The organism is Streptomyces sp. NPDC126499 (genome assembly GCF_040302485.1).
Classification (GTDB): domain Bacteria; phylum Actinomycetota; class Actinomycetes; order Streptomycetales; family Streptomycetaceae; genus Streptomyces.
Genome location: NZ_JBEOUO010000004.1, coordinates 56,326 through 230,349, shown reverse-complemented (window position 1 = coordinate 230,349; position 174,024 = coordinate 56,326). Strand labels below are relative to the sequence as shown.

The window sequence follows — 174,024 nt, the reverse complement described above, 5'->3', positions numbered from 1 at the left end:
GACGAGGCCCGCAAGGCCGCCGACAAGCGCCGCGCCGACGCCGCCCAGCAGGCCGACACCCTCATCGGCGAGGCCACGGCCGAAGCCGAACGGATCACGACGGAGGCCGCCGAGCTCCTGGAGTCGACCGAGCAGGAGGCGCTGCGGCTGCGGACCGAGGCGGAGCAGGTCAAGGTCGACGGCGAGGCGCACGCGCAGGCGCTGCGCAGTGCCGCGCTCGCGGACGCGGACCGGATCCTGGACGAGGCCCGCAAGGCCGCTGACAAGCGCCGTTCCGAGGCGGCCGAGCAGGCCGACGCCCTCGTGGGCGAGGCGACGGCCGAGGCGGAGCGGATCGCCGCGGAGGCCGAGCGCGTCAAGGCGGAGGCGCAGGCCGCGGCCGAGGAGATGCGGGCGGACGCGCGCGCCGAGGCCGACCGCACGCTCGACGAGGCGCGGGAGGCCGGCGCGAAGCGGCGCGCGGACGCCGCCGAGCAGGCGGACCAGCTGATGGCCAAGGCCCAGGAGGAGGCGCTGCGCGCCACCACCGAGGCGGAGGCGCAGGCGGACACGATGGTCGGCGCGGCCCGCAAGGAGGCCGAGCGGATCGTCACCGAGGCGACCATCGAGGGCAACTCGCTGGTGGAGAAGGCGCGTACGGACGCCGACGAGCTCCTTGTCGGGGCGCGCAGCGACGCGACGGCCATAAGGGAGCGGGCGGAGGAGCTGCGCTCCCGGGTCGAGGCGGAGATCGAGGAGCTGCACGAGCGGGCGCGGCGCGAGACGGCCGAGCAGATGAAGACGGCCGGCGAGCGCGTGGACAAGCTGGTGAAGGCCGCGGAGGAGCAGCGGGCGGAGGCCGAGGAGAAGGCCAGGGAGCTGGTCTCGGAGGCGACTTCGGAGGCGAGCAAGGTGCGCATCGCCGCCGTGAAGAGGGCCGAGGCGCTCCTGAAGGAGGCCGAGCAGAAGAAGGCCTCGCTCGTCGCGGAGGCGGAACGGATCAAGGCGGAGGCCGAGCGGGAGGCCGAGAAGACGGTGTCCGAGGGCAAGCGCGAGCTGGACGTGCTGGTGCGCCGGCGCGAGGACATCAATGCCGAGATCTCCCGTGTCCAGGACGTCCTGGAAGCGTTGGAGTCTTTCGAGACGCCGTCCGGCGGTGACAAGTCCGCCGCGCGGGAAGGGGCCAAGGCAGCCGCCGCCGTGGGGTCCACCCGTTCGGGTGGCAAGTCCTCCGACGGCTAGCCACTCAAAAGGCTGGACATTCTCCAGATCAAACGGGCATACGCTCGATGACACGCCGCTTCGACCCCTAGGATTCCCTCTAACACCTCACCGGTCTCATTCGACAGGAACCCCATGAGCGACACTTCCTCCCCCTTCGGCTTCGAGCTCGTGCGGCGTGGTTACGACCGCGGTCAGGTGGACGACCGCATTACCAAGCTCGTCGCCGACCGTGACAGTGCTCTGGCCCGAATCACCTCTCTGGAAAAGCGCATCGAGGAACTTCACCTCGAAACGCAGAACGCCCAGGCGCAGGTCAGCGACGCCGAGCCGTCGTACGCCGGTCTCGGCGCCCGCGTCGAGAAGATCCTCCGGCTCGCCGAGGAGGAGGCGAAGGACCTGCGCGAGGAGGCCCGTCGCGCCGCCGAGCAGCACCGTGAGCTGGCCGAGTCCGCCGCCCAGCAGGTCCGCAACGACGCCGAGGCGTTCGCGGCCGAGCGCAAGGCGAAGGCCGAGGACGAGGGCGTCCGGATCGTCGAGAAGGCGCAGGGCGAGGCCAACTCGCTGCGTGCCGAGGCCCAGAAGGACGCGCAGTCGAAGCGCGAGGAGGCCGACGCGCTCTTCGAGGAGACCCGCGCCAAGGCCGCCCAGGCCGCCGCGGACTTCGAGACGAACCTGGCCAAGCGCCGCGAGCAGTCCGAGCGCGACCTGGCCTCGCGTCAGGCGAAGGCGGAGAAGCGCCTCGCGGAGATCGAGCACCGGGCGGAGCAGCTGCGCCTGGAGGCCGAGAAGCTGCGTACGGACGCGGAGCGCCGGGCCCGTCAGACGGTGGAGACCGCGCAGCGCCAGGCCGAGGACATCGTGGCCGACGCGAACGCCAAGGCGGACCGGATCCGCAGCGAATCGGAGCGCGAGCTGGCGGCGCTGACGAACCGCCGCGACTCCATCAACGCGCAGCTGACCAACGTGCGCGAGATGCTGGCGACGCTGACCGGTGCCGCGGTGGCGGCGGCCGGCTCCCCGATCGACGACGAGCGCACCGCGGGCGTCCCGGCCCAGCAGTCGCGCTGACCGAAGCCCCGGGGTTCCGACGCGTGGCAAAACCCCCCGTCACTCCGGTGGCGGGGGGTTTTGCGTGCCCGTACGTTGGTACGCATGATCGAGCTTGAGGGCCTCACCAAGCGCTACGGGCGGAAGACGGCGGTCGACCATCTCACCTTCACCGTACGGCCGGGCCAGGTCACCGGCTTCCTGGGGCCGAACGGGGCGGGCAAGTCGACCACGATGCGGATGATGCTCGATCTGGACAACCCGACGAGCGGGACGGTCCGGATCGACGGCCGGCACTACCGGGAGCTGCGGGAGCCGCTGAAGTACATCGGGGCGCTGCTCGACGCCAAGGCGATGCACGGCGGCCGCTCCGCGTACAACAACCTGCTGTGTCTGGCCCAGGCGAACCGCATTCCGCGGCGGCGGGTCGACGAGGTGTTGGAACTGGTGGGTCTGACGCCGGTCGCGAGGAAGAAGTCGAAGGGGTTCTCGCTCGGCATGGGCCAACGCCTGGGAATCGCCTCGGCGTTGCTGGGGGATCCCGAGATCCTCATGTTCGACGAACCCGTCAATGGTCTGGACCCCGAGGGAATTCACTGGATCCGCAATCTGATGAAGGCGCTGGCCGCGGAGGGCCGGACGATCTTCGTTTCCAGCCATCTCATGAGTGAAATGGCGCTGACGGCCGATCATCTGATCGTGATCGGGCAGGGAAAGCTGCTGGCCGACACGTCGATGGCGGATTTCATCCAGCGGAATTCCCGGAGTTACGTCCGGCTGCGCTCGCCGCAGCAGGAACGCCTGCGGGACGTGCTGCGCGCAGGCGGTTTTGTCGCGGTCGAGGCGGGCGGCGGGGTCCTGGAGGTCGACGGGACGACGACGGAGCGGCTCGGCGAGCTGGCCGCCGCGCACCAGATCGTGCTGCACGAACTGAGTGCCCAGCGGGCCTCCCTGGAGGAGGCCTTCATGCGGATGACGGCGGGCGCGGTGGAGTACCACGCGCACGGGACGGACGTACACGGCGGCGGTGGCGCGGCCGTGCCCCGCTGGGGCGAGAGCTTCGAGGGAGCCTGAACGATGGCAGCGGCATCCGCGGTCCTCCGGTCGGAGTGGACCAAGATCCGGACGGTCTCGTCGACGGTGTGGACGCTGGCGAGCGCCCTGCTGGTGACGGTGGCGATGAGCGCGGCGCTGTGCGCGCTGATGAGGTCGGAGTTCGACAACCTCTCCGAGGTGGAGCGGGCGACCTTCGACCCGACCTTCCTCAGCTTCTCGGGGATGGTGCTCGGGCAGCTGGCGATGGTGGTCTTCGGGGTCCTCGTGGTGGGCACCGAGTACTCGTCGGGCATGATCCGCACGTCCCTGGCGGCCGTGCCGCAGCGGGCGAGCTTCCTCTTCTCCAAGATCGCCGTGGCCGGTGCGCTGGCCCTGGCGGTGGGGCTCGCGACCAGCTTCCTGTCCTTCTTCCTCGGCCAGGCGCTGCTCGGCGAGCACCGCACCACCCTCGGCGCGGACAACGTGCTGCGCGCGGTGGTCGGCGGCGGGCTCTACATGGGCCTGATCGCGATCTTCTCGATGGGCGTGGCGACGATGCTGCGGTCCTCGATGCTGTCGCTCGGCATCCTGGTGCCGTTCTTCTTCCTGATCTCGCGGATCCTGTCGGCGGTGCCCAAGGCCAAGGAGGTCGCCCGCTACTTCCCCGACCAGGCCGGCTCGAAGATCATGCAGGTGGTGCCGGACGCGATGGGCTCGGAGAAGGCGCCGTACGGGCCGTGGGGCGGCCTCGGGATCATGCTGCTCTGGGTGGCGGCGGCGCTGATCGGCGGCTATCTGGTGCTGAAGAAGCGCGACGCCTGAGGGGGACCCGAGAAGTCCCCGGATCCGCCCCTGAGACATCCCGGATCCGACCCTGAGACGTCCCGGACCCGACCCTGGTCCGCCCCCCAGGTCACGATTCACGCATCGGTGGAACCGTGAACGGCTGGATAAGCTCTTCGCTCGTACGGGGGGCTCCGGCCGCCGGCCGTGACGCCCCGACGACGACCTGACCTGTCGATGGGGCTGGAGAATGATCGAGGCAGTCGGCCTGACGAAGCGCTACGGCGCCAAGACGGCCGTGTACAACCTTTCCTTCCAGGTGAGGCCCGGGCACGTCACGGGCTTCCTGGGTCCCAACGGCTCGGGCAAGTCGACGACCATGCGCATGATCCTCGGCCTGGACCGGCCGACGTCCGGGCATGTCACCATCGGCGGGCACCCCTTCCGGCAGCTTCCGAACGCGCCCCGGCAGGTCGGCGCGCTGCTCGACGCCAAGGCGGTGCACGGCGGGCGCAGCGCCCGCAACCACCTGCTGTCGCTCGCCCAGCTCGCCGGCATCCCGGCGCAGCGGGTCGACGAGGTGCTGGGCGTCGTGGGCCTCCAGGACGTCGCCAGGCGCCGCTCCAAGGGCTTCTCGCTCGGCATGGGCCAGCGGCTCGGCATCGCGGCGGCGCTGCTCGGCGACCCGCAGGTGCTGCTCTTCGACGAGCCGGTCAACGGCCTCGACCCGGAGGGCATCCTCTGGGTGCGCAACCTGATGAAGAAGCTGGCGGCCGAGGGCCGCACCGTCTTCGTCTCCAGCCATCTGATGAGCGAGATGGCGCTGACCGCGGACCATCTGATCGTGATCGGCCGCGGGCAGCTGCTCGCGGACATGAGCGTGAAGGACTTCATCTCGGCGAACTCGGCGGACTTCGCCCGGGTGCGGACCCCGCAGACCGAGCCGCAGCAGCGGGAGAAGCTGACCGCGGTGCTCACCGAGGCCGGCGCCGGCGTGCTGTCCGAGCCGGACGGCGCGCTGCGGGTCACCGGCCTCCCGCTGCCGCGGATCAGCGACCTGGCGCACGAGGCGGACGTACGGCTGTGGGAGCTGTCCCCGCACCAGGCGTCGCTGGAGGAGGCGTACATGCGGATGACGCAGGGCGCGGTGGACTACCGCTCCACCGACGACCGCCTGGCCCACCTCCAGCCGCCGCTGCCGCCGCACCTGCGGCACCAGCGGCAGGACCAGGGGTACGTGATCCCCGAGGTGCCGCAGCAGGGCTGGTACGCCCCGCCGCCGCCCGGACAGAACCCGTACGCGCAGAGCCCGGACGCGCCGGCCCCGGGCGGGCAGAACCCGACCGCGCCGAATCCCTCCGCGCAGAGCCCGGACCAGAGCCAGAACCCCGAGGACGCCCGATGACCGCCCCGACCCCGCAGCCGGCCCCGTACGCCTACGTCTCCCCCATCCCGGTCCGCCGGGCGCACCTCGGTGACGCGCTGGCCTCCGAGTGGACCAAGATCCGCTCGGTGCGCTCCACGATGTGGACGGTGGGGATCATGGTGCTGCTGATGCTGGGCATCGGCCTCGCGGTGGGCGCGGTCGCCGCCGCCGCGGGACCGGAGATGTCGGAGGAGTCCGCGCTCGGGCTCGGCTTCTTCGGCATGCTGCCGGCCTCGATCTGCGTGATGACGCTCGGCGTGCTCAGCATCAGCTCCGAGTACGGCACGGGCATGATCCGTACGACGCTGACCGCCTGCCCCAGCCGGTCGCGGGTGCTCACGGCGAAGGCGATCGTCTTCTTCGTGCTGGTCTTCACGCTCGTCACGGTGATGGCGGCGGTGGTCGCCGCCGCCCAGGTGGCCCTGGTCGACGCGGTCGAGCCGACCGGCGCGCAGTGGCTGCGGGCCACCGTCGGCGTGGGGCTGTTCCTGGCGCTGCTCGGACTGCTCGCGATGGCCGTCGGCGCGATCATGCGGCATTCGGCGGGTGCGATCACGGTGATGATCGGGGTCCTGCTGCTGCCGCTGGTGGCGGCGCTGTTCATGTTCTCCGAGGCGCTGCGCTCGGTGCAGGAGACGCTGTTCATGTACGCGATCCCGTCGCAGATGATCGCGCTCTACAGCGAGGCGGCGCCGTTCAACGACCAGGGTCCGGCCGGCTGGGAGCCGGTGCTGATCATGGCCGGGCTCACGGCGGCCGTGCTCGGTGCCGCGTTCGCGCTGCTCAACAGCCGGGACGTGTAGCCGGCGGACACCCGTTCGGAAGGCCCGGGACGCCGGGCCTCAGTACCGAGGCGCGTTGCGGGACCGCTGCACCCGGGTGGTGCGGCGGTCCTTCGCGTTCCAGCACGCCTTGTGCCAGTGGCGGCGGTCGTCGACGCCGCCGTACTCCGGCCAGGCCACCAGGTGCGGGGCGCCGGACGGGATCTCCTGGTCGCAGCCGGGGCAGCGGTAGCGCTTGCCGGGCGCGCTCGCCCCGGCCACGAGGCGGACGTACCACTCCTCGCCCTGCCAGCTCTCGGTGCGCTGCACACCGCCGTACCGCTCTCCCGGATCACCCTGTGCTGTGGGCTTCGCGCCGCCACGGGGGCGGTTGTGGCGCGGGGACACTTCGACACCTCACTGGGGGGTACGGGAACACGGACGGTTCCGTCCAGCGTACGGGCCGCGACGGGGTGCCCCCTGCCCCGCCCGACGGGGATCAGCGGAAAATCGCAAGAACTTCATGAAGGGCCGTTGCCTTTGGCACGTGTCAGACGTTGTTGCCGGTACGTGGGGAAGTCCGAGGGGGAGACGCGCCGTCCGCGAGGAGGCAGATTCGATGCGCGTGGGTACGTTCGTACTGGCCGCCCAGTTCCCGGGGCAGGGCCAGGGGGAAGCACTGCATCGCGCGGTGCGGACCGCCGAGGTCGCCGAGGAGGCGGGGCTCGACTCCGTCTGGCTGGCCGAGCACCACTTCGTGCCGTACGGGGTGTGTCCCTCGGCCGTCACCCTGGCGGCACTGCTCCTGGGCCGCACCCGCCGGATCCGGATCGGCACGGCGGTCAGCGTGCTGCCGAGCGTGCATCCGGTGGCGCTGGGCGAGCAGGCGGCGCTGCTGCACGTCACCTCGGGCGGCCGGTTCACCCTCGGGGTGGGCCGGGGCGGGCCCTGGGTGGACCTGGAGGTCTTCGGCTCGGGACTGCCCGCGTACGAGCGGGACTTCCCCGAGTCCCTCGATCTGCTGCTCCGCTGGCTCTCGGAGCCCCGGGTCGGCGCCCAGGGGGAACGATTCGCTTTCCGCGAGGTGGCGGTCGTGCCCGCGCCGGGCGAGCTCATCGGCGGCCCGGCCGCCCCCGAGGTGGTGGTCGCCTGCACCTCGCAGCGCAGTGTGCGGCTGGCCGCCGAGCGGGGCCTGCCGATGCTGCTCGGCATGCACTGCGGGGACGAGGAGAAGGCCGAGATGGTGGCCTGCTGGCAGCGGTACGCGCGGGAGGCGGGGCGCGACCCGGACGAGATCGCGCGGATCGGCGCCGGCCATGTGTCGGCCGGCGTGGCCCAGATCGCCGACCGCGCCGCGGACGCGGCGGAGGCGCTGGTGAAGGCGATGCCCGGCTGGCTGAAGCAGGGCCTGGACGCGCATGTGACCGTGGACGGCCGCCGGCGCGCGATGCGTGACCCGGTCGCGTACACGGAGCTGCTGTGCGGGCTGCACCCGGTGGGCACGCCCCGGAGTGCGGCGGACCGGCTCGCGGCGACCGCCGAGCGTACGGGCATCACCCGCTTCGCACTGCTCGCCGAGGGCTCGGGCGACCTCGCGGCGACGGAGGAGAACGTGCGGCGCCTGGGCGCCGAGGTGCTGCCCCGGCTGGTGTGACGGCTCATCGCCTGGTGACGGTTCACGGTGGTGCGGGACCGTGCCGCCGCCCCGGCATCCCTTGCGTTCTCCCGCGATGCGGAGCGGCGACACCAGGCCTGTCAGCAGTCGCGCAGTTCCGGCGACTGGTTGAGAAGCTGCCCCCGGATGGAGGTGAAGCGGGCGAGTCGCTCGTCCACCGACGGGTCCAGCGGGAAGACCGCCACCCGGTGGCAGTTCTGGAAGGCGAGACGTACCCCGAAGTGCCGCTGCAGCGCACCGCGGATGGCATCGCTCGCGAGTGCACGCAGCAGCTGGCCGCGTGCCTGCTCGTCCGGCGGCGGCGTCTGGTTGTCGGCGAACTCTCCGCCGTCGACCTTCAGCTGTGCCACCAGAGAACTGATCATCTCCCATGCGTAGGGCAGGGAGGTCCGGACGCAGTCGACGAAGTCGGCTTCGTCGACCTCGCCTCGCTCGGCCTGTTCCAACAGCGCCGGTGAGACGTCGAGCGACATGGGTTCTCCTCTCGCGACCCCGCGAGCGGGGTCTTGCGGGCAGGGACAGGGGCCGGCGGCGCGCACGCAGCGTGCACGGGCGACGACCTCCTGTCCTCCACGGTAAGGGCCGGGTCCTGACCGCACCAGGAGATTGGGCACACAACCGGCCAATAAGCGACGGGTGTTGGGCGTACGCCCGGCGGGCGTTACGGACCGAATCGCGTAGAGCGGCGTACGTCTTGTAGCGTTGCGGACCATGCGTCTCGTCATTGCCCGTTGCTCCGTGGACTACGCGGGCCGGCTCACGGCCCACCTGCCCTCCGCCCCCCGTCTGATCCTGGTCAAGGCCGACGGCAGCGTCTCGATCCACGCGGACGACCGGGCGTACAAACCGCTCAATTGGATGTCGCCGCCCTGCACGCTGAAGGAATCCGTCGACGGCGAGGCCGTGGAGAACGGGGCGGCGGCGGTCTGGACCGTGATCAACAAAGCGGGCGAGAAACTGATCATCACGATGGAGGAGATCCTCCACGATTCCTCGCACGAGCTGGGTGTCGACCCGGGTCTCATCAAGGACGGCGTGGAAGCGCACCTCCAGGAGCTCCTCGCGGACCGCATCGAGACGCTGGGCGAGGGCTGGACGCTGGTCCGCCGCGAGTACCCGACCGCCATCGGCCCGGTGGACATCCTGTGCCGGGACGCCGACGGCGCGACGGTCGCGGTGGAGATCAAGCGGCGCGGCGAGATCGACGGCGTGGAGCAGCTGACGCGCTATCTGGAGCTGCTCAACCGCGACCCGCACCTGGCGCCGGTGAAGGGCATCTTCGCGGCCCAGGAGATCAAGCCGCAGGCCCGGGTGCTCGCGACCGACCGCGGGATCGACTGCGTGGTGCTGGACTACGACGCGCTGCGCGGGATCGAGGACGACAAGCTGCGGCTGTTCTGACCCCCGGTACGTACGTACGGAAACGCGTACGGGACACGCGTACGGGATACGTGTCGAAGGCCCGGGTGCGGTGAGCGCACCCGGGCCTTCGGCGTGAGCGGGTCAGGCCGGGGCGCCGCTGCCGGTGGAGGGAGCGGACTGGGAGCCGGAGGCCGAGGCGGAGGTGGAACCACTGGGGGTGCCGGCGTCGGTGGGCGTCGGGGTCGCCGTCTCCGTGGGCGGGTCCGTGGGCGGGGTGGTCGAAGGGGACGGCGGCGTGGGCTTCGGGGACGGCGATCCCGTCGGCGACATCGTCGGGCGCGGCGGCGACTTCGTCGGGTCGCCCGGCTCGCCGCTGTCCGTCGCGGACGGCGAGTCCGTCGGTCGCGGGGAGCCGGTGGCCGGGCCGGTCGCGCCCGGGGACGCCGTGCCGGTCGGGCCGGGGGACGCCGGGCCGGAGGGGCGGTCGGTCGCCTCGTCGGCGGGCTCGGTCTCGCCGCCGGTGCCGTCGTCCGTGCCGTCCGGGGTCGCGGTGCGGTCGGAGGTGACCCGGTCGGCTCCGGGGTCGGTACCGTCGCCGGAGGTGGCGCCGAGGGTCACCACGGTGCCGAGGACGGCGACGAGGAGGGCGCCCGCGCCCACGGCGGTCAGGTTGCGGCGGGCTCCGGTGAGGATGCCCTTGCGCAGGCCGCCGGGCCGCTCGTCGTCCGGGGCGGGGGCCGGAGCCGGGCCGGGTCCCGGGCCGGAGCCCACGGCACCGCCCACGGCGCCGACGCCGGCCGGGGGCTCCGCCATGAAGGCCGGGAAGGAGCGCGGCGGGGTCGGCGGGGCGAGGTCGGGGAAGGCCGGCTTGGCGGGCTTGGCCGGGAGCGGGGCGGTCACCGGGATGCCGCGGGGCGGCGAGGCGGGGCCTTCGCGGCGCGGCAGGGCCGGGGGCCGGGGGCCCGACGGGGTGGCGGCCGACATGCCCGCGGCCGGTGTGCCCGCGGGCGGCGTGGCCGGGGCGGCGGGTTCCACCGGGGCGGTCTCGCCGGCCAGGTCGGCGACGAGCGCGAGGGCCCGGCGGCCGGCGACGGTGCCGCGCTTGTCGGCGAGCGCGCCGCGCAGGGCGATGGAGGCCTCCAGCTCGGCGCGGGCCCGCTGGAGGCTGCCCCGGCAGAGCGCGAGGATGCCCAGCTCGTGGTGGAAGAAGGCCTCTTCGGCGACCTCGCCGGCCAGGCGGGCGGCCTCCTGGCCGCCGCGCAGGACGCGTTCCCAGGCGCTCCAGTGCAGGCCGGCGGCGAAGGCGGGCGCGGCGGCGCGGGCGAGCTGGACGGCGGTGGCCGGGTGCTCGGGTGCGGTGCCGGGGACGAGCGCGGTGAGGGCGGCGAGCAGGGAGTCGGCCTCGGCGGTGGCGCGCTCGGGGCTGACGGAGGGATGTCCGGCCCACCAGGCGTAGTGCTGGGCGACGGTGTGGGCGCGGGCCGCGGGGTCGGGTTCGTAGTTCCGCGCGAGCAGCTGGGTGAGGACGCCGGCGGCGAGCCGGTAGCGGGTGCCGACCGGGGAGAGCAGGCCGCAGGACATGAGCTCGCCGACGGCGGCGTCGGCGTGGGTGTCGCCGACGAGGGCGGGCAGGTGCGCCTGGTGGGGCACCTCGCCGCCGAGGGCGACGGCGAAGCGCAGGGTCTCCTGGGCGGCGCGGCCGAGCCGGGAGGCGAGGAGGGCGGCCGGGGCGGCGCCCTCGCCGAGGCTGGGCAGCGGTATGTCGCGGACCTCGACGTCGGGGTCATCGGCGGGGCCCGAGGCCGCGCGGGGGGCGGTGCCGGTGCCGCCGGAGGGGCCGAAGGCCTCTTCCAGGGCGCCGAAGGCGTCGAACTCGGCGGGGCCGACGCGGAGCCGGTCGCGCTGCCGGAGGAGGGCGCCGGCCTGGACGAAGCGGAGCGGCAGTCCTTCGGACTCGAACCAGAGGTCGCCCGCCCAGTTGGCCTCGTCCTCGGTGAGGGAGCGGCCGACGGCGCTCTCCAGGAGGGTGACGGCGGCGGCGCGGCCGAGTCCGGGGAGCTCGACCTCTTCGAGGGCGGCCTCGGGCGAGGCGGCGGGGGTGTCGGGGGTCGCGGCGAAGAGGAAGGCGCAGTCGGGGGTGGCGGCGAGCAGTTCGTCGAGGGCGGCGCCGCCGAACTCCAGGTCGTCGACGACGACGATGGCGCCGATGCCGCGGACCTCGATGAGGAGTTCCTCGCGGTCGGGCCGGTAGCCGGGGGCGTGCTGGACGGCGTGGAAGAGCTCGTACAGCAGGTCGGTGGGGGTGCGGTGGTGGCCGGAGAGCCGGACGACGCCGTCGGGGGCGATGTCGGCGCAGTCGGCGGCGACGGCGTCGAGGAGGGTGGTGCGGCCGGAGCCGGCGGGGCCGGTGAGCCGGGCGGAGCGGCCCCGGCGGAGGTGGTGGACGAGCTGGTCGCGCTGTTCCTGCCGTTCGAGCAGCGGAAGGGCGGGGGCCGCGGGCCCGGGCGGTACGGGCGGGTTGGCCGCGCGGGCGGCCTCGGCGCGCTCCCGGTCGGTGCGGCGGCGGGGGGCGGGGGGCTGCTCGCCGGGCGGGCAGACCTCGATCTCGCTGCCGTCGAGGGGGTTGACGTTGAGCAGGAGGCCGCCGGAGACGAGCCGGGCGGTGCGCACCCGGGCGGGGGCGGTGGACGCGGGCGTGGGTACGGCGTGTCCGGGGCGGGTGTCCGCGCCCTCGGCGTCGTGACCGTATTCCTCCGGTCCCCGGTTGATCGGGTCCATGGTCCAAGCTCCCAAGCGGCGGGCGATGTGCAGGCGAGCCGACCCTAGACGGTTGTCCGACCTCCGGGAACAGTCGGGGTGGCACCGAGCCCAAGACGTCACGGTCTTGTGAGGATTGCGCGTGACGCCTGGTTCTCACAGTGGCTTCACAGCCGCGTGTCGCGGCTGTGACGTGACGTCCGTTCAGACCCGGGGCAGCGACTCGGCGGCCAGGCCGCCCTCGATGGCGAGGATGCGGTGCAGCCGGGTGGCGACGAGCAGGCGCTGCATCTGGGGCGGCACTCCGCGCAGCACCAGCCGGCGGCCGCAGCGGCCGGCCCGGCGGTGGGCGCCCATGATGACGCCGAGCCCGGTGGCGTCCCAGGAGTCGAGGCCGGTCAGGTCGAGCACGAGGTCGCCGACGCCGTCGTCGACCGCCGAGTGCAGGACCGTTCGGGCGTCCGCCGCGCTGCGGACGTCGAGGCGGCCCCCGACGACCAGCTCGGTGTGGTCGCCCCTGATGTGCATATGCGCTCCCCGGGAGTGCTCCGTCGTGTGCCCGTCCACGCAACGCTTGACTGCCGGATGGGCAGAAGCGTTGCGCCTTGTAAGCGAACCGATATCGAAATTCACCCCTGAGGGCGATGGTGCGGGGGCGGTCGGACCCCTGTGCGGAACCGCCGTGCGGCTCAGTAGCTGTAGAAGCCCTGCCCGCTCTTGCGGCCGATGTCACCCGCGTCCACCATCCGGCGCATCAGCTCCGGCGGTGCGAACTTCTCGTCCTGGGTCTCGGCGTAGATGTTGCTGGTGGCGTTGACGAGGATGTCGACGCCGGTGAGGTCGGTGGTGGCGAGCGGGCCCATGGCGTGCCCGAAGCCGAGCTTGCAGGCGATGTCGATGTCCTCGGCGGTGGCCACGCCCGACTCGTAGAGCTTGGCGGCCTCGACGACGAGCGCCGTGATGAGGCGGGTGGTGACGAAGCCGGCCACGTCGCGGTTGACGACGATGCAGGTCTTGCCGACGGACTCGGCGAACTCACGGGCGGTGGCGAGGGTTTCGTCGCTGGTCTTGTAGCCGCGGACGAGCTCGCAGAGCTGCATCATCGGGACCGGCGAGAAGAAGTGCGTGCCGACGACGGCCTCGGGGCGCTCCGTCACCGCGGCGATCTTGGTGATCGGGATGGCGGAGGTGTTGGAGGCGAGGACGGCGCCGTCCTTGGCGACCTTGTCGAGGGCGCGGAAGATCTCGTGCTTGACCTCGAGCTTCTCGAAGACGGCCTCGACGACGACGTCGGCGTCGGCGACGGCGTCGAGCTCGGTGGTCGCGGTGATCCGGCCGAGCGCGGCCTCGGCGTCGGCGGCGTCGAGCTTGCCCTTGGCGACGAAGCGCTCGTAGGAGGTCTTGATGGCGTCGGTGCCCCGGGTGAGCGCGGCGTCGGTGACGTCGCGCAGGACGACGTCCCAGCCTGCCTGGGCCGAGACCTGCGCGATGCCGGACCCCATGAGTCCGGCCCCGATGACGGCGAGCTTCCTGGCCACGTCTTCCACCCCTCAATGCCCACGACAACTGTTCACTTCTGGCTCTCCGGCGGAGATTAGCGGGCGCGGGCGGCGTTGTGACCGAGAAGTAAGGCGCGTCACGTCCCGTTTGACGGACGTCACACTCGCGACAGGCCGGTTACGCCCGCACGGCGTAGCGCCGCACCCGGCGCCGTGACCATCGGCACAGGCACGGTCCGGAAGGCCGGCGCGAAACTAGGGTGGTCGCATGGTCAATCTGACGCGCATCTACACCCGCACCGGCGACCAGGGCACCACCGCCCTGGGCGACATGAGCCGGACCGCCAAGACCGATCTGCGGATCGCGGCCTACGCCGACGCCAACGAGGCCAACGCCGTGATCGGCACGGCCGTCGCCCTCGGACAGCTCGACGAGGAGGTCGTGAAGGTCCTCGTCCGCGTCCAGAACGACCTGTTCGACGTGGGCGCGGACCTGTCCACGCCGGTCGTCGAGGACCCGAAGTACCCGCCGCTGCGGGTGGAGCAGTCCTACATCGACAAGCTGGAGGCGGACTGCGACCGCTTCCTGGAGCCGCTGGAGAAGCTGCGCTCCTTCATCCTGCCCGGCGGCACGCCCGGTGCGGCGCTGCTGCACCAGGCGTGCACGGTGGTCCGGCGCGCGGAGCGCTCGACCTGGGCGGCCATGGAGGTGCACGGGGAGACGATGAACCCGCTGACCGCCACGTACCTCAACCGGCTCTCAGACCTGCTCTTCATCCTTGCGCGGACCGCCAACCGGGAGGTCGGCGACGTCCTGTGGGTGCCGGGCGGCGACCGCTGAGCCCTTCCCGGCCCTCTTCTCCTCCGGGGCGTGCGCCGGTGCCTTCTCCGACGCCCTGCGCGCCGTCTCCTCCGGCGCCTTCTTCGGCCAGATCGCGTAGCTGAGGGCGATCAGGCCGTGGATCCCGACGGCCCGCCAGGCCCCGTACAGCCAGCTCTTCAGCGAGGACGTGTCGCCGGCGTCGCCGACGTACCACATCGCGCCGAGCAGCAGGGCGGACGCGACCGCGCCGGCGACCACCGAGCCGAGCCAGACCTCGCCCTCGTGGCGGGCACGGGCCCGGCCGTACCTCGGCGGGCCGGCGGGCCTCGGGCCGCCGCCCAGGCGGTGGGCGGCATGGCCGTCGAGCCACTTCACGGTGCGGTGGCCGTGGCCGACGGTGTAGCCGATGTAGACGGCGGCCAGGCCGTGCCGCCAGCTCGGCTCGGCACCGTTCTTGAGGTCGACCGCGGTCACCACGAGCAGCAGGACCTCGAGGAGCGGCTCGCAGAGCAGCAGCGCGAGGCCGGTGCGCGGCATCTTCAGCAGATAGCGCGTGGCGAGGCCCGCGGCGAGCAGCACCCAGAATCCGACCTCGCAGACGACGATGAGCGTGACGATCACGACCAGGCTCCTTCCGGTCTCCCCCGTTGTCCCTCCCAGCCTTCCGTGCCGCCGAGCGCGTTTCGTCGTCGCGAGCGACGAGGTGCGTCTACATCCTTCGACGGAGGGACGGCGCGCCGCGAATCGGCCCGGACGGCGACGTCCCGGCGGCCCGCGGCGTGTTGGATGGGGGGGTGAGACTCCCCCGCCCGCACCGCGTCGACCTGCTCATCGCCGCCTGTGGTCTGGCCTGCGGCCTGCTGCTGTGGGGCTTCGGCATGGTGGTCCGTACGGACGCCGTCGTCGAGACCCGCTGGGCGCCCCTGGTCCCGCTGCTCGTGATGACCGCGGCGGAGACGGTCCGCCGCACCCTGCCGCGCACGGCCCTGCTGGTCGGCACGGTCACCGTCGTGGCGAACGAGTTCACCCACGGCAACGTCCTGACCATCCTGATGTTCACGGACGTGGTCTACGCCGCCGTCGTGTACGGGCCGCCCGCCTCGGCCCGCCGCATCCCGTACACCACGGGTCTGATCACCGTCGGCGTCACCATCGGCTTCCTGGTGTGGTGGCAGAACGCCATCGCCCTCCTGATCGGCCTGGCCAGCGGCATCGTCTGCTTCCTGCCGGCACTCACCGGCGCCGTGGTGCGCAACCACCGGCAGGCCGCCGACGCCGCCCGGCTGCGCGCCGAACAGACCGCCCTGCTCGCCGAGATGGACCGCACCCAGGCGGTGGTCGCCGAACGCGCCCGGATGGCCCGCGAGCTGCACGACATGGTGGCCAACCACCTCTCGGCGATCGCCATCCACTCCACGGCCGCGCTGTCGCTCGACGACCCCGGCACCACCCGGACCGCGCTGGGCGTGATCCGGGAGAACAGCGTGGCGGGTCTCGCCGAGATGCGGCGGCTCATCGGCCTGCTGCGGGACAGCAGCGGTGACGCCGAGCCGGCCGCCGCGCCCACCCTCGCGGGCCTGGACGCGCTGCTCGACCAGGCCAGGACGAACGGCTCGACCAGCGGTCTCACCTTCACGCTCGACGACACCCGCGAGGAGACGGACGAGCGGCTTCCCGCGCCGGTCGAGCTCGCCGCCTACCGGATCGTGCAGGAGTCGCTGACCAACGCCCTCAAGCACGCCTCGGCCGGACCGGTCGCCGTGCACCTGGCCCGGGACGCCGGTGCGCTGACGGTCCGGGTGACCAGCCCCTTCGGGGACCGTCCCGGTCCTCGTGCGCCGGGCTCGGGGGCCGGGCTCGTCGGCATGCGGGAGCGGGTGGCGCTGCTCGGCGGGGAGTTCGAGGCGGGGCCCGTGCCGGACGGGGACGGGACGAAGACGTGGCAGGTGCGGGCCGTGCTGCCCGCCGAGGAGAGGACGCCGGAGGGATGACGATCCGGATCGTGGTCGCCGAGGACCAGAGCGCGGTACGGGCGGGGCTCGTGCTGATCCTGGGCAGCGCGCCCGACATCGAGGTGGTGGGCGAGGCGGCGGACGGTGAGCGGGCGGTGGAGCTGGCCCGCGAGCTGCGCCCCGACCTGGTCCTGATGGACGTACAGATGCCGAAGCTCGACGGGGTGTCGGCGACCCGGCAGGTGGTGGCGGAGGGGCTCGCCGACGTGCTGGTGCTGACCACCTTCGACCTCGACGCGTACGTGTTCGGGGCGCTGCGGGCGGGTGCGGCGGGCTTCCTGCTGAAGAACACGGACGCGAAGGACCTGGTGGAGGCGGTGCGGACGGTGGCGCGCGGCGAGGGTCTGATCGCGCCGGCGGTGACCCGGCGGCTGATCGCCGAGTTCGCCGCGCCGAGCCGGCCGGCCCCGGCGCCTCCGGGTGTCCTCGACACGCTGACGCCCCGGGAGCGGGAGGTGCTGGCGGCGCTCGGCGCGGGGCTGTCCAACGCGGAGATCGCGGTACGTCTGGAGATGGCGGAGGCAACGGTGAAGACCCACGTGTCGAAGGTGCTGGGCAAGCTGGAGCTGCGAAGCAGGGTGCAAGCGGCGGTTCTGGCCAGGGAGTTGGGATTGTAGGCGCGGTGGGTGACGTTGGTCTGGACCTCTTGACGATTGGTCCAGACCTTCCTACGCTCGCGGGGCGCGCGCATCTCCACGGACCACCCCCACCTTTGTCCGTCCGCAACTTGAGGAGCACCGTTGAGCACTCAAGCACCGACGCGCAGAGCGGGCTTCAGACACCGGATCGCCGCCGGTCTGACCGCCCTCGCCCTGCCCCTGGCCGCCATGGTCGGTCTCGCCGCCCCCGCCGAGGCGGCCACCTCCGCCACCGCCACGTACACCAAGGTCTCCGACTGGGGATCGGGCTTCGAGGGCAAGTGGACGGTGAAGAACACCGGCACCACCACCCTCTCCTCCTGGACCGTGGAGTGGGACTTCCCCTCCGGCACCACGGTCACCTCCGCCTGGGACGCCACCGTCACCGGCTCCGGCACCCACTGGACCGCCAAGAACGTCGGCTGGAACGGCACCCTCGCCCCCGGCGCCACCATCTCCTTCGGCTTCAACGGCACGGGCTCCGGCTCGCCCAGCGGCTGCAAGGTCAACGGCGGCTCCTGCGACGGCTCCACCCAGCCCGGCGACAGCGCCCCCTCCGCCCCCGGCACGCCCGTCGCCTCGGCCGTCACCGACACCTCGGTGAAGCTCACCTGGACGGCCGCCACCGACGACAAGGGCATCAAGAACTACGACGTCAGGCGCGGCGGCACCACCGTCGCCACGGTCACCGGCCTGACGTACACCGACACCGGGCTCACCGCCGGCACCGACTACAGCTACACCGTGGTCGCCCGCGACACCGCCGACCAGACCGGCCCGGCCAGCGGCGCCGTCTCCGTGCGCACCACGGGCGGCGGGGGCAACCCGCAGCCCGGCAGCACGGTGAAGATGGGTTACTTCACCAACTGGGGCGTCTACGGCCGCAACTACCACGTCAAGAACATCGTGACCTCGGGCTCCGCGTCCAAGATCACCCACATCAACTACGCCTTCGGCAACGTCCAGGGCGGCAAGTGCACCATCGGCGACGCCTACGCCGACTACGACAAGGCCTACACCGCCGACCAGTCCGTCGACGGCGTCGCCGACACCTGGGACCAGCCGCTGCGCGGCAACTTCAACCAGCTGCGCAAGCTGAAGAAGGCCTACCCGCACATCAAGGTCCTCTGGTCCTTCGGCGGCTGGACCTGGTCCGGCGGCTTCGGCCAGGCCGTGCAGAACCCGACCGCCTTCGCCCAGTCCTGCTACGACCTGGTGGAGGACCCGCGCTGGGCCGACGTCTTCGACGGCATCGACCTGGACTGGGAGTACCCCAACGCCTGCGGTCTGACCTGTGACACCAGCGGTCCGAACGCCTTCAAGAACATGATGCAGGCCATGCGCGCCAAGTTCGGCGCGAACAACCTGGTCACCGCGGCCGTCACGGCCGACGCCTCCGCCGGCGGCAAGATCGACGCCACCGACTACGCGGGCGCGGCGCCGTACATGGACTGGTTCAACGTGATGACGTACGACTTCTTCGGCGCCTGGGCGGCGAAGGGCCCGACGGCCCCGCACTCCCCGCTCACCTCGTACCCCGGCATCCCGCAGGCGGGCTTCAACTCCGCCGAGGCGATCGCCAAGTTCAAGGCCAAGGGCGTCCCGGCGAACAAGCTGCTGCTCGGCATCGGCTTCTACGGCCGGGGCTGGACCGGAGTCACCCAGAAGGAGCCGGGCGGCGCCGCCACCGGACCCGCCGCCGGCACCTACGAGCAGGGCATCGAGGACTACAAGGTCCTCAAGAACTCCTGCCCGGCCAACGGCACCGTCGCCGGCACCGCCTACGCCCACTGCGGCACCAACTGGTGGAGCTACGACACCCCCGCCACCGTCACCTCGAAGATGGGCTGGGCCAAGAACCAGGGCCTGGGCGGCGCCTTCTTCTGGGAGTTCAGCGGGGACACCTCCAACGGCGAGCTGGTCGGCGCCCTCAACAGCGGACTGAGCTGACCGTCCGCACGACGATCCGGTGGGCCCCGCCCCCCAGCAGGGCGACGGCCCCCCGGTATCCCTCCCCCGCGTCCAGGTCGTACAGCCGCACCCTCCGGTGCGGCTGTACGCCGTCCCGCCCCCGCCAGCCGAGCAGCTCCGCCGGCCGGTCGGGGGCCGAGACGGTGAGCCGCGCGGGATCCACCCGCAGCCCCTCACCGGTCGCCTTCAGGACCGCCTCCTTGCGCACCCAGTACGCGGTGAAGGCGGCCGCCCGCTCCGGCTCCGGTACGCGATCGAACACGGTCCGCTCCTCGCCGGACAGCACCGGCAGCGGCAGCCCGGCCAGATCGGTGACCCGCTCCACGTCCACCCCCACCGGGGTGCCCGAGGTCAGCGCCACCGCCACCCGCTCCCCCGAGTGCGAGAGCGAGAACTCGACCGGGGCGTCCTCCAGGTACGGCTTGCCGTGCGGGCCGGCGGCGAAGACGAGCCCCGCCGGATCCCGGTCCAGGACCTCGCCGAGGACCCGCCGCAGCAAGGCGTGCGCGGTCAGGTACAGCGCGCGGTCGGCCTCCCGCAGCAGCGACCCGTACACCCGTCGCTCGCGGTCGTCGAGCAGCCGGAGCCGGTCCGGGGAAACGGAAACGGCCCGGGCGGTCCACACATGGCACTCACCGGGCCGTACAGAGGAATCGACAAGGGGATCAGGCGACATTGACTCGTTGCCCCGGGGGCGCCGCCTCCAGCCAGGCCAGGAAGCCGGTGAGCGCGTCCTCGCTCATGGCCAGCTCCAGGCGCGTGCCGCGGTGCAGACAGCCCTGGATCACGGAGTCCGAAAGGAGGGCCAGCTCCTCCTCGCCCTCCGGCATCCGGCGCTCCAGGACCTCGATGGCCGAGCGCTCCAGGACGCGGCGCGGGCGGGGCGCGTACGAGAAGACACGGAACCAGGCGATCTCGTCACCGCTGTAGCGGGCGACGCCGTACACCCAGCCCTTGCCGGTGGTGTCCGGCGTCTCCGGCACGTTCCAGCGCAGGGAACAGTCGAAGGTGCCGCCGGCGCGCTGGATCAGCCTCCGGCGCAAGCCGAAGACGAAGAGCCCGATCACCACCAGTGCGACGACCAGGCCGCAGACAAGCAGCGCGAGGAACATCTTCACCGACCTCCTCGCCGCTTCCCGTGACCGGTGGACCCGGTCTGACCGAATACAACCTGCATCTGCATCGCCTCAGCCGCGGCACGGTCTGGAACATTCCAGTCGTGCCGCGGCTGAGGAAACAACTCTCGGCGCGGTCCGCTAGCGGACCGCTACCGCGCGCAGCCGGACCTCGGCGCGCCGCTCGGCGGCGGCGTCCTCCTCGGCCTTGGCCCGCTCCAGCGCGCGCTCGGCGCGCTGGGCGTCGATCTCGTCCGCCAGCTCGGCGATCTCCGCGAGCAGAGACAGCTTGTCATCGGCGAAGGAGATGAAACCGCCGTGGACGGCGGCCACGACCGTGCCGCCCTCGCTCGTGCGGATCGTCACCGGGCCCGACTCCAGCACACCGAGCAGCGGCTGGTGACCGGGCATGACGCCGATGTCGCCGGAGGTGGTACGCGCGATGACCAGGGTGGCCTCGCCGGACCAGACACTCCGGTCAGCGGCGACCAGCTCGACGTGCAGCTCAGCAGCCAAGGTTGGCTCCTCGGGTCACCACCCGGCGGTGCTGCCGGGTGTTGGGATCAATTCTAGTGGGCGTGGCGAGGGGGGCGGGACCGATCCCGCCCCCCTCAGGCGAGCACGGAGCTCAGGAGACGCCGAGCTCCTTGGCGTTCTTCTTGAGGTCCTCGAGACCACCACACATGAAGAAGGCCTGCTCCGGGAAGTGGTCGAACTCTCCGTCGCAGATCGCGTTGAACGCGGAGATCGACTCGTCGAGCGGAACGTCCGAACCGTCCACACCGGTGAACTGCTTCGCCGCGTGGGTGTTCTGGGACAGGAAGCGCTCGACACGCCGCGCGCGGTGGACGACGAGCTTGTCCTCCTCGCTCAGCTCGTCGATACCGAGGATCGCGATGATGTCCTGGAGGTCCTTGTACTTCTGCAGGATGCCCTTGACCCGCATGGCGGTGTCGTAGTGGTCCTGCGCGATGTAACGCGGGTCCAGGATCCGGGACGTGGAGTCCAGCGGGTCCACGGCCGGGTAGATGCCCTTCTCGGAGATCGGACGGGAGAGAACCGTCGTCGCGTCGAGGTGGGCGAAGGTGGTCGCCGGCGCCGGGTCGGTGAGGTCGTCGGCGGGGACGTAGATCGCCTGCATCGAGGTGATCGAGTGACCACGGGTCGAGGTGATGCGCTCCTGGAGGAGACCCATCTCGTCGGCCAGGTTCGGCTGGTAGCCCACCGCGGAGGGCATACGGCCGAGCAGGGTCGACACCTCGGAACCGGCCTGGGTGAAGCGGAAGATGTTGTCGATGAAGAACAGCACGTCCTGCTTCTGCACATCGCGGAAGTACTCCGCCATGGTCAGACCGGCGAGGGCCACGCGCAGACGGGTGCCCGGGGGCTCGTCCATCTGGCCGAAGACCAGCGCGGTCTTGTCGAGAACGCCGGCCTCCTCCATCTCGACCATGAGGTCGTTGCCCTCACGGGTGCGCTCGCCGACGCCCGCGAAGACCGACACACCCTCGTGCAGCTTCGCCACACGCATGATCATTTCCTGGATCAGAACGGTCTTGCCGACACCGGCACCACCGAACAGACCGATCTTTCCACCCTTGACGTACGGGGTGAGGAGGTCGACGACCTTCAGGCCGGTCTCGAACATCTCGGTCTTGGACTCGAGCTGGTCGAAGGCCGGGGCCTTGCGGTGGATCCCCCAGCGCTCGGCGTCCGCGACCGTGGAGGGGTCCTCGTTGAGGACCTCGCCCAGGGTGTTGAACACCTTGCCCTTGGTGACGTCACCGACGGGCACGGTGATCGCGTCGCCCGTGTCGGTCACCGGGGCCTGGCGGACCAGACCGTCGGTGGGCTGCATCGAGATGGTGCGGACCATGCCGTCACCAAGGTGCTGCGCGACCTCGAGGGTCAGCGTCTTGGTGCCCTCACCGGACGGGTCCGGCACCTGGACGTTCAGCGCGTTGTAGATCTCCGGCATCGCGTCGACGGGGAACTCCACGTCGACGACCGGGCCGATGACCCGGGCGACGCGGCCCGTGGCGGCGGCCGTCTCAACAGTGGTCGTCATTACTTGTCACTCCCCGCGGTCGCGTCGGCCAGGGCTGCGGTGCCACCGACGATCTCGCTGATTTCCTGGGTGATGTCGGCCTGGCGGGCCGCGTTGGCAAGTCGGGTGAGGTTGGTGATCAGCTCACCCGCGTTGTCGGTCGCCGACTTCATCGCGCGCCGCGTGGCGGCGTGCTTCGAGGCCGAGGACTGAAGCAGCGCGTTGTAGATGCGGCTCTCGACGTAGCGCGGGAGGAGGGCGTCCAGGACGTCCTCCGCCGAGGGCTCGAAGTCGTACAGCGGACGGAGCTTGTCCGTCTCGCCGGCCTCCTTCGCGACCTCGTCGAGGCTGAGGGGCAGCAGCCGGGCCTCGACCGCCGTCTGCGTCATCATCGAGACGAACTCGGTGTAGACGATGTGGAGCTCGTCCACGCCGCCCTCCGCCGTCTCCTTCTCGATCGCCTCGATCAGCGGTTCGCCGATCTTCTTGGCGTCCGCGTACGTCGGCTCGTCCGTGAAGCCGGTCCACGTGTCGGCCAGCTTGCGCTCACGGAAGTTGAAGTGCGCGACGCCTCGGCGGCCGACCACGTAGATGTCGACCTCCTTGCCCTCGCCCTCCAGCTTCCGGATGAGCTGCTCCGCCGCCTTGATGGCGTTGGAGTTGAACGCGCCGGCCAGACCGCGGTCGCTCGTGAGGAGCAGGACCGCGGCGCGGGTCGGGTTCTCCGCCTCGGTGGTCAGCGGGTGCTTGTCGTTGGCGCCCGTGGCCACCGCGGTCACCGCGCGGGTGAGCTCGGTGGCGTACGGGGTCGACGCCTGCACCTTGCGCTGCGCCTTGACGACGCGCGAGGCGGCGATCATCTCCATCGCCTTGGTGATCTTCTTCGTCGCGGTGACGGATTTGATGCGACGCTTGTAGACCCGGAGCTGCGCTCCCATGAGTCAGGTCCCTTCCGTCGTCACTTCGAGACGTTGACGGCGGAGGCGTCGTCGCCGAGCAGCTTGCCGTCAGAGGTCTCGAACTGCTTCTTGAACTCCGCGATCGCGTCGCCGACGGACTGCAGCGTGTCGTCCGACATCTTGCCGCCCTCACGGATGGAGGTCATGAGGCCCGAGTGGTTCTGACGCAGGTACGTCAGCATCTCGGCCTCGAAGCGGCGGATGTCGGCGACCGGGACGTCGTCCATCTTGCCGGTGGTGCCGGCCCAGATGGAGACGACCTGGTTCTCCGTGGCCATCGGCTGGTACTGCGGCTGCTTCAGCAGCTCGACCATGCGCTGACCGCGCTCCAGCTGCGCCTTCGACGCGGCGTCCAGGTCGGAACCGAAGGCGGCGAACGCCTCCAGCTCACGGAACTGGGCCAGGTCCACGCGCAGACGGCCGGAGATCTGCTTCATCGCCTTGTGCTGGGCCGAGCCACCGACACGGGAGACGGAGATACCGACGTTCAGGGCCGGACGCTGACCGGCGTTGAACAGGTCGGACTCCAGGAAGCACTGGCCGTCCGTGATGGAGATGACGTTGGTCGGGATGAACGCCGAGACGTCGTTGGCCTTGGTCTCGACGATCGGCAGACCGGTCATCGAACCGGCACCCAGCTCGTCCGAGAGCTTGGCGCAGCGCTCGAGCAGGCGGGAGTGCAGGTAGAAGACGTCACCCGGGTAGGCCTCACGGCCCGGCGGGCGGCGCAGCAGCAGCGACACGGCGCGGTAGGCGTCGGCCTGCTTCGACAGGTCGTCGAAGACGATCAGGACGTGCTTGCCCTGGTACATCCAGTGCTGGCCGATGGCCGAGCCGGTGTACGGGGCGAGGTACTTGAAGCCGGCCGGGTCGGACGCCGGGGCGGCGACGATCGTCGTGTACTCGAGCGCACCGGCCTCTTCGAGGGCCGCGCGCACGGACGCGATGGTGGAGCCCTTCTGGCCGATGGCGACGTAGATGCAGCGGACCTGCTTGTTCACGTCGCCCGAGCGCCAGTTGTCGCGCTGGTTGATGATCGTGTCGACGGCCAGGGCGGTCTTGCCGGTCTGGCGGTCACCGATGATCAGCTGACGCTGACCACGGCCGACCGGGGTCATGGCGTCGACGGCCTTGTAGCCGGTCTCCATCGGCTCGTGGACCGACTTGCGCTGCATGACGCCGGGCGCCTGCAGCTCGAGGGCGCGGCGGCCCTCGGTCGCGATCTCGCCGAGACCGTCGATCGGGTTGCCGAGCGGGTCGACGACGCGACCCAGGTATCCCTCACCGACGCCGACGGAGAGGACCTCGCCGGTGCGCTGCACCGACTGTCCCTCCTCGATGCCGCTGAACTCGCCGAGGACGATCGCACCGATCTCGCGCTCTTCCAGGTTCAGCGCGAGGCCGAGAGTGCCGTCCTCGAACTTCAGCAGCTCGTTCGCCATGGCCGAGGGAAGACCCTCGACCTTCGCGATACCGTCGCCGGCCAGGCTGACCGTGCCGACCTCCTCGCGCGAGGCCGCGTCCGGCTGGTACGACTGGACGAAGTTCTCCAGCGCGTCCCGGATCTCCTCCGGCCGGATCGTGAGCTCCGCCATCTGGGTTCCCTGCTCTCCTTGTTGGGCCCGAAGTTTCTTAGGGGGTCTGGGGGCCGACCCCCAGGAATCTTCTGCAATCTCTGCACGGCCCAACCGGGCCGCTGGTCATGCTTCTTGAGTTGTGGCCGAGGTCAGCCGGCCAGTCGCCGGGTCGCCTCGTCGAGGCGCTCGGCGATGGTGCCGTCGATGACCTCGTCGCCGACCCGCACCGAGATCCCGCCGAGGACCGTGGGGTCCACGTCCAGGTTCAGGTGCATCTGGCGGCCGTACAGCTTGGCCAGCACGGCGCCGAGGCGCTGCTTCTGCCCGTCGCTGAGCGGCACCGCCGAGGTGACGACGGCGACCATCCGGTCGCGGCGCGCCGCGGCGAGCTTGGACAGGGACTCGAGTCCCGCTTCCAGGCTACGTCCCCGGGGCTGCGTCACGAGACGGACGACCAGTCGCTCGGTGACGGGGTTGGCCTTGCCGCCGAGCAGGCTGCGCAGCAGCTCGCCCTTGGCGGAGGCCTTCGCGGCCTTGTCCGTCAGCGCCGAGCGGAGCTCGGTGCTGGAGGAGACGATCCGGCCGAAGCGGAACAGCTCGTCCTCGACGTCGTCGAGGGCGCCCGCCTTCTGGGCGGCGGTGAGGTCGGCGGTGTTCGCCAGCTCCTCGACCGCGTCGACCAGGTCGCGCGACTGCGACCAGCGGGAACGGACCATTCCGGAGACCAGGTCGACGGTCTCGCCGCCCACCTGACCGGACAGGAGTCGCTGGGCGAGCGTGGCCTTGGCCTCGCCCGCCTGCGCCGGGTCGGTCAGGACCCGACGCAGCGACACCTCGCGGTCGAGCAGCGCGGTGACGGCAGCCAGCTCGCCCGCGAGCTTGCCCGCATCCACCGACGTGTTGTCGGTCAGCGCGTCGAGGGCCTCGCGTGCGGCGCCCAGTGCCTCGCGGCTCGCTCCGTTCATCGGACGGCCTCGGCCTTCTCCTCGAGCTCGTCGAGGAAGCGGTCGATGGTGCGGCTCTGGCGGGCGTGGTCCTCGAGGGCCTCGCCGACCAGCTTCGCGGCCAGGTCGGTGGCGAGCTTGCCCACGTCCTGACGCAGTGCGGCGGACGCGGCCTTGCGGTCGGCCTCGATCTGGGCGTGACCGGCCGCGATGATCTCCTCGCGCTGGCGCTGGCCTTCCGCCTTCATCTCCTGGATGATCGCGGTGCCCTGCTCCGTCGCCTCCTGGCGGAGACGCGCGGCCTCGTGGCGGGCCTCGGCGAGCTGAGCCTTGTACTGCTCCAGCACACTCTGAGCCTCGATCTGGGCCGACTCGGCCTTCTCGATGCCACCCTCGATGGCCTCGCGGCGCTCTTCCAGAACCTTGTTGATGTTCGGGAGAAGCTTCTTGGCGAGGAAGCCGAAGACGATGACGAAGGCGATCAGGCCGATGACGAGCTCGTCGAGATGCGGGATGAGCGGAGGCTGCTCCTCCGCCGCTGCCGCAAGAAGCAGAGCGTTCACATCAGTGCCTTCCGTAAAAAGGTATGGGCTGTCGGTCCGGCTTACTTGTAGACGAAGCCCATGACGATGCCGATGAGGGCGAGCGCCTCACAGAACGCGAAACCCATGATCTGGTTGGTACGGATCAGGCCGGCCGCCTCGGGCTGACGGGCGAGGGCCTGGGTGCCGTTACCGAAGATGATGCCGACGCCGACGCCCGGGCCGATGGCCGCGAGGCCGTAACCGATGGAGGCGACGTTTCCGTTGACGGCGGCGAGAGTCTCGAGAGCGGACATGCCGGTTCTTCCTTCTCTTTCAAGGACCCGGTGGGGGTTGGCCACCGGACGACTGTTGGTAAGGGGGGTGGTGCTGCTGCCGGGCCGGCTCAGTGGTGCTCGGAGAGCGCGCCCTGGACGTAGCTGCAGGCCAGGAGGACGAAGACGTACGCCTGGACAGCCTGGATGAAGAGCTCGAAGGCGGTCATGATGATGACCATCACGAACGAGGCGCCGGCGTAGACGAAGCCCAGGCCGTTCATGAGGTACCAGGTGGCCAGGGAGAACATCACGATGAGCAGGTGACCGGCGAACATGTTCGCGAACAGTCGGACCGCGTGCGTGAAGGGCCGGATGAGCAGGTTCGAGAAGAACTCGAGGACGACGACCAGGGGAAGGATCGGGCCGAGCGACTTGTCGTAGCCGGTGATGTTCTTCCAGCCGCCGACGAAGCCGTGCTTCTTGAAGGTCAGCGAGATCCAGAGCACGTAGACGATCAGCGCGAGGGCCGCCGGGAAGGCGATCAGCGAGGTGACCGGGAACTGCGCGAGCGGGATGATGGACCAGAGGTTCATGATCCACACGAAGAAGAACAGGGACACCATCAGCGGGACGTACTTCTCGCCGTCCTTCTTGCCGATGATCTCGTAGACGATGCCGCGGCGCACGAAGTCGTAGCCGGCCTCACCGACCATCTGCATCTTGCCGGGGATCAGCTTGGGCTTGTTGAAAGCGGCCCAGAAGAAGCCGACGACCACGATCGAACCCAGGATCGCGAGCAGCATCGGCTTCGTGAAGTCGAAGCCGCCCGCGGAGAAGATGGGCTCGTACATGAACGTGTGCAGGCCCGGCGCCGGGAAGCCGCATCCAGTGAAGATGTGGCAATCCGGGTCGAAGGCAAGCGTCTGGTCAGCACTCACCGCGGGCTCCTTCAGCGTGGCGCATAGGTACGGCAACCTCGTTGTGTCGGCGCGGCACGCAGCCGCGGGTCGGCACTGGACTGGTCTTACGGATAAGGGGGCGGCGGTTCGGCATCGAGCCTCGCGCTGGGACAGGCGCCGCTTCGGATGCCCGCGCCCGCAGTGCCGCAGTTGGCACCGGACGATAGCAGGAAGCCGAACGCGCCTTTATCCCGGCCCTACCCTTCACGACTTCGGCCCCGTGTTCTCGGGGTCGACGTACATGATCTTGGCCTTCATGTAGGCCCGGGCCTGGGCGGCGACCCACACGATGGTCGTAGCGAGCAGCGTGAAGGCGAAGGCCTTGAAGTCGAACGCCGAGGTGTCCTTCAGCAAGGCCAGGAAGAGGAAGAGGACCAGCAGCTGGGCCGTGTAGAGCATCAGTCCCATGGCCTGGAACAGCTGCGGAAGCTTCTTCGCCGTCCGCTGCAGAACCACCAGCCCGATGCCCATGAAGAGGATCACGACCGCGGTGCCGATGACGGCGCCGAGCGCGCCCTTGCCACCGGCGACCACACCGCTGACGACCGTGGCGATGGCGCCGACGGCTGCGGTGGGCACGGCGGTGTGCAGCAGGGTGCGTGCGTCGTTGGACGGCATGGCGGTGTCTCCGCTTGCTGGAGGGGGCGATGGTGTCGTCATGGACGAGCGTAAGCCCGGTCCGAGGTGGGTCTCGGGGCCAAGGAACCGTCGCACTACGGTCCTTCGGCTCTGTCGCCGGGTCTCGTGAACCGTATCACAAACTATTTGAATAGGTCTTTACCCAGAGGGTGTGCCAACTGTCACACGTGAGAGCTAGTGCGCGCGTGTGTGCAGGACAGCGGGGCGTCTTGTCTGGTATTGGCGCCGACTGGGGCTTTCGTCAACCCCGCGCCCCGGCCTTACTCCGGTCGGAGAACCGCGAACGGTGACCGATGGCGGTCGCCCCGTTGACCCCGGCGGGCACGGGCACCCGCTCCTCCTCCGGCTCCGACGCCGGCCCCGACGGCTCGACGGCACCCCCGGCCGGCGCCGTGCGCCCACGGCGCCGGTAGCGCGGCGGGACGACCGCCTCCGCCCAGCGCGGGGCGCGCGGCGAGAACCGCGGCAGCAGGAGCAGCACCAGGCCGACGGCGCTCAGGAAGACGACCGAGAGGACGATCCACATCGACGTCGAGTGGACCGAGTAGGCCAGCGTCCCGAAGGCGATCAGCGCCGACCAGAAGTACATGATCAGCACCGCGCGGCTGTGCGAGTGCCCGATCTCCAGGAGCCGGTGGTGCAGGTGCCCCCGGTCCGCGGCAAACGGCGACTGGCCCTTCCACGTGCGGCGCACGATCGCGAGCACCAGGTCGGCCATCGGGATCGCGATGATGGTCAGCGGCAGCACCAGCGGGATGAAGACCGGCAGGGCGGCGTGGGTGGCCGCCTTCGTCGAGCCCTCGAAGATCTTCAGGGCGTCCGGGTCGACCTGCCCCGTGATGGAGATGGCCGAGGCGGCCAGGATCAGACCGATCAGCATCGAGCCCGAGTCGCCCATGAAGATCCGCGCCGGGTGCATGTTGTGCGGCAGGAAGCCCAGGCACATGCCCATGAGGATCGCGGCGAAGAGGGTCGCGGGCGCGGCCGCCTCGATCGTGTAGCCGAACCAGATCCGGTACGCGTAGAGGAAGAAGGCGGCGGCGGCGATGCACACCATGCCGGCGGCCAGGCCGTCCAGTCCGTCGACGAAGTTCACGGCGTTGATGGTGAGCACCACCAGGGCGACGGTGAGCAGCGTGCCCTGCCACTGGGTGAGGGCGACCGTGCCGACGCCGGGGATCGGCAGCCACAGGATCGTCAGACCCTGGATCACCATCACGCCGGCGGAGATCATCTGCGCGCCCAGCTTGATCAGGGCGTCCAGCTCGAACTTGTCGTCCAGGACGCCGATCAGCCAGATCAGGGCGGCGCCGGAGAGCAGCGCGCGGGGCTCGTTGGACAGCTCGAAGACGCTGTTGAGGTTCTGCAGGTGGTCGGCGACCAGGAGGCCCGCGCACAGCCCGAAGAACATGGCGATGCCACCGAGCCGCGGAGTCGGTTCTCGGTGCACGTCGCGGGCGCGGATCTCCGGCATCGCCCCGGTCGCGATGGCGAACTTCCGCACCGGACCGGTCAGCAGATAGGTCACCGCGGCCGTGACACAGAGCGTCAGCAGGTAATCACGCACGGGCTGCCCCACAGGAATCGCTGGCCATCTCAGCCCCACACCCTAGCCGGGCCGTCCCCATGGTCGAGGACACCGGCAGCGCGCGAACGGTTCCCAGGGGCGCCCGGAGGGCCTTCGCGGGGCCCTGACGGGGCCTGGAGGCGGCTTCGGAAGCGACCTCTCCCGCGGCCCCGTTCACCGCCCGTACGGGGGGCCGTACGGAGGAAACCGCCCCGCGAGCTCGCGTGCCTCCGCCCGCACCCTGGCCGTCTCCTCCGGGTCGTCCCGCAGCGCGGCGCCGAACAGCGCGGCGATCCTCGCCATCTCCGCAGCGCCCATCCCCTGCGTGGTGACGGCGGCGGTGCCGAGCCGGATGCCGCGCCCGTCGCCGTACGGCAGCGCGCAGGTGTCGAGCACGATGCCGGCGGCGGCGAGCCGGGCGCGGGCGGTGCGGCCCTCGACGCCGAGCGGGGCCGGGTCGGCGGTGATGAGGTGGGTGTCCGTGCCGCCGGTGGTCGGGGCGAAGCCCTCGGTGGCGAGGGCGTCGGCGAGGACGCGGGCGTTGTCGACCACCCGATGGGCGTACGCGGAGAAGGCCGGGGTGGCCGCCTCGCCGAAGGCCACCGCCTTGGCCGCGATCGTGTGCATCTGCGCGCCGCCCTGCGAGAACGGGAACACGGCCCGGTCCACCTGCTGCGCGAGCTCCGCCCCGCACAGCAGGAGGCCGCCGCGCGGACCGCGCAGCACCTTGTGGGTGGTGCCGCAGACGATGTCGGCGTACGGGACGGGGCTCGGGGCCGCGCCGCCGGCGACCAGGCCGAGCGGGTGGGCGGCGTCCGCGATGAGATAGGCGCCCACCTCGTCGGCGATCGTCCGGAAGATCGCGTAGTCGAGGTGGCGGGGATAGGAGATCGACCCGCAGACGATCGCCTTCGGCCGGTGGTGCCGGGCGAGGGCGGCGACCTGTTCGTAGTCGACGAGGCCGGTCTCGGCGTCGACGCCGTACGGGACGAAGTCGAACCAGCGGCCCGAGAAGTTCGCGGGCGAGCCGTGCGTGAGGTGCCCGCCGTACGCGAGCCCCATCGCGAGCACGGTGTCCCCGGGCCGCAGCAGCGCGGCGTACGCGGCCAGCACGGCGGAGGACCCGGAATGCGCCTGTACGTTCGCGTGCTCGGCCCCGAACAGCGCCTTGGCCCGGTCGACGGCGATCCGCTCGGCCGCGTCGGCGTACTCGCACCCGCCGTGGTACCGGGCTCCCGGGTAGCCCTCGGCGTACTTGTTGGCCAGCCGCGAGCCGAGCGCGGCCAGCACCGCCCGCGAGGTGAAGTTCTCGGCGGCGATCAGCTGCAGCCCGTCCCCCTGCCGCCGCGCCTCCCCGAGCAGCACGTCGGCGACTTCGGGGTCCTGCCGACGCAGCACGTCGAGCTCGTCTTCGGGGGGCGCGGTGACCGGCATGGGGCACTCCGTACGGTGAGGAGCATGGCCAGAAAACCACTGTAGACACGCCGCCCCCCCGGCCGCTCCCCCACTGCGCCAAGTGGCCTCTACCGCTTGGCCGGCACCCCCGTCAGCGCCGTCACCACGGGATCGAGCGCCTGCTGGATCTCGTCGCCGATGGAGCGGAAGAAGGTGATCGGCGCCCCGTACGGGTCGTTGACCTCGTCCGCCTCCGCCGACGGGGCCAGGAGCCACCCGCGTAGAGCGGCGGCGGCGCGGACCAGGGCCCGGGCGCGGTCGACGGTGCCGCCCTCGCCCATCGGGTCGGGGAGCGTGGCCGGATCTATCGCACGGACGAGGCGGGTGAACTCCTTCAGGGTGAAGGTGCGCAGGCCCGCCGAGTGGCCCATCGAGATGACCTGGGCGCGGTGGTCACGGGTCGCGGTGAGGACCAGGTCGGCGCGGATGACGTGCTCGTCGAGGAGCTCGCGGCCCACGAAGCCGGTGTAGTCGGCGCCGATCTCCGCGAGGACGAGCTCCGCGTTGGTCTCCATGGGAGCGCCCTCGTGGCCCCACGTGCCCGCGCTCTCCACGATCAGGCCGCCGCCCAGGGGGTCGCCGAGGCGGTCGATCAGGGCATGGCGGGTCAGCCGCTCGGTGATCGGCGAGCGGCAGACGTTGCCGGTGCTGACGTGGAGGATGCGGAAAGTACTGCCGTCGTGCTCGTGCCCCGCTATGCCACGCCCCTCAGGGGCGGTCAATTGGACACCTCGAGGTCGGGTACCACCTTCCGGAGCTCCTCCGCCGACAGCGCGCCCTCGCGCAGCAGCACCGGCACCTTGCCCGTGACGTCGACGATCGACGAGGGCACGTTGCCGGGCGTGGGGCCGCCGTCGAGGTAGACGGAGACGGAGTCCCCGAGCATGCCCTGCGCCGCGTCGCAGTCCTCCGGCGCCGGGTGACCGCTCAGGTTCGCCGAGGAGACCGCCATCGGGCCGACCTCCGTGAGCAGTTCGATCGCGACCGGGTGCAGCGGCATCCGGATGGCGACGGTGCCGCGGGTGTCGCCCAGGTCCCACTGCAGCGAGGGCTGGTGGCGGGCGACCAGGGTCAGCGCCCCCGGCCAGAACGCGTCGACGAGCTCCCACGCCTGCTCGGAGAAGTCCGTGACGAGCCCGTGCAGCGTGTTCGGGGAGCCGATCAGGACGGGCGTCGGCATGTTCCGCCCGCGCCCCTTGGCCGCGAGCAGGTCCGCGACGGCCTCCGAGCCGAAGGCGTCCGCCCCGAGCCCGTACACCGTGTCGGTGGGGAGCACGACCAGCTCGCCGCGGCGTACGGCGGACGCGGCCTCACGCAGACCCGTCGCCCGGTCCGTCGCCTCGTTGCAGTCGTATCGCCGAGCCATCAGTCCCGGTCCTCCTCGTACACGTCGTCGTCCATGGTCATGGGGTGGCCTTGCGCGCCGTCGCGAACCGCGGCCGGTTGTTGAGGTCGGGGTGGTCGGCGGCGTCCGCCCAGCCGGCCTCCTCGTTGAAGATCCACGGCACCTGGCCGCCCTGGGTGTCCGCGTGCTCGACGACGACGAGCCCGCCCGGCCGCAGCAGCCGGTGCGCGGTGCGCTCGATGCCCCGGATGGTGTCGAGGCCGTCCTCGCCGGAGAACAGGGCCATCTCGGGGTCGTGGTCGCGGGCCTCGGGCGCCACGTACTCCCACTCGGTGAGCGGGATGTACGGCGGGTTGGAGATGACCAGGTCGACCTGGCCGTCGAGCTCCGGCAGCGCGGTCAGCGCGTCGCCCTGGTGGACGGTGACGCGCGAGCCCTCGGCGTTCTTCCGGGTCCACACGAGCGCGTCGTCGGAGAGCTCCACGGCGTGCACGCGCGAGCGCGGCACCTCCTGCGCCATGGCGAGCGCGATGGCGCCGGAGCCGGTGCACAGGTCGACGATCAGCGGCTCGACGACGTCCATGGCCCGTACGGCGTCTATCGCCCAGCCGACCACGGACTCGGTCTCGGGGCGCGGCACGAAGACGCCGGGACCGACCTGGAGCTCCAGGTAGCGGAAGAACGCCCGGCCGGTGATGTGCTGGAGCGGCTCGCGCGCCTCGCGGCGGGCGATGGCCTCCCAGTAGCGGGCGTCGAAGTCCGCGTCCTTGACGTTGTGCAGCTCCCCCCGCTTGACGCCGTGCACGAACGCGGCGAGCTCCTCGGCGTCGAAACGCGGTGAGGGAACGCCGGCGTCGGCCAGCCGCTGGGTGGCCTGGGCCACCTCGGCAAGCAGCAGGTTCACGCTGGTCCTCCGTGGTGCGGGGTGCGGGGTGGGGCTTGGGGCGGCCCGGCGCGCCGGGCCGACGCGGGCCGGACGCGCGGGGGCCTTGCGCGCGGGCCTTACGAGCCGGCCATCTTGGCCGCCGCGTCGGCGTCCACGCAGGCCTGGATGACCGCGTCGAGCTCGCCGTCGAGCACCTGGTCCAAGTTGTACGCCTTGAAGCCGACGCGGTGGTCCGAGATGCGGTTCTCCGGATAGTTGTACGTACGGATCTTCTCGGAGCGGTCGACGGTGCGGACCTGGCTGCGGCGGGCGTCGGCGGCCTCGGCCTCGGCCTTCTCCTGCGCGGCGGCCAGCAGCCGGGAGCGCAGGATGCGCATGGCCTGCTCCTTGTTCTGGAGCTGGCTCTTCTCGTTCTGGCAGGAGGCGACGATGCCGGTCGGCAGGTGGGTGATGCGGACGGCGGAGTCGGTCGTGTTGACGGACTGGCCGCCGGGGCCGGACGAGCGGTAGACGTCGATGCGCAGGTCGTTGGCGTGGATCTCGACCTCGACCTCCTCGGCCTCGGGCGTGACGAGCACACCGGCGGCGGAGGTGTGGATGCGGCCCTGCGACTCGGTGGCGGGCACGCGCTGCACGCGGTGCACACCGCCCTCGTACTTCAGTCGCGCCCAGACGCCCTGGCCGGGCTCGGTGGCCCCGTTGCCGCCCTTGGTCTTCACGGCGACCTGGACGTCCTTGTAGCCGCCGAGCTCGGACTCGGTGGCGTCGATGATCTCGGTCTTCCAGCCGACGCGCTCGGCGTAGCGCAGGTACATCCGCAGCAGGTCGCCGGCGAAGAGGGCGGACTCGTCGCCGCCGGCGCCGGCCTTGATCTCCAGGATGACGTCCTTGTCGTCGCTGGGGTCGCGCGGGACGAGCAGCAGCCGCAGCCGGTCGGTCAGCTCCTCGCGCTGCTTCTCCAGCTCCTTCACCTCGGCGGCGAAGTCCGGGTCGTCGTGCGCCAGCTCGCGGGCGGTCTCGATGTCGTCACCGGTCTGCTTCCAGGAGCGGTAGGTGGCGACGATCGGGGTCAGCTCGGCGTACCGCTTGTTCAGCTTGCGCGCGTTGGCCTGGTCGGCGTGGACCGAAGGATCGGCGAGCTTCTTCTCGAGGTCGGCGTGTTCGCCGACCAGTTCCTCGACCGCCTCGAACATCGGGGGCTCCTGGTTTTCGTAAGTTGCTACGGGACGGCAAAGCGCCGGTCCCGGCCGCCCCGCGCGGGGGCAGCCGAAGACCGGCGCAGTGGCTCGCTACTTGGCGGAGCCGGCAGCCTTGCCGAAGCGGGCCTCGAAGCGGGCCACGCGGCCACCGGTGTCGAGGATCTTCTGCTTGCCCGTGTAGAACGGGTGGCACTCGGAGCAGACCTCGGCACGGATGGTGCCCTCGGTCAGGGTGCTACGGGTGGTGAACGACGCGCCGCAGGTGCAGCTGACCTGGGTCTCGACGTACTCGGGGTGGATCTCGCGCTTCAAGGTGTCTCCTAGTTTCGGGAGGGCTCCGGGTCGCGGTGCGGGATGCACCTGCGTGAACCGGGGCCGACGTACCAGTCTGCCAGGACCGGCCGCATCTCCCAAAACCGGGGTCGGGCCAGAACTATTCCCGGGCGTTTCCCGACCGCTCCCGGTCGGCCCCGGTCTGCTTCACGACGCCTTCGGCCTTGCCGGTGGCCGTGTCCTTCACGGCGGACGCGGGGATCGGGCGGTCGGCCTTGAGGGCCTTCCAGACCTGGCGTCCCTGGGCCGCGAGGGGCACCACCCGGTTGGGGTCGAGGGGGTCGTACTCGACCGGCAGCGTGATCATGTGGACGTCGTCGGCGCCGAGTCCGGACAGGCCCCTGGCGAAGGCCGTCAGCTCGTTCACCGAGTCGAGCTCGGAGTCGGGCGTGATGGCCTTGGTGGCGGTGTCGGCGAGGTCGAGCAGCGTCTTGGGGTTCGTGAGGACGCCGACGCTCTTCACCCGGTCGATGAAGGCCTTCATGAAGGCTTGCTGGAGCTGGATGCGGCCGAGGTCGCTGCCGTCGCCGACGCCCTTGCGGGTGCGGACCAGGCCGAGGGACTGCTCGCCGTCGAGGGTGTGGGTGCCGGGGGCGAGGTCGAGGTGGCTCTTGGAGTCCCGGATGGCCCGGGTGGTGGTGATCTCGACGCCGCCGAGCTCGTCGACGAGCTTGGTGAAGCCGGTGAAGTCGACCTCGATGTAGTGGTCCATGCGGATGCCGGACATCGCCTCGACGGTCTTCACGGCGCAGGCGGGGCCGCCGACCTCGTACGCCGTGTTGAACATGGCCCGGTGCGCGGCGGGGACGGCGGCCCCCTTGCCGTCGGTGCACCGCGGGCGGTCGACGAGGGTGTCGCGCGGGATGGAGACCACGGAGGCCCGCTTGTGGCCCTCGTGGACGTGGACGACCATCGCGGTGTCGGAGCGGGCGGTGCCTTCGTCCCTGCCGTACGCGCCGTTGGCGCCGGAGCGGGAATCGGAGCCGAGGACGAGGATGTCCATCGAGCCGTCGTCGACGTCCTCGGGGCGGTCCTTGCCGAGCTGGGCGTTGATGTCGACGCCCTGGAGGTTGCCGTTGAGCCGGTGGTAGGCGTAGCCGAGTGCCGAGCCGCCGGCGAGGACGAGCACGGCGCCGCCCCAGGCGGCGGCGGCCGCGGCGCGGCGGCCCCTGGCGGGCGCCTTGCGGCGGCGGCCGGGGCCGCGCCCGGCTATCCGGCCGCTCTTCTTCTGCTCGCTCATCGTCTTCCCCTCGGGCCTGTGGTTCACCTTGTGTGACGGAGAACCGGCCGAAAGGGTTGCATATGAGCCTGTGAGGTTTCGGTGAGCGACGACACGTCACGCGAAGGCCCCGAACGCACCGCGCCCACCGTGCGGGCACGGTGGGCGCGGTGGTGGTCCCGGGCTTACTCCCGGGAGACGGCGTCGGCGTCAGTCGTTGTTGGCGCCGGGCGTCGTCTTCTGGATCTGGAGCAGGAACTCGGCGTTCGACTTCGTCTGCTTCATCTTGTCGAGCAGCAGCTCGATCGCCTGCTGCTGGTCGAGCGCGTGCAGCACCCGGCGCAGCTTCCAGGTGATGGAGAGCTCGTCGCTGCCGAGCAGGATCTCCTCCTTGCGCGTACCCGAGGCGTCGACGTCGACGGCCGGGAAGATGCGCTTGTCGGCGAGCTTCCGGTCGAGCTTGAGCTCCATGTTGCCGGTGCCCTTGAACTCCTCGAAGATCACCTCGTCCATGCGCGAGCCGGTGTCGACCAGCGCGGTGGCCAGGATGGTCAGCGAGCCGCCGTCCTCGATGTTGCGCGCGGCACCGAAGAAGCGCTTCGGCGGGTAGAGCGCGGTCGAGTCGACACCACCGGACAGGATGCGGCCGGAGGCGGGCGCCGCGAGGTTGTACGCGCGGCCCAGGCGGGTGATGGAGTCCAGCAGGACGACCACGTCGTGACCCAGCTCCACGAGGCGCTTGGCGCGCTCGATGGCCAGCTCGGCGACGGTGGTGTGGTCCTCGGCCGGGCGGTCGAAGGTCGAGGAGATGACCTCGCCCTTGACCGACCGCTGCATGTCGGTGACCTCTTCCGGACGCTCGTCGACCAGGACGACCATCAGGTGGCACTCGGGGTTGTTGTGGGTGATCGCGTTGGCGATCGCCTGCATGATCATGGTCTTGCCGGTCTTCGGCGGGGCCACGATCAGACCGCGCTGGCCCTTGCCGATCGGCGACACGAGGTCGATGATCCGCGTGGTCAGCACGCCCGGGTCGGTCTCCAGACGGAGGCGGTCCTGCGGGTAGAGCGGGGTGAGCTTGTTGAACTCGGGGCGGCCGCGGCCGGACTCCGGCGCCATGCCGTTGACCGAGTCGAGGCGCACCAGCGCGTTGAACTTCTCGCGGCGCTCGCCCTCCTTCGGCTGGCGCACGGCACCGGTGACGTGGTCGCCCTTGCGCAGGCCGCTCTTGCGGACCTGGGCGAGGGAGACGTACACGTCGTTCGGGCCGGGCAGGTAGCCGGAGGTCCGGATGAACGCGTAGTTGTCGAGGATGTCGAGGATGCCCGCGACCGGGATCAGGACGTCGTCCTCGGAGACCTGCGGCTCGCCGGCCTGGAAGTCGTCACGGCCGCGACGGCCACGGCGGTCGCGGTAGCGCCCGCGCCGGCCGCGACGGCCGCCCGCCTCGTCGTCGTAACCGTCGTCCTGCGGACCGGCCTGCTGGCCGCCCTGCGGCTGGCCCTGGCCCTGGCCCTGGCGCTCCTTGCGCTGGCCGCCCTGGCCGCCGCCCTGCTGGTCGTCGCCCTTGCCGCGGTCGCGCTGGCGGTCCCGGCGGTCGCGGCGGTCACCGCGCTCGCCCCGCTCACCGCGGTCGCGGTCGCGGTCGCGGCGGCCGCGGCCCTCGGCGGTGTCGGTGGCGGCGTCGGCCTTGGCGTCCGTCTGCGTGTCGGTACGGGCCTCGGTACGGGTCTCGGGGCGCGCCTCGGTCTTGACGGCCTGGGCGGCCTCGGCCTTGACCTCGCCCTCCGGCGAACCGGCGGGGGCGGTGGCGCGACGGCGGCGGCGCTCGCCGGCCGGGGCGTCGTCGGAGGCCGGCTGGCCCGGGATCTCGATCTGCTGCTGGGCGACCGGCTCGGCCTTCTCGGCCTTCGGCGCGGCCTCGGCGGCGGTCTCGCCCGTACGGGCCTTGGAGGTGGCGCGGCGCTTCGGCTTGGCCTCGGCGTCGTCGGCCGACTTGGCGGGCGCGGCGGCTCCCCCTACGCCTTCGGCGTGGGAGGTACCCCCACCTCCGGCCTGCGCCTCCTTGATGACCTCGATCAGCTGGCTCTTGCGCATGCGCGCGGTGCCCCTGATGCCGAGGCCGGACGCGACCTGCTGCAGCTCGGCCAGGACCATGCCCTCGAGGCCGGTGCCGGAGCGGCGGCGCCGTGCGGTGGTGCCAGTGGCAGCACCTGCGGCGGGCGCGGCGGTGTCGACACTGTTGTCGGCAGTCACGCCCATCAGATCGGTGGTGTCGCTCACGAAGGGTCCTTCCCTGGAGCGGACGTCGGCCATCTGGCTCGGCGACCGGTTGTGCTGTCCGACAGCGGTCCAGTCTTTGGGTGGTCCGTGTCGGGGCGGTGGTCCCGCCGGGTACGGCGGAAGAGAGAAAACGTGCTGTGGGTCCGGCCCGAGCGCCCCCTGCTCGGCCCTCACCAGGAGAAGAGCGAGGGGTGTCGTGCCGGTTCCGGAGCGTGCTCGAAACTGCTCAGGCAGGCTGCTCAGGCAGTGGAGGAGGCTCCCGGAAGAATGGGTGGTCCCTGATGGGGACTCTCAGCACCGCGCCACAAAGACGTCGGGTGCAGACTTGAGGTTAACACTACCGGCTCCAACAAACATTCCCCCTCTCCGTCACCGGCAATCTCGTGTCCGCGCGGTCCCCGGCTCGAGAACCGCGCGGTCGCCCGTCAGGGCGCGAGCGGCAGGACGCTCGCTCCGGGCCCGTCGAGGTCGAGCCGGTTCGCGGCCCACCCCTCGCCCGCGAGCTGGGCGACCTTGTCGGCCGTTCCGTGTTCGGCCAGCGCGAGGACCGTGGGGCCCGCGCCGGAGATGACCGCGGGCACTCCGTCCGCCCGCAGCCGGTTCACAAGAGCGATGCTCTCGGGCATCGCGGGTGCCCGGTACTCCTGGTGCAGCCGGTCCTCGGTGGCCGCGAGCAGCAGCTCGGGGCGGCGGGTCAGGGCCTCGACGAGGAGGGCGGCACGGCCGGCGTTGGCCGCGGCGTCCACGTGGGGGACGGTGCGCGGCAGCAGTCCGCGGGCGGTCTCGGTCAGTACGGGTTTCCCGGGGACGAAAACCACCGGAACGATGGAATGCGAGGGCTCCATCCTGATGGCGCGCGCGGCGCCGCCCTCGGTCCAGGCGAGCGTGAAGCCGCCGAGCAGACAGGCGGCGACGTTGTCGGGGTGGCCCTCGATCTCGGTGGCCAGTTCGAGCAGGGCCGTCTCGTCGAGACGGGCGTCGCCGCCTATGGTCACGGCGCGGGCGGCGACGATGCCGGCGCAGATGGCGGCGGAGGAGGAGCCGAGGCCGCGGCCGTGCGGGATGCGGTTGGCGCAGACCACCTCGAGGCCGCGCGGCTGTCCGCCGAGCAGGTCGAAGGCCGTGCGCATCGAGCGGACGAGCAGGTGGCTCTCGTCGCGCGGCAGGTTGTCGGCGCCCTCTCCGGCGATGTCGATGTGCAGCCCGGAGTCGGCGACCCGGACGACGACGTCGTCGTAGAGCCCCAGCGACAGGCCGAAGGCGTCGAAGCCGGGGCCGAGATTGGCGCTGGTGGCGGGAACGCGCACCCGTACGGCGGCGGCGCGGAAGGCGGGACCGGCCATCGCTCGATGACTCTCCTTGACTTGCGGGGATGGTGCGGAGGAACTGGGGAAGTCACGCGGGAACCCGGGGGCCGCGAGCGCCTCTGGCGCGACAACGGCAACGCCACCGCGCATATGCGACGGGGCGGGTTCGGTACAGCCTATCGAAGGAAGGTTCAGTGGCGACATAGGGCGCACAGGAGGCGCACGATGCGTGTCGCGCGCCAGCCTGTGCGCCTATGTGGGTTCCTGATCGGGTTTGACCCGCGATCAGGAACCCGCGAACAGCTGGTTCCGGCCGTTTTTCAGGCCGTTCTCGGGCTGCTTTCGGAGGGCGGCCGGGCGACGACCGGACGGCGGCCGGGCTGGGCCGGAGCGGGCTGGGACCGGGCGACGACCGGACGGCGACCGGACGGCAGCCCGTCCGCGGTCGGACTGCGGCCCGTCCGCGGCCGGTCTGCGGTCGGACCGGGCCGATCCGTGACCGGACCCGCGCCCGGACCGCTGTCAGGCCAGGCCGAGGCGCTCGGCGGCGGCAGCGGCGTCGACCGGGACGGTGACCGGCTGCGGAGCACCCGCGACGGCCCAGTCCGGGTCCTTGAGGCCGTTGCCGGTGACCGTGCAGACGATGGTCTGGCCCGGGTCGACCTTGCCCTGCGCGGCGGCCTTCAGCAGACCGGCCACCGACGCGGCCGAGGCCGGCTCGACGAAGACGCCCTCCTGCGCGGCCAACAGGCGGTAGGCCTGCAGGATCTCACGGTCCGTCACCTCGTCGATGAAGCCGCCCGACTCGTCGCGCGCGGCGAGCGCGTACTGCCAGGAGGCCGGGTTGCCGATCCGGATCGCGGTGGCGATGGTCGACGGGTCCTTGACGACCTCGCCGCGCACGAGCGGCGCGGAACCGGAGGCCTGGAAGCCCCACATGCGCGGGGTGCGGGTGGCGATGCCGTCCGCCGCGTATTCGCGGTAGCCCTTCCAGTACGCCGTGATGTTGCCGGCGTTGCCGACCGGCAGGACGTGGATGTCGGGGGCGTCGCCGAGCATGTCCACGATCTCGAAGGCGGCGGTCTTCTGGCCCTCGATACGGACCGGGTTCACCGAATTGACCAGCGCCACCGGGTAGTTCTCGGAAAGGCCGCGGGCCAGGGTGAGGCAGTCGTCGAAGTTGCCGTCGACCTGGAGGATCTGCGCGCCGTGCACGAGGGCCTGGCCCATCTTGCCGAGCGCGATCTTGCCCTGCGGCACGAGGACGGCGGACACCATGCCGGCCCGTACCGCGTAGGCCGCGGCCGAGGCGGAGGTGTTGCCGGTGGAGGCGCAGATGACGGCCTGCGCGCCCTCCTCCTTGGCCTTGGAGATGGCCATGGTCATGCCCCGGTCCTTGAAGGAGCCGGTGGGGTTGGCGCCCTCGACCTTCAGGTGGACCTCGCAGCCCGTGCGCTCGGAGAGGACCTGGGCCGGGACGAGCGGCGTACCGCCCTCACGAAGCGTGACGACCGGCGTCGCGTCCGTGACCGGAAGGCGGTCCCGGTACTCCTCGATGATGCCGCGCCACTGGTGGGTGCCCTTGGTGGTCATGGGTCCTTACTCCCCTTCAACACGCATGATGCTGGCGACACCGCGCACGGTGTCGAGCTTGCGCAGCGCCTCGACGGTCCCGGAGAGGGCGGCGTCGGGCGCGCGGTGGGTGACGACGACGAGGGAGGCCTCGCCGTCCTTGCCCGTCTGACGGACGGTGTCGATCGACACGCCGTGCTCGGCGAAGACCGTCGCGACCTGGGCGAGGACGCCCGGCTTGTCGGCCACGTCGAGGCTGATGTGGTACCGCGTGACGACCTCGCCCATGGGGCTCACGGGCAGTCGGGTGTACGCGGACTCGCCGGGGCCCGTCGCCTCGTTGAGACGGTTGCGGCAGACGGCGACGAGGTCGCCGAGTACGGCGGACGCGGTCGGCGAGCCGCCGGCGCCCGGTCCGTAGAACATGAGCCGCCCGGCGGCCTCCGCCTCGACGAAGACGGCGTTGTACGCCTCGCGGACCGAGGCGAGCGGGTGGCTGAGCGGGATCATCGCGGGGTGCACGCGCGCGGTGACGGACTCGCCGTCGGCGGCCCGCTCGCAGATGGCGAGCAGCTTGATGGTGCAGCCCATCTGCTTGGCGGAGGCGAAGTCGGCGGCGGTGACCTCGGTCATGCCCTCGCGGTAGACGTCGTCGAGCCTCACGCGCGTGTGGAAGGCGATCCCGGCGAGGATGGCGGCCTTGGCGGCGGCGTCGAAGCCCTCGACGTCGGCGGTCGGGTCGGCCTCGGCGTAGCCGAGCGCGGTGGCCTCGTCGAGGGCCTCGGAGTAGCCCGCCCCCGAGGTGTCCATCTTGTCGAGGATGAAGTTCGTCGTGCCGTTGACGATGCCCATCACGCGGTTGATCTTGTCGCCGGCGAGGGACTCGCGCAGCGGCCGGATGAGCGGGATGGCGCCGGCGACCGCGGCCTCGTAGTAGAGGTCCTGGCCGTGCTGCTCGGCGGCGGCGTACAGGGTCGCGCCGTCCTGGGCGAGCAGCGCCTTGTTGGCGGAGACGACGGAGGCGCCGTGCTCGAACGCGGTGGTGATGAGGGTGCGGGCCGGCTCGATGCCGCCGATGACCTCGACGACGACGTCGATGTCGCCGCGTTTGACCAGGGCGGTCGCGTCGGTGGTGATCAGCTCGGCGGGGACCCCGCCGCGGACCTTGTCGGGCCGGCGGACGGCCACGCCGGCGAGCTCGACCGGCGCGCCGATGCGCGCGGCGAGGTCGTCGGCGTGCGTCGTCATGATGCGCGCCACCTCTGAGCCGACCACTCCACAGCCCAGCAGCGCCACCTTCAGCGGACGCGTACGCATCATCCGACCTCGTTTCTCATTACCTTCTGAGCCGTATTTCTACGGTCGTGTCCTTACGGTGGAACCAGTCTCACCCACCGGATGGCCGTTTCCGGCCTCGGTCCGGATGATGAGACATGAATTCCACCACTCGACTATTCCGGCAGGGGCCTCGGCCCCCGCCGGACTATTTCGTCATCCGACGTCCAGACGCAGGAGATCTTCCTCCGTCTCCCGTCGCACGATGACCCGCGCCTCGCCGTCCCGGACGGCGACGACCGGCGGCCGGAGCGCGTGGTTGTAGTTGCTGGCCATCGAGCGGCAGTACGCGCCGGTGGCCGGTACGGCGATCAGGTCGCCGGGCGCCACGTCGGCGGGCAGGAACGCGTCCCGTACGACGATGTCACCGCTCTCGCAGTGCTTGCCCACCACCCGGGAGAGCATCGGCTCGGCGTCGCTGGTCCGGGAGACCAGGGCGACGCTGTACTCGGCGTCGTACAGGGCGGTGCGGATGTTGTCCGACATGCCGCCGTCGACGGAGACGTACGTCCGCAGCCCCTCCAGCGGCTTGACCGTGCCCACCTCGTACAGGGTGAAGGCGGTCGGCCCGACGATGGCGCGGCCGGGCTCGACGGAGATGCGCGGGGTGCGCAGGCCGGCGGCCTCGCACTCGCGCGTGACGATCTCGGTCAGCGCCTTGGCGATGTGGTGCGGCTCACGGGGGTCGTCCTCGGAGGTGTACGCGATGCCGAGACCGCCGCCGAGGTCGATCTCGGGCAGCTCGACGCCGTGCTCGTCGCGGACCTCGGCGAGCAGCTGGACGACGCGCCGGGCGGACACCTCGAAGCCGGCCATGTCGAAGATCTGCGACCCGATGTGGGAGTGGATGCCGATGAGCTCGAGCCCGTCGAGGGAGAGCGCCCGGCGGACGGCCTCCGCGGCCTGCCCGCCGGCCAGGGCGATGCCGAACTTCTGGTCCTCGTGCGCGGTGGCGATGAACTCGTGCGTGTGCGCCTCGACGCCGACGGTCACCCTGATCTGTACGCGCTGCCGCTTGCCGAGGGACTGGGCGATGTGGGCGACGCGGACGATCTCCTGGAAGGAGTCGAGGACGATCCGCCCGACCCCGGCGCTGACGGCCTTGTGGATCTCTTCCGTGGACTTGTTGTTGCCGTGGAAGGCGATGCGCTCGGCGGGCATGCCGGCCGAGAGGGCGGTGGTGAGCTCGCCGCCGGAGCAGACGTCGAGGTTGAGCCCCTCCTCCGTGAGCCAGCGCACGACGGCCCGGGAGAGGAACGCCTTGCCCGCGTAGAAGACGTCGGCGTCCTTGCCGAAGGCCTCGGCCCAGGCGCGGCAGCGCGAGCGGAAGTCGTCCTCGTCGAGGAAGTAGGCGGGCGTACCGAACTCCTCGGCGAGCTCGGTGACGCTCAGGCCGCCGACGGTGACCTGCCCCCGCTCGTTGCGCCGGACGGTACGCGCCCACACCTTGGGGTCGAGGCGGTTGAGGTCGGCGGGCGGCGCGGTGTAGTGCCCCTCGGGAAGGACGTCGGCGTGGCGGGGCCCGGCGGGGTGTGCGGAACGGCTCATGGGTCTGCGTCTTTCAGATCTGGTCGGGTGCGCTGATGCCGAGCAGGGACAGGCCACCGGCGAGCACCGTCCCGGCGGCTTCGGCGAGCGCGAGCCGGGAGCGGTGGGCGGCCGAGGGTTTCTCGTCGCCGAGGGGCAGAACGGTGTGCTGGAACGCGAGGAGCGCGTCGGCGACGGCTTCCAGGTGCCGTGCGACCCGGTCGGGGGCGCGGTGGCGGGCCGCGGAGAGCAGGACGGCGGGGTGATCGCCGAGGAGGGAGAGGAGCCGGGGCTCGTCGAGGGGCTCGTCGTAGGCGGGGGCGAAGCCGAGCTGGGCGGCGTTACGACTCAGGGCCCGCGCGCGGGAGTGGGCGTACCGGACCCGGAAGAGCGGATTGCGCTCGTGCTGGACGAGGAGGGGCGCGCCGGGCAGGGCCTGGTCGTGGGCGGCCGGCCGCAGGAGCGCCCAGCGGGCGGCGTCGGTGCCGAGGGCGTACGGCTCGTAGGCGCCGGGCAGAACGGGGATCGGCTCCCCGTCCACGTGGGCCGCGGCGTCGGCCCCCTGTACCTGCAGCAGCCGGACGACGGTCTCGGTGAACAGCGCGGCGCGGGGCTCGGTAGCGGTACGGAGCCGGACGCGGGTGCCGGCGAGGGCGTCGGAGTGCCCGTAGGAGAGCCCGTCGGTGCGGATCTGCCGGACGAGCCGGGCGTCGGTGTCGCGCGCGAGGGTGAAGTTGAGGAAGCCGGGGCCGGTGATGTCGATCCGGGCGATGGCGGCGGGGCCGGCGGCGGCGTGGTCGGCGGGCCGGGCGGTGGGGGCGGGGCCGGCGGCGGCCTGGTCGTCGGGCCGGTCCTTGAGGGTGGCCTCTCTCTGGAGGGTGGCCTCTCTCTGGAGGGTGGCCTCTCTGAGGATGACTTCCCTGAGGATGGCGGCGACGTCCCGGGCATCCATCCCGGCGGGCCGGGCGAGCCCGAGGGCGATGCTGCTGGCGTAGTCGCCGACCCCTCCGGCCCGCGGCCGCTCGACCTTGACCCGCGCGGGCACATCGACCGGCAGCGCACCCTCGTCGACCGCACGGCGCACGGCGTGCAGCACGGTGAGGGAGAGGTCCGCGGGGGTCACGGGACCAGCCTAGGGGAGGAGGGGGGTCGGAACGCGAACCGGTTTCGACATGTGGGCGGGGGCGCGCGCCCGGCGGGGTGGCGAGGACCGGTGAGGGCGCGGCGTGCACCCGGCGGGACGGCGAGGGCCGGTGAGGGCGCGGCGTGCACCCGGCGGGACGGCGAGGGCCGCAGGGATTCGCCAGGCGGCCGGCCGGAAGGACAAAGGCCCCGTGGTGAGCCCCCGCTACGGATTCGTCCGCCGCCCGGCCCCGTTCTGCGCCCCCTCCACTGCGGGCGGCTCCTCGGCGTCACCGCCACCGGTCTCTTCGCGGGGCTCGCGCCGCTCCCGGTGCAGGAGCTGCCGCACGACACGGACGAGCTCGGCCGGCTCGAAGGGCTTGGCGAGGAAGGCGTCGACCCCGGAAGCTCCCCCGCCATCCGCCCCGTACTCGGTGCAGGCGCTGATGATCGCCACGGGCAGATGCCGCGTCCGCGGATCCTCCCGCAACCGCGCGGCGGTCTTCAGCCCGTCAAGGCGGGGCATGACGACATCGAGGGTGACGACATCGGGACAGACCTCGTGCACGACATCCAGACACTCGGCACCATCGGCCGCGGTCACCACCTCGAAGCCCTCGAGCTCGAGATTGACCCTGATCAGCTGACGGATCACCCGGTTGTCATCCACAACCAGCACCCGCCCGGACACCCCTGACACACGTCGAGAGTAGGTCGCGGGGAGCGGCCGCGTCCGGCTTTTGCCCACTTCTGACCCGTGCGAGCGAACCACCCTCCCGTCACGCGACGGAAATACCTGTTCACAGGCACCCTCCGGGAGCTGGTAGTGTTCTACCCGTCGCCGCCGAACGCGGCAACGCCCCCGTAGCTCAGGGGATAGAGCAACGGCCTCCGGAGCCGTGTGCGCAGGTTCGAATCCTGCCGGGGGCACTTCGCAGGAAGTGCCGAAAGACCCCGTGATCAGCGGAAACGCTGAGGACGGGGTCTTGTCGTATGCGCAGCCGTATGCCGCTCTGAGCCGCCGTATGTCGAGGTCTGTGGACTATTCGTGGACAGGATCTTGGGGCATCGGCGCAGGTCAGTCCGGAGAACGCCAAAGGCCCCCGGACAGGTCCAGGGGCCAGGCGCCGAGCTCTCAGCGACTCTCACTCGTACTCACGCAGCAGATCCTCGATGCGCCGATTCGCCACCTCCTGACGGCCGTCGAGACACTTGGCGTACCGACTCAGAAGCACTTCCACGCTGTTGCCGGCGCGCTCCGCTACCTCGGTCGGATCCACGCCTGCGTTGAGCCACGTGGAGAGCGCGGAGTGCCGGAGGTCGTAGGGGCGCCGGGCGAGGGGCGAGGCGACTGCGGCCGGCGGGAGTGCGAGCACTCGAGCTTCCTGCCAAGCCCGGTAGTAGGTGGAGGAGGACACCACTCCCCCGTTCTCGCTGAAGAACAGACGCCCGTCGTCCGCCGTGCCGAAGGTCTCGATGTGCTCCCGGAAGATGCTCACGAGCTGGGGCGGGATCGGCACCCGGCGGACGTCCTCGGTGGGCCGGTTCTTCAGGCCGCGGTCGTCGTGGCTCTCCCCCGTGTCGGTCCACTGCTTACCCACGCTGGGACGGGTCCGGTGAAGGAGCGCCGAGCCCCAGCCGGAGACAGGAAGCGAGAGATCAGGCTCGGCCAGGCCGACGGCTTCAGCCGGGCGAAAGCCTCCGAAGTACATGCCGGCGAAGAGCCCGACGAGACGCCGACCCCGCCCGCGCCGGTAGCCGCCGACGTAGGACACAGCGTGCAGGAGTGACCGGGCCTGCTCGGGGTTGGCGACGACCCTGGGGTCCACTTCGCTGGACACCTTCGGCTTCTGCCAGCGGACCGCCGAGAGGGGGTTCTCTGGGAACTCCCCCAGGTCTACGGCGTAGTGCATGGCGTTGACGAGGGTGCGGCGCTTCCGCCGAACGGTCTCAGCGGCGGCAGCGGTGCCGTTCAGCTTGAGCTTGAGCGAGTCGAGGACTGCCCGCCCGATCACGGGGTCAGAGAGGTCGGACAGGGGGCGGGAAGCCTTGGACACCCAGTGCAGGACATTGGCGATCTCGTCGGGCATTTCGCGGTCGCCGGGTCCCGGGAGGACGAAGGCCCAGTTCCGCAGCGCCTTGCGCAGGAGATCATCGGACGGGCGGCCTGGACGGTCATCGAGGAGGGCCGTCGTGACGGAAGTCAGGGACTCGTTGATGCCGTCGCGTGTGTTCGGCGCAGCATGCGGCCATTTCATGGCGAGGTACTTCAGGGCGAAGGCGTACCAGGTGAGAGCGGACTTCTTCTCCTCCATGGAGCCGGGAAGACCGGATTCGGTGTCGAATTCCTCCCCGTCCCGAGCCGCCCGCATCAGCTTGGATCGGTAGTTGTCCGCGAGCGCCTTGGTGCGGAAAGTCTGAGGGAAGACCCTGCCCGCTACCGCCCACCGCACTTCATAGGACGGCTTTTGGGTGTTGCGCTTACGAACACTCCAGATCTTGACGTCGAGCGACTTCACGCGGCAGCACCTTTCAGTGCCCGCAGCCACGCGGAGAAGTCCGAGCGCCAGACCCGCAGCTCGCCATTGGGCAGCTTGAAGGCCGCAGGCCCCTGCCCCAGCTCACGCCACCGGTAGAACGTCCGCCGCGAGACCCCGCCCAGCTCGGCAAGAATCTGCGGAACGGTCATGAGTTCGTCCTTCACGTCAGTTCTCCTTCCAGTTCGGCGCGGAGTTCGCGGGCGTGTTCGCGGTTGTGCTGGATGTCGCGGCGGATGTTGGCGGCGAGCCAGGACTCACCGGGGGTGGCCCCGTGGCCGGCGTAGCTCCAGTGGGCGATGACGAGGACGGTGGCCTCGGGGTGTTCGTCGGGGTCGGGCAGGCCGAGGGCGGTGCGTTGCTGGGCAGCGCGGTAGTCGGCGCGGACTTGGCGTAAGGCGCCGAGGGTGGTGGAGTAGCGGCGGGACTTGGTGGAGAAGTGGCCGCGGAAGCCGAGCATGTGGGCCCAGGCGCGCAGGCGCCGGTCCGGGTAGGCGGGGTCGAGGTCCATGCAGGCTTCCATCAGGCGCCGGGGGTGGTCCGGGACGCCGAGGAGGATGAGGGCTTCCTTGTTGCCAACGGGGTGGTCGACGGTGCCGGTGGTCTCGGCGGCCTTGGTGGCGTACTTGGCGACGTAGGAGGCGACGGCCTGTTCCGTCAGTTCCTCGCCGTCGCCGAAGGCGCCGATGGGCTGGACGTCGAGCTGGGCACCCCAGGTGAGGACCAGGTCCTGGTCGACGCCGTGGTCCGGGGCGGCGGGGACGACGACGCGGACGCGGGCGGCGGCGGCCCGTATGGCGTCGGTGAGGAGACCGAGGGTGGCCCAGGCCGGGGGCGGGGTGACGGGGCCGTCCGGTCCGTCGAAGCGGATCACTGCGTGGAAGTGGACGGCGCCGCGCTTCTGGTACTCGGCGACCTTGCCGAAGGAGACGCGGGACTGTTCGCGGGCGGCTTTCTGGGTGAGGCCGGCGCGGGCGGCAATCTCGCGGCGGAGGTAGATCGTGAAGTACCGCCACAGCTCGGAGGCGTGGTTGTTCCACAGCACCGCACCCGCGTAGTCGTACCTGTCCGGGTCGAGCGGGGTGCCGAGCTCCGGGGCGTCCTCGGGGTGGCGGGTGCCGCAGCGGCAGGGCCGGTTGCCGGGCCGGTTGTGGACTGGGCCGAAGGACGGGGCGGTGAGGGTGGCGAAGACGCGAGGGTGGTCACGGATCGTCTCGGGCGTGCCCTTGTCGGCGTCGCCGATGAGTCCGGCTCGGATCAGGTGGTAGGTGTCGCCCGCGTAGGTCCAGGCGCAGGCGGGGCAGCGGGAGGCCCGGCGGTTGCCGCAGGCGACCCGCAGGACTCCGCCCGGCTCGTTGTCGGTCGTGTAGGCGTGGAGCACGGTCTTGGTGGCGGGGTCGAGGAGCTTGGAGCCGCCGGACAGTCGGATGGGGGCGGCGCAGCCGCCGGTGCGGCGGATTTGTTCGGTGAGGCGGTCGAATCCGGGGGACCCGGCCACCCGGAGCAGGTCGCTCAGGGTGGCCGGGTCCAGGCCCGCCGCCAGGGAGGCGGGGTGGGTCACACGAAGACCTCCTGTCGGGCGGTGAGGAAGGCGGTGCCGATCCAGTGGGTGAAGGCGGGCGGGATGGCCTCGGTCAGCTCTTCACGGAGGTCGGTCCACGTGATCCCCATGGCGTGCTGCATCTCCGGGACGGTGGCCTTGCCTCCGCCGTTGCCGTATGCGGCGACGTAGGGGCCGTCTCGGCGTACCCCGTGGCGGTGGCCGCGGACGTAGCCGCGGTGGCGAGGGTGGGCCGGTTGCGCGGTAGCCCAACGGCCGAGTTCGAAGTTGCGGTGCCGCAGGACGCCGAGACGGAACATCTCGCCGCAGAGCGTGAGGTCCTTGCGGATCAGGGCTCGGCCGTTGGGCTGTTCGATCACGTACGGCAGCCCGGAGGCGTCGAGGAGTTCGCGGGTCGGGGCGACGAGGTCGACGTGGTCCTTGCCCCAGCCCCTGGAGGCGTTGGTGCCGACGGTCACGGCGCAGCCGGCCTGGCAGGGCGGGGAGGCGTGCACGAGGGCGTAGCGCTCGATGTCCCCCGACGCGATCAGGTGGGTGAGGTATTCGAGGGCGTCGCCGCGGTGGTAGGCGAAGGGGTAGTTGGGGCGGTCGGCGATGTCGCAGCCGTCGACGTCGAAGCCGGCCAGGTGGTAGCCGGTTCCGGCTCCGCCGGCGCAGGAGAAGAGGTCCAGGACCCGGGGGCGAAGTGCCGTGGTCACCGGTCGTTCTCCTTTCGGGTGTGGTCGTCGATCCACTGCTCGGCGCAGACCTTGTGGACGGGCTTGCCTCGGTCGGAGCGCAGCGGGGTGGGCTTGGTGCAGAGCACGCAGGGCTTGTCGCCGGAGTGGTCGAAGTGCTCGGGCGAACGCCAGTCGAGGAGGGCCACGACGGTCACCTCCCGGCGCGGGCGAGGGCGGCGGGGGTGGTGTGTCCGAGGCCCCGGCAGGTGAGGCAGTGGACGGGGATGGTGTGGCGGGTGCCGTCGGCGGCGCGGAGGCCGGTGGTGATGGTGGCGGTGGCGAAGCCGTCGCAGTCGCGGCAGACGCGCGGGGCCTGGGCGGTCTGGGGCATGATGAGGTCTCCCTTTCGGGTCCGTTGGATCTGGAATGGGGTTCAGGCGCCCGGGGCGGCGGAAGTTTGGCGACCGAGGCCGCCCCGGGGGCCGCTTAGCGTGTGTTGCGCCTGCCGTAACCCTTGGCCGCGTACATCGCCATGTCGGCGGCGGACAGAGCGTCGGTGAGGATCGGGACCGGCAGGTCCGTGCGGTGGCAGTGGCCGACCGAGGCCGAGACCCGCAGCGTGTGTCCGCGGTGCGGGACCGGCTTGTCGAGGGCGGCGCGGAGGGCCGGGAGGCCAGCGGTGTGGGCGGGGTCGGTGACGATGGCCGCGAACTCGTCTCCGCCGAGGCGGGCGGCGATGCCGTGGCGTCCGCACCAGGCCGCGAGACGGCTGGCGGTCGCGGTGAGAACGGCGTCTCCGGCCGGGTGGCCGTGGGTGTCGTTGATGGCCTTGAAGTCGTCCAGGTCGACCAGGACCACGAGCGCGTTGGCGTTGCGGGTCATGAGGTGTTCGGCGCGGGTGGTCCATCCGGCCCGGGTGTGCAGGCCGGTCAGCGGGTCACGTCGGGCGGCGCCGAGGCGGCGGAGGAGCATGCTGCCGTGCAGGGCCCAGCCGAGGGCCGGTAACCCGGCGGCGGCGATCGTGTGCGTGTCCATGGCGGTCACCGGCCCTTGTGCATGTCGCGGATGAGCAGGCGCAGGACGACCGCGACGACGGCGACGGAGACGCCGGTGATGGCGACGGCCAGGAGCATCGAGACGAGGACGGTGCCGACGACCAGGACCACGGCGCCGCCACCGGCCGCGAGGGCGAGCGCGCTGCCCGGGGTGAGTTGGACCGTCGTGCGGGCCGGGGCGACGGGCACGGGCGCCGGGACCGTAGCCGGTGCCGCGACGGGAACGGTCGGGACGACGGCCGTCGACTGGTCGAGGACGGTGGGCTGGGCCGGGGTGTAGGTGTCCGGGGTCGGGTACTTGGGCTTGAACACGGGACTTGCTCCTCTCATGCCTTGCAGCGGTGGGTGCGGGCGGCGAGTTCGGCGCCGGCGCGGGTTGGGTAGTCGGCGGAGTAGTCGCATCCGGGGGCGGTGCACACGGCGGTGTGCTTGGTGCGGCCGCGGCCGTCGTGGTGGCTGCCGACGCGCACGGGGCCGAAGCGGGCGACGTTGTAGAAGCGGTTCGGGCGCACGGGTCTTTCTCCTTTCAGCTCAGGCGAGTTGGAGGGCGATGGAGTCCGCGAGCGCGGGCGGGACGCCGAGGCGGGCGCGGAGGGTGGCCGCGTCGATCGGGGTGCCGGTCTGTGCGTGGTGGGCGTCCGCGATCTTTCGGGCGTGGTCGAGCAGCGCGGGCGGCACCGTCACGGCAGGCGCGACGGGAGCAGGTTCCGGATCTGGTTCCTGCGGCGCGGGTTCGGCCGGCGGGAGTTCGGGTGCCGGTTCCGGCGCGCGCTCGACGGTCAGGTCGGCCACCGGTTCGGGGTCGCGGTGTTCCACGGGTGCCGGGGCGGGTTCGGGCTGAGGTGTCGGGGTGTGTGCGTGGGCGAGGAGGGTGCCGCCGAGGAAGGCGAGGGCGGGCCATCCGGCGACGACGATGCGCAGCCAGGCCGGGACGTTGTTCATGTCGAGCATTCCGGCGGTGGCGACGTTGGCGCCGAGGGATGCGACGAGGGCGATGGCGAACCACAGCCACGCGTCACGGTTCCCGGCGTCCGCGCGCATCCGGCGCCAGGCCGCGACAAGCAGCAGGTCGACGCTCACCGGGTAGGCCCACGCCTTCCAGCCGTCCTGTCCGGCCGCCGCAGCCAGGTCGTGCAGGTGGGCGAAGGACAGAGCACCGGCAATGACGGCCTGGATGAGTACGGCGTCGAAGCGGAGCGTTCGGGGCACCGGGCCGCCTCCTTCCTGATCAGGCGGTGCCGGTGCCGAAGCAGTCCGGGCACAGCGCGGTCTGTGTGGCGTCGATCTGCCGGCGCTTGCGCCCGACTCGAACGGCGGTCGTGGTCTCCCCGGTGCCGGTGCAGGTGTCGCACGGCGGCGGGACGGACGCGGGCTTGGGCGAGCGGCGGCGCGGGGCCGGAGACTTCTTCGTGGCCTGGGCGGTCACGGGCGGTTCCCTTCGGTTTCGGGCATGGGTCGGGTAGGGACCTGGCGTGAGACGGTCACGCCGACCGAGGGGCAAGGGGTGTGTCAGTCCGTCGCCGGAATCGGCTTCACCAGCGGCACGGAGTCCACCGACGGAATCTCGGCGGGGATCACCGGCCGGTAGGGGGCGAGGGCCGGAACGTCCGGGGTGAGGTGCGCGTACTCGGCGCAGATCGCGGCAGCCTTGGCGGCGCTGAGTTCGGGGGTGCGGATGCGGGACCAGCCGCCGGAGGAGTCGCCGGCCACCGCCACACCGGGCTTGTCAGGCGGGATCGTCGTCACCGCGACGACCGCATCCGGGGCGATGTCACCCAGGCCCATGTCGGCGGTCTGCTTGTCGTTGACCCGGTGCACGACGCGGCCGGTGAGCTGAGCGCGCAGCGTGGTGGCGCCCTTGCCGAGGTCAGAGCCGAACCGCTGGCCGCAGATCTCCAGATAGATGCCGGCCGCGCGGGCCATCTGCCCGAGCCGGATCATCTGCGTGACCATCCGGTCCCGACGTTCCTCGTCCTTCTTGGTCGCGACGAGGAACAGCTCGGCGACCTCGTCCACCAGGAGCACGACCGGCACCGGCCTGATCTTGTCGGGCAGGTCCCAGATGTCACCAGCGCCGTACTCGCTGAGCAGGTCGAAGCGATCTTCCATCTCACTGACGAGCGCGTCGAGGAGACCGGAGGCTTCTCCCGGGGTGATGGCGAGGGCGGACAGGCGGGGCGCGTATCCGCGCTCTTCGACACCGCGCTTGCAGTCGATGCCGACCAGGGCGACGTTCAACCGGGCGAGACCGGCGATCAGGTTGCGCTGATACATGGACTTGCCCGACTGATTCGCGCCGAGCGTCAGCGCGTGCGGGACCTTCAGGTAGTCCCGGACGAACGCGGTGCCGTCCTCCCGCAGCGCGACCGGCACGGTCAGCGGCCCGGAGGGCAGGCGGCGCGGCATCTTCACCCGCCGCAGGACGTCGTAGCCGGTCATCCGCAGTTCCACGAATCCGGGCTTTGTCTCGACCACGTTGACCGAGTGGACGCCCCAGGCGTGCCGCAGTCGCTCCGAGGCCGCGACCACGTCGGCGGGCTCCAGGCCGGCCGGGAGGCGGAGCGTGACCCGCATCCCGGTCGACGTACCGCGAACCCGGCGGACCTTCGGCGGCACCGGCTGGACGTCACTGCGGCGAGCGACCGTGCGGACCATGAACGCCCGCAAGCGGGACGGCTGCACCGTCAGCCCGCACACGTCCATCGTGGAGCGGTACGTCATCGTGAACCGCACCTGAGTGACGGGCAGGCCGACCAGCGACCAGTACACCCGGGGAGCACGAACCCTCGCGACCCCAAGGCCACCGGCACCGGCCAGTGGAAGGCCGACCTCCCATAACGTCGACAGGTCCGTCATGGTCAGGCCCCCAGCGGCGTGACCGCGACCGCGCGGAACGAGATGCCGTGCCGCGTCTGGCCGTTGAACGTGTTCTCCCAGTCGCGCGCCTTCAGCCCGATCACCGACACCGGCGTCCCCGGGGTCAGGTTCTCCGGCAGGCCGGTCTCCGGGACGGTCACCTGGTAGAGGTTGCCCTCACCCTCGTCCGAGATCAGCAGACCCACCGTGGACAGGCCCGCACCGGTCTCCCGGTCCATGGCCCGCTCACCGGTCTGCTTGCTCACGAGCTTCGGCGTCGGAGCGGTCGCGACGAACACGACGGCGGTCGAGGTGTCCACCTTGAACGACGGCATGGTTTCTCCTTCGAGATGGCAGGTAGGGCTAGATGACCAACTTGGCTAACCTGGTTGGTCACATCTCGAAGTTAGAAGACATGGCTAGCCATGTCAACAACGTGACTGCCATGACTGTCCTGGTTGGGGTCGAGTCGCCTACCATCGGCTTCATGACCTTTGTCCCCGAGCCCCTCGACCCCGACGACGACCGAGCCCCGTACGAGCAGGTAGCGAGCAGCCTGGGGGCCGCAATCCGGACCAGGCGACTGGCGCCGGGCGAGAAGCTGCCGTCGCACAAGGAGCTGACGGAGCTGTACGGGTTCGCACGGGCGACGATCCAGCGCGCGCTCCGGGACCTCGAAGATGAAGGGCTCGTGGTCTCCCGCAAGGGCAGCGGCGTGTACGTGAGGAACCGGACGGAGCGGCCGGCGGGCCTACGGCCGTACGTCGAGCAAGCCTTCGCCAGGGATCACGTCACCATCGATTTCGCCGGATTCTCCAGCGAGACGCTTCACGGCGCCCTTCAGGAACCACTCGACAAGATCCGCGTCGGCAGGCTGACCCCTGCGAGCATCACCATGCGGATACTCGTCCCGGACATGTCCGTCCCGCAGGCGGCGCCGGTGCGCATGGCGGATGGGGCAGACGACAAGCGGCTCCGCGACCGCATGCACGACATCATGGTCGGCTACACCCGCAGCATCCGGGACGCGATCACCGAGCTGGGACACCTCGGACTGGTCGCAGAGACCCGGATCAACGTCCGCGTCCACAGCGGAACGCAGTTCTTCAAGCTCTACGTGATCAACAACGAGGACGCGTTCTTCGGGTACTACCCGATCCGCCCCAACAAGGTCGTCGCCCAGGGCGAGACGATCGAGATCTACGACCTCGTGGGCAAGGACACCACGCTGTTCCACCACTCGATCAACGACGGCGAGTCCTCCAGCGGAGCCCAGCAGGTCCAGCAGGCCCGCATGTGGTTCGACAGCGTCTGGGAGACTATCGGAAGGGACTTCGACCTTGACGCACGATGACCGACTCCCGGAGATCCTGGCCAACGCCCGGGTGGTGTTCTTCGACTTCGACGGCCCCGTGTGCGACGTGTTCGCCGGCTTCCCCGCCCCTCAGGTTGCCAAGCAACTCACCGCACTCATCTCGGCAAAGGACGCAGCCGCGGGCGGGAAGGCAGCAGAGACCGATGACCCGATCGAGGTCCTGCGCATGGCTCATGAGGCCGACCCCGAGTTGGGGCAGGAGGTCGAGCAGGCTCTGACAGCGGCAGAGATGGAAGCCGTTGCGGTAGCCGGCCCGCCGACACCGGGAGCACGGGAGGCCCTGTCAGCCGCGAACTCTTCGGGGAAGGCGGTCGCCGTGGTGAGCAACAACTCGGCCGAGTGCGTCCAGCGCTTCCTGGAACTGCACGAGTTGGACGGATTCATCGCGAGGATCGTGGGCCGACCGACGGGGCAGCCCCACCTGATGAAGCCGAACCCGTACCCGCTCATCACTGCGGCCGAGCAGATGCACATGGACGTCACGAACTGCACGTTGATCGGTGACTCGCTCACGGACATCCAGGCCGCTCATGCAGCCGGTACGACCGTGATCGCCTACGCCAACAAGCCCCACAAGGCGGACCTCTTCGCCGAGGCTCAAGCCGACACCATCACCGACGACATGCACGCCATCGCCGACGCTCTGACTACGGCGTAGCTGAAGATCAACGGGGGAGCTGTTACAGGTTTCTCTACCTCATCAAGGGCTCGCTTCGCTCGCCGCTGCTTCCGGCTTCCTGAACTGCAAGCAGTCCGATCACAGATCGGAGGTGCCGCGCACAGCGCGGCGGCGCCGGACGGTCGCCGGCGCGCCGCCCCTCCCTGCCTTCGTCACCGGGGCCGCGCGCCGGCGCCCGTCCGCGCCCACAAGGGGCGAAGACCAGGCCGGGGTAAAGGTGAGACGGCCCAGCCGAGGTCAGAACACCGTCGTGGCTGGGGCGGCCGGCTCCACGGCTTTAGGCAGCCACTTTGGCGCGAGCCTCGAAGATCAGGGCCCAAAATCGGGCACTAACGGGCAGGTCCACAAGCCTGCCCGATTCGCTGGCTAGCGTAATGGGCCCTGATCACTCGCGCCAAAGCAGCTCCAGCCCAAAGCCGCTCCGCCAGCCTCACCTCATATGTGCGGCTAGGATATCGTTTGTACGAAATCAGTCAAAGCCTTAAGGTCATGCTGCCAGAACACCCACAGACCATCCATGTTCTGCGCTCTTTCCAGGCACGAAAGATCGAACGAACCGGCCAGCACAGCAACGGTCATGACCTGAGTTCCGAAATGCTGACGCCACGTCTCGGACTTTCCGCCGCACTCACGAATTAGTCGCTTCCACGAATTCTTCGGACCGTTGGAAACCTTGCATTCGATAGCCAGCAAGCGTCCATCCTTGAGGCGAATGGGAACGTCGCATTTCGCCCCCGCCACTTTTCTCTCTTTCGAGAAGTGACCTCGCTCCAGGACATCCAGCACGTCGATGTCGCCTCTCTGGGCGTCCAAGATGTACCCGATGCCTTCTAGAGCCTCGGCGACCTCGGCCTCTTGACGCTTACTGGCCGTACCGCGCCGGCGCGTCCGCAAGAGTTCCAGGGCTAGCAGCGCGGTCGTCGCCATAACCGCAGATTCGCGTTCAGTTTCGTTCGGCGGCCTGTTCTCGGCAACCCATGAGAAACGGACAGGGTCCAGCACCTCACGAATTACCTCGGCTGTGTCGTCGCTAAGGCCTGCAGGAACCGTTCTGAATTTCTGCCCCACCAGCGTCCAAAGGTCTTCCTCGCTCACGGGCGGAGCACACACATAGCGAAGAATGCGCCACAAAGTCGGGTCAAACAGGAAGGCCTGGCCATCTAGGTTGAGCAGGTTATCGGTCAGCTCCAGGGCTTCGCGCACCCTGGGTTCTACTTCCCGGTATACCTCCTGGAAAGCCCGAGGACCCTCTTCCTTTCGCTCCTGCCGAAACAGCTGTTCAGACCGCGCCCGCCCCTCCACTAGTTCCGACGTAGACCAGTTTTGTGGAAACTTCCACGTCTGAACCATCCCCCACTAACCTGCCATTTCTCGTTGTTTCCGTGCAGCAGCCCTGTGTTCGCCATTCGTCTGATGCTCCATGGCGGTGTAAGCCATCCACTTATGGAACTCTTGAGGCCAAGGCGCCGACTTCGGCGTTACTTTCCTATTTGAACTAACCGACTGCATGAGCATCAGTCCGATTTTCTCGGCGACGTCAGCCTGAACAGCGTTACCAATTTGCCGGAACTTACTCGCCACCGTGCCTTGGAACTCCCACCCCCGCGGAAACCCTTGGAGAGCCGCGCATTCACGCCACGTCAGTCGGCGCAAAGTACCATCTTCAAGTCGGATCCAGTCCGGCGTTGTTGCAGCCCGAATCGTACGCGCAGGGAGGCTCAAATCAGCGAGAAAGCGATCTTGCCTGTATCCCCAATGGCCGCTAGGTCGGTTAGCTTCAACAATCCCGACCGACTTAACACCGGTGCCGGGCGTGAGGTCCTTCAATTCTTGCACCAAGGAACCAGTCGGATAGACGATTTCCTCAGGCATAGGCGCCGGCTGCCCAGAAAGGAACTCGCCGAGCGTCACCCACGGCTTCACCTCATCAATCAAAGTGTCACCGGCGAGCCTTCCATGCGTGGGCTCCGGAAATCCAGGAAGACTGCGATCCAAAGCTGCGATCATGAACAGCCTGATGCGGCGCTGGGCAGCACCGAAGTCGGCGGCGTTGAGCAGCTTGAAACGGGTCGCGTAACCAATTTCTTCAAAGGATGAACGGATAAGCCGCAGGACTCCCCCCGGCTCACCATTTGGATCCTTTGCCGTGACTAGGCCTCGGACATTCTCAAAGAGGATCAAACGCGGCTTCAACTGCTCGGCAAGGCTTACGAACTCCAAGAAGAGTTTGCCTCGAGGGTCCTCAATGCCCCTTTGGCGGCCGGCCGAACTAAATGGCTGACACGGCGGGCCGCCAGCCAGGACGTCAGGTCGCCACCTACTAGTTGCCCCATCTGGCCTAAGGTCTGCAGGCTTTAGCTCCTCGGCGGGAGCATGCAACAGTTTCGCGCCAGCGAGGTGGAATCGCCCCTCTTGGCCGCGCACGGGAACGTTTGACTCCTGCACCTTCCGCAGAGTCTTCATACAGTTCGCGTCTACATCGGTCGCGCTTACGGTGTGGAACCCAGCCCGCTCCAGGCCAAGGTCGAGCCCACCTGCCCCCGAGAAGAGGGAAATAAGTGTGGGCTTCCTTTCGCTGTTCGGTGTACTCAAGGTCCCTCGCTGACTTTGGGTGGTTCGAACCGAGCGGCGCAGTCTGGAGTTGCGGCCGCACTGGACAACTTGAGATGCTACCGGGGCTGAGCGTCCAGGTGATGCCATAGGTGAGATCCGAGCGACGGGGCACCGATGCTCACGTCAGGCCAGCCAAGGCGTCACCTGAGGTAGCCCGCGTCCTCCAGGGCAGACGGCTCATCGACCAGCGCCGTTACTCAACCGTGTCCTAACGTCTCGTCAGAGACGTGCCGTCTGCGAGTCGTACGTGCTACGGATCGTTCGCGCTTCGAGCGCGTTGGGCCACAGACTCAACTACACGGTCGGCCGCAGAGAGCGGATCCTCGTGCCCCCAGACGCGGACGACTACCCACCCAGCCTCTATGAGCCGGCGATCGGTGTCGGCGTCTCGCTCTCTATTCTTGTTTATCTTGAGCGTCCAATAGTCGCTATTGGTGCCGGAAGCGTAATAATGCTGAGGACAACCGTGCCAAAAGCATCCGTCAAGAAAAACAGCGACCTTCGCCCGCGTAAATACCAAGTCGGCTGTCCGGCGCAGCGAGGGCAGGGGGCGGATGCTCACGCGGTACCGCAGACCTCGCGCATGCACAGCGCGTCGAAGAGCCAGTTCAGGGCGTGTGTCGCGTCGAGGGGTACGCTGCATCCTGACCCGAACATCGTCGCTGGATGCCCATGACTTGTAGGGGCGACTCATGCGGACAGTCTAAGATCTTGCAGGGGAAGCCCTGCAATCGCAGAGGCTGGCGCCTTCCTCCGTCGGTCTCCCTCAGCATCTGGCCAGGCCTATGTCAGCAACAGGCCACCGAGCCGGCACGCAATCGCGGACCATTTGTGGACGCGGGCTGACTTTCCAGATGCATGCATGCCTCTGACCTGCATCCTTGCCTAGAAGGCAGGCGGCCTCCGGAGCCGTGTGCGCAGGTTCGAGGCCTGCCAGGGCACTTCGCAGGAAGTGCCGAAAGACCCCCTTGGTCAGCGGAAACGCTGATCACGGGGTCCTGTTGTTTGTGCGGGGTGTATGTCGCCTGGGGCGAACGTATGCCGGGGTCCGTGTGTGAGGCATGGACGGCATCTGGAGGGCAACGCCCCACGTGGGAACGACAATCGACAGGCCCTTAGGCACGGTGCCGTGGGGGCTTGAAATGGTCAGGGGCGGACGCGCACGGGGTCTCCGGGTTGGGTGGTCCGCCGGGCCGGCTCATAGGCGATTGAGCTCTGGCGTGGAGGAGGTCCGGGGCGTGCTCGGCTCGGTCGGCCGGCGGCCGACGGCGCGGGGCGCGCGCAACCGCTGGTCCATAGGTAGGGCCCCGTGCAGGGTGACGGCGCCGCGAGACCGTCGATCAGGGGTGTCGATGGGGTGAGGTACCTGGTCTCGCGGATGGCGCGCTCGGCCCGGTCCCAGGCTTTGGTGCCGTACGGCCCGCGGCCTCCGGATCACGGGCGCGGAGCAGGTGGGTCTGGCCGTTCGGCGTGAGCCGGCTTCGCGAGGCGTCGCATCAGGTGCTTCTCGGCCCAGCCGGTGCGGTGGGCCTGCCACGCGTCCGCCGCGTACCGGCGCAGGGCGGCCATACCCCGCTCCCCCAGCACCTCCGCGTAGCGGAGCGGGTCGATGTCGGTCAGGTCGGCCGCCTCGTCGACGGCGTGGGTCACGAGCCAGTGCGCCAGTTCCTCCACATCGGGGCCGGCCGCGCGACAGGCCTCGTGGTGAGCGTCGGCGAGGTCGCCGCCGATCCCTCCGAGCCGTCCGTCGGAGTCCTCGACCTTCCCGGCCACCCTGCCCAGCAGGTCGATCGCCTCCCCGGCCAGGGTCATCGCGTCGCCTGCCCGCCCCGAGGCGGTCAGTGCCCTGATCGCTGCCACCGCCTGCCCGGCCTGGTCGGCGTACGCACGGGCGTCGGCGTACTCGACGTAGCCGTACCGGGCGAACGGGCCGATGTCGAGCAGCTCACGGACGCGGGCCCGGACACCGGTCACATCTCCGCCCGCGCTCGCCGCCCGCAGTTCCAGACGGCGCCGCAACCGCCGGTCCTCGGCCATCTCCTGGCGTACGAGGGCGAGCAGGTCCTCCCGCGAGAGGTCCGCCAGCCAGGCATCGAGGTTCCGCGCCCGGTCCCGGGCCGACGCACGCCGCCGGGACATGCCGGCCTCCTGGGCGATCACGGTCAGCCCGAGCGCGACCAGATGCTTGCAGAAGTTGCCCTCCTGGCCGTACGGGCAGTCGCACGTACCCGCCGGCTTCCTGCGCCCGCGAAGGAGCAGCTCCACCTCGTACCGCTCCGTGCCGCGCACCGACGCCCTGATCCAGCCGTCGCCGACCTCGATCCCCGACACCGCGTCGACGTAGGCGAGCCCGCGCTCGAACGAACGCTCCCCGGCCAGCGCTCTCAGCCTCGCCTCGGTAAGACCGTCCACGGTCCTCCTCCACCGTCCTCTTCCACTCAGGCGTCGCCCACATGGCCCGGACCGTCGTCAGTCCAGCCACACGATGACCGCGTCCCCGTCCCGGGCCGCCGCCGTAAGGTACTCGGTCAGGCCGGCGAAGTAGTCCCGGCCCCATTCCAGTGCGTCCCGGTCCTCCCAGCCCAGGGGGTAGATCTCCGCGGCCACGAGCTCCGCCGGGTCCACTCCGTCGAGGAGTCGGTCGTACGTCAGGGTGCCGAGGGTGTCGGCGGCGAGGCGGACGCGGTGGGTGGGGAGGTGGCGCGGTGGGCCGTAGCCCCAGTCGTCGGCCTCGCCCAGCGGCTCCTCGCCGTGGATGACGTCGACCGGGAAGCCGGAACGCCGCAGCAGGAAGTCCAGGAGGTGCCACGCCTTGTGCGTGGAGAAGTGACGGGCCTCGGACGGTGACGGCTCGGACTCCTCTTCGGCGTCCACGGTCTCCTCGATGCGGTCGAGGGCCCCGTCCGGGTCCTCGATGGCGCGCGCCAGCTCTGCGGCCGTCACGCGGAAGTACTCACCGATCATGCTCATGGCCGGATGCTAGGTACCGCCACTGACAGCGGCGCCCGGGTCGGTCGGATGCGCCGGACCGCGATCCCAACAACCGGGGAAGTTGGGCCGATTCCCTCGCGCGGGGGCGCCGGGTGTCGACACAATGCGTGCATGGCTGATGACTGGAAGCGACGGCTCGAGCGGGCGCATCGGGAGATGGTCGGGCGCGACGATCCCGTGGAGTGGGTCAAGGAGGCCAGCGGGGTCGAGGCCTCGCTGCGGTATCCCCGACTCGCCCTGCGCGGGCCGCTGTTCGGGGTGGCGGTCGAGCGGGAGCGGGGGCAGGGGTGGGAGGTCGTCCGGGAGATCGGGGCCGGGATGCCGCAGGAGGCGCGGGACAGTCTGAACTCGCTGCTGTGGTTCCGGGCCAAGGACGACACCGATGATCCGGAGGTGCGGCGGGACCTGCTCGCGGCCGTCGCGATCCTGGAGAAGGAGCCCGTGAACGAGGTCGAGGCCGTCGGCGAGCGCTACCGGATCGTGCGCGCCGACGAGTTCGCGCGGAGCGGGGACGACGGGCTCGAGCCGCCGCGTCCGACCGACCCCGATCCGGCCGAGCCCTCGTGGGACGACCGGAACGGGCCGCCCTCGCCCGACCTCGGGTTCGTGCTGACCCCCGAGCGGACGGACGGCCTCACCCAGGAGGCGCTGAAGCTGGGGCTGCGTACCTTCGCGTACACCGGCGACCGCTATCCCGCCCGCGTACGGAACGATTCGCTCCGGGCCGTCGAGACCCACCCCGACATCGCCCTGCTGCCCGTCACGTTCGGCGTCGCCGAGCGGAACGGGGCCGGGTGGCAGCCGAGGGGCGGGCTGCAGCCGACTCCGCACGAGGCGCGGCGGCTGCTCTACTCCGGGATGACGGACATCTGGGCCCGGATCTACAAGTACCCGGAGGACAAGGCCGAGCGCTTTCGGCTGGCCGGGGAGGAGTTCCGGGCCGCCGGGCGGGCCGACGAGGCCCGGGTGGGCAGCCGGCTCTTCCGGATCTGCCGGGTGGAGCGCCTGGTCCGGTTCGGGCCGGACGGGCCGGAGATGCCGCGTCCCTCCGACGTCGACGAGTACGGGCCGATCAAGATGCATCCGACCATGGACCTCGACGGGACCGTGCACCACGGGCGTTGAGCTCGGCGGATACGTGCCTCACGGGCGCACGGCTTGGACTGGACTGTGCACCGCGGGAGTTGACTGTCTGGCGAGTGGGGCCGTGGGAGGTAGGGGAGGGGGAGGGGCCGCCGCCCCTCCCCCTCCCTCTTGCGTCTACTTGACGTTGACCGCGGCCCAGGTCGCGTTCACCGCGTTGTACTCCGCGCTGCCCGCGCCGTAGAGGTCCGTCGCCGCCGAGAGGGTGGCGGTGCGGGCGCCGGCGTAGGTGGTGGAGGAGGTCATGTAGGTGGTCAGGGCCTTGAACCAGATCTTGTAGGCCTTCTGGCGGCCGATGCCGGCGAGCGTCGAGCCGTCGTAGGTCGGGGAGCTGTGGACGACGCCGTTGATGGTCTTCGTGCCGCTGCCCTCGGACAGCAGGTAGAAGAAGTGGTTGGCCGGGCCCGAGGAGTAGTGGACGTCGAGGCGGCCGAGGCTGCTGGACCAGTAGTCGGCGGAGTTGCCGTCCTTGCTGGGCTTGTCCATGTAACGGAGCGGGGTGCCGTTCCCGCGGATGTCGATCTTCTCGCCGATGAGGTAGTCGCCGGCGTCGGAGCTGTTGGCCGCGTAGAACTCGACGGAGGTGCCGAGGATGTCGGAGGTGGCCTCGTTCAGGCCGCCCGACTCGCGGCTGTAGCGCAGGCCGGCGGTGGCGGAGGTCAGGCCGTGGGTCATCTCGTGGCCCGCCACGTCGAGGGAGGTCAGCGGCCTGGCGTTGTTCGCGCCGTCGCCGTACGTCATGCAGAAGCACTGGTCGGACCAGAAGGCGTTGACGTACGCGTTGCCGTAGTGGACGCGCGAGTAGGCGGCGACGCCGTCACCGCGGATGCCGTTGCGGCCGAGCTCGTTCTTGTAGAAGTCCCAGGTGACGGCCGCGCCGTAGTGGGCGTCGGCGGCGGCGGTCTCGCGGTTGGTGGGGAGGCCGTTGCCCCAGACGTCGGTGGAGTTGGTGAAGAGGGTGCCGGTGCCGCTGGTGGCGCCCTTGAGGTCGTACGTCTTGTGGCCGCCGCGGGCGGTGTCGGTCAGGCTGTACGAGGGGGCGGTGCCGAGCGTGACCTGGCCGCTGTACTGGGTGTTGCCGACGCCGGTCTCGATGGCCTCGTAGGAGTAGAGCTCCTTGCCGGTGGTCGCGTCGGTGATGACGTGCAGCTCGCTCGGGGTGCCGTCGTGCTGGAGGCCGGTGACGACCGTCTCCCACGCGAGGGTCGGCTTGCCCGTGGCCGCCCAGACCACCTTGCGGGAGGTGGTGGGCTTCTCCCCGTCGACCTCGGCGGAGGACAGGGCCGCGGTCCGCGCCGCGGCGGCGGAGACGGCGGGCGTCGTGCTCGGCACGGATATACGGGCGCCGGTCGCCTTGGTGGTGGAGCGGGCGCCGTTCTTCTTCTGGTGCACGACGAGGTCGCCGCCGAGGACCGGCAGGCCCTCGAAGGTGCGCTCGTACCGGGTGTGGACGGTGCCGTCCGCGTCCTTGACGACGTCCCGGACGACCAGCTTCTCCTGGCCGGACAGGCCGATGGCCCTGGCGGTGGCGGCCGCGCCGGACTGGGCCTCCTGAATGGCGGCGGCGCGCTGGGTGCCGGTCAGCACGAGCGCGGTCGCACCGGCCTCCCGCTGGGCCTGGGCGCCCTGGGCGCCCTGGGTCACCTGGGCACCCTGGGTCGCCTGGGCATCGGCGTTGGCGGATCCGGTCTGGGCTCCGACGACGACCATGGCGGCCGATGCGAGCAGGGCGGCGGCTCGGGCGGTGGTACGACGGTGCGAGGACTGCTGGCGGGTCACGCGGGCTCCTTCGCTGTTACGCGTGGGGGATCTGTGTGGGGGGTGGTGCGGGAGTGAGCGTGCCAGCGAGCAGCCCTGATTGACAGGTATGCAACAAGGATTTGACCATCAGTTGTCCGAAGGGCGGCCAACTCCGTCCGTTATACGGGGAGCTGACCGCCCTGAGGGTCGTACAGGGGTCGGGTAGGGGCGGGGGGAGGGTGCCCCTGGGTTACGCCCGGCTGGGCGCCGCGCCGCCCGGGACCGCAACGCCCGGCACCGCACCGCCCGGCACCGCGCCGCCCCGCACCGCGCCGTCGCCGAGTGCCTCGGGCGAGAGGTGGTGCAGGGCCGGCGGCCGGGTCGTCGCGCGCGGGGAGCGCAGGGCCACGGCGGCGTGATGGGCCGGGCCGCAGGGCAGGTCGTACACCGTCCACCCCTCCGGATGGCGGCCGTGACCGCCCTCGCCGCCGTCACCGACGTCCCCGTCACCCCCCAGGTCGTCCAGGTGCGCGGCGCGGCCGAGCCCCGTGCCGAGGCCCTTGAGGTACGCCTCCTTGCGCGCCCAGATCCGGCCGAACGCGGCGGCCCGCCGCCCCGGTTCCTCCTCGGCCTCGACGTCGGCCCGCTCCCGGGGGTGGAGGACGGACAGCACGTCGGCCACGGTCTCCGGCGCGGGCCGCAGCTCGACGTCCGCGCCGACCGGGACGGGAGCCGTGGCGATCAGGACCATGCCGCGGGTGTGCGAGAGGGAGAAGTGCAGCGGCGGCGGTACGGAGAGGTCGCCGCCGGGTACGGCGAGGGCGGGGCGGCCGTGCGCCAGGCCGCAGCACGGGCACGGCTCGCGGGTGAAGGCCAGGTCCCCGGGGCGTTCGCCGAGGAGGCCGCCGAGCACGGTGCGCAGCGCGATGTGCGCCGCCGTGTACAGGGTGCGGTCGGCCGGCCGTACGAAGGCGGCGGCGCGTTCGCGTTCCCGCGCGTCCAGGACGGTCGTGTCGAGCCCGGCGGGGAACGCGGCTCCGGGTGTCTCGTCGAGTTCCAGGAGCCAGACCTCGGCCTGCATGGTTCGGTGTCCTCCAGGGTGCGGCAGCAGCGTCGACCGTACCCGTGCCGCCATGACGCCGTAACCCCGCGCCCCCGGAACCCGGTGACTCGGTGACTCGGTAACCCCGTGGCTCGGTAACCCCGTAACTCCGTAGCCCGTAACCGCGTGACTCAGTGACCCCGTACCCCCGTAGCCCTGTCCGCCGGCCGGCTGCCCCCTGCCCCTGGTCCCTGTCCCCCGTCCCCGGTTCCTGTCAGGTCAGGCCGAGCGCTTGCGCGGCGTCGCCTTCTTCGCCGGCTGCTTCTTCGCCGCCGCCTTCGCCGTGGACTTGGCCGTGGACTTCGCCGTGGACTTGGCGGGCGCCTTCTCCGTGGTCTTCGACGCCGTCTTGGCCGTCTTCGCCGTCGACTTCCGGGCCGGTGCCGCGGCGGCCTTCTGGGAAGCCGTCTTCGCCGTCGACTTCTTGGCGCCCGTCTCCTTGGGCTCCGACGTCCGCGAGGCCGCCTTCTTCCGCGGTCTCAGCTCGGTCACCTCGGCCGGTTCGCCGCGGGCCTCCTTCGCCGCGCGCACGCTGCTCTCCAGGGCCGCCATCAGATCGATCACCTGGCCGCCGCCGCGCGTCTCCGGCTCGGCGGGCGCGAGGCCCGCGCCGCCCTCCGCCTTGGCGGCGATCATCTCCTCGACGGCCTCCCGGTAGTCGTCGTGGAGCGTGCTGATGTCGACCTCGCCGAGCGTGCTCATCAGCGCGTCGGCCAGGTCGAGTTCGGCCTCCCGCACCGTCACAGGCGTCTCGGGCGCCACACCCTCCGGGGCGCGGATCTCGTCCGGCCAGAGCAGTCCGTGCATGGCGATCACGTCGTCCACGACCCGCAGCATGCCGAGCCGCTCCCGCCCCCGCAGCGCGTACTTCGCGACCGCCACCTTGTCGCTGCGCTTCAGGGCCTCGCGCAGCAAGGTGTACGGCTTGGCGGCCGGCACTCCGTTGGCGGAGAGGTAGTACGCGGCGTCCATCTGGAGCGGGTCGATCTCCGAGGCCGGCACGAAGGCCACGATCTCGATCGTCTTCGCCGTGGGCAGGGGCAGGGCGGCCAGGTCCTCGTCGGTGATCGGGATCATGGTCCCGTCGGCGTCCTCGTACGCCTTGCCGATCTCCGCCTGGGTGACCTCGGCGCCGTCCAGCTCGCAGACCTTCTTGTAGCGGATGCGGCCGCCGTCCTCGGCGTGGATCTGGCGGAAGGAGACCGACCGGCTCTCCGTGGCGTTGACCAGCTTGATCGGGATGCTGACGAGCCCGAAAGATATGGCCCCGTTCCAGATGGATCGCACGGTTCATCCCCTTTCACGCCTTCTCCAGCGCGCGTAGCTTCTACCAGCTTCTACAGCTTGTGCGGCTTATGCGGCTTTCGTGCCTTTCATAACGAATAGGTCGAATTCGTGGGATTCTCATCGTATGACGCCCATCACAGAGGTGGCGGGGCGGCGCCTGGCGCTCAGCAACCTGGACAAGGTCATCCACCCGGCCTCCGGCACCACCAAGGGCGAGCTGCTGCACTACTACGCCACCGTCGAGGCCGTGATCCTGCCGCATCTGCACGACCGCCCGGTCTCCTTCCTGCGCTATCCGGACGGCCCGGACGGCCAGGTCTTCTTCACCAAGAACCCTCCGCCCGGCACACCCGCCTGGGTGAACACCGCCCCCATGCCCCGCTCCGAGGACCCCGGTGCCCGTCAGGTGGTGATCCAGGACCTGGCGTCCCTGATGTGGGCGGCGAACCTGGTCGTGGAGTTCCACACCCACCAGTGGCGGGCCGCCTCCCCCGCCGTCGCCGACCGGCTGGTCCTCGACCTCGACCCGGGGCCGCCCGCGACGATCGTCGAATGCTGCCGGGTCGCCCTCCACCTGCGGGAACGGCTCGCCGCCGACGGCCTCACGGCGTACGCGAAGACCTCCGGCTCCAAGGGGCTGCACCTCCTCGTCCCCCTGGAGCCGACGCCCTCCGAGCAGGTCTCCGCCTACGCCCGCCGGCTCGCGGTGGACGCGGAGGCGGAGCTGCCGAGGCTCGTGGTGCACCGGATGGCCAAGCACCTGCGGCCCGGGAAGGTCTTCGTCGACCACAGCCAGAACGCCGCCGCCAAGACCACGGCCACCCCCTACACCCTGCGGGCCCGCCGGCTCCCGGCCGTCTCCGCGCCGGTCACCTGGGAGGAGGTCGAGAGCTGCACGAGCCCCGAGACGCTGGTGCTGCTCATGAACGACGTCGCCCCCCGCCTGGAGGACTACGGCGACCTGCTCGCCCCGCTCTTCGATCCCGCCGCGGCGGCACCCCTGCCCGCGGCGCCCCCCGGAGCCACGCCATGAGCCCCGCCCGCGGCCCCGACGCCGGGGCGGGAGTCGTGCTCCGGCCGCCGGTCGAGGTGATGCGCCCGAAGGCGGCGGACGACCTCCCCCGGCAGGGCAGCGTCCCCGGCGGGCTCCAGTACTCCCTCAAGCTCGACGGCTTCCGCGCCCTCGCCTTCGTCCTCGAGGACGGCCAGGTCTTCCTCCAGTCCAGGAACCGGCGCGATCTGGCGCGCGAGTTCCCCGGCATCGCCGCCTACCTGGGCGAGCGGCTGCCGGCCGGGATCGTCCTGGACGGTGAGCTGTGCGCGTACCGCGAGGGGCGGGTGAGCTTCACCGATCTGCTCCGCACGCACCGGGAGCGCGAGCGGGCCGGCGTCCCCGTCTCGTACATCGCCTTCGACCTGCTCGCCCTGCCCGGCCACGACCTGCGGGGCCGGCCGCTGCGGGAGCGGTGGGAGCTGCTCGGCGCGGCCCTCGCCGGCACCGGGCCGCCGCTCCAGCGGGTGCTGGCCACGGACGACGAGGAGACCGCCCGGGACTGGTTCGGCGCGCTGCGGGAGGCGGGCGTCGAGGGCGTCGTGGCCAAGGCATGGAACTCGACCTACCGCCCCGGCCACACCTGGTCCTGGCGGAAGATCCGGCACTCGGACACCCAAGACGCCGTGCTGGAAGGGGTATTCGGGCCGCCGGACCGTCCGCACGCCGTGCTGGCGCGCCTGCCCGACGGGCGGCGGCTGCGGACCACTCCGCGCCTGACGGGCCCTCAGGCGCGCGAGGTGGCCGAGCTGACGGAGGGTCTCCTCGCGAGGCCGGTGAACGACCCGGAGCACGGGCCGGTCCGGCCGCTCGACCGCCAACTGGCCGTGGAACTGCGGCTGATCGCGGGCCGCCAGGACACCGCCCGCTTCGTACGCGTACGGGAGACGGACCCGCCACCGGAGGACGCGGCACCGGAGGAAGGCCCGGACCCACCGCCACAGGACACGGCACCGCAGGAACCACCACCGCAGGAACCACCGCCGCAGGACACGGCACCGGAGGCGGCCCCGGACCTGGACCCGCCACAGGGGGACCCGCCACCGCAGGACCCGCCGCCGGAGACCCCACCCAGGCCCGCCCCCGCCCGTCCCGGCCGGTAACGACCTCGGCGGCCGGATATCGACTCCCCCTCCCCGACGCTCCGTTCCGGACAAACTCCCCGGGCGCCCGCGCCGGGCGCCCCGTTGTGCGCGCCGGTGCGCAACAGTGCCGGTCGAGCGGCGCCGAGCTGCGGTCACGATCACGCCGGGGCGCGTGGCGACGCCGTCGGAACGGCCGGTCCGGGGCCCGTCGGGGGCCGCGCGGGGCGGTGTGCGGACCCGTGCGTGGCGCAAAGCGAGCGGCCGCGCGGGGCTTGCGGCACCGCGTCCCGCAGGCGGGTCCTTGTTGTCCGTGCGTTGGTGCACACTTGCTGCCTGGTACAGGGCTCACGGGGAAGGCGGCCTGGCATGCTGACGGGGATCGAGGAGGTCGACTGGGCCTCGTTGGGGCATGCGTACGGCCCCGCGGACGACGTGCCGGAGCTGTTGCGCGGGCTCGCCTCCGACGATCCGGCCGAGCGGGAGAACGCCCTGGACGGCATGTACGGGGCCGTCCACCACCAGGGCGACGTGTACGACTCCACGCTGGCCTGCATCCCCTTCCTCCTCGAACTCGTCGCCGACCCCACCGTCCAGGACCGTGGCGGCATCGTCGAGTTGCTCACCAGCATCGGCGGCTTCGACCTCAGCGACGAGGAGGAGCTGGACGAACTCGACCCGGACGACGAGGAGTTCATACCGGCGGCGAACTACGCGATGGCCGCCGCGGCGGTCGCGGCCGGCGCCGACGTGTTCTTCGGGCTCATCGACGACCCCGACCCCGAGGTGCGGCTCGCGGCGCCGTGCGCGCTGGCCGCCCTGCACTCCGACCCGGCCCGGGTGCTCGACCTGCTGCGCGAGCGGCTCACCGTCGAGCGGGACACGGAGGTGCGGCTCGCGCTGGTCGCCGCGGTGGGCCGGATCGCGCTGCGGCACGAGTCGCTGCGCGCCGAGACCGTGGACTGGCTGGGCTGGCTGTCGCGGGCCGCGCAGGCGCCCGGGCTGCGGCTCGCGGCCCTCGCCCAGCTCGCCCGGTGCGCGCCGGCCCGGATCCCCGCGGACGTGGTGGAGCGGGTCACCGTCCTGCTCGACGAGGTGCGCTCGGCGCCGCCCGACCGCCCCGCCGAGACCCCGCGGACGGCCAGCCCGACCCTGATCGGCCAGGTCCGCGAGCTCCTGGAGGAGCACTCGGCGGGCCGCCCCACGCCGTGGACGGAGGAGCTGCTCCGTACGCTCCACACCGCCCTCGACGACCGGGTCGACGACCGCATCGCGCTCATCCTGGCCCAGCTGCGCAGCCCCGACTGGGGACAGCGCTCGGACGCGATCTGGCTGTGCGGCGGGCTGATCAGGGTGTGGCGCGGACGGTACGAGGAGGTGGTGCGGCTCGTCGGGGAGCAGCTGAGCGACCCGGAGCCGCGGCTCCGCGAGGCCGCCACGTCCTTCCTGGAGCGGCTCTTCGAGCTGGCGGGACCGGCCTCGGACGCCCTGGCGGCGCGCCTGGCCGCCGCGCCGGCGGGGCCGCTCGGGCTGCCCGGTCCCGGTGCGCGGGCCGGCCGCGGCGGGGCGCTGCTCGCCCTCGCCCGTGCCGGTGACGCCCGGGCGATCCCGCTGCTCGCGCGGGCCCTGGAGGAGCGGGAGGTGCGGCGGGAGCTGCTGTACGCGGTGGACGCGCTCGGCCCGGCCGCGCTGCCGCTCGCCCCGGTGCTGCGGCGCCGGCTGGGCGAGGTGGAGCTGGACGACCTGCTGTACGACCGGGCGGCGCCGCTGCTGTTCGCGCTGGCGTCGGTCCGGGGCGCGCAGGCACTGCCGGAGGTGCTGCGGGTGCTGCGGGGGGCGCCGCCGAACCGTCGGGACTGGGTGCGGGAGGCGTGTCTGCGGACGCTGGCGATGTTCGGCCCGGTGGCCCGGGAGGAGGCGCTGCCGGACGCGCGGCGGCTGCTCGCCTCCGAGTCGGCGGCGGTCTCGTCGATGGCGGCGCGGGCGGTGTGGTCGCTGGACGGTTCGCTCGACGAGGCCCTCGCCGCGCTGGGGCGGTGGCTGCGGCCGGGCGCGACGGGCGCCGAGTGGTGCGCGGCGGCCCGCGCCCTGGGCGCGATCGGCCCGGCGGCGGCCGGGGCGGCTCCCGCGCTGGGGGCGGGCCTCGCGTCGCGTGACCTGTGGGTGCGGGTGCGTTCGGCGGCGGCGCTGTGGCGGGTCGAGGGCGACGCGGCGGCGGTGCTGCCGGTGCTGCTCGCGGCCTGGGAGGAGAACCGGCACGCCCGGGTGGCGGTGGCCGAGTGCCTGGCGGAGATGGGCCCCGCGGCGGGCGAGGCGGAGCCGGCGATCCGCGCCGAGCTGGCCCGAAGACGACGCCACAACGCCCGTGAGGACGGCGCGGGCTCCCACGACGTCCACGACGACGAGAAGCTGCTCACCCTGTGCCGGGCGGCCCTGGACCAGATGGAGCGGCGCCTTTCGTGAAGGGCCTCGGTTCTGGCGCAAGGGCGTCGGCCCTGCGATAGGGGCCTCGGTCCTGCCGTAAGGGCGTCGGCTCTGCGGTAGGCGTTTCGGTTCTGTCGTAAGGGCGTCGCCCCTGCGATAGGGGGCCTCGGTTCTCGTGCAAGGGCGTCGGCTCTGCGTGGCGCTCGGGGCCGGGCTCCCTCGGGGGCGTGCGGTGGGAGACCCACCCAGTGGACAAAAGGGACTTCCCTGCGAATAAGGTCTACGGGGAGACCGATCGTCCCGAGCCCGCCCCACGCCCGAGGAGCAGAGTGAGATCGCGCGGAGTGCACGCCCTCGCCGCCACGGCCCTGCCCACCCTGGCGGTGTGCGCCCTCGCGCTCGTGCTCACCGGCTGTGGGCAGGAGGCCGGACTGGAGAGCGCCGGCCGCGCCCCCGCCGCCGTCGGCCCGGTCCGGCTGTGGCCCGATCTGCCGCCCGCGACCAGTCCGCCGCTCGACTACGGCGAGACCGACACCGAGCGCGTTCCCGGCATCGAGGTCCCGGACAACGACGTCCACGCCGTCGACCCCGTCGCCGTGCTCCAGGCCGAGGTGCGCGGGCACCGCGAGGACCGCTCCGGTGCCGACGCCCTGTACGCGGAGACGGTGCGGGCCATCGAGCGCTGCGGCACCGACCGCGCGCGCTGCCCGGTCCTCGCCCCGTACTACCGCGACCTCACCGGAAACGGCCGTGACGAGCTGATCGTCGGCATCCGGATGCCCGAGCAGCAGGTCGCCGTCCGCGTCTACGTCGCCGAGCACGGCGGCCTGACCCGGATCATGTCCACGGCCGACCAGGTGGTCAGCGTGGAGCTGGCCGGCCGCGACCTGATCATCCGGGCCGGCTCGGCGGGCATCCCCGGCTACGAGTACCGGACCGCGTGGTCCTGGGACGAGCAGCAGGGCTCGATGCTGCCGGCCCGGGACGAGATCGTCCGGGTCAAGCCGCCCGGCTCGGGCGTCTCGGTCGTCCCGGCGCCGGAGTTCGTCAGCCCCTCGGCCACGACCGCCCCCGCCCCGGTGCCACCGGAGGCCGGCCCGTGACCCGCCCCCGCCCGAGCGGCCTCCGCCCGAAGCGCCGTCGACCGGGTGCCGCCCGTACCCGTACGGACCGGCCCCGTCCGAGCGCGTCCCACCGCCCCGGCGGCTCCCGCGACCCGAGCGACCCTCGCCCGAACAGCCCCCGCGCGAGCACACTCGACCGCGCTCGTCCCCGCCCCCGCCCCCGCCGGTTCCGGCTGCCCGCCTGGACCGCGACCCTCACCTGGAAGGCCGCGGTCTTCATCACCGTCATGTGCTGCGCGCTGGCCGCGCTGCTCGGCACCCTCGTCCACGTCTCGGTGGCCGGCGAGACGGTCCGGGACTCGCGCGAGAAGGCGCTGACCCGGCTCGGCGAGGTCGTGCGGCTCTACGAGTCGGGCGAGCCGCTCCCCCGCTTCGCCGGCGTGGACCCGGACGGGCTGCCCGCCGAACTGCGGGCGCTCGCGGTGCGCGGCGAGCGGGGCACCATGGTGAGCGAGCACGAGGGCCGTCCGACGATGTGGGCGGCGGGCCCGGCGGACGGGCGCGCCCTTGCCGTACGGGTCGACCACACGCAGAGCGCCGAGACCATCGACGGGCTCGACCGTTCCATCCTCGGCTCCTCCCTGCTCGCCATCGGGGCGACCCTGCTGGTCGGCGCCTTCGCCGTCAGCCGGGTCACGCGGCGGCTGCACGCCACCGCGCGGGTGGCCCGGCGGATCAGCGCGGGCGACCTGGACGCGCGCGTGGGCGATCCGCGCACCCGGGACCCTTCGCGGCACCAGGACGAGGTGGCCACGGTCTCCGGAGCCCTCGACACCATGGCGTCCTCGCTCCAGCGCAAGCTGCAGAGCGAGCAGCGGTTCACGGCGGACGTGGCGCACGAGCTGCGCACCCCGCTCACCGGCCTCTCGGCCGCCGCCGAACTGCTGCCCGAGGGCCGGCCCTCGGAGCTGGTGCGGGACCGGGTGAGGGCGATGCGCGCGCTCACCGAGGACCTTCTGGAAATCTCCCGGCTCGACGCGGGCACCGAGCGGGTGGACCTGGCGGTGCACGACCTGGGCCCGCTCGCCGAGCGGGTGGTGCGGGCCTCCGGCACCGACACGGAGGTGCGGGTGGTGCGCGGGGCGACGGTGGAGACGGACAAGCGGCGCCTGGAACGGGTGCTCGGCAACCTCGTCGCCAACGCGCACAAGCACGGGGCCGCGCCGGTGGTGCTGACCGTGGACGGCCCGGTGGTGACGGTGCGGGACCACGGCGCCGGCTACCCGGACTACCTCCTCGACGCGGGTCCGCAGCGTTTCCGTACGGAGGGCGGCGGCAAGGGCCACGGGCTCGGCCTGACGATCGCGGTGGGCCAGGCGGCGGCGATCGGCGCCGAGCTGGTCTTCGCCAACGCGCCGGCGGAGGAGGGCGGCGGTGCCGTGGCCCGGCTGACGCTCCCGGAGTACGTACGGCTCACCGACCCCGGCACCACCGGCACCACCGGCACCACCGACGGCGCCGACGGCGCCGGCACCACCGGCACCACCGACGGCGCCGGCACCACCGGCACGACCGACGGCGCCGACGGAGCCGACGAGGCCGGGCGGCCCGACGAGGCCGAGCGGGCCGACGGGGCCGAGCGGGCCGACGAGGCCGAGCGGGCCGACGGGGCCGCACGGAACCGACGCAGCGACGGCACGGCGCACCGTCACACAAAAGGGACATAAGGCTTACTGCTTGCTACGTTGCGGACCATGACCGCAGCGCCGCCGACGGACGCGAGACCCGCCCAGGACGCGCCCCCGCCCGGGGTGCTCGTCCCGAAGCGCCGCGGTGTGGAGCTCTCCCTGCTCGTCGGCGCCGTGCTCATCTCCGTCTACGGCTACGCCGAGGTCGGCCTCGCCCGCAGCGGCGCCGTGCCGCAGGACGCCGCCCGCTACGGCGCCGGCCTCGGACTGCTCGCCCTCCTCGCCCACCTCGCCGTCCGGCTGCGCGCCCCGTACGCCGACCCGCTGCTGCTGCCGATCGCCGTCCTGCTCAACGGGCTCGGCCTGGTCCTCATCTACCGGCTCGACCTGGAGACGCCCGGCGACCGGGCCGCGCCGACGCAGCTGGTCTGGTCGACGCTGGGCGTGGGCCTGTTCATCGTGGTGGTGGTGGTGCTGCGCGACCACCGGGTGCTCCAGCGGTACGCGTATCTGTCCGTGGCCACCGCGCTCGGCCTGATGATCCTGCCGATCTTCTTCCCGGCGGTGAACGGTGCCAAGATCTGGATCCGGATCGGCGGTCTTTCCTTCCAGCCGGGCGAGTTCGCGAAGATCCTGCTCGCGGTCTTCTTCGCCGCGTACCTGGCCGCCAACCGCACCGCGCTCGCCCACACCGGGCGGAAGGTGTGGAGGCTGCAGTTCCCCACCGGCCGGGTGCTCGGCCCGATCGTCGCGATCTGGGTGCTGAGCGTCGGCGTCCTGGTCCTGGAGCGGGACCTCGGCACCTCACTGCTCTTCTTCGGCCTGTTCGTGATCATGCTGTACGTGGCGACCGGCCGCACCGGCTGGATCGCGGTGGGACTCGTCCTCGCGGCCGCCGGGGCCTTCCTCGTCGGCTCCCTCGAACCGCACGTCCACGGCCGGGTGCAGGACTGGCTCGACCCCTTCGCCTCGATCCGGGCGGGCGACGGGCCCGGCCAGCTCGCCCAGTCCCTGTTCGCGTTCGCCGCCGGCGGGATGCTGGGCGCGGGCCTCGGCCTCGGCCACTCGGTCCTCATCGGCTTCGCCGCCAAGTCCGACTTCATCCTCGCCACGGCGGGCGAGGAGCTGGGCCTGGTGGGTCTGACGGCCCTCTTCCTGCTGTACGCGCTGATCGTGGCCCGCGGCTACCGCGCCGGCCTCGCGCTGCGCGACCCCTTCGGCCGGCTGCTCGCCATCGGCCTCGCCTCGATCCTCGCGCTCCAGGTCTTCGTGATCGCGGGCGGGGTGATGGGGCTGATCCCGCTGACCGGCATGGCGATGCCGTTCCTCGCCCAGGGCGGCTCCTCCGTCGTCACCAACTGGGTGATGGTGGCGCTGCTCGTCCGGGTCTCCGACTCGGCGCGGGCCCCGCGCCCGGACACGGCCGACACCGGGGTGATCGCCCCGATCGTGGAGGACGCACGAGTGGAGGACGCGAGATGAGGTACGCACGGTGATCCGCTACATCCGGCGGGCGGCCGCCCTGTGCCTGGTCCTCCTGGTGGCGCTGCTCCTCAACGCTGCCCGGGTGATGGTGATCGAGGCGGGCGAGCTGGACGACAACCCGGCCAACCGCCGGATCGCCATCACGCGCTGGGGCCAGCCGCGCGGCGAGATCGTCGTGGACGGCCGCCCGGTGACCGGCTCGCGCGACAGCGGCCAGCAGCTGCGCTGGGAACGGACGTACACCCAGGGGCCGTTGTACGCGCCGGTGACCGGCTACGCCTCCCAGACGTACGGCACCACTCTGGTCGAGCACGCCGAGGACGCCGTCCTGTCCGGCACCGATCCGATGCTCGCCCCGCTGCCCCTGTGGAACGACGTGAGCCGCGGGCTCCAGCCGGGCGGGGACGTGATCACCACGATCCGGGCCCGCATGCAGGAGGCTGCCTTCCGGGGCCTGGACGGCAAGCGGGGCGCGGTCGCGGCGATCGAGCCGTCGAGCGGCCGGATCCTCGCGCTGGTGTCGTCCCCCTCGTACGACCCGGGGTTGCTTTCGGGGACGGATCGTGGCGTGAAGGACGCCTGGGCGCGGCTGACCACCTCCCCGAACCAGCCGATGCTGGCGCGGGCGTTCCGGCAGACGTACCCGCCCGGCTCCACGTTCAAGATCGTGACGGCGGCGGCGGCCCTGGACGCGGGCGTGGTGACGGACCCCGACGCCCCGACCGACACCCCGGACCCCTTCGTCCTGCCCGGCACCCGCCAGGTGCTCCCGAACGAGGCCCGCGGCTGCGAGGACGCCTCGCTCGCCGACGCCGTCCGGTGGTCCTGCAACACGGTGATGGCGGGCCTCGGCGTGAAGGTGGGCCTGGAGAAGATGGTGGAGGCCGCCGGGAACTTCGGCTTCAACGACCCGGGCCTGCGGATCCCGTCGTGGGTGGCAAGGTCGAACTTCGACACCGACATGAGCCCGGACCAGCTGGCCCTGTCCTCCATCGGCCAGTTCAACACGACGGCCACCCCGCTCCAGATGGCGCTGGTCGCCGCCGCCGTAGCCAACAACGGCGAGATCGCCCACCCCCACCTGATCGAGCGCACCACCACCGCGGGCGGCACCACCGTCCACACCACCGGCCGCCGCACCTACCGCCAGGCCATGCGCCCCTCCACGGCGACCCGCCTCCAGGACCTGATGGTCCGCGCGGTCGAGGAGGGCACCGGCACCAACGCGGCGATCCCCGGCGCCCGCGTCGGCGGCAAGACGGGCACGGCCCAGCACGGCCTGGGCAACACGGGCACCCCCTACGCCTGGTTCATCGCCTGGGCCCAGGCGAAGGACTCGGCCCAGCCGGCGGTCGCGGTCGCGGTGGTGGTGGAGGACGCCTCGGCCGACCGCACGGACATCAGCGGGGGCGGGAGCGCGGCGCCGATCGCGCGGGCGGTGATGGAGGAGGCGCTGCGGCTGGAGAAGGAGGGGCGGGGGCAGTAGCGATCGAGTGTCGAGTCGACCGGCCACAGGGACCCCGGCGGGTGAACCCCGTCTGATCTTTCGAGCTGTCCCGCGGCCCGAAAGCCGCGCGCACCGCTTGGGTCCCTTGCTGGCAAGCCGCATCGCATCTGACAACCGCGCCGTACGCTGGCACTATCGCCTCATGGATCTGATCAAACTTTCGGACGGCTTCAACTCGTTCCGCATTCATGTTCTCGGTCGTCATTCACCCGGGGTTCTCCCTCTTCACGACCTGCTGGACGCCGAGATTCTTATCGAGACCAGCTTCGCCACCGGAAAACTCAACATCCACCTCCCGCACCGCTACCTGGCAGAATGGGCCGATTGCCTCGACTCCCTGGAGCAGGGGCACGACGCTGAGTGGCTGGACCAAGGGAACGGGCCGACGCTCGGGGTCGAGATCTCCGGTGACCAGAAAGGGGACATCACGGTCTCCGCCGAGGATGGATCCGGAAGCGGGGTACGGGTATCCGTTCCCCTCGCTCTGGACAGCGACTGGATCGACGAACAGCGCGACCTGCTCAAGAAGGTGCTGACCGCTTGGCCGAGCGAGGTGGAAGAAACGGCGCCAGGCTCGTACACCTGGCGCCGGTAACGGCGAACGGGCAGGGCTTCTGATGAAGCCCTGCCCGATCAGTGGCGCCCGTCGTGGACGGACGTCAGCCGTTGATGCCTACTGGTGGAAGGTGTTCACCATGGACCACCCCGTATCGTCGAATGCTTCGATATGCACCGCGTAGGCGACGTTGCTTCCCGGATGGTACAGCGGCGTGCTGGCGTACATGATCGTACGCCCCCCGCCACCGGAAACATACTCGGCGATTTTCTTCTCAAATTCGTTCATGACGCCGTTGTCGATTGCCGCAGTCGTCCTCACGAAGTTTTCCGGCACATTACCCGCGCCACCGAGCGCCGCAGGCAAGAGATGTCCACGAGCGTCCCCGTTGGCTCCGCTCACGAAACCAGGAAGGTTCTTCGCCATCCGTTGCGTCGCCTTGGTGCCCGTGCCGATCATTTCGGGCGTGACGATGGCGACAATCCCGGAACGACGGCCATCAGCGTCGATGGATCCGTAGTCGATCTCACCGCCACCATTACCACAGTTGTGGACGAGGACTGAGGCATCTCCCACCAGTACGTAGTACGTGTGGAGGTCGGACACCGTCAGGTTGTGAACGGTGGCAGCCGGGGCGGTCCAGCGCCGGACAGCGGTGATCTGCACGCGCGTACCGCTGCTGGTCTGGAGCAACTGGCCCGACTTCAGGTCAGTCGCCTTGACCCAGCGCCCGAGCGCAGGGACCCAGACGGGGTGGCCGTCGGTCGCGGTGACCTGGGCCGTCTGCGTGCCCTTCTTGCCGTCGAGATCGATGGTGATGCTGACGAGGTGCTTGAGGCCCTGGCCCTTGATCTGCGCGGTGACCGTCTCGATCCGCGTCTGGCCGGTCTTGGGGTCGGTCGCGACGACCTTGTCACCCGTCTTGACCTTCTCGATCGGCTTGGTGGAACCGTCGGCCATCAGCACCTTCGTGCCGGGCACGAAGCTGTTGTTGATCGGGCAGGAACCGCCGTCGCCGCCTGCCTTGCCGGAGCCGCCGCTTCCGCTGGAGCCGCCGTTGCTACGGGAAGATCCACCGGACTTGCCGCCGCCTCCGCCTCCGCCTCCGGAGCTCTTGCTTCCGCCGCCCTTGCTGGACGGGGGTTGCGAAGAGGACTTCGGCGCGGACTTGGCCTGGGACTGCTTCTGGACGGGGTTACCCGTCTTACGCTTCGCGGCGGCCGCTGCGTCAGCCCGCCTTTTCGCGGCTTCCGCCGCCTTTTTCTTCGCTCTCTGGGCTGCCTCCTTCTTGGCCTTCTCGATGGCGGCCTTCTTGGCCCGTAGTGCGGCTGCCTCGGCCGCCTTGGCCGCCTTCAGCACGGCCTCGGCCGCCTTCTTTGCCGCCCTGAAGGCCTTGACGGCCTCGATCGTGCGGTTGACCGCCTTGACAAGGGACGGGATCTTCCCGAGCTTGAACCACGGGACGGCATCGACCACGAGGCCGACGCAGGACCACATGTCACCGCCGAAGCACGCCATGGCGTCGTTGATGCCGATGAAGTCCTTCAGCGTCTCCCACGCCACGGCGAGGATGACCGAGGTGAGGGACTTGCCCTGCATCGCCTGGGCCTGCGCGACCTGGGCCGCGGACAGACCGGCGCCGGCGAGGGCCGCGGCCTTCTCCGATGCGGTCAGGCTGATCGCGAGTCCGGTCGGGTCGGAGTACGTGACCGGGTTGTTGTGCGCGTAGCCGTACCCGTTCGACTGCAGCGGGTCGTTCAGATCGAGCACTGGGTCGACGGACAGGAAGCGTCCGACCACCGGGTCGTACAAGCGGACGCCCAGCGGCTGGTAGCCGGAGGAGTCGTCCCGGGTCTGGCCGAGGAATCCCCTATGCGTCTGGAGGTTGGCACCCGCGGTGCCGCGCTCGTTGCCGAAGGGGTCCTGCTTACGGACGCGCACCGACTGGCCGCCGTAAAGGGCGACCTCCGTGTACACGCTGCCCTGGTGGTCCGTGGTCGCGGCCTCCAGGACATCCGATCCGGTGCCATAGGCACGGCGCAGGATCGCACCACCCGGAACCGTGTAGGTGCGCTGGGTGCTGACCAGGACGCCGCCCTGCTGAACGGTGACCTCGGCCTCACCCAGGTGGAGCGTGGCCTGCTTGCCCTTGATCGTGAGCAGGCGGATGCCGCCGGGGCCGTAGACGTGACGGGTGTCGTTCTGCGGCAGCCATTGCTGGGCCGTGGACGCGGTGTCACAGGAGGCGAGCACGATCGGCGTCGCGTTCACGTTCGCCGCACCCTGGACCGCGAGGCACAGGTTGGAGGCGAGGTGGATGAGCTGGCCGGAGGCGGTGCGCCGCAACTCCTGGGCGGTCACCGCCGCGGCCGTGGTGCCGCACTTCTGGATCTGCACCGCCGCACCGGCCGCGTTGGAGGTCGGCTGGAGGCACCAGGTGCCGTACACCGAGAGCGAGCCCTCGTTGGGGTCGCTCTGCGGCGCCGTCGCCGTGCTCGGGGTGGGCGTGAACTTGAAGTTCTGCGCCACCGAGCTGTTACAGGCGTACAGCTGGATCGGCTGACCGGCCGCGCCGGCGCCCGACTTCAGGTCCAGGCACTTCTGGCCGAGACCGACGTACGGGGTCTTGCCGCCTGTGCCTGTACCGGTGATCCGGTCAACCAGACCGTCGTGCGTCCAGCTGAACTCCTGCTTGTCCCCGTTCTCGACCGAGGTGATGTTCTTGGTCTCACCGGTGAGCTCGTACAGCCGGGTCGCCTCGGCGGTCACCTCGGCACCGGCCGGCGTCTTGTACTTCTTCGTCACCTTGGTCAGCGTGTGCGGCTGGTCCTTGGCAGCGTTCTTGCCGTACGCGTACGTGGTGACCGCGTTCTTGGTGGTGTCACCGCTGAGGTCGTTCTCGGTCAGCTTGGTGCGGTTGCCGAGCAGGTCGTACTCGTACTCCTGCCAGTAGCCGGAGCTGTCCGCGCCCGCGGTGACCCGGAGAGTGCCGTCGGCGTTCTTGTTGAGGGTGCCGTCCGGGTTCCGGGGGTTGACGCAGGTGTCCTGGTCCTTGGAGGTCCAGGCCGACTTCAGCTGGCCCAGCGGGTCGTAGACGAAGCACTGGCGCTCCGCGATCCCGGTGGACTTCTCCTGGATGGAGGTGATGTTGCCGGCCGGGTCGTAACCGTACGCCCGATTCGAGACCAGGTTGCCAGGGACGAGGGTCCGGTCGGCGGTGGTGTCGTCGCGTCCGCCCTTCTCACGGTAGACCGACTGCTCGGTGAGCTCACCGCTCGACTCGTCGAAGGTGTTCTGCGTCCACACCCGGTACGGCATGGCGCCGAGAGTGGAGCGCAGGACGTGGCCGTACGGGGAGTAGATCGTCTCCGAGCCGTACCAGTCCTTGCCGGAGATGGTGACCGGCTTGCCGTCCTTGTTGTAGCGGACGACCATCTTCTCGGAGGCGAACTTGCCGACCGCAGGGAGGGTCGTCTCGTCCAGCATGCCGCGGTCGTTGTACGTGTAGTCGTACCTGTAGTCCTTGTGCAGACCCCAGGTGCTGACGATGGACGCCGGCAGGGACAGCGTGGTCGAGGTCGGCTGGTATTCCTTCGTGTAGCCGTTGACCGTCTGCGTGTACGCCTCGCCGTCGGTGTACCGGGTCGCGGTGGCGGGCATGCCCTTGCCGCCTGGAACGCTGTCGTACGTGAACGAGGACAGCAGCTTGCCGGAAGCGCCGAGCTCGCGCGTCTCCTTCGGCCGCGACAGCTCGTCGTAACCGGTCCAGACCTTGACGCCACGGTCGTTCTCGGTCAGCTGGACCCGGCCGAAGGCGTCGTACGTGGTGCGGCTCGTGCCCGAGTCAGGGTCCGTCGACGTCAATATCTGGCCGTTGTGGTTGTACGTCCACGACCACGGATGAGTCTTATCCTCCGACGCGATCGCCTTCACGACCTGGCTGCGCTCGTCGAACTCGTAACGCGTCGACGTGTAGCGCTCTTTGTCGCCCGTCGGCAGGGTGTACTCGGGCGCCGCCGGGTTGAAGGTGTCCGTGCGCACGGTGCGGCCGGTCGCGTCGGTCCAGACGCGGTAGGACGAGTCGCCCTGCGGATGGATGACCTTCGACCAGTCAGGGCCGTACTCGTAGCGAACGGCCTTCTCCGGGACCTCCTGCGAGATGGCCTCGGTCGTGCCCTCGAGCTTGACCTTGAGGACCGGCATCTCCTCGAGCACGCGGCCGAGACCGTCGTACTTGTACCGGGTGATGTTCGGGATGGTGGTGTCCGCCAGCGGGGTGAACAGCTCACCGCTCGGGGCGTCCTGGTTCAGGTAGGCGTTGTTGGTCTGGTAGACCTCACCGGCATTGTTGTACAGCGTGTCGGTGATCAGACGGCCGCCGCCGTCCGCCTCTTCCTGAGACTGCCGCTCGCGACCCAGACCGTCATAGATCGTGACGGACTTCTCGATCCGGTCCTCGTAGCCACGTGCGTACGTGATGACGTACGGAGGCTTGCGGGTCTTGCCGCCGTCCGGGTCGTTCGGGTCGATCTCCTCGGCCGGAACGACGTACTCGGCCCGGAAGTCCGGCACGCCCGAACCCGGGGTACGACCCGGGGCCCATGCCTCGGCCAGCCGGCCCATCGGGTCGTACGCGGCCTCGCTGACGTGGTTGTTGGCGTCGGTCGTCTTGACGGTGACCGAGCGGCCCGGCTCCAGCTCCTGTGTCTGGACGTGGCCGAGCACATTGGTCAGGGTGACCTTGAAGACCTGGCCCGTGGCCGGCCCGATGGACTCGTACTTGATCGTCGCGGACTTCGGGGTCGGCTGGGTCAGCTGGTCCGCCGGGGTCTCCTTGACCACCCGGCCGACGGCGTCGAACTCCCGCGTGCCAGTGGTCTGGAAGCCGGTGCCGGTGCCGTTGAGCGACCACGCCTCGGTGGCCAGACCACGGGTCGAGGCGCCGAGTGCGGTGCCGTACGCCGTGCCGTCGTAGGCCGTGCGGTGGGCGCCGGCCAGCGAGCCGAGGTCGGCCCAGTTGGCGTTCGCACAGAGCGTCGGCGAGGTCAGTACCTGCTTGCTCAGACCGATCAGGTTCTTCGCCGTCTGGTGGACGTACTCCGACTTGGTGCAGGACTCGTCACCGCTCTTGCCGGTGTCGCCCAGCGACTCCACCAGCGTCGGAAGTCCGTACGTCGGGTCGTAGGTCGTCGTCGTCTTCACGGACCGCAGCGTGCGCGGGTCGTCCGCGTTCCAGCCCGACGACTTGGTGTACGCGATCTCCTCGGGCTCCGTGACCCGCCAGGCCTTCAGCGGCTTGAGCCCGTCGCCGAGGTCACGGCTGGCGAGCTCGGTCGCCTCCGGGATGGTGATGCCGCGGGTCAGCCAGTTCGTGTCGGCGTCCGTCGCATTGGTGTAGGTGAGCTCCTCCAGGATTCGACCGGCGAAGGCCTCGCGGTCGTACACGGGCTCGCCCTTGTACGTGATCGCGTTGCCGTGGATGTCCTTCACGGGGACGGTGTCGCCCATGCCGCGGTAGAAGCGGGTGACGGCCTTGGTCTTCGGGCCCTCGGCGCCGGGGACGTCCTCGGCGGGGCTGGTGCCCTCACCGCTGTCGGCCGTTGCCTTGCGCTCACCCGTGGTGACCGTGGTCTGCTCGAAGCCGGCGAACTGCGAGTAGGTCCGGGTGGACTTCTTCGAGAACTCGGCCTCGGCCAGCTTCCAGCCGGCGTTCTTGTAGTCGTACGCCGTCAGCGTCGAGTACGAGCCGGGAACGTTCGGCAGCTCCTCGATCGTGTCGACCACGTACTTGTTGAACCAGTCGATGTCCTCGACCTCGGCGTCCGGGTGCCAGAACACCGGGTAGCACAGTCGGGTGTTGGACTTCAGCGCGGCGGTCTCGGTCTTGCCCGGCAGCTTGGTGCTGTCGGTGCAGTCGGGCGTACGGGGCTTGTAGGTGACGGCCGTCTCGCCGCCGTACTCATTGACGACGCGGGCGATGCGCAGACGCGAGAAGCCGGGCCGCGGGTCGGTCGCGGGGTCGCCGCGGTAGACGCGGTTCGGCATGTCGTCGGAGTTCGACTCGAACCGCACCGCGTTGAGCTTCACCGACGTGTCGATGGTGCCCTTCCGGCCGTAGCCGGTGCGCTGGATCGACTCCAGCCACAGCGCCGTGTTGGCGCCGGTCTTCAGGACCGGGAAGCTCTGCTTGAGCTGGTACTCGTCGACGACCTGACGCGCGGTGGTGTCGGTGAGACGCTGCGTCGAGGTGGTGATCTTGTCCAGGCGCTTGCGGGTCCAGAACGTCGGACCGGCGTTCCAGCACTTGCGGGTGTACGTCGAGGTGACGGCCTTGCAGTTCAGGTCGGCCGGGGTGTCGTACCAGATGCGGTACTTGCCCGGGTCCTTGTCCGTGAAGTGGTCGACCTCGTCGTTGGCGTCCGTGCAGGTCAGGCCCGCCTCGGGGAAGCAGCGCTCGGCGACGGTGAAGCCGATGCGCGCCGGGGCCTCCGCGGAGAAGATCGAGTCCTTGCGCTGGCCGTAGTAGATGTGCTTCAGGTAGCCGCCGCGGTGGTACTTGACCGGGCCCTTGAAGTAGAAGTTCTTCGCGTAGTAGTTCTGCTCGCGCGCGTACCAGAGGGACATCGCGTTGCCGTGGATGTCCTCGACGTAGTCGAGGTTCCAGCGCCAGGCCTGGAGGCAGGACGAGTTCTTCCAGTTGGTGGTACCCGTGCCCGCGTAGCAGGGCTCTCCGGAGTGGTTGCCGTACACCGGGACCGCGAGGACGGAGTCGGTGTACGGGTCGTCGGCGGCGGTGCCGTTGTCCGACCAGCCCGGGAGCTTGTTCAGACCGAAGTGATAGCGCGTGCCGTCCTTGGTGGTGACGACCCAGTACTCGCCGTCCGCGTCCTTCAGGCCCGAGCGCGGGTCCTTGGACGTGTCCTTGATGCGCTCGATCTTCGAGCCGTCACCGTTGGCGGTGAACCACTGGCCGACGGGCTTGCCGTCGGAGCCCAGCGGACCCTTGTCCTTGTCCCACACCAGCTCGGTGGTCGAGCCGCCCAGCGAGAGGGTGGCGTTCTCCGAGCCCCAGCACAGGTCCGCGGTCTTGTGGTCCGTGTTGTTGGCCCCGGCCCGCTTGGAGTCCTGGCGGCAGTTGTTGTACGTCCGGGTGATGGATCCCGGGTTGTAGTCCCAGCCGTCACCGATCCAGGAGGCCTGGTTGTTCGACGCCGAGGTGCGGCCGTCGACCGACTGGGAGTTGTACGACAGGGTGACCTTCGGCATCAGACCGCCGGCGGTCTCCGGGGCCTGGACCTGGTACGAGTAGGTGAAGGCGCCGTTGGAGGAACCCGCGGCCCAGGAGCCGGAGGACAGCAGCGGCGTGGCGGTGAAGTCACCGGACGCCGAGGCGCCGGTGTCCATCGCGCCGACGACCTGGCGGCCGTTGGCACCCACGTTCTCCGAGAAGGCGGCCTTGCGCGCCGAGGCGCCCGAGACCTTCGAGGTGTCCTCGTCGGGCAGCAGGTTCGCGACCGGGATCGTGCCGGAGAGGATCTGGCGGGTCGCGGCGTTCTTGGTCTTGCCGGACGTGCCCCTCAGCTTGGTCTTGGACGCCGGCACCTCCTTGACGGTGCTGCGCAGCCGCTCGACCTCGAGGTCCGGCTCGTTCTCGCCCGCCATGGTCTCGACGCCCGTGTCCGGCGCACAGTCGCCGGTGTCCGGGGAGTCGATGACACAGCTCGGCAGCAGGACGAGGCCGAAGCGCTCGGCGGCCAGCTGGCCGTAGCGGTCCTCGAAGGCGGTGGTGTCGACGTCGACGAGCACCTGGGCCGCCGGGTCCGCCGTCGCCGGGGGCACGATCTCCATGATCATGCCGGGCACGCCGGTGTCCTCGGACGTGGTGGTCGCCTTGACCGCGACCTGCCAGTCACCGGCGATCTTCGCCGGGTCCTGGCCCGCCGGCACACCGACACCGACCGGCAGGAGCGTCGAGGTCGTCGGGTTCACGACCTGGACCGTGTCCCCGGGCGCCGCCGTCGCCGGGTCCGCCTTGCCGGCGTCGGCCGCCCACGGGTCGGTGGCGACCGGCTTGTACAGCTTGATCGGCTGCTCGTCCGCCGTGGTCAGCTCCTTCGGAGCCTCCGGGTCCTCCGGCAGCGTGGTGCTCTTCGGGATGTCCGGGAGGTCGACCTGGGAGGTCGTCTCCTCACGGCTCATCCCGTCACCGGGGACGGCCAGGGCCTGCGAGCCCAGGCTCGTCACCGTCAATGTCGATGACAGCAATAGGACGATCGCCGCGCGGCTTCGCCGACGGCGCCGTCGTTGTGACTCTGTCATGGCTAGGCGATCCCGCCCGAGCCATGACAGTGGACCTGAAGCACGCATACGCGTCGACTCCCACCCAGACGAACAAGACAACGGGGATGAGGTGCGGAAACACCAAAAGCACGCGCCTGTTGTTTCAGGCGCGTGCGTGCGCACTCTCTGTCATGTCCGGCCCATTTACAAGATCGGTTCCCGGGAGCGCCAGGGCGTGAAGATGAGATTGGTCACGCCCTGTTTGCCCCCAGAGCGCGATGCGACCGACGTTTCCCCTACATCGGACAGATGAGGCATCCGTCACATAACGCGTCATCAAACCAGGTGAATAGCCACGTCCTGACGGTGCCACAGATTCCATCACAGGCGACCATAACGTCTTCATAAAAGCTTCAGATATGGACGCCACCTGCCCGCCGTGTGATCGTGTGCGCGCCTTATGCCCCGCGGTCCGCCCGTCGGGGCCATCTGTGCTGTCCACCATCCGTCTTCACGGGAGTAGACCGCCGTGTCCGCGCCGCCGCCTCGTCTTCTCAGCCCATTCGTGCGCACGCGCACACGGCTGACCCTCACTCTCGGCCTCGTTCTGGCCGCACTGACCGCCGCTCTGCTGCCCTGGTGGCAGCCGAGCGACTCCACCACGGCCCAAGGGCCCCGATCCACCGACGCCATCCAGGCGTCGACCGGTCCGCGTGACGAGGCCGCCGCCGCGGCCGAGGCCAAGCGGACCGGGAAGAAGGTGCTCGTCGACACGGCGACCACCCAGACCCGGCTGCTGTGGGCGATGCCCAACGGCAAGCTGCGCACCCAGATCGACGTCATGCCGCAGCGTGCGAAGAACGCGCAAGGCGAGTGGGCGCCGATCGACACCACGCTGCGCAAGACGGCGGGCGCGGGTGCGCTTGCCATCCGTCCCGTCAACGCCGCCGTGCCGGTGCGCTTCGCGGCCGGAAACCGGACCGCCGACCGCGCCGACCGTTCGTACGTCCGTGCGCCGCTGACCGGTGAGACCGTTCTCGCCGAAATCGACCTGGACGGCCACACCCTCGCCTACACCTGGCCGGGCACCCTCCCCGAGCCGGTGCTCGACGGCCCGCGCGCGCTCTACCCGGAGGTCTTCCCCGGCGTCGACCTGCTGCTGATCGTGCGCACGGACGGCGGCTTCGGCCAGCTCCTCATCGTCAAGGACCGGCAGGCCGCCGAGAACAAGGACCTCGCGACCGTCTCGTACGGCCTGCGCTCGAAGACGGCCGTCTTCCGCCAGGACGCCAAGGCGAACCGGATCCAGGTCCTCGACAAGCGCGGTCAGGAGGTCGGCAGCATCCCGACCCCGTTCGCCTGGGACTCGGCCGGCCGCGACCCGGAGCTGCCGCAGGGCGCTCCGCAGCGCACGTCCGTCGCTTCGACGGCCGACGTGCTCAAGCTCTCCGGCCTGACCGGCATCGAGCCGGGCGCGAAGTCGGCGCAGCTTCCCGTCACCCTCGACGGTGAGGGCACGGGCGCCGCGGTGCTCGGCCTGAACGTGGCGGCCTCTGGCCTGCTCACGGCCAAGGACACCGCGTTCCCGGTGTTCATCGACCCGCCGCTCAACAGCTCGTGGGCGGGGTGGACGGTGGCGTACAAGAAGTACCCGAACTCCAGCTTCTGGAACGGGACGAACTTCTCCTCCGGCACCTCCGACGCCCGTGTCGGCTACGAGAAGGACACCGGTGGTCTCGCCCGCTCCTTCTGGCGGATGAAGTTCGACAGCGCCTACAAGGGTGCGAAGTTCGACTGGGCCTCCTTCAAGATCCTCAACAACCACTCGTACTCCTGCACCGAGCGCCAGATGGAGTTCTGGCTGACGGGCGGCATCTCCACCGGCACGACGTGGAACGCTCAGCCGGCCTGGTCCCGGGTTCTGCACAAGAAGTCCTTCGCGCACGGCTGGTCCTCGACGGGCTGCCCCGACGCGTGGGAGTACTTCACCGTGACCTCCGCGGCCCAGGAGGCCGCGGACAAGGGCTGGAGCACCATCACCCTCGGCATGCGGGCCACGAGCGAGACCGACACCCTCACGTGGCGCAAGTTCGCCGCGACCGGTGCCCGCATCGAGGGCGAGTTCAACCGTCCGCCGAACCAGCCGACCGCCGGCGCCTCGCTCCCGGGTGGTCTCTGTGTGCCCGGCCCGACCAACAGCATGCTGATCGGCCGGACGACCATCACGCTGAAGGCCAAGGGCACCGACCCGGACGGCGGGTTCCCGAAGCTGCGCTTCCGCTTCTGGAAGGACGGCTCCACCACCAAGAAGGAGTACGTCGCCACCATCAGCGCCAGCACCGGGTACGGCCAGATGGACATCCAGGCCACCGACCCGCTGCTGTCGGGCCTCACGGCGAACACGCTCTTCAAGTGGGACGTACGCTCCGAGGACTCCTCCGGTGCGGTCTCGACGTTCTTCCCCAATGGCGACTATCCCTGCCATCTCACCATCGACCCCACCGCCCCGCCGCAGCCCGAAATCACCAGCACGGTGTTCCTCGAGGCCACCCCGGACGGCAAGACCTGGTCGACGGTGAACTTCGGCAAGCCCGGTGACTTCACCTTCACCGCCTCCGGTGCGTCGAAGTTCCGTTACGCCTTCGAGGGCCAGGGTTACAAGGACGCGCCGACCCCGGTCAACGGCAAGGTCACGATCACTGGTGTGCAGCCCCCGCACGCGGGTCCGGTCACGATCAACGTGTACGCCTACGACGCCAACGGCAACCAGAGCATCCGCGGCGACTACGGCTTCTACCTGCCGCCGCGCGACACCGCCGACGGCCCGATGGACACCGGCGGCGACAACATCGCCGACCTGCTGGTCCTCTACGCGGACGGCAAGCTGAGGAACTGTGTCGGCGCCCCCGCCGACCCGGCAGCACCCGGCACCGGCGGTGAGCTCTACAACTGCCTGGCCGCGTCCTACGTCACCGCCGGCAAGAAGCTCGACCCGGCGAACCACTGGATCAACACGGCAGGCACGCCGTCGCTGATCGCGCACTACGACGACGTCTACCCGGGCGACGGGTCGACCGACATGTTCGCGGTCACCCCGGACAAGCAGTTCTGGCTCTACCCCGGTGACGGCTACGGCACGTTCAACGTCGACGACCGCATCAAGATCCGCCTGCCTTCGAACGCGCCCGCGCCGTCGACGTGGACGCAGATGAAGGCGATCGGCGACATCACGGGTGACAAGAAGTCCGACCTCGCCATCCGCGCGGGTACCGCGTTCTGGATCCTGTCCGGTTACACCGGCGGCACCTTCCAGACCGCCACCCTCATGGAGGGCTCGGCCTGGGGCGCCACCCGCGACATCGTCAACATCGCGGACATGAACAAGGACAGCACGCCCGACCTGCTGTGGCGCAACGTGGAGAACGGCAACATGTACGTCCGCCACGGCAAGCCCGGCGCGGTCGCCGGCAGCGTCGACCTGGAGTCGATCAAGCTCGCGGCCAACTCGGCCAACGGCGACGTCCAGTTCGGCACCAACTGGACCGGCACCAACATCACGGCCGCGATCGGCATCCCGGACGTCAACAAGGACGGCGTGCCGGACATCTGGGCCCGTGAAGGCGCCACCGGAAACATGAAGCTGTACTACCCGTCCACCACCAACACCAATGCTCCGGTCAAGACGGTCCTGTCCGTCGACTGGAAGACGGTGAAGGCGTTCGGCTGATCCCGGCCGCCCGCTGAAACACACCGAGCCCCGGTCGCCTGCCTCGCAGCAGGCGACCGGGGCTCGCCCCTTTTCCGTCCCGTCCCGTACGGCCGGGGCTCGCCCCTTTTCGTACGAAGGCGTCAGCGCGGGCGTCCGCCTACGAGGCCGCCTCACCCTCCGCGATCGCCTCCGCCACCTCCGCCACCCGCTCCCGCTCCTCCGCCGCGAACCGCTCGCGGTCCAGGGCCTCGGCGATCTCCTCGTCCTGGGTCATCAGCAGGTCGAGGTTGGAGTCGCCGAGGTCGAAGACGCCCATGTCGAGGTAGGCCTTCTGGAGGCGCTCGCCCCACAGGCCGATGTCCTTGACGCAGGGCACGATCCGGCTGAAGAGGAGCTTGCGGAAGAGGTGGAGGAACTTGCTCTGCTCCGTGAGTGCCTCGGCCTCCTTCTTCGGGATGCCGAAGTTCTCCAGGACCTCGACCCCGCGCAGCCGGTCGCGCATCAGGTAGCAGCCCTCGATGACGAACTCCTCGCGTTCGCGCAGTTCGGCGTCGGTGAGCTGCCGGTAGTAGTCCCGCAGCGCCATCCGCCCGAAGGCCACGTGCCGGGCCTCGTCCTGCATCACGTACGCGAGGATCTGCTGGGGCAGCGGCTTGTCGGTGGTGTCCCGGATCATGCCGAAGGCGGCGAGCGCGAGGCCCTCGATGAGCACCTGCATGCCGAGGTAGGGCATGTCCCAGCGGGAGTCGCGCAGGGTGTCGCCGAGCAGGCTCTGCAGGTTGTCGTTGATCGGGTAGAGGGTGCCGATCTTCTCGTGCAGGAAGCGGGCGTAGATCTCGGCGTGCCGGGCCTCGTCCATGACCTGGGTCGCCGAGTAGAACTTGGCGTCCATGTCGGGCACGGACTCGACGATCCGGGCGGCGCAGACCATCGCGCCCTGCTCGCCGTGCAGGAACTGGCTGAACTGCCAGGAGGCGTAGTGCCGGCGCAGCTCGCCCTTGTCCTTGTCGGTGAGCCTGTCCCAGTGCCGGGTGCCATACAGGGACATGGCCTCGTCGGGGGTGCCGAGCGGGTCGTACGGGTCGACCTCCAGGTCCCAGTCGATGCGGGTGGCCCCGTCCCACTGCTTGTCTTTGCCCTTCTGGTAGAGGGCGAGGAGCCGGTCACGCCCGCTGTCGTAGTCCCAGTTGAAGCGGGCGGCGCCGGTGGCCGGCACCCGCCAGACGGACTCCTTCGCGGGCTGCGCGTAGAGGTCGTGCGTCGACACTGACGCCTCCTTCCGTTCCCTTCCAGCAGGCTCACACGGTGGTAGACGCGGGGTCAACAAGCCGAACACGGGGGATTGACGCCGTTGCTGACGGGGAGTCTTATAATAGCGGCCCGTCGGCCGGCCCCAGGAGCACACGAGCAGCCGTCCGTCGGGCGGGCGGCGCGCCCGCCCAGGAGCACGCACGAGCAGCCGTCCGCCCGCCCGTCCCCAGCGAGGTGCCTCCCGCCATGGCCCGTCTCATCGAGCCCGACTTCTCCCTCCTCCGCGACGCCCTGGGCCCGCTGCGCGACCGCGAGCAGGTCGCCGAGCGGCTCCTGGAGTCCTCCCTCAAGCACTCCTTCGACCCCGAGACCGAACTCGACTGGGACAGCCCCTTCGAGGACGGCAAGTGGTTCTGGCCGCCGGAGCTGGTCTCCCTCTACGACACCCCGCTGTGGCGGAGGATGCCCGAGGAGCAGCGGATCGACCTCTCCCGCCACGAGGCCGCCTCGCTCGCCTCCCTCGGCATATGGTTCGAGATCATCCTGATGCAGCTGCTCGTCCGGCATATCTACGACAAGTCGCTCACCAGCAACCACGTCCGCTACGCCCTCACCGAGATCGCCGACGAGTGCCGGCACTCGATGATGTTCGCCCGGCTGATCCGGCGCGGCGGCGCGCCCGAGTACCCGGTGCCGCGGATCTACCACAACCTCGCCCGCCTCCTGAAGACGGTCTCCACCACGCCCGGCTCCTTCGCCGCGACCCTCCTCGGCGAGGAGATCCTGGACTGGATGCAGCGCCTGACCTTCCCGGACGAGCGCGTCCAGACCCTGGTCCGCGGGGTGACCCGGATCCACGTGGTCGAGGAGGCCCGCCACGTGCGCTACGCCCGCGAGGAGCTGCGCCGCCAGATGATCACGGCGCCGCGCTGGGAGCAGGAGTTCACCCGCCTCAGCTGCGGCGAGGCCGCGCGCGTGTTCTCCACCTGCTTCGTCAACCCGGCGGTCTACGACAACGTCGGCCTGGACCGCCGCGAGGCCGTCGCCCAGGTCCGGGCGAGCGGCCACCGGCGCGAGGTGATGCAGTCCGGGGCGAAGCGGCTGACCGACTTCCTGGACGACATCGGCGTGCTGCGGGGCGCGGGGCGGCGGCTGTGGCGGTCGTCTGGACTGCTGGCCTGAGGGGCGGGGCGGAGATCGCCGATGCCCGTCGGCCCTCGGCCGTCCTGCCCGGTCCGTCCGGGGATACGCTGCGGGGCATGACCAGTGCCGCCTCGCCCGCGTATCGCCGGCTCAGCGTCGAGGAGCGGCGGTTGCAGCTGCTCGACGCGGCCCAGTCGCTGTTCGCGCACCGGCCGCCGGAGGACGTCTCCCTGGACGACGTCGCCGAGGCGGCGGGCGTCTCGCGCCCGCTCGTGTACCGCTACTTCCCCGGCGGGAAGCAGCAGCTGTACGAGGCGGCGCTGCGCTCCTCCGCCGACGCGCTCGAGCACTGCTTCGCCGAACCGCCCGAGGGGCCGCCGACAGAACGCCTGGCCCGGGTGCTCGACCGCTATCTGGCCTTCGTGGACCAGCACGACGCCGGGTTCGCCGCGCTGCTGCGCGGCGGCAGCGTCGCCGAGACCTCGCGGACGACGGCGATCGTCGACGAGGTCCGGCGGGCCGCGGCCGAGCAGATCCTCTTCCACCTGGGGGTGGAGCGGCCCGGGCCGCGGCTCGGGATGATGGTGCGCACGTGGATCGCGGCGGTGGAGGCGGCCTCGCTGATCTGGGTGGACGAGGGCAAGCGGCCGCCGGCCCCCGAACTGCGGGACTGGCTCGTCGACCACCTCGTCGCGCTGCTCGCGGCGACGGCGGCGAGCAACGCCGAGACCGACGAGGTGGTGGGCCGGCTGCTCGCCCAGGAGACGGCGACGGGGCCGGTCGGCACCCTCGCCAGGAACGTGATCCCGGTGGTGAGCCGGGCCGCGCACCTGCTGTGAGCGGCGCGGAGGCGACACTGGTGGGGTGAAGAGCGAGAACACCCCCTTCCGCGGCGGCCCCCTCGACGGCCGCGTACTGCCGGTCCTGGTCGGCGCGACCGGCCATCCGCCCAAGTGGTACGAGGTCCCGGTGCCGGCCCACGACGGCCACCCCGCGACGGTCCACGCCTACCGCCGCGAGCCGGCCGGCTACACGAAGCGGCTCGGCCTGCAGCGCGGCTGGGTGTACGTGTACGCGCCGGAGGGCCGGGAGCGGCGCGAGCTGCAGTGGCCGTGGTCGAAGCCGGCCGGAAGGCCGGGCCCCGGGACGGACGCCGGACCGGATGCCTGAGCCGGAGACCGGGGCCGGGGCCTGAGCCGGGGCCCGAGCCGGGGCCGGGGTCTGAGCCGAGGCCGGCGCCGAAGAGGGCACCCGTACACGGACCGGAACCACAACCGCGTCCGACCCGCGTCCGCCCCGCGGCCGAACCCCAGGGCCGGAGCCGACCCGTCGCCAAAGCCGGACCCCCGGCCGGGGCCAGGCCCCCGGCGAAAACCGGCCCCTGCCCCAAAACCGCGCCCACCCACCCCCGCTGCTCCGAAGGAGTGAGCCGGCGGAACACCCGCCCGATCATCGCTTCATCACACGATCGATCACGTCATCATCTCCCCGTGGAGGTGGTGACGTGCACGTGCCCGGACGACTGCTGCGCACGGTCTGTACGACGGTGCTGGCCGTGACCACCACCCTGGCCGGGACCGCGACGGCCACGGCCGCCCCCGGCGACGAGGGCGCCGAGACCTCCGTCGCCGCGCTGCTCACCCGGCTCCGCACGCTCTACCAGGAGTCCGAGCGGGCCGGCGAGGCGTACAACGCGGCCGATGAGGCGCTGGCGAAGCAGACGGCCCGAACCCGGCGGACCACCGCCGAACTGGCCGCCGCGCGCCGGGCCCTGGCCCGTGGCCGCGACGAGGCCGGCCGCCTGGCCCGCCGGCAGTACCAGGGCCGTTCCGAACTCTCCCCGTACCTGGACCTGCTGCTCGCCCGGGACCCGCAACACGCCCTCGACCAGGGCCGTCTGGTGGCCCGCGCGGCCCGGGCACAAGCCGGTGTGGTCACCCGCCTCCAAGCCGCGGAGCGCAGGGCCGACGCGCTGGCGACGGCCTCGCGCAAGGCCCTGGAGCACCACCAGGCCCTCCTCGCCGGCCGGAGGAAGCACCAGGAGACCGCCCAGGCGAAGCTCCGCGAGGTCGAGCGCCTGCTCGCCTCCCTCTCCCCCGATCAGCTCGCCCACCTGACCTCCCTCGACAAGGTCCAGACCGCCGGCGCCCAGAGCCAACTGCTCGGCTCCGGCGCCCTCGACGGCGCCCGCACCCCCTCCGCCGCCGGCGCCGAGGCCCTCCGCTTCGCGGTGCGCCAGATCGGCAAACCGTACGAGTGGGGCGCCGAGGGCCCCGACACGTACGACTGCTCGGGACTCACCCAACAGGCATGGGCGGCGGCCGGCCGCGCCCTGCCCCGCACCAGCCAGGAACAGTGGAGGACCCTCCCCCGCGTCCCCCTCACCCGGCTGCGCCCCGGCGACCTGGTCGTCTACTTCCCCGACGCCACCCATGTCGCCCTCTACCTCGGCGACGGCATGGTCGTCCACGCCCCCCGCCCCGGCGCCCGGATCAAGGTCTCCCCGATCGCCGCCAACCCCCTCCTGGGCGCCGTCCGCCCCGACCCTGCCGGAGCACCCCTGGAGACGTTCGAGCCGCCCGAGCTCCCGGAGGGAGCCACGGACGGCACGGACGAGGGTTTCGACGGGTCTCAGCCCTCGGAGGGGGCGCCGGCGGGAGTCCGGGCAGAGGCCCCGGCGGAGGGACGCGCCTGACTTTGCGCTTTCCGTCGACGCGGACCACGGAACTTTCCCTTTGCGTCGCGGACCACGGTGAATCCTTGTTCCCTCAATGGCCCCTGGATACTCTGCATCTACCAAATGGATCAACAGAGGGAAAGCGATGCGGATTCCTCGTTTTGTGAAGAGTGCATTCACGGCGACGGTAGCGGCCGGGGGGATGATGGTGTTCGCCGCGACTCCGGCGCAAGCAAGTACCAATATCACCGTCCACGTCAAGCAGTGCCCTTTGGACTACTGCGCCACCGCGGGGTACGGGTGGTTCAACGCCGATCCGATCGGGGAGGTGCCCGGTGACGCGCTGAAGGCCTGCGACCTGGCCTCCGACGGGTATTCCATAAAGGCGTGGCTGACCAATCGAGACACCGGCAGAGTCATTCGCACCGCCAGTACTGCCGGTCACACCGCGAACTACTGCACGCCCTGGCAGACCGGTGACCTCCCGGAGCAGACGCGTGTCTGGCTCGAAGTCTGCAAGATGTCGGGCACGACGAAAGTCGCATGCCACTACGGCTCCGAGGGCTGGGCCTGACGGCATTTGCGCCGCCGCGATCCACCGGGGCGTATATCACCTGGAAAGTGCCTTCGGCGATGACAGGAACAAGGATCTCGACGGTCTCTCGTTCCTGTGCGCCAAAGGCACTTTCTGCTTTCCTCGCCCGAGGGTCACCGACAACCGGCAACCACCCACGACAACCGCTCCGACGCAGGTCAGCGAGCCGTCATGCTCCGGACACCGAGGCCAGGTAGGCGGCCGTCTTCTCCGGCTCGTAGAAGAAGTTCTCGAAGTCGGCGGGGTCGTTGAAGCCGTTCGCGAAGCGGTCGGCGACCGGCTGGAGCTGGCCGGCCGCGCCGATGAGGTTCAGGACGTGCTCCGGCGGGACGCCGAGCATCGCGTTGGTCCACTTGGTGACGTGCTGGGCGGTGTTCCAGTAGCGGTCGAAGGTGGCCCGCATCCACGCCTCGTCGAAGGGCCGGTCGCCGTGCTCCACGATCGCGGCGAGGTAGGCCGCGGCGCACTTGGCGGCCGAGTTGGAGCCCTGGCCGGTGATCGGGTCGTTGGCGACGACCACGTCGGCGACGCCGAGGACCAGGCCGCCGGAGGGGAGCCGGCCGATCGGGTTGCGGACGGTGGGGGCGTAGCGGCCGGCCAGGGTGCCGCCGACGTCGGTCAGTTCGACCTTGGTGGCGCGGGCGTACTCCCAGGGCGTGTACGTCTCCATCAGCTCCAGGGTGAGCGCCAGGTGGTCCGCGGGGTCCTTGACGCCCTGGAAGACGTCGAGCGGGCCGCCGGGGACGCCCTCCCAGAAGAGGATGTCGGCGCGGCCGGAGGTGGTGAGGGTCGGCATCACGAACAGCTCGCCGACGCCCGGCACCAGGTTGCACCGCACCGCGTCGAAGTCGGGGTGCTCGGGCCGCGGGCCGAGGCCGTGCACATAGGCGACGGCCAGAGCGCGCTGCGGCTCGCTGTACGGGGAACGGGCGGCGTCCCGGCCGAACATGGAGACCAACTCGCCCTTGCCGGCGGCGACGAGCACCAGGTCGTAGCCGCGGGAGAAGTAGTCCAGGTCGCCGACGGCCGCGCCGTGGATGACGAGCTGGCCGCCGCGCTGGGCGAAGGTCTCCATCCAGCCGGCCATCTTCACGCGCTGGTCGACCGACTGCGCGTACCCGTCGAGCTTCCCCACCCAGTCGATCACCCGGGCCGACTCCGGGCCCGCGACGGACACGCCGAGGCCCTCGATCCGGGGTGCCTGGGACTCCCAGAAGTTGATGCCCAGGTCCCGCTCGTGCTGGAGCGCGGTGTCGAACATGCACTGCGTGGACATGACCCGCCCGGAACGGATCTCGTCCGCCGTGCGGTTGGACATCAGCGTGACTTCGTAGCCCTTCGACTGCAGTCCGAGGGCGAGCTGGAGGCCGGACTGACCGGCGCCGACTATGAGTATCTTCCGCATGGGGCGACCTTGGGGGTGTGCTCGGGGAGGGGGGTGGTGCGGGGGGGGTGCTGGAGGGTACCGAGGTACGGGGTACCCCGGAGGAACTACTCGGGGGTGGCTTCGAGGGCGTGCTCGACCATCGCGAGCAGGGTCTCCACGACGCTGTACCGCTTGCGCGCGTCCATGATCAGGACGGGGACGTGCGGCGGGACGGTCAGGGCTTCCCGGACGTCCGCCACCTCGAAGCGCTCGGTGCCTTCGAAGTGGTTGACGGCCACGATGTACGGCAGGCCGCAGCTCTCGAAGTAGTCGAGCGCGGGGAAGCAGTCGGTCAGCCGGCGGGTGTCGGCCAGCACGACCGCGCCGATCGCGCCGCGCACCAGGTCGTCCCACATGAACCAGAAGCGCTGCTGGCCGGGCGTGCCGAAGACGTACAGCACCAGGTCGTCGTCGAGCGTGATCCGGCCGAAGTCCATCGCCACGGTGGTGGTCAGCTTGTCCGGCGTGGCGGTGAGGTCGTCGGTCTCCTCGCTCGCCTGCGTCATCAGCGCCTCGGTCTGGAGCGGTGTGATCTCCGAGACCGCGCGGACGAAGGTGGTCTTGCCGACGCCGAAACCGCCCGCGACGACGACCTTGGTCGCGATCGGGGCGCGGGTGTGGTCCAGCTGCCAGTCCTGGGCGCCCTCTTCGGGGTCGGGGACCGGCTCCGCCGCCGCGGGCTGGGCGGGGATTTCGGCGATCACCGGCGATTCAGAGACGGCGGAGTCCACTCAGCACCCTTTCGAGCAGTGCGCGGTCGGGCTGGCCGGTGCTGTGACCGGTCCCGTACACGCGGATCTTTCCCTGGTCGGCCAGGTCGCTGAGCAGCACCCGGACGACACCCAACGGCATCTTCAGGAGTGCCGAGATCTCCGCGACCGTCCGCATCCGGCGGCAGATCTCGACGATGGCCCGCATCTCCGGCATGAGCCCGCGCGCGGCGGGCCCGCCGTCGGTCAGGACCTTGCGGGTGGGGCCGGCCTCGAGCGCGGCCACGAAGGTCTCGACGAGGAGGACGTGGCCGAAGCGGGTGCGGCCGCCGGTGAGGGAGTAGGGGCGGACCCGGGAAGGGCGGCGCCCCTCGCCCCGTACCGGCAGGCCGTGGGCGTGGGCGGCGGCGGTCACCGGGCGCTCTCCGTGGACGAGGCGGTCTTGGCCAGTTCGCTGCGGAGCTCTGGCGTCAGGACGTGTCCGGCCCGGCCGACGAAGAGCGCCATGTGGTAGGCGATGACGCTCATGTCGCAGTCGGGCGCGGCGTGCACGCCGAGCAGCGAGCCGTCGCTGATCGACATGACGAAGACGCTGCCCTCCTCCATCGCGACCATGGTCTGCTTGACCCCGCCGCCGTCCATGAGCCGGGCGGCGCCCACGGTGAGGCTGCCGATGCCCGAGACGATGGTGGCGAGGTCGGCGCTGGAGCCACGGGGGCCGGCGGTCCGCTCGGCCGCGGGCGTCCCGGTCTGGGCGTCCGGGTCCGACGACAGCAGGAGCAGCCCGTCGGAGGAGACGACGGCGACGGAGCGGACCCCCGGCACCTCCTCGACCAGGTTGCCCAGCAGCCATTGCAGGTTGCGGGCCTCACTGCTCAGCCCGAATGTTCCGGTCGCAGTCAACTGCGTGCCTCCTCGACTGTGTCCCCCGTCTTCTCCTCGGTACGTGCGGTCTGTGCGGCGCGGATCTCGGCGGCCACGTCGCGGCGGCCGTCCTCCGCTCCCCGCTGGAAGCCGCCGAGCCGCCTGCGCAGCGCCTCGGCGTCCACGCCGCCGCGACGTATGGGCGCGGTGGGCGCGGTGGCCTGACGCACTATCCGCGGCGTCCGCTTGGGCAGCCCCTTGTCGGTCACCCGCTCCCACTGCCCCGGCCGCGGCCCGGCAACCTCGTCCCCGCCCGACGGCTCCTCGCCGACCCGGCCGTGCGCCTCCGGCTCCACCGGCGGATCGGGCAGCCGCACCTGCATCGTGGTCTCGGCGACGGACTCCCGGGGCCCGGGCACGGGGGCGCCGGGCGGCGCCGGGGCGGGGCTGGGCGCGTGGGCCTGGTCGGACCCGGGCGCGGGCACGTGGGCGTACGACGCGTCCGCGTGAGCCTGGTCCGACCCGGGCGCGGGCACGTGGGCGTACGACGGGTCCGCGTGAGCCTGGTCCGACCCGGGCGCGGGCACGTGGGCGTACGACGCGTCCGCGTGAGCCTGGTCCGACCCGAACGGCGGTACGGGTGCCCCGGGCGCCGCCGGGCCCGGCGCGGGCGGCGTGGCGGATGCGTCCTGGCCCTCGGCGCCGAGCGCGGGCTCGGTCCCCACGGCCGCCGACGGCACGTCGGCGTCACCGACGCCACCGGCCACCGGGCCGGGCGCGGGCGCCGGCTCGTCGGCGAGGGACGGTGCGGGGTGCCCGGACTCCGCCCCGTACCCGGCAGCGGACACGGACCTCTCCGGCGCCGCCGGGCCAGGCTCAGACGCCCGCTCGCCCGCGACGGACGGCGCAGGGTGCCCGGGCTCCGCCCCGTACCCGGACCCGGCAGCGGGCACGGACATCCCAGGCGCCGCCGGGCCAGGCTCAGACGCCCGCTCGCCCGCGACGGACGGCGCAGGGTGCCCGGACTCCGCCCCGTACCCGGCGGCGGACACGGACATCCCCGGCGCCACCAGGCCAGGCTCCGGCGCCGCCGACGGGCCAGACCCCGGCGTCTCCGACGCCACCGGGCCGGGCACGGGTGTCTCCGGCATCTCCGGCGTCGCCGACCGGCCGGGCTCGGGCGTCCGGTCCGCGGGCCCCTCCCCCGGTACGGATGCGGGCGCGGGCTGCCCCTCGGCGCCCGGGGCCCCCTCGGGCCCGACCGCCGGCGACGGCTGGTCGGCGGGGCCGGGCGCGTGCCTCGGCGCCGTCGTCCCGGGAGACGGGACGACGGCGTCGGCCTCGCCCTCGCCCTCGCCCTCGCCCGCCGCAGGCGTCCCCGCCTCCGACTCCGCGATGGCCCGTTCCGCCGCCTCGACCAGAGGGTCGCGGTGGCGTGAGGGCAGCGTGTTGGAGTTGGCCTCGGCGGCGGAGCCGGGGAGGTGGAGGACCGGCGGCGGGGTGACGCCCGGGACCGTGACGGTCGGCGGGACGGCGTTGGCCGGCGGGGCCGCGGGCAGGAGGGCCGGCGGCAGGACCACGACGGCCGCCACACCGCCCTGTTTCTGCTCGCGCAGCTCCACCCGCACGCCGTGCCGGGCGGCGAGCAGCGCCGTGACGCGGATGCCGAGGCCCTCGCCCTCCGTGTCGGTGTTCTCGGGGTCGGCCAGGCGGGCGTTGAGCTCGGCGAGCCGGGCGGGGGCGATGCCGATGCCGCCGTCCTGGACGGAGAGCATGACCTCGCCGGACTCCAGGAGCCAGCCGGAGAGCTGGACGTGGGAGTCGGGCGGCGAGAAGGAGGTGGCGTTCTCCAGGAGTTCGGCGACCAGGTGGCTCAGGTCGTCCGCGGCGAACCCGGCGACCTGGGCGTGCGGCGGCAGCGACTGGATGCTGACCCGCTCGTACCGCTCGATCTCGCTGACGGCGGCGCGCAGCACGTCGACGAGCGGGACCGGACCGGGGTGGCCGTGGTGGTGCTCGTGGCCGGCGAGGACGAGGAGGTTCTCGCTGTGGCGGCGCATGACGGTCGCCATGTGGTCGAGCTTGAAGAGGGTGGCGAGCCGGTCGGGGTCCTGCTCGCGCTCCTCCAGCTTCTCGATGACGCCGAGCTGCCGCTCGACCAGACCGAGGCTGCGCAGCGAGAGGTTGACGAAGGTGTGCCGGACGGTGCCGCGGAGCCGTTCGAGCTCGGCGGTGAGCCGGGCGGTCTGGCCCTGGAGCTCGGCGCGCTGGGTCGCGAGCTCGGCGGCGAGGGCGTCCCGGGCCTCGGCCAGGTCGGCGCGCTCGCCGTCGAGCTGCTCGACCCGCGCGGCGAGGGCCGAGAGCCGTCCCTGGAGGGTGTTGAGGGACCGTACGACCTGGGCGAACTCGTCGTTGCGGCCGGTGAAGCGGACCGGTTCCTCGGCGTGCGGCTCGGGCGCGGCGGCGAGCCGGGCGGCGCCGATGCGGAGCACGGCGAGCGGCCGGGTGAGGCTGCGGGCCACGTACGTGGAGATGCCGACGGCGACGATGAGGCAGCCGCCGAGGAGGGCGATGCGCAGTTCGAGCGCGGTGACGTCGTCCTGGCGGAGCTCGGCGAACCGCTCGGCGCGCTGGGCGGCGAGGGCGGACTCGACGCCCCGCATGTGTTCGATGCGGGCGGAGAGCGCGGCGTCCAGCTTGGCGGGGTCGGTGTCGAGCTCGGACTCGGAGAGTTCGGGCCGGTCGGTGAGCCGGGCGAGGTAGCGCTCGGCGCTCTTGACGTCGGGGCCGGTGACGGTGGCGGCCAGGGAGTCGCGCGCGGACTCGGCGGCGGCCTGGTCGAAGTCGGCGAGGGCGGCAAGTTCCCGGACGCGGGCCTGCTGGGCGGCGGCGGTGAGCGCGTTACGGGCCCGCTCGGCCTCCTCGGCGCCGTCGGGCTCGGCGGTGACGTAGGTGCCGGTGGCGGGGTCGTAGCGGGTGGTGCCGGTGGACTCGGGCCGGGGCACGGCGAGGGCGGCGAGGAGCAGGCCGCGCGCGGCGGAGGCCTGTTCGGTGGCGCGGCCGAGGGCGGCGGGGGCGCGGACGGCCTCAGCGGCGCGGGCCGGGGTCTGCTCGGCGAGCCGGTCGGCGAGGGCCTGGAGCTTGGCGATGACCTCCGTGTAGGCCCGGTGGGCCTCCAGGGCGCTGCCCTTGCCGGTGAGGGCGGTGCGGCGGATGGAGGGGACGGTGGCGAGCTCGCGGCGCAGGTCGGCGGGGGCGGTGGCGCGGATCTCGTCGATCTGGCGGTCGACGCGGGCGGACCGGGCGCCGGTGACCTGGCGCTTGTCCGTGCCGTCGGCCCTGCCCTGGCCCTGTCCGTCGCTCTGGCCGTCCGCGCCGTTTCCGGTGCGGTCGCCGGGCTGGTCCTCGCGGCCGGCGGCGATGTAGGCGACGACCTCGTCGCGCTCGTCGGAGAGGGAGTGGGCGAGGGTGACGGCCTGGCGGTCGAGTTCGGCGAGGGCGACCAGGCGCACGGTCTCGTCGAGGTCGCCGGAGGTGGTGAGGATCGCGGGGGCGCCGGCGGCGAGGACGGTCACGCCGACCAGGGCCACTCCGGCGACGAGCCGGCTGCGGACCCGCTTGGCCCGGCCGGTGACAGCGGGCTCCGAGGCGGCGGACTCCGGGGCGGTGGGCATGGAGGCAGGGGGCATGGAGGCAGTGGGCATGGAGGCAGGGGACTCCGTGACAACGGGCTCCGTGACAGCGGGCTCCACGGGCACGCCGGGGTTCTGCGGGTCACCGGGGGTCTGGCTCCGCGCGCCGTTGTTGCTCCGAGGCCGCTTCTTCTGCACCGGTGCTCGCATCCTTGACTCGTCCCGCCCATGAAGCAGAGGTGACGACCGGTCACATGTAAGAGCCCCCACCCCTGGTGTGTCTTCCGACCATTTCAGCGGTTCTGGTCAGGGGACTCACATCGGCCGCTCCGCCACCCGAACGAGTGAACAACACTCATGAGTTGGCGAACAACTCTCCATGGTGGCGGTTGGGGCGCCCGGCTTACCCCCGGTTGGATCTTCCGCGCGGCCTTTGGCAGGATGCCCGCCCGCAGCTCGCCGGAGCCCGTTGTTCCGGCGCTTCACGGCGCGCGCGCCCGGTTGGTACAGGCCAAATTCGGGCGTTTGGAGGCGTTGTGAAGGAGCGATGCAGGCGGGGCGGGCGCGGGGCAGACTGGGGATCATGCGTACGGAAGCGGCGACCCTGCCCGGCAGTCCCGAACGGCCCAACGAGGACTGGGTGGCCGCGGCTCTGCCCGCCTCGGGGGCGGGCGGCACGGTCGTGGTCCTGGACGGGGTGACGCCGCCGGCGGGCCCGGACGGTTGTGTGCACGGCGTCCCGTGGTTCACGGCCCGGCTCGGCGGCGCTTTGACGGAACTGTCCGTTTCCCGCCCGGATCTGACGCTGCCGGAGATCCTGTCGCTGGCAATCCGGCGCACCGCGGACGCGCACCGCGACAGCTGTGACCTTTCTCACGTCCGCACTCCGCAGGCGACGGTGGCCCTGGCGCGCTGGGACGCGACGACGGTGGAGCACCTCGTCCTGTCCGACGCGGCCCTGCTCCTGCGGGCGCCGGACGGGGCCGTACGGGCGGTCCTCGACGACCGGCTCGGCCGGATCCCCGTCGAGGTCCTGCGCTCCCTGGAGGCGACCGACCGGCTGCGCAACCAGGAGGGCGGCTTCTTCACGGCCGCCGCCGACCCGTCCGTGGCAGCCCGGGCCGTCACCGGCACGACCCCCAGGGCGGCGGTCCGCGCCCTGGCGGCCCTCACCGACGGGGCGACCCGCTGGGTGGACCTGTTCGGACGGGGCGACTGGACGGACCTCTTCGGCGTCCTCGACGAGGAGGGTCCGCGCGGGCTGCTCCAGCGGGTCCGGACCCTGGAGGCGGAGGACGCCCCGGCCCCGGCCGCCGCGCTCCGCCGCTGGAAGCGCCACGACGACGCGACGGCCGTGTACGCCCTTCTTTAGGGGCTCGGTTCGCCTCCGGGGCGCCTGAGCCGGGCCCGCGGCCGCTCCTCAGCCCTCCGCCGCCCGTACGTTGAAGTGGTGGAGCAGCCGGGCCAGTTCCGCGACCTCCGCGCGGTCCCAGTCGGCGAGCTTGCGCACGTACCGCTCGCGGCGGGCGTCACGGACGTGGCGGAAGCGGCCCTGGCCCTCCTCGGTGAGGCGGACGAGCGAGGCGCGGCCGTCGGCGGGGTCGGGGTCGCGGGCGACCAGGCCGAGCTCCTCCAGAGCGCGCAGCTGGCGGCTCATCGTGGCCTTGCCGACGCCGAAGTAGCCGGCCAGGTCGGTGGCGCGCTGGGGGCCCGCCTCGTCGAGGCGTACGAAGAGTCCGTAGGCCGCGGGCTCCAGTTCGGGGTGGACCTCGCGGGCCATTTCGCCGGACTGGGCGCGGGCGCGGCGCAGAAAGACCGCCAGTTCGCGCTCCAGGGCGAGGAAGACCTGGTCCACACCACTCCCGTTCGTGGGCTGGGCTTCACTCCCCGTACCGCTTCCGTGCACGTCAGCACCCCTCGCGCGCTTTCCGCTCGCTGAAAGTTTCTTCCTCGCGCGGCCATCGCCGCAGCTCCTTCAGTATTTCGCAGGCGTAGACCAACGGCGGCATCCGGGCCCTCTTCCGCCGGGGGTTCTACGTGCGTAGCGTCGTGCCCGGCGACCTCGCCTGACATGTCCACACCAGGACATGCGTCCCGCTCCCCCCACCGAGCCTTTCGGAGGCACGCAATGCGTGTGCACAGATCCGGAACGTCCCTCGCCGGCGCCGCCCTCGCGGCCCTGGCGCTCCTCCTCCCCCTCACGCTCTCCGGCACCGCCAGCGCCGCCCAGGACGACCCGGGCGCCCGGCAGGTCCCGGCCCGCGGCTCCGCCTACATGGGCATGGGCGTGATCGCGCACGACGGCCAGGGCGGCAAGCCCGGCGGCATCTCGATCCAGGCGACCCAGACCGAGGGCGTCGACGTCTCCAGCCACCAGGGGAACGTGGACTGGCCGGCACTGTGGAACAGCGGCGTGCGGTGGGCCTACGTGAAGGCCACGGAAGGCACGTACTACAAGAACACCTACTTCACGCAGCAGTACAACGGCTCGTACAACGTGGGCATGATCCGCGGCACGTACCACTTCGCGACGCCCGACACGACGAGCGGGGCCGCGCAGGCCGACTACTTCGTGAACAACGGCGGCGGCTGGTCCAGGGACGGCAAGACGCTGCCCGGCGCGCTCGACATCGAGTGGAACCCGTACGGCGCGACCTGCTACGGCAAGACGCAGTCCGGGATGGTCGCCTGGATCCGGGACTTCGTGAACCGCTACAAGTACCGGACCGGCCGCGACCCGGTGATCTACACCGCGACCAGCTGGTGGAAGCAGTGCACGGGCAACTACGGCGGCTTCGCCACCACCAACCCGCTGTGGATCGCGCGGTACGCGTCGACGGTCGGCGAGCTCCCGGCCGGCTGGAGCTACTACACGATGTGGCAGTACACGTCGTCCGGCCCGATCGTGGGCGACCACAACCACTTCAACGGCGACCTCTCGCGCGTACAGGCGCTGGCGAACGGCTGACGGGCGCGCGAACGCCGTCGTGCGCGACTGAAGCCCCGCCTGACTGACGGCGTGCCCGGCTGACGGCGTGCCCGGCCGGCGGCGTGCCCGGCCGACGGGCACGCGTCACCGACAGACACGACAAGGCCGCGTGGCACGGCGGGCCTCCCGGGTGTGCGGCACACCCGGGAGGCCTTGCGCATTGGTATGGACCAATGCGACCCTCGGGGCGGCACCGCGCACGTGGGCAACTCCCGTGCCCGGCCCGCACGTTGCTCGTCGTCCCGTACTCCCCCACGCACGAGAGAGAGCCGCCGCATGCCGTCCCACCGCCGCACCTCAGCCGCCTTCGCCGCCGTCCTCGCCGCCGCGGCGCTCACCGCCCTCACCCCCACCGCCGCGCAGGCCCACGGCGCCGTGTTCAACCCGGTCAGCCGGATCGCGGCCTGTTACGCGGAGGGGCCGGAGTCCCCCGACTCCCAGGTCTGCAAGGACCTCGTCGCCGACTCGGGCACCCAGCCGCTCTACGACTGGAACGAGGTCAACATCGCCAACGCCGACGGCAACCACCGGGCCCTCATCCCGGACGGCAGGCTCTGCTCGGCCAACCGGGAGAAGTACCGCGCCCTCGACTGGGCCCGCACCGACTGGCCCGCCACGGCCGTCGCCCCCGGCGCCTTCGGCTTCAAGGTCCGGGTCACCGCCCCGCACTCCGGCACCATGACGATGTACCTCACGAAGCAGGGCTTCGACCCGGCCCAGCCACTGAAGTGGTCCGACCTGGACACCACTCCGGTCGCCGTCCACGCGACCACCCGCACCGCGACCGACGGGCACTACGCCTTCACCGGCACCCTCCCGGCCCGCACCGGCCGCCACGTCGTCTACATGGTGTGGCAGCGCAACGACAGCCCCGAGGCGTTCTACAGCTGCTCGGACGTCACCTTCGGCACCGGCGCCGGTACGGCGGCCAAGGCCGAGGCCCCGACCGAGGCCCAGCTCGCGGACGGCGCCGCGCTCTCGACGGTCAGTCACGCGGGCCACGGCGGCGACGAGGCGGCCCCCGCCCTCTCCGCCGACACGGCCGGAACCCCCGCCTCCCCGCTGCCCCTCGCCCTCGCGGGCGCCGGAGCCCTGGCCGCCTTCGGGGCGGGCAGCCTCCTCCTGACCCGCCGCCGCGGCGAGAACTGACACCGCCCACGGCACACAGAAAGGGGCGCCCGCACCGGGCGCCCCTCGCGTCTCACCGAGAGACGCGGCCCGCCGCATCGGCCACTGCCCCGAGGTCTTCCTCGCAGCCGGTCGCCGGGAAGAGAACGACGAGCCGAGGCGTCTCCTCCGCCTCCAGAGGCTCTTCGTACGGCGGCGCCTCCGGGTCGGGCAGGCGGTCACCGTGCCCGTTCGCCACCAGCTCGCGGAACGCTTCGCTTCCGCCGGTGAGCTCCTCGTACGCCTCCTCGGCCACGTAGTCCAGGTCCTCCCCAGTCCAGCCGCTCCTCCCGGCTCCCCGGCCGGTCGCGGAGCTGTCCCATCAGCGCCCAGAACGCCCTCTCGTCCATGCCGGCAGCATCGCAGGCGCCACTGACACCGACCGCCGCGCAGCCGCACAGCCGCACAGCGGTGACGCCCCTTCGAGTGTCGAATTCGCGCCATCCGCACCAGGACGGGTGGGAGTGAGTGCTTCCGTGGACAAGGTTCAGGAAAGCTCTGTTCGAACGGCCGTCAGCGCACCGTCGTCCGACCGTGAAGGAGTGCACTCCATGCGTCAGGAGCCGCCGTGGACCTACCACCGGGGAGAAGGGCCGCGCACGCTCGGAGTGGAGGAGGAACTGCTCGTCGTCGATCCCGTGACCGGGGTGCCCCAGCCGCTCGCGGGGGCCGTCGCCGGGATCACCGCCTGGCACGCCGATGTCCTGCGGCGGGCCGACCGGGTGGAGCCGGCGAAGACGGAGCTGTTCCGGGAGATGCTGGAGATCGCCACCCCGCCCTGCGCCGGCGCCGACGAGCTCGACGAGCAGCTCCGGCAGGCCCGGCTGGCGGCCGCGGCCGCCGCCAAGGAGGCGGGGGTGGCGGTGGCGGCGCTCGCGACCGCGCCGGTGCGCTTTGAACCGGTCCTCAGCCCCGACGACCGTTACCGGCGCATCGAGGACCGGTTCGCCCGGCTCGTCGACGACAAGCTCACCTGCGCCTGTCACGTCCATGTCCACCTGGCCTCCGCCGAGGAGGGCGTCGGTGTGCTGGACCGGATCCGGCCCTGGCTCGCGCCGCTGCTCGCGCTCAGCGCCAACTCGCCGTACTGGCAGGGCCGGGACACCGGCTACGCAAGCTGGCGTCACCAGCTGTGGTCGCGCTGGCCTATGAGCGGGCCGAGCGAGCTGTACGGGGATGTCGCCGCGTACGAGGAGACCACCCGGGCGATGCTGGCGAGCGAGGTGCTCGTCGACGACCACATGGTCTACTTCGACGCCCGGCTGTCCCGCAGCTATCCGACGGTGGAGGTCCGGGTCGGGGACGTGTGCCTGCACGTCGAGGACGCCGTGCTCCTCGCCCTCCTCGTGCGGGCGCTGGTGGAGACCGAGGCGAGGGCCTGGCGCGCCGGCGTGGACGCCGACCCGGTGCCGACCGCCGTGCTCCGGCTGGCGTCCTGGCGGGCCGCCAGGCACGGCCTCGGGGAGAGGCTGCTGCACCCGCGGACCTGGCGCCCGGCCCCGGCGGCGGATGTCCTTCGGGCCCTGCTCGACCACGTCGGCCCGGCCCTGGAGGCCACCGGCGACCTGGACCGGGCGGTGCGCGGCGTCGAGCTGCTGCTCTCCCGGGGCACCGGGGCCGACCTGCAGCGGGCCGCCTACGACCGGGACAAGGACCTGGCCTCGGTGGTCGCCGACGCCGTGCGCCGCACCGTCCCGGCCTGACACGGCGGCGGCGGGGCGCCCTCGTCGAGGAGGGCGCCCCGTCACCGGAGAGCGTCAGGCCGCCGCGCCCACCGCGACCTCGGCCGGGGTGAGGGCGATCTCCAGGACCTGCCGGACGTCCGTCACCGGGTGGACCTCCAGCTTGTCCAGGATCTCGGCGGGGACGTCGTCCAGGTCGGCCTCGTTCCGCTTGGGGATCACGACGGTGGTGATGCCCGCGCGGTGGGCGGCGAGCAGCTTCTGCTTCACGCCGCCGATGGGCAGCACCCGGCCGGTCAGGGAGACCTCGCCGGTCATCGCGACGTCCGTGCGGACGAGCCGGCCGGACAGCAGCGAGGCCAGGGCGGTCGTCATCGTGATGCCGGCGCTCGGGCCGTCCTTCGGGACCGCGCCCGCCGGGAAGTGGATGTGCACGCCGCGGTCCTTCAGGCCGGTGACGGGCAGCTCCAGCTCCGCGCCGTGCGAGCGGAGGAAGGACAGCGCGATCTGCGCGGACTCCTTCATCACGTCGCCCAGCTGGCCGGTGAGCGTCAGCCCGGCCGCGCCCGTCTCCGGGTCGGCGAGCGACGCCTCGACGAAGAGCACGTCGCCGCCGGCCCCGGTCACCGCGAGCCCGGTCGCCACGCCCGGCACCGAGGTGCGCCGCTCGGCCGGGTCCTGGGCCGACTCCGGTACGTGGTGCGGGCGGCCGATCAGCCCGCGCAGGTCGTCGGGGCCGATGGTGAAGGGGAGCTCCCGCTCACCCAGTTCGTTCTGCGCGGCCACCTTGCGCAGCAGGCGGGCGATCGAGCGCTCCAGGGTGCGGACGCCCGCCTCCCGGGTGTACTCGCCGGCGAGCTTGCGCAGCGCGGCCTCCTCCAGGACGACCTCGCCGGTCTCCAGACCGGCCCGCTCCAGCTGCCGGGGCAGCAGGTGGTCGCGGGCGATGACGATCTTCTCGTCCTCGGTGTAGCCGTCGAGCCTGACCAGCTCCATCCGGTCGAGCAGCGCCTCCGGGATGGCCTCCAGGACGTTGGCGGTCGCGAGGAACACGACGTCGCTCAGGTCGAGCTCGACCTCCAGGTAGTGGTCGCGGAAGGTGTGGTTCTGCGCCGGGTCGAGGACCTCCAGGAGCGCCGCCGCCGGGTCGCCCCGGAAGTCGGAGCCGACCTTGTCGATCTCGTCGAGCAGGACCACCGGGTTCATGGACCCGGCCTCCTTGATGGCGCGGACGATACGGCCGGGCAGGGCGCCGACGTAGGTGCGCCGGTGGCCGCGGATCTCGGCCTCGTCGCGGACGCCGCCGAGGGCGACCCGGACGAACTTGCGTCCCATGGCGTGGGCGACGCTCTCGCCGAGGGAGGTCTTGCCGACGCCGGGCGGGCCGACGAGGGCGAGCACGGCGCCGCCGCGCCGGCCGCCGACGACACCGAGGCCGCGCTCGGCGCGCCGCTTGCGCACGGCCAGGTACTCGGTGATGCGCTCCTTCACGTCCTCCAGGCCCGCGTGCTCGGCGTCCAGGACGGCCTTGGCGCCCTGGATGTCGTACTGGTCCTCGGTCCGCTCGTTCCACGGCAGTTCGAGGACGGTGTCGAGCCAGGTGCGGATCCAGGAGCCCTCGGGCGACTGGTCGCTGGCCCGCTCCAGCTTGTCGACCTCCTTGAGGGCCGCGTCGCGGACCTTCTCGGGCAGGTCGGCGGCCTCCACGCGGGCGCGGTAGTCGTCGGACTCGTCGCCCTCGCTCTCGCCGTTGAGCTCGCGCAGCTCCTTGCGGACGGCTTCGAGCTGGCGGCGCAGCAGGAACTCGCGCTGCTGCTTGTCGACGCCTTCCTGGACGTCCTTGGCGATGGTCTCGGCGACGTCCTGCTCGGCGAGGTGGTCGCGCAGCTGGGTGGTGGCGAGCTTGAGGCGGGCGACGGGGTCGGCGGTCTCCAGAAGCGCGACCTTCTGCTCGACGGTGAGGAAGGGCGAGTAGCCGGAGTTGTCGGCGAGGGCGCCGACGCCCTCGATCTGCTGGACGCGGTCGACGACCTGCCAGGCGCCGCGCTTCTTCAGCCAGGTGGTGGCCAGCGCCTTGTATTCCTTGACGAGTTCGGTCACGGCGCCGGGCAGCGGGTCGGGCACGGTCTCCTCGACCACGGTGCCCTCGACCCACAGGGCGGCGCCGGGTCCGGTGGTGCCGGCGCCGATGCGGACGCGGCCGAGGCCGCGGATGAGCGCGCCCGGGTCCCCGTCGGACAGCCGGCCGACCTGCTCGACGGTGCCGAGGACGCCGGTCCCGGCGTAGGTGCCGTCGACCCTGGGCACCAGGAGCACCCTGGGCTTTCCGTTCCCTCCGCGCGCGGCGGCCTGGGCGGCCTCGACCGCGGCCCGCACGTCGTTGTCGGACAGGTCCAGCGGCACCACCATTCCGGGCAGCACGACCTCGTCGTCGAGCGGCAGCACAGGCAGAGTGAGCGGCACGGACGCCATGGACTCAGAAGCCATGATCTCCCCTTCGGCAGTCAAGTTGAGCTGTATGGACTCAATGCACCTGCGCCGCGGAATGTTCCCCACCGCCTGTTCGCTGTGAGCGATCAGACTCCCACGCAGCGCGAACAGCGGATGTAATGCCCTCATGGATATCGCAGCCATTACATCGGCCTGGGTGGCCGGCTGGACCGTCTCGCGGGGGACTCCCGCCGCCGTCGTCGAGCCCTGGGGCTACCGGATCGACGTGGGACTGCCCCGGCACCCGTTCCGGCACGTCCTGCCGCACCCGGACGCGGTGTCCGTCGGGAGGCTGTGCGCCGACGTCACCGAGCCGTACGCGTGGCTGAAGGTGATGGCGGCACCCGAGGAGGTGGCACCGTGGATCACCGAGGGCTGGACGATCCCGGACGATCCGGGCTTCATGATGACCAAGGAGCTCGATCCGTCCGCCCGTCCGGCGCCTCCCGAGGGGTACGCCCGGACGACGGAGACCCGCGACGGCGTGATCCGGGTCCGGATCCTCGCGCCGGACGGCACCCTCGCCGCCCGTGGCCAGATCGCGCCGACCGGCGCCACCGCCGTCGCCGACCAGATCGAGACCGACCCCGCCCACCGCCGCCGGGGCCTCGGCGCCAACGTGATGCGCACCCTGGAGGCGGCGGCCGCCCAGGCCGGCGCGACGACCGGCGTCCTGTCGGCGACGAGGGACGGGATGGCCCTGTACGACTCGCTCGACTGGTACCACCGGGGCCCGCTGACCGGAGTCGTCCGCACCGGTTGAGCGTTCCGGCTGCGCGGGGGCCGGTGGGCGGGCATGCTCGGCCCATGGAGTACGCGAAGCGGTACGGGACGGCGGCGGCGGTGGCGGTCGCCGCCCTGGCCATGGCCGTGGCCGGATGCGGCCCGACCCCGTCGGCAGAGGGCGACAAGCCGAGCACGACCCTCGGCATCCCGCCCGTGCCGAGCGGCCCCGCCGACGCCACGGCCACGGCCCCCGCGACGACCGGCGTCACGGCCGGCCGAAACGATCCGGCCCCTCAGGAGGTGCTCGTCGAGGTCGTCGTCAACGGCGGCTTCGCCGGCGTCACCAACAAGCTGGTGGTGCACTACGACGGCACGTACACCCTCCGCTCCGGCACCAAGCCGGCCAAGGAGGGCCGGATGACCGCCGCCGGGGCCGCCGCGCTCCGCGCCGCCCTGGAGGACCCGGCCTACGCCAAGGTCCCGGCCCGCCCCACCGGGGCCCCTGCGGCCGACGGCTTCAGCTTCTACATCACCCACGCCTACCGGCTCGTCGTCACCCAGGACGGCGAGAACCGGCCACCCGCGCTCCAGCGCGTCCTCGACGCCCTCCCCGGCGGCGGCCCGCCCACCTCGCCCTGACGGCCCGGCCCCAGGGCGCCGGCCGCCCCCGTACGACGCGCACCGTACGCATGGCTCGTCAGACCCGTACCGCTCGTTAAGCGTTTGTCCCGGCCGCCCGCGCCCGCCCAGGATGACCGGGACCAGACACGTACACATCGAGCCACGGAGTGAGCATGACCAGCCCCGTCACCCTCGACCGCCGCGAGGGCCCGTACGGAGAAGTCGTCCTGCGGCAGCGCGACACGCACTACGAGATCATCGCCAACGGCACCTTCCTGATGGACACCTCCGACGGCCGCTCCGAGCGGCTGCTCGTCGACGCGGCCCTGGACGCCCTGCCCGAGAGCCGGCACGGCCGCGCCGCCGTCCTCGTCGGCGGCCTCGGCGTCGGCTTCTCGCTCGCGCACGCCGCCGCCGACCCCCGCTGGGGCCGGATCGTGGTCGCCGAGCGCGAGGAGGCGATCATCGACTGGCACCGTGAGGGCCCGCTCGCCGCGATCTCGGGTCCCGCGCTCGCCGATCCGAGAACCGTGATCCTGCACACGGACCTCGTCACCCACGTCCGCACCTCCCCGGACACCTACGACGCGCTGTGCCTCGACATCGACAACGGGCCCGACTGGACCGTCACCGAGGACAACGAATCCCTTTACTCCGCCGAGGGTTTGGCGGCCTGCGCGGCCCGGCTGAACCCGGGCGGAATCCTCGCGGTGTGGTCGGCGCGACCCTCCGCCGATTTCGAAGAGTCGTTGCGGAATGCCGGATTCAGCGGGGTACGGACGGAAGAGGTCCCCGTTGCCCGGGGCGTCCCCGACGTGGTCCACCTCGCCGTCCGGCCCGCCTGATCACCTGCGTAGCCTGGACGCCACGGGTGCCTCTAGGCTGCTGCACCGACATCGGCGACGCGAGGCGGGGCAATGGAGCAGACACACACCACTCACCACGGTGCGGCGACCACTCCGGGGGCCCAGCGGCGCGTCCTTGTCGTCGAGGACGACGCGACGATCGTCGAGGCCATCTCCGCGCGGCTGCGCGCCGAGGGCTTCCTGGTGCAGACCGCGACCGACGGTCCGGCCGCCGTGGACGCCGCCGAGGCGTGGCAGCCGGACCTGATGGTGCTCGACGTGATGCTGCCCGGCTTCGACGGCCTGGAGGTGTGCCGCCGGGTGCAGGCCCAGCGTCCGGTCCCGGTCCTGATGCTCACCGCACGGGACGACGAGACCGACATGCTGGTCGGCCTGGGGGTCGGCGCCGACGACTACATGACGAAGCCGTTCTCGATGCGCGAGCTGGCCGCCCGGGTGCACGTGCTGCTGCGCCGGGTGGAGCGGGCCGCGCTCGCGGCGGTGACCCCGCGCAGCGGGATCCTCAGGCTCGGTGAGCTGGAGATCGACCACGCGCAGCGCCGGGTGCGGGTGAAGGCGGAGGACGTCCACCTCACCCCGACCGAGTTCGACCTGCTGGTCTGCCTGGCGAACACCCCGCGCGCGGTGCTCTCCCGCGAGCAGCTGCTCGCCGAGGTGTGGGACTGGGCGGACGCCTCCGGCACCCGCACGGTCGACAGCCACATCAAGGCGCTGCGCCGGAAGATCGGGGCCGAGCGCATCCGCACGGTCCATGGCGTGGGGTACGCGCTGGAGACCCCCGCGCCGTGAGCCGGCGGGGACGCCCCGTGAGCCGTCCGGGCCCGCGCACCGGCCGCCGGGACCGGCCGCGCCGGCGGATAGTGATCTCGATCAAGACCAAGCTCGGCGCGCTCGTCGTCGGGGCGGTCCTGCTGACCTCGGGCCTCGCCCTGGTGGCGATCCGGACCTCGACCGAGTTCCGGTACATCACGATCTTCGCGATGATCGCGACCCTGCTGATCACCCAGTTCGTGGCGCAGTCCCTGACCGCCCCGCTGGACGAGATGAACACGGTGGCCGGCTCGATCTCGCGCGGTGACTTCAGCCGCCGGGTGCGCGGCGCGGACCGCCGCGACGAGCTGGGCGACCTGGCCTCCACGATCAACCGCATGGCGGACGACCTGGAGGCGGTGGACCGGCACCGCAAGGAGCTGGTCGCCAACGTCTCGCACGAGCTGCGCACGCCGATCGCCGCGCTGCGCGCGGTCCTGGAGAACGTCGTGGACGGCGTCTCCGAGGCCGATCCGGAGACCATGCGGACGGCCCTGAAGCAGACCGAGCGGCTCGGCCGGCTCGTGGAGACGCTGCTCGACCTGTCACGCCTCGACAACGGTGTCGTCACGCTCAAGCGGCGCCGCTTCGAGGTCTGGCCGTACCTCTCCGGCGTCCTGCGCGAGGCGAACCTCGCGGCCTCCCAGCGCGGCCTGTCCTCCACCTCGGGGCTGCACAACCGCACCGACGTCCATCTGCACCTGGACGTGTCGCCGCCCGAGCTGACCGCGCACGCGGACGCCGAGCGGCTGCACCAGGTGATGGCGAACCTGATCGACAACGCGGTGAAGCACTCGCCGCCGCACGGGCGCGTGACGGTGCGGGCGCGGCGCGGGCCGTGTCCGGACTCGCTGGAGCTGGAGGTCGAGGACGAGGGCCCCGGCATTCCGGAGGCGGAGCGGCACAAGGTCTTCGAGCGGTTCAACCGGGGCACGGTCCCGGCCCAGCAGGGCCCCGGCAGCGACGGCGGCACCGGTCTGGGCCTCGCGATCGCCCGCTGGGCGGTGGATCTGCACGGTGGCCACATCGGAGTGGCCGAATCGTCACGCGGCTGCCGCATCAGACTCACTCTTCCGGGCAGGTTCCCTCCGCGGGATTGACGTAGGGTTCGAACCGGAAGCTCGCGTTCTGCGTGTAGGTGTACGACTGCTCGTACGCGGAAGGCGCGGGATCCGGTCAAGGGTGCGGCCCACAGGGCCGTAGCCGCGGTTCTCCGTACCCTCACAGAACCGGAACCCCGCTTGTTTCCCGCCATTCATGGCACCGAAACACGTCGTCAAGTGTGACTTGCGCGACGTTGGAGTGCCCGGCCTGCACCTCCAGGCCAGGGAGGCGTAGCCTTTATTTCCGCTGTCCATCACCTTGTGAAGCGGAAGAGGGCGGTTGCCGCCGTGTCGTCTCAGTCCCCCAGTACCCCGAGCTCCCCGACCGACCAAGACGGGCAGGGTCAGTCCCCTGCGACCGCCTTCGGTGCCAATGAGTGGCTCGTCGACGAGATCTACCAGCAGTACCTCCAGGACCCGAATTCGGTCGATCGTGCCTGGTGGGACTTCTTCGCCGACTACAAGCCCGGAGCGTCGGAGACCCCGGCCGCCCCGGCTGTAGCCACCCAGACCACCCCGAGCGCGCCGTCCGCGCCGCAGGCGGGCCCCGCACAGGCCGCGCCTGCCGCTCCGGCGGCCGTACCCGCTCCGGCCGCCGCCCCGGCGCCCGCCGCTCAGGCCCCGGCGCCCGCTCCCGCGAAGCCGGCCGCCGCGGCCCCGGCCCCCGCTCCGGCCGCCCCGGCGAAGCCCAAGGCCGCCGAGGCCCCCAAGGCCGAGGCCCCCGCGGGCCCCGAGCTGATCACCCTGCGCGGCCCGGCCGCCGCGGTCGCGAAGAACATGAACGCCTCGCTGGAGATGCCGACGGCCACGTCCGTCCGCGCCGTCCCGGTGAAGCTGCTCTTCGACAACCGGATCGTCATCAACAACCACCTGAAGCGCGCCCGGGGCGGGAAGATCTCCTTCACCCACCTCATCGGCTACGCCATGGTGCAGGCCATCAAGGCCATGCCGTCGATGAACTGGTCCTACGCGGAGAAGGACGGCAAGCCGACCCTCGTCAAGCCGGAGCACGTCAACTTCGGTCTGGCCATCGACCTGGTGAAGCCCAACGGCGACCGCCAGCTCGTCGTCGCCGGCATCAAGAAGGCCGAGACCCTGAACTTCTTCGAGTTCTGGCAGGCCTACGAGGACATCGTCAAGCGCGCCCGCGTCGGCAAGCTGACGATGGAGGACTTCACCGGCGTCACGGTCTCCCTGACCAACCCCGGCGGCCTCGGCACCGTCCACTCGGTCCCGCGTCTGATGCCCGGTCAGTCCGTCATCATGGGCGTCGGCTCCATGGACTACCCGGCCGAGTTCCAGGGCACCTCCCAGGACACCCTGAACAAGCTGGGCATCTCCAAGGTCATGACCCTGACCTCGACCTACGACCACCGGGTCATCCAGGGTGCGGCCTCCGGCGAGTTCCTGCGGATCGTCTCGAACCTCCTCCTCGGCGAGGACGGCTTCTACGACGACGTCTTCAAGTCGCTGCGGATCCCCTACGAGCCGGTCCGCTGGCTCAAGGACATCGACGCCTCGCACGACGACGACGTCACCAAGGCCGCCCGGGTCTTCGAGCTGATCCACTCCTACCGGGTCCGCGGCCACGTCATGGCCGACACCGACCCGCTGGAGTACAAGCAGCGCAAGCACCCCGACCTGGACATCACCGAGCACGGCCTCACCCTGTGGGACCTGGAGCGCGAGTTCGCGGTCGGCGGCTTCGCCGGCAAGTCGATGATGAAGCTCCGCGACATCCTCGGCGTGCTCCGCGACTCGTACTGCCGCACCACCGGCATCGAGTTCATGCACATCCAGGACCCGAAGCAGCGCAAGTGGATCCAGGACCGGGTGGAGCGCCCGCACGCCCGCGTGGAGCGCGAGGAGCAGCTGCGCATCCTGCGCCGGCTGAACGCGGCGGAGGCATTCGAGACCTTCCTGCAGACCAAGTACGTCGGCCAGAAGCGCTTCTCGCTGGAGGGCGGCGAGTCCGTCATCCCGCTGCTCGACGCGGTCATCGACTCCGCGGCGGAGTCCCGCCTCGACGAGGTCGTCATCGGCATGGCCCACCGCGGCCGCCTGAACGTCCTCGCGAACATCGTCGGCAAGTCGTACGCGCAGATCTTCCGCGAGTTCGAGGGCAACCTCGACCCGAAGTCGATGCACGGCTCCGGCGACGTGAAGTACCACCTGGGCGCCGAGGGCACCTTCACGGGCCTCGACGGCGAGCAGATCAAGGTCTCGCTGGTCGCCAACCCCTCCCACCTGGAGGCGGTCGACCCGGTCCTGGAGGGTGTCGCCCGCGCCAAGCAGGACGTCATCAACAAGGGCGGCACGGACTTCACCGTCCTGCCGGTCGCCCTGCACGGTGACGCGGCCTTCGCCGGCCAGGGCGTGGTCGCCGAGACGCTGAACATGTCGCAGCTGCGCGGCTACCGCACCGGCGGCACGGTCCACATCGTCATCAACAACCAGGTCGGCTTCACCGCGGCCCCCGAGTCCTCGCGTTCCTCCATGTACGCGACGGACGTGGCCCGCATGATCGAGGCGCCGATCTTCCACGTGAACGGCGACGACCCGGAGGCCTGCGTCCGGGTGGCGCGGCTCGCCTTCGAGTTCCGCCAGACGTTCAACAAGGACGTCGTGATCGACCTCATCTGCTACCGCCGCCGCGGTCACAACGAGGGCGACAACCCGCAGTTCACCAACCCGCAGATGTACACCCTGATCGACAAGAAGCGTTCGGTGCGCAAGCTGTACACCGAGTCGCTGATCGGTCGTGGCGACATCACCCTGGAGGAGGCGGAGCAAGCGCTCCAGGACTTCCAGGGCCAGCTGGAGAAGGTGTTCGCGGAGGTCCGCGAGGCCACCTCGGCCCCGGCGCCGGCGCACGTCCCGGACCCCCAGCCCGAGTTCCCGGTCGCCGTCACCACCGCGGTCTCCGCGGAGGTCGTCAAGCGGATCGCCGAGTCGCAGGTCAACATCCCGGAGCGGATCACGGTCCACCCGCGTCTGCTGCCGCAGCTGCAGCGCCGCGCGGCCTCGATCGACGACGGCACCATCGACTGGGGCTTCGGCGAGACCCTCGCCATCGGCTCGCTGCTGATGGAGGGCACCCCGGTCCGCCTGTCGGGCCAGGACTCCCGCCGCGGCACCTTCGGCCAGCGCCACGCGGTGCTCGTGGACCAGGAGACCGGCGAGGACTACACCCCGCTGCTCTACCTGACCGACGACCAGGCCCACTTCAACGTCTACGACTCGCTGCTCAGCGAGTACGCGGCGATGGGCTTCGAGTACGGTTACTCGCTGGCCCGCCCGGACTCCCTGGTGATCTGGGAGGCCCAGTTCGGTGACTTCGTCAACGGCGCGCAGACCGTCGTCGACGAGTTCATCTCCTCGGCCGAGCAGAAGTGGGGCCAGACCTCCGGCGTCACGCTGCTGCTGCCGCACGGCTACGAGGGCCAGGGCCCGGACCACTCGTCCGCCCGCCCGGAGCGCTTCCTCCAGATGTGCGCGCAGGACAACATGACGGTCGCCATGCCGACGCTGCCGTCGAACTACTTCCACCTCCTGCGCTGGCAGGTGCACAACCCGCACCACAAGCCGCTCATCGTCTTCACCCCGAAGTCGATGCTGCGTCTGAAGGCCGCGGCGTCGAAGATGGAGGAGTTCACCACCGGCGGCTTCCGCCCGGTGATCGGCGACTCGACGGCCAACCCGGCCGACGTGCGCAAGGTCGTCTTCTGCGCGGGCAAGGTCTACTACGACCTGGAGGCCGAGCGTCAGAAGCGCGGTGTCACGGACACGGCGATCATCCGTCTGGAGCGCCTGTACCCGCTGCCGGGTGCCGAGCTGCAGGCCGAGATCTCCAAGTACCCGAACGCCGAGAAGTACCTGTGGGCGCAGGAGGAGCCGGCGAACCAGGGTGCCTGGCCGTTCATCGCGCTCAACCTGATCGACCACCTGGACCTGGCGGTCGGCGCGGACATCCCGGCGGGCGAGCGCCTGCGCCGGATCTCCCGCCCGCACTCCTCGTCCCCGGCGGTCGGTTCGGCCAAGCGTCACCAGGCCGAGCAGGCGCAGCTGGTCGCGGAGGTCTTCGACGCCTGACGGGCGTACGAAGGACACGGCGTACGACCGGAGGCCCGGCACCCCGCGTGGGGTGCCGGGCCTCCGGCGTTTCCCGACCCGCCGTTACCGGGTTCGTTTCCCGGCCCGCCGTTACCGGGTTCGTGCCCCGGCCTGCCTTACGGGGCTCGTGCCCCGGGCCCGCCGTTACGGGGCTCAGCCCAGGTTGGCCTCGAAGTCCCAGTACGGGCGGTTGCGCTGGCGCGCCGACAGGGTGTGCGGGTGCTGGGCGCCGAGGGTGCGGGTGAGGGTGAGCAGGGCGTCCTCCTCCAGCTTGCTCGCCTCCTCGTTCTCCCTGAGGCCGCGCAGGTCGGTCGCGAGCGCCACCTGGCAGGAGAGGGTGAGCGGGTGTTCGTTGCCGAGGGTGTGCCGGGCCCGGCGCAGGGTGTCGCGGCTGAGCTCGGCGGCGTCGGCCACCCGGCCGTTGAAGTTGCGGGCGGCCGAGGCGTTGAGGGCGCAGCCGAGGACCCAGGGGTGGTCGGGCCCGAGGGAGGCGGTCAGGCCGGCGAGCGCGGCCTCCAGGATGGCGAGGGCGTCGGCGCGCTGGCCGGAGGCCTGGAGGACGAGCGCGGTGTTGGCGAGGACGCCGGTGGCGACGGGGTGGGCGGGGCCGAGCAGGGCGCGGTAACCGGCCTCGGCCTCGTGGCTGAGTTCGCGCGCGTGGTCGAGGTCGCCGTGTTCGCGCAGGTAGTTGGCGTAGTTGTTGATGGAGGAGAGCGTCACGTAGTGGGTGCGGCCGTGCACCTGCTCCAGCTGTTCGAGGAGGCTGGCCATGGTCGCGCCGAGGTCCTGCTGGAAGCCGCCCTCGCGGCGCCGGCACAGGGCCAGCTGGGTGCGGGCGTACAGGGTCTGCAGGTGCTGGGGTCCCAGGATCCTCACGTGGACGCGGACACTGGCCTCCTGGCGGGCCAGGGCCTCGCGGTAGTGGCCGAGCAGGCGAAGGTCGTGGGCGACGTTGTTGCCGATGGTGAGGGTCTGCGAGTGCAGGGCGCCGAGGACGCTCTCCGCGCGGGCGAGCGTGGCGATGTCCTGCTCGTACGCCTCCTTGTAGCGTCCGAGCAGCCGCAGCGAGATGCCGAGGTTGTTGCCGGCGACGAGGGTGAGGAACTCGTTCTCGCCGAGGAGGCGCTGGGCGTCGGCGAGGACGTCGCGCTGCATCCGCTCCGACTCCTGGTACTGGCCGAGGTAGCGCAGGTCGCTGGCGATGGAGACGGCCGAGCGCAGCGAGCCGAGCGGGTCGGGGTTCGGCGCCTCGTCGAGGCGGGCGCGCAGGGCCAGGTCGAGCTGGTAGGCGTCGCGGAAGCGCCCGTACCGCCGCAGGATGTTGCTTTCCTGGTTGGTGAGTTCCTGCATCTCGGGGCTGACCGGGTCCATGAAGGTGGACCAGTGCTCCCGGATCTTCTCCGCGAGGCGGACGCCGGCCTTGAACTCGCCGCTGCGGAAGCAGTAGCGCAGACAGTTGAGCACGGCGGTCTGGACGCGGGGGTTGCGGCTGGCGAGGGCCCCGGAGGGCTCCAGGTGGGGCAGGAGTTCGGCGTAGCGGGGCCAGTTGCGGCTGTCCAGGGGGTTGCCGGGGTCGGCCTCGGCGAGCAGGGTGCGGACCGCCTTGCGGTGGGCCGCGCGGTGTTCGCCGTCGGTCAGCCGGGACACGATGTCGTGGACGAGCCGGTGCATGTGCACGGACTCCTGGTGGGGCCCCATCTCCCCGCCGGCGACCGGACCGCGGGACTCGCGGCTGAGCACCGAGTAGTTGACCAGGGTGTCCAGGGCGCGGGACCAGGCGGCCAGGTCGGTGACCATCCAGCGCAGGTCCTCGGGGAGTTCGGCCTGCGGGTAGGCGCGGACGACGCCGAGCGGGATGCGGCCGGGGGCGAAGGAGGCGCACAGGCTGAGCACGTCGATGGCCTGCGGCTGGGAGCGCCGGAGCCGGTTGATCAGTATCGACCAGGAGGTGAGGGAGGCGTTGGGGATGCCGTCGCCGCCGGACGGCTCGTCGACGGCGGAGATGCGGCCGTCGCGGACCATCCGCAGGTACTCGGAGACCTCCATGCGGGACTCGCCGAGCCAGGCGGCGGCCTGGACGAGCGGCAGGGGTACGTCGCCGAACTCGGCGGCGACCTCGTCGGCCTCGGGTGCGGTGATGTGCGGGGCGCGCCGCATCAGATAGCCGGTGGACTCGGCCCGGTCGAAGCTGGGGATCTCCAGGATGTCGGTGTGGTCGCCCCAGCCGCGGTTGCGGGAGGTGATGAGGACGTGGCCGGGGCCCTGGGGCAGCATCACGCCGGCGCCGTCGGTGTCGTCCCAGCCGTCGAAGACGACGAGCCAGCGGGAGTGCGGGGTGCCGCGGCGCAGGGCCTCGCGGACGGCGCGGATGCGTTCGCCGGGCTCGCTTCCGGTGGTGAGGCCCAGCTGGGCGGCGAGCTCGCCGAAGCGGTCGCGCTGGACGTTGCGGTCGTCGGAGCTGACCCACCACACGACGTCGTAGTCGGAGCTGAAGCGGTGGGCGTACTCGGCGGCGATCTGGGTCTTGCCGATGCCGGACATACCGAGCAGGGTGCAGGCGGCGTTGCCGCGCTCGGCGTCCATGAGCCGTTCCTGGAGCTCGGTGAGCAGGTCGTCGCGGCCGGTGAAACGGGGGTTGCGGCGCGGGACCTCGCCCCAGACCTCGGGGGGCGTGTCCGGGAAGCGGACGAGTGCCCCGGCGGGCAGCCGGCGCCCGGTGGTGCGCCCCGGGTCGACGCCGAGCCGGCTGAGCAGCCGCGCCTCGGCCTCCTCCTCGCCGACGCCCCACAGGCTGACGGGTTCCAGGACGGCGGTGGCCGGCAGCAGGGTCCGGTTGGTGAGGTTGACGGCGGCGAACCGCTCGGCGTGGGCGGCGACGAAGCCGCGCAGCACGTCGTTCCACTCGCCGGACTGCCGCGGGCCGAGCTGGAAGAACCAGTCGTCCAGGACGAGCAGCACCTGGCCCCGGGCGAGCAGCAGGTCGCCGAGCGAGTCCTCCAGGGGCACCTCGCGCGGCGGGTCCCAGCGCTGGAGGCTGGCGCGCACGCCGTGGGCGTCGAGCCGCTGGTTGATCCAGGTCGCCCAGGGGCGGTGATAGCCAGGGAAGACCACGAGGACATGCCCCGGCGAGGCACTTCCGGATCCGTGGTCCACCGCACCGCCCGACCGCTGTTCCGCCATCTGTCGTGTCTCCCGTCCCGCTCCCGCACGCAACGCAGTGTCATGTGACGTGGGCACAGTGTTACCCAGCCGCGAGGGGAGTCGCGCCGAGGCTCGCATGATGCTGCCTCATTTGGTCCGCGAACTCCCGCCCCTCGGCAGTCAGTTCATCGGATTCAAGCAGGATCGCCAGCGCTTCACCCACCTGATCGTGGATGTCGTCGAACTGCTGCCCGGCACCGGCGCGCCAGGACCTCGGCAGCCCGTCGGCGGTGGCCGCGCGCCGCCACAGGTCGGCGAGCGCCAGATGCGCGTAGGCGCCGTGCAGCACGCCCGCGATGGGCCGTGGGTCGGGCCGCCAGCCGACGCGGTGCAGGGCGTCCCGGCCGGGCCCGTACAGCGGTACGAGTTCGTGGAGCGTGGCCAGCTTGCTGTGGTGCAGTTCGTGCACGAGCGTCTCGGCCATCCCCTGCGCCTCGGCGGGCAGCGAGGTCAGTACGGCTCCGGGGGCGGCGCTCAGGGTGGCGCCGAGGTGCCGGGGGCCGCGCCGGACGAGCGGGACGACCACCAGGACCGCGCGGGCGACTTCGGCGGCCCGGCCGGGGTCGGTGCGCCGCAGCAGCTCCTGGGCGGAGCGCCAGCGGGCGGACCAGGCGGCGTGGTCGGTGTCGGCGTGGTCGGCCGCAGTGCCGACGGAGGGGCCGTCGGCGCCGGCCGGCACCCGGTACGGGTCGAGGTCGTCCAGGCGCGCGCCGCCGAGGGGCAGCCGGCGCACCGCGCTCCAGCCTGGCCCGTGACCGGCGAGGACGCCGCGTACGCGGTCGACGAGGGTGAGACCGGCGGGCGACGGGCGGCGGGAGCCGTCCGGGTGGAACCGTACGGTGCCGTCGTCCGCGCCGATCCGGACCCGTTCGGCGGCCACCCGCAGCCGGCCCACTCCGGGTAAGGAGAGCAGGCCGTCCGGGGTCTCGACGGTCAGCTCGAGGGGTCCGCCGCAGCGCAGCGCAGCGGTGAGCGCGAGGGCGTCGAGGCGGGCGAGCAGCCGGTCGAAGCCCGGTCCGGCGGGCTCGGCGAGCGCGGCGGCCAGCCAGACACCGGTCGACGGGTAGTCGAGGATGTCGCGGACGACGGCGGGACGCAGTGTCTCGGCCCGCTCGAGCAGTGCCCAGGAGCGCTCGAAACGCCGGAGGGTCCCCGGCTCGACGGATCCGCGCTGCCGGTGGACCCGGACCAGGAGCGCCTTGAGGAGCAGCAGCCGCCGGGTGTGCAGGGCGGACCCGAGGAGGGCGAGCCCGGCCGGGTCGGGGCTGGTCCGGGCCAGGCGCGCGAAGACGGCCGCGGACAGGGACGGAGACGGGGACGCGGACGCGGAGGGGGACGGGGTGTTCACTCGCGCTTCCCTCCCCGCCTTCGTGGACCACCGGCAGCCGACGGGCATCTGGCCGGAAACGACCGGTCGGCGCGGCCACTTCGTCGGGGGTCAGCCGCGGGCTCTGTCCTCCATCCAGGAGTCGGCCAGGTCCTGCGGGCGCCAGAGCACCCGCTCGACGGCCGCCGCGAGCTCGGGATCGTCCATGAAGCGCAAGGTCCGCAGGTCGACGCCGGTGAGATCCGGCAGGGGCCGGGGCCGCCCGTCGGTCCTGTCGACGCCGGCGACCCACTCCATGTGCTGCAACACCCTCGGCTCCTCCTCACCGACCCTTGTCCCCCACGGTCGTAGCGGCGGAGCGGTTCTTCCCGACCCCGCAAACCCAGAAACCCGTTCGACTCAACTGCGCCCATGTGCGCCCCCGTTATCAAGCCGTTTCCGTTCCGGCGTGGTCGTCTACCTCCGCGCTCCGCGCCAGGGCCACCAGGGCGGTGCGATCCGCTTCCGTTCCTCCTCGGTCCTCAGGCCCGGGAAGGACTGCCGTGGGGCCGACCGCCCGGCCAGCAGCGCGCGGGTCCGTTCCACGTCCTGCCAGTCCACGGCGACGAGCGCGCCGTCGAGGCGCCGCCACTGCTCGGCGGCGGCCCGGAGCGCGGCCAGGGCGGCGGCCGGCCGGTCCATCAGCACGAGGACCGCCCCCTGCCCGTGCAACGCGCGGGCCAGGGTGATCGTGCCCGGGTGCTCGCCGTGGGCCGTACGGGCGTCCTCCGCCGCCCGCTCATAGGCGGCCAGCGCGTCGGAGAGCCGCCCGCCCCTCGCCGTCTCGCTCAGCCGGGTCCTCACCCAGGCGAGTTGCAGCCAGACCTCGGCCCGGGCGCCCGGTTCGTGGGTGGTGCGGAGCGCCTGGTCGAGGAGGTGCCGGCTCTCGAACAGGTCGGGCAGGAAGCCCGCGCGGTCGAACCGCAGGGCGAGGACGCTGCCGATGAGGACGGTGGCCCGGGTACGGGCTTCGGAGGCGGTCGGCAGGCAAGTGAACGCCTCGCGGAGGACCGACTCGGCGCGGTCGACGGGTGCGGTGCCCCGGTCGGCGGCGGCCCGGCGCAGCAGGGACTCGCCCCAGGTCAGCAGGAGCCGGCCGCGCTGTTCGCCCTCGGCCGGCGTGAGAAGGGTGGCCCGCTCGTAGGCCGCGTCGGCGGCCGGCCCGTCGCCGGTGGACTCGTGCAGCCGGGCCCGCGCGGTGGTCCAGCGCAGCCGGAGGGCGTCGGAGTCGCCGAGCAGGGGTTCGGCCCGGTCCAGGGCGTCGGCGACGTCCTCGGGCGGGGAGCCGGCGAGGTGGAGGGCGTCGGCCAGGTCGAGCAGCACGGGCCCGGTGGCGCGCAGGGTGAGGGCGTCGGTGAACGCGGCCGCCGCCTCCGGTCCTTCGCCGCGGGCGAGCAGCAGCCGCCCGCGCCGTACGAACAGGGCGTGGCGCTGCGCCTCGGGCCAGTCGGCCGCGTCCCCGTCGAGGGCGGCGAGGGCCGCGTCGAGCCGGTTCGCCTCGCCGGTGTGGCGCCACAGGGCGTAGTGGGCGGCGGCCTGTTCGAGGCGGGCCTCCGCCCAGGCGGCGCCGCCGGGTGCGGCGAGCTCCGCGGCCCGTACGAGCTCGGTCACGGCCCGGTCGAGCAGTTCCCGGCGCCTGCCCCGGTCCCGTACGGCGGCGGTGCCGGCCTGCGCGTACAGCACCTGGCCGAGGACGAGCCGGGCGGTGGCGGCGTCCTCGGGGCGGCCGGCGGGGCCGTCGTCGGCGAGGGCGGCCTCGGCCCGCTCCAGGGCGGCGTCGAGCAGCGACGGGTCGGACTGGGCGCGCCACTGGTCGAGCAGCCGGCGGGCGGCGGCGAGCGGTTCGGGGGTGATCAGGTCGGGGTGGTAGAAGCGCAGCACGCGCGCGGGGATGCGGGCGAAGAGCTCCGCGGCGGCACCGGCCGGTTCCTCGCTCTCCTCGCCCGGCCCGGTGGCGGCGACCGGTTCCTCGTCGGTGCCGTGTCCGGCGAGCCGGGCGGCGGCGAGGGCGGGGAAGTTGCGCATGCCCTGCCCGAAGTGCCGCTCGACGAACTCGGAGCAGTGCTTGAGCACGAGGACGGCGGCGCCCCGGTCCAGCGAGCCGAGGAGGTGCTCCTGCACGGCCGGGGAGAAGCTGAAGCAGGGGTACGGGGTGGGGCCGGGCAGCCGGCGCAGGAGCCCGCTCAGCAGGACCTCGGCGAGCTCCATGGGGCCGGTGTCGGGGAGCATGGCGCGCTGCACGAGCTGCATCACGGGCAGGGCGAGCGGGGCGGCGGCGAGGTGGACGGCGAGGCGTACCGCGCCGGGGGAGGCTCCGGCGCGGAAGGCGCGCAGCAGGTCCTCGTCGCCGCGCCGGGCGCCGCCGTTCGCGATCCCGGCGGCCACGGGGCCGGTCCCTGGGTGGGTGCCGGGTCCGGTCCGGGGACCGGTGCCGGTGGAGGCGGCGGGGACGGGGGCGGGGGTGGCGCAGGTGGAGGGGGCGGGGGCGATCCTGGCCGCCCAGCCGCGGACGGCTCCCCCGCCGTGTCCGGTGAGCAGCCGGGCCCAGGAGGCGAAGGCCTCCGGGGTGGGGGTGAGCACGGGCACGGCCCGCAGGTCCTGGGCGACGGGTTCCCAGGCCGCCTCGTCGGGCTCGAAGCCGACGTGGCCGCCGGGGACGGTGGGCCGCAGCAGGGTGCCCGGTTCGACGGGCAGCGCGGTGCGGGGCCACAGGCGCGGGGGCAGCGGCTGGACGAGGGCGAGCGGGGAGTGCCGGGGCCACTGGTGGATCAGCCGCTGGGCGGCGCCGCGCTGCCAGAGCGGGCCGACGCAGTCGCTGACGACGAGCGTGAGGCGGCGCCCGGTGGGGTCGTGCAGCTGGTCGCCGGGGCGCAGCCGGGGACGGCCGTCGGAGCCGGAGGTGGTGGTGACCAGCGGCGGCCCCTCGCCGGTGTCGTGGAGGCGGTGGACCTGGACGTCGCGGAAGGCGCCGGACTGCTGGCAGGCCTGGCGCAGTTCCTCGACCATCCTGCTCCACACGACCATGGCCGGTCCGGTGTCCATGAGGAGCTGGATGTCGGGCCGCCGGCCCGCGGCGGGGCGCAGCACGGGGGTGAGGATGCCCGAGGCGGCGCTGTGTTCGGCGGTGGCCTCCTCGTCGAGGCGCCCTTCGCCGGGCCGGGCGGGGAGGAGGGTGGCGTAGTGGCGCAGCGGGCGGAGGGCCTTCTGCAGCCCGAGGAGTCCGGGCAGGGCGTTGGCGCCGGGGGCGCGTACGGGCAGGGCGGCGCCGCCCGTACCGCCGGTGCGGCCACGGCCGCCGACCGGGGGCAGGGCGAGGTCGACGGTCTCGGTGGGCCGGGGCGGCGGGGCGTCCGGGGCGCGCGGGTCGGGTGTGGCCGAGGGGACGGGGGTGGAGGTGGCCGGATCTCGACGGTCGAGGGAGGGGTCGGACCGGGGCGGGCCCGGCGGCGGATCCCCGTCCCGTCCCTCCCCCGGACCCGGACCGGGGGCGTCCGCGTGGAACTGTGCCGGGTCGGCGCGCGGCAGCCACTGGGCGAGCCAGACGGCGTCCGCGACCTCCTCGGCGGTCGGGTCCTGCCCGCCGGCCCGGAGTCTGCGGGTGAGCTCTTCCAGATGCATCCGGTGCATCCGGCCATCACCTCGGCTGATCGAGCGGCTGCATGAGCATGTCCGCGATGCGGTCCCTGGTCACCCGCTCGGCGCGGGGGGCGTGCTGGGTCAGATAGAGGGCGTTGAGCAGCTGGTCGGTGGCGATGACCTCGCCGGGCTCCCGGTCGAGGAAGCGGGCGACGAGCCCGGGTTCGGCGGCCGCGGCGTCCGGCCCGAGATGGGCCTCGATCATGGCGCCGAGCTGCTCCTCGCCGGGCGGTTCGAGCTCCAGGCGGATGCAGCGGCGCAACAGGGCGGCGGGGAAGTCCCGTTCGCCGTTGGAGGTGAGCACGATGAAGGGGAAGGTGGTGCAGCGGATCCGGCCCCCGTACACCGGCACCTTGCGTCCGTCGTCGGTGAGCACCTCCACCACCGGTTCGCGGTCGGCGAGCCGCTCCAGCTCGGGGATGGCGAACTCGCCCTCCTCCAGGGCGTTGAGGAGGTCGTTGGGCAGGTCGAGGTCGCTCTTGTCGAGCTCGTCGATGAGCAGCACCCGGGGCAGCTCGGAGGGCAGCAGCGCGGTGCCGAGCGGGCCGAGCCGGAGGTACGAGCCGATCCCGGCCGGACTCGCGGCCGTCCGCTCGGAGTCGGCGCGGGCCCGCTCCAGCTGCACGTCCTGGAGGCGGCCGATGGCGTCGTAGCGGTAGAGCCCGTCCTGCAGCGTCGACCGGCTCACGATCGGCCACCGCAGCACCCGGCCGAGCCCCAGCTCATGGGCGACGGCATGGGCGAGCGTCGACTTGCCCGTGCCGGGATTGCCGGTGACCAGGAGCGGCCTGCGCAGATAGAGCGCGGCGTTCACGGCGTCGGTCTCGGCGGGCCTGGGATGGTGGTTCTGCACCAGCCTGCGCCGCACCCCGAGCCGCCGGTCCGACCCGGCGAGCGTGTCATCGGCCCCACCGGCGGAGAAGTCCCGCCACGGCGGCGGCGCGGGCAACCGCCGTATCTCGTCGTGCGGATGGCCGGCACCCCGATAGATCCGCCAATCGTTCACGCCTGACTCCTCCTGGCTGCGGTGTCTTCGCCGGGCCCGTCGAACGTACCGCGCGGGCCACCGCGCTGCCGACGTCCAAACCGGTCCGGTTGGTGGGGAGTTGAGTTCGACCGCCGGGGGGCGGGGTCCGGCTGGGGTCGGGGGCCGGCTGGGGGCGGGACCCGGCTGGGGGGCGGGACCCGGCTGGGGGGCGGGACCCGGCTGCGGCGGGGGTCCGCTCGGGGCGCACCGGGCGGGGCGGGGCCGGCCGTCACCGGTCGGGCGCCTGGTGCGGGCCGGGCGGGTCCGGTGGCTGCTGCGGGCCGGGGCGCTCCGGCGTGTGGTGCGGGCCGTCATCGGTCGGGCTCGGTGAGGAGGGCGGGGCCCTGGAGGGGGGCGTCGTACGGGGGGCGGTCGGGCGGGTCGTAGAGGACGGCGAGGTCCTCGGCCCAGGCGTGGTCGGAGCGCTCGCGCGGATCGCCCTCGGTGTCGGCGGCGCGCATGCGGCGCAGGGTGCGCACCGGGCGGTGCAGGCCCTCGGCGCCGGCGGCGGCCGCGAGGAGTTCGCCGGCCCGCTCGTGGAACTCGGCGCAGTCCTCGTGGTCGCGGGCCGAGCGCCGCCACAGGACGATGGGGTGCCCGGCGGCCAGCGCGGCCTCCATGGCCCGCTGACCGTCGCCCCCGGCGACCGGGCCGCAGTAGACCGGCACGCTGCCGTCCGCGACCGCGTCGAGCCGCTCGTACGCGCTCATCCGGCTCTCCTTGCGCCGGTGCGGCGCGTGCGCGTCGCCCTCGCCGTCTCCCACCGCCGCCAGGACCTCGGCTCGCAGCGGCACCGCCCGCAGCGGCCCGCTCTCGCTGCCGCGCCAGCGCTTGCGCCACTCCGGGGAGGGCGGGTGCCGGCTGCGGTGCCGGTCGCGGATGACGACGGTCCGCCGCTGACCGAGCGGCAGCGAGCGCTCCCCGAAGGGCTCGTCGTCGGGCGAGAGCCGCCAGGTGTCCAGTGGTTCGTCGAACAGCTCGCGCGGCAGCACCACCTCGATCGCGGCGAGGTGGTCACCGCTGTCCCCGAGGCGGAGGGCGTCGGCCAGCGGCCCGCGCAGCGTCTCGCGGAGCCGGTCGCGGGGCACTCCGCCGTCGTCGCCGCGCAGCGGGCTGACCGTACGGCCGTCGAACAGCAGCATCACGCGCCAGGCGTAGCGCCGGGGGCTGCTGTAGGGGACGGCGTCGATCTCGACGCGTACGTCGGCGCGCGCGCCCCGCTCCCCGGCGGCAAGGGCCTCGGCGTCGTCGTCGCCCCGGGCCGGCGCGGGGTCGAGCAGGGCGGCGATCTCCTCGCGTACGGCGACGTGGGCGCCGCCCGACTCGTCGGCGATCCAGCCGGTGAGCCCGTCGATGCCGGGTCCGGGCCCGTACCGCTCGGTGAGGTGCCGGGCGACCTTCGCCGCGTAGAGGAGGACGGCGTCGAGCCCGAGGTCGGTGGCCTCGGGTCCGTGCTCGCGCCGTGGGGCGTGCAGTTCGTGGAGGAGGCCCACGCCGTCCCGCCAGGTGCGGGCGTCGGTCTCCAGGACGGCCTGGTACTCGGGGTGCAGCACCCGGCGCTTGACCGCGTCGACGAGGGCCATGACCTCACCGGGCCCGCTGGGCGGCGGCAGTTCGGCGAACCGCCCGTAGAGCTGGACCCGCCGGACCGGGCTGACGCCGCGGGCGGTGGCCGGCCACAGCTCGGTCTGCGCGTCGGTCCAGGTGCGGCCGGAGCCGAAGGAGCGGTGCCGGGCGAGGTGGTGGCGGTCGTGGGCGCGCAGCACCTCGTGCAGGACCTCGCCGCCGGGCACGTCGTGGAGCTCGCGCAGCGAGGTCAGCGGGACGGCGGCGCCCTCGTTCTGGCCCCGGCCCTTGTTGACGCCGATGACGGCGCCCCGGCCGAGGTCGACGACGGGCCCGCCGGAGCAGCCCTCGACGGGGACGGCCCACTGCAGCAGCAGGGCTCCGCCGGAGAAGCCGTTGGCCTGGCCCTCGACGTCACGGACGGCGACCTCGCCGGTCTGCCGCGACCAGCCGTGCAGGCTGACCCGCGCGGGCGTGGTCGGCGGCCGCTCGCTGAGCCGTACGCAGGCGGCGTCGCGGGCGTCCTCGACGCGGACGAGGGCGAGGTCGGGGAAGTCCCAGAAGGTGCGCGTCTCCTCGGGCGTGGCGGGGCGCGGCTTGGCCAGCACGACCCGGCCCGTGGTCTGGCCGCCCTCCCAGGTGATGCCGACGGCCGGTTCCTTCCTCCACACCGCGCTACCCCCCTTGGCCACCACGTGGGCGCAGGTCAGCACCCAGCCGGGGGCGATGAAGAAGCCCGTGCCCCAGAACGGGTCGCCGTGCGGGTCATACCCGCCGCCGGGAGCGGCGATGCGTACGAGTGCGGGGCGCACGAGAGCGTCGAGGGCGCTCATACGGCGCCGGGGCCGTTCTCCGGGGAGACGGCGGGTGAGGGGACGGGAGGGATGACGGGGGCGGCGGCGGGGTCGGCCGGTGTGGACGGCGGGGCGGCAGGGAGGACGGGGCCACCGGGGCCGGCCGGGGCGGACGCCGGGGCGGCGGGGACGTCGGGGGCGAAGGCCGGGACGGCGGGGATGACGGGGGCGGCGGAGGTGGCGGGACCAGGGGCCGCGGCGGCCGGTGCCGTCTCCGGTTGCGCGTGGGCTCCCGGCGGCGCCTCCGGCGACGGGCCGGGCTCGCGGCCCGGCTCGGTCCAGGTCAGGGAGACGTTGACCGAGGCCTTGCCGCCGCCGTCGGCGAGGACGCCGATCACCTTCCCGGCCTGCGCGGAGAGTTCGATGCCGAAGCTGACGGCGACCTCGACCGAGCCCTGCGGGTCGAGGCCCGCGCGCAGGGAACCGACCACCCCGCGCACCACGTCGGTGAGGCCCCCGGCCATGGACACGACCCGGTCGCCGATGCCGGTGTCCTGGAACCCGCTGCCCCGGTCGAGCTCCTCCGCCCCGCTGATCCGGGCCCAGACGGGCGTGCCGTCGTCCAGCCGTATCCGAGCGATCCCATGCGTCACAGCGGCCCCCGCTCCCCGAACGATGATGAAGAAGGCTAGTCCGAGGGACGGGTGAGGAACAGGGGACGCGGTCGGTTCTCCCGTACGGCCTATTCTGAACGCATGTACTTCACCGACCGTGGCATCGAGGAACTGGAGAAGCGGCGAGGCGAGGAGGAGGTCACCTTCGAGTGGCTCGCCGAGCAGCTGCGGACCTTCGTCGATCTCAACCCCGACTTCGAGGTGCCGGTCGAGCGCCTCGCGACCTGGCTGGCCCGTCTCGACGACGAGGACGAGGACGAGTAGCGGGACCGCTCGGGACGGCTGAGGCCTGAGGGACCCGGACGGAGCGGGCGCCCCTGCGGGCCACGGGTGCGGCCCGAGGTCCCTTACGGGGCGTGCCGTCGGCGGTCGGGGACGAGCCCGAGCGCCCCGTGGACGACGAGGAGCGCGCCGGCCGTCGTCCAGCCGCCGCTGCGGCGGCGGATCCCCCGGACGAGCAGGGGCACACCGGCCGCGAGCTGGGCCGCGCCGAGCAGCCTGGCCCAGGGCCCGAGCCCGTACGGGTAGGGGTACGGGCCGGGCGGGCCGCCCTCCGCCGCGTCGCGTTCGGCGCGCACGGCGTCGCGCAGGCCGCCCTCTTCGAGGAGTTCGGCGCCCTGGTCGTGGGCGGCGGCGCGCAGCCGGTCGGCGCTCTCGCCGGGGGCGAGGCCCTCGGGCAGGGCGAGTCCGGTGCGGGTGAGCACGGCGGTGAGGCCGACGAGCCGGGCGTGGGCGTCGGCGTCCGGGTCGGGCTTGGTGAGCGGTTCGAGGGCCTGGACGTCGAGGACCGGGTCGAGGCCGAGCCGCGCGGCGAAGGTGTGGACGGCCTCGTCCTCGCCGACCGGGGTGCCGTCGGCGAGCCAGGTGTAGCCGACGGTGCGACGGAAGCCCGAGGCGAGGGTGAATCCGGCGCGGTCCGCGTCCCACCACAGCGCGAGGACGGGCCGGCCGGCGGCGGCGACCGCGAGGGCGGTGGCCCAGCCGGTGACGACCCGCTCGACGGGCTCCCCGTCGTCGAGCCAGGGCTTCCCCTCGGGTACGAGGACGGTCCAGTCGGGTCCGGCGGGGGCGAGCAGCAGCTGTTCCCGCAACAGTCGGGCGGGCGGACGGACCGTCGGGGGCTCGGCACGGCAGAGCAGCAGAGCTCCGGCGGGGCGGGGTCCCGGTCTCACGTTCATGGCCCCACGCTAGGGCAATTCGTCCCGGTACGACGGTGAATGCCCCACCCCGAGTCGACCCTGTCAGGGAAGAGTCGGGGTTGACTCGGCGGTACCGCGATATATCGTGTCCATCGAGAGACGCGATATGTTGCGTCGTCGGCGGTCCGCTCGCGGCGCCGGCGTCCGCCTGACACGGGAGGTCAGCACCATGACAGAGTGGTCCGTCACTGAGCCCCGCACGATCCCGCTGACCGACTCCGTGACCCGGCTCCGGATCCGCGTGGTCAACGGCACGGTGAACGTCGTGGGCACCGACGAGAGTTCCGCCCGCGTGGAGATCTCCGAGATCGAGGGCCCTCCGCTCGTCGTCACGCACGAGGGCTCCACCCTGACCGTGACCTATGAGGACCTGCACTGGAAGGGCCTCCTCAAGTGGCTGGACCCGTCCGGTCACCGGCGCCGGGCCGTCGTCTCGGTCGCCGTCCCGGCCGGCACCGACGTCGAGGTCGGCGCGGTCGGCGCCGAGACCGTGGTGTCCGGTGTCCGGGGACACACGGCGGTGCGCGGTGTCACTGGTGACACCACCCTCGTCGGCCTGTCCGGGCCGGTCCGCGCCGAGACCGTGTCGGGCAATCTGGAGGCGCAGTCCGTCACGGGAGCCCTCCACGTCAACTCGGTGACCGGCGACGTCACCGTCATCGAGGGCGCCGGCGCCGCCGTGAAGGCGGAGACCGTCAGCGGCGACATGGTCATCGACCTCGACCCGTCGGCCGGCCTGGACGGGCCGCCCGCCGACATCCGGCTCACCAGCGTCTCCGGCGAGGTCGCCATCCGGCTGCCGCATCCCGCCGACGCCACGGTGCAGGCGTCCACCACCAGCGGCTCCGTCTCCAACGCCTTCGAGGACCTGCGGGTCGGCGGGCAGTGGGGCGCCAAGTCCATCACCGGCACCCTCGGCGCCGGGCGCGGCACACTCAGGGCGACCACGATCTCCGGTTCGATCGCCCTGCTGCGCCGCCCCGAGCCGGAGCCTGACGGCGACGGCTGGGCCGCCGCCTCCCCCGCCTCCGGAAAGGTCCTCTGACATGCCGCCCGTCTTCGCCCACGGCCGTCTGCGTCTCTACCTGCTCAAGCTGCTCGACGAGGCCCCCCGCCACGGGTACGAGATCATCCGCCTCCTGGAGGAGCGCTTCCAGGGGCTCTACGCCCCCTCGGCGGGCACGGTCTACCCGCGCCTCGCCAAGCTGGAGGCCGAGGGTCTGGTCACCCATGCCACCGAGGGCGGCCGCAAGGTCTATTCGATCACCGACGCCGGCCGCGCCGAGCTGGCCGGACGCGGTGGCGAACTGGCCGACCTGGAGGTGGAGATCCGCGAGTCCGTCTCCGAGCTGGCCGCCGAGATCCGCGACGACGTGCGCGGCGCCGCGGGCAAGCTGCGCAGCGAGATGCGGGCGGCGGCGAGCGCGTCCCGGAGCACGGGTTCGTCCTTCGCCGACGCCAAGGAGGAGCTGCGCAAGGCGAAGCAGGAGTGGCGGGAGCAGGCCCGTCAGGCGCGTGCCGAGGCCCAGTCGGCCCGGCGCCAGGCCAAGGAGTTCCAGCGGATCGCCCGTCAGGTCCAGGAGCAGGTCCAGGACCGGATGGCGCGCGGCGAGTGGCCGAAGGGCGTCTGGGAGGGCATCTCGGACATCACCTCCCAGCTCGGCGACCTGGTGACGGGCACGGTCCACGGCCCGGTGCACGGCACGGCCGCGGGGCGGCCCTCCTCCGCCGAGCAGGCCGTCTCCGACTGGGCCAAGGACATCGACGGCGCCGCCGAGCCGGCCCGCGAGCTGGACCGGCTCCTGGACCGCTTCCGCGACGACGTCCGCGACGCGGCGAGGGACCACGGCGTCAGCCGCGACCAACTCGCCGAGGCCCGCCGCCACCTGGGTGCGGCGGCGGAGAGCATTCTGTCCCTGCTGGACCCGGACCGGAGAAACGCGTAGGAGCCGCCGGGGTCCTGCTTGAGCCGGACCCCGGCCCACTCCCCGGACCCCGGCGGCCTTCCCATTCCTGGCCCTTCGACCGCTCCCGTCCCGGCCCCTCGACCGCTCCCGGTCCCGGCCGGCGCACGGCGGCGCCCCGCCTCAGCCGCGCACGGCGGTCACCGTCACCGTCACGCGGGTGTCCGGGGCGGCGAGGACCAGGGCCCTGCCCGGGGACGGACGCAGCACGATCGCCTTCCCCCGGGCCTCGACCTGCCAGCTGCCCGGGGGCAGGGAGAGCTCGGTGAGCCGGGGGCCGCGCCGGCCGGCGGAGTCGTAGTCGAGGCGGTAGACGCCGGCCAGGGAGTCGTAGGAGGCCGACCGGACGGTGCCGGCGACGGCCTCCGCGTACGGCTCCGCGGTCAGCTCCTTGTTCGTACGGAAGGTTCCGGAGCCGTCCACGGCGCAGTAGCCGCCCCCGTAGCACCAGACATAGCCCGCCCAGCCGGAGCCGTAGCGGCCGAGCGAGGCCATGGCGTCCCGGTAGAAGCGGTTCATGTTCGGCAGGGAGTTGTTGAGCGGGCCCCACTCCCCCACGATCACGGGGACCTTGTACTCCTTCGGGTACAGGGTCACGGCCTGCTCGTAGCTCTCGATCCAGCCGGCCGCGGGGTCGTAGTCGGCGCCGGCCTCCATGCCGGTGTTGTAGAAGTGCGGGGCGTAGACCACCTTCGGGTCGTCGATCCGGCCGAGGCCGGTCGGCACGCCCTCGCCGACGATGGGGGTCGGCTCCACGAAGACCCAGCCGTCGCGGTCGGCCGAACGGACCGCGTCCGCCAGCCTGTTGTACATCGGCGTCAGCTGCTCGCGTTCGATCCGGCGCGCGGCGGTCGGCAGGTCCTCGCCCTCCCGCAGCTCACCCATGGGCTCGTTGATCAGGTCGTAGCCGAGGACGGCCGGGTGGTCGCGGAAGCGGTCGGCGAGCACCCGCCACATCCGGGCCTGGGCGGCCCGCAGGTCCGGGTCCTCGTAGAGGTGGGTGAAGGCCCGTTGCACGGCCGGCTCGAAGTACTCGGAGAACCAGTCGTCGGGACGCGGGGTGAAGGGCAGCCCGTCGGTCCTGGTCGCCCACTCCGGGATGCCCCGGTGGCCGAAGGCGGGCCCGAAGACGTCCTGGTGGGCGTCGATGAGAACGAGGACGTCGTGCTTCTCGGCCCAGTCGAGGACGCGCTCGATCTTGCGCAGATAGTCCTGGCTGTAGTGGCCGGGCCGCGGCTCCAGGTCGTCCCAGAAGACCAGGAGCCGGGCGAAGTTGAAGCCCTTGGCCCGCATGTCGCGGAAGTGCTTCTCGGTGATGGCGGAGAGCGCGGCCTCGCCCCGGTTCACCTTGTCCTCGACGTTCCAGCCGCGCAGGGTGAGGGTGCGTCCGTGCGAGTCGGTGAGGACGGGTATCGCGTCCCCGCCGGTGTCCGCCCGGGCGGTGGCGGTCGGGGCGAGCAGCGAGGCGGCGACGGCGCCCGCCACAAGGGTGGTTCGCAACAAGGGGACCTCCGGCACGACGATGTGAGCGTTGTTCACCTTTCGCGGTGCCGGAGATCCCATCAGCAGGACCGGGCAGTATCAAGAGGTCGTGAGGACGATCTTTCCGAAGAGTTCGCCGGAGGCCATCTTCTCGAAGCCCTCACGGGCCCGGTCGAGCGGCAGCACCTCGTCGATGACCGGCCGCAGACCCGTCGCGGCGCAGAACGAGAGCAGGTCCTCCAGCTCGTCCTTGGAGCCCATGGTCGAGCCGACCACCTTCAGCTCCAGGAAGAAGATCCGGGTCAGCTCGGCGTGCGAGGGCCGGTCGCCGCTGGTGGCACCGGAGATGACCAGCGTGCCGCCGGGGCGCAGCGACTTCACCGAGTGGGACCAGGTGGCGGCGCCGACGGTCTCGATGACGGCGTCGACCCGCTGCGGCAGCCGCGCCCCGGGCTCGTACGCCTCGACGGCACCGAGCTCGACGGCCCGCTTCCGCTTGGCCTCGTCCCGGCTGGTGGCGAAGACCCGCAGACCGGCCGCCTTGCCCAGCGCGATGGCAGCGGTGGCGACCCCGCCGCCCGCCCCCTGCACGAGGACCGAGTCGCCGGGCCGCACACCGGCGTTGGTGAAGAGCATCCGGTACGCGGTGAGCCAGGCGGTCGGCAGACAGGCGGCCTCCTCGAAGGAGAGCTCCTTCGGCTTGGGCAGCACGTTCCAGCTGGGCACGGTGACCCGCTCGGCGAAGGTGCCCTGGTAACGCTCGGTCAGGATGGAGCGGGGCTCGTCGGGGCCGACACCGTGACCGGACTGGCCGATGACGGAGTGCAGCACGACCTCGTTGCCGTGCTCGTCCAGCCCCGCGGCGTCACAGCCGAGGATCATCGGCAGCTTCCCCTCGGGCAGTCCGACCCCGCGCAGTGACCACAGGTCGTGGTGGTTGAGCGAGGCGGCCTTGACGGTGACGGTGGTCCAGCCGGGACGGGTCTCGGGCTCGGGGCGTTCGCCCAGTTCGAGGCCGTTCAGGGGCTGGTCGCGGTCGATTCGGGCAGCGTAGGCAGCGAACATGCCGTGAGCGTAGGGCGACGGCGGTACGTGGCGGAACCACACACCGGTGTGACGCATGTCCCGCCGGCCGCCTCCTGGTGCTCGGCTCGCCTCCGGGCGCCTCATGCGTGCGTCGACGGTCGGCCGTGCTCGGCCACTCGTCCCCCCCTCCTGGTGCTCGGCTCGCCTCCGGGCGCCTCATGCGTACGTCGACGGTCGGCCGTGCTCGACCACTCGTCCCTCGCGGCCTGCGCGCGCCCTCGCTTTCGACACCCGCGGCGCCCTTCGGCTCGCTCGCGAGGGTCCCGGGAACACGCGAGGGGCCCCGCACCGGCCTGGGCTGGTGCGGGGCCCCTCGCGTACGGCGGCCGCGTCAGCGGCGGGCGACGCCCTCCGCGCGGGCGGCGGCGGCGACCGCGGCCGCGACAGCCGGGGCGACCCGCTCGTCGAACGGCGACGGGATCACGCAGTCGGCGGCGAGCTGGTCGCCGACCACGTCCGCGATGGCGTTGGCCGCGGCGATCTTCATGCCCTCGGTGATCCGGGAGGCCCGGACCTGGAGCGCGCCGGCGAAGATGCCGGGGAACGCGAGGACGTTGTTGATCTGGTTCGGGTAGTCCGAACGGCCGGTGGCCACGACCGCCGCGTACTTGTGCGCGACGTCCGGGTGCACCTCGGGGTTCGGGTTGGCCATGGCGAACACGAAGGCGTTCGGCGCCATGGACGCGACGGCCTGCTCCGGGACCGTACCGCCGGAGACACCGATGAAGACGTCGGCGCCGGCCAGGGCGCTCTCCAGGGAGCCGGTGAGGCCCGCCTTGTTGGTGAGCTCGGCGATCTCGCGCTTGACGTCCGTGAGGTCCTCGCGGTCACGGCTGACGATGCCCTTGCGGTCGGTCACGGCGACGTCGCCGAGCCCGGCCTCCAGGAGGAACTTCGCGATGGCCACACCGGCCGCACCGGCGCCGGAGATGACGCCGCGCAGCTCGCCCAGGGTCCGGCCGGTCAGCTTCGCCGCGTTGCGGAGGGCGGCGAGGGTGACGATCGCGGTGCCGTGCTGGTCGTCGTGGAACACCGGGATGTCCAGGCGCTCCTGGAGCTTGCGCTCGATCTCGAAGCACCGGGGCGCCGAGATGTCCTCCAGGTTCACGCCGCCGAAGGACGGGGCGAGCCGGACGACGGTCTCGACGATCTCGTCGGTGTCGGTGGTGGCGAGCGCGATCGGCACCGCGTCCACGCCTCCGAACTGCTTGAAGAGGATGGCCTTCCCCTCCATGACCGGAAGCGAGGCCTCCGGGCCGATGTCGCCGAGTCCGAGCACCGCCGTGCCGTCGGTCACGACCGCGACGACCTGAGACTTCCAGGTGTAGTCGTTGACCAGCTCGGGCTGCTCCGCGATTGCCGTGCACACCTTGGCGACGCCGGGCGTGTACGCGAGGGACAGGTCGTCCTTGTCGCGCAGCGGCACCGTGGCCGAGATGGCCATCTTGCCGCCGCGGTGCAGCGCGAAGGCCGGATCGAAGGGCTCACCGGGAGCCCCTTCCGTACCGCTCTCGCTGCGAGGATTGACGATCTCCGCTGCCATTGGGTTGACCCCTTAAGTCTTCTTCATTTGAGGGTGGCCGCTCCCGGTTGAGGAGGGGTGGGTGGGTCCCGCGGCCGCCGTGTCTGGCAGCCGCGCGGGCACGCCGCACAACGCGCCCTGAGCCCCGGATGAGGGGTGTAAGGATCCTTCTTACCGGACAGACGGCTCCGGAGACGAGTCGATGAAGCTTCGGTGACACGACTCATACCGAGCGCTACCGGACACGCACGGAGGACGACACGTCACTCGATGTCCGGATAGATGCTTTCCCGACCCGAATAGCGGCCTTCTTGTCGTCCGAATGGCGAGATCCACAGGAGAATTTTCGGTGCGGGTGACACCTCTCCGGAGAAGGTTTTGCCTTGGGAGGACTGGCCACGGGGTTTCGGCCACATCCCGTTACCCGATTTTGACATCCTTGGCCGTCGGTTTGCGGCAGTCCGAATGGCAAGATGCCGTAATCACACGAGGTCGCGGCACTCGAAGGTGCGTACGCGGCCTAAGGCAACTCCCTCACACGCCGGAGGAACCCGACCATGACCGCACGCTCCACGCGCTGTACGACCGCCGCCAAGACCCGCACCTCCCGTCTTGCCGCGGTCGCCGCCATCGCGGTCGCCGGCTCGATGCTGCTGACCGCCTGTGGCGACCAGACCGAGGGCGGCTCCACCAAGGAGGGCGGCGACTCCACGGCCGCCGCGAGCAAGGCCCCGCTGTTCTCGAAGCTCCCGGCCGACATCCAGAAGGCCGGCGTCATCAAGGTCGGCACGGACGCCTCGTACGCCCCCATGGAGTTCACCGAGGGCGGCAAGATCGTCGGCGTCGACCCCGACATCGCCCAGGCGCTGAGCAAGCAGCTCGGCGTCGAGTTCAAGTTCACCTCGGGCACCTTCGACGGTCTGATCACCTCGATCTACACCGGCCGCCAGGACCTGATCATGTCCTCGATGACGGACAACGAGAAGCGCCGGGAAGGCCTGGACGACAACGGGAAGAAGATCGGCAAGGGCATCGACTTCGTCGACTACTTCAGCTCCGGCGTGTCCCTGCTGGTCAAGAAGGGCAACCCGCACGGCGTCAACTCCCTCGACGACCTGTGCGGCAAGACCGTCGCCGTCCAGCGCGGCACGATCTACGAGGACACCTTCAAGGCGCAGGCCGCGAAGTGCGGCGCGAAGAAGCTCACCATCCAGGCCTTCGACACCGACGCCGAGGCCCAGACCCGCGTCAAGGCCGGTGGCGCCGTCGCCGACCTGAACGACTACCCGGTGGCCGCGTACATCGCCAAGACCTCCGGCGGCGGCAACGACTTCGAGGTCGTCGGCAGCCAGAGCGACGTCGGCCTCTTCGGCATCGGCGTGTCCAAGGACAAGCCCCAGCTGCGCGACGCCATCAAGGAGGCGCTCGACGCGATCATCAAGGACGGCTCCTACGCCGAGGTCCTGAAGAAGTGGAACGTCGAGGGCAGCGCCGTGAAGTCGGCGACGATCAACGCCGGCAAGTGATCCCCTCGCTCCTCGCTCCACTGAAGGGCAGTCGTCGTGACTGACAAGATCTCCAAGGACCCGGCCGCCGCACCGGCCGGGTCCGGCCCCTCGGGCACGCCCTACGAGGCGATCAAGGCCATCCCCGTACGCCACTACGGCCGCTGGATCAGCGGTGTCGTGGTCGTCGTCCTCCTCGGATGGCTGCTCTACGCCTTCTCCCAGGGCAACATCATCTGGGACACCGTGTGGGACAAGCTGTTCGACACGTCGATCCTCGACGGCCTGCTGAACACGGTGATCATCAGCATCGCCTCCATGGCGCTCGGCCTGGTGCTCGGCATCGTGTTCGCCGTGATGCGCCTGTCGAAGAACCCGGTCACCGGCGCGGTCGCCTGGCTCTACATCTGGTTCTTCCGCGGCACCCCGGTGTACGTGCAGCTGCTGGTGTGGTTCAACCTGTCGCTGATCTTCGAGTACATCAACCTCGGGCCGATCTACAAGAACGAGACCGTCGACGTCATGACGCCGTTCATGGTCGCGCTGCTCGGCCTCGGCCTCAACGAGGGCGCCTACATGGCGGAGATCGTCCGCGCGGGCATCCAGTCGGTCGACGAGGGCCAGACCGAGGCGGCGCACGCGCTCGGCATGTCCCAGACGAAGACCATGGGCCGGATCGTTCTTCCGCAGGCCATGCGGGTGATCGTGCCGCCGACGGGCAACGAGTTCATCAACATGCTGAAGACCTCGTCGCTGGTCTCGGCCGTGCAGTACACCGAACTGCTGCGCGCGTCCTCCAACATCGGCTCCACGGCCGGCGCCGTCATGGAGATGCTCTTCGTCGCCTCGATCTGGTACCTGGCGCTGACCAGCGTGTTCAGCGTCGGCCAGTACTACCTGGAGCGTCGCTTCTCCCGCGGTTCCCTGCGCTCCCTGCCGCCCACCCCCTGGCAGCGGGTCAAGAAGAACCTGACCACGTTCAAGCGTTCTCCGGAGATGTCAGCATGACCGAGCCCATGGTCAAGGCCGAAGGTGTCCACAAGTCCTACGGCGCCGCGCACATCCTTCGCGGCATCGACCTCGAGGTGCAGAACGGCGAGGTGTTCTGCCTGGTCGGCCCGTCCGGCTCCGGCAAGTCCACCTTCCTGCGCTGCATCAACCACCTGGAGCGCATCGACGGCGGCCGCCTGTCGGTCGACGGCCAGCTCGTCGGCTACCGCCAGAAGGGCGACAAGCTCTACGAGCTGAAGGACAGCGAGGTCGCCGCCCAGCGCCGCGACATCGGCATGGTCTTCCAGCGCTTCAACCTCTTCCCCCACATGACGGCCCTGGCCAACGTGATGGAGGCGCCCATCCAGGTGAAGGGCGAGACGAAGGCAGTGGCACGCGAGCGTGCCGAGCGCCTGCTCGACCGGGTCGGCCTGCGCGACCGCATGGGCAACTACCCCTCGCAGCTCTCCGGCGGCCAGCAGCAGCGCGTGGCCATCGCCCGCGCGCTGGCGATGGAGCCCAAGCTGATGCTCTTCGACGAGCCCACCTCGGCCCTCGACCCTGAGCTGGTCGGTGACGTCCTCGACGTCATGCGCGACCTCGCCGAGTCGGGCATGACGATGATCGTCGTCACCCATGAGATGGGCTTCGCCCGCGAGGTCGGCGACTCCCTCGTCTTCATGGACGGCGGCGTCGTCGTCGAGTCCGGCAACCCGCGGGACGTCCTGACCAACCCGCAGCACGACCGGACGAAGGCGTTCCTGTCCAAGGTGCTGTGAGCCGTACGGAAGGGGCGGTACGGGCCTGAAGCCCGTACCGCCCCTTCGTCGTACGACCGCCCGCTACTTCACGGCGAGCAGCAGCGTGTCGGAGGGCGAGGCCCAGACCGGCCGGGCCTCGCCGAAGCCCGCCGCGCGCAGGGTGTCGGCGTGCCAGCGCGGGGCCGGCATGTCGCCGTCGGCGTGCTCGCCGTAGATCGCGAAGCGGCGGGCGGTGGGCTCGGCGAGGACCGGGTCGGCGGCGGCGACGGCCCACCAGTCGGCCCAGTCGAGGGCGCCGGCGGCCTTGTCGCGCTCCATGCGGGCGTGGCGCTGGGCCCGCTCGGCGGCGTTGATGCGGGGCGTGGTCTCGTCGATCATGTGGTCGGCGTTCATGAAGACGCCGCCCTCGCGCACCAGCCCGGCCAGCTGCCCGTAGAGGGCCGCCAGCGGCTCGCTGTGCAGCCAGTGCAGGGCGGTGGCGGTGAGCACGGCGTCGTACGTGTCGTGGGGCAGCGCGGCGGTCCAGGCGGGGTCCTTGAGGTCCGCGGTCACCAGGGTGACGCGCGGGTCGCCGGCGAAGTAGCCCTCGGCGATGGCCAGCAGCGCCGGGTCGAGGTCGACGCCGGTGCTGGTGGCGTTCGGGAACCGCTGGAGGAGCCGGTCCGTAATACTTCCCGTACCGCAGGCGAGGTCGAGGACGCGGGGCTCGGGCCCCACGAGCGCCTCGACCATGTCGAGCATCACGCGGAACCGCTCCTCGCGGTCCGGCATGTACCACTCCTGCTGACGGTCCCAGCTCTGCTGCCAGGCCGCCCAGTCGGTTCCGGTCGTCGCCGCGTCCGTCATTGGCTCTTCCCTCACCCTCGTCGTAATACCCTCGAAGGGGAAGCGTCGCTTACCCTTCCCCCGCCCCGACCCTAGCCCGCCGGAGTAAGGACTACAAGTGGAACTGGCCTATTACTCGGATTACGCCGTGCGCCTGGTCAACACCGAGGAGCCGTCCCGCGGCAAGGACTCCCTCAGCTCCGTCGAGGCGGTCCGCGAGCTCTTCGGCGAGGCCTCCCAGATGGCCCGGCGGGTGACGGACTCCGACGTGACCCGCTTCCGCTCGGTCCGGAGCCGGCTGCGCGCGGTCTTCACCGCGGCCGACGAGGGCGACCAGACCCAGGCCGTCGACCTGCTGAACTCGCTTCTGCTCGAGTTCCCGGTCAGCCCGCAGATCTCCGGCCACGACTACCTCGACGAGGAGGGCCGGCCCCGCTGGCACATGCACCTCGCCGATCACCCGTCGAACGCGACCGCGGGCTACGCCGCCATCGCCGCGATGGGCCTCGCCTTCCACCTCACGGAGTTCGGCGCCGACCGCCTCGGCCTGTGCCAGGCCGCGCCCTGCCGCAACGCCTACCTCGACACCTCGACCAACCGTTCCCGCCGCTACTGCTCCGACCGCTGCGCCACCCGCGCCAACGTGGCCGCCTACCGGGCCCGCAAGCGCCAGGAGGCGGAGCGGACCGGCCGCACCGAGGAGAAGAGCCAGGAGAGCACCACGCCGACCGAGCGCTGACGCCCGGGGGTGACGGGCCGGTACCGTGCCCGTACCCGCCCGAGCACGAGAGACGGCGGCACGACCCCGAACACCCGGCTGTCGCCCTCCGCGTCCGGGTTGTCCCCCAGCACCCACCAGCCGGCGTCCCGCCGCTCGACCAGCCGCTTCACGATGAGCAGATCCTGCTGCAGCGGATGCCGCAGCACGGCCACGTTCCCCGGCCGCAACCGCGCCCCGTAGTGCACGAAAAGCCGATCGCCGTGCAGCAGCGTGGGCACCATCGACACCCCCGTGACCTCGGCGATCCCGAACGGGGCCCCGGTCTCCTGCCCCGGCTCTCGCCCCGACTCCACCATTCGGCACCTCCCGGTCCGATCGTCCACGAGTCCCATGCCGACCCTGGACTTTTGTCCTAAGCCACAGGGGGCGCTCGCGAAAACACGCTTCTCACGGAGTAATGTCCCACCTGAGAAGACGATCACGAGGAAGGACAGCAGCATGCTTTCCCGCCTGTTTGCCCCCAAGGTGAAGGTCAGCGCCCACTGCGACCTCCCCTGCGGCGTTTACGACCCGGCCCAGGCCCGCATCGAGGCCGAGTCGGTCAAGGCCGTCCAGGAGAAGTACCAGGCGAACGAGGACCCGCACTTCCGGGCCCGCGCCACCGTCATCAAGGAGCAGCGTGCGGAGCTCGCCAAGCACCACGTCTCGGTGCTGTGGAGCGACTACTTCAAGCCCCCGCACTTCGAGAAGTACCCCGAGCTGCACACGCTCATCAACGACACCCTGAAGGCCCTGTCGACGGCGAAGGCCTCGACGGACCCGAAGACGGGCGAGAAGGCGCTGGAGCTCATCGCCGAGATCGACCGGATCTTCTGGGAGACGAAGAAGGCCTGACCTTCCCTCCGCTCCAGCCGTGAAGGGGCCCGACCGCACGCCGGTCGGGCCCCTTCCGCTCGGGTCACCTCCGGCAGACGAGCACGCCAGCCAGGCAGGTGATCTCGAAGGTCCCGTTCCGCTCGATGTGGTCGGTCACCCGTTCGCGGGCCCGTTCGACGGTGGCGTCGAAGGGGACGTCGTGCTGGTCGGCCCAGGCCCGGTAGGAGGCCATGTAGGCGACGACGGGTTCGGGGTCGGGGACATGGATGGTCCCGGGCAGTTCCACGACCTCCACACGGCCGAACTGCTCGCCGAGGAGGGCCGGGGCCTTCTCCAGGGAGAAGCGGGCGCCGAGCGAGATCCTGGCCGGCCCGCGATCGACGCCGAGGACGTCGCCGGCGGCCCGCTGCCAGAGGTCGTCGAGTTCGGGTTTGTCGCGGTCGCTGTTGGTGGAGGCGATCACCGACCCGTCTCGGGTCACGATCCGGGCCAGCTCCCTGACCGCCCGGGGAATGTCGGGCACGTGGTACAGCATGTGCATCGCGAGCGCCGCGTCGACGCTCCCCGCCGCCAGCGGCAGCCTCGTGGCCTCTGCCACGGCGACCGGGCCGGGGACGCCGGCGAGAATCCCCGGCGCGATGTCGAGACCGAGCACGGTCAGGTCCGGACGGTCCCGGCGGAGCCGCCGGATGTACGTGCCGTTGCCGCAGCCGATGTCGACGACCCGGCCGCGTACACCCCCCAGCCGCTCGGCGACGAGGCCGGGCAGGTCGTACCGGGGCGTCTGCCACCGGTACAGCGACTGCCGGGCGGCCAGGTCCCGGTCCCCGTCGTAGGCGCTGCCCGCCAGGCGGGCCCGGTCGGTGACGGCGGCGTCGTGGGCGGCGGACAGATCGGTCACGGCAACTCCGGAGGGTGGGCGGCGGGCAGGGACGCACGGTCGACCATGTGCTGGAGTCGTTCCCGCAGGCGCACCGCCTGCGCGGTCCACCGTAGTGCGGCCCTCCTGTCACGCGCCCGGGAATGACGAACCGACGCACGATCTGGCCGACATGCGCCGGTCGTGGAGTACGGAGCTCAGCCATCCGCATCCCGAAGGAGCCGGGGTCACTCAGTCCGGGGCGAGGAGTCAGTCGCAGGGTGGGTGGCGGGTGGAGGCGGGTCGGTCGGAGGGGTACGGGCGTGCGCCCCGAGCCATTCGCCGGCGCCCCTCAGTCCACCGGCCAGGTGTAGCGCCGTTTCTCCTTCGAGGTCGCTCCCAGGCGGTCGTAGAAGCGGATCGCGCCCTCGTTCCACGTCGGCGTCTGCCACTGGACGAAGGGGAGACCCAGGGCCCGGGCCTCCTCGCGGACCGCGGCCATCAGGAGGGGGCCGAGGCCGTGGCCGCGGGCTGACTCCGTGAGGTAGAGGCAGTCCATGTGGAGGTACTCGGCGGCGTCCCAGGTGGAGAGTTCGGGGGCGCAGGTGGCGTAGCCGGCGAGGGTGGTGCCGGGGAGTTCGGCGACCAGGCAGCGCAGGCGCGGGATCGCGGGCTCGAAGAGGAGGCGGTGCAGGCGGGTGGCGAGGTCGGGCGGCGGAGGTGCGGCGTTCTCGTAGGCGGCGTGCTCCCCGGCGAGTTCGGCCACCCGGGCCAGGTCTTCGGGCCGGGCACGCCGGACGACTGCGCCCGTCATCGGACGTCACCGCCCGCCGGGCGGGCCACGGCGCCCCTCATCGGACCTCGCCCTCCAGGGTGTCGGCCGTCCACGCCGCCAGGCGGGCGGTGGCCGGGCCGGTGCCGTCGAGGACGTGGTGGACGAAGGAGTCGCGCTCGTGGGCGAGGACCGCGGCCTCCCAGACGCAGGGGGCGAGCCCGGACCGGCCGGGGCGCAGGGCGTCGGGGCGGCCGGCCGGGCCGGTCCAGATGGCCAGGTCGGACATGTGGCCCTCGATCCAGGTGTGGACGAGGACGTAGTCGCCGTCCCCGCCCGCGTGCACGAGCAGCACCGCGAGGCCGAGCGAACCCCGGTGGCGGCCGGCGGCGAGGTGGTCGGCGGCGAGCGCGAGCGCGGGGGCCGCCTCCGCCTCGCCGACCGTACGGCCAGGGGCCTCGATGCCGTACACCTTGACGTGATGGCCCGCGAGCTCGCGCGCCCCCAACGGCCGTACCGCACGGGCGTGGTGGCCCTCCGCGAGCGCCAGGACGGCGTCCCATTCGTTCTTCATACCGTCATCATGCACGGTCCCGCCGTCCCGCCCGCGCGCAGCCACCGGCGGTACGGGGCGGCGCCCAGGGCCACCTCCCGGTAGGCGGCGGCCAGTTCCGCGTAGGGCCGGTCGAGCGGCACGCCTGGTGCGCCGTACAGCAGCAGCCGGACGGCCAGCGGGTCACCGCGCAGCGGGCGGACGGCCATGTCCTCGCGCGGGCCCGAGGTGGGCTGGCAGGGGGCGACGGCCTCGCCGAGGGCGATGAGCGAGGCGGCGGTGTGGTAGTCGGCGTGCAGCACCGGCGGGTCGAGGCCCGCCGCGCCCAGGACCCGGCGCAGCCCGTCCCATTCGCCGTCCACGGCCGGGTCGACGGCCCACCGGTCCTGAGCCAGGTCGGCGAGTTCCACGACCTCGTGCGCGGCGGCCGGATGGTCCCGCGCCATGGAGACGAACTGCGGCTCCCGTTCGACCAGGACGCGTCCCCGCAGTCCGTCCGGGACCCGCAGCGGGCAGCCCTCGACCTCGTGGACGAAGGCCAGGTCGAGCTGCCCGGCGGCGACCGTGCGCAGCAGGACGTGGGCGGAGACGTCCACGCGCAGCGCGATGTCGGTGCCGGGCAGACCCTGGCGGAGGCGGCGCAGCCAGCCCGGCAGGGCGCGGCTGGCGGTGGAGCCGACGCGCAGCGCGGGGCCGCCGGTGCGGGCGGCGGCGGCCCGGGTCTCGCTGATCAGCGCGGTCATGCCGTCGACGAGGGGGCGGGCGCGGCTGAGGACGGCGCGGCCGAGCGGGGTGGGGTGACAGCCGGTGCGGCCGCGGGAGAACAGCTCGGCGCCGAGGGCGTTCTCGATGCGGCGCAGCTGGGTGGTCAAGGAGGGCTGGCTGACGCCGAGTTGGCGGGCGGCCTTGTGCAGACTGCCGGTGTCCGCGATGGCGCAGAGCGCCCGCAGGTGCCTCACCTCCAGCTCCATGGCCCGAGGTTAGGGCGAGGGTCGCCCACCGCACCAGACCGTCGTCCGCCGGGCCGTCGTCCACCGGGCCGGCACTCGGGGGCCGACACCCGTGGCCGCGGCCGTGGCCGACCCCCGCCGGACGATGCCCGGGCCGTCAAGTGCCCGCCGATAGCGTCGGGTTATCGGCGGATGGCATCATTCCCCACCCACCCCGGCTCCCCCGACACTCTCCTCAACCCCACAGGAGGAGCCCCCCATGAGACACCCGAAGGTCCTCACGTCCCTGCTGACCACCGCCCTCGGTGCCGGCCTCACCCTCTCCCTCGCAGCCGCCCCCGCCGCCGCGCTCCCCACCGCGGCTCCCGCCGCCCCCGCGGTGGCCTACGCCGGCTCCGCCGAGGAGGCCAAGGCCAACCAGGCGTTCTTCGAAGCCGTCGTCGCGTCGGTCGCGAAGAAACGGGCCGCCGCGCCTGGTGCCACCGCCGTCACCGTGGTCTACAGCGCCGCCAACGCGCCCACCTTCCGCACTCAGATCGCGCGTTCGACGCAGATATGGAACAGCTCCGTCGTCAACGTCCGCCTGGTGGAGGGGTCCAACCCCGACTTCCGGTACTACGAGGGCAACGACTCCCGCGGCTCGTACGCGAGCACGGACGGCCACGGCAACGGCTACATCTTCCTCGACTACCGGCAGAACCAGCAGTACAACTCGACCCGCGTCACCGCCCACGAGACCGGGCACGTGCTCGGCCTCCCCGACCACTACAGCGGCCCGTGCAGCGAGCTGATGTCCGGCGGCGGGCCCGGCACGTCCTGTACGAACGCCTACCCGAACGCGCAGGAGCGGGCCCGCGTCGACCAGCTGTGGCGCTACGGGCTCGCCTCCGCGTTCAAGACGGACTGAGCGAGACCCGGCGCGATCGGGCGAGACCGAGCGAGGTGGGCCGCACGAGGGGCTGCCGGCGGCTGTGCGGCGGCCGGCAGCACCGTCAGGCGGCCTGGGGCAGCCTCCGGCCGAACTCGGTGCCCGGCGGCAGCTGGCGGCGGACCCTGCTCAGGGCCTCCTCGAAGTCACCGCCGGCGATTCCGGACTCGAACGCGGCACCCCCGTAGTGGAGGGTGAGGCTGAGGTCGGCCCGCTCGCCGAGGGTGAGCAGGCAGCTGAGCGTGGCCTGCTGGGTGACGCCGTCCGCGACGACGGGGAGCGGCAGGTCCCACTCCAGGACGCAGCCGGTGAGGGCCTGCCCGCCCTCGCCCGCGGCACGCAGGGCGTCGAAGCTCGCGCCCGTGTACTCGATTCCCCTGATCCGGGTGGCCACATGGCTCCCGTCGGCCGTGATGACGATCGCTTCCGCACCACGGCGGTCCCGGTACCAACCGGTCCAGACTTCTGTCGACTCCGATGACATGCGCGGACTGTAGCGGTATGACCGGCTCGGGCGCGCGGCCGGTCACCCAGGGGCCGGACTTCTCCCGGTCTCGCCGTTCTTGCCGGTCACGTGCGTGGTAGTGGCATCCGCGCCACCGGACGGGCCCTCGGCCCCGCCGCCCGGGCCGGGTCGCGCGCCGGGTCCGGCCCCCGCTTCCAGGACCCCCTCGGGGGCCTCGTACCGCGGGCACTCCGGATTGGCGCAGGGCTGCACCTCCCACTCCGGCACCCAGGCCCCGAGGACCTTGTGCCGCTTGGCGAGCACCTGGAGGGGCTGTCCGCAGGCCGGGCACGAATGCCGGGCCAGCGGGTCCCTCGTCGTGTGCGGAAGGTCGCCGCTCATGACTCCAGGGTAGGACGCGCGCCCCGTCACCGCTTCCTGGTGTACGTGCGGACCAGTACGCCGTTGTCGAAGCTCCGGACGTCTCCCAGGGTGAAGTCGCGCGGGGAGAAGTCGGCGCCGAACATCGGCATGCCCGCCCCGAAGACCTGCGGGTAGGTCTTGATGACCAGCTCGTCGATCTCGTCGATGAGCTCGCCCGCGATGGTCGACCCGCCGCAGAGCCAGATGTCGAGCGGGCCGTCCTCCGCCTTGAGCTCGCGGACGCGGCCGACGAGGTCCTCGGCGATCAGCTCGACGTGGGGGTCGGGCGACTCGGTCAGCGAGCGGGTCGCGACGAGTTCCCGCAGGTGGGCGTACGGGCTGGTGATGCCGACGTCCAGGCCGACGCGGTACGAGTTCAGGCCCTGGAGCACGGTGTCGTAGTGGCGGGCGGGCGTGCCGGGCTCGATGCCGAGGACCGGCCAGGCGTGGGCGGCGATCGTCTCGGGGTACTCCGCCTTCAGGTACTCCAGGTACTCCCCCGTCACGTACGAGTACGTGGCGGAGCCGTCGCCCTTCGGATCGCCGATGAAGCCGTCGATCGAGCAGGCGACGAAGTAGGTGAGCTTGCGCAAACCGGATCTCTTTCCGTAGATGGCGTGGCCTTGTTGACCACTACGTTGATAGTGCTTCACTCGTAGTGGTTTGCGCAAGCCTTTTCTCGTCCTCCGATGCGCGCGTCAGCGGCTCCGCCGCGTCACGAACTCCGCGAGCGCCAGCAGGTCCTCTGCCGCCGACAGGTCCGGCACCGCCCGCGAGAGCTGCTCCACGGCCCGCGCCATCCGCTCCGCCGCCTGGTTCTGCGCCCAGTCCCGGCCGCCCGCCCGCTCCACCGCGTCCGCCGCCGCCCGCACCGCATCGGCGTCGAGGGTCGGGCGGGCGTACAACGCGGCCAGCTCCTCCCCCGCCGGGGTGCCGGAGACGAGCGCCGCCACGACGGGCAGCGACTTCTTGTGGGCGACGAGATCGGCACCGGCCGGCTTGCCGGTCCGTCCCGGGTCGCCCCAGATGCCGATCAGGTCGTCGATCAGCTGGAAGGCGAGGCCGGCCTCCCGGCCGAAGGCGTCCAGTGCCGCGACCGCGTCCTCGTCCGCGCCCGCGTACAGGGCGCCGAGCGCGCAGGCGCAGCCCAGCAGGGCGCCGGTCTTGGCGGTGGCCATCGCCACCACCTCGTCGAGACCGACCTCGTGCGGGCCGCGCTGTTCGAAGGCGCAGTCCGCCTGCTGGCCCGCGCAGAGCTCGATGACACAGGCGGCCAGCCGGGCCGCGGCCTCGGTGCAGGCCGGGTGCGGGTCCTCGGCGAGCAGCCGCAGCGCGAGCGCGTTCATGGCGTCGCCGGCGAGCAGCGCGTCGGGGATGCCGAAGACGGCCCAGGCGGTGGGGCGGTGGCGGCGGGTCGGGTCCTGGTCGACGATGTCGTCGTGGAGCAGGGTGAAGTTGTGGGCCAGCTCCACGGCGGCCGCGGCCTTCACGGCCGGGGCCGGGTCGGCGCCGAGCGCGCGGGCGGCGGCGAGCACCAGGGCCGGCCGGATGGCCTTGCCCGCGTGCCCCGCGGCGGGGCTGCCGTCCGCGTGCTCCCAGCCGAAGTGGTACTTCGCGATACGCCGTATGGATCCCGGCAGCGACTCGACGGTCGTCCGCAGCTGGGGGTCGACGACGCTGCGCGCCCGGTCCAGGAGCAGCACGGCGCCCTGTCCTCCGGTCGCGGTGTCCGCGGAGGTCGTGGTGGTCGTGGTGGTCATGTTCAACAGTCGCTTTCCTCACAGCCTGTACGGCGGCTCCCCGCTGCGGGAGCCGGGAGAGTCGGGAGTGCCCGGCGGGGGCGGTCGGCCGCCCCCGCCGGGCGGGAGGCCGGCTCACCGCCAGCGGCTGACCTCCACGTTCTCCAGGACGCCCAGCGCGTCGGGGACCAGGACGGCCGCCGAGTAGTAGGCCGTGACGAGGTAGGAGATGATCGCCTGCTCGTCGATGCCCATGAAGCGGCACGACAGGCTGGGCTCGATCTCGTCGGGAAGACCGGGCTGGTGCAGACCGATCACGCCCTGCTCGGACTCGCCCGTACGCATGCAGATGATGGACGTGGTGCCGGTGTCGGAGACCGGGATCTTGTCGCAGGGGTAGATCGGCACCCCGCGCCAGGTCGTGATCCGGGTGCCGTCGACGTCGATGGTGTCGGCGACCAGGCCGCGCCGGTTGAGCTCGCGGCCGAAGGCGGCGATGGCGCGTGGGTGGGCCAGGAACATCCTGGAGCCGCGGCGGCGGGAGAGCAGCTCGTCCAGGTCGTCCGGCCCGGGCACGCCGTCGTGGGGCTGGAGGCGCTGCCCGTAGTCGCAGTTGGAGAGGAGACCGAACTCCTTGTTGTTGACGAGCTCGTGCTCCTGGCGCTCGCGCAGCGCCTCGACCGTGAGCCGCAGCTGCTGCTCGGTCTGGTTCATCGGCTGGTTGTAGAGGTCGGCCACGCGGGTGTGGACCTTCAGCACGGTCTGGGCGACGCTCAGCTCGTACTCGCGCGGGGAGGCGTCGTAGTCCACGTAGGTGTGCGGCAGGACGGCCTCGCCGACGTGGCCGGCGGACAGGTCGATGGCCGCCTCGCCGTACTGGTTGGTGCGCTGCCGGGGCAGCGTGGCGTACTCCGCGAGATGACCGGCGAGCGAGCCGGCCCGCTCGGCGAGGTTGAGCACGTCGGCCCTGGTGAGCTCCAGGACCGTACAGGCGGTGGCGGCGCGGGCGGTCCACTCCCAGGTGGCGTCCGCGCTGACCAGCGAGCTGTCACCGAAGTAGGCGCCGTCGGCGAGGACGCCGAGGACGGCCTCGTCCCCGTAGGGTCCCTCGCCGACCTGCTCGACCTTTCCGTGGGCGAGCAGGTGGACCCGGTCGTTGGTCTCGCCGCGGCGGGCGATGACCTCGCCCGCCGCGTATTCGCGCTGCCGGCAGCGGGCCGCCAGCTCCGCGAGGGCCTCCTCGTCGTCGTAACCGCGCAGGGCGGGGAGCTCGCCGAGCTCGGCCGGGATCACGGCGACGCGCTCACCGGTCTGCACGAAGGTGACGCGGCCGTCACCCACGGCGTAGCTGAGCCTCCGGTTCACCCGGTACGTGCCACCCTTGACCTGCACCCACGGCAGCGTCCGCAGCAGCCAGCGGGAGCTGATCTCCTGCATCTGCGGGACCGACTTGGTGGTGGTCGCGAGGTTCCGCGCGGCGGCGGTCCCGAGACTCTGCTGCGGGGCCTCCCGGCCCGCGCGGACCTCGTCGCCAACCGAACCAACGGACATGGAACTCCCTCTCGATACGACAGACCTGCGAGGGGAAGCCTTTCAGCACGGAGCGTGCCCGCGCCATTACACAAAAGAGTGGGAGTTGACGTCGCTTCGTTCGGGCACTGGCGCACGACGACCGCGCGAACGACGCGACACCGCTCTGCCGTCGGGCCGCGTTCTGTCCGGATCGGCTCGCACACGGTCCGAACGGATGGCAGCGGAGTCGACGCCTCCGGTACTCCGGAAGAACCGCGATCCCTGCCTGAAAGGAGCCGGTCATGGCCTCACCCATGTCCGCGAGCCGCTTCCTCGACGCGCTGCGCGACGAGGGTCTGACGGTCGTCGAGGTCGGCGACTGGCGTACCCACAACCGCAACCACAAAGGCCCCTGGGGCCCCGTGCACGGCGTGATGATCCACCACACCGTCACCCGGGGCACCAGCAACACCGTCCGCATCTGCCGGGACGGCCACAGCGGCCTGCCCGGCCCGCTGTGCCACGGCGTGATCGCCAAGGACGGCACCGTCCACCTGGTCGGCTACGGCAGGGCCAACCACGCCGGTCTCGGCGACGACGAGGTGCTGCGGGCGGTCATCGCCGAGAAGCGCCTGCCGCGCGACGACGAGGCCACCACGGACGGCAACCGCCACTTCTACGGCTTCGAGTGCGAGAACCTCGGCGACGGCGAGGACCCGTGGCCGAAGGTGCAGCTGGACGCCATCGCCAAGGCCGCGGCGGCGGTGTGCCGGGTCCACGGCTGGACCCACCGCTCGGTCATCGGCCACCTGGAGTGGCAGCCGGGCAAGGTGGACCCGCGCGGCTTCACCATGGCGTCGATGCGCCAGCGGATCGCCGACCGGCTGCGCTGACCTCCCGCGAGGGCGGCGAGAATGGCCGGGTGAACGCGTTCGATCCCGCCCGCCTGCGGCCCCGGCTCCCTTCCCCCCTGGAGCCGGCCGTGGACGAGCGCTTCACCCGGCGCGGCCTGACGCTGCTGCTCAAGCGGGACGACCTGATCCATCCCGACCTGCCCGGCAACAAGTGGCGCAAGCTCGCCCTCAATCTGCGGGAGTCCGGCGGACGGCCGGTGCTCACCTTCGGGGGCGCGTACTCCAACCACCTGCGGGCGACGGCCGCCGCCGGCCGACTGCTCGGCTTCGCCACGATCGGCGTCGTGCGCGGGGACGAGCTGGCCGGCCGGCCGCTCAACCCGTCGCTCGCGCGCTGCGCGGCGGACGGCATGCGGCTGGTGTTCGCCGACCGCGCCACGTACCGCGCGAAGCACGAGCCCGAGGCCCTGGCCCGGCTCCTGGCGCTGGCCGGCGCCCCCGATGACGTGTACGTGGTCCCCGAGGGCGGCAGCAACGCGCTCGCCGTCCAGGGCTGCGTGGAGCTCGGGCGCGAGCTGAACGGCGCCGCCGACGTGGCAGCGGTCGCCTGCGGCACCGGCGGGACCCTTGCCGGCCTGGCCGCCGGCTTCGAGGGCCGGACCCTGGGCGTCCCGGTCCTCAAGGGCGGCTTCCTCGGCGGGGAGGTCCGCGCCCTCCAGGAGGCGGCGTTCGGCGGCACGCGCGGTGACTGGCGGCTCGACGAGCGCTTCCACTTCGGCGGCTACGCCCGTACGCCCCCGGAACTCGACGCTTTCGCACTGGAGTTCGGCGCGCGGCATGAACTCGCCATCGAGCGACTCTATGTCGCCAAAATGCTCTACGGACTGACCGTCCTCGCCGAGGAGGGCGCCTTCGGCCCCGGCACCCGGATCGCCGCCGTCGTCACCGGGGCGCCCGAGCCTCGGGAAGACACCCTCTAGGAGGCGGCTAACCGGTCTCCTCCCGGAAGGCCGCCGCCTCCTCCAGGTCCAGGCGGCGCAGCAGGGTGCGCATCATCTCGTCGTCGATGCGGCGGGCGTCGCGCAGGAGGACGAAGACCTCGCGCTCGGCGTCGATCATCTCCCGCGCGAGCCGCCGGTAGGTGTCGTCGGCGGTCTCGCCGGTGAGCTCGTTGACGGCGCCGAGCCGCTCCCAGACGGCGTTGCGGCGCCGTTCCAGGACCGTGCGGAGCCGGTCGGCGAGGGGCTGCGGCAGGGCGTTGCGCTCGTCGGCGAGGAGCGCGTCGAGCCGCTCCTCGGCGGCCCTGGACGCCTCGCTCTGGGCCTGCGCCTCGGCCAGGGTCTCCTGGTAGCGGTCGCGTCCGGGCAGCTTCAGGGCCCTGATGAGCGGGGGCAGGGTGAGGCCCTGCACGACGAGGGTGCCGATCACGGTGGTGAAGGTGAGGAAGAGGACCAGGTTGCGGGCCGGGAACGGCACCGTGTCGGTGACGACGGGGATGGAGAAGGCGATGGCGAGCGAGACGACCCCCCGCATGCCGGCCCAGCCGACGACCAGCGGGGCCTTCCAGTCCACCCCGGGCTCGCGCTCCCTGACCCGTGCGGACAGCAGGCGGGGCAGGAAGGTGGCCGGGTAGACCCAGACGAAGCGGACGACCACCACGGCCACGAAGACGCCGGCCGCGTACCAGGCGGCCTCCCCCACCCCGTACCGGCCGAGTCCCTGGACGACGTACGGCAGCTGGAGGCCGATCAGGGCGAAGACGGCGGACTCCAGGACGAAGGCGACCATCTTCCACACCGCCTCCTCCTGGAGGCGGGTGGCGAAGTCGACCTGCCAGTTCTTGTGGCCGAGCGCGAGGCCGACCACGACGACGGCGAGCACGCCGGAGGCGTGGACCTCCTCGGCGGCGGCGTAGGCGATGAAGGGGATGAGGAGGGAGAGGGTGTTCTGGAGCAGGGCCTCGCGCAGCCGGAGCCGCAGCCAGTGGATGGGCAGCATCAGGAGCAGGCCGACGCCGATGCCGCCGAGCGCGGCGAGCGCGAACTCGCCGATGCCGCCCGACCAGCTGATGCCCTCGCCCACGGCGGCGGCGAGGGCGACCTTGTAGGCGGTGATGGCGGTGGCGTCGTTCACCAGGGACTCGCCCTGGAGGATCGTGGTGATCCGGTTCGGCAGACCGAGCCGGCGGGCGATGGCGGTGGCGGCGACCGCGTCCGGCGGGGCGACGACCGCGCCGAGGACGAGGGCGGCGGTCAGCGGCAGGTCGGGCACGAGGACGTACGCGAGCCAGCCCACCGCGACCGTCGCGAACAGCACGTAGCCGACGGAGAGCAGGGCCACGGGCCGGATGTTGGCGCGCAGGTCGAGGTACGAGGAGTCGAGGGCGGCCGTGTAGAGCAGCGGGGGCAGGATCAGCGGCAGCACGATGTGCGGGTCGAGGGTGTAGTCGGGCACCCCGGGCGCGTAGGAGGCGGCGAGGCCGGCGGCGACCAGGAGGAGGGGCGCCGGCACCGGTGTCCTGCGGGCGAGGCCCGCCACCGCGGCGCTCGCCGCGACCAGCGCCACCAGTTGCAGTGCGTCCATGCCCGGTCCCCGTCTTGTGCCCGTACGTCACTCCTGTCGCAACGTAACCTGGCCATCATGAGCGAGTGTCCGCACGTTGCCGAAATGCCGCACCCAGAACCCGCGCCGCTGCACGAGACCTGCCAGGAGTGCCTGGCCGACGGGACGCATCCGGTCCAGCTGCGGCTGTGTCTCAGCTGTGGGCACGTGGGCTGCTGCGACTCCTCGGCGGGGCGGCACGCGACGGCGCACTTCACCGCCACCGGACACCCGGTGATGCGGACCTTCGAGCCGAACGAGCGCTGGCGCTGGTGCTTCGTGGACGGTTCGATCGTCTGACGGCTGGGTACGTCACCCCTCCGCGGGTTCTCCGCGGCCGCCGGGGCGGGCCCTTCGGGGCAGGTCCTCAGGGGGGCGGTCCGTCCGGACCCCGGCGACACGGCGGGACGGATCGCGATAGCGTCTCGGCGGACTGCGCGAACCGACTGCGTACCGCCTGGTCCGGGGCCTTCCTCCCCGGACCCCGAAAGAGCTTGTGCCACCTTGGAGGTGAGGGTGTCCCAGATCGCAGGCGAGCCCGGGACCCAGGACTTCGTCGAAGTCCGGCTGCCCGCTGCGGGTGCCTACCTGTCCGTGTTGCGTACGGCCACGGCCGGTCTCGCGGCGCGTTTGGACTTCACCCTCGACGAGATCGAGGACCTGCGGATCGCCGTCGACGAGGCGTGCGCGATCCTGCTCCAGCAGGCGGTGCCGGGGTCGGTGCTGAGCTGCGTGTTCCGGCTGGTCGACGACTCGCTCGACGTCACGGTCTCGGCTCCGACCACGGACGGCCGGGCGCCCGAGCGGGACACCTTCGCGTGGACGGTGCTCTCGGCGCTGGCCGGGAAGGTGGAGTCGTCCGTGGCGGAGGACCGGACGGTCTCCATCAGCCTGTACAAACAGCGCGGCGCGGGGCCAGGCCCGGCGTGAGGAGCGGGGACGCGACGGCCGGCATCCCTGAGCAGCAGGCACGGCCGCATCCGGAGCCGGAGACCGGGGCGGTCCCGGCCGATGCCGGAGCCCGGACCGGGGCCGGGCCGGGAGCCCGGACCGGAGCCGGGACCGGGGTCGAGTCGGGAGCCCGGACCGGAGTCGAGGTCGCTACGGATCACGCGGAGCAGGCGGACCAGATGAGCGAGCACGAGCAGCACGAAGCGGTTCCCGCGGCACCGGGGGGCAGAGCCGCCCACGCCGGGCGGGACGCCCCCGCGGTGGCTGCCGGGACGGCCGGGAGCCAGGGCGGCCACGGGGCCGCAGGGTCCCACGAGGCCGAGGCCGGCCGTGAGAACGGTGGGTCCCCCGGGGCCGAGGAGGCCCACGGGCCCGCCGAGTACCCCGTGGTGCCCGACCCGCACGACCGCAGCGGGGCGCGGGCGCTCTTCGTCGAGCTGCGGGGTCTTCCGGAGGGTTCGCCGGAGAAGGCGGCGCTGCGCGACCGGCTGGTGCGGATGCACCTGCCGCTGGTGGAGCACCTGGCCCGGCGCTTCCGCAACCGGGGCGAGCCGCTGGACGACCTGACGCAGGTGGCGACGATCGGCCTGATCAAGTCGGTGGACCGGTTCGATCCGGACCGCGGGGTGGAGTTCTCCACGTACGCGACCCCGACCGTGGTCGGCGAGATCAAGCGCCACTTCCGTGACAAGGGCTGGGCGGTACGGGTGCCCCGGCGGCTCCAGGAGCTGCGGCTGTCCCTGACCACGGCGACGGCGGAGCTGTCACAGCAGCACGGGCGCTCGCCGACGGTGCACGAGCTGGCGGAGCGGCTCGGGATCTCCGAGGAGGAGGTCCTGGAGGGCCTGGAGTCGGCGAACGCCTACTCGACGCTCTCCCTGGACGTGCCGGACACGGACGACGAGTCGCCCGCGGTCGCGGACACGCTGGGCGCGGAGGACGAGGCGCTGGAGGGGGTCGAGTACCGGGAGTCGCTCAAGCCGCTCCTGGAGGACCTGCCGCCGCGCGAGAAGCGGATCCTGCTGCTGCGTTTCTTCGGGAACATGACCCAGTCGCAGATCGCGCAGGAGGTCGGCATCTCGCAGATGCACGTCTCCCGTCTGCTCGCGCGGACGCTGGCGCAGCTCCGGGAGAAGCTGCTCGTCGAGGAGTAGGCCCCGGGCCGGGGTGGGTTACGCGGGGTCCTGGCCGGGGCGCTCGATGGCGAGCGCCCCGTTACGCGGGGTCCTGGCCGGGGCGCTCGATGGCGAGCGCCCCGTTACGCGGGGTCCTGGCCGGGGCGCTTGATGCCGAGCGCCTCGGTCGTGGACGGGCTGACCAGCAGGACCAGGCCGGTCACGGCGAGGACCGCGAGGGCGATGCCGGCCGGGATCATGACGCTGTTCGCCTGGAGCAGCTGCCAGGCCACGGGCAGGGCGAGGATCTGGGTGATCACCGCGGGGCCGCGGCTCCAGGAGCGGCGCAGCCACAGGCCGCGGGCCGCGGCGAGCGGGATCAGCCCGAGGGCGACCAGGGTGGCTCCGCCCATGAGGCCCGAGGTGAGGTCGTCGGGCCGGTCGGCGAGAACGGCCACCAGCATGTAGAGGCCGCCGGCCAGAAGGGCGAGGCCCTCGACGCCGGCCACCGCGGCGGCGGCCGTGAGGCGCCCGGGACGGGGGGTCTGCTCCGTACTGCTCATGCAGGCAGGGTAGCCGGGGGCGCGGACGAAGGGGCGGGCCGGCCTTGCGGGCGGGTGACGGACGGGGGCGGCCGGCGCCGTGCGGGCCGCGCACGGGCGGCGGGGCCCGGGTCTTCCGGACGGCGGCCGCGGGTGGGCCGGACCTTCCGGGCCGCGCACGGAAGGCGGGTGGCCCGGGTCTTCCGGCCGGCGGGCCGCGGGTGGGCCGGACCTTCCGGGCCGCGCACGGAAGGCGGGTGGCCCGGGTCTTCCGGACGGCGGCCGCGGGTGGGCCGGACCTTCCGGGCCGCGCACGGAAGGCGGGTGGCCCGGGTCTTCCGGACGGCGGCCGCGGGTGGGCTGGAGCTTCCGGGCCGCGCACGGGCGGCGGGGCCCGGGGCGGAGGGGCGGCCGGGACTGGGCCCGGTACCGCCGGGTAGGTACGCTGGCGACCATGCGCGCGCTTCTCGTGGTCAACCCGGCAGCCACCACCACCAGTGCCCGCACCCGGGACGTGCTCATCCACGCGCTCGCCAGCGAGATGAAGCTGGAGGCGGTGACGACCGAGTACCGGGGTCACGCCCGTGACCTGGGGCGACGGGCCGCCGAGGCGGACGACGTCGACCTGGTGGTGGCGCTCGGCGGGGACGGCACGGTCAACGAGGTGGTCAACGGGCTGCTGCACGCGGGGCCCGATCCGGACCGGCTGCCGGGGCTCGCGGTGGTGCCGGGCGGCTCGACCAATGTGTTCGCGCGGGCGCTCGGCCTGCCGAACGACGCGGTGGAGGCGACGGGCGCGCTCCTCGACGCGCTGCGTGAGCGGCGCGCACGGACGGTGAGCCTCGGGCTCGCGTCCGGGACGCCGGGCACGGAGGACGAGGCGGTGCCGGAGCGCTGGTTCACGTTCTGTGCCGGATTCGGGTTCGACGCGAGTGTGATCGGACGGGTCGAACAGCAGCGGGAGCGGGGCAAGCGTTCGACGCACGCGCTCTATCTGCGCCAGGTGGTGCGCCAGTTCCTGGGCGAGCAGAACCGGCGGCGCGGGACGATCACCCTGGAGCGGCCGGGTGAGGATCCTGTGGAGGATCTGGTCCTCTCCATAATCTGCAACACCTCTCCCTGGACCTACCTGGGGAATCGTCCGGTGTACGCGTCGCCGGAGGCGTCCTTCGAGACGGCCCTCGACGTGCTCGGACTGAGCCGGCTCTCGGCTCCCGCGGTGGCCCGGTACGCCACCCAGCTGCTGACCTCGACGCCCGAACGCGGCCCGCACGGCAAGCACGCCCTGACCCTGCACGATCTGACCGACTTCACCTTGCATTCGAAGGTCCCGCTCCCCCTCCAGATGGACGGAGACCACCTGGGACTGCGAACGAGCGTGACGTTCACAGGCGTACGCCGTGCACTGCGTGTGATTGTGTGACCAGAAGGACCGAAAGTCCTTCCACTCGAACGTTTAGGCTGCCATCCACCCCCCAGAAGTACGGCTGTGACCGAGCCGACACCGAGGAATCAAAAAAAACTTTCCAGAAGGGGTTGTATCCGCTGCTGGGGTTTGGGAGTCTCTTCTTGGCGATCGGGACGGCCCGCAAGACCGGCCTCCACTGAGAGCCAGAACCCCACCCCAGTGACAAGGACCACGCCAGTTCACCTGGTAGTCGGCCCTTCCCCTGCGGGGGGATTCGTGAAAGCGTTCACATTCACAAGCAACTTGCACGTAACACCTGAGAGAGGTAGCAGCCATGGACTGGCGTCACAACGCCGTTTGTCGTGAGGAAGACCCCGAGCTGTTCTTCCCCATCGGCAACACCGGTCCTGCGCTGCTGCAGATCGAGGAAGCCAAGGCCGTCTGCCGCCGCTGCCCCGTCATGGAGCAGTGCCTGCAGTGGGCGCTCGAGTCCGGCCAGGACTCCGGCGTCTGGGGTGGCCTCAGCGAGGATGAGCGCCGCGCGATGAAGCGCCGCGCCGCCCGCAACCGGGCGCGCAACGCCAGCGCCTGAGCCACCTGCACAGCCTGAGGCAAGCGGCGCGTACATCGTGTACGCAATCACCGCCCCCGAGCCGCAGCTCGCGCAGTAACCCACAGCATTCGAGCCCCGGACCGATTCACTTCGGTCCGGGGCTCGCTGCTGTTCGGTGGGGGGCTCGCTGTTGTTCGATCCCGGGGCTCGCTGCTGTTCGGTGGGGGCTCGCTGCTGTGAAGCGGTGAACCGCCCTTACTTCTGCGGGTGCACGGGGATGTCGAGGACGACCCGGCAGCCGCGCTCGGTGCCCGGCTGCATGTCGAAGCTGCCGCCGAGCTCGCCCTCGACGAGGGTCCGCACGATCTGGAGGCCCAGGTTGCCGGCGCGCTGCGGGTCGAAGCCCTCGGGCAGTCCGCGGCCGTCGTCCTTGACGGTGATCAGCAGCCGGGCGTCGGCGCGGGGTTCGCCGCGGACGGCGGTGACCTCGACCGTGCCCTGCTCGCCCGGCGCGAAGGCGTGCTCCAGCGCGTTCTGCAGGACCTCGGTGAGGACCATGGAGAGCGGGGTGGCGACCTCGGCGTCGAGGATGCCGAAGCGGCCGTTGCGCCGGCAGGTCACCTTGCCCGGTGAGATCTCCGCCACCATGGCGATCACGCGGTCGGCGATCTCGTCGAACTCGACCCGCTCGTCCAGGTTCTGCGAAAGCGTCTCGTGGACGATCGCGATCGAACCCACGCGCCGCACGGCCTCGTTGAGGGCCTCGCGGCCCCGGTCGGAGTCCATCCGGCGGGCCTGCAGCCGGAGCAGGGCGGCGACCGTCTGGAGGTTGTTCTTCACCCGGTGGTGGATCTCCCGGATGGTGGCGTCCTTGGTGATCAACTCGCGCTCGCGGCGGCGCAGTTCGGTGACGTCACGGAGCAGGACGAGCGAACCGATGCGGATGCCCTTGGGCTTGAGCGGGATCGCGCGGAGCTGGATCACACCGCCGTTGCCCTCGACCTCGAACTCGCGCGGGGCGTAGCCGGAGGCCATCTTGGCCAGGGCCTCGTCCACCGGGCCGCGGGAGGGGGCGAGTTCGGCGGTGATCTGGCCGAGGTCCTGGCCGACCAGGTCGGCGGCGAGGCCGAGCCGGTGGTAGGCGGAGAGCGCGTTGGGCGAGGCGTACTGGACGACGCCGTCGGCGTCGAGCCGGATGAGTCCGTCACCGGCCCGCGGCGAGGAGTCCATGTCCACCTGCTCCCCGGGGAAGGGGAAGGAGCCGGCGGCGATCATCTGGGCCAGGTCGGAGGCGGACTGGAGGTAGGTGAGCTCCAGGCGGGACGGGGTCCGCACGGTGAGCAGGTTGGTGTTGCGGGCGATGACGCCGAGGACGCGGCCCTCGCGGCGTACGGGGATGGACTCGACCCGGACCGGGACCTCCTCGCGCCACTCGGGGTCGCCCTCGCGGACGATCCGTCCCTCGTCGAGGGCGACGTCGAGGAGCGGGCGGCGGCCGCGCGGGACGAGGTGGCCGACCATGTCGTCCTGGTAGGAGGTGGGCCCGGTGTTGGGGCGCATCTGGGCGACCGAGACGTAGCGGGTGCCGTCCAGGGTGGGCACCCACAGGACGAGGTCGGCGAAGGAGAGGTCGGAGAGCAGCTGCCACTCCGACACCAGCATGTGGAGCCAGTCGAGGTCGGACTCGCTCAGGGCGGTGTGCTGGCGTACGAGGTCGTTCATGGAGGGCACGTGTGCGAGCGTACCCGCGGAATTAACGGGCGGTGAACCTGGATCTCGGGGCCTGTGTGTTGGAGGATGGGCCCGGTACGACCGCTGTCGCATGGATGGACAGACAAGAATGGTCTAGTCCACAATGCATTCCATAGAACCTCCATCCTCCCCGCACAGGAGGGTGGAACGAGGTACCCGGCGCTCTCTGCCCTGACTGCGCCGAGACCTCCCCTACGGCCGAGGGACCGCACACCCCCGGCCGGGCAAGCTCCGGGCTGCGGTGCCGGACGGGTTGAGGGTCCCGTCGGGCGCCGCGGCCCGCGGGTTTTTCCGGGGCGGGTGCCACGGGGGCCGGTCAGACCCCGTTCCGCGGCGCGGGCCAGGCCCGCATCGCCGCCTCGGCCAGGGCCGCCAGCTGCTCCTTCGTCGCTCCGTCGCGGGCCTGCTGGGACATGCCCTGGAGGACGGCGCCGCTGAAGCGGGCGAGGGCTCCGGGGTCGGTGCCGGCGGGGAGCTCGCCCGACTCGACGTCCCGGCGGATGCGCTCCTCGAAGAACGCCAGGTTGGCGTTGCGGCGGGTCCGCAGGGCCTCCTCGACCTCGGGGGTCGAGCAGTTGATCGCGGCGGAGATCATCAGGCAGCCGCGGGGGTGGGCCGGGTCGGTGTACTCCACCGCGGCCTCGCGGAGCATCCGGCCGACGGCCGCGCGGGCGGTCGGCTCCTCGGCGAAGGCGCGCCCGCCGAAGGCGCCGTACGACTGCGCGTAGGCCTCGACGACCTCCTCGAACAGCGTCTTCTTGTCGCCGAAGGCCGCGTAGAGGCTCGGTGCGCTGATGCCCATGACGCGGGTCAGGTCGGAGACGGAGGTGGTCTCGTACCCGTGCTCCCAGAAGGCCATCGTCGCCTGCTCCAGGGCCGTCGGGCGGTCGAAGGAGCGGGGGCGGCCGCGCTGTTTGGTGGTCATGGGGAAATTCTATAGCGGTCACTACGGAAGATGGGGTACGGTTCTTTTCGTAACGACCGCTACAGAAGCGAGGGGGGCGTCGTCATGAGCGCGCTCAGGGGGAAGACGGCACTGGTCACGGGCGGCAGCCGGGGCATCGGGCGGGGGATCGCCGAGCGTCTGGGGCGCGACGGCGCCCGGGTCGCCGTGCACTACGGGACGAACGAGGCGGCGGCGAAGGAGACGGTCGCCGCGATCGAGGCGGCGGGCGGCGAGGCCTTCGCGCTCGGGCAGGAGCTGGGAGTGCCGGGAGACGCACAGGCGCTGTGGGCGGCCTTCGACGCCCATGCGGACGGCCTGGACATCCTGGTGAACAACGCGGGGATCGGAGCCACGGCGCCCTTCGCCACGATCAGCGAGGAGGAGTACGAGCGGATCTTCGCGGTCAACACCAAGGCGCCGTTCTTCCTGGCCCAGCTGGGCGCGGAGCGGCTGCGCGACGGGGGCCGGATCGTGAACGTGTCGACCGGCCTCACGCACGCGGCGGCGATGCCGGACCTCATCGCGTACGCGATGTCGAAGAGCGCGCTCGACGTGTTCACGCGCTATCTGTCGAAGGTGCTGGGCCCGCGCGGGATCACGGTGAACGCGGTGGCGCCGGGCATCGTGGACACGGACATCAACGCGGACTGGCTGCGGGGGAACGAGGAGGCGTGGGCCGGGGCGGCGGCGATGTCGGCCCTCGGCAAGGTCGGCACCCCGGAGGACATAGCCGACGTGGTGACCTTCCTCGCCTCCCACGACGGGCGCTGGGTGACGGGGCAGTGGATCGACGCGACGGGCGGTTCGCTGGACTGACGGGAGACAGGCGCCGGGGGTTCGAGTGGCTGGTGGGGCGGGTGCGGCCGACGATGGGAGGGAGCCGTCCCGCGGGCCGGAAGGGCATGGGCGGACGGCCCGCGCTCTGCTAGATTTGAGCTCGATTGGTCTATACCACCAGGCTCCTTTCCAGCCCCTCACCAGATCGGCAGGCTCAGCGTGGAAGTTGTCATCGTCAAGGACGCCAAGGCGGGCGGCGAGCTCATCGCGGACGGCATCGCCGACCTCCTGCGCCGCAAGCCGGACGCGCTGCTCGGCGTGGCCACCGGATCGACCCCGCTGCCCATCTACGACGCCCTGATCGCCCGGGTCCGGGCCGGCTCCGTGGATGCCTCCCGGGCCCGCATCGCCCAGCTCGACGAGTACGTGGGCCTGCCCGCCGGGCACCCCGAGTCGTACCGCTCCACGGTGCTGCGCCAGGTCGTCGAGCCGCTCGGGCTCTCCCAGGACGCCTTCATGGGCCCCGACGGCTCGGCCGAGGACGTCCAGGCGGCCTGCGAGGCGTACGACAGGGCGCTGGCCGAGGCGGGCGGGGTCGACCTCCAGATCCTCGGCATCGGCACCGACGGCCACATCGGCTTCAACGAGCCCTGCTCCTCGCTCGCCTCCCGCACCCGGATCAAGACGCTCACCGAGCAGACCCGGGTCGACAACGCCCGCTTCTTCGACGACGACATCGACCAGGTGCCGCACCACGTCATCACCCAGGGCATCGGCACCATCCTGGAGGCCCGTCACCTGGTGCTGCTCGCCACCGGTGAGGGCAAGGCCGAGGCCGTGGCGCAGACCGTCGAGGGCCCGGTCGCCGCGCTCGTGCCGGCCTCCGCGCTCCAGCTGCACCCGCACGCGACCGTGGTCGTCGACGAGGCCGCCGCCTCCAAGCTGAAGCTCGCCGACTACTTCCGCCACACCTTCGCGAACAAGCCCTCGTGGCAGGGCATCTGAGACCCCTCGCGCTTCGGGCACACGTGAGGGGCCCGGCACCTGGACCGGGTGCCGGGCCCCTCTCGCGTACCGCGCGGGCTCAGCGGCCCGCGATGACCTCCGCCGCGGCCTGGCCGCAGACGCGGGCGGCGCCGTGGGTGGCGAGGTGCAGGGCACCGCGGGGCACCGACTCGTTCAGGCCCATCTCGACCACCACGGTGTCCGGGCGGGCCGCGAGGAGGGCGTCCAGGGCATCGGACATCCACGGGTGCCGGTGGGCGTCCCGGACGACCGCGACCACGCGCCGTTCACCGGCGGCGGCCAGTACGGCGTCCACGGACGCGTCCGCCCCGTAGGAGCCGGTCGCGGTGCCCGGGAGCAGCCGCTCCAGCTCGGCGGCGATGCCCCACGGCGTCTCGTCGCCGACCGCGAAGTTGGCGACGGGGGTGAAGGAGGCCACGTAGGGAGCGCTGGTCATCGGGGTGTACGGCCGCTCCCCCGGGGTCACGACCAGGGCCCGGCGGGCCGCGACGAGACCGACCTCGGTGCCGGGCGCGGTCCCCTCCTGTGACGCCGCGCCCGGCCCCGATGCAGCCCCCCTGGCCCGGTGCGCCTGGGTCCAGGCCGCCAGGGCGCGGACCCGCGCCGCGGCGTCGGCCAGCCGCTCCTCGGGCAGTTCACCGGTCCGTACGGCGGTCACCAGCGCGTCGCGCAGTCGCAGTACGGTGTCCTCGTCGGCCAGCCCGCCGCCGACGCAGATGGCGTCGGCGCCCGCGGCGATCGCGAGGACGGATCCGCGCTCGATGCCGTACGTCGACGCGATGGCCTGCATCTCCATCCCGTCGGTGACGATCAGCCCCTCGAAGCCCAGCTCCCGGCGCAGCAGACCGGTGAGGATCCGCGGGCTGAGGGTGGCCGGACGTTCGGGGTCGAGCGCGGAGAGCAGGATATGCGCGCTCATGACGGCTTTGGAACCCGCGGCGATCGCGGCGCGGAAAGGTGCCAGCTCACGGGCGTGCAGTGTGGCGAGGTCCACATCGATCCGGGGCAGCGCGTGGTGCGAGTCGACGTTGGTGTCGCCGTGCCCGGGGAAGTGCTTGGTGCAGGCGGCGACGCCGACGGCCTGGAGCCCGTCGACGTAGGCCACGGTGTGCCGGGCCACCAGCTCGGGGTCGGCGCCGAAGGAGCGGACCCCGATGACCGGGTTGTCGGGGTTGGAGTTGACGTCGGCGGAGGGCGCCCAGTTGAGGTCGACCCCGCACGCGGCGAGCCGGCGGCCGAGCTCGCGGGCGACGGCCCGGGTGAGCTCGACGTCGTCGACGCTGCCGAGGGCGTAGTTGCCGGGGAAGGAGGAGCCCTCCTTGACCTCCAGGCGGGTGACGTCGCCGCCCTCCTCGTCGATCGCGACGAGGACGTCGCCGCGTTCGGCGCGCAGCCGCGCGGTGAGGGCGGCCAGCTGCTCGGGGGCGACGATGTTCCGGCCGAAGAGGCCGACCGAGGACAGGCCCTCGCCGATCCGGCGGAGCAGCCAGTCGGGGGCGGTGGTGCCGACGAAGCCCGGCTGGAGGACGGTGAGCGCGTCCCGGGTCAGGGTGTCCGAGCCGGTGGTGAGTGTGGTCATGGGGCGGTCGTCATCCCTTCACGGCGCCGGCCGTCAGACCAGCGGCCATCTTGCGCTGGACGAGGAGGAAGAGGATCACGATGGGGACGGCCATCATGGTCGAGCCGGCCATCATCGGGGCGTACTCGGTGCCGTTCTTGGTGATGAAGTTCGACAGCCAGACGGTGGCCGTCTGGTTCTGCTGGCTCATGAGCATCAGGGCGTACAGGTACTCGTTCCAGGCCTGGATGAAGCCGTAGACCGAGGTGGCGACCATGCCCGGGGCGAGCAGCGGGAAGACGACGCGGATGAAGGCGCCGGTGGGGGTGCAGCCGTCGACCTGGGCGGCCTCCTCCAGCTCCTTGGGGATGTTGACGATGAAGCCGCGCAGCGTCCACACCGTGAAGGGCAGGATGAAGGTCAGGTAGGTGATGATCAGGCCGCTGAGCTTGTCGTACTGACCGAGGTCGTTGAGCAGCAGGAAGACCGGGATGATCATGGCGACGAGCGGCACCATCTGGACGGCGAGGATGCCGACGATGACGATCTTGCGGCCGCGGAAGGCGAAGCGGGAGATCGCGAGGGCGGCGAGCAGGCCGACGACGATGCCGATGACGACCACGACGGCCGAGACGACGAGGCTGCGGGTGACCGGTCCCCAGAAGTCCGCGATGTCCAGGGCGCGCGCGAAGTTCTCGAGCGTGAAGGTGGACGGGAAGAAGTGCGGGTTCGGGTCGATGGCGTCCTTGGCCGGCTTGAAGGCCGTGTTGAGCATCCAGTAGACCGGGAAGCCGGCGGTGAGGACGACGAGGAGGCCGAGGAGGTTCCAGCCGAGCCTGGAGTTGCGCGGCTTGCGCGGCGTGCGCGGGCGAGAGGTGACGGCGCTCACTCGACATCTCCGATCTTGAGCATCTGGCGCATGTAGACCGCGACGACGCCGAGCAGCAGCAGGACCGTGACGAGCGCGATCGCGGAGCCGGTGCCGTAGTCGTTGACGACGAACGCCTTGTCGAAGGAGTACGTGGTGAGCAGCTGGAACTCGGCCTCGGGGTGGCCGTTGCGCATCACGTAGACCTGCGGGAAGACGCCCATGTCCCAGATCACCGAGAGCGTCGTCAGCATGACGATGATCGGCTTGAGGATGGGCAGTGTGACGTAGCGGAAGACGCCCCAGGCTCCGGCGCCGTCGAGGCGGGCGGCCTCTTCGAGTTCCTTGGGCACCTGGGTGAGGCCGGCGCTCAGGGTGATCACCACGAAGGGCACGGCGCCCCAGACCACCAGGAGCATGATGACGGCCAGGCCCTGGGGGCCGCTGGCGAACCAGTTGTGGCCGATCATGTCGACGCCGGGGAGGCGGCTGAGCAGCCAGTTGAGCACGCCGTAGTCGGCGTCGAAGATCCACTTGAAGATGGCGGTGGCGACGATGATGGGCATGCCCCAGCTCGCCACGAGCACGATGCTGATCAGCACCTTGACCCAGGGCGAGACGCGCTGGAGGAGCAGGGCGATCGCCATGCCGAGGACCATGGTGACGATCACGGCGCCGGCCGCGAAGATCACGGTCCGCAGGACGACGGTCCAGAACTCGCCGTCGCCGAGGATCTTGGTGAAGTTCTCCAGGCCGGCGGACTCGGGCTCCTTGAAGCCCCACAGCTGCGGCTGGCCGAACCTCTGGAAGGAGAGGGTGACCAGGCGTACGAACGGATAGCCGAGCACCAGCAGGAGCACGAGCAGGCATGGCGCGAGGAGCAGCCATGGGACCCCGGCCCCGCCCCCGGACTTCCGGGCCCGTGGCGCGGGCGTGCCGGCCGGCGAGCCGGACGGTGGCGATTGCCGCACCGGCGGCACCTTCGCGGTGGTTGTGTCTGCGGCACTCATCCCGTGCTCCTCAGCGATCCCTCTCGTGGTACGGGCCGCGGGGCCCCGTCACGGCGACGGGGCCCCGCGCGTCAGGTCACTTGGTGTTGATGACCTTGTCGATGGCGGCGTCGGCGTCCTTGGCCGCCTGCTCGACCGACTTCTTGCCGTTGGCGATCTCGATGAGCATCGTCTTGAGGATCTGGGCCTTCTCGACCTGACCCCAGCCGGGGGCGGTCGGGACGAACCAGCTGGACTCGGCCGCGGTCGCCGGGACGGCGGTGGCCGGGTCGTTCTTCAGCGGGGCGAGGTCCGCCTTGTTGTTGGGCAGGTTGCCCTTGGCGACGAGGCCCTTCTGGCCCTCGGCGCCGGTGAAGGCGGCGATCCACTCGGCCGCGACGTCCTGCGCCTTGGACTTGACCGGGATGGCCAGGTCGGAGCCGCCGAGGAAGACGGGGAGGTTCTTGCCGGACGGGCCGGGCATGACGAAGTTCTCGAGCTTGTCCTTCAGCCCGCCGACCTTGTCGGTCTTCGGGTCCGCGGCGGTGGCGCCCTCCCAGCCGGCGGCGAACATCGTGGCGGAGTTGCCCTGGCCGAAGACGACGGGACGGTCGGACTCGTCCTTCGTCTTGTCGCCGTGCATGTACTTGTCGAGGATGTTCTTGTACGCGGTGAGGCCCTTGAGGGACTCCGGCGAGGAGAGGTTGGCCTTCCAGGTCTCGCCGTCCTGCTTGGCGATCGAGCCGCCCGCGTCGAAGACGAAGGACATCGCCGCGTACCAGTCCGGCGACGGCTGGTACCAGGCGCTGAACTTGTCGCCCTTCTTCTTCTGGATGGCGTCGAGCGCGGCGGTCAGCTCGGCCCAGGTCTTCGGGGTGGCCTTGACGCCCGCCTCGGCGGCGATGTCCTTGCGCCAGGTGCCCACGCGGCCGCCGGCGTAGTAGGGGACGCCGTAGGTCTTGCCGTTGTAGGTGACCGAGTCCTTGAGGGCGTCCAGCCACTTGTCGGAGTTCTCGAACTTCGACGGGTCGACCTCGGCGAAGGCGCCCTTGGCCATGTAGCTGATCATCTCGGAGTTGCCCATCTCGACAACGTCCGGGGCCTTGTCGGTCGCGAGCACCGCGTCGAGCTTGGTGTTCTTGTCCGGCCAGCCGTAGTACTCGTGCTTGATCTTGATGCCCGGGTGCTTCTTGGCCACCGCGTCGTCGGCCGCCTTGACCAGCTCCGGCCAGTTGTTCTGGGCGTCGACCGTCAGCCAGACGGTGAGCTCCTTGGCACCGCCGCCGGCCTTGTCGCCGCCCTTGTCCGAGCCCCCGCACGCCGCGATCGAAACCATCATGCCCGCGACGCCGATCGCCGCGATGAGCTTGCGCTTCACGCCACCCTCCTCAGGGATGCCTGCTCCCCCTGCCCACCGCGCGAAGACATACGTCGAGTAGTGCTGCGGGGCTGGGACCTGGTCTTTAGTGGTTTAGACCAGTACCCGGAGCTTGGCCTAGACCTTTAGGGGTGTCAAGGGTGTATAAGAAGGGCAGTCGGGTCCGTTATCGGACCGACACCTGAGGGAGGGCGACGACCCGTGACCGGTCCGTGCCACCATGTGAGCCGCGACAGACGGAGGAGCCGGTGACGGCAACAGCACAGGAGTCGGGAAGGCAGGCCATGGCCACGGACGCGGGCAGCACGGAGACAGAGGGCGGCGCAGCCACCCGTACCGCGCGCGTGCCCAAGTACTACCGACTGAAGCGGCACTTGCTCGACATGACGGAGACCCTGCCGCCCGGCACCCCGGTCCCGCCCGAGCGCACCCTCGCCGCGGAGTTCGACACCTCGCGCACCACCGTGCGCCAGGCGCTGCAGGAACTGGTCGTCGAGGGCCGCCTGGAGCGGATCCAGGGCAAGGGCACCTTCGTGGCCAAGCCCAAGGTCTCCCAGGCCCTCCAGCTCACCTCGTACACCGAGGACATGCGGGCGCAGGGCCTGGAGCCCACCTCGCAGCTGCTCGACATCGGTTACGTCACCGCCGACGACACCCTCGCCGGGCTGCTCGACATCTCCCCCGGCGGACGGGTGCTGCGCATCGAGCGGCTGCGCCTGGCCAGCGGCGAGCCGATGGCCATCGAGACCACCCACCTGTCCGCCAAGCGCTTCCCCGCGCTGCGGCGTTCGCTGGTGAAGTACACCTCGCTCTACACCGCACTCGCCGAGGTGTACGACGTCCATCTCGCGGAGGCCGAGGAGACCATCGAGACCTCGCTCGCCACCCCGCGCGAGGCCGGCCTGCTCGGCACGGACGTGGGCCTGCCGATGCTGATGCTCTCCCGGCACTCGCTCGACGCCCAGGGCGAGCCGGTGGAATGGGTGCGCTCGGTGTACCGCGGCGACCGCTACAAGTTCGTGGCCCGCCTCCAGCGCCCCAACGGCTGAGGTAGCGGGCCCGCCCTCGCGGCTGAGGTAGCGGGCCCGCCCCGGGGCTGACATCGCGGGCCCCCTCGCGGCTGACATCGCGGGCCCGCCTCCTCGGCCGAGGTCACGGGCCGCGGCCCGCACCCCGCCGTCCCCGAAGCGGCGTGGCCGCCACGGACGCACGAGGGCCCGGCACCCCGCCGGGAAGGCGAGGTCCGGGCCCGCGTCAGCGCCGCGCGCGCCGGCGCCGTACGGCGATGACCGCCGCACCGAGCACGGCCAGCGGCGTCCACGCCACCACCAGCGGCGCGGGCGTGCGGCCCGCGACCAGCTCGGCGACGATGCCGAGGGCGCCGACCACCGCGTAGAACACGAGGATCCACTGCACGCGGCGCACAGCGCGTTGCTTCAGCCGGTCCCTGTCCATCGGCCGGTCACGCCCCCTCCGGGTCACCTCGCGCCGACAGCGGTGCCCTCGTCCGTCGGCGGCGGCGCCTCCTCGGGACCGGCCGGCGACGTGCCGCCCGGTGCGGCGCCGGCCGGTGCGGCGCCGGCCCCGGCCGCCTTGGTCGGCTGGTCCCCGTCGACGTAGTAGTCGGCGGTCAGGGTGCCGTCGATGCCGTCGGCGACCCGCGCCGCGCGCAGGAGCCAGGTGGCGGCCACCGCGACGACGATGTTGACGGCCACCGCGAGCAGCCCCGCGTAGACGGTGTACGAGGTGGACAGGCCCAGCTTCTCCAGCGGGAAGGCGGAGCCGGCGAAGTGCTTCTTGCCGGTGGCCGGGTTGGAGATGTTGTAGAGCATCGTCAGACCGGCGACGAGACCGGCCAGCAGGCCCGCGGTGAGCGCGTGCCGGTGGAACCAGCGCGTGTACAGGCCGAGGCCCACGGCGGGCAGCGTCTGCAGGATCAGCACACCGCCGATGAGCTGGAGGTCGACGGAGAACTGCGGGTCCAGGAAGACGATCACCACGACCGCGCCGACCTTCACGAGCAGCGAGACGATCTTGGAGACCCGCGCCTCGTCGGCGTCCGTCGCCCCCGGCTTGAAGAACTCCTTGTAGATGTTGCGGGTGAAGAGATTGCCCGCCGCGATGGACATGATGGCCGCGGGCACCAGGGCACCGATGCCGATGGCGGCGTACGCCACACCCGCGAACCAGTCCGGGAAGACGGTGTCGAACAGCTGGGGCACGACGGTGTTCGCGTTGGGCTTGCCGTTCTCGCCCGTCAGCGGCGTCACCCCGGCCGCGATCGCCATGTAGCCGAGCAGCGCGATCAGTCCGAGCAGCAGGCTGTAGACCGGCAGCGCGGCCATGTTCTTCTTGATCGCCTTGCGGCCCTGCGAGGCGAGGATGCCGGTCACCATGTGCGGATAGAGGAACAGCGCGAGCGCCGATCCCAACGCGATGGTCATGTACTGGAGTTGGCCGCCGCCCGAGAGCAGCAGCCCGTCGGCGGGGTTGGGCGACTCGGCGAACTTCTCCTCCGCCGCGCCGAAGATGCTCCCCCATCCGCCGAGCTTGGGCGGGATGTAGATCACCGCGACGATGATGACCAGGTACGTCAGGATGTCCTTGACGAACGCGATCAGCGCCGGGGCCCGCAGTCCCGAGTGGTACGTGTAGGCGGCGAGCACGAGGAAGGCGACCGTGATCGGCCAGTGCCCGGCGATGCCCATCGAGCGCAGCACCGCCTCGATGCCCACCAGCTGCAGGGCGATGTACGGCATGGTGGCGACGATGCCGGTGATCGCGACGAGCAGCGCGAGCAGCCGCGAGCCGTGCCGGACCCGTACGAAGTCGGCCGGCGTGACCAGGCCGTGCCGGTGGGAGACCGACCACAGGCGCAGCAGCACCAGGAAGACCAGCGGGTAGACGACGACCGTGTAGGGCAGGGCGAAGAAGCCCACCGCCCCGGCGCCGAACAGCAGGGCCGGGATGGCGACGAAGGTGTACGCCGTGTACAGGTCGCCGCCGATCAGGAACCAGGTGATCCAGGCGCCGAAGCTGCGGCCGCCCAGGCCCCACTCGTCCAGCGAGGCCAGCTCCTTGGGCCTGCGCCACCGGGAGGCGGCGAACCCCATGACGCTCACCAGGAGGAACAGCGAGACGAAGACGGTGATCTCGGTGACGTGCTCGCTCATCTCTTCCCCTTGGTCAGCTGGTAGACGGCGGTGGTCGCCGCCATGCTCAGCACGCCGAAGACGAGCTGGATCCAGTAGAAGGCGGGGAAGCCGAACAGACGCGGCTCATCGGCGTTGTACAGGAACGGGATCAGCGGAACCACGACGGCGACCAGCAGGATCCAGTGCCACCGACTGCGCTCCGAGGCGGGCGCGACGGTCGTGTCTTCCTTTTCCGGCGTTGACAAGAACTCTTCCTCTCCACGACTTCATCCCACGACGACCAGTGCGATGAGAGCCAGGTTCAGTGCCGTGATCACCACGGTGGCCCCGTACGCGGCCACCGTGGTGATCCGGCGGTTGACCAACTCCCCCATGAGGTCGGCCCGTCGGGCGAACCCGGCCAGCGGCCACAGCGCGAACGGAATGCCGAAGCTGAGGACCACTTGGGAGAGTACGAGTGCGAACCCGGGCTCGACACCGGTGGCGAGCACCGCGAAGGCGGGCACCAGAGTGACCCCCCGACGGACCATGACCGAGGTACGGCGGCCCAGGAAGCCCTCGAAGATGACCGCGCCCGCGTAGTTGCCCACGGCCGTGGAGGCGAACCCCGAGGCGAGCAGCGCCAGGGCGAAGATCACCGCCAGGGGCGTGCCCAGTTCGCGGGCGAAGCCGTCGTAGGCGCCCTGCAGGCTCTCCGCGTCGCCCGGCGTCAGCGTGGCGGCCGCGGCCACCAGCATCGACAGGTTGACGAGCCCGGCGAGTCCCATGGCGATGACGATGTCGAGCCGGGTGGCGCTCACCAGGGAGCGCCGCCGCGCGGGGTCCTGGAGCGCGGCGCCGTGGCGGTCGCGTACCAGGGCACCGTGCAGGTATATCGCGTGCGGCATGACGGTGGCGCCCAGGATGCCGACGGCGAGCAGCACCGTGTCGGTGCCGGCCAGGCGCGGGACGACACCGGCCGCGAGGGCGGCGAGGTCGGGTCCGGACACGATCGCGCTGTAGCAGAACCCGCCGACGACCACGAGCAGCATGCCCGCGATCACGGCCTGGAAGCGCTGGTAGCCGCCGCGTTGCTGGAGGGCCAGAACGATCCACGACACCAGTCCGGTGACCGCGCCGCCCAGGATCAGCGGCATGTCGAAGAGCAGGCCGAGGGCGACCGCGCCACCGATCAGTTCCGCGAGATCGGTGGCGACGGCGACCAGTTCCGCCTGGGCCCACAGGCCGAGGGCCACGGGGCGGCGGAACCGCGTTCTGCACAGCTCCGCGAGGGTGGCGCCGGTGGCGATGGTGACCTTCGCCGCGAGGTACTGCACGAGCATCGCGATGACGTTCGCCACCACCACGACCCAGACGAGCAGATAGGCGTAACGGCCGCCCGACGTCACGTTCGTGGCGACGTTCCCCGGGTCGACGTAGGCCACGGCCGCGACGAAGGCGGGCCCGAGCAGCAGCAGCGGCGAGGGGGCCCCCGGCGTGCGCGGCCGGGCGGCCTCCCTGACCGACTCACCCTTCTGCCTCATGGTTCGACGACACCGATCCAGAGCGACAGCGTGACGACGGCCACGGCGGTGGAGACGACGACCGCGGCCGCGGCCTCCTGCACGTACGTACGGGCCTGCTGGGCCAGCACGTAGGCCGTCGCCGCGTTGGGCATGCCGGCGAGGATGACGCTCGCGGCGGCC

154 protein-coding genes, 1 tRNA gene and 2 pseudogenes (1 of these 157 only partly in view) are annotated in these 174,024 nt (G+C 71.7%); 59 read left to right on the top strand and 98 right to left on the bottom strand.

Going from position 1 to position 174,024, the window contains the following annotated elements:
* The 6 genes and pseudogenes from ABTZ91_RS07785 to ABTZ91_RS07760 all read left to right on the top strand — a co-directional run.
* Positions 1-1,221: pseudogene (locus ABTZ91_RS07785) on the top strand (hypothetical protein); the annotation flags it as partial.
* A 114-nt stretch (positions 1,222-1,335) separates the two neighbouring features.
* Positions 1,336-2,271 carry a cellulose-binding protein gene (locus ABTZ91_RS07780; protein ID WP_352076228.1) on the top strand — a complete coding sequence of 312 codons (936 nt, stop codon included), beginning with the start codon at positions 1,336-1,338 and terminating at the stop codon, positions 2,269-2,271.
* Between the two features lie 84 nt (positions 2,272-2,355).
* Entirely contained in the window at positions 2,356-3,324 is a 969-nt protein-coding gene (locus ABTZ91_RS07775; RefSeq protein WP_352076227.1) for an ATP-binding cassette domain-containing protein, read from the top strand.
* 3 nt (positions 3,325-3,327) lie between these two features.
* Positions 3,328-4,107, top strand: coding sequence for an ABC transporter permease (locus ABTZ91_RS07770; protein ID WP_352076226.1), 780 nt, complete (start codon positions 3,328-3,330; stop codon positions 4,105-4,107).
* A gap of 211 nt (positions 4,108-4,318) precedes the next feature.
* Entirely contained in the window at positions 4,319-5,473 is a 1,155-nt protein-coding gene (locus ABTZ91_RS07765; protein WP_352076225.1) for an ATP-binding cassette domain-containing protein, read from the top strand.
* On the top strand, positions 5,470-6,297 hold the full coding sequence (locus ABTZ91_RS07760) for an ABC transporter permease subunit (RefSeq protein ID WP_352076224.1): 828 nt from the start codon (positions 5,470-5,472) through the stop codon (positions 6,295-6,297). Before ABTZ91_RS07765 ends, ABTZ91_RS07760 begins: the two co-directional genes overlap by 4 nt.
* A gap of 39 nt (positions 6,298-6,336) precedes the next feature.
* Here ABTZ91_RS07760 and ABTZ91_RS07755 read toward each other — a convergent pair whose 3' ends face one another.
* On the bottom strand, positions 6,337-6,663 hold the full coding sequence (locus ABTZ91_RS07755; protein WP_345485597.1) for an ATP/GTP-binding protein: 327 nt from the start codon (positions 6,661-6,663) through the stop codon (positions 6,337-6,339).
* Positions 6,664-6,874: 211 nt separating this feature from the next.
* Between ABTZ91_RS07755 and ABTZ91_RS07750 the strand changes: the two genes are divergently transcribed.
* A complete protein-coding gene (locus ABTZ91_RS07750) occupies positions 6,875-7,909 on the top strand; it encodes an LLM class flavin-dependent oxidoreductase (protein WP_352076223.1) in 1,035 nt (344 codons plus the stop codon).
* Positions 7,910-8,010: 101 nt separating this feature from the next.
* Here the strand turns inward: ABTZ91_RS07750 and ABTZ91_RS07745 are convergent, their stop codons facing one another.
* Positions 8,011-8,403, bottom strand: a complete 393-nt coding sequence (locus tag ABTZ91_RS07745; protein ID WP_351666312.1) for an SCO5389 family protein — start codon at positions 8,401-8,403, stop codon at positions 8,011-8,013.
* A 238-nt stretch (positions 8,404-8,641) separates the two neighbouring features.
* Between ABTZ91_RS07745 and nucS the strand changes: the two genes are divergently transcribed.
* Entirely contained in the window at positions 8,642-9,331 is a 690-nt protein-coding gene (gene nucS / locus ABTZ91_RS07740; RefSeq protein ID WP_345485599.1) for an endonuclease NucS, read from the top strand.
* A 102-nt stretch (positions 9,332-9,433) separates the two neighbouring features.
* Here nucS and ABTZ91_RS07735 read toward each other — a convergent pair whose 3' ends face one another.
* From ABTZ91_RS07735 to ABTZ91_RS07725, 3 genes are all read right to left on the bottom strand, one after another.
* Positions 9,434-12,070, bottom strand: coding sequence for an ATP-binding protein (locus ABTZ91_RS07735; protein ID WP_352076222.1), 2,637 nt, complete (start codon positions 12,068-12,070; stop codon positions 9,434-9,436).
* A gap of 183 nt (positions 12,071-12,253) precedes the next feature.
* Entirely contained in the window at positions 12,254-12,577 is a 324-nt protein-coding gene (locus ABTZ91_RS07730; protein WP_352076221.1) for an STAS domain-containing protein, read from the bottom strand.
* A gap of 161 nt (positions 12,578-12,738) precedes the next feature.
* On the bottom strand, positions 12,739-13,587 hold the full coding sequence (locus ABTZ91_RS07725) for a 3-hydroxyacyl-CoA dehydrogenase family protein (RefSeq protein ID WP_352076220.1): 849 nt from the start codon (positions 13,585-13,587) through the stop codon (positions 12,739-12,741).
* A 229-nt stretch (positions 13,588-13,816) separates the two neighbouring features.
* On the opposite strand from ABTZ91_RS07725, the gene ABTZ91_RS07720 reads away from it, so the two are divergent.
* Positions 13,817-14,389: a cob(I)yrinic acid a,c-diamide adenosyltransferase gene (locus ABTZ91_RS07720; protein WP_352076219.1), complete on the top strand. Its 573-nt coding sequence runs from the start codon at positions 13,817-13,819 to the stop codon at positions 14,387-14,389.
* Here the strand turns inward: ABTZ91_RS07720 and ABTZ91_RS07715 are convergent.
* On the bottom strand, positions 14,309-14,992 hold the full coding sequence (locus ABTZ91_RS07715; protein ID WP_352076218.1) for a hypothetical protein: 684 nt from the start codon (positions 14,990-14,992) through the stop codon (positions 14,309-14,311). The two genes, ABTZ91_RS07720 and ABTZ91_RS07715, sit on opposite strands and share 81 nt — an antisense overlap.
* 173 nt (positions 14,993-15,165) lie before the next feature.
* Here ABTZ91_RS07715 and ABTZ91_RS07710 point away from each other — a divergent pair, with 173 nt between their 5' ends.
* The 3 genes from ABTZ91_RS07710 to ABTZ91_RS07700 all read left to right on the top strand — a co-directional run bounded on the left by ABTZ91_RS07710 (position 15,166) and on the right by ABTZ91_RS07700 (position 18,971).
* Positions 15,166-16,362 carry a histidine kinase gene (locus ABTZ91_RS07710; protein ID WP_352076217.1) on the top strand — a complete coding sequence of 399 codons (1,197 nt, stop codon included), beginning with the start codon at positions 15,166-15,168 and terminating at the stop codon, positions 16,360-16,362.
* The gene (locus ABTZ91_RS07705) at positions 16,359-17,000 is read left to right on the top strand and encodes a response regulator transcription factor (protein ID WP_352076216.1); all 642 of its coding nucleotides are present in this window, start codon (positions 16,359-16,361) and stop codon (positions 16,998-17,000) included. The genes ABTZ91_RS07710 and ABTZ91_RS07705 overlap by 4 nt, the downstream gene beginning before the upstream one ends.
* Positions 17,001-17,123: 123 nt before the next feature.
* Positions 17,124-18,971 carry a glycosyl hydrolase family 18 protein gene (locus ABTZ91_RS07700; protein ID WP_407077915.1) on the top strand — a complete coding sequence of 616 codons (1,848 nt, stop codon included), beginning with the start codon at positions 17,124-17,126 and terminating at the stop codon, positions 18,969-18,971.
* Here ABTZ91_RS07700 and ABTZ91_RS07695 read toward each other — a convergent pair.
* From ABTZ91_RS07695 to ABTZ91_RS07570, 26 genes are all read right to left on the bottom strand, one after another.
* A complete protein-coding gene (locus ABTZ91_RS07695; protein ID WP_352076215.1) occupies positions 18,952-19,617 on the bottom strand; it encodes a 4'-phosphopantetheinyl transferase superfamily protein in 666 nt (221 codons plus the stop codon). The two genes, ABTZ91_RS07700 and ABTZ91_RS07695, sit on opposite strands and share 20 nt — an antisense overlap.
* A 40-nt stretch (positions 19,618-19,657) precedes the next feature.
* Positions 19,658-20,104 (bottom strand): DUF2550 domain-containing protein, encoded by a 447-nt coding sequence (locus tag ABTZ91_RS07690; RefSeq protein WP_352076395.1) that lies wholly within the window; start codon positions 20,102-20,104, stop codon positions 19,658-19,660.
* A gap of 144 nt (positions 20,105-20,248) precedes the next feature.
* Positions 20,249-20,623 carry a F0F1 ATP synthase subunit epsilon gene (locus ABTZ91_RS07685; protein ID WP_352076214.1) on the bottom strand — a complete coding sequence of 125 codons (375 nt, stop codon included), beginning with the start codon at positions 20,621-20,623 and terminating at the stop codon, positions 20,249-20,251.
* Between the two features lie 112 nt (positions 20,624-20,735).
* On the bottom strand, positions 20,736-22,175 hold the full coding sequence (gene atpD / locus ABTZ91_RS07680) for a F0F1 ATP synthase subunit beta (RefSeq protein WP_345485611.1): 1,440 nt from the start codon (positions 22,173-22,175) through the stop codon (positions 20,736-20,738).
* Entirely contained in the window at positions 22,175-23,092 is a 918-nt protein-coding gene (locus ABTZ91_RS07675; RefSeq protein WP_345485612.1) for a F0F1 ATP synthase subunit gamma, read from the bottom strand. The genes atpD and ABTZ91_RS07675 overlap by 1 nt, the downstream gene beginning before the upstream one ends.
* A gap of 20 nt (positions 23,093-23,112) precedes the next feature.
* The gene (gene atpA / locus ABTZ91_RS07670) at positions 23,113-24,708 is read right to left on the bottom strand and encodes a F0F1 ATP synthase subunit alpha (RefSeq protein WP_352076213.1); all 1,596 of its coding nucleotides are present in this window, start codon (positions 24,706-24,708) and stop codon (positions 23,113-23,115) included.
* A gap of 131 nt (positions 24,709-24,839) precedes the next feature.
* Complete coding sequence (locus tag ABTZ91_RS07665; RefSeq protein WP_352076212.1) at positions 24,840-25,655, bottom strand: F0F1 ATP synthase subunit delta; 816 nt, start codon at positions 25,653-25,655, stop codon at positions 24,840-24,842.
* A complete protein-coding gene (locus tag ABTZ91_RS07660; RefSeq protein ID WP_345485616.1) occupies positions 25,652-26,197 on the bottom strand; it encodes a F0F1 ATP synthase subunit B in 546 nt (181 codons plus the stop codon). Before ABTZ91_RS07660 ends, ABTZ91_RS07665 begins: the two co-directional genes overlap by 4 nt.
* Positions 26,198-26,238: 41 nt before the next feature.
* On the bottom strand, positions 26,239-26,472 hold the full coding sequence (atpE, locus tag ABTZ91_RS07655; protein WP_010474382.1) for an ATP synthase F0 subunit C: 234 nt from the start codon (positions 26,470-26,472) through the stop codon (positions 26,239-26,241).
* Between the two features lie 89 nt (positions 26,473-26,561).
* On the bottom strand, positions 26,562-27,371 hold the full coding sequence (atpB, locus tag ABTZ91_RS07650; protein ID WP_352076211.1) for a F0F1 ATP synthase subunit A: 810 nt from the start codon (positions 27,369-27,371) through the stop codon (positions 26,562-26,564).
* 225 nt (positions 27,372-27,596) lie between these two features.
* Positions 27,597-28,010: a hypothetical protein gene (locus ABTZ91_RS07645; protein WP_352076210.1), complete on the bottom strand. Its 414-nt coding sequence runs from the start codon at positions 28,008-28,010 to the stop codon at positions 27,597-27,599.
* A gap of 262 nt (positions 28,011-28,272) precedes the next feature.
* Positions 28,273-29,598, bottom strand: a complete 1,326-nt coding sequence (locus ABTZ91_RS07640; RefSeq protein WP_352076209.1) for an MraY family glycosyltransferase — start codon at positions 29,596-29,598, stop codon at positions 28,273-28,275.
* Positions 29,599-29,772: 174 nt separating this feature from the next.
* A complete protein-coding gene (gene glyA / locus ABTZ91_RS07635; RefSeq protein WP_352076208.1) occupies positions 29,773-31,032 on the bottom strand; it encodes a serine hydroxymethyltransferase in 1,260 nt (419 codons plus the stop codon).
* 89 nt (positions 31,033-31,121) lie between these two features.
* Complete coding sequence (locus ABTZ91_RS07630; RefSeq protein WP_352076207.1) at positions 31,122-31,775, bottom strand: protein-tyrosine-phosphatase; 654 nt, start codon at positions 31,773-31,775, stop codon at positions 31,122-31,124.
* Positions 31,772-32,419, bottom strand: a complete 648-nt coding sequence (locus tag ABTZ91_RS07625; protein ID WP_352076206.1) for an L-threonylcarbamoyladenylate synthase — start codon at positions 32,417-32,419, stop codon at positions 31,772-31,774. Before ABTZ91_RS07625 ends, ABTZ91_RS07630 begins: the two co-directional genes overlap by 4 nt.
* Positions 32,420-32,456: 37 nt before the next feature.
* Complete coding sequence (prmC, locus tag ABTZ91_RS07620) at positions 32,457-33,302, bottom strand: peptide chain release factor N(5)-glutamine methyltransferase (RefSeq protein ID WP_345485624.1); 846 nt, start codon at positions 33,300-33,302, stop codon at positions 32,457-32,459.
* 98 nt (positions 33,303-33,400) lie between these two features.
* Positions 33,401-34,477 (bottom strand): peptide chain release factor 1, encoded by a 1,077-nt coding sequence (gene prfA / locus ABTZ91_RS07615; RefSeq protein ID WP_345485625.1) that lies wholly within the window; start codon positions 34,475-34,477, stop codon positions 33,401-33,403.
* Positions 34,478-34,573: 96 nt separating this feature from the next.
* Entirely contained in the window at positions 34,574-34,795 is a 222-nt protein-coding gene (rpmE, locus tag ABTZ91_RS07610; RefSeq protein ID WP_015036196.1) for a 50S ribosomal protein L31, read from the bottom strand.
* A 121-nt stretch (positions 34,796-34,916) separates the two neighbouring features.
* Entirely contained in the window at positions 34,917-36,056 is a 1,140-nt protein-coding gene (locus ABTZ91_RS07605; RefSeq protein WP_352076205.1) for an LCP family protein, read from the bottom strand.
* Positions 36,057-36,245: 189 nt separating this feature from the next.
* Positions 36,246-38,318: a transcription termination factor Rho gene (gene rho / locus ABTZ91_RS07600; protein ID WP_352076204.1), complete on the bottom strand. Its 2,073-nt coding sequence runs from the start codon at positions 38,316-38,318 to the stop codon at positions 36,246-36,248.
* A 425-nt stretch (positions 38,319-38,743) separates the two neighbouring features.
* Complete coding sequence (thrB, locus tag ABTZ91_RS07595; RefSeq protein WP_352076203.1) at positions 38,744-39,661, bottom strand: homoserine kinase; 918 nt, start codon at positions 39,659-39,661, stop codon at positions 38,744-38,746.
* A gap of 486 nt (positions 39,662-40,147) precedes the next feature.
* On the bottom strand, positions 40,148-41,218 hold the full coding sequence (gene thrC / locus ABTZ91_RS07590) for a threonine synthase (protein WP_352076202.1): 1,071 nt from the start codon (positions 41,216-41,218) through the stop codon (positions 40,148-40,150).
* Between the two features lie 6 nt (positions 41,219-41,224).
* Entirely contained in the window at positions 41,225-42,517 is a 1,293-nt protein-coding gene (locus ABTZ91_RS07585; protein ID WP_352076201.1) for a homoserine dehydrogenase, read from the bottom strand.
* Positions 42,518-42,688: 171 nt separating this feature from the next.
* The gene (gene lysA, locus ABTZ91_RS07580) at positions 42,689-44,080 is read right to left on the bottom strand and encodes a diaminopimelate decarboxylase (RefSeq protein ID WP_352076200.1); all 1,392 of its coding nucleotides are present in this window, start codon (positions 44,078-44,080) and stop codon (positions 42,689-42,691) included.
* A gap of 13 nt (positions 44,081-44,093) precedes the next feature.
* A complete protein-coding gene (nrtL, locus tag ABTZ91_RS07575) occupies positions 44,094-45,182 on the bottom strand; it encodes an ArgS-related anticodon-binding protein NrtL (protein ID WP_352076199.1) in 1,089 nt (362 codons plus the stop codon).
* Positions 45,183-45,407: 225 nt separating this feature from the next.
* Positions 45,408-45,881: a response regulator gene (locus tag ABTZ91_RS07570; RefSeq protein ID WP_352076198.1), complete on the bottom strand. Its 474-nt coding sequence runs from the start codon at positions 45,879-45,881 to the stop codon at positions 45,408-45,410.
* 158 nt (positions 45,882-46,039) lie between these two features.
* Between ABTZ91_RS07570 and ABTZ91_RS07565 the strand changes: the two genes are divergently transcribed.
* A tRNA-Arg gene (locus tag ABTZ91_RS07565) sits at positions 46,040-46,111 on the top strand.
* A 215-nt stretch (positions 46,112-46,326) separates the two neighbouring features.
* Here ABTZ91_RS07565 and ABTZ91_RS07560 read toward each other — a convergent pair.
* From ABTZ91_RS07560 to ABTZ91_RS07500, 13 genes are all read right to left on the bottom strand, one after another.
* Positions 46,327-47,700 (bottom strand): site-specific integrase, encoded by a 1,374-nt coding sequence (locus tag ABTZ91_RS07560; protein ID WP_352076197.1) that lies wholly within the window; start codon positions 47,698-47,700, stop codon positions 46,327-46,329.
* Positions 47,697-47,870, bottom strand: coding sequence for a helix-turn-helix domain-containing protein (locus tag ABTZ91_RS07555; RefSeq protein ID WP_352076394.1), 174 nt, complete (start codon positions 47,868-47,870; stop codon positions 47,697-47,699). Before ABTZ91_RS07555 ends, ABTZ91_RS07560 begins: the two co-directional genes overlap by 4 nt.
* Positions 47,871-47,881: 11 nt before the next feature.
* On the bottom strand, positions 47,882-49,279 hold the full coding sequence (gene repSA / locus ABTZ91_RS07550; protein WP_352076196.1) for a replication initiator protein RepSA: 1,398 nt from the start codon (positions 49,277-49,279) through the stop codon (positions 47,882-47,884).
* Positions 49,276-49,977 carry a DNA methylase gene (locus tag ABTZ91_RS07545; RefSeq protein ID WP_352076195.1) on the bottom strand — a complete coding sequence of 234 codons (702 nt, stop codon included), beginning with the start codon at positions 49,975-49,977 and terminating at the stop codon, positions 49,276-49,278. The genes repSA and ABTZ91_RS07545 overlap by 4 nt, the downstream gene beginning before the upstream one ends.
* A complete protein-coding gene (locus ABTZ91_RS07540) occupies positions 49,974-50,144 on the bottom strand; it encodes a hypothetical protein (protein ID WP_352076194.1) in 171 nt (56 codons plus the stop codon). The genes ABTZ91_RS07545 and ABTZ91_RS07540 overlap by 4 nt, the downstream gene beginning before the upstream one ends.
* A 5-nt stretch (positions 50,145-50,149) precedes the next feature.
* A complete protein-coding gene (locus ABTZ91_RS07535) occupies positions 50,150-50,329 on the bottom strand; it encodes a hypothetical protein (protein WP_352076193.1) in 180 nt (59 codons plus the stop codon).
* A gap of 95 nt (positions 50,330-50,424) precedes the next feature.
* Positions 50,425-50,973 carry a GGDEF domain-containing protein gene (locus ABTZ91_RS07530; RefSeq protein ID WP_352076192.1) on the bottom strand — a complete coding sequence of 183 codons (549 nt, stop codon included), beginning with the start codon at positions 50,971-50,973 and terminating at the stop codon, positions 50,425-50,427.
* A 5-nt stretch (positions 50,974-50,978) separates the two neighbouring features.
* A complete protein-coding gene (locus tag ABTZ91_RS07525; RefSeq protein ID WP_352076191.1) occupies positions 50,979-51,305 on the bottom strand; it encodes a hypothetical protein in 327 nt (108 codons plus the stop codon).
* Positions 51,306-51,319: 14 nt separating this feature from the next.
* Positions 51,320-51,505 carry a mobile element transfer protein gene (locus ABTZ91_RS07520; RefSeq protein ID WP_352076190.1) on the bottom strand — a complete coding sequence of 62 codons (186 nt, stop codon included), beginning with the start codon at positions 51,503-51,505 and terminating at the stop codon, positions 51,320-51,322.
* A 19-nt stretch (positions 51,506-51,524) separates the two neighbouring features.
* Positions 51,525-52,202, bottom strand: a complete 678-nt coding sequence (locus ABTZ91_RS07515) for a DUF2637 domain-containing protein (RefSeq protein ID WP_352076189.1) — start codon at positions 52,200-52,202, stop codon at positions 51,525-51,527.
* A 19-nt stretch (positions 52,203-52,221) separates the two neighbouring features.
* Positions 52,222-52,419 (bottom strand): hypothetical protein, encoded by a 198-nt coding sequence (locus tag ABTZ91_RS07510; protein ID WP_352076188.1) that lies wholly within the window; start codon positions 52,417-52,419, stop codon positions 52,222-52,224.
* 83 nt (positions 52,420-52,502) lie between these two features.
* The gene (locus ABTZ91_RS07505) at positions 52,503-53,849 is read right to left on the bottom strand and encodes an FtsK/SpoIIIE domain-containing protein (protein ID WP_352076187.1); all 1,347 of its coding nucleotides are present in this window, start codon (positions 53,847-53,849) and stop codon (positions 52,503-52,505) included.
* 2 nt (positions 53,850-53,851) lie between these two features.
* A complete protein-coding gene (locus ABTZ91_RS07500) occupies positions 53,852-54,184 on the bottom strand; it encodes a hypothetical protein (protein WP_352076186.1) in 333 nt (110 codons plus the stop codon).
* 152 nt (positions 54,185-54,336) lie between these two features.
* Here ABTZ91_RS07500 and ABTZ91_RS07495 point away from each other — a divergent pair, with 152 nt between their 5' ends.
* A complete protein-coding gene (locus tag ABTZ91_RS07495; RefSeq protein WP_352076185.1) occupies positions 54,337-55,203 on the top strand; it encodes a winged helix-turn-helix domain-containing protein in 867 nt (288 codons plus the stop codon).
* The gene (locus ABTZ91_RS07490; RefSeq protein ID WP_352076184.1) at positions 55,190-55,882 is read left to right on the top strand and encodes an HAD-IIIA family hydrolase; all 693 of its coding nucleotides are present in this window, start codon (positions 55,190-55,192) and stop codon (positions 55,880-55,882) included. Before ABTZ91_RS07495 ends, ABTZ91_RS07490 begins: the two co-directional genes overlap by 14 nt.
* A gap of 468 nt (positions 55,883-56,350) precedes the next feature.
* On the opposite strand, the gene ABTZ91_RS07485 is transcribed toward ABTZ91_RS07490, so the two are convergent.
* The 5 genes and pseudogenes from ABTZ91_RS07485 to ABTZ91_RS07465 all read right to left on the bottom strand — a co-directional run bounded on the left by ABTZ91_RS07485 (position 56,351) and on the right by ABTZ91_RS07465 (position 61,486).
* Positions 56,351-57,106: a XamI family restriction endonuclease gene (locus tag ABTZ91_RS07485; RefSeq protein WP_352076183.1), complete on the bottom strand. Its 756-nt coding sequence runs from the start codon at positions 57,104-57,106 to the stop codon at positions 56,351-56,353.
* A gap of 153 nt (positions 57,107-57,259) precedes the next feature.
* Positions 57,260-58,603, bottom strand: coding sequence for a DNA cytosine methyltransferase (locus tag ABTZ91_RS07480; protein ID WP_352076182.1), 1,344 nt, complete (start codon positions 58,601-58,603; stop codon positions 57,260-57,262).
* Between the two features lie 163 nt (positions 58,604-58,766).
* Positions 58,767-59,159, bottom strand: a complete 393-nt coding sequence (locus tag ABTZ91_RS07475) for a very short patch repair endonuclease (protein ID WP_352076393.1) — start codon at positions 59,157-59,159, stop codon at positions 58,767-58,769.
* A 686-nt stretch (positions 59,160-59,845) separates the two neighbouring features.
* Positions 59,846-60,928 (bottom strand): annotated as a pseudogene (locus ABTZ91_RS07470) (SWIM zinc finger domain-containing protein); the annotation flags it as partial.
* Positions 60,929-60,985: 57 nt separating this feature from the next.
* The gene (locus ABTZ91_RS07465) at positions 60,986-61,486 is read right to left on the bottom strand and encodes a YfbM family protein (protein WP_352076181.1); all 501 of its coding nucleotides are present in this window, start codon (positions 61,484-61,486) and stop codon (positions 60,986-60,988) included.
* 132 nt (positions 61,487-61,618) lie between these two features.
* Here ABTZ91_RS07465 and ABTZ91_RS07460 point away from each other — a divergent pair, with 132 nt between their 5' ends.
* A complete protein-coding gene (locus tag ABTZ91_RS07460) occupies positions 61,619-62,632 on the top strand; it encodes a DUF5954 family protein (protein ID WP_352076180.1) in 1,014 nt (337 codons plus the stop codon).
* A gap of 135 nt (positions 62,633-62,767) precedes the next feature.
* On the opposite strand, the gene ABTZ91_RS07455 is transcribed toward ABTZ91_RS07460, so the two are convergent.
* The 3 genes from ABTZ91_RS07455 to ABTZ91_RS07445 all read right to left on the bottom strand — a co-directional run bounded on the left by ABTZ91_RS07455 (position 62,768) and on the right by ABTZ91_RS07445 (position 66,779).
* Entirely contained in the window at positions 62,768-64,429 is a 1,662-nt protein-coding gene (locus ABTZ91_RS07455; RefSeq protein ID WP_407077914.1) for a M4 family metallopeptidase, read from the bottom strand.
* Positions 64,430-64,640: 211 nt separating this feature from the next.
* The gene (locus ABTZ91_RS07450; RefSeq protein WP_352076179.1) at positions 64,641-65,471 is read right to left on the bottom strand and encodes a 4'-phosphopantetheinyl transferase superfamily protein; all 831 of its coding nucleotides are present in this window, start codon (positions 65,469-65,471) and stop codon (positions 64,641-64,643) included.
* 240 nt (positions 65,472-65,711) lie between these two features.
* Complete coding sequence (locus ABTZ91_RS07445) at positions 65,712-66,779, bottom strand: Ku protein (protein ID WP_352076178.1); 1,068 nt, start codon at positions 66,777-66,779, stop codon at positions 65,712-65,714.
* 124 nt (positions 66,780-66,903) lie between these two features.
* On the opposite strand from ABTZ91_RS07445, the gene ligD reads away from it, so the two are divergent.
* The 8 genes from ligD to ABTZ91_RS07405 all read left to right on the top strand — a co-directional run bounded on the left by ligD (position 66,904) and on the right by ABTZ91_RS07405 (position 77,675).
* Complete coding sequence (gene ligD, locus ABTZ91_RS07440) at positions 66,904-67,812, top strand: non-homologous end-joining DNA ligase (protein WP_352076177.1); 909 nt, start codon at positions 66,904-66,906, stop codon at positions 67,810-67,812.
* Positions 67,809-68,933 (top strand): DNA ligase, encoded by a 1,125-nt coding sequence (locus ABTZ91_RS07435; RefSeq protein WP_352076176.1) that lies wholly within the window; start codon positions 67,809-67,811, stop codon positions 68,931-68,933. Before ligD ends, ABTZ91_RS07435 begins: the two co-directional genes overlap by 4 nt.
* A gap of 348 nt (positions 68,934-69,281) precedes the next feature.
* Positions 69,282-71,375 (top strand): PBS lyase, encoded by a 2,094-nt coding sequence (locus ABTZ91_RS07430; protein ID WP_352076175.1) that lies wholly within the window; start codon positions 69,282-69,284, stop codon positions 71,373-71,375.
* Between the two features lie 290 nt (positions 71,376-71,665).
* Positions 71,666-72,439, top strand: a complete 774-nt coding sequence (locus ABTZ91_RS07425; RefSeq protein ID WP_407077913.1) for a hypothetical protein — start codon at positions 71,666-71,668, stop codon at positions 72,437-72,439.
* Between the two features lie 194 nt (positions 72,440-72,633).
* Positions 72,634-74,127, top strand: coding sequence for a HAMP domain-containing sensor histidine kinase (locus tag ABTZ91_RS07420; protein ID WP_352076390.1), 1,494 nt, complete (start codon positions 72,634-72,636; stop codon positions 74,125-74,127).
* A 27-nt stretch (positions 74,128-74,154) separates the two neighbouring features.
* Positions 74,155-75,570 (top strand): FtsW/RodA/SpoVE family cell cycle protein, encoded by a 1,416-nt coding sequence (locus tag ABTZ91_RS07415; RefSeq protein WP_352076174.1) that lies wholly within the window; start codon positions 74,155-74,157, stop codon positions 75,568-75,570.
* Between the two features lie 10 nt (positions 75,571-75,580).
* Complete coding sequence (locus ABTZ91_RS07410; protein WP_352076173.1) at positions 75,581-77,059, top strand: penicillin-binding transpeptidase domain-containing protein; 1,479 nt, start codon at positions 75,581-75,583, stop codon at positions 77,057-77,059.
* A 163-nt stretch (positions 77,060-77,222) separates the two neighbouring features.
* Entirely contained in the window at positions 77,223-77,675 is a 453-nt protein-coding gene (locus ABTZ91_RS07405; protein WP_352076172.1) for a DUF5959 family protein, read from the top strand.
* A gap of 78 nt (positions 77,676-77,753) precedes the next feature.
* Here ABTZ91_RS07405 and ABTZ91_RS34140 read toward each other — a convergent pair whose 3' ends face one another.
* Positions 77,754-85,880, bottom strand: coding sequence for a polymorphic toxin-type HINT domain-containing protein (locus ABTZ91_RS34140; protein ID WP_407077921.1), 8,127 nt, complete (start codon positions 85,878-85,880; stop codon positions 77,754-77,756).
* Positions 85,881-86,721: 841 nt separating this feature from the next.
* Here ABTZ91_RS34140 and ABTZ91_RS07385 point away from each other — a divergent pair.
* The gene (locus ABTZ91_RS07385) at positions 86,722-89,643 is read left to right on the top strand and encodes a hypothetical protein (RefSeq protein ID WP_352076389.1); all 2,922 of its coding nucleotides are present in this window, start codon (positions 86,722-86,724) and stop codon (positions 89,641-89,643) included.
* Positions 89,644-89,782: 139 nt separating this feature from the next.
* On the opposite strand, the gene ABTZ91_RS07380 is transcribed toward ABTZ91_RS07385, so the two are convergent.
* Complete coding sequence (locus tag ABTZ91_RS07380) at positions 89,783-90,892, bottom strand: ferritin-like domain-containing protein (RefSeq protein WP_352076171.1); 1,110 nt, start codon at positions 90,890-90,892, stop codon at positions 89,783-89,785.
* Positions 90,893-91,122: 230 nt separating this feature from the next.
* On the opposite strand from ABTZ91_RS07380, the gene ABTZ91_RS07375 reads away from it, so the two are divergent.
* The 5 genes from ABTZ91_RS07375 (at position 91,123) to ABTZ91_RS07355 (ending at position 95,270) form a co-directional block, all read left to right on the top strand.
* Positions 91,123-92,058, top strand: coding sequence for a diiron oxygenase (locus tag ABTZ91_RS07375; protein WP_352076170.1), 936 nt, complete (start codon positions 91,123-91,125; stop codon positions 92,056-92,058).
* A gap of 77 nt (positions 92,059-92,135) precedes the next feature.
* Complete coding sequence (locus tag ABTZ91_RS07370) at positions 92,136-92,858, top strand: TetR/AcrR family transcriptional regulator (protein ID WP_352076169.1); 723 nt, start codon at positions 92,136-92,138, stop codon at positions 92,856-92,858.
* 25 nt (positions 92,859-92,883) lie between these two features.
* Entirely contained in the window at positions 92,884-93,189 is a 306-nt protein-coding gene (locus tag ABTZ91_RS07365; protein ID WP_352076168.1) for a hypothetical protein, read from the top strand.
* Positions 93,190-93,529: 340 nt separating this feature from the next.
* Positions 93,530-94,714: a C40 family peptidase gene (locus tag ABTZ91_RS07360; protein ID WP_352076167.1), complete on the top strand. Its 1,185-nt coding sequence runs from the start codon at positions 93,530-93,532 to the stop codon at positions 94,712-94,714.
* 127 nt (positions 94,715-94,841) lie between these two features.
* On the top strand, positions 94,842-95,270 hold the full coding sequence (locus tag ABTZ91_RS07355) for a hypothetical protein (protein WP_352076166.1): 429 nt from the start codon (positions 94,842-94,844) through the stop codon (positions 95,268-95,270).
* 190 nt (positions 95,271-95,460) lie between these two features.
* Here the strand turns inward: ABTZ91_RS07355 and ABTZ91_RS07350 are convergent, their stop codons facing one another.
* From ABTZ91_RS07350 to ABTZ91_RS07330, 5 genes are all read right to left on the bottom strand, one after another.
* Complete coding sequence (locus ABTZ91_RS07350; RefSeq protein WP_352076165.1) at positions 95,461-96,696, bottom strand: styrene monooxygenase/indole monooxygenase family protein; 1,236 nt, start codon at positions 96,694-96,696, stop codon at positions 95,461-95,463.
* 86 nt (positions 96,697-96,782) lie between these two features.
* Complete coding sequence (locus tag ABTZ91_RS07345; RefSeq protein WP_352076164.1) at positions 96,783-97,448, bottom strand: ATP/GTP-binding protein; 666 nt, start codon at positions 97,446-97,448, stop codon at positions 96,783-96,785.
* Entirely contained in the window at positions 97,429-97,842 is a 414-nt protein-coding gene (locus ABTZ91_RS07340) for a DUF742 domain-containing protein (RefSeq protein WP_352076163.1), read from the bottom strand. Before ABTZ91_RS07340 ends, ABTZ91_RS07345 begins: the two co-directional genes overlap by 20 nt.
* Complete coding sequence (locus ABTZ91_RS07335; RefSeq protein WP_352076162.1) at positions 97,839-98,330, bottom strand: roadblock/LC7 domain-containing protein; 492 nt, start codon at positions 98,328-98,330, stop codon at positions 97,839-97,841. The genes ABTZ91_RS07340 and ABTZ91_RS07335 overlap by 4 nt, the downstream gene beginning before the upstream one ends.
* Positions 98,327-101,995 carry a nitrate- and nitrite sensing domain-containing protein gene (locus tag ABTZ91_RS07330; protein ID WP_407077912.1) on the bottom strand — a complete coding sequence of 1,223 codons (3,669 nt, stop codon included), beginning with the start codon at positions 101,993-101,995 and terminating at the stop codon, positions 98,327-98,329. The genes ABTZ91_RS07335 and ABTZ91_RS07330 overlap by 4 nt, the downstream gene beginning before the upstream one ends.
* A 511-nt stretch (positions 101,996-102,506) precedes the next feature.
* Here ABTZ91_RS07330 and ABTZ91_RS07325 point away from each other — a divergent pair.
* Entirely contained in the window at positions 102,507-103,295 is a 789-nt protein-coding gene (locus ABTZ91_RS07325) for a hypothetical protein (protein WP_352076161.1), read from the top strand.
* A 48-nt stretch (positions 103,296-103,343) separates the two neighbouring features.
* On the opposite strand, the gene ABTZ91_RS07320 is transcribed toward ABTZ91_RS07325, so the two are convergent.
* Entirely contained in the window at positions 103,344-103,829 is a 486-nt protein-coding gene (locus ABTZ91_RS07320) for a MarR family winged helix-turn-helix transcriptional regulator (RefSeq protein WP_407077911.1), read from the bottom strand.
* A 222-nt stretch (positions 103,830-104,051) separates the two neighbouring features.
* Here ABTZ91_RS07320 and ABTZ91_RS07315 point away from each other — a divergent pair, with 222 nt between their 5' ends.
* Positions 104,052-104,891 (top strand): lysozyme, encoded by an 840-nt coding sequence (locus ABTZ91_RS07315; protein ID WP_352076159.1) that lies wholly within the window; start codon positions 104,052-104,054, stop codon positions 104,889-104,891.
* A 297-nt stretch (positions 104,892-105,188) separates the two neighbouring features.
* A complete protein-coding gene (locus ABTZ91_RS07310) occupies positions 105,189-106,061 on the top strand; it encodes a lytic polysaccharide monooxygenase (protein WP_352076158.1) in 873 nt (290 codons plus the stop codon).
* A gap of 52 nt (positions 106,062-106,113) precedes the next feature.
* On the opposite strand, the gene ABTZ91_RS07305 is transcribed toward ABTZ91_RS07310, so the two are convergent.
* Positions 106,114-106,335, bottom strand: coding sequence for a hypothetical protein (locus ABTZ91_RS07305; protein ID WP_352076157.1), 222 nt, complete (start codon positions 106,333-106,335; stop codon positions 106,114-106,116).
* A gap of 295 nt (positions 106,336-106,630) precedes the next feature.
* Between ABTZ91_RS07305 and ABTZ91_RS07300 the strand changes: the two genes are divergently transcribed.
* Entirely contained in the window at positions 106,631-107,782 is a 1,152-nt protein-coding gene (locus ABTZ91_RS07300) for a glutamate--cysteine ligase (protein WP_352076156.1), read from the top strand.
* Positions 107,783-107,836: 54 nt separating this feature from the next.
* Here ABTZ91_RS07300 and lon read toward each other — a convergent pair whose 3' ends face one another.
* Entirely contained in the window at positions 107,837-110,248 is a 2,412-nt protein-coding gene (gene lon / locus ABTZ91_RS07295; protein ID WP_352076155.1) for an endopeptidase La, read from the bottom strand.
* A gap of 130 nt (positions 110,249-110,378) precedes the next feature.
* Between lon and ABTZ91_RS07290 the strand changes: the two genes are divergently transcribed.
* The 6 genes from ABTZ91_RS07290 to ABTZ91_RS07265 all read left to right on the top strand — a co-directional run bounded on the left by ABTZ91_RS07290 (position 110,379) and on the right by ABTZ91_RS07265 (position 118,469).
* A complete protein-coding gene (locus tag ABTZ91_RS07290; protein ID WP_352076154.1) occupies positions 110,379-111,014 on the top strand; it encodes a GNAT family N-acetyltransferase in 636 nt (211 codons plus the stop codon).
* 44 nt (positions 111,015-111,058) lie between these two features.
* Positions 111,059-111,616 (top strand): hypothetical protein, encoded by a 558-nt coding sequence (locus ABTZ91_RS07285; protein ID WP_352076153.1) that lies wholly within the window; start codon positions 111,059-111,061, stop codon positions 111,614-111,616.
* A 155-nt stretch (positions 111,617-111,771) separates the two neighbouring features.
* Positions 111,772-112,443 carry a spermidine synthase gene (locus tag ABTZ91_RS07280; protein WP_352076152.1) on the top strand — a complete coding sequence of 224 codons (672 nt, stop codon included), beginning with the start codon at positions 111,772-111,774 and terminating at the stop codon, positions 112,441-112,443.
* Between the two features lie 72 nt (positions 112,444-112,515).
* Positions 112,516-113,253, top strand: a complete 738-nt coding sequence (locus tag ABTZ91_RS07275) for a response regulator transcription factor (protein WP_352076151.1) — start codon at positions 112,516-112,518, stop codon at positions 113,251-113,253.
* A 17-nt stretch (positions 113,254-113,270) separates the two neighbouring features.
* Positions 113,271-114,374, top strand: coding sequence for a HAMP domain-containing sensor histidine kinase (locus ABTZ91_RS07270; protein ID WP_352076150.1), 1,104 nt, complete (start codon positions 113,271-113,273; stop codon positions 114,372-114,374).
* 291 nt (positions 114,375-114,665) lie between these two features.
* On the top strand, positions 114,666-118,469 hold the full coding sequence (locus ABTZ91_RS07265; protein WP_352076149.1) for a multifunctional oxoglutarate decarboxylase/oxoglutarate dehydrogenase thiamine pyrophosphate-binding subunit/dihydrolipoyllysine-residue succinyltransferase subunit: 3,804 nt from the start codon (positions 114,666-114,668) through the stop codon (positions 118,467-118,469).
* Positions 118,470-118,643: 174 nt separating this feature from the next.
* Here ABTZ91_RS07265 and fxsT read toward each other — a convergent pair whose 3' ends face one another.
* The 7 genes from fxsT to ABTZ91_RS07230 form a co-directional block, all read right to left on the bottom strand.
* The gene (gene fxsT / locus ABTZ91_RS07260) at positions 118,644-121,670 is read right to left on the bottom strand and encodes an FxSxx-COOH system tetratricopeptide repeat protein (protein ID WP_352076148.1); all 3,027 of its coding nucleotides are present in this window, start codon (positions 121,668-121,670) and stop codon (positions 118,644-118,646) included.
* A 61-nt stretch (positions 121,671-121,731) separates the two neighbouring features.
* Positions 121,732-123,039: an aKG-HExxH-type peptide beta-hydroxylase gene (locus ABTZ91_RS07255; RefSeq protein WP_352076147.1), complete on the bottom strand. Its 1,308-nt coding sequence runs from the start codon at positions 123,037-123,039 to the stop codon at positions 121,732-121,734.
* A 90-nt stretch (positions 123,040-123,129) separates the two neighbouring features.
* A complete protein-coding gene (locus ABTZ91_RS07250) occupies positions 123,130-123,327 on the bottom strand; it encodes a hypothetical protein (protein ID WP_352076146.1) in 198 nt (65 codons plus the stop codon).
* A 147-nt stretch (positions 123,328-123,474) separates the two neighbouring features.
* The gene (locus ABTZ91_RS07245) at positions 123,475-126,684 is read right to left on the bottom strand and encodes an SAV_2336 N-terminal domain-related protein (protein ID WP_352076145.1); all 3,210 of its coding nucleotides are present in this window, start codon (positions 126,682-126,684) and stop codon (positions 123,475-123,477) included.
* Between the two features lie 7 nt (positions 126,685-126,691).
* Complete coding sequence (locus tag ABTZ91_RS07240) at positions 126,692-127,699, bottom strand: MoxR family ATPase (RefSeq protein ID WP_352076144.1); 1,008 nt, start codon at positions 127,697-127,699, stop codon at positions 126,692-126,694.
* A gap of 332 nt (positions 127,700-128,031) precedes the next feature.
* Positions 128,032-130,119: a trypsin-like peptidase domain-containing protein gene (locus ABTZ91_RS07235; protein WP_352076143.1), complete on the bottom strand. Its 2,088-nt coding sequence runs from the start codon at positions 130,117-130,119 to the stop codon at positions 128,032-128,034.
* Entirely contained in the window at positions 130,116-130,733 is a 618-nt protein-coding gene (locus ABTZ91_RS07230; RefSeq protein WP_352076142.1) for a CU044_2847 family protein, read from the bottom strand. The genes ABTZ91_RS07235 and ABTZ91_RS07230 overlap by 4 nt, the downstream gene beginning before the upstream one ends.
* Positions 130,734-130,835: 102 nt before the next feature.
* Between ABTZ91_RS07230 and ABTZ91_RS07225 the strand changes: the two genes are divergently transcribed.
* Complete coding sequence (locus ABTZ91_RS07225) at positions 130,836-131,018, top strand: DUF6104 family protein (protein WP_003961784.1); 183 nt, start codon at positions 130,836-130,838, stop codon at positions 131,016-131,018.
* An 83-nt stretch (positions 131,019-131,101) separates the two neighbouring features.
* On the opposite strand, the gene ABTZ91_RS07220 is transcribed toward ABTZ91_RS07225, so the two are convergent.
* Complete coding sequence (locus tag ABTZ91_RS07220) at positions 131,102-131,932, bottom strand: hypothetical protein (protein ID WP_352076141.1); 831 nt, start codon at positions 131,930-131,932, stop codon at positions 131,102-131,104.
* A 190-nt stretch (positions 131,933-132,122) separates the two neighbouring features.
* Between ABTZ91_RS07220 and ABTZ91_RS07215 the strand changes: the two genes are divergently transcribed.
* Together ABTZ91_RS07215 and ABTZ91_RS07210 are read left to right on the top strand one after the other, a co-directional pair.
* Positions 132,123-132,998 carry a DUF4097 family beta strand repeat-containing protein gene (locus ABTZ91_RS07215; RefSeq protein WP_352076140.1) on the top strand — a complete coding sequence of 292 codons (876 nt, stop codon included), beginning with the start codon at positions 132,123-132,125 and terminating at the stop codon, positions 132,996-132,998.
* Position 132,999: 1 nt separating this feature from the next.
* Positions 133,000-133,899: a helix-turn-helix transcriptional regulator gene (locus ABTZ91_RS07210; protein WP_352076139.1), complete on the top strand. Its 900-nt coding sequence runs from the start codon at positions 133,000-133,002 to the stop codon at positions 133,897-133,899.
* A gap of 141 nt (positions 133,900-134,040) precedes the next feature.
* Here ABTZ91_RS07210 and ABTZ91_RS07205 read toward each other — a convergent pair whose 3' ends face one another.
* The 3 genes from ABTZ91_RS07205 to ABTZ91_RS07195 all read right to left on the bottom strand — a co-directional run bounded on the left by ABTZ91_RS07205 (position 134,041) and on the right by ABTZ91_RS07195 (position 138,028).
* Positions 134,041-135,420 (bottom strand): cellulase family glycosylhydrolase, encoded by a 1,380-nt coding sequence (locus ABTZ91_RS07205; protein WP_352076138.1) that lies wholly within the window; start codon positions 135,418-135,420, stop codon positions 134,041-134,043.
* Between the two features lie 78 nt (positions 135,421-135,498).
* Positions 135,499-136,464 carry a zinc-binding dehydrogenase gene (locus ABTZ91_RS07200; protein ID WP_352076137.1) on the bottom strand — a complete coding sequence of 322 codons (966 nt, stop codon included), beginning with the start codon at positions 136,462-136,464 and terminating at the stop codon, positions 135,499-135,501.
* A gap of 352 nt (positions 136,465-136,816) precedes the next feature.
* Positions 136,817-138,028, bottom strand: a complete 1,212-nt coding sequence (locus tag ABTZ91_RS07195; protein WP_352076136.1) for an NADP-dependent malic enzyme — start codon at positions 138,026-138,028, stop codon at positions 136,817-136,819.
* Positions 138,029-138,564: 536 nt separating this feature from the next.
* Between ABTZ91_RS07195 and ABTZ91_RS07190 the strand changes: the two genes are divergently transcribed.
* From ABTZ91_RS07190 to ABTZ91_RS07180, 3 genes are read left to right on the top strand one after another with little or no spacing between them, the layout of a single operon-like run.
* Complete coding sequence (locus tag ABTZ91_RS07190; protein WP_352076135.1) at positions 138,565-139,533, top strand: ABC transporter substrate-binding protein; 969 nt, start codon at positions 138,565-138,567, stop codon at positions 139,531-139,533.
* 36 nt (positions 139,534-139,569) lie between these two features.
* Positions 139,570-140,520 carry an amino acid ABC transporter permease gene (locus ABTZ91_RS07185; RefSeq protein ID WP_352076134.1) on the top strand — a complete coding sequence of 317 codons (951 nt, stop codon included), beginning with the start codon at positions 139,570-139,572 and terminating at the stop codon, positions 140,518-140,520.
* Complete coding sequence (locus ABTZ91_RS07180) at positions 140,517-141,281, top strand: amino acid ABC transporter ATP-binding protein (RefSeq protein ID WP_352076133.1); 765 nt, start codon at positions 140,517-140,519, stop codon at positions 141,279-141,281. The genes ABTZ91_RS07185 and ABTZ91_RS07180 overlap by 4 nt, the downstream gene beginning before the upstream one ends.
* 63 nt (positions 141,282-141,344) lie before the next feature.
* Here ABTZ91_RS07180 and ABTZ91_RS07175 read toward each other — a convergent pair whose 3' ends face one another.
* Positions 141,345-142,109, bottom strand: a complete 765-nt coding sequence (locus ABTZ91_RS07175; protein ID WP_352076132.1) for a class I SAM-dependent methyltransferase — start codon at positions 142,107-142,109, stop codon at positions 141,345-141,347.
* 97 nt (positions 142,110-142,206) lie between these two features.
* Between ABTZ91_RS07175 and ABTZ91_RS07170 the strand changes: the two genes are divergently transcribed.
* Positions 142,207-142,827: a CGNR zinc finger domain-containing protein gene (locus ABTZ91_RS07170; RefSeq protein WP_352076131.1), complete on the top strand. Its 621-nt coding sequence runs from the start codon at positions 142,207-142,209 to the stop codon at positions 142,825-142,827.
* Here ABTZ91_RS07170 and sodX read toward each other — a convergent pair.
* The gene (sodX, locus tag ABTZ91_RS07165) at positions 142,740-143,165 is read right to left on the bottom strand and encodes a nickel-type superoxide dismutase maturation protease (RefSeq protein ID WP_352076130.1); all 426 of its coding nucleotides are present in this window, start codon (positions 143,163-143,165) and stop codon (positions 142,740-142,742) included. The two genes, ABTZ91_RS07170 and sodX, sit on opposite strands and share 88 nt — an antisense overlap.
* 142 nt (positions 143,166-143,307) lie before the next feature.
* Between sodX and sodN the strand changes: the two genes are divergently transcribed.
* Positions 143,308-143,703 (top strand): superoxide dismutase, Ni, encoded by a 396-nt coding sequence (gene sodN / locus ABTZ91_RS07160; protein ID WP_019889364.1) that lies wholly within the window; start codon positions 143,308-143,310, stop codon positions 143,701-143,703.
* 64 nt (positions 143,704-143,767) lie between these two features.
* On the opposite strand, the gene ABTZ91_RS07155 is transcribed toward sodN, so the two are convergent.
* The 4 genes from ABTZ91_RS07155 to ABTZ91_RS07140 form a co-directional block, all read right to left on the bottom strand.
* Positions 143,768-144,586 carry a class I SAM-dependent methyltransferase gene (locus ABTZ91_RS07155; RefSeq protein ID WP_352076129.1) on the bottom strand — a complete coding sequence of 273 codons (819 nt, stop codon included), beginning with the start codon at positions 144,584-144,586 and terminating at the stop codon, positions 143,768-143,770.
* A gap of 310 nt (positions 144,587-144,896) precedes the next feature.
* On the bottom strand, positions 144,897-145,358 hold the full coding sequence (locus ABTZ91_RS07150) for a GNAT family N-acetyltransferase (RefSeq protein WP_352076128.1): 462 nt from the start codon (positions 145,356-145,358) through the stop codon (positions 144,897-144,899).
* Positions 145,359-145,395: 37 nt separating this feature from the next.
* Positions 145,396-145,890: a hypothetical protein gene (locus ABTZ91_RS07145; protein ID WP_352076127.1), complete on the bottom strand. Its 495-nt coding sequence runs from the start codon at positions 145,888-145,890 to the stop codon at positions 145,396-145,398.
* Positions 145,887-146,840: a LysR family transcriptional regulator gene (locus ABTZ91_RS07140; RefSeq protein WP_352076126.1), complete on the bottom strand. Its 954-nt coding sequence runs from the start codon at positions 146,838-146,840 to the stop codon at positions 145,887-145,889. Before ABTZ91_RS07140 ends, ABTZ91_RS07145 begins: the two co-directional genes overlap by 4 nt.
* Before the next feature lie 238 nt (positions 146,841-147,078).
* Between ABTZ91_RS07140 and snpA the strand changes: the two genes are divergently transcribed.
* Positions 147,079-147,726, top strand: coding sequence for a snapalysin (gene snpA, locus ABTZ91_RS07135; protein WP_352076125.1), 648 nt, complete (start codon positions 147,079-147,081; stop codon positions 147,724-147,726).
* Positions 147,727-147,811: 85 nt separating this feature from the next.
* Here the strand turns inward: snpA and ABTZ91_RS07130 are convergent, their stop codons facing one another.
* From ABTZ91_RS07130 to ABTZ91_RS07110, 5 genes are all read right to left on the bottom strand, one after another.
* The gene (locus tag ABTZ91_RS07130; RefSeq protein WP_352076124.1) at positions 147,812-148,231 is read right to left on the bottom strand and encodes a DUF6304 family protein; all 420 of its coding nucleotides are present in this window, start codon (positions 148,229-148,231) and stop codon (positions 147,812-147,814) included.
* 42 nt (positions 148,232-148,273) lie between these two features.
* Positions 148,274-148,594 carry a hypothetical protein gene (locus ABTZ91_RS07125; protein ID WP_352076123.1) on the bottom strand — a complete coding sequence of 107 codons (321 nt, stop codon included), beginning with the start codon at positions 148,592-148,594 and terminating at the stop codon, positions 148,274-148,276.
* Between the two features lie 26 nt (positions 148,595-148,620).
* On the bottom strand, positions 148,621-149,208 hold the full coding sequence (locus tag ABTZ91_RS07120) for a dihydrofolate reductase family protein (protein WP_352076122.1): 588 nt from the start codon (positions 149,206-149,208) through the stop codon (positions 148,621-148,623).
* A 105-nt stretch (positions 149,209-149,313) separates the two neighbouring features.
* Positions 149,314-150,375, bottom strand: a complete 1,062-nt coding sequence (locus ABTZ91_RS07115; RefSeq protein ID WP_352076121.1) for a family 2 encapsulin nanocompartment cargo protein polyprenyl transferase — start codon at positions 150,373-150,375, stop codon at positions 149,314-149,316.
* A gap of 114 nt (positions 150,376-150,489) precedes the next feature.
* Complete coding sequence (locus tag ABTZ91_RS07110) at positions 150,490-151,905, bottom strand: family 2B encapsulin nanocompartment shell protein (protein WP_352076120.1); 1,416 nt, start codon at positions 151,903-151,905, stop codon at positions 150,490-150,492.
* Between the two features lie 263 nt (positions 151,906-152,168).
* Between ABTZ91_RS07110 and ABTZ91_RS07105 the strand changes: the two genes are divergently transcribed.
* Positions 152,169-152,759 (top strand): N-acetylmuramoyl-L-alanine amidase, encoded by a 591-nt coding sequence (locus ABTZ91_RS07105; protein ID WP_352076119.1) that lies wholly within the window; start codon positions 152,169-152,171, stop codon positions 152,757-152,759.
* Positions 152,760-152,788: 29 nt separating this feature from the next.
* Entirely contained in the window at positions 152,789-153,700 is a 912-nt protein-coding gene (locus ABTZ91_RS07100; protein WP_352076118.1) for a pyridoxal-phosphate dependent enzyme, read from the top strand.
* A gap of 7 nt (positions 153,701-153,707) precedes the next feature.
* Here ABTZ91_RS07100 and ABTZ91_RS07095 read toward each other — a convergent pair whose 3' ends face one another.
* Entirely contained in the window at positions 153,708-155,303 is a 1,596-nt protein-coding gene (locus ABTZ91_RS07095) for a Na+/H+ antiporter (protein WP_352076117.1), read from the bottom strand.
* 57 nt (positions 155,304-155,360) lie between these two features.
* Here ABTZ91_RS07095 and ABTZ91_RS07090 point away from each other — a divergent pair, with 57 nt between their 5' ends.
* From ABTZ91_RS07090 to ABTZ91_RS07080, 3 genes are all read left to right on the top strand, one after another.
* The gene (locus tag ABTZ91_RS07090; protein WP_352076116.1) at positions 155,361-155,621 is read left to right on the top strand and encodes a UBP-type zinc finger domain-containing protein; all 261 of its coding nucleotides are present in this window, start codon (positions 155,361-155,363) and stop codon (positions 155,619-155,621) included.
* A gap of 216 nt (positions 155,622-155,837) precedes the next feature.
* Complete coding sequence (locus ABTZ91_RS07085; protein WP_015036094.1) at positions 155,838-156,251, top strand: anti-sigma regulatory factor; 414 nt, start codon at positions 155,838-155,840, stop codon at positions 156,249-156,251.
* A complete protein-coding gene (locus ABTZ91_RS07080) occupies positions 156,248-157,426 on the top strand; it encodes a SigB/SigF/SigG family RNA polymerase sigma factor (protein WP_352076115.1) in 1,179 nt (392 codons plus the stop codon). Before ABTZ91_RS07085 ends, ABTZ91_RS07080 begins: the two co-directional genes overlap by 4 nt.
* A gap of 104 nt (positions 157,427-157,530) precedes the next feature.
* On the opposite strand, the gene ABTZ91_RS07075 is transcribed toward ABTZ91_RS07080, so the two are convergent.
* Positions 157,531-157,950 carry a hypothetical protein gene (locus tag ABTZ91_RS07075; protein WP_352076114.1) on the bottom strand — a complete coding sequence of 140 codons (420 nt, stop codon included), beginning with the start codon at positions 157,948-157,950 and terminating at the stop codon, positions 157,531-157,533.
* A gap of 433 nt (positions 157,951-158,383) precedes the next feature.
* Between ABTZ91_RS07075 and ABTZ91_RS07070 the strand changes: the two genes are divergently transcribed.
* Positions 158,384-159,352 (top strand): diacylglycerol kinase family protein, encoded by a 969-nt coding sequence (locus ABTZ91_RS07070; RefSeq protein ID WP_352076113.1) that lies wholly within the window; start codon positions 158,384-158,386, stop codon positions 159,350-159,352.
* A gap of 319 nt (positions 159,353-159,671) precedes the next feature.
* Positions 159,672-159,929, top strand: coding sequence for a WhiB family transcriptional regulator (locus tag ABTZ91_RS07065; protein ID WP_003953983.1), 258 nt, complete (start codon positions 159,672-159,674; stop codon positions 159,927-159,929).
* 216 nt (positions 159,930-160,145) lie between these two features.
* Here ABTZ91_RS07065 and ABTZ91_RS07060 read toward each other — a convergent pair whose 3' ends face one another.
* Together ABTZ91_RS07060 and ABTZ91_RS07055 are read right to left on the bottom strand one after the other, a co-directional pair.
* The gene (locus ABTZ91_RS07060) at positions 160,146-161,612 is read right to left on the bottom strand and encodes a PAS domain-containing sensor histidine kinase (protein WP_352076387.1); all 1,467 of its coding nucleotides are present in this window, start codon (positions 161,610-161,612) and stop codon (positions 160,146-160,148) included.
* 346 nt (positions 161,613-161,958) lie between these two features.
* Complete coding sequence (locus ABTZ91_RS07055) at positions 161,959-162,567, bottom strand: TetR/AcrR family transcriptional regulator (protein WP_352076112.1); 609 nt, start codon at positions 162,565-162,567, stop codon at positions 161,959-161,961.
* Positions 162,568-162,651: 84 nt separating this feature from the next.
* Between ABTZ91_RS07055 and ABTZ91_RS07050 the strand changes: the two genes are divergently transcribed.
* Together ABTZ91_RS07050 and nagB are read left to right on the top strand one after the other, a co-directional pair.
* Positions 162,652-163,404 carry an SDR family oxidoreductase gene (locus ABTZ91_RS07050; RefSeq protein ID WP_352076111.1) on the top strand — a complete coding sequence of 251 codons (753 nt, stop codon included), beginning with the start codon at positions 162,652-162,654 and terminating at the stop codon, positions 163,402-163,404.
* A gap of 180 nt (positions 163,405-163,584) precedes the next feature.
* A complete protein-coding gene (nagB, locus tag ABTZ91_RS07045; RefSeq protein ID WP_352076110.1) occupies positions 163,585-164,370 on the top strand; it encodes a glucosamine-6-phosphate deaminase in 786 nt (261 codons plus the stop codon).
* Between the two features lie 79 nt (positions 164,371-164,449).
* On the opposite strand, the gene ABTZ91_RS07040 is transcribed toward nagB, so the two are convergent.
* From ABTZ91_RS07040 to ABTZ91_RS07025, 4 genes are all read right to left on the bottom strand, one after another.
* Positions 164,450-165,970 (bottom strand): glycoside hydrolase family 3 protein, encoded by a 1,521-nt coding sequence (locus tag ABTZ91_RS07040; RefSeq protein WP_352076109.1) that lies wholly within the window; start codon positions 165,968-165,970, stop codon positions 164,450-164,452.
* 10 nt (positions 165,971-165,980) lie between these two features.
* A complete protein-coding gene (locus ABTZ91_RS07035) occupies positions 165,981-166,838 on the bottom strand; it encodes a carbohydrate ABC transporter permease (RefSeq protein ID WP_352076108.1) in 858 nt (285 codons plus the stop codon).
* Positions 166,835-167,827 (bottom strand): sugar ABC transporter permease, encoded by a 993-nt coding sequence (locus ABTZ91_RS07030; RefSeq protein ID WP_352076107.1) that lies wholly within the window; start codon positions 167,825-167,827, stop codon positions 166,835-166,837. The genes ABTZ91_RS07035 and ABTZ91_RS07030 overlap by 4 nt, the downstream gene beginning before the upstream one ends.
* Positions 167,828-167,903: 76 nt before the next feature.
* On the bottom strand, positions 167,904-169,184 hold the full coding sequence (locus ABTZ91_RS07025; protein WP_352076106.1) for an extracellular solute-binding protein: 1,281 nt from the start codon (positions 169,182-169,184) through the stop codon (positions 167,904-167,906).
* Between the two features lie 284 nt (positions 169,185-169,468).
* On the opposite strand from ABTZ91_RS07025, the gene ABTZ91_RS07020 reads away from it, so the two are divergent.
* Complete coding sequence (locus tag ABTZ91_RS07020; RefSeq protein ID WP_345492086.1) at positions 169,469-170,233, top strand: GntR family transcriptional regulator; 765 nt, start codon at positions 169,469-169,471, stop codon at positions 170,231-170,233.
* Positions 170,234-170,438: 205 nt separating this feature from the next.
* On the opposite strand, the gene ABTZ91_RS07015 is transcribed toward ABTZ91_RS07020, so the two are convergent.
* The 5 genes in view from ABTZ91_RS07015 to ABTZ91_RS06995 are tightly spaced (at most 53 nt apart) and all read right to left on the bottom strand, a layout consistent with a single transcriptional unit that may run on beyond the window.
* Positions 170,439-170,609 (bottom strand): hypothetical protein, encoded by a 171-nt coding sequence (locus tag ABTZ91_RS07015; RefSeq protein ID WP_352076105.1) that lies wholly within the window; start codon positions 170,607-170,609, stop codon positions 170,439-170,441.
* 53 nt (positions 170,610-170,662) lie between these two features.
* Positions 170,663-172,357 carry a monocarboxylate uptake permease MctP gene (mctP, locus tag ABTZ91_RS07010; RefSeq protein ID WP_352076104.1) on the bottom strand — a complete coding sequence of 565 codons (1,695 nt, stop codon included), beginning with the start codon at positions 172,355-172,357 and terminating at the stop codon, positions 170,663-170,665.
* Positions 172,354-172,584 carry a DUF3311 domain-containing protein gene (locus ABTZ91_RS07005; RefSeq protein ID WP_352076103.1) on the bottom strand — a complete coding sequence of 77 codons (231 nt, stop codon included), beginning with the start codon at positions 172,582-172,584 and terminating at the stop codon, positions 172,354-172,356. Before ABTZ91_RS07005 ends, mctP begins: the two co-directional genes overlap by 4 nt.
* Before the next feature lie 21 nt (positions 172,585-172,605).
* On the bottom strand, positions 172,606-173,862 hold the full coding sequence (locus ABTZ91_RS07000; RefSeq protein ID WP_352076102.1) for an Nramp family divalent metal transporter: 1,257 nt from the start codon (positions 173,860-173,862) through the stop codon (positions 172,606-172,608).
* Positions 173,859-174,024 carry the final stretch of an AEC family transporter gene (locus tag ABTZ91_RS06995; RefSeq protein ID WP_352076101.1) on the bottom strand. It continues 827 nt past the right edge of the window, so 166 of the gene's 993 nt are visible here — the last part of the coding sequence; the start codon falls outside the window, past its right edge — the gene reads right to left on this strand; it ends in the stop codon at positions 173,859-173,861. Before ABTZ91_RS06995 ends, ABTZ91_RS07000 begins: the two co-directional genes overlap by 4 nt.

What these genes read in the sequence shown, in the direction of transcription:
- ABTZ91_RS07780 (WP_352076228.1), top strand. Translation starts at nt 1,336, where the DNA reads ATGAGCGACACTTCCTCCCCCTTCGGCTTCGAGCTCGTGCGGCGTGGT.
- ABTZ91_RS07775 (WP_352076227.1), top strand. Translation starts at nt 2,356, where the DNA reads ATGATCGAGCTTGAGGGCCTCACCAAGCGCTACGGGCGGAAGACGGCG.
- ABTZ91_RS07770 (WP_352076226.1), top strand. Translation starts at nt 3,328, where the DNA reads ATGGCAGCGGCATCCGCGGTCCTCCGGTCGGAGTGGACCAAGATCCGG.
- ABTZ91_RS07765 (WP_352076225.1), top strand. Translation starts at nt 4,319, where the DNA reads ATGATCGAGGCAGTCGGCCTGACGAAGCGCTACGGCGCCAAGACGGCC.
- ABTZ91_RS07760 (WP_352076224.1), top strand. Translation starts at nt 5,470, where the DNA reads ATGACCGCCCCGACCCCGCAGCCGGCCCCGTACGCCTACGTCTCCCCC.
- ABTZ91_RS07750 (WP_352076223.1), top strand. Translation starts at nt 6,875, where the DNA reads ATGCGCGTGGGTACGTTCGTACTGGCCGCCCAGTTCCCGGGGCAGGGC.
- ABTZ91_RS07745 (WP_351666312.1), bottom strand. Translation starts at nt 8,403, where the DNA reads ATGTCGCTCGACGTCTCACCGGCGCTGTTGGAACAGGCCGAGCGAGGC.
- nucS (WP_345485599.1), top strand. Translation starts at nt 8,642, where the DNA reads ATGCGTCTCGTCATTGCCCGTTGCTCCGTGGACTACGCGGGCCGGCTC.
- ABTZ91_RS07735 (WP_352076222.1), bottom strand. Translation starts at nt 12,070, where the DNA reads ATGGACCCGATCAACCGGGGACCGGAGGAATACGGTCACGACGCCGAG.
- ABTZ91_RS07730 (WP_352076221.1), bottom strand. Translation starts at nt 12,577, where the DNA reads ATGCACATCAGGGGCGACCACACCGAGCTGGTCGTCGGGGGCCGCCTC.
- ABTZ91_RS07720 (WP_352076219.1), top strand. Translation starts at nt 13,817, where the DNA reads ATGGTCAATCTGACGCGCATCTACACCCGCACCGGCGACCAGGGCACC.
- ABTZ91_RS07705 (WP_352076216.1), top strand. Translation starts at nt 16,359, where the DNA reads ATGACGATCCGGATCGTGGTCGCCGAGGACCAGAGCGCGGTACGGGCG.
- ABTZ91_RS07690 (WP_352076395.1), bottom strand. Translation starts at nt 20,104, where the DNA reads ATGTTCCTCGCGCTGCTTGTCTGCGGCCTGGTCGTCGCACTGGTGGTG.
- atpD (WP_345485611.1), bottom strand. Translation starts at nt 22,175, where the DNA reads ATGACGACCACTGTTGAGACGGCCGCCGCCACGGGCCGCGTCGCCCGG.
- ABTZ91_RS07675 (WP_345485612.1), bottom strand. Translation starts at nt 23,092, where the DNA reads ATGGGAGCGCAGCTCCGGGTCTACAAGCGTCGCATCAAATCCGTCACC.
- atpA (WP_352076213.1), bottom strand. Translation starts at nt 24,708, where the DNA reads ATGGCGGAGCTCACGATCCGGCCGGAGGAGATCCGGGACGCGCTGGAG.
- ABTZ91_RS07665 (WP_352076212.1), bottom strand. Translation starts at nt 25,655, where the DNA reads ATGAACGGAGCGAGCCGCGAGGCACTGGGCGCCGCACGCGAGGCCCTC.
- atpE (WP_010474382.1), bottom strand. Translation starts at nt 26,472, where the DNA reads ATGTCCGCTCTCGAGACTCTCGCCGCCGTCAACGGAAACGTCGCCTCC.
- ABTZ91_RS07645 (WP_352076210.1), bottom strand. Translation starts at nt 28,010, where the DNA reads ATGCCGTCCAACGACGCACGCACCCTGCTGCACACCGCCGTGCCCACC.
- glyA (WP_352076208.1), bottom strand. Translation starts at nt 31,032, where the DNA reads ATGCCGGTCACCGCGCCCCCCGAAGACGAGCTCGACGTGCTGCGTCGG.
- ABTZ91_RS07625 (WP_352076206.1), bottom strand. Translation starts at nt 32,419, where the DNA reads ATGGCTCGGCGATACGACTGCAACGAGGCGACGGACCGGGCGACGGGT.
- prfA (WP_345485625.1), bottom strand. Translation starts at nt 34,477, where the DNA reads ATGTTCGAGGCGGTCGAGGAACTGGTCGGCGAACACGCCGACCTCGAG.
- ABTZ91_RS07605 (WP_352076205.1), bottom strand. Translation starts at nt 36,056, where the DNA reads ATGAGCGAGCAGAAGAAGAGCGGCCGGATAGCCGGGCGCGGCCCCGGC.
- thrB (WP_352076203.1), bottom strand. Translation starts at nt 39,661, where the DNA reads ATGGCCGGTCCCGCCTTCCGCGCCGCCGCCGTACGGGTGCGCGTTCCC.
- thrC (WP_352076202.1), bottom strand. Translation starts at nt 41,218, where the DNA reads ATGACCACCAAGGGCACCCACCAGTGGCGCGGCATCATCGAGGAGTAC.
- ABTZ91_RS07585 (WP_352076201.1), bottom strand. Translation starts at nt 42,517, where the DNA reads ATGATGCGTACGCGTCCGCTGAAGGTGGCGCTGCTGGGCTGTGGAGTG.
- lysA (WP_352076200.1), bottom strand. Translation starts at nt 44,080, where the DNA reads ATGAGCCGTTCCGCACACCCCGCCGGGCCCCGCCACGCCGACGTCCTT.
- ABTZ91_RS07555 (WP_352076394.1), bottom strand. Translation starts at nt 47,870, where the DNA reads ATGACCGTTCCGCAGATTCTTGCCGAGCTGGGCGGGGTCTCGCGGCGG.
- ABTZ91_RS07535 (WP_352076193.1), bottom strand. Translation starts at nt 50,329, where the DNA reads ATGCCCCAGACCGCCCAGGCCCCGCGCGTCTGCCGCGACTGCGACGGC.
- ABTZ91_RS07530 (WP_352076192.1), bottom strand. Translation starts at nt 50,973, where the DNA reads ATGGACACGCACACGATCGCCGCCGCCGGGTTACCGGCCCTCGGCTGG.
- ABTZ91_RS07505 (WP_352076187.1), bottom strand. Translation starts at nt 53,849, where the DNA reads ATGACGGACCTGTCGACGTTATGGGAGGTCGGCCTTCCACTGGCCGGT.
- ABTZ91_RS07500 (WP_352076186.1), bottom strand. Translation starts at nt 54,184, where the DNA reads ATGCCGTCGTTCAAGGTGGACACCTCGACCGCCGTCGTGTTCGTCGCG.
- ABTZ91_RS07495 (WP_352076185.1), top strand. Translation starts at nt 54,337, where the DNA reads ATGACCTTTGTCCCCGAGCCCCTCGACCCCGACGACGACCGAGCCCCG.
- ABTZ91_RS07480 (WP_352076182.1), bottom strand. Translation starts at nt 58,603, where the DNA reads ATGGCATCACCTGGACGCTCAGCCCCGGTAGCATCTCAAGTTGTCCAG.
- ABTZ91_RS07475 (WP_352076393.1), bottom strand. Translation starts at nt 59,159, where the DNA reads ATGCAGCGTACCCCTCGACGCGACACACGCCCTGAACTGGCTCTTCGA.
- ABTZ91_RS07465 (WP_352076181.1), bottom strand. Translation starts at nt 61,486, where the DNA reads ATGAGCATGATCGGTGAGTACTTCCGCGTGACGGCCGCAGAGCTGGCG.
- ABTZ91_RS07460 (WP_352076180.1), top strand. Translation starts at nt 61,619, where the DNA reads ATGGCTGATGACTGGAAGCGACGGCTCGAGCGGGCGCATCGGGAGATG.
- ABTZ91_RS07450 (WP_352076179.1), bottom strand. Translation starts at nt 65,471, where the DNA reads ATGCAGGCCGAGGTCTGGCTCCTGGAACTCGACGAGACACCCGGAGCC.
- ligD (WP_352076177.1), top strand. Translation starts at nt 66,904, where the DNA reads ATGACGCCCATCACAGAGGTGGCGGGGCGGCGCCTGGCGCTCAGCAAC.
- ABTZ91_RS07435 (WP_352076176.1), top strand. Translation starts at nt 67,809, where the DNA reads ATGAGCCCCGCCCGCGGCCCCGACGCCGGGGCGGGAGTCGTGCTCCGG.
- ABTZ91_RS07430 (WP_352076175.1), top strand. Translation starts at nt 69,282, where the DNA reads ATGCTGACGGGGATCGAGGAGGTCGACTGGGCCTCGTTGGGGCATGCG.
- ABTZ91_RS07415 (WP_352076174.1), top strand. Translation starts at nt 74,155, where the DNA reads ATGACCGCAGCGCCGCCGACGGACGCGAGACCCGCCCAGGACGCGCCC.
- ABTZ91_RS07405 (WP_352076172.1), top strand. Translation starts at nt 77,223, where the DNA reads ATGGATCTGATCAAACTTTCGGACGGCTTCAACTCGTTCCGCATTCAT.
- ABTZ91_RS07385 (WP_352076389.1), top strand. Translation starts at nt 86,722, where the DNA reads ATGCCCAACGGCAAGCTGCGCACCCAGATCGACGTCATGCCGCAGCGT.
- ABTZ91_RS07375 (WP_352076170.1), top strand. Translation starts at nt 91,123, where the DNA reads ATGGCCCGTCTCATCGAGCCCGACTTCTCCCTCCTCCGCGACGCCCTG.
- ABTZ91_RS07370 (WP_352076169.1), top strand. Translation starts at nt 92,136, where the DNA reads ATGACCAGTGCCGCCTCGCCCGCGTATCGCCGGCTCAGCGTCGAGGAG.
- ABTZ91_RS07355 (WP_352076166.1), top strand. Translation starts at nt 94,842, where the DNA reads ATGCGGATTCCTCGTTTTGTGAAGAGTGCATTCACGGCGACGGTAGCG.
- ABTZ91_RS07350 (WP_352076165.1), bottom strand. Translation starts at nt 96,696, where the DNA reads ATGCGGAAGATACTCATAGTCGGCGCCGGTCAGTCCGGCCTCCAGCTC.
- ABTZ91_RS07330 (WP_407077912.1), bottom strand. Translation starts at nt 101,995, where the DNA reads ATGCCCACTGCCTCCATGCCCCCTGCCTCCATGCCCACCGCCCCGGAG.
- ABTZ91_RS07325 (WP_352076161.1), top strand. Translation starts at nt 102,507, where the DNA reads ATGCGTACGGAAGCGGCGACCCTGCCCGGCAGTCCCGAACGGCCCAAC.
- ABTZ91_RS07315 (WP_352076159.1), top strand. Translation starts at nt 104,052, where the DNA reads ATGCGTGTGCACAGATCCGGAACGTCCCTCGCCGGCGCCGCCCTCGCG.
- ABTZ91_RS07310 (WP_352076158.1), top strand. Translation starts at nt 105,189, where the DNA reads ATGCCGTCCCACCGCCGCACCTCAGCCGCCTTCGCCGCCGTCCTCGCC.
- ABTZ91_RS07300 (WP_352076156.1), top strand. Translation starts at nt 106,631, where the DNA reads ATGCGTCAGGAGCCGCCGTGGACCTACCACCGGGGAGAAGGGCCGCGC.
- lon (WP_352076155.1), bottom strand. Translation starts at nt 110,248, where the DNA reads ATGGCTTCTGAGTCCATGGCGTCCGTGCCGCTCACTCTGCCTGTGCTG.
- ABTZ91_RS07290 (WP_352076154.1), top strand. Translation starts at nt 110,379, where the DNA reads ATGGATATCGCAGCCATTACATCGGCCTGGGTGGCCGGCTGGACCGTC.
- ABTZ91_RS07285 (WP_352076153.1), top strand. Translation starts at nt 111,059, where the DNA reads ATGGAGTACGCGAAGCGGTACGGGACGGCGGCGGCGGTGGCGGTCGCC.
- ABTZ91_RS07280 (WP_352076152.1), top strand. Translation starts at nt 111,772, where the DNA reads ATGACCAGCCCCGTCACCCTCGACCGCCGCGAGGGCCCGTACGGAGAA.
- ABTZ91_RS07275 (WP_352076151.1), top strand. Translation starts at nt 112,516, where the DNA reads ATGGAGCAGACACACACCACTCACCACGGTGCGGCGACCACTCCGGGG.
- fxsT (WP_352076148.1), bottom strand. Translation starts at nt 121,670, where the DNA reads ATGGCGGAACAGCGGTCGGGCGGTGCGGTGGACCACGGATCCGGAAGT.
- ABTZ91_RS07245 (WP_352076145.1), bottom strand. Translation starts at nt 126,684, where the DNA reads ATGCACCGGATGCATCTGGAAGAGCTCACCCGCAGACTCCGGGCCGGC.
- ABTZ91_RS07235 (WP_352076143.1), bottom strand. Translation starts at nt 130,119, where the DNA reads ATGAGCGCCCTCGACGCTCTCGTGCGCCCCGCACTCGTACGCATCGCC.
- ABTZ91_RS07225 (WP_003961784.1), top strand. Translation starts at nt 130,836, where the DNA reads ATGTACTTCACCGACCGTGGCATCGAGGAACTGGAGAAGCGGCGAGGC.
- ABTZ91_RS07220 (WP_352076141.1), bottom strand. Translation starts at nt 131,932, where the DNA reads ATGAACGTGAGACCGGGACCCCGCCCCGCCGGAGCTCTGCTGCTCTGC.
- ABTZ91_RS07215 (WP_352076140.1), top strand. Translation starts at nt 132,123, where the DNA reads ATGACAGAGTGGTCCGTCACTGAGCCCCGCACGATCCCGCTGACCGAC.
- ABTZ91_RS07210 (WP_352076139.1), top strand. Translation starts at nt 133,000, where the DNA reads ATGCCGCCCGTCTTCGCCCACGGCCGTCTGCGTCTCTACCTGCTCAAG.
- ABTZ91_RS07200 (WP_352076137.1), bottom strand. Translation starts at nt 136,464, where the DNA reads ATGTTCGCTGCCTACGCTGCCCGAATCGACCGCGACCAGCCCCTGAAC.
- ABTZ91_RS07195 (WP_352076136.1), bottom strand. Translation starts at nt 138,028, where the DNA reads ATGGCAGCGGAGATCGTCAATCCTCGCAGCGAGAGCGGTACGGAAGGG.
- ABTZ91_RS07190 (WP_352076135.1), top strand. Translation starts at nt 138,565, where the DNA reads ATGACCGCACGCTCCACGCGCTGTACGACCGCCGCCAAGACCCGCACC.
- ABTZ91_RS07180 (WP_352076133.1), top strand. Translation starts at nt 140,517, where the DNA reads ATGACCGAGCCCATGGTCAAGGCCGAAGGTGTCCACAAGTCCTACGGC.
- ABTZ91_RS07175 (WP_352076132.1), bottom strand. Translation starts at nt 142,109, where the DNA reads ATGACGGACGCGGCGACGACCGGAACCGACTGGGCGGCCTGGCAGCAG.
- sodX (WP_352076130.1), bottom strand. Translation starts at nt 143,165, where the DNA reads ATGGTGGAGTCGGGGCGAGAGCCGGGGCAGGAGACCGGGGCCCCGTTC.
- sodN (WP_019889364.1), top strand. Translation starts at nt 143,308, where the DNA reads ATGCTTTCCCGCCTGTTTGCCCCCAAGGTGAAGGTCAGCGCCCACTGC.
- ABTZ91_RS07150 (WP_352076128.1), bottom strand. Translation starts at nt 145,358, where the DNA reads ATGACGGGCGCAGTCGTCCGGCGTGCCCGGCCCGAAGACCTGGCCCGG.
- ABTZ91_RS07145 (WP_352076127.1), bottom strand. Translation starts at nt 145,890, where the DNA reads ATGAAGAACGAATGGGACGCCGTCCTGGCGCTCGCGGAGGGCCACCAC.
- ABTZ91_RS07140 (WP_352076126.1), bottom strand. Translation starts at nt 146,840, where the DNA reads ATGGAGCTGGAGGTGAGGCACCTGCGGGCGCTCTGCGCCATCGCGGAC.
- snpA (WP_352076125.1), top strand. Translation starts at nt 147,079, where the DNA reads ATGAGACACCCGAAGGTCCTCACGTCCCTGCTGACCACCGCCCTCGGT.
- ABTZ91_RS07130 (WP_352076124.1), bottom strand. Translation starts at nt 148,231, where the DNA reads ATGTCATCGGAGTCGACAGAAGTCTGGACCGGTTGGTACCGGGACCGC.
- ABTZ91_RS07125 (WP_352076123.1), bottom strand. Translation starts at nt 148,594, where the DNA reads ATGAGCGGCGACCTTCCGCACACGACGAGGGACCCGCTGGCCCGGCAT.
- ABTZ91_RS07115 (WP_352076121.1), bottom strand. Translation starts at nt 150,375, where the DNA reads ATGACCACCACGACCACCACGACCTCCGCGGACACCGCGACCGGAGGA.
- ABTZ91_RS07110 (WP_352076120.1), bottom strand. Translation starts at nt 151,905, where the DNA reads ATGTCCGTTGGTTCGGTTGGCGACGAGGTCCGCGCGGGCCGGGAGGCC.
- ABTZ91_RS07105 (WP_352076119.1), top strand. Translation starts at nt 152,169, where the DNA reads ATGGCCTCACCCATGTCCGCGAGCCGCTTCCTCGACGCGCTGCGCGAC.
- ABTZ91_RS07095 (WP_352076117.1), bottom strand. Translation starts at nt 155,303, where the DNA reads ATGGACGCACTGCAACTGGTGGCGCTGGTCGCGGCGAGCGCCGCGGTG.
- ABTZ91_RS07090 (WP_352076116.1), top strand. Translation starts at nt 155,361, where the DNA reads ATGAGCGAGTGTCCGCACGTTGCCGAAATGCCGCACCCAGAACCCGCG.
- ABTZ91_RS07075 (WP_352076114.1), bottom strand. Translation starts at nt 157,950, where the DNA reads ATGAGCAGTACGGAGCAGACCCCCCGTCCCGGGCGCCTCACGGCCGCC.
- ABTZ91_RS07070 (WP_352076113.1), top strand. Translation starts at nt 158,384, where the DNA reads ATGCGCGCGCTTCTCGTGGTCAACCCGGCAGCCACCACCACCAGTGCC.
- ABTZ91_RS07065 (WP_003953983.1), top strand. Translation starts at nt 159,672, where the DNA reads ATGGACTGGCGTCACAACGCCGTTTGTCGTGAGGAAGACCCCGAGCTG.
- ABTZ91_RS07060 (WP_352076387.1), bottom strand. Translation starts at nt 161,612, where the DNA reads ATGAACGACCTCGTACGCCAGCACACCGCCCTGAGCGAGTCCGACCTC.
- ABTZ91_RS07055 (WP_352076112.1), bottom strand. Translation starts at nt 162,567, where the DNA reads ATGACCACCAAACAGCGCGGCCGCCCCCGCTCCTTCGACCGCCCGACG.
- ABTZ91_RS07050 (WP_352076111.1), top strand. Translation starts at nt 162,652, where the DNA reads ATGAGCGCGCTCAGGGGGAAGACGGCACTGGTCACGGGCGGCAGCCGG.
- ABTZ91_RS07040 (WP_352076109.1), bottom strand. Translation starts at nt 165,970, where the DNA reads ATGACCACACTCACCACCGGCTCGGACACCCTGACCCGGGACGCGCTC.
- ABTZ91_RS07030 (WP_352076107.1), bottom strand. Translation starts at nt 167,827, where the DNA reads ATGAGTGCCGCAGACACAACCACCGCGAAGGTGCCGCCGGTGCGGCAA.
- ABTZ91_RS07020 (WP_345492086.1), top strand. Translation starts at nt 169,469, where the DNA reads ATGGCCACGGACGCGGGCAGCACGGAGACAGAGGGCGGCGCAGCCACC.
- mctP (WP_352076104.1), bottom strand. Translation starts at nt 172,357, where the DNA reads ATGAGCGAGCACGTCACCGAGATCACCGTCTTCGTCTCGCTGTTCCTC.
- ABTZ91_RS07000 (WP_352076102.1), bottom strand. Translation starts at nt 173,862, where the DNA reads ATGAGGCAGAAGGGTGAGTCGGTCAGGGAGGCCGCCCGGCCGCGCACG.